General features: G+C 66.4%; 212 protein-coding genes and 3 pseudogenes (2 of these 215 only partly in view). 99 read left to right on the plus strand and 116 right to left on the minus strand.

Going from position 1 to position 230,686, the window contains the following annotated elements; all coding sequences use genetic code 11:
* On the minus strand, nt 1-288 hold the 5' portion of the coding sequence (locus NO366_RS03200; protein ID WP_256532877.1) for a universal stress protein. Its footprint begins 558 nt before the window's first position; the window shows 288 of its 846 coding nt (coding positions 1-288); it begins with the start codon at nt 286-288; the stop codon falls past the left edge of the window.
* Between the two features lie 395 nt (nt 289-683).
* Between NO366_RS03200 and NO366_RS03205 the strand changes: the two genes are divergently transcribed.
* From NO366_RS03205 to NO366_RS03225, 5 genes are all read left to right on the plus strand, one after another.
* A complete protein-coding gene (locus tag NO366_RS03205) occupies nt 684-833 on the plus strand; it encodes a DUF7512 family protein (RefSeq protein ID WP_256532878.1) in 150 nt (49 codons plus the stop codon).
* Nucleotides 834-1,877 carry a sulfite exporter TauE/SafE family protein gene (locus NO366_RS03210; RefSeq protein WP_256532879.1) on the plus strand — a complete coding sequence of 348 codons (1,044 nt, stop codon included), beginning with the start codon at nt 834-836 and terminating at the stop codon, nt 1,875-1,877. It abuts the gene before it with no gap.
* A 327-nt stretch (nt 1,878-2,204) separates the two neighbouring features.
* Nucleotides 2,205-2,606 carry a helix-turn-helix domain-containing protein gene (locus NO366_RS03215; RefSeq protein ID WP_256532880.1) on the plus strand — a complete coding sequence of 134 codons (402 nt, stop codon included), beginning with the start codon at nt 2,205-2,207 and terminating at the stop codon, nt 2,604-2,606.
* A gap of 6 nt (nt 2,607-2,612) precedes the next feature.
* On the plus strand, nt 2,613-2,999 hold the full coding sequence (locus NO366_RS03220; RefSeq protein ID WP_256532881.1) for a DUF7967 family protein: 387 nt from the start codon (nt 2,613-2,615) through the stop codon (nt 2,997-2,999).
* A gap of 62 nt (nt 3,000-3,061) precedes the next feature.
* Nucleotides 3,062-4,729, plus strand: a complete 1,668-nt coding sequence (locus NO366_RS03225) for a dihydrolipoyl dehydrogenase (RefSeq protein ID WP_256532882.1) — start codon at nt 3,062-3,064, stop codon at nt 4,727-4,729.
* Nucleotides 4,730-4,768: 39 nt separating this feature from the next.
* On the opposite strand, the gene NO366_RS03230 is transcribed toward NO366_RS03225, so the two are convergent.
* Nucleotides 4,769-5,035 carry a DUF7521 family protein gene (locus tag NO366_RS03230; RefSeq protein WP_382274523.1) on the minus strand — a complete coding sequence of 89 codons (267 nt, stop codon included), beginning with the start codon at nt 5,033-5,035 and terminating at the stop codon, nt 4,769-4,771.
* Nucleotides 5,036-5,044: 9 nt separating this feature from the next.
* The gene (locus NO366_RS03235) at nt 5,045-5,401 is read right to left on the minus strand and encodes an ArsR/SmtB family transcription factor (RefSeq protein ID WP_256532883.1); all 357 of its coding nucleotides are present in this window, start codon (nt 5,399-5,401) and stop codon (nt 5,045-5,047) included.
* 115 nt (nt 5,402-5,516) lie between these two features.
* Between NO366_RS03235 and NO366_RS03240 the strand changes: the two genes are divergently transcribed.
* Nucleotides 5,517-5,759: a hypothetical protein gene (locus NO366_RS03240; protein WP_256532884.1), complete on the plus strand. Its 243-nt coding sequence runs from the start codon at nt 5,517-5,519 to the stop codon at nt 5,757-5,759.
* 25 nt (nt 5,760-5,784) lie between these two features.
* Here the strand turns inward: NO366_RS03240 and NO366_RS03245 are convergent, their stop codons facing one another.
* Together NO366_RS03245 and NO366_RS03250 are read right to left on the minus strand one after the other, a co-directional pair.
* The gene (locus tag NO366_RS03245) at nt 5,785-6,267 is read right to left on the minus strand and encodes a hypothetical protein (RefSeq protein ID WP_256532885.1); all 483 of its coding nucleotides are present in this window, start codon (nt 6,265-6,267) and stop codon (nt 5,785-5,787) included.
* A complete protein-coding gene (locus NO366_RS03250) occupies nt 6,264-6,824 on the minus strand; it encodes a hypothetical protein (RefSeq protein WP_256532886.1) in 561 nt (186 codons plus the stop codon). Before NO366_RS03250 ends, NO366_RS03245 begins: the two co-directional genes overlap by 4 nt.
* Before the next feature lie 111 nt (nt 6,825-6,935).
* On the opposite strand from NO366_RS03250, the gene NO366_RS03255 reads away from it, so the two are divergent.
* Together NO366_RS03255 and NO366_RS03260 are read left to right on the plus strand one after the other, a co-directional pair.
* Nucleotides 6,936-7,661 carry a DsbA family protein gene (locus NO366_RS03255; protein ID WP_256532887.1) on the plus strand — a complete coding sequence of 242 codons (726 nt, stop codon included), beginning with the start codon at nt 6,936-6,938 and terminating at the stop codon, nt 7,659-7,661.
* A gap of 128 nt (nt 7,662-7,789) precedes the next feature.
* Nucleotides 7,790-8,305 (plus strand): DUF2243 domain-containing protein, encoded by a 516-nt coding sequence (locus tag NO366_RS03260; protein WP_256532888.1) that lies wholly within the window; start codon nt 7,790-7,792, stop codon nt 8,303-8,305.
* 82 nt (nt 8,306-8,387) lie between these two features.
* Here NO366_RS03260 and NO366_RS03265 read toward each other — a convergent pair whose 3' ends face one another.
* Nucleotides 8,388-9,548, minus strand: coding sequence for an MBL fold metallo-hydrolase (locus NO366_RS03265; protein WP_256532889.1), 1,161 nt, complete (start codon nt 9,546-9,548; stop codon nt 8,388-8,390).
* 384 nt (nt 9,549-9,932) lie between these two features.
* On the opposite strand from NO366_RS03265, the gene trxA reads away from it, so the two are divergent.
* From trxA to NO366_RS03285, 4 genes are all read left to right on the plus strand, one after another.
* Nucleotides 9,933-10,292 (plus strand): thioredoxin, encoded by a 360-nt coding sequence (trxA, locus tag NO366_RS03270; protein ID WP_256532890.1) that lies wholly within the window; start codon nt 9,933-9,935, stop codon nt 10,290-10,292.
* A gap of 11 nt (nt 10,293-10,303) precedes the next feature.
* The gene (locus tag NO366_RS03275; RefSeq protein ID WP_256532891.1) at nt 10,304-11,425 is read left to right on the plus strand and encodes an NAD(P)/FAD-dependent oxidoreductase; all 1,122 of its coding nucleotides are present in this window, start codon (nt 10,304-10,306) and stop codon (nt 11,423-11,425) included.
* A 165-nt stretch (nt 11,426-11,590) separates the two neighbouring features.
* Nucleotides 11,591-11,803, plus strand: coding sequence for a hypothetical protein (locus tag NO366_RS03280; RefSeq protein ID WP_256532892.1), 213 nt, complete (start codon nt 11,591-11,593; stop codon nt 11,801-11,803).
* A 67-nt stretch (nt 11,804-11,870) separates the two neighbouring features.
* Nucleotides 11,871-12,284 (plus strand): hypothetical protein, encoded by a 414-nt coding sequence (locus tag NO366_RS03285; protein ID WP_256532893.1) that lies wholly within the window; start codon nt 11,871-11,873, stop codon nt 12,282-12,284.
* Nucleotides 12,285-12,418: 134 nt separating this feature from the next.
* On the opposite strand, the gene NO366_RS03290 is transcribed toward NO366_RS03285, so the two are convergent.
* From NO366_RS03290 to NO366_RS03310, 5 genes are all read right to left on the minus strand, one after another.
* Nucleotides 12,419-12,868 (minus strand): universal stress protein, encoded by a 450-nt coding sequence (locus tag NO366_RS03290; RefSeq protein ID WP_256532894.1) that lies wholly within the window; start codon nt 12,866-12,868, stop codon nt 12,419-12,421.
* 126 nt (nt 12,869-12,994) lie between these two features.
* Nucleotides 12,995-13,513 carry a DUF8154 family protein gene (locus NO366_RS03295; RefSeq protein WP_256532895.1) on the minus strand — a complete coding sequence of 173 codons (519 nt, stop codon included), beginning with the start codon at nt 13,511-13,513 and terminating at the stop codon, nt 12,995-12,997.
* Nucleotides 13,506-14,198 (minus strand): nucleotidyltransferase domain-containing protein, encoded by a 693-nt coding sequence (locus NO366_RS03300; RefSeq protein WP_256532896.1) that lies wholly within the window; start codon nt 14,196-14,198, stop codon nt 13,506-13,508. The genes NO366_RS03295 and NO366_RS03300 overlap by 8 nt, the downstream gene beginning before the upstream one ends.
* Before the next feature lie 156 nt (nt 14,199-14,354).
* Entirely contained in the window at nt 14,355-15,140 is a 786-nt protein-coding gene (locus tag NO366_RS03305) for an ABC transporter permease subunit (RefSeq protein WP_256532897.1), read from the minus strand.
* Nucleotides 15,137-16,267 (minus strand): ABC transporter ATP-binding protein, encoded by a 1,131-nt coding sequence (locus tag NO366_RS03310; protein WP_256532898.1) that lies wholly within the window; start codon nt 16,265-16,267, stop codon nt 15,137-15,139. The genes NO366_RS03305 and NO366_RS03310 overlap by 4 nt, the downstream gene beginning before the upstream one ends.
* A gap of 125 nt (nt 16,268-16,392) precedes the next feature.
* Between NO366_RS03310 and NO366_RS03315 the strand changes: the two genes are divergently transcribed.
* The gene (locus NO366_RS03315; RefSeq protein ID WP_256532899.1) at nt 16,393-16,815 is read left to right on the plus strand and encodes a universal stress protein; all 423 of its coding nucleotides are present in this window, start codon (nt 16,393-16,395) and stop codon (nt 16,813-16,815) included.
* A gap of 26 nt (nt 16,816-16,841) precedes the next feature.
* Here the strand turns inward: NO366_RS03315 and NO366_RS03320 are convergent, their stop codons facing one another.
* The 3 genes from NO366_RS03320 to NO366_RS03330 all read right to left on the minus strand — a co-directional run bounded on the left by NO366_RS03320 (nt 16,842) and on the right by NO366_RS03330 (nt 18,125).
* The gene (locus NO366_RS03320; RefSeq protein WP_256532900.1) at nt 16,842-17,090 is read right to left on the minus strand and encodes a DUF8015 family protein; all 249 of its coding nucleotides are present in this window, start codon (nt 17,088-17,090) and stop codon (nt 16,842-16,844) included.
* 134 nt (nt 17,091-17,224) lie between these two features.
* Nucleotides 17,225-17,605 (minus strand): ArsR/SmtB family transcription factor, encoded by a 381-nt coding sequence (locus NO366_RS03325; RefSeq protein ID WP_256532901.1) that lies wholly within the window; start codon nt 17,603-17,605, stop codon nt 17,225-17,227.
* A gap of 379 nt (nt 17,606-17,984) precedes the next feature.
* Nucleotides 17,985-18,125 (minus strand): DUF7560 family zinc ribbon protein, encoded by a 141-nt coding sequence (locus NO366_RS03330; RefSeq protein WP_256532902.1) that lies wholly within the window; start codon nt 18,123-18,125, stop codon nt 17,985-17,987.
* A gap of 296 nt (nt 18,126-18,421) precedes the next feature.
* Here NO366_RS03330 and NO366_RS03335 point away from each other — a divergent pair, with 296 nt between their 5' ends.
* Nucleotides 18,422-19,129, plus strand: coding sequence for a helix-turn-helix domain-containing protein (locus NO366_RS03335; protein ID WP_256532903.1), 708 nt, complete (start codon nt 18,422-18,424; stop codon nt 19,127-19,129).
* Nucleotides 19,130-19,275: 146 nt separating this feature from the next.
* Complete coding sequence (locus NO366_RS03340) at nt 19,276-19,740, plus strand: pyridoxamine 5'-phosphate oxidase family protein (protein ID WP_256532904.1); 465 nt, start codon at nt 19,276-19,278, stop codon at nt 19,738-19,740.
* Between the two features lie 226 nt (nt 19,741-19,966).
* On the opposite strand, the gene NO366_RS03345 is transcribed toward NO366_RS03340, so the two are convergent.
* From NO366_RS03345 to nirK, 5 genes are all read right to left on the minus strand, one after another.
* On the minus strand, nt 19,967-20,104 hold the full coding sequence (locus tag NO366_RS03345; RefSeq protein WP_256532905.1) for a DUF7560 family zinc ribbon protein: 138 nt from the start codon (nt 20,102-20,104) through the stop codon (nt 19,967-19,969).
* Nucleotides 20,101-20,760, minus strand: a complete 660-nt coding sequence (locus NO366_RS03350; RefSeq protein ID WP_256532906.1) for a TlpA family protein disulfide reductase — start codon at nt 20,758-20,760, stop codon at nt 20,101-20,103. Before NO366_RS03350 ends, NO366_RS03345 begins: the two co-directional genes overlap by 4 nt.
* A 2-nt stretch (nt 20,761-20,762) precedes the next feature.
* Complete coding sequence (locus NO366_RS03355) at nt 20,763-21,611, minus strand: SCO family protein (RefSeq protein WP_256532907.1); 849 nt, start codon at nt 21,609-21,611, stop codon at nt 20,763-20,765.
* 137 nt (nt 21,612-21,748) lie between these two features.
* Nucleotides 21,749-22,330, minus strand: a complete 582-nt coding sequence (locus NO366_RS03360; RefSeq protein ID WP_256532908.1) for a plastocyanin/azurin family copper-binding protein — start codon at nt 22,328-22,330, stop codon at nt 21,749-21,751.
* A gap of 93 nt (nt 22,331-22,423) precedes the next feature.
* A complete protein-coding gene (nirK, locus tag NO366_RS03365) occupies nt 22,424-23,521 on the minus strand; it encodes a copper-containing nitrite reductase (RefSeq protein ID WP_256532909.1) in 1,098 nt (365 codons plus the stop codon).
* A 497-nt stretch (nt 23,522-24,018) separates the two neighbouring features.
* Between nirK and NO366_RS03370 the strand changes: the two genes are divergently transcribed.
* Entirely contained in the window at nt 24,019-24,483 is a 465-nt protein-coding gene (locus tag NO366_RS03370) for a DUF3054 domain-containing protein (protein ID WP_256532910.1), read from the plus strand.
* 61 nt (nt 24,484-24,544) lie between these two features.
* The gene (locus NO366_RS03375; protein ID WP_256532911.1) at nt 24,545-27,193 is read left to right on the plus strand and encodes a heavy metal translocating P-type ATPase; all 2,649 of its coding nucleotides are present in this window, start codon (nt 24,545-24,547) and stop codon (nt 27,191-27,193) included.
* Nucleotides 27,194-27,470: 277 nt separating this feature from the next.
* Here the strand turns inward: NO366_RS03375 and NO366_RS03380 are convergent, their stop codons facing one another.
* Nucleotides 27,471-29,165 carry an outer membrane protein assembly factor BamB family protein gene (locus NO366_RS03380; protein ID WP_256532912.1) on the minus strand — a complete coding sequence of 565 codons (1,695 nt, stop codon included), beginning with the start codon at nt 29,163-29,165 and terminating at the stop codon, nt 27,471-27,473.
* A 212-nt stretch (nt 29,166-29,377) separates the two neighbouring features.
* Between NO366_RS03380 and NO366_RS03385 the strand changes: the two genes are divergently transcribed.
* On the plus strand, nt 29,378-29,692 hold the full coding sequence (locus NO366_RS03385) for a hypothetical protein (protein ID WP_256532913.1): 315 nt from the start codon (nt 29,378-29,380) through the stop codon (nt 29,690-29,692).
* 194 nt (nt 29,693-29,886) lie between these two features.
* Nucleotides 29,887-30,873 (plus strand): arylamine N-acetyltransferase family protein, encoded by a 987-nt coding sequence (locus tag NO366_RS03390; protein WP_256532914.1) that lies wholly within the window; start codon nt 29,887-29,889, stop codon nt 30,871-30,873.
* Nucleotides 30,874-30,997: 124 nt separating this feature from the next.
* Here the strand turns inward: NO366_RS03390 and NO366_RS03395 are convergent, their stop codons facing one another.
* From NO366_RS03395 to NO366_RS03425, 7 genes are all read right to left on the minus strand, one after another.
* On the minus strand, nt 30,998-31,711 hold the full coding sequence (locus NO366_RS03395; protein WP_256532915.1) for a hypothetical protein: 714 nt from the start codon (nt 31,709-31,711) through the stop codon (nt 30,998-31,000).
* Between the two features lie 33 nt (nt 31,712-31,744).
* Nucleotides 31,745-33,490: a cytochrome c oxidase subunit I gene (locus NO366_RS03400; RefSeq protein WP_256532916.1), complete on the minus strand. Its 1,746-nt coding sequence runs from the start codon at nt 33,488-33,490 to the stop codon at nt 31,745-31,747.
* A 1-nt stretch (nt 33,491) separates the two neighbouring features.
* Complete coding sequence (locus NO366_RS03405) at nt 33,492-34,037, minus strand: cupredoxin domain-containing protein (RefSeq protein ID WP_256532917.1); 546 nt, start codon at nt 34,035-34,037, stop codon at nt 33,492-33,494.
* Nucleotides 34,038-34,041: 4 nt separating this feature from the next.
* Nucleotides 34,042-34,197: a hypothetical protein gene (locus NO366_RS03410; protein ID WP_256532918.1), complete on the minus strand. Its 156-nt coding sequence runs from the start codon at nt 34,195-34,197 to the stop codon at nt 34,042-34,044.
* A gap of 472 nt (nt 34,198-34,669) precedes the next feature.
* Nucleotides 34,670-36,244 (minus strand): heme o synthase, encoded by a 1,575-nt coding sequence (locus NO366_RS03415; RefSeq protein ID WP_256532919.1) that lies wholly within the window; start codon nt 36,242-36,244, stop codon nt 34,670-34,672.
* Complete coding sequence (locus NO366_RS03420) at nt 36,237-36,503, minus strand: DUF2249 domain-containing protein (RefSeq protein ID WP_256532920.1); 267 nt, start codon at nt 36,501-36,503, stop codon at nt 36,237-36,239. The genes NO366_RS03415 and NO366_RS03420 overlap by 8 nt, the downstream gene beginning before the upstream one ends.
* 264 nt (nt 36,504-36,767) lie before the next feature.
* Complete coding sequence (locus tag NO366_RS03425; RefSeq protein WP_256532921.1) at nt 36,768-37,001, minus strand: DUF2249 domain-containing protein; 234 nt, start codon at nt 36,999-37,001, stop codon at nt 36,768-36,770.
* A gap of 145 nt (nt 37,002-37,146) precedes the next feature.
* Here NO366_RS03425 and NO366_RS03430 point away from each other — a divergent pair, with 145 nt between their 5' ends.
* Both NO366_RS03430 and NO366_RS03435 read left to right on the plus strand, forming a co-directional pair.
* The gene (locus tag NO366_RS03430; protein WP_256532922.1) at nt 37,147-37,821 is read left to right on the plus strand and encodes a helix-turn-helix domain-containing protein; all 675 of its coding nucleotides are present in this window, start codon (nt 37,147-37,149) and stop codon (nt 37,819-37,821) included.
* Nucleotides 37,822-37,988: 167 nt separating this feature from the next.
* Nucleotides 37,989-38,312, plus strand: a complete 324-nt coding sequence (locus NO366_RS03435; RefSeq protein WP_256532923.1) for a DsrE family protein — start codon at nt 37,989-37,991, stop codon at nt 38,310-38,312.
* Between the two features lie 85 nt (nt 38,313-38,397).
* Here NO366_RS03435 and NO366_RS03440 read toward each other — a convergent pair whose 3' ends face one another.
* The gene (locus tag NO366_RS03440; protein WP_256532924.1) at nt 38,398-39,132 is read right to left on the minus strand and encodes a helix-turn-helix domain-containing protein; all 735 of its coding nucleotides are present in this window, start codon (nt 39,130-39,132) and stop codon (nt 38,398-38,400) included.
* A gap of 247 nt (nt 39,133-39,379) precedes the next feature.
* On the opposite strand from NO366_RS03440, the gene NO366_RS03445 reads away from it, so the two are divergent.
* The 3 genes from NO366_RS03445 (at nt 39,380) to NO366_RS03455 (ending at nt 46,882) form a co-directional block, all read left to right on the plus strand.
* Nucleotides 39,380-40,669 (plus strand): MFS transporter, encoded by a 1,290-nt coding sequence (locus NO366_RS03445; protein ID WP_256532925.1) that lies wholly within the window; start codon nt 39,380-39,382, stop codon nt 40,667-40,669.
* A 148-nt stretch (nt 40,670-40,817) separates the two neighbouring features.
* Entirely contained in the window at nt 40,818-41,474 is a 657-nt protein-coding gene (locus tag NO366_RS03450; RefSeq protein ID WP_256532926.1) for a trimeric intracellular cation channel family protein, read from the plus strand.
* 260 nt (nt 41,475-41,734) lie between these two features.
* A complete protein-coding gene (locus NO366_RS03455) occupies nt 41,735-46,882 on the plus strand; it encodes a hypothetical protein (protein ID WP_256532927.1) in 5,148 nt (1,715 codons plus the stop codon).
* Here NO366_RS03455 and NO366_RS03460 read toward each other — a convergent pair.
* Complete coding sequence (locus tag NO366_RS03460) at nt 46,856-47,716, minus strand: IS5 family transposase (protein WP_256531445.1); 861 nt, start codon at nt 47,714-47,716, stop codon at nt 46,856-46,858. The two genes, NO366_RS03455 and NO366_RS03460, sit on opposite strands and share 27 nt — an antisense overlap.
* A gap of 292 nt (nt 47,717-48,008) precedes the next feature.
* On the opposite strand from NO366_RS03460, the gene NO366_RS03465 reads away from it, so the two are divergent.
* Nucleotides 48,009-48,719, plus strand: coding sequence for a hypothetical protein (locus tag NO366_RS03465; RefSeq protein WP_256532928.1), 711 nt, complete (start codon nt 48,009-48,011; stop codon nt 48,717-48,719).
* A 225-nt stretch (nt 48,720-48,944) separates the two neighbouring features.
* Nucleotides 48,945-50,288, plus strand: coding sequence for a sodium-dependent transporter (locus tag NO366_RS03470; RefSeq protein ID WP_256532929.1), 1,344 nt, complete (start codon nt 48,945-48,947; stop codon nt 50,286-50,288).
* A 61-nt stretch (nt 50,289-50,349) separates the two neighbouring features.
* Here the strand turns inward: NO366_RS03470 and NO366_RS03475 are convergent, their stop codons facing one another.
* Both NO366_RS03475 and NO366_RS03480 read right to left on the minus strand, forming a co-directional pair.
* Nucleotides 50,350-50,703, minus strand: coding sequence for a type II toxin-antitoxin system PemK/MazF family toxin (locus NO366_RS03475; RefSeq protein WP_256532930.1), 354 nt, complete (start codon nt 50,701-50,703; stop codon nt 50,350-50,352).
* A gap of 3 nt (nt 50,704-50,706) precedes the next feature.
* Nucleotides 50,707-50,982: an AbrB/MazE/SpoVT family DNA-binding domain-containing protein gene (locus tag NO366_RS03480; RefSeq protein ID WP_256532931.1), complete on the minus strand. Its 276-nt coding sequence runs from the start codon at nt 50,980-50,982 to the stop codon at nt 50,707-50,709.
* 182 nt (nt 50,983-51,164) lie between these two features.
* Here NO366_RS03480 and NO366_RS03485 point away from each other — a divergent pair, with 182 nt between their 5' ends.
* Nucleotides 51,165-51,833 carry a hypothetical protein gene (locus tag NO366_RS03485; protein ID WP_256532932.1) on the plus strand — a complete coding sequence of 223 codons (669 nt, stop codon included), beginning with the start codon at nt 51,165-51,167 and terminating at the stop codon, nt 51,831-51,833.
* A gap of 220 nt (nt 51,834-52,053) precedes the next feature.
* Here NO366_RS03485 and NO366_RS03490 read toward each other — a convergent pair whose 3' ends face one another.
* Nucleotides 52,054-52,392, minus strand: a complete 339-nt coding sequence (locus tag NO366_RS03490) for a cupin domain-containing protein (protein WP_256532933.1) — start codon at nt 52,390-52,392, stop codon at nt 52,054-52,056.
* A 68-nt stretch (nt 52,393-52,460) separates the two neighbouring features.
* Nucleotides 52,461-53,768 (minus strand): hypothetical protein, encoded by a 1,308-nt coding sequence (locus NO366_RS03495; protein WP_256532934.1) that lies wholly within the window; start codon nt 53,766-53,768, stop codon nt 52,461-52,463.
* Nucleotides 53,769-54,061: 293 nt separating this feature from the next.
* Between NO366_RS03495 and NO366_RS03500 the strand changes: the two genes are divergently transcribed.
* The 4 genes from NO366_RS03500 to NO366_RS03515 all read left to right on the plus strand — a co-directional run bounded on the left by NO366_RS03500 (nt 54,062) and on the right by NO366_RS03515 (nt 61,445).
* Nucleotides 54,062-54,805, plus strand: a complete 744-nt coding sequence (locus NO366_RS03500; RefSeq protein WP_256532935.1) for a DNA polymerase sliding clamp — start codon at nt 54,062-54,064, stop codon at nt 54,803-54,805.
* A gap of 357 nt (nt 54,806-55,162) precedes the next feature.
* Nucleotides 55,163-58,981, plus strand: a complete 3,819-nt coding sequence (locus tag NO366_RS03505; protein ID WP_256532936.1) for a S8 family serine peptidase — start codon at nt 55,163-55,165, stop codon at nt 58,979-58,981.
* A 64-nt stretch (nt 58,982-59,045) separates the two neighbouring features.
* Nucleotides 59,046-60,233 carry a CARDB domain-containing protein gene (locus NO366_RS03510; RefSeq protein ID WP_256532937.1) on the plus strand — a complete coding sequence of 396 codons (1,188 nt, stop codon included), beginning with the start codon at nt 59,046-59,048 and terminating at the stop codon, nt 60,231-60,233.
* 204 nt (nt 60,234-60,437) lie between these two features.
* Nucleotides 60,438-61,445, plus strand: coding sequence for an AAA family ATPase (locus NO366_RS03515; protein ID WP_256532938.1), 1,008 nt, complete (start codon nt 60,438-60,440; stop codon nt 61,443-61,445).
* Between the two features lie 210 nt (nt 61,446-61,655).
* Here NO366_RS03515 and NO366_RS03520 read toward each other — a convergent pair whose 3' ends face one another.
* Genes NO366_RS03520 through NO366_RS03530 form a run of 3 tightly spaced genes read right to left on the minus strand, consistent with a single transcriptional unit; the run spans nt 61,656 to nt 64,731 of the window.
* Nucleotides 61,656-62,648 carry a DUF7982 domain-containing protein gene (locus tag NO366_RS03520; protein ID WP_256532939.1) on the minus strand — a complete coding sequence of 331 codons (993 nt, stop codon included), beginning with the start codon at nt 62,646-62,648 and terminating at the stop codon, nt 61,656-61,658.
* A complete protein-coding gene (locus tag NO366_RS03525; protein ID WP_256532940.1) occupies nt 62,645-63,205 on the minus strand; it encodes a DUF8163 family membrane protein in 561 nt (186 codons plus the stop codon). Before NO366_RS03525 ends, NO366_RS03520 begins: the two co-directional genes overlap by 4 nt.
* Nucleotides 63,202-64,731, minus strand: coding sequence for a DUF58 domain-containing protein (locus NO366_RS03530; RefSeq protein WP_256532941.1), 1,530 nt, complete (start codon nt 64,729-64,731; stop codon nt 63,202-63,204). The genes NO366_RS03525 and NO366_RS03530 overlap by 4 nt, the downstream gene beginning before the upstream one ends.
* 127 nt (nt 64,732-64,858) lie before the next feature.
* Here NO366_RS03530 and NO366_RS03535 point away from each other — a divergent pair, with 127 nt between their 5' ends.
* The 9 genes and pseudogenes from NO366_RS03535 to NO366_RS03575 all read left to right on the plus strand — a co-directional run bounded on the left by NO366_RS03535 (nt 64,859) and on the right by NO366_RS03575 (nt 75,779).
* Nucleotides 64,859-66,994, plus strand: coding sequence for a DUF4129 domain-containing protein (locus NO366_RS03535; RefSeq protein ID WP_256532942.1), 2,136 nt, complete (start codon nt 64,859-64,861; stop codon nt 66,992-66,994).
* A 462-nt stretch (nt 66,995-67,456) separates the two neighbouring features.
* Nucleotides 67,457-68,776, plus strand: coding sequence for a nucleotide sugar dehydrogenase (locus NO366_RS03540; RefSeq protein WP_256532943.1), 1,320 nt, complete (start codon nt 67,457-67,459; stop codon nt 68,774-68,776).
* Nucleotides 68,777-68,835: 59 nt separating this feature from the next.
* Nucleotides 68,836-69,912 (plus strand): glycosyltransferase family 2 protein, encoded by a 1,077-nt coding sequence (locus tag NO366_RS03545; protein ID WP_256532944.1) that lies wholly within the window; start codon nt 68,836-68,838, stop codon nt 69,910-69,912.
* Nucleotides 69,905-70,972, plus strand: a complete 1,068-nt coding sequence (locus NO366_RS03550; RefSeq protein ID WP_256532945.1) for a polysaccharide deacetylase family protein — start codon at nt 69,905-69,907, stop codon at nt 70,970-70,972. Before NO366_RS03545 ends, NO366_RS03550 begins: the two co-directional genes overlap by 8 nt.
* 388 nt (nt 70,973-71,360) lie before the next feature.
* Nucleotides 71,361-71,510 (plus strand): annotated as a pseudogene (locus NO366_RS18605) (DapH/DapD/GlmU-related protein); the annotation flags it as partial.
* A gap of 83 nt (nt 71,511-71,593) precedes the next feature.
* Nucleotides 71,594-72,766 (plus strand): carboxylate--amine ligase, encoded by a 1,173-nt coding sequence (locus NO366_RS03560; RefSeq protein ID WP_256532946.1) that lies wholly within the window; start codon nt 71,594-71,596, stop codon nt 72,764-72,766.
* Between the two features lie 2 nt (nt 72,767-72,768).
* A complete protein-coding gene (locus tag NO366_RS03565; RefSeq protein WP_256532947.1) occupies nt 72,769-73,803 on the plus strand; it encodes a DUF354 domain-containing protein in 1,035 nt (344 codons plus the stop codon).
* On the plus strand, nt 73,800-74,720 hold the full coding sequence (locus tag NO366_RS03570; RefSeq protein ID WP_256532948.1) for a glycosyltransferase family 4 protein: 921 nt from the start codon (nt 73,800-73,802) through the stop codon (nt 74,718-74,720). Before NO366_RS03565 ends, NO366_RS03570 begins: the two co-directional genes overlap by 4 nt.
* A gap of 108 nt (nt 74,721-74,828) precedes the next feature.
* A complete protein-coding gene (locus NO366_RS03575; protein WP_256532949.1) occupies nt 74,829-75,779 on the plus strand; it encodes an alkaline phosphatase family protein in 951 nt (316 codons plus the stop codon).
* A 26-nt stretch (nt 75,780-75,805) separates the two neighbouring features.
* Here the strand turns inward: NO366_RS03575 and NO366_RS03580 are convergent, their stop codons facing one another.
* Complete coding sequence (locus NO366_RS03580) at nt 75,806-77,269, minus strand: flippase (RefSeq protein WP_256532950.1); 1,464 nt, start codon at nt 77,267-77,269, stop codon at nt 75,806-75,808.
* A 332-nt stretch (nt 77,270-77,601) separates the two neighbouring features.
* On the opposite strand from NO366_RS03580, the gene NO366_RS03585 reads away from it, so the two are divergent.
* The gene (locus NO366_RS03585) at nt 77,602-78,618 is read left to right on the plus strand and encodes an NAD-dependent epimerase/dehydratase family protein (protein WP_256532951.1); all 1,017 of its coding nucleotides are present in this window, start codon (nt 77,602-77,604) and stop codon (nt 78,616-78,618) included.
* A gap of 222 nt (nt 78,619-78,840) precedes the next feature.
* Nucleotides 78,841-79,302: a hypothetical protein gene (locus tag NO366_RS03590; protein ID WP_256532952.1), complete on the plus strand. Its 462-nt coding sequence runs from the start codon at nt 78,841-78,843 to the stop codon at nt 79,300-79,302.
* Nucleotides 79,303-79,469: 167 nt separating this feature from the next.
* On the opposite strand, the gene NO366_RS03595 is transcribed toward NO366_RS03590, so the two are convergent.
* Both NO366_RS03595 and tatC read right to left on the minus strand, forming a co-directional pair.
* Nucleotides 79,470-80,018: a DUF6789 family protein gene (locus NO366_RS03595; protein ID WP_256532953.1), complete on the minus strand. Its 549-nt coding sequence runs from the start codon at nt 80,016-80,018 to the stop codon at nt 79,470-79,472.
* A gap of 393 nt (nt 80,019-80,411) precedes the next feature.
* Nucleotides 80,412-81,383 carry a twin-arginine translocase subunit TatC gene (tatC, locus tag NO366_RS03600; protein WP_256533996.1) on the minus strand — a complete coding sequence of 324 codons (972 nt, stop codon included), beginning with the start codon at nt 81,381-81,383 and terminating at the stop codon, nt 80,412-80,414.
* Between the two features lie 453 nt (nt 81,384-81,836).
* Between tatC and NO366_RS03605 the strand changes: the two genes are divergently transcribed.
* Both NO366_RS03605 and NO366_RS03610 read left to right on the plus strand, forming a co-directional pair.
* The gene (locus NO366_RS03605) at nt 81,837-84,188 is read left to right on the plus strand and encodes a twin-arginine translocase subunit TatC (RefSeq protein ID WP_256532954.1); all 2,352 of its coding nucleotides are present in this window, start codon (nt 81,837-81,839) and stop codon (nt 84,186-84,188) included.
* Between the two features lie 78 nt (nt 84,189-84,266).
* Nucleotides 84,267-84,443: a ribbon-helix-helix domain-containing protein gene (locus NO366_RS03610; protein ID WP_256532955.1), complete on the plus strand. Its 177-nt coding sequence runs from the start codon at nt 84,267-84,269 to the stop codon at nt 84,441-84,443.
* Between the two features lie 22 nt (nt 84,444-84,465).
* Here the strand turns inward: NO366_RS03610 and NO366_RS03615 are convergent, their stop codons facing one another.
* The 3 genes from NO366_RS03615 to NO366_RS03625 all read right to left on the minus strand — a co-directional run bounded on the left by NO366_RS03615 (nt 84,466) and on the right by NO366_RS03625 (nt 86,251).
* On the minus strand, nt 84,466-85,275 hold the full coding sequence (locus NO366_RS03615) for a 23S rRNA (uridine(2552)-2'-O)-methyltransferase (protein ID WP_256532956.1): 810 nt from the start codon (nt 85,273-85,275) through the stop codon (nt 84,466-84,468).
* 234 nt (nt 85,276-85,509) lie between these two features.
* A complete protein-coding gene (locus tag NO366_RS03620) occupies nt 85,510-85,857 on the minus strand; it encodes a type II toxin-antitoxin system PemK/MazF family toxin (protein WP_256532957.1) in 348 nt (115 codons plus the stop codon).
* A gap of 4 nt (nt 85,858-85,861) precedes the next feature.
* Nucleotides 85,862-86,251, minus strand: a complete 390-nt coding sequence (locus NO366_RS03625; RefSeq protein WP_256532958.1) for a LexA family transcriptional regulator — start codon at nt 86,249-86,251, stop codon at nt 85,862-85,864.
* A 469-nt stretch (nt 86,252-86,720) separates the two neighbouring features.
* On the opposite strand from NO366_RS03625, the gene NO366_RS03630 reads away from it, so the two are divergent.
* Nucleotides 86,721-87,776: a YeiH family protein gene (locus NO366_RS03630; protein WP_256532959.1), complete on the plus strand. Its 1,056-nt coding sequence runs from the start codon at nt 86,721-86,723 to the stop codon at nt 87,774-87,776.
* A 115-nt stretch (nt 87,777-87,891) separates the two neighbouring features.
* On the opposite strand, the gene NO366_RS03635 is transcribed toward NO366_RS03630, so the two are convergent.
* Nucleotides 87,892-88,398, minus strand: coding sequence for an SRPBCC family protein (locus NO366_RS03635; RefSeq protein WP_256532960.1), 507 nt, complete (start codon nt 88,396-88,398; stop codon nt 87,892-87,894).
* A gap of 348 nt (nt 88,399-88,746) precedes the next feature.
* Here NO366_RS03635 and NO366_RS03640 point away from each other — a divergent pair, with 348 nt between their 5' ends.
* From NO366_RS03640 to NO366_RS03650, 3 genes are all read left to right on the plus strand, one after another.
* A complete protein-coding gene (locus tag NO366_RS03640) occupies nt 88,747-89,805 on the plus strand; it encodes a metallophosphoesterase family protein (protein ID WP_256532961.1) in 1,059 nt (352 codons plus the stop codon).
* A 2-nt stretch (nt 89,806-89,807) separates the two neighbouring features.
* Nucleotides 89,808-92,216, plus strand: a complete 2,409-nt coding sequence (locus NO366_RS03645) for an ATP-binding protein (RefSeq protein WP_256532962.1) — start codon at nt 89,808-89,810, stop codon at nt 92,214-92,216.
* 273 nt (nt 92,217-92,489) lie between these two features.
* Nucleotides 92,490-93,554: a CNNM domain-containing protein gene (locus NO366_RS03650; protein ID WP_256532963.1), complete on the plus strand. Its 1,065-nt coding sequence runs from the start codon at nt 92,490-92,492 to the stop codon at nt 93,552-93,554.
* A gap of 90 nt (nt 93,555-93,644) precedes the next feature.
* Here NO366_RS03650 and NO366_RS03655 read toward each other — a convergent pair whose 3' ends face one another.
* Complete coding sequence (locus NO366_RS03655; protein WP_256532964.1) at nt 93,645-94,247, minus strand: DUF8170 family protein; 603 nt, start codon at nt 94,245-94,247, stop codon at nt 93,645-93,647.
* A 223-nt stretch (nt 94,248-94,470) separates the two neighbouring features.
* Here NO366_RS03655 and NO366_RS03660 point away from each other — a divergent pair, with 223 nt between their 5' ends.
* The gene (locus NO366_RS03660) at nt 94,471-94,908 is read left to right on the plus strand and encodes a helix-turn-helix domain-containing protein (RefSeq protein WP_256532965.1); all 438 of its coding nucleotides are present in this window, start codon (nt 94,471-94,473) and stop codon (nt 94,906-94,908) included.
* 33 nt (nt 94,909-94,941) lie between these two features.
* On the opposite strand, the gene NO366_RS03665 is transcribed toward NO366_RS03660, so the two are convergent.
* The 3 genes from NO366_RS03665 to NO366_RS03675 all read right to left on the minus strand — a co-directional run bounded on the left by NO366_RS03665 (nt 94,942) and on the right by NO366_RS03675 (nt 96,316).
* Complete coding sequence (locus NO366_RS03665) at nt 94,942-95,511, minus strand: class I SAM-dependent methyltransferase (protein WP_256532966.1); 570 nt, start codon at nt 95,509-95,511, stop codon at nt 94,942-94,944.
* Nucleotides 95,512-95,716: 205 nt separating this feature from the next.
* The gene (locus tag NO366_RS03670; protein WP_256532967.1) at nt 95,717-95,974 is read right to left on the minus strand and encodes a hypothetical protein; all 258 of its coding nucleotides are present in this window, start codon (nt 95,972-95,974) and stop codon (nt 95,717-95,719) included.
* A gap of 60 nt (nt 95,975-96,034) precedes the next feature.
* Entirely contained in the window at nt 96,035-96,316 is a 282-nt protein-coding gene (locus NO366_RS03675) for a hypothetical protein (RefSeq protein ID WP_256532968.1), read from the minus strand.
* A 299-nt stretch (nt 96,317-96,615) separates the two neighbouring features.
* Between NO366_RS03675 and NO366_RS03680 the strand changes: the two genes are divergently transcribed.
* From NO366_RS03680 to NO366_RS03705, 6 genes are all read left to right on the plus strand, one after another.
* Entirely contained in the window at nt 96,616-97,629 is a 1,014-nt protein-coding gene (locus tag NO366_RS03680; protein WP_256533997.1) for a thiamine pyrophosphate-dependent dehydrogenase E1 component subunit alpha, read from the plus strand.
* Nucleotides 97,629-98,660: an alpha-ketoacid dehydrogenase subunit beta gene (locus NO366_RS03685; RefSeq protein ID WP_256532969.1), complete on the plus strand. Its 1,032-nt coding sequence runs from the start codon at nt 97,629-97,631 to the stop codon at nt 98,658-98,660. The genes NO366_RS03680 and NO366_RS03685 overlap by 1 nt, the downstream gene beginning before the upstream one ends.
* The gene (locus NO366_RS03690) at nt 98,657-98,920 is read left to right on the plus strand and encodes a lipoyl domain-containing protein (protein ID WP_256532970.1); all 264 of its coding nucleotides are present in this window, start codon (nt 98,657-98,659) and stop codon (nt 98,918-98,920) included. Before NO366_RS03685 ends, NO366_RS03690 begins: the two co-directional genes overlap by 4 nt.
* 93 nt (nt 98,921-99,013) lie before the next feature.
* Nucleotides 99,014-99,817, plus strand: a complete 804-nt coding sequence (locus tag NO366_RS03695; protein WP_256532971.1) for a 2-oxo acid dehydrogenase subunit E2 — start codon at nt 99,014-99,016, stop codon at nt 99,815-99,817.
* A gap of 333 nt (nt 99,818-100,150) precedes the next feature.
* A complete protein-coding gene (locus NO366_RS03700; RefSeq protein ID WP_256532972.1) occupies nt 100,151-100,390 on the plus strand; it encodes a DUF7127 family protein in 240 nt (79 codons plus the stop codon).
* A 188-nt stretch (nt 100,391-100,578) separates the two neighbouring features.
* Nucleotides 100,579-101,472, plus strand: a complete 894-nt coding sequence (locus NO366_RS03705) for a hypothetical protein (RefSeq protein ID WP_256532973.1) — start codon at nt 100,579-100,581, stop codon at nt 101,470-101,472.
* A 61-nt stretch (nt 101,473-101,533) separates the two neighbouring features.
* Here NO366_RS03705 and NO366_RS03710 read toward each other — a convergent pair whose 3' ends face one another.
* The gene (locus NO366_RS03710; RefSeq protein WP_256532974.1) at nt 101,534-102,403 is read right to left on the minus strand and encodes a sulfurtransferase; all 870 of its coding nucleotides are present in this window, start codon (nt 102,401-102,403) and stop codon (nt 101,534-101,536) included.
* A 209-nt stretch (nt 102,404-102,612) separates the two neighbouring features.
* Between NO366_RS03710 and NO366_RS03715 the strand changes: the two genes are divergently transcribed.
* From NO366_RS03715 to NO366_RS03745, 7 genes are all read left to right on the plus strand, one after another.
* Nucleotides 102,613-104,910, plus strand: a complete 2,298-nt coding sequence (locus NO366_RS03715) for a nitric-oxide reductase large subunit (protein WP_256532975.1) — start codon at nt 102,613-102,615, stop codon at nt 104,908-104,910.
* A 196-nt stretch (nt 104,911-105,106) separates the two neighbouring features.
* The gene (locus NO366_RS03720) at nt 105,107-107,245 is read left to right on the plus strand and encodes an NERD domain-containing protein (RefSeq protein ID WP_256532976.1); all 2,139 of its coding nucleotides are present in this window, start codon (nt 105,107-105,109) and stop codon (nt 107,243-107,245) included.
* A gap of 104 nt (nt 107,246-107,349) precedes the next feature.
* Complete coding sequence (locus tag NO366_RS03725; RefSeq protein ID WP_256532977.1) at nt 107,350-107,586, plus strand: DUF7127 family protein; 237 nt, start codon at nt 107,350-107,352, stop codon at nt 107,584-107,586.
* Nucleotides 107,587-107,732: 146 nt separating this feature from the next.
* Nucleotides 107,733-109,739 (plus strand): cation:proton antiporter domain-containing protein, encoded by a 2,007-nt coding sequence (locus NO366_RS03730; RefSeq protein ID WP_256532978.1) that lies wholly within the window; start codon nt 107,733-107,735, stop codon nt 109,737-109,739.
* A 595-nt stretch (nt 109,740-110,334) separates the two neighbouring features.
* Nucleotides 110,335-120,297: a right-handed parallel beta-helix repeat-containing protein gene (locus NO366_RS03735; protein WP_256532979.1), complete on the plus strand. Its 9,963-nt coding sequence runs from the start codon at nt 110,335-110,337 to the stop codon at nt 120,295-120,297.
* Nucleotides 120,298-120,479: 182 nt separating this feature from the next.
* On the plus strand, nt 120,480-120,728 hold the full coding sequence (locus NO366_RS03740; protein ID WP_382274573.1) for a DUF3311 domain-containing protein: 249 nt from the start codon (nt 120,480-120,482) through the stop codon (nt 120,726-120,728).
* Nucleotides 120,725-122,260, plus strand: coding sequence for a sodium:solute symporter family protein (locus NO366_RS03745; RefSeq protein ID WP_256532980.1), 1,536 nt, complete (start codon nt 120,725-120,727; stop codon nt 122,258-122,260). The genes NO366_RS03740 and NO366_RS03745 overlap by 4 nt, the downstream gene beginning before the upstream one ends.
* 11 nt (nt 122,261-122,271) lie before the next feature.
* On the opposite strand, the gene NO366_RS03750 is transcribed toward NO366_RS03745, so the two are convergent.
* From NO366_RS03750 to NO366_RS03775, 6 genes are all read right to left on the minus strand, one after another.
* On the minus strand, nt 122,272-123,558 hold the full coding sequence (locus tag NO366_RS03750; RefSeq protein WP_256532981.1) for an RNA-guided endonuclease InsQ/TnpB family protein: 1,287 nt from the start codon (nt 123,556-123,558) through the stop codon (nt 122,272-122,274).
* 258 nt (nt 123,559-123,816) lie between these two features.
* The gene (locus NO366_RS03755) at nt 123,817-124,293 is read right to left on the minus strand and encodes a DUF8159 domain-containing protein (RefSeq protein WP_256532982.1); all 477 of its coding nucleotides are present in this window, start codon (nt 124,291-124,293) and stop codon (nt 123,817-123,819) included.
* A 43-nt stretch (nt 124,294-124,336) separates the two neighbouring features.
* A complete protein-coding gene (locus NO366_RS03760; protein WP_256532983.1) occupies nt 124,337-125,125 on the minus strand; it encodes a cohesin domain-containing protein in 789 nt (262 codons plus the stop codon).
* A gap of 5 nt (nt 125,126-125,130) precedes the next feature.
* On the minus strand, nt 125,131-126,393 hold the full coding sequence (locus NO366_RS03765) for a dockerin type I repeat-containing protein (protein ID WP_256532984.1): 1,263 nt from the start codon (nt 126,391-126,393) through the stop codon (nt 125,131-125,133).
* Nucleotides 126,393-134,273 (minus strand): S8 family serine peptidase, encoded by a 7,881-nt coding sequence (locus tag NO366_RS03770; RefSeq protein ID WP_256532985.1) that lies wholly within the window; start codon nt 134,271-134,273, stop codon nt 126,393-126,395. The genes NO366_RS03765 and NO366_RS03770 overlap by 1 nt, the downstream gene beginning before the upstream one ends.
* A 413-nt stretch (nt 134,274-134,686) precedes the next feature.
* Nucleotides 134,687-134,845, minus strand: coding sequence for a hypothetical protein (locus tag NO366_RS03775; protein ID WP_256532986.1), 159 nt, complete (start codon nt 134,843-134,845; stop codon nt 134,687-134,689).
* A gap of 761 nt (nt 134,846-135,606) precedes the next feature.
* Between NO366_RS03775 and NO366_RS03780 the strand changes: the two genes are divergently transcribed.
* Nucleotides 135,607-135,867, plus strand: a complete 261-nt coding sequence (locus NO366_RS03780; RefSeq protein WP_256532987.1) for a hypothetical protein — start codon at nt 135,607-135,609, stop codon at nt 135,865-135,867.
* 83 nt (nt 135,868-135,950) lie between these two features.
* On the opposite strand, the gene NO366_RS03785 is transcribed toward NO366_RS03780, so the two are convergent.
* From NO366_RS03785 to NO366_RS03800, 4 genes are all read right to left on the minus strand, one after another.
* A complete protein-coding gene (locus NO366_RS03785; RefSeq protein WP_256532988.1) occupies nt 135,951-136,631 on the minus strand; it encodes a cytochrome c biogenesis protein CcdA in 681 nt (226 codons plus the stop codon).
* Between the two features lie 57 nt (nt 136,632-136,688).
* Nucleotides 136,689-137,384: a TlpA family protein disulfide reductase gene (locus NO366_RS03790; RefSeq protein WP_256532989.1), complete on the minus strand. Its 696-nt coding sequence runs from the start codon at nt 137,382-137,384 to the stop codon at nt 136,689-136,691.
* Nucleotides 137,385-137,387: 3 nt separating this feature from the next.
* Nucleotides 137,388-138,197 carry an SCO family protein gene (locus NO366_RS03795; protein WP_256532990.1) on the minus strand — a complete coding sequence of 270 codons (810 nt, stop codon included), beginning with the start codon at nt 138,195-138,197 and terminating at the stop codon, nt 137,388-137,390.
* A 200-nt stretch (nt 138,198-138,397) separates the two neighbouring features.
* Entirely contained in the window at nt 138,398-138,946 is a 549-nt protein-coding gene (locus NO366_RS03800) for a metallophosphoesterase family protein (RefSeq protein WP_256532991.1), read from the minus strand.
* 263 nt (nt 138,947-139,209) lie between these two features.
* Here NO366_RS03800 and NO366_RS03805 point away from each other — a divergent pair, with 263 nt between their 5' ends.
* Nucleotides 139,210-140,403, plus strand: a complete 1,194-nt coding sequence (locus tag NO366_RS03805; protein WP_256532992.1) for a S1C family serine protease — start codon at nt 139,210-139,212, stop codon at nt 140,401-140,403.
* Between the two features lie 58 nt (nt 140,404-140,461).
* On the opposite strand, the gene NO366_RS03810 is transcribed toward NO366_RS03805, so the two are convergent.
* Entirely contained in the window at nt 140,462-142,018 is a 1,557-nt protein-coding gene (locus tag NO366_RS03810; protein WP_256532993.1) for a molybdopterin-dependent oxidoreductase, read from the minus strand.
* A gap of 284 nt (nt 142,019-142,302) precedes the next feature.
* Between NO366_RS03810 and NO366_RS03815 the strand changes: the two genes are divergently transcribed.
* Together NO366_RS03815 and NO366_RS03820 are read left to right on the plus strand one after the other, a co-directional pair.
* On the plus strand, nt 142,303-142,821 hold the full coding sequence (locus tag NO366_RS03815) for a hypothetical protein (RefSeq protein WP_256532994.1): 519 nt from the start codon (nt 142,303-142,305) through the stop codon (nt 142,819-142,821).
* Nucleotides 142,822-143,065: 244 nt separating this feature from the next.
* Nucleotides 143,066-143,827, plus strand: a complete 762-nt coding sequence (locus NO366_RS03820) for a glucose 1-dehydrogenase (RefSeq protein ID WP_256532995.1) — start codon at nt 143,066-143,068, stop codon at nt 143,825-143,827.
* A gap of 311 nt (nt 143,828-144,138) precedes the next feature.
* Here the strand turns inward: NO366_RS03820 and NO366_RS03825 are convergent, their stop codons facing one another.
* The 10 genes from NO366_RS03825 to NO366_RS03870 form a co-directional block, all read right to left on the minus strand.
* Entirely contained in the window at nt 144,139-144,588 is a 450-nt protein-coding gene (locus tag NO366_RS03825; RefSeq protein WP_256532996.1) for an HVO_A0114 family putative DNA-binding protein, read from the minus strand.
* A 24-nt stretch (nt 144,589-144,612) separates the two neighbouring features.
* On the minus strand, nt 144,613-144,951 hold the full coding sequence (locus NO366_RS03830) for a toxin-antitoxin system TumE family protein (protein ID WP_256532997.1): 339 nt from the start codon (nt 144,949-144,951) through the stop codon (nt 144,613-144,615).
* 237 nt (nt 144,952-145,188) lie between these two features.
* Complete coding sequence (locus NO366_RS03835; RefSeq protein WP_256532998.1) at nt 145,189-145,710, minus strand: hypothetical protein; 522 nt, start codon at nt 145,708-145,710, stop codon at nt 145,189-145,191.
* 324 nt (nt 145,711-146,034) lie between these two features.
* Nucleotides 146,035-146,631, minus strand: coding sequence for a cupredoxin domain-containing protein (locus NO366_RS03840; RefSeq protein ID WP_256532999.1), 597 nt, complete (start codon nt 146,629-146,631; stop codon nt 146,035-146,037).
* Between the two features lie 5 nt (nt 146,632-146,636).
* Entirely contained in the window at nt 146,637-146,987 is a 351-nt protein-coding gene (locus NO366_RS03845) for an SHOCT domain-containing protein (protein WP_256533000.1), read from the minus strand.
* A gap of 5 nt (nt 146,988-146,992) precedes the next feature.
* Nucleotides 146,993-147,418: a DUF302 domain-containing protein gene (locus NO366_RS03850; RefSeq protein WP_256533001.1), complete on the minus strand. Its 426-nt coding sequence runs from the start codon at nt 147,416-147,418 to the stop codon at nt 146,993-146,995.
* 82 nt (nt 147,419-147,500) lie between these two features.
* Complete coding sequence (locus NO366_RS03855; protein WP_256533002.1) at nt 147,501-147,845, minus strand: SHOCT domain-containing protein; 345 nt, start codon at nt 147,843-147,845, stop codon at nt 147,501-147,503.
* Between the two features lie 60 nt (nt 147,846-147,905).
* The gene (locus tag NO366_RS03860; RefSeq protein ID WP_256533003.1) at nt 147,906-148,190 is read right to left on the minus strand and encodes a hypothetical protein; all 285 of its coding nucleotides are present in this window, start codon (nt 148,188-148,190) and stop codon (nt 147,906-147,908) included.
* 167 nt (nt 148,191-148,357) lie between these two features.
* Nucleotides 148,358-148,945, minus strand: a complete 588-nt coding sequence (locus tag NO366_RS03865; protein ID WP_256533004.1) for a helix-turn-helix transcriptional regulator — start codon at nt 148,943-148,945, stop codon at nt 148,358-148,360.
* Between the two features lie 116 nt (nt 148,946-149,061).
* Entirely contained in the window at nt 149,062-150,453 is a 1,392-nt protein-coding gene (locus NO366_RS03870; protein ID WP_256533005.1) for a permease, read from the minus strand.
* A 1,379-nt stretch (nt 150,454-151,832) separates the two neighbouring features.
* Between NO366_RS03870 and NO366_RS03875 the strand changes: the two genes are divergently transcribed.
* Nucleotides 151,833-152,096 (plus strand): hypothetical protein, encoded by a 264-nt coding sequence (locus NO366_RS03875; protein ID WP_256533006.1) that lies wholly within the window; start codon nt 151,833-151,835, stop codon nt 152,094-152,096.
* Between the two features lie 18 nt (nt 152,097-152,114).
* On the opposite strand, the gene NO366_RS03880 is transcribed toward NO366_RS03875, so the two are convergent.
* Both NO366_RS03880 and NO366_RS03885 read right to left on the minus strand, forming a co-directional pair.
* On the minus strand, nt 152,115-153,410 hold the full coding sequence (locus NO366_RS03880) for an HNH endonuclease (RefSeq protein WP_256533007.1): 1,296 nt from the start codon (nt 153,408-153,410) through the stop codon (nt 152,115-152,117).
* Nucleotides 153,411-153,624: 214 nt separating this feature from the next.
* Entirely contained in the window at nt 153,625-154,485 is an 861-nt protein-coding gene (locus tag NO366_RS03885) for a DUF6997 domain-containing protein (RefSeq protein ID WP_256533008.1), read from the minus strand.
* Nucleotides 154,486-154,665: 180 nt separating this feature from the next.
* Between NO366_RS03885 and NO366_RS03890 the strand changes: the two genes are divergently transcribed.
* The gene (locus NO366_RS03890) at nt 154,666-155,826 is read left to right on the plus strand and encodes a Fic family protein (RefSeq protein WP_256533009.1); all 1,161 of its coding nucleotides are present in this window, start codon (nt 154,666-154,668) and stop codon (nt 155,824-155,826) included.
* A 153-nt stretch (nt 155,827-155,979) separates the two neighbouring features.
* Here NO366_RS03890 and NO366_RS03895 read toward each other — a convergent pair whose 3' ends face one another.
* Entirely contained in the window at nt 155,980-156,138 is a 159-nt protein-coding gene (locus NO366_RS03895; RefSeq protein WP_256533010.1) for a hypothetical protein, read from the minus strand.
* Nucleotides 156,139-156,283: 145 nt separating this feature from the next.
* On the opposite strand from NO366_RS03895, the gene NO366_RS03900 reads away from it, so the two are divergent.
* Both NO366_RS03900 and NO366_RS03905 read left to right on the plus strand, forming a co-directional pair.
* Nucleotides 156,284-156,517, plus strand: coding sequence for a hypothetical protein (locus NO366_RS03900; protein ID WP_256533011.1), 234 nt, complete (start codon nt 156,284-156,286; stop codon nt 156,515-156,517).
* 79 nt (nt 156,518-156,596) lie between these two features.
* Nucleotides 156,597-157,460 (plus strand): hypothetical protein, encoded by an 864-nt coding sequence (locus NO366_RS03905; protein ID WP_256533012.1) that lies wholly within the window; start codon nt 156,597-156,599, stop codon nt 157,458-157,460.
* A gap of 440 nt (nt 157,461-157,900) precedes the next feature.
* On the opposite strand, the gene NO366_RS03910 is transcribed toward NO366_RS03905, so the two are convergent.
* From NO366_RS03910 to NO366_RS03930, 6 genes are all read right to left on the minus strand, one after another.
* Nucleotides 157,901-158,086: a hypothetical protein gene (locus NO366_RS03910; protein ID WP_256533013.1), complete on the minus strand. Its 186-nt coding sequence runs from the start codon at nt 158,084-158,086 to the stop codon at nt 157,901-157,903.
* Nucleotides 158,083-158,172 carry a DUF433 domain-containing protein gene (locus NO366_RS03915; RefSeq protein ID WP_256533014.1) on the minus strand — a complete coding sequence of 30 codons (90 nt, stop codon included), beginning with the start codon at nt 158,170-158,172 and terminating at the stop codon, nt 158,083-158,085. Before NO366_RS03915 ends, NO366_RS03910 begins: the two co-directional genes overlap by 4 nt.
* Before the next feature lie 60 nt (nt 158,173-158,232).
* A complete protein-coding gene (locus tag NO366_RS18720; protein ID WP_484496879.1) occupies nt 158,233-158,310 on the minus strand; it encodes a hypothetical protein in 78 nt (25 codons plus the stop codon).
* Complete coding sequence (locus NO366_RS03920) at nt 158,291-158,710, minus strand: DUF7437 domain-containing protein (protein ID WP_256533015.1); 420 nt, start codon at nt 158,708-158,710, stop codon at nt 158,291-158,293. The genes NO366_RS18720 and NO366_RS03920 overlap by 20 nt, the downstream gene beginning before the upstream one ends.
* Nucleotides 158,688-158,885: a hypothetical protein gene (locus tag NO366_RS03925; RefSeq protein ID WP_256533016.1), complete on the minus strand. Its 198-nt coding sequence runs from the start codon at nt 158,883-158,885 to the stop codon at nt 158,688-158,690. Before NO366_RS03925 ends, NO366_RS03920 begins: the two co-directional genes overlap by 23 nt.
* A 346-nt stretch (nt 158,886-159,231) precedes the next feature.
* Nucleotides 159,232-159,588: a DUF8165 family protein gene (locus NO366_RS03930; protein ID WP_256533017.1), complete on the minus strand. Its 357-nt coding sequence runs from the start codon at nt 159,586-159,588 to the stop codon at nt 159,232-159,234.
* A 118-nt stretch (nt 159,589-159,706) separates the two neighbouring features.
* Here NO366_RS03930 and NO366_RS03935 point away from each other — a divergent pair, with 118 nt between their 5' ends.
* Nucleotides 159,707-160,582: a CBS domain-containing protein gene (locus NO366_RS03935; protein WP_256533018.1), complete on the plus strand. Its 876-nt coding sequence runs from the start codon at nt 159,707-159,709 to the stop codon at nt 160,580-160,582.
* A 388-nt stretch (nt 160,583-160,970) separates the two neighbouring features.
* A complete protein-coding gene (locus NO366_RS03940) occupies nt 160,971-162,323 on the plus strand; it encodes an MFS transporter (protein ID WP_256533019.1) in 1,353 nt (450 codons plus the stop codon).
* 71 nt (nt 162,324-162,394) lie between these two features.
* On the opposite strand, the gene arsN2 is transcribed toward NO366_RS03940, so the two are convergent.
* Both arsN2 and NO366_RS03950 read right to left on the minus strand, forming a co-directional pair.
* Nucleotides 162,395-162,838: an arsenic resistance N-acetyltransferase ArsN2 gene (arsN2, locus tag NO366_RS03945; protein WP_256533020.1), complete on the minus strand. Its 444-nt coding sequence runs from the start codon at nt 162,836-162,838 to the stop codon at nt 162,395-162,397.
* Nucleotides 162,839-162,900: 62 nt separating this feature from the next.
* A complete protein-coding gene (locus NO366_RS03950) occupies nt 162,901-164,166 on the minus strand; it encodes a DUF418 domain-containing protein (protein WP_256533021.1) in 1,266 nt (421 codons plus the stop codon).
* Between the two features lie 230 nt (nt 164,167-164,396).
* On the opposite strand from NO366_RS03950, the gene NO366_RS03955 reads away from it, so the two are divergent.
* Both NO366_RS03955 and NO366_RS03960 read left to right on the plus strand, forming a co-directional pair.
* The gene (locus tag NO366_RS03955) at nt 164,397-165,371 is read left to right on the plus strand and encodes a TIGR03557 family F420-dependent LLM class oxidoreductase (RefSeq protein ID WP_256533022.1); all 975 of its coding nucleotides are present in this window, start codon (nt 164,397-164,399) and stop codon (nt 165,369-165,371) included.
* A 155-nt stretch (nt 165,372-165,526) separates the two neighbouring features.
* Nucleotides 165,527-166,699, plus strand: a complete 1,173-nt coding sequence (locus tag NO366_RS03960; RefSeq protein WP_256533023.1) for an enolase C-terminal domain-like protein — start codon at nt 165,527-165,529, stop codon at nt 166,697-166,699.
* Between the two features lie 16 nt (nt 166,700-166,715).
* Here NO366_RS03960 and NO366_RS03965 read toward each other — a convergent pair whose 3' ends face one another.
* A complete protein-coding gene (locus NO366_RS03965) occupies nt 166,716-167,633 on the minus strand; it encodes a fumarylacetoacetate hydrolase family protein (RefSeq protein ID WP_256533024.1) in 918 nt (305 codons plus the stop codon).
* Nucleotides 167,634-167,739: 106 nt separating this feature from the next.
* Between NO366_RS03965 and xacF the strand changes: the two genes are divergently transcribed.
* On the plus strand, nt 167,740-169,191 hold the full coding sequence (xacF, locus tag NO366_RS03970) for a 2,5-dioxovalerate dehydrogenase (protein WP_256533025.1): 1,452 nt from the start codon (nt 167,740-167,742) through the stop codon (nt 169,189-169,191).
* Nucleotides 169,192-169,585: 394 nt separating this feature from the next.
* On the opposite strand, the gene NO366_RS03975 is transcribed toward xacF, so the two are convergent.
* The 4 genes from NO366_RS03975 to NO366_RS03995 all read right to left on the minus strand — a co-directional run bounded on the left by NO366_RS03975 (nt 169,586) and on the right by NO366_RS03995 (nt 174,090).
* Nucleotides 169,586-169,993, minus strand: coding sequence for a type II toxin-antitoxin system VapC family toxin (locus NO366_RS03975; RefSeq protein WP_256533026.1), 408 nt, complete (start codon nt 169,991-169,993; stop codon nt 169,586-169,588).
* Nucleotides 169,983-170,273: an antitoxin VapB family protein gene (locus tag NO366_RS03980; RefSeq protein WP_256533027.1), complete on the minus strand. Its 291-nt coding sequence runs from the start codon at nt 170,271-170,273 to the stop codon at nt 169,983-169,985. Before NO366_RS03980 ends, NO366_RS03975 begins: the two co-directional genes overlap by 11 nt.
* 119 nt (nt 170,274-170,392) lie before the next feature.
* On the minus strand, nt 170,393-173,161 hold the full coding sequence (locus NO366_RS18530; protein WP_305880595.1) for a S8 family serine peptidase: 2,769 nt from the start codon (nt 173,159-173,161) through the stop codon (nt 170,393-170,395).
* Between the two features lie 272 nt (nt 173,162-173,433).
* A complete protein-coding gene (locus NO366_RS03995; protein ID WP_256533028.1) occupies nt 173,434-174,090 on the minus strand; it encodes a helix-turn-helix domain-containing protein in 657 nt (218 codons plus the stop codon).
* A 241-nt stretch (nt 174,091-174,331) separates the two neighbouring features.
* Here NO366_RS03995 and NO366_RS04000 point away from each other — a divergent pair, with 241 nt between their 5' ends.
* Both NO366_RS04000 and NO366_RS04005 read left to right on the plus strand, forming a co-directional pair.
* Nucleotides 174,332-174,538: a hypothetical protein gene (locus tag NO366_RS04000; RefSeq protein ID WP_256533029.1), complete on the plus strand. Its 207-nt coding sequence runs from the start codon at nt 174,332-174,334 to the stop codon at nt 174,536-174,538.
* An 83-nt stretch (nt 174,539-174,621) separates the two neighbouring features.
* Nucleotides 174,622-174,912, plus strand: a complete 291-nt coding sequence (locus NO366_RS04005) for an amphi-Trp domain-containing protein (protein WP_256533030.1) — start codon at nt 174,622-174,624, stop codon at nt 174,910-174,912.
* Between the two features lie 21 nt (nt 174,913-174,933).
* Here the strand turns inward: NO366_RS04005 and NO366_RS18610 are convergent.
* The 4 genes and pseudogenes from NO366_RS18610 to NO366_RS04025 all read right to left on the minus strand — a co-directional run.
* Nucleotides 174,934-176,007, minus strand: a pseudogene (locus NO366_RS18610) (hypothetical protein); the annotation flags it as partial.
* Nucleotides 176,008-176,238: 231 nt separating this feature from the next.
* The gene (locus NO366_RS04015) at nt 176,239-176,688 is read right to left on the minus strand and encodes a hypothetical protein (protein ID WP_256533032.1); all 450 of its coding nucleotides are present in this window, start codon (nt 176,686-176,688) and stop codon (nt 176,239-176,241) included.
* Between the two features lie 2 nt (nt 176,689-176,690).
* Nucleotides 176,691-177,218: a DUF7342 family protein gene (locus tag NO366_RS04020; protein WP_256533033.1), complete on the minus strand. Its 528-nt coding sequence runs from the start codon at nt 177,216-177,218 to the stop codon at nt 176,691-176,693.
* A gap of 500 nt (nt 177,219-177,718) precedes the next feature.
* Nucleotides 177,719-179,581 carry a hypothetical protein gene (locus NO366_RS04025; RefSeq protein WP_256533034.1) on the minus strand — a complete coding sequence of 621 codons (1,863 nt, stop codon included), beginning with the start codon at nt 179,579-179,581 and terminating at the stop codon, nt 177,719-177,721.
* A 504-nt stretch (nt 179,582-180,085) separates the two neighbouring features.
* On the opposite strand from NO366_RS04025, the gene NO366_RS04030 reads away from it, so the two are divergent.
* A complete protein-coding gene (locus tag NO366_RS04030; RefSeq protein WP_256533035.1) occupies nt 180,086-181,363 on the plus strand; it encodes an outer membrane protein assembly factor BamB family protein in 1,278 nt (425 codons plus the stop codon).
* A gap of 58 nt (nt 181,364-181,421) precedes the next feature.
* On the opposite strand, the gene NO366_RS04035 is transcribed toward NO366_RS04030, so the two are convergent.
* Entirely contained in the window at nt 181,422-182,090 is a 669-nt protein-coding gene (locus NO366_RS04035; protein WP_256533036.1) for an O-methyltransferase, read from the minus strand.
* A 194-nt stretch (nt 182,091-182,284) separates the two neighbouring features.
* Here NO366_RS04035 and NO366_RS04040 point away from each other — a divergent pair, with 194 nt between their 5' ends.
* The 5 genes from NO366_RS04040 to NO366_RS04060 all read left to right on the plus strand — a co-directional run bounded on the left by NO366_RS04040 (nt 182,285) and on the right by NO366_RS04060 (nt 186,416).
* A complete protein-coding gene (locus tag NO366_RS04040; RefSeq protein WP_256533037.1) occupies nt 182,285-183,634 on the plus strand; it encodes an MmgE/PrpD family protein in 1,350 nt (449 codons plus the stop codon).
* A gap of 272 nt (nt 183,635-183,906) precedes the next feature.
* Nucleotides 183,907-184,770, plus strand: coding sequence for a phosphosulfolactate synthase (locus NO366_RS04045; protein ID WP_256533038.1), 864 nt, complete (start codon nt 183,907-183,909; stop codon nt 184,768-184,770).
* A 216-nt stretch (nt 184,771-184,986) separates the two neighbouring features.
* Nucleotides 184,987-185,664, plus strand: a complete 678-nt coding sequence (locus tag NO366_RS04050) for a nucleotidyltransferase domain-containing protein (protein WP_256533039.1) — start codon at nt 184,987-184,989, stop codon at nt 185,662-185,664.
* Nucleotides 185,654-186,151 carry a DUF8154 family protein gene (locus tag NO366_RS04055; protein ID WP_256533040.1) on the plus strand — a complete coding sequence of 166 codons (498 nt, stop codon included), beginning with the start codon at nt 185,654-185,656 and terminating at the stop codon, nt 186,149-186,151. Before NO366_RS04050 ends, NO366_RS04055 begins: the two co-directional genes overlap by 11 nt.
* 19 nt (nt 186,152-186,170) lie before the next feature.
* Nucleotides 186,171-186,416 carry a hypothetical protein gene (locus tag NO366_RS04060; RefSeq protein WP_256533041.1) on the plus strand — a complete coding sequence of 82 codons (246 nt, stop codon included), beginning with the start codon at nt 186,171-186,173 and terminating at the stop codon, nt 186,414-186,416.
* Between the two features lie 133 nt (nt 186,417-186,549).
* Here the strand turns inward: NO366_RS04060 and NO366_RS04065 are convergent, their stop codons facing one another.
* On the minus strand, nt 186,550-188,196 hold the full coding sequence (locus tag NO366_RS04065) for an acetolactate synthase large subunit (RefSeq protein ID WP_256533042.1): 1,647 nt from the start codon (nt 188,194-188,196) through the stop codon (nt 186,550-186,552).
* A gap of 394 nt (nt 188,197-188,590) precedes the next feature.
* Between NO366_RS04065 and NO366_RS04070 the strand changes: the two genes are divergently transcribed.
* A complete protein-coding gene (locus tag NO366_RS04070) occupies nt 188,591-188,947 on the plus strand; it encodes a VOC family protein (RefSeq protein WP_256533043.1) in 357 nt (118 codons plus the stop codon).
* Nucleotides 188,948-188,953: 6 nt separating this feature from the next.
* Here the strand turns inward: NO366_RS04070 and NO366_RS04075 are convergent, their stop codons facing one another.
* Together NO366_RS04075 and NO366_RS04080 are read right to left on the minus strand one after the other, a co-directional pair.
* Nucleotides 188,954-190,504, minus strand: coding sequence for a histidine kinase dimerization/phospho-acceptor domain-containing protein (locus NO366_RS04075; RefSeq protein ID WP_256533044.1), 1,551 nt, complete (start codon nt 190,502-190,504; stop codon nt 188,954-188,956).
* Nucleotides 190,505-190,592: 88 nt separating this feature from the next.
* Nucleotides 190,593-192,596 carry a capsule biosynthesis GfcC family protein gene (locus NO366_RS04080; protein ID WP_256533045.1) on the minus strand — a complete coding sequence of 668 codons (2,004 nt, stop codon included), beginning with the start codon at nt 192,594-192,596 and terminating at the stop codon, nt 190,593-190,595.
* Between the two features lie 179 nt (nt 192,597-192,775).
* Between NO366_RS04080 and NO366_RS04085 the strand changes: the two genes are divergently transcribed.
* Complete coding sequence (locus NO366_RS04085) at nt 192,776-193,003, plus strand: DUF7979 domain-containing protein (RefSeq protein WP_256533046.1); 228 nt, start codon at nt 192,776-192,778, stop codon at nt 193,001-193,003.
* A 20-nt stretch (nt 193,004-193,023) separates the two neighbouring features.
* On the opposite strand, the gene NO366_RS04090 is transcribed toward NO366_RS04085, so the two are convergent.
* The gene (locus NO366_RS04090; protein WP_256533047.1) at nt 193,024-195,054 is read right to left on the minus strand and encodes a hypothetical protein; all 2,031 of its coding nucleotides are present in this window, start codon (nt 195,052-195,054) and stop codon (nt 193,024-193,026) included.
* Nucleotides 195,055-195,235: 181 nt separating this feature from the next.
* Between NO366_RS04090 and NO366_RS04095 the strand changes: the two genes are divergently transcribed.
* The gene (locus tag NO366_RS04095; RefSeq protein WP_256533048.1) at nt 195,236-195,463 is read left to right on the plus strand and encodes a hypothetical protein; all 228 of its coding nucleotides are present in this window, start codon (nt 195,236-195,238) and stop codon (nt 195,461-195,463) included.
* A gap of 68 nt (nt 195,464-195,531) precedes the next feature.
* Here the strand turns inward: NO366_RS04095 and NO366_RS04100 are convergent, their stop codons facing one another.
* The 3 genes from NO366_RS04100 to pdhA form a co-directional block, all read right to left on the minus strand.
* Nucleotides 195,532-197,532: a hypothetical protein gene (locus tag NO366_RS04100; protein ID WP_256533049.1), complete on the minus strand. Its 2,001-nt coding sequence runs from the start codon at nt 197,530-197,532 to the stop codon at nt 195,532-195,534.
* 176 nt (nt 197,533-197,708) lie between these two features.
* A complete protein-coding gene (locus NO366_RS04105; protein ID WP_256533050.1) occupies nt 197,709-198,794 on the minus strand; it encodes an alpha-ketoacid dehydrogenase subunit beta in 1,086 nt (361 codons plus the stop codon).
* On the minus strand, nt 198,791-199,939 hold the full coding sequence (gene pdhA, locus NO366_RS04110; protein WP_256533051.1) for a pyruvate dehydrogenase (acetyl-transferring) E1 component subunit alpha: 1,149 nt from the start codon (nt 199,937-199,939) through the stop codon (nt 198,791-198,793). Before pdhA ends, NO366_RS04105 begins: the two co-directional genes overlap by 4 nt.
* A 602-nt stretch (nt 199,940-200,541) precedes the next feature.
* On the opposite strand from pdhA, the gene NO366_RS04115 reads away from it, so the two are divergent.
* From NO366_RS04115 to NO366_RS04135, 5 genes are all read left to right on the plus strand, one after another.
* Nucleotides 200,542-201,003 (plus strand): hypothetical protein, encoded by a 462-nt coding sequence (locus tag NO366_RS04115; RefSeq protein ID WP_256533052.1) that lies wholly within the window; start codon nt 200,542-200,544, stop codon nt 201,001-201,003.
* 442 nt (nt 201,004-201,445) lie between these two features.
* Nucleotides 201,446-201,700: a hypothetical protein gene (locus NO366_RS04120; protein ID WP_256533053.1), complete on the plus strand. Its 255-nt coding sequence runs from the start codon at nt 201,446-201,448 to the stop codon at nt 201,698-201,700.
* A gap of 262 nt (nt 201,701-201,962) precedes the next feature.
* Nucleotides 201,963-202,685 carry a queuosine precursor transporter gene (locus NO366_RS04125; protein ID WP_256533054.1) on the plus strand — a complete coding sequence of 241 codons (723 nt, stop codon included), beginning with the start codon at nt 201,963-201,965 and terminating at the stop codon, nt 202,683-202,685.
* A 95-nt stretch (nt 202,686-202,780) separates the two neighbouring features.
* Nucleotides 202,781-203,875, plus strand: a complete 1,095-nt coding sequence (locus NO366_RS04130) for an aminopeptidase (protein ID WP_256533055.1) — start codon at nt 202,781-202,783, stop codon at nt 203,873-203,875.
* Nucleotides 203,876-203,957: 82 nt separating this feature from the next.
* A complete protein-coding gene (locus tag NO366_RS04135) occupies nt 203,958-204,107 on the plus strand; it encodes a 50S ribosomal protein L40e (protein ID WP_256533056.1) in 150 nt (49 codons plus the stop codon).
* A 119-nt stretch (nt 204,108-204,226) separates the two neighbouring features.
* Here NO366_RS04135 and NO366_RS04140 read toward each other — a convergent pair whose 3' ends face one another.
* From NO366_RS04140 to NO366_RS04155, 4 genes are all read right to left on the minus strand, one after another.
* Entirely contained in the window at nt 204,227-204,697 is a 471-nt protein-coding gene (locus NO366_RS04140; RefSeq protein WP_256533057.1) for a hypothetical protein, read from the minus strand.
* A gap of 103 nt (nt 204,698-204,800) precedes the next feature.
* Nucleotides 204,801-205,475, minus strand: coding sequence for an imidazole glycerol phosphate synthase subunit HisH (hisH, locus tag NO366_RS04145; protein ID WP_256533058.1), 675 nt, complete (start codon nt 205,473-205,475; stop codon nt 204,801-204,803).
* 103 nt (nt 205,476-205,578) lie between these two features.
* Nucleotides 205,579-205,902 (minus strand): DUF7521 family protein, encoded by a 324-nt coding sequence (locus NO366_RS04150; RefSeq protein WP_256533059.1) that lies wholly within the window; start codon nt 205,900-205,902, stop codon nt 205,579-205,581.
* Between the two features lies 1 nt (nt 205,903).
* Nucleotides 205,904-206,248, minus strand: coding sequence for a winged helix-turn-helix domain-containing protein (locus NO366_RS04155; protein WP_256533061.1), 345 nt, complete (start codon nt 206,246-206,248; stop codon nt 205,904-205,906).
* A 104-nt stretch (nt 206,249-206,352) separates the two neighbouring features.
* On the opposite strand from NO366_RS04155, the gene NO366_RS04160 reads away from it, so the two are divergent.
* Complete coding sequence (locus NO366_RS04160; RefSeq protein ID WP_256533062.1) at nt 206,353-206,715, plus strand: hypothetical protein; 363 nt, start codon at nt 206,353-206,355, stop codon at nt 206,713-206,715.
* An 87-nt stretch (nt 206,716-206,802) separates the two neighbouring features.
* Here NO366_RS04160 and NO366_RS04165 read toward each other — a convergent pair whose 3' ends face one another.
* Nucleotides 206,803-207,417, minus strand: coding sequence for a uracil-DNA glycosylase (locus tag NO366_RS04165; protein WP_256533063.1), 615 nt, complete (start codon nt 207,415-207,417; stop codon nt 206,803-206,805).
* Between the two features lie 148 nt (nt 207,418-207,565).
* On the opposite strand from NO366_RS04165, the gene NO366_RS04170 reads away from it, so the two are divergent.
* Entirely contained in the window at nt 207,566-207,904 is a 339-nt protein-coding gene (locus NO366_RS04170; protein ID WP_256533064.1) for a winged helix-turn-helix transcriptional regulator, read from the plus strand.
* A gap of 170 nt (nt 207,905-208,074) precedes the next feature.
* Here NO366_RS04170 and NO366_RS04175 read toward each other — a convergent pair whose 3' ends face one another.
* Together NO366_RS04175 and NO366_RS04180 are read right to left on the minus strand one after the other, a co-directional pair.
* Nucleotides 208,075-208,671, minus strand: coding sequence for an endonuclease dU (locus NO366_RS04175; RefSeq protein WP_256533065.1), 597 nt, complete (start codon nt 208,669-208,671; stop codon nt 208,075-208,077).
* A 9-nt stretch (nt 208,672-208,680) separates the two neighbouring features.
* Entirely contained in the window at nt 208,681-208,854 is a 174-nt protein-coding gene (locus NO366_RS04180) for a DUF5786 family protein (protein ID WP_256533066.1), read from the minus strand.
* 187 nt (nt 208,855-209,041) lie between these two features.
* Here NO366_RS04180 and NO366_RS04185 point away from each other — a divergent pair, with 187 nt between their 5' ends.
* Nucleotides 209,042-209,653 carry an MBL fold metallo-hydrolase gene (locus NO366_RS04185; protein WP_256533067.1) on the plus strand — a complete coding sequence of 204 codons (612 nt, stop codon included), beginning with the start codon at nt 209,042-209,044 and terminating at the stop codon, nt 209,651-209,653.
* Between the two features lie 51 nt (nt 209,654-209,704).
* Here NO366_RS04185 and NO366_RS04190 read toward each other — a convergent pair whose 3' ends face one another.
* The 8 genes and pseudogenes from NO366_RS04190 to NO366_RS04225 all read right to left on the minus strand — a co-directional run bounded on the left by NO366_RS04190 (nt 209,705) and on the right by NO366_RS04225 (nt 219,833).
* Nucleotides 209,705-210,082 carry an ATP-binding protein gene (locus tag NO366_RS04190; protein ID WP_256533068.1) on the minus strand — a complete coding sequence of 126 codons (378 nt, stop codon included), beginning with the start codon at nt 210,080-210,082 and terminating at the stop codon, nt 209,705-209,707.
* Nucleotides 210,079-211,518, minus strand: a complete 1,440-nt coding sequence (locus tag NO366_RS04195) for a histidine kinase N-terminal 7TM domain-containing protein (RefSeq protein WP_256533069.1) — start codon at nt 211,516-211,518, stop codon at nt 210,079-210,081. The genes NO366_RS04190 and NO366_RS04195 overlap by 4 nt, the downstream gene beginning before the upstream one ends.
* A gap of 529 nt (nt 211,519-212,047) precedes the next feature.
* Nucleotides 212,048-212,773, minus strand: a pseudogene (locus NO366_RS04200) (DUF5806 family protein); the annotation flags it as partial.
* A gap of 434 nt (nt 212,774-213,207) precedes the next feature.
* The gene (locus NO366_RS04205; protein ID WP_256533070.1) at nt 213,208-213,825 is read right to left on the minus strand and encodes a hypothetical protein; all 618 of its coding nucleotides are present in this window, start codon (nt 213,823-213,825) and stop codon (nt 213,208-213,210) included.
* Nucleotides 213,818-215,806 (minus strand): signal peptidase I, encoded by a 1,989-nt coding sequence (locus NO366_RS04210; protein ID WP_256533071.1) that lies wholly within the window; start codon nt 215,804-215,806, stop codon nt 213,818-213,820. The genes NO366_RS04205 and NO366_RS04210 overlap by 8 nt, the downstream gene beginning before the upstream one ends.
* Complete coding sequence (locus NO366_RS04215) at nt 215,803-216,828, minus strand: hypothetical protein (RefSeq protein ID WP_256533072.1); 1,026 nt, start codon at nt 216,826-216,828, stop codon at nt 215,803-215,805. Before NO366_RS04215 ends, NO366_RS04210 begins: the two co-directional genes overlap by 4 nt.
* 384 nt (nt 216,829-217,212) lie before the next feature.
* On the minus strand, nt 217,213-218,667 hold the full coding sequence (locus NO366_RS04220) for a vWA domain-containing protein (RefSeq protein ID WP_256533073.1): 1,455 nt from the start codon (nt 218,665-218,667) through the stop codon (nt 217,213-217,215).
* Between the two features lie 182 nt (nt 218,668-218,849).
* Entirely contained in the window at nt 218,850-219,833 is a 984-nt protein-coding gene (locus NO366_RS04225; RefSeq protein ID WP_256533074.1) for a SipW-dependent-type signal peptide-containing protein, read from the minus strand.
* A gap of 412 nt (nt 219,834-220,245) precedes the next feature.
* Here NO366_RS04225 and NO366_RS04230 point away from each other — a divergent pair, with 412 nt between their 5' ends.
* Nucleotides 220,246-220,818, plus strand: coding sequence for a DUF7344 domain-containing protein (locus NO366_RS04230; protein WP_256533075.1), 573 nt, complete (start codon nt 220,246-220,248; stop codon nt 220,816-220,818).
* Nucleotides 220,819-220,824: 6 nt separating this feature from the next.
* Here the strand turns inward: NO366_RS04230 and NO366_RS04235 are convergent, their stop codons facing one another.
* On the minus strand, nt 220,825-222,813 hold the full coding sequence (locus NO366_RS04235) for a beta-propeller domain-containing protein (protein WP_256533077.1): 1,989 nt from the start codon (nt 222,811-222,813) through the stop codon (nt 220,825-220,827).
* Between the two features lie 218 nt (nt 222,814-223,031).
* Nucleotides 223,032-223,433, minus strand: a complete 402-nt coding sequence (locus NO366_RS04240) for a hypothetical protein (protein ID WP_256533078.1) — start codon at nt 223,431-223,433, stop codon at nt 223,032-223,034.
* A gap of 245 nt (nt 223,434-223,678) precedes the next feature.
* On the opposite strand from NO366_RS04240, the gene NO366_RS04245 reads away from it, so the two are divergent.
* A complete protein-coding gene (locus NO366_RS04245) occupies nt 223,679-224,815 on the plus strand; it encodes a thiolase family protein (RefSeq protein ID WP_256533079.1) in 1,137 nt (378 codons plus the stop codon).
* Between the two features lie 276 nt (nt 224,816-225,091).
* Here NO366_RS04245 and NO366_RS04250 read toward each other — a convergent pair whose 3' ends face one another.
* A complete protein-coding gene (locus NO366_RS04250; protein ID WP_256533080.1) occupies nt 225,092-226,636 on the minus strand; it encodes an ATP-binding protein in 1,545 nt (514 codons plus the stop codon).
* A 184-nt stretch (nt 226,637-226,820) separates the two neighbouring features.
* On the opposite strand from NO366_RS04250, the gene NO366_RS04255 reads away from it, so the two are divergent.
* From NO366_RS04255 to NO366_RS04265, 3 genes are all read left to right on the plus strand, one after another.
* Nucleotides 226,821-227,153: a hypothetical protein gene (locus tag NO366_RS04255; RefSeq protein WP_256533081.1), complete on the plus strand. Its 333-nt coding sequence runs from the start codon at nt 226,821-226,823 to the stop codon at nt 227,151-227,153.
* 111 nt (nt 227,154-227,264) lie between these two features.
* A complete protein-coding gene (locus NO366_RS04260) occupies nt 227,265-228,227 on the plus strand; it encodes a hypothetical protein (RefSeq protein ID WP_256533082.1) in 963 nt (320 codons plus the stop codon).
* Nucleotides 228,228-228,314: 87 nt separating this feature from the next.
* Complete coding sequence (locus tag NO366_RS04265) at nt 228,315-229,568, plus strand: Zn-dependent hydrolase (protein ID WP_256533083.1); 1,254 nt, start codon at nt 228,315-228,317, stop codon at nt 229,566-229,568.
* A gap of 153 nt (nt 229,569-229,721) precedes the next feature.
* Here the strand turns inward: NO366_RS04265 and NO366_RS04270 are convergent, their stop codons facing one another.
* On the minus strand, nt 229,722-230,686 hold the 3' portion of the coding sequence (locus NO366_RS04270; RefSeq protein ID WP_256533084.1) for a hypothetical protein. 73 nt of this gene lie beyond the right edge of the window; only the last 965 of its 1,038 coding nucleotides appear in the window; the start codon falls outside the window, past its right edge; its stop codon occupies nt 229,722-229,724.

Consider the following 230,686-nt stretch of genomic DNA (forward strand, 5'->3'; position numbering starts at 1 on the left):
ACCGATCGTCTCGGCGATACCCGTGATGCGGCGGTGTGGTGTCCCGCGGACGACGTGGGTCTCGACGTCGAACCCGGCGTTCTCGATGACAGTGCTGTACCGGTCGAGGGCGCGCCGACGTCGACCCTCGAAGTCCATTCCGGGCATGCCCGCGTGGACGTTGGACGGAACGACGGTCACGAGGTGGATCTCCTCGATACCGATACGCCCGAGACAGCCGAGACAGGTCTCGTTCTCGATCATCGCCTCGCTGGCGGCCGAGAGGTCGGTCGCGATAACGGCCTTCATACCCGAGGCTACGGGCCGAGGGTATAATATTGTTTGGCTTATCCAATACCGGTGGCGAGCCAGCGCGCCCATGCGACGGGTGTGCGCGCGTACTCCGCGCGGGTTCTCCGTCCACCGCAGGTGGATCCACACCGACGACCGCTCCGCCGGCGCCACGAAGAGCGACTATCAGCTCGGTGACCGGATTCAGCGCGCGCCCCGGTGTGGGTGAAGACCGGAGGAAACGAGCCTATATTTGGAGAACCTACAGGAATATTCTCGTCGGTTTCGCGTTACATACTCTGCAGTAATATTGTGCGCCGATCCCAAAAGCGTTATACGTCCTCTCCGGGTACGATGCACCGAGCAGAAATCCATGATTCGCACACAACCGATGATCGACGAGGTCGATACCGATGATTGACTTCGCATCGCTCTCACCGACAGCACAGGCACTCGCACTCGTCGGCGTCATCCTCGTGGAGGCACTCGTCCTGTACGGCGGGTACGGTCTCCTCGAACGCGTCGTCGCACCACCACTCGTTCGCACGATCACGGAGTCATAGATGGAGCTATTTGGAATCGCACTCACGATGTTGCTCGTCTTCGTGGGCTTCGGCTTCATGGTCGGCGTCCTGTTCGGGTTCTTCGGGATGGGTGGATCCTTCCTCGTCACGCCCGCGCTGCTGGTGATGGGGTATCCGACCACCACCGCCGTCGGGAGCGGGATGGCCTTCGTCTTCGGGACGGCGGTCATCGCGACCCTGAAACACAGAGACCTCGGGCAGGTCGACTACAAACTCGGCGCGCTGATGGTGGTCGGGACGACCGCCGGCATCGAGCTGGGGAAGATGATCGTCGAACACCTGGAGGAACTGGGACTGGCAGGCGGCGTCATCGGTGTCACCTACGTCTTCATGCTCGGTGGCATCGGGCTGTTCGTCAGCTACACCGCGCTGAAGTCCGACGGCTCGGACGATAGCGGCGGTGGCGGTCACCACGAAGCGGCGAACGACGAGATCGATCCTGACGACATTCCGGACATAGCCAAGAAGATCCAGTCGTACAACGTGCCGCCGATGATGACGCTCGGTGGCGGCATCCGGGTGTCGCTCTGGATGATCCTCGGCGTCGCCTTCGCCACGGGCCTGCTGTCCGGCTTCCTGGGCGTCGGTGGCGGCTTCATCCGGATGCCCGCGCTGTTCTACCTGATCGGCGTCCCGGTCCCGATCGCGGTCGGGACCGACCTGTTCGAGATCGTCATCTCGGGTGGGTTCGGGGCGTTCACCTACGGATTGAGCGGCGGTGTCAACCTCGGCATCGTCGTGCCGCTGCTGGCCGGGAGCGCGCTCGGGGCCCGGATCGGCTCCGCGGCGACCAGCATCGTCAACGAGGACGACATCAAGATCTACTTCGGTCTGATGCTCCTCGGTGGCGCCGTGGCCGTCGCCTTCCAGCAGTCCGCCGGGGCGTTCGGGATGCCCATCCTGGACACGGTCGGGATCATCCTGATCATGCTCTCGGCGATGCTGGTCAGCGGAGCCGTGATCTACAGTACGATCACCGAACTGCGAGCGAACGCCCGATCTACCGCACCAGCGGCAGACTGAACGCGAACTGGCGGCGAATCGCCTGCGGACCGACCGCAGACATCCTGCCGACCGACCGCAGTCCCTCTACCGACCAGCCGTGGACCGCCCGCCGACCGACTGCAGACTGTGACGGTCGGTCCAATCGACACGCCGGCCACCGACGTTTTTTCGCAGCGCCGTCTCCCACTGCATCGCGACGGTGTTCGGCCAGCCGTTTCGTGTCCACACGTGTCCCGACGACGAGCCGGTACTTTCCACGATCGCGTCCGCCCCGACCGGCTCAGCGAGATTGTACAATATACACACAACCCTTTTATCGCTGTGGCCCCACCCTCCAGCTAGAAAATGGCACAGTCGATGGCGGAACAGCTTCAGCAGGACATGGAGTGTGAGGGCCTGCTGGAGTGCATCCACGGACTCAAGCAACTCGACAAGGACTGTTTCAGGGCGGTCGTCGAGAGCGACGACCCGCTGACGATCGACGAGATCGCCGACGACGTCGACCGCGAGCGCTCGACGGCGTACCGTTCGATCCAGCGGCTCCTCCAGAGTGGCTTCATCCAGAAAGAACAGATCAACTACGAGCAGGGCGGCTACTACCACGTCTACCGGCCCACCGATCCCGACCAGATCGCGAGCGACATGCAGCGCAAGTTGAACGACTGGTACGCGAAGATGGGCCAACTCATTCAGGAGTTCGAGAACAAGTACGACGCCCCCGAAGACATCGCCGTCGCCGACAGCTAGGCCACGATGTCCGATCCCGCTCCCGGGCCCGATCCGGCTCTCGGGTCCGATCCCGCTCCCGGGCCCGATCCGGCTCTCGGGTCCGATCCCGCTTCCGAAACCAGTGCGGCCAGTTCTACCGACGACGAGACAGTTCGGGTCTGGCTCGTCGAGCGAACCTATTCCGACGACGAGCAGAACCTGATCATCCTCGTCTACGCGACCCTCGACGGCGAGCGCTACTTCCGCAAGGAGCGCGCGTTGACGAGCAGTACCGATATCCGCGAGACGACGGCCGCCCTCGACGTGGCGGCCGACGACCTTGGTGCCGTTCGGAACGACGACGAACGCGAGCGCTACGCGCTCGAGGCGAGACGCATGGCCGACGAACACGACCCCGACGACGCGATCTGACGTCGCCGCTCGCTTTGCCGACTGCCTGCTAGTTTCATCCCCGTCGCCGTGGTTCGACACCCATGGCGTCAGGAACCGAAGCGGTCGACTTCCTCGTCGTCGGCTCTGGCTCCGGACTCGACGTGGCGAACGCCGTGGCGAACCGGGACCAGTCGGTCGCCGTCGTCGAGAAGGACCCGCTCGGAGGGACCTGTCTCAACCGGGGCTGTATCCCCTCGAAGCGGCTACTGTATCACGCGACCGTACGCCAGACGATCGACCGCGCCGAAGCGTTCGGGATCCACGCCGACGTCACCGGCGTCGACTTCGCCGAGATCGTCCGCGACGTGAACGACGACGTCTCGGGCAGCGCCGAGTCGATCCGTCGCGGACTGCGCTCGTCGAACCACCACACCCTGTTCGAGGGGATGGGCCAGTTCGTCGACGACCACACGATCGAGATCGTCGACGGGAAAGACGCCGGCGAGCGTATCCGTGCGGAGACCATCCTCCTCGCCGCCGGGTCGCGACCGTCGATCCCCGACATCGAGGGAATCGAGGACGTCCCATACCTGACGAGTCGGGAGGCCCTGCAACTCGAAGCACCGCCCGGACACCTCGTGATAATCGGCGGCGGGTACGTTGGGGCCGAACTCGCGCACTTCTTCGGCACCTTCGGCAGCGACGTGACCATCGTCGGTCGCCGGCCCCGGCTGTTGCCACACGCGGACGAGCCCGTCGGTATCTCGTTCACCGAGCGTTTTAGAGACCGATTCGACGTTCACGTGGGGTACGAAGCCGTTAGCGTGTCGAGTGGTGACGAGCGCTCCTCGAGTGGCGACGACTCGTCCGCGGACGCGGGCGCGATCACCGTCGACGCTCGCCCCTACTCGCCCGCGTGGAACGACGCCTCCGAACTCGACGACGTGACCGTCACCGGCGACACGCTCCTCGTCGCGGCGGGCCGCCGCCCCAATTCGGACACGCTTGCGCTCGACGTCCCGGGCGTCGAGACCGACGAGCAGGGGTTCGTCGAGACGGACGAGTACCTCCGGACCACGGCCGACGACGTCTGGGCGCTCGGGGACATCGTCGGCGAGTACCTCCTGAAACACAACGCCAACCACGAGGCCAGAACCGTCGTCAGGAACGTTCTCCGCGACGAGCTCGACCCGATCGACTACACGGCGATGCCCTACGCCGTGTTCGCCTCGCCGGAGGTCGCCGGCGTCGGTACGACCGAGCAGGCACTGATCGCGGCCGACCGCGAGTACGCCACGACAACATACGACTACGCAGACACGGCCCGTGGGACGGCCATGAACGCCGAGGGCTTCGTTCGAGTCCTGATCGACCCCGACGGCACCATCCTCGGGTGTCACATCGTCGGACCCGACGCCGCCTCGCTGATTCAGGAAGTCGTCGTCGCGATGAAAGCCGGATCGGGGACCGTCCACGACATCCGCGAGTCGGTTCACATCCACCCCGCGCTCCCCGAGGTCGTCGACCGCGCGTTCTCGAGCCAATTCGTCCTGGCGGGTCACGATCACGATCATAGCCACGACCACAATCATAGCCACGGTGACGGACACGAACAAGACCATAGCCACGGTGACGACCACGAACAAGACCATAGCCACGGTGACGGCCACGATCACCACCACGGCCACGGTACCGACCACGATCACGGCCACGATCACGACCACGGCCAGAGAGGCGACGAGCGCGGTCCCGAGGCCGACAGCGGGTAGTCGTCCAGATCGTCTCGTCGGCGCCTCGACCCGGCGGAATCAGGAACGGAGCGAGAGCAACACGAGCACCATGCCGCTCGAGACGATCGCCGCCTGGATGAGGCCGGCCGAGGCGAGCGAGGTGTCGAAGGCGAGGTGGATCAGCCCCTCGCAGATTGCCCCCGCACCGATGAAGACGAAGCCGGCGGCGACGTAGAGCATCGGTTGCTGCCCGCTCCGGCGGTAGCCGTGATAGGCCAGCGCGGCAACGACGAGGCTCAGGACGAGGGTGAGCGATTTCGCGACGAGGACGGGTGTTTCGATCATACGGGCTCCTTACGGCGTTTCGTCACGAATGTCGGTCCAGAGGTCGGTGAACGAATCGGCGAGGTCGTCGGCCGTCTCGACGGTAACTCGAAACTCGCCGTCGGCGAGGTCGACGGCCAGCCCTTCCAGGGCAGTCTCGTACTCCCGTCGGTGCGCGCCGTCCGGTCCGATGGTCGTTCGCTCGTCGATCAGACCGTGTTCGTCGAGCATCGAGAGTCGCCGGTAGATCGTCGACAGGGAAGCGTCGCAGGCGTCGCTGAGTGCCTTCGCCGTCTTCGGTGAGCCGTCCGCGGCGGCGAGCATCCGGCGGGCGTAGTCGTCCGCGAGGACGTCGAAGAGCGCCCCCGGATCGGGCTCTCTGGACATGGTCAGTTCGTGGGGCTCCGACCAAAAGTACCCGCCGATCTCCCCCAGCGGCCCCGCATTCAGCGGATGAAGACGGTCCACAACGCCTATGGGAATCGCTCGCCTGGATCGACATATGGACGACGATACCGCGTCTCGACGGTCGATCGTCGGCCTCGGCGCCCTGGCGAGTTTCTGCTGTCTGGGGCCCGGCGGGGCCGCGGTGGCCGGCGGTACGGCCGCGACGTCGGGGGGTGCGGCCGTCGGACTGGGTGCCGGCGTCGTCGAGGCGCTCTTCGTCGGGCTCGCGATCCTCCTCGTCGGCGCCGCCGTGCGCTGGCGAACCGGCTGTGGGTCCTGCGAGGCATCCGGCGCCTGATCGCTGCGCCGTTCGGTTCGGTCCATCAGTCGGTCGAACAGGCGAGACACGATCGGCGGTTCCGGACGTAGATCAACCCGCCAAGCATCGCTACCGAGACGAGCCCGAGGACGGGTCGTAGCGGGTCGAAGTAGGTCATCAGCGCCGAGGAACTGAACAGTGCGAGCAGGAAGACGTTACAGATCGGGCAGCCGACGGCGAGGAACCCGCCGACGAGCCCGCCGATCGCCCACCGGTCCTCGCCGGTCGCGTCGCCGGTCCCGGTGCGTTCGGTCGCCAGCCGCTGGGCGACGTAGACGCCCGCGAGGAGCGCCGTCACGGTGAGGAGCAGGTAATCGACCGGCGTCCGCGGAACCATCCGGACGTACAGCGGATTCTCGACCAGCCCGGTCACGACGCCGAACAGCGAGAAGACGCCGACGGCGACGAGGGCCCCCCAGCCGATCGCCCGCCGGTTCGTCCGGGCGAGGCGGACGCTCCAGCGGAGACGGGATTCGACCCCACTCATCCCTCAGTTACCCCCGGCGAGACGACACACCGTTCCGGGTGGCCGGCCCGCCCGAGGAAGAATACGAGGAGGACCAGACCACCGATCCGCAGGAGGGCGCCGTCGTAGGGAAGCGCGGCGAGCCCGCCCGCAAAGCCCAGGAAACCGAGGAGGCCAGCACCACAACTGGCACACCCTGACGCGAGGACGCCGGGGAGGACGCCGGTCAGGTCTGTCAGCCCGGCGAGGCCGACGAGCCGGAGCTGAGCGGCCGCGTTGACGGCCGCGACGCCGGTGAGGACGGCGTAGAGGGCCACGATCGCGAGGCCGGTCGAGCCGTCGGTCCGGTAGATGGTGTCCGTGAGGTCGACGAGGACGAGGTCGAACCAGCGGAGGCCGTCGGCGAGCATCTGCAGGGAGTACCCCGGCATCGAGGTAAGCACGAGCAGCGTGTACGTGGCGACCGTCACGGCTACCAGTCCAGCCGTTCCGCGCCACGACTCGAAGGGGTACGTCACCGCCTCGGCCAGATTCCGCCCGAACGCCGAGGTCCAACCGTGTACACGACCGGTCGCCATGTTCGGTCGAACGGACACACTCTCGGTACTAAACCGTCGGCCCCGATTCGCTGAGCCAGCAAATCGCCGAACCCGTTTACCGTGGCTCGTTCGAAGTCGAGAGCGACACAGATGGCGCTCGATCCGAAATCCCGTCGCGCGGTCGTCGCCGGCGGTGCGCTCGCACTCGGTGGTGGCGGACTCTTCTTCGCCCGCTCTCGCGGGGGTTCAGAGACGGCCGTCTCGCCGTCGTTCCACGCGAGTGAGGAGACGACGGCGATCGGCCTCGAACTCACCGGCAAGCCCCTTCTCGGTTCGCCGGATGCGCCGATCGACCTGTACTACTGGACCGACTTCCAGTGTCCGTTCTGCGAGACGTTCGAGCGGGAGACGCTCCCGGACCTTGTCAGAGAACACACCCAGTCGGGCGACGTCCGCGTCGTCTTCGTCCCGATCGCGGTCTTCGGCGAGGACTCGATGACCGCGGCGGTTGCCTCCCGCTGCGTCTGGGACCAGGTGGTCGCGGACGATCCGTCGGTCTACTGGGACTGGCACGGCGCGATCTTCGAGGAACAGGACGGGAAGAACACCGGCTGGGCGGACGCCGGCACCCTCGTCTCGTACACGCGTTCCGTCGACGGCGTCGACGCCGATGCGCTCGAGACGTGTCTGGCGGACGACCGCGATCGGTTCCAGTCGATGGTCGAAGCGGATATCCAGTTCGCTACGGAGCTCGGTGTCACAGGTACACCGACGTTCCTGGCGTTCAACCGCGAGAGCGAGGCCCATCAGACCCTCATCGGCGCCCAGCCGCTCGAGAAGTTCTCCGATGCGATCGCGCGCGTCAGGCGTAACTGACTCCGACCGTCGCGGGGCACCTGACAGTCCGACCGTCGCGGGGCACCTGACAGTCCGGTCGTCGTGTGACAGTCGACTTGCAGTCCCACGTTCGGGCTTGATGGACGCTCGTATCGACCATCGACTCGATGTCGTTCGACCGGACCGGGGAGTCGCGGCTGGGGTTTCGTGAGCGAGCGGTGCCGTCGATCCGCGCTGGTCTCGTCCTCGGCGTCGGTCTCGGTGGCTTCTTCGACGGGATCGTCCTCCATCAGGTGCTGCAGATCCACCACATGGTGTCGTCGCGGGTCGACCCGACCGACGTGGCCGGGTTAGAAGTGAACGTCCTCGCCGACGGGCTCTTCCACGTCGGGACGTACCTGTTCACGATCGCCGGAATCGTCCTGCTCTATCGGGCCCTGCGGCACCCTGGCGTGTCGGTGACGGGGCGAGCGCTCCTCGGTTCCGTGTTGATGGGGTTCGGCCTCTTCAACCTCGTCGAGGGGGTCGTCGATCATCACCTCCTCGGACTGCACCGCGTCTGGCCGGCTGGACCGGGCCCACCCATCCTCTGGGACGCGCTCTTTCTGCTGTCCGGCGCGGTCGTTCTCGTCGGCGGCTACGCGATCGCCCGCTCCGACGCGGCCGGCGTCCCCGAGCAGTAGCCTGAGAGAGCGATGCGGCTAGAGACGGCGACGCGACTGGAGACGGAGACGGTCCCGCGAGAATCGGAGCGATGGACGCCGTTCAGTTCGCCGCGCAGTTGTTCGGCCCGAGTTCGAGCGATTCGGCCTCCTCGGTCAGGGCTTCCTCGCCCCAGTTGATCGCCTTGATCCGGTTGTAGTTCGCCGGTTCGTCGGAGAGGCCCGCGACGATCGTCTCGACGAACGCCTCTCGGTCGTCCTCCCCGAAGAGGTCGTTCTCGGCCTCGAGGGCACCGAGCGTCGTCGCGAGCGGACGGATCGCCTCGTCGCTCATGTGTCCAGGCAGGACGACCGTCTCGTCGGGTAACGCGGCGAGGGTCTCCAGGCTGGCGAAGAGCTCGGTCGCCCCCTCGCGGACGTCGGCCTCCGTCGACCCTTCGAGGTCGGGCCGGCCGACGCTGCGGATGAACAGCGTGTCGCCCGAGAGCAGGCCATCGTCCCAGCGCAGCGAGATGCTACCGGGCGTGTGACCGGGTGTGTGGAGCACGTCGAGCGTGCGGTCGCCGACGGGGATCGAATCGCCGTCCGCGACCGACTCGAAGTCGTCGAGATCGCCGCCGTCGCCCTCGTGGAGGTAGTACGGGATTCCCCACTCCTGGGCCATGACGCGGCCGCCGCTGACGTGGTCTGCGTGGGCGTGCGTGTCGACCGCGGCGACGATCTCCACGCCTCGCTCGTCGGCGAGTTCTCGATACTCGTCGACGTAGAGGCTCGGGTCGACGACCGCGGCCTCGTCGCCATCTTCGACGAGGTAGGAGACACAGCCAGTCCCTGGTCGGACGACCTGCGTGACGCCGTCGACCGACGGCGCGTCGGTCGTGGCCGGCTCTCCGACGCGCGTGCCTGCGCCGTCGACGGGGTAGGCAACGTGGACCTGGCCCCAGCCGGTCATTCCGTCCGCCATCGAGCGGGCGTCGAAGCCGTGCTCGCGGAGGTGCGCGGCCGCGGTGGCCGAGGTGACGCCCGCAGCACAGACGACGGCGACCTCGCTATCCTGTGGGATGTCGTCGATGGAAGCCTCCAGCCCGGAGAGATCGTGCTCCAGGAGTTCGTCGTAGATCGGGAGATTGGTGCTCCCCTCGACGCGCCACTCCGCGAAGTCCGCCTCGCGGCGCACGTCGAGGACGAACAGATCCTCGTCGTCGCGTCGCGCCGCCACCTCGTTCGGATCGATCGTCGGGTCGGATTCAACTGTCTTGCTCATACGATACAATAGTACCCGGTCGGACCCTTAACTCTGCTGGTGCACCGACGAACACAGGAGTGGGGCCCTGGTGGCCCGATCACCCTCGCAACCCCGTCCGACTCGACCGACTCACCTCAGTTTCTACGATCACGTGAGAGATCGGCCAGGGAATCCAAATACGGACGCGTCGCCGCGTTCTGCACAGCGGGGCGACCGTCCGGCCGCCGCTCGCGCCACCCCTGTCTTGGACGTTTGTTCCACGGCCAGTATCCAGTCATGAAGTGTATTTCACCCGTGTTCGTCGCTGCGGGTGAGAGACGGCGATCGAGACAGGACCCGGCGCCACTGTATTGTACAATACACACAAAACCTTTAAACGGGTTCGGCCCCAACGAGGGAGTGATGACAACTGACTCACCCACTTCGACCGAGGGTTCCACCGACGAACCCGTCTACATCGACGGACAGGACCACCTCGATACTGTGGTCGCCGGAAACGACGTTGTCCTCACGGACTTCTACGCCGACTGGTGTGGCCCCTGCAAGATGATCGAACCGATCCTGGAGAATCTGGCCGCCGAGACCGACGCCACCATCGCGAAGGTCGACGTCGACGCCCACCAGCCACTGGCCGCCGAGTACGGCGTCCGCGGCGTCCCGACGCTCGTGCTCTTCGCCGACGGCGAGCAGGCCGAGCAGGTGACCGGTGCGCTGCCAGAAGATCGACTGCGCGACCTGATCGAGAGTCACACCGCGGCATGAACGGTGAGACGATGAGCGAGGTATCCACAGCGACTGATCAGTCCGTCCGCGACGTCGTCATCGTCGGCTCCGGCGTCGCCGGCCTCTCGGCCGCGGTCTACGCCGCCCGCGCCGACCTCGAGCCGCTGGTCCTCGAAGGCCCGGAGCCGGGCGGCCAGCTCACGCTGACGACCGACGTCGAGAACTACCTCGGCTTCCCCGAGGGCGTCGGCGGCATGGAGCTGATCCAGCGAGGCAAAGAGCAGGCGCAGACGTTCGGCGCCGAATTCGCCCACGAGACCGTCGAGGACGCGACGCTGGACGACCGGCCGTTCACGCTCGAACTGGCCTCCGGCGAGCGCCTCCGGACCCGCGCACTGATCGTCGCCACCGGCGCGAGCGCCCGCTGGGTCGGCGCCGAGGGGGAGGACGAACTCATGGGCTACGGCCTCTCGACGTGTGCGACCTGTGACGGCGCGTTTCACCGCGGCGACGACGTCCTCGTGATCGGCGGGGGCGACTCGGCGATGGAGGAGGCGCTCTTCCTCACGAAGTTCGCCGAGAGCGTGACGATCGTCCACCGGCGCGACGAACTGCGCGCCTCCGACATCATGGCCGACCGTGCCCGCGAGCACGACGACATCTCGTTCCGCTGGAACACGGAACTCCTCGAGATCTGCGGCTCGCAGGAAGACGGCGTCACCGGCGCGACGCTGGTCTCGCACCCCGAGGGCTACCCGAAGGACCGCTACGAGGAAAGCGCGCCGCAAGGCGACGCGGACGGACGAGCGGGGGACCCGCGAGACGGCGAGGACGTCACGAAAGAGACCGTCGACGTCGGCGGGATCTTCTACGGCGTCGGCCACGTCCCGAACACGGACTTCCTCCCGGAGACGCCCGTCCCACTCACGGAGTCCGGCCACCTCGACACGCTCACCGGCATGACGACCGAGACGGCCGTCGAGGGCGTCTTCGGCGCCGGCGACGTGATGGACCCCGACTACCGGCAGGCGATCACCTCCGCCGGGACCGGCAGCATGGCCGCCCTCGACGCCGAGGCGTGGCTCGATACGGTCGACGCCGAGGCGGACGGCGAGCGAACCGAGGCGCCCGACGCGAACGGAATTCCGATCACGCCGGAACAGACTACGTAGACGGCGGCTATCGGACCCGTTTCTGTACCGTAGCGCTCGAAATACCATCCTCGTGACGGCCCGTCCTGATCGCCGATGCACCGTCGACCCGTCGAAGAACGTCTCCGAGCAGGGACCCTGTTTATTTAACCCCGGTGAGAAGCGGATATCGTTCGCCGTACTCGTATGACAGACCTCATCGTCGTCGCACTCGCCATCACGCTCGCGGTCGGCCAGTGGCTCGTGGCGGCGGTCGTGTACATCGACGCGCGCCGTCTCGGTCTCGATCGGCCCGGTCACTACCCGCTCGCCATCGTCGTCCCGCTGGCCGGGTTCGTCGTCGTCGCGGTGTACGCCACGGAGCGGACCCGGCTGGCCGAGCGCACAGCGGCCGATTGACGTGGCGCGCGCCGTACTTCGGGAAGCGAACCGCGCGTTTTACGGACACTCCGACGAACCGTCCGGTATGGCGACCGATCGTACGGATACGGTTCTCTGGATACTGCTCGGTATCGGCGTCGTCGGGACGCTCTTCACGCACGGTCGGTACCTGCCGCGATACGGACTCGAGATCACGCTCGAGGCCGTTCCGATCGTCGTCACCGCATGGCTCTCCGTGGCACTGCTGTTCTACGCGCTCGGACGCCTGTTCGCCGATCCACCCGAGTTGCCGAGCATGCGCGGCGGCGACGTCGGCGTCGCGCTGATCGTCCTCTCGCTGCTCCTGGCCGGCGGTCTGAGTAACTACGGCTTCGTTCCGCGGGCGGTGCCCTGGCTCTACGTCGCGCTCGCGATCGCGTTGTACGCCGGTCTCGCGCTCGTCGGCTGGTCGCTCGGCCAGCGAACGAGGGCGGTCAATCGACTCGTCGAAGACCTGTGAGCGAACACGGTCGCCGGGCGCTCGGACGTCCGAGCGGTACACACCGTGTGTTTCGATCGGTAGCGAGTGGATTCGGTTCGATCGGCAGCGGTAGCACCCGTTCCGATCTGTCCTCAACGTGCGTCAGCGACCGTTCACGCGTCGGCGACGTCCTCGCCGGCGTCGACGACGAGGACGCGGAACTCGCCGAACCGGATGACGTGGTCGGCGACGCTCCCGACGGCCATCCGGTGGAGGCCGCCGCGACCGCGGCTCCCCATGACGATGACGTCCGCGTCGATCTCGCGGGCGTACTCGAGAATCTCCGACGAGGGTGGACCGTTCCGGACCGTTCCGGTGGCCTCGACGCCAGCCTCCTCGGCGAGCGCGACTGCGTCGTCGACGAACGTCTGTGCACGTTCGGCCAGCGCCTCGCTCGGGTTCGCCGCCTCGCCGGGCAGGCGCACGTCGCCGAGCGGCCCGCTGTCGGCGACCGATAGTGCGTGCAGGGTGGCCTCCTGATCGGCCGCGAGTTCGATCGCGTCCTCGACGGCGGTCGTCGCGTGCGGGCTGCCGTCGGTCGGCACCAGGATCGTCGTGAACATAGTGATACTTCGTCGAGCTGGCACGTCAACGTTGGGCTTTGGGACTGGTCGACCCGAGTCGACTCGCTCCACGTGGCAGTGTGGTATTCGGTGCCACTGACTGGCAGCTAGCCGTATCTGTGGAGGTCACTGTGTATCGGCATAACAGAGACAAACGCCACCCTCGCGGAGTTGATCGGTGACGAACCCGTGAACCGCTCCCGAGAGAGTCCGCATGGCGGTCGCCTGTCGCTCCGTCGGGCGCCGTCCACCGTAGTAACTGTCCGTCCGATTCGTGTCGTATAGCTGCCGTAGCCGTATCGTCGTCTCCGGAGAGAGGAGTCCGAGCGCTGATGCCCGATCATAGCAGGTCGTATGATCACGGGAATCACCGAGTTCGTCTCCACCCTCAGCGAGTGCGAATGCCTCGACGGAGCGCTCGGTCGCCCCAAAGCAGAGTTCTATGGTCGCCGTAAAATAGTCGTGTCCGTCGAGACGATCAACGGCGGCGAGCAGTCGACACGCTTTCGTGAGTTGTGTTTTCCAGTCCGCCTCCGGGTCGATTGCAGGCTCTCGCGTCGGGACGCCGAACCCCTCTTCGTTGAACGCGTCGGTGGCTGCATCGAGCGCGTCCCTGATTGTACGCGGATCGGACTCCCTAGGCATCGAACCCACCGTGGAACAGTAGCGTCTGTACGGTGTCGAAAGTCTCCGTGTCGTACAGGGTGATGGCGCTTGTAAGTATCTCTCTGATGGAGTCCTCGTAGTTCGGGACCGCCGACAGTCCTTCGACGTCGATTTCGTAGGCGTACCGATCGTCGTCGAAGGTCCGATCTTCGAGGTCCTGTCGAACGCGGTTGGCAACCCGTTGTGATGCCATCCGGTCTTCCTCGACGAGTACCCACAGATCGATGTCGCTCCGACGGTCGGCCTCACCACGCGCGACGCTCCCGTATACGACGATTCCCACGATATCGTCGATTCGATCGAGAAGTTCGTCCACGGCGACTCGGACCGGTTCCTGAAACGCCGCCTGCGGAATCTGCAGGAACGGGTCGTCCGGTCGGCTGAGGCGCTCTCGATTGATTTGCACCGTCCGTTTGTTCCCATCGCGCTGATCGGTGACGAGATAGTTGGCGGCCAGTACGTCGATGGCTTTCGACACGCTCGCCTGCGAGTACTCGACGGCGTCGGTCAGTTCAGTTATCGTGAACTCGTCCGTGTGGTGTCGAGATAAAAAAGATAAGATGTCGTTCACCGCTCGACTTGCAAAGATACGCGGCTCATTAGGCGGAATATCGAGGATGATCGTCGACCTACTTTCGGTATCCATATTCGAGAATCGACTCATTATCTAGTGATGGTTTCCCTTTCCACTTATAGTTTATATTGAATTGCGGATGCCTTTATAAGGGATTCGTGGAGAGAGGTGCAGAACGAATGGCGGTGCTGGCGATGTTTCAGCGTGTGGCGCGTTCTACCGGCACGAACTGCGACGGGAATGCTGTCACACGTCGCGCCGCCGGAACCACAGCTGCGAGACGACGACGAGGACGATCGTGGCCGCGACCAGGATCCCCGCGCCGACGAGGTCGTACTCGGCGTCCAGGAGGATCGCGTTCGGATCGTAGTACCGCGTGGGCGAGATAGCGCCGACGATCTCGTAGTCGGTTCCCTCCAGGAGCGATTCGAGCATGTAGAGTCCGAAGATGGCCCCAAGGGCGACGCGCTGGGCGATCGCCGCCCGACTGGCGACGACGGACGCGAGCAGGCCGATCGCCGCGCAGGCGAAGAGGTACGGGATGGAGAAGACGTGCACGGCGGCGAGATCCGCGACGCCGATCGGGTGGTCGACCAGCCGGGTGCTCACGAAGACGACGACCGGTGTGATCACGTTGACGACGACGATCGGGACGGCCAGCGCCGCGAAGGTCTGCGCGACGACGCTGGCGCGCGAGATCGGCAGCGTGAGGAGGACGTCGGTCCGTTCGCGGTCGACGTCGTCGGCGATCGTCCCCGCGGCCAGGTACGCGAGGTACAGGCCGAGGAGGATCACCCAGCCGAACGTGTACAGTTCGAACGAGAGGAATCCCTCGATCGAACTCATCGTCTCGATATCGAACACCTGGAGGACCTGCGGGGGATAGGCCTCTAACAACTCGTCCTCGCCGAACGTGTCGGCGAAGGAGGGGTAGACCCAGATCACCATCGCGGCGAGCAGCGACATGGCCGCGGCGAGGTAGACGCTCCCCCGAACGCGCTCGCGACCGTAATAGGCGGCGAGTTCCATCATCGCGACGCACCTCCGGCGTCGTCGGCAGGCGTCGACGCGGGCGGATCGGTCTCGTCCGTTTCGGCGCCGTAGAACCGGAGGAAGACGTCCTCGAGCGGCGCCTCTTCTATCGTGCAGTCGTGCAGCGAGTACTCCCCGAGGCGGGCAAGCAGCGTGTTCACCTCGCCCGTGTACGTGAACGTGTACTCGTGGAAGTGATCGTCCGTGTCGGACTCGTGGAAGTGGTCGCCCGTGTCGGACTCGTGGAAGTGGTCGCCCGCGTCGGACTCGTGGGAGTGGTCACCAGCGTCGGGATCGGTGGCGGTCCGCTCACCACCCGCATCCGCGCTGTCCGTCGCGTCCGTCTCGGCACCTGCGGCGGAGCCGGTCGCCGAACCGGCGACGCCGGCACCGAGATCGTGGACCCCGTCGAGGCCATCGAGCGCGGCGTGCGGGATCGGCTCGGCGGCGGCCAGGCGGACGACCTTGCCGCTGCGTTCGAGCAGCGATTCGACCGGTTCCACCGTCACCAGTCGGCCCTGCCGGATGATGGCCACACGGTCACAGAGGCGGCGAACCTCGCCGAGGATGTGCGAAGAAAAGAGGACGGTGAGGCCGGTCTCGCGCTCCCGGCGGAGGAACTCGCCGAAGCGCTGTTTCATGAGCGGGTCGAGGCCACCCGTCGGCTCGTCTAAGATCACCAGTTCGGGATCGTGCATGAACGTGAGCACGAGACCGAGCTTGCGGACGTTGCCGTGGGAGTACTCCCGTATCGGGCGGTCGAGCGGCGGGTCGAACAGCTCGACGAGTTCGTCGCTCCGCCGATCGCCCTTGATGCGCTCGTGGAGGGCGATGAGCTCCCGGCCGGTCGCGGTCTCGTCGTACTGCGGGTTGTCGGGCAAGTATCCGATCCGGCGGCGCGCGTCGATGAGCGCCGATTCGTCGCGCACGTCGGCGCCGAGCACCGTCGCCGAACCGTCCGTCGGCGAGATGAGGCCGAGCAGCATTCGGATCGTCGTCGTCTTGCCGGCGCCGTTCGGCCCGAGGTACCCGAAGATCTCGCCGCGCTCGACGGCGAACGAGACGTCGTCGTTCGCGAGTACCTCGCCGTAGTCCTTCGTGAGTCCGTCCAACGTGACCGCGTCCATAGGCTCCGTTCGAACCCACAGACCGTAACTGTCGGGGGCCGTTCTCGGCCGTCCGGCCGAGTGACCCGTCCAGACCGGTCGGAATCGGCGCCTGGTTTTATACTCGCTCGCTCGAATCTACCCGTATGTATCACGTTCTGCTCCCGATCGACGACGACGAGGACCGCGCGCTCGCACAGGCCCAGTACGTCGCCGACCTCCCGAACGCGAGCGAGTCGGTCCGGGCCATCGCCCTCTTCGTCTTCCACGGCGAGGGCGAGGACCTCCCCGACGAACTGGCCCAGTTCAACTCGGCGACGCGCGTCGGGTCCGTCCGCCGGGCGACCGAGTACCTGGACGACCGAGGGATCGAGACGACGGTCGTCGAGGACAGCGGCGACACGGTGGAGGATATCCTCGGCGTGGCCGAGGACCACGACGTCGACTCGATCGTCCTCGGCGGACGGAAGCGCTCGCCCGTCGGGAAGGCCCTCTTCGGGAGCGTCACCCAGTCGGTCATCCTGGAGACCGACCGACCGGTCGTCGTCACCGGGAACAACCACGGGTAACGGGCTCTGCGAGCGACGACGGTCGGCTACGCGACCGCGGCCAGGATCGTCCAGCCGACCAGTGCCATCCAGGCGATCGCCGCGACGCCGCGAGGGGTCCCGTCGGCCGAGACAGGCGGATTTCGGACGAGCGCATCGTAGACGAACGGTGTGGCGGCGAGCACGCTCACGACCCGGGCTAGCTGCATCGGAACCTGCGTGAACGTCCCGACGAGCCACCCGGACGCGAGCAGGACGGCGATCGCGACGAGGACGCGGTCGTAGTGCTCGACCATCTCTCTCGTTCGTGAGTAGTCGTTCGACCGGTTTGAGTACTGCGCTTGCTCTCGGGTAGAAAGCCGCTGACTGACCGACGACGTGCGGCCCGAATCGAAGAAGCTACCGCCACGGTTCGAGAAGACGCCGCCGCTCAGAGGGCGCTCACGCTGCCGACCGTGTTCCGATCGGCGGTGCGCAACTGGACGCCGTCCTCGGGGGAGACGGTGAGGACGAACTCGTCGAGTCGCGCCGCGTACTCCGCGGTGTGATTGCCGGACCGACGAATGCGCAGTCCCTCCTCGAGGAGCCCGGCATCCGAGAGCTGGTCGAGCTTTCGGTACGTCGTCGAGAGCGCCAGGTCGGCCGACTCCGCGATCTCCTTCGCCGAGCGCGCCTCGTCGCTGGTCGCCTCGAGAACCTGTCGGCACGCCGGATCGTCGAAGGCGCCGACGACGTCGTCGACGTCGTACGTGGGTTCGTTCGTCGAGTGTGGCGCGTGCGAGTTCCGGGCCGCCTGCATGGATTGGCTCATACTACAGAGTGGGAACCGGAGGGGGAGGAGTGCACACCACCTGTATCGGGGGTAGTTTATATACCCCCGCCGCCTCGGCCGGCTCCGAACGGTGTGTGATCCGGTCTGGCAGCCGGTTACGCAGTCGGTGAGGATGTAGACACCCCGTCACACAGTCGGTGACGGTGTCGGCCCCTGTCACACAGTCGGTGACAGGGTGCTGTGACTCGCCGCGGAGTGGGTGAGGGTGTGGACACCCGGTCGCGCGACGCGGGACCGCCGTCTCCGGCACCGCTCGATGGGGCATCCCGTTCGGGTCGGTATCCCCGTCGCGGCCCCGCGCATCGACCGACAAACGCGAGTCGACAGGCTGGCCTCGTTTGCAGACCCGCAGGCTGTCTCACGCGAACGAATCGGGAGGGACCGACGTCCCACACAGCGCACAACCGTGTTCGACGAGCCCGTCTCGCTGCACCGCAGTCACGTCGAAGGACGCGCCGCAGGCCGGACAGACGAACGTCGAGGAGTCGTGGGTTCCCATGACACGTGTAGATCGGACACCCACGGATAAGCAACCGGTGGGCGTTCTCGCGCCCCTGGAATGCGGACGGGACTCGCGTTCGGCTGCATTGCGTTCTGTGGTCGTTCCGAACGAATCCGAGTCGCTGCCGGCTCTACCGGTACGAATCGTCGGCACTACGGACCTCGGATCGTGGCGGTGATCGCACGAGAACGCTCGTCAGACTGGATCACGTCCCCCGTCCGCGGTCATCGGGGCGCTCACCGCCGACCCACCACTGCACTGAAGTCGGGCCGCGTCCAAGGCCGTGCGTACGAATGGCCGATGGGATACGCGCGACGGTGGCTATCATGGCGCCCGAGGGCTGTCCGATCGCCCGGGAATCGGCGCGGACGGAGTCGATCATCGATCAGACGGCGACCAGCGTCTCGCCGGCCGGATCGACCGGCAGCGTCACCGAGTACCTCGCCGCGGCCGACGACCCCGCGACCGATACAGCGAACGCGGCCGACGAGGGTCCGGCGACCAACGCGGGGTCCACGCCGGACGAACCCGCGGCCGACGCCGTGTTCACGTACGGATCCGACGTGGTCTACCGCACGTCACACGAGGAGCCGGAGGGCTGTCCATGCGCGTGTCTCGGCTCGTACGGGTGTCCGGTCCACCGGTACGTCGCGGACGACGGGGAGGTGACCATCGTGTTCCACGCCGAATCGTTCGGGCAACTCCAGGACGTCATGGCCGACCTTCGAGAGCGGTTTCCGTCGGTCGACGTGCGGCGACTGCTCCAGCCGCCGCTCGACGGTACGCCGGACGACGGCGTCTTCGTCAACCGCGGCAAGCTCACCGACCGCCAGCGAGAGGTGCTCGAGACGGCGTACGAGAACGACTACTTCGAACGTCCCAGAGGCGCGAACGCCTCCGAACTCGCCGCCGAACTCGACATTTCACCGTCGACGTTCACCGAACACCTCGTCACCGCCCAGCGAAAGCTCCTCGACGACGTGCTTGATCCCGGTTCCTGAACCGCCGGCCGAGCGCCAGGCTGGCGCGGTGGACCGATTACGGCGAGAGCGAACACGGAGGAGCGACGGACGAACGCGGGGGAGCGACGAACGACCTCGGTGGGAACGACTTAAGACGGCCCGCGCGCACGGGCAACTGTACGACGATGTCACTCGCACGGGAAACGGAAATGGCGCCGGACGAACTCGACGCGTTTGTCGGCCAACAGGAGACCGGCGTGCTCTCTCTCGCGCGCGACGACGAACCGTACGCGATCCCGATCTCCTACGGCTACGACGCGAACGAGCGCGTGTTCTACCTCCGACTCGTCTCGACGCCCGAGAGCGAGAAACGACGCTACCTCTCGTCGTCGCCGCGGGCACGCCTCGTGGTCTACGACGAGAACCGACCCGAGTCGACCTACCGGAGCGTCGTCGCCGTCGGGTCGCTGGCGGAGATCCCGCCGGGCGAGCTCACCGTCGATCGAATCGAACAGTACGGGGAGGCCAAGCGCCCGCTGTTCGAGATCTGGGCGAACTCGAAACAGGACCTCGACATCCAGCTCTACACCCTCGAGCCGGCCGAACTGAGCGGTCGACGAACGGAACTCGCCGCAGAGACCGACGCGTAGATCGGCTCCTGGCGGGCGCGAAAACCCGACTCGTCGGGGCTGTACGCGCCGTGACCGAGCGATCGACGGTCGGTCACCGCCGACCGTCGCACCGACTATCGTTCGGCGCGTGCGTGCAGATGGGTCCCCTCGGAGCGACCGGCGAATGCGAGCGAAGCACACCACCAGGTTCACGTCGTGAAAATCGGGTCCAGAGGGCGTTGCACCGACGGTCGTCGACCGCTGACTACGCGGGGGCGAAGCTCTCGTCGCCGACAGCCTCGGAACAGATCGGACAGCCGTTCGACAAGATAGCCGTCCGCATCGGGCCGTTGATCTCGATGTGCTGGCCACACTCGGGACAGGTGAACTCGTATTCCGTCATTTGTTGCTCCGTGCCGTCGTTGCGGTGGCTTCGCTCCGGGTGGTGATATGGGTTACCCCTCGTGACGCCGCCCCGGGTCGCACGCCTGCGGCCGGGTCACCGCGAGCGCCGCCGTCGTTCCTGGGGTGGTCTTTCGCGGCGGTAACCTGCTCTCGGAGTGCGTCGACGCCGACGTACTCGCTGTGGCGCCAGACGATCCGATTCTCCGCGTCGAGGACGACCGTGTAGGGGACGCCGGCCGCGTCGAGCGTCGCCGTCAGGTCGAGATCGGGGTCGTGTGCGACCGGCCAGCGGCCATCGTGGCGCTCCCACCAGTCCGCCACGTCCTCGCGAGTGATCGTGTCGCCGAGCGGCTCGTTCGTCACGGAGACGATCTGGACGTCCGTGTCGGTCTCGTCGACGAGTCGACCCATGGGCTGCATCTGGCGCGCACAGACGTCACACCAGGTGGCGAATATCTCGACGACGCTGACCCGTCCGCGTTCGGGTACCGTCGTGGTCTCGGCCGGGTCGGCAGTTCCCGGGATCGTCGGCAGCTCGATCGGGTCGATCCGCGCCTCCTCGGAGCCGGGACGCCAGCCAGTCGTCGCCATCGCGCCCGCACCGCCGAGGACCGCGAGGGCGCCGGCACCGGCTATCAGCTCGCGACGACGCATCGTTACCATCCCTCCACGACCGCCCGCGCGTCGTCGCGAACGGTCTGCGGTGCCGGCGGTCCACCGGTGTACGCTCGCTCGACCAGTCCCGCCCGGTTCACCAGGAGGACCAGCGAAGTGTGGACGAAGTGGCGCGCGTGCGCCCCGTGGCCACCGTCGGTTTCGTTCGTCGTCTCCGCGGTGTGGCTGGTTTCGTTCGTCGACTCGGCGGTGTGGTTCCCACCCGTCTCGTCACCGTCGCCCGGTTCGCCACCGTCGGGATCGTCTCCGCTCTGGTCCGTCGAGTCGGCTCCGTCCACGCGTTCGAAGGCGACGCCGAACGTGTCGTCGACGACCGCCCTGGCCCGTGCTGGCGACTCCGGTCGGAGGAAGTACCAGTTGCCCGCGTCGAAGTCGACGCCGAGATCCCGCCCGTACTCGCGCAGGACCGGTCCCGTATCGTACTCGGGGTCGAATGTGATCGCCTGGAACACGATCTCGTCGGCGTCGCCGCGCTCGGCCGCGTCCGCCTGGACGCGCCGGATCGTCGCTGTGAGGCCCGGACAGACGGTCGTGCAGCTGGTGAAGACGAACGTCAGCATGGTGTGGCGCGCGCCGACGAACCCGGTGGTCGTCACCGATCGATCCTGCAGCGGTGCCGGAACCGTCGCGCTCGGGAGCTCGTCCCCGTAAATCGGGTGCGGAACGTCCGTCGTCTTCGCGCGCTCGTGGCCCTCCGGTGGGGCAAGGATCAGGTCGGTCGACGCGCGCTCTCCGCGTCCGAGACACCCCGCGAGCGTGCCGCCGATAGCCGTCGCTCCGGCGCTCCGGAGCACCGTCCGCCTGTCGATCGTCGATTGGGTCGTGTGCATGGGGTGTCGCCTCGGTCGGTGAGTCGCTCGCGGTGTCGGTCAGTCTGCAATCCGTTCGAATCGGGTGATTGTCGTCGCCCGTAGTGCAGGGCTCGCTGTCGGCGCCTGACGGCGTGCAGTGGCTGTCGTCGCTCGTCTCAGGGTCCCGCCTCGAGCGTCGGCGCCGTACGCTCGTTGAACATCGTCAGTGCGTTGACGGCCCGTCTGGGCATCGTCTCCGGCGGATCGGCCATCGCGGGTTCGTCGACGGGGTCGGGCCAGCCGACGACCACGCGGCCGATGTTTCCCGCGACCTCGTGTGAGGTGCAGACCTGTTGCGTGTCGACGTAGTCGTACACGCCCTCGCGGTCGAACGTGTACGCGAAGGTCTGGCCGGGCTGGCTGAGTCGACCGCTGCCCCACGGCTCGACGTTGTCGGGCGTCCGGTGGGGCGGGTGGCCGTCGCGATGGTACGCCGTCACGTCGTGGCGACCGGTTTCGACCACCCACTCGACGGTCCCACCCTCGACGACGTGGACGACCTGCGGGTCGAACTCGGGGAACGGCCGCGACGTCGTCGTGACCGTGGTCCGTTCGGCCGGCGTGCCGAGTTCGCCGGCGTTCTCGGGCGGCGACGGGACGGTCGGCTCGTCACCTCCCAGGCAGCCGGCGAGTAGCGCGACAGCGGCACCGCCGCTGGCGCGGAGCGCGTCGCGGCGATCGATTCGAGTGGTCGTCATGGTGGATGTCTCCGTTCGAATGTGGGTCCTGGGGCGCCCGTCGATGGACGCCCCCGTATGGTTCGACTGACGGGATCTATCCGCCACCGGCGTCTACGCGTCCGGGTTGAAGATCTCCGGCTCCTCCTCGCCCTCGACCTGGATCACGCCGAGCATTCCCTTGCGGACGACCCGACTGAGCGCGTGGTCGACGATCTTGATCGGGCCGGGAACTGGCGTGTCGATCTCCGCCGCACCGACCGACCCGGGGACGACCGGAGTCGTCTCGACGTATCGGGCGGGGTCTGAGACCATGTCGCCATCGCGGTAGAGCGTCTCCCAGACGTTGCCGATGGCGTGCCAGGAGCTGATGAGGTTCGGTCCACCGTTGGCGTGGAAGATACGGACGCGCTCTCCCTTGTCGACGGTAACCGGCCCGTACCCGTTCTCGGTGAAGGCGTACGCTTCGCCGTTCAGGGTGACGTAGGTCGGCTCCTCGCTGGTCATCGCGTCGTAGTCGAACTCGTGGTGGCCCTTTTCGCCGGGCGCGCCGGACGTGTAGAGTTCGTTCTGTCCGAAGTACAGTTCGCGGTCGACCTCGGGGAGGCCGTCCTCCGGCTCGACGAGGATCGCGCCGTACATGCCCGCGCTGATGTGCATGTCCATGTCCGGGACCGCACAGTGGTAGACGTGGACGCCGGGGTACATCGCTTTGAACTCGATCGTCGCCGACTGGCCGGGATCGACCATCGTGTCGTCAGCGCCGCCGCCGGGTCCGTAGACGGCGTGAAGGTCGATGTTGTGGACCATCATCGCGTCCGTGTCGTTCGTCAGCGTGAGCCTGATCGTGTCCCCGCGTCGCACGCGGATCATCGGGCCCGGAACCTGGTCGTCGAACGTCATGTATTTGAACGTGACGCCGGGTTCGATCTCGGCGATACGTTCGGTCGTCGTCACTTCGATCTCGTGGGTCCGCGGGGACGACCAGTCGACCGGGTCCGGCAGGTCCGTCGGGTCTGCTGCGATCCGGTCTACGTCCGTGGCCTTCGCGTCCGCCAGGCCCTCCTCGGTCTCGCTCGCCGTCGGGGGTGGGGTCGCCGCCTGTCCGCCGGGGTCGGTACTACCGTCGTCGAGACAGCCTGCAACCGCTACCGCGCTGGTCGCGCCGAGAGCCGCCAGAAGTCGTCGTCGGTTGGTGGTGAGGGAAGTCATTGTCACATATGGGAGTAGGGGGCTACATATGTTCAATACGGAAGATGATTCCACGACATCGAGAACGCTCCGAAGCCGTTCGGCGTGAATACGTAAACCTATAAAAAGACACACAGTATGACGCGTCGCTCTCGGGTAGTTTCGGTCCGGAGCGCCGTCTCTATCGTGCGGACGGCAGGGTCGAAACAATCCATCGTTGAGTTCGGAGAGGTCGACGGAAACTGTGTAGAATCGGTCGGTCCAGCCGTGTTCAGGACCGATGGGTGCCTGGAACAGTTCGGTGTTTATGACACCGGAACTGTCGACGGGCGCCCGAGACGCGTGTCCGTTCGCACGCGCACGGTACGACGGGAGAGGATCGGCAGAGCGACTCCGGGTCGTCTCCGACGTGGCCGGAACACGTTCGGGGACAACGCCGTGACGGTGACTCCCGTTTCGTCGCGTATCGGCCAGTTAGACACCTCGCGACCGGTCGGCGGGTCGCGGCCCACTCCACCATGAACGACTCACACACGCTCGCTCGCAGATGGGCCGCGCTCGAACCGTTCGTCCCGCTGGTAACGGTCGGGGACGGCGTCGTCGTCACGGCCTTCATCGCGTTCGGACTCTGGACGCACGGCATCGAGCCGTGGACCGTCCCGGGCTACACCCTGCGGACGGCGGCGCCGTTCGTGATCGGCTGGCTCCTCGTCACACCGGTGGTCGGCACCTATCGTGACCGTACCTGGTCGTCGTTCCGGCGATCGGCCGCCGTCGTCGGTGTCACCTGGCTCGGCGCGACGCTCCTCGGGGGCGCGATCAGATCGACGGCGCTCGTTCCGGGTGCCGCGCCGCCGTCGTTCCTCCTCGTCAACGCCGCGCTCGGGCTCGTGTTCGTCGTCCCCTGGCGGGTGTTCGTGACGGCGGCCACGCGACGGCGGCGGCGAAGGGCGCGACAACCGGCGACGACGTCGGCCGACTGAACCCCGTCGCTACCATGTTCGGGACCACGGCTACCCGCCGCGAGGCCGTATCGACGCGGCGATGAGCGCCTGCTCACTCTGTGACCTGCCGACACCCGACTCGCCGGTGACGGAGCGGGGCGTCGAGGGGACCTTCTGCTGTCGCGGCTGCCTCGAGGTGAGCCGCGCGCTCGACGACGTGGACGGAGTGGATCGGGCGGCGGTTCGCGAGCGAGCGAGCGCGTCGGACCCTCGAACGGGCAGCGAGGAGGACGGGGCGACGGGACGGATGGCGGACGAACCAGCTCGAGCGGGTGGGAACGAGGCGACAGCCCAGACGGTAGCCCCGTCCGAGACGACCGGGCGAACCGTCCCCGAGGGCGCCGACGAGGCGTTTCTCGCCGTCGACGGGATGCACTGTGCGACCTGTGAGGGATTCGTCTCGTTGCTCGGCGAGCGCGAGGACGGGATCGTATCGGTCGAGGCCAGTTACGCGACCGACACCGCACGCGTGGTCTACGATCCCGACCGCGTCGACGCTGACGCCCTCCCCGAAACGATCTCGGGGTACGGCTACGAGGCGCGGGATCGGGCCGGAACCGGTCGGAACACTCGCACAGCCGAGAATCTGGTCACGCGCCTGCTCGTCGGCGGCTTCCTCTCGATGCTCGTCATGCCCTGGTACCTGTTCTACCTCTATCCGGGCTACGTCGGAATCGACACCGGAATCCTCTCGACCGGGGGGACGTCGGCGGCCGGAACGTACGTCCCGCTCGCGATGATCGGGCTGTTCTCGGGCGGCGTGCTCTTCTACACCGGGTATCCCATCTTGCGCGGGGCGTACGTCAGCGTCCGCGTCGGTCGGCCGAACATGGACCTGCTGATCGCCGTCGCAGCCGGGTCGGCCTACGCCTACAGCACGCTCACACTGGCTGCAGGGGGCATCCACCTCTACTACGACGTGACCGTGGCCGTCGTCATGGTCGTCTCACTCGGCACGTACTACGAGGGACGGATCAAGCGGCGTGCGACCGACCTGCTCGCGGACGTGACGACCGCGGGCGTTCGCGAGGCTACCCGACGAACGGACGGCGGTGAAACCGAGACGGTAGCCGTCGACGAACTCGCGCCCGGCGACGTGGTCGTCGTCCGGCCGGGCGAGCGCGTCCCCGTCGACGGGGCGGTGATCGACGGGACGGCCGCCGTCGACGAGTCAGTCGTCACTGGCGAGTCGATACCGGTGACCAAGCGCCCCGGAGACGCTGTCGTCGGCGGCGCCGTCGTCACCGACAGCGCACTCGTCTGTGAGGTGGGCGATGACGCCGAGAGCACGCTCGACCGTATCGCGACCCTCATGTGGGAGATCCAGAGCGCGACGCCGGGCGTCCAGCGCCTGGCCGACCGGCTCGCTGCGATCTTCGTCCCGCTCGTGCTGGCCCTCGCTGTCGGCGTCACGAGCTGGCGGGTTCTCGCCGGCGCACCGGTCGAAACCGCCGTTCTGACCGGGTTGACCGTCCTCGTCGTCTCCTGTCCGTGCGCGATGGGGCTCGCGACGCCACTGTCCGTCGCCGCCGGTCTTCGCGACGCGCTCGAACGCGGCATCGTCGTCGCGAACGCGGCGCTGTTCGAGTCCGCACCGGCCGTCGAGACGATCGTCTTCGACAAGACTGGAACGCTGACCGCCGGCGAGATGACCGTTCGCGAGGTCCACGGCGACCCCGACGCCGTCGAGCGCGCCGCGGCCGTGGAACGCTACTCGACCCATCCCGTCGCCGACGCGATCGTGGCCCACGCCGCGGACTCGACACCGGACGGCGCGACCGACGGGAACGGGTCCGGAGACGGGATGGAACGTACCACCGACATCGCGGCCGACGGCGGGGTCGCGACCGAGGAGCCCCACGGGACGCGCGAGGGGGACACCGGTTCCGGCGGCAGTCGCGCACGAGACTTCGAACGGCACCCTGGCGAAGGCGTGAGTGCCGTCGTCCCCAGCCCGTCGTGCGACGATACAGGGGCCGTTGGCGAGACAAGCGACGATACAGTCGGCGAGCGGGTCGTCGTCGGCACGCCAGCCCTCGTCGAGCGGCTCGTCGGTCCGGTTCCCGACGCCCTCGCGGAGGTCATCGACGGCGCGCGGGACCGGGGCCACCTGCCGGTCGTCGTCGGGTACGACGGTCGGGCGCGAGCCGTCGCCGTGGTCGGCGATCGGACCCGCTCGTCCTGGCGGTCGGTGCTAGAGGCCGTCGCGGACCGCGAGGTCATCGTCCTCACCGGCGACGACGAGTCGGCGACTGCGACGGTCCGGGATCACCCGGCGGTCGACCGTGTCTTCGCCGGCGTTCCACCGGACGGGAAGGTCGCGACCGTCCGGCGACTCTCCCAGGAGGGTGTGACAGCGATGGTCGGCGACGGAACCAACGACGCGCCGGCGCTCGCCGCCGCGGACGTCGGCATCGCTCTCGGCACCGGCACGGCGCGGGCGACGGACGCCGCCGACGCGGTCCTCGCGTCGGGCGATCTGACGGCCGTCCCCGACGTCTTCGCGCTCGCGACGGGAACCCGACGGCGAATCCACGAGAACGTCCGCTGGGCGCTCCTGTACAACGCGGTCGCCATCCCGCTCGCTGCCGCAGGCCTCATCAATCCCCTCTTCGCCGCGCTCGCGATGGCCGGCAGTAGCGCTATCGTCGTAGCGAACGCGTCGCGGCCGGTGTTCGACTCCTCCTGATGGCCCCGAGGGTGCCGCCATAGCCATTCCGAGGCGACTGTACGACCGACCGGGTTCGTTTGCACCGTTCATCTTCAGGTCGTTGTTTCCGCGCACTACAGACGCGAACTGAGAACTGACACTGCTCCTATCTACTGTGGATGAAGATGAACGCGAAGTGAAATAGACAGCGTGTAGTCACCCACGGAATCTATCGAAGTAGGTTTTGGCAGGAAGAGTGTCCGCTCGACCACAACAACGTCTGTTGGCCTCCGCCGATCGGACGGAGGGTTGTCCCCTACGTTCGGTCGTCACCGATGCGCCGATTCACCAAGTAGCCCGCACCGCCGAGTCCGCCGAGGGCACCGACCCACCCATAGTCCGATAGATGGCCATACCACCGATCGGTACCCGGTTTCTCGATAGGGATCGTCAGTTCGGCCTCGTCTTCGAAGACCCGGACAGCCAAGAAGAGTTTACCTGGCCATTTGTAGGCCGGAACCGATATATTATTTTCAACTGTTTCGGACACCTCGAAGGTCTGCGATTCGCCACCGTCGAGTTCTATCGGTGTCTCGAAGGAACCGGGTCCGTCGTAGTCTACCTCTCGCCGCCCGGCCTCGTCCCCGACATTCGTGACGGTCAGCTGTACATCGATCTCGTCGCCCTGTGTTACCGGGTTGGGAGCAGCATCGAGCTCGACCTCGAACTCGGCAGGGGCGAGGTCGGCCGACGCTTCCTCGGCCCACACGTGATGGTGGTTTTCCGTTCCGAGGAGGACCCGCGAGTCCTCGCTCGAACCGTGGACACCGGCATCCAGCGCGTAGACTGTGCTGGCCGTGTCCGCGAGGTAGACCGTCCCGTCGACGACGATCGGTGCTGCGTTGATCTTGGCATCTGCCTCGAAGCGCCATCGCTCACTCCCATCGGCGACGTCGAGTGCGTACAGGAACCCGTCGTCGCTCCCGACGAACAGCGTATCACCGACCACCGTCGGTGAGGAGTGTACCACACCGCGAGGTTCGAACCGCCACTGTTCCGTGTCCGCAGCAGTATCAAACGCGGCGACGACGCCGCCCTCCCTCTCGTAACTCTCACCACCCACGTACACCGTTCCATCGGCGACCGTCGGTGACGAGAGGATTCCCCATTTCGGCTCGTAGCGCATGCGCTCCTGCCCGCTCTCGGTGTCGATGGCGTACATGAATCCGGCGGTGCAAACGTAGAGAGTTCCGTCGGACACCGTCGGTGATGTGAGAATAGGTTGTTGACCTTCGACACGCCACCGCTCCTCACCGGTTTCGCCATTGTACGCGTACAGGTTTCGGTACACGCCCCCCGTGTAGACAGTCCCATCGACGACCAAAGGCGATACTCTCCCTCCACCCGTAGGGCCCCCTTCGACCCATCGGAGTTTCCCGACTGCGGCGTTAAACGCAGCCACGAGAGGCCCGTTCCCGAGATAGACGGTCCCCTGGGACACCGCCGGTGACGAACGTGTGGGATATCCGTGGTAGCCGCGCTTCTCGGGGAGCCACAGTCTCTCGCCAGTTTCCTGATCGAGAGCCTGGACACTGTACCCTGAGACGTAGACGATACCGTCGACTACTTCCAGGCCGCCCAATTTTGGATTGACCGACACTCGTTCGTTTGTCGCACTGATCCGTAGGTCTTCGAAGCGCCACTGTTCCTCACCGCTGTCACTGTCGAGTGCATAGGCAATTCCGTTTCCCTCCGATCCCGAACAACTTGCCACGTAGACGGTCCCGTCGACGACCGTCGGCGACGTCGGAAGTGAATACGTGGTCTCAAATCGCCACCGCTCCTCACCGGCAGTCGCTGTCCCACGAGTCCGGCCGACGCCAGCAATCGACGCGAGCCCGGCTCCCGCGGTCGTTAGAAGGACGCGACGACGGCTCAGCCCCTGTCCAGTCGTACCGTCTCCGGGCGCCAAGAGTGAGGTGTTGAGCGGTTCTCTGTGATGTGACGGCATCTATCTTAGAACATAATTTGTTAACAATAAGCCTTCACCATCTCGATCAATATCGGGTGTAGATTTGCGGGGCGACAAGGCTAGAGCGCCGGCGCGGTCACGTCGATCGGCCTCCCGGTTGGTACGGTCCTTCGACGGGCGGATCGGACACGGTCGACTGTCACAGCGGTGCGCTGTCACACGGCGACGGGGACGTCCTCGACGGCGGGGCGATGGCGCGGGTCGAGGCCGACGACGTTCGACTCGAGGTACCGCTGTCCGTCGAGACGGTTCGAGGCCAGGGGATCGACCGGCTCTCCGTCTTCGATGCGAACGGCAAGCTGGCGTTCGAAATCCCGGTTTCCGCGGCGGACGAGGACGTGATGGCGAACAAGGCCGGCGTCGGCGAGGGACAGCTGCTGTACGAACAGCACCTGGGTTGCCGGCCGTACCACGGGGTGTACACGGTCGTGGCGACCGACGAGGACGGCGAGCGCCTCGATTTCGTCACCGTCGAATTCAACTGTTCTCCCGACGTCGACGAGTAGGCTCGGCGCCGCGGTCGCGGAACGTCCTCTCCGGTCGACTCCGCCCCGACGTGACGCCGGTCTCCCGCCGGGCCGTCGCAGCCGCGTCTTCCGGGACACGGCGATCGACCCGCGCCGTTCGTGAAACGCGTCCAACTGCATCTCGCTTCGGGGAGCACTGAAGCGTCGCGGATTCCAGTCATCGCACACGAACTATGGACAACGGAACGACCGACAGGTATCTAGCGCGAATCGGCCTCGATCCCGCCTCTCCACCGGACCCCGACCTGGACGGCCTCTCGGTCGTACAGCGGGCACACGTCACGTCGGTGCCGTTCGAGACGCTCGCCGTCACCGGCGACCCGTTCGACCGGTTCGACGGCGCCGGCGTCTCCGTCGCGCTCGACGACCTGTACGAGAAGATCGTCACCCGGGGCCGGGGCGGGTTCTGCTACGAACTCAACGGCCTGTTCGCCTGGCTCCTGGCGGAACTGGGGTTCGACGTGACGCCCGTCGCGGCGCGGATGGTCGGCGGTTCCGGCACTCCGGCCGCTCACCGGAGCACCGTCGTCTCGCTCCCGTCCGGCCGGTACGTCGTCGACGTCGGGATGGGGTCGCCGACGATGCGCCGGCCGACGCCGCTCCCCGAACGCGACGCGGGTGGGAGGCCCGTTCCCACCGACGACGGCGGAACGTTCGATACCGCCGACGACGGCGGCACGTTCGGTACCACCGACGGCGGCACGTTCGATACCACCGACGACGGCACGCCCGACGCCTCCGCCGACGGGGCGTCGCCCCGGACCGTCGGCGAGGAACGGATCGACGACGCCGGCGTCCGATGGCGCGTCGCGCGCGTCGACCGTCCGGACGGAGACTACCTGACGCAGTACCGGGAGCCGGGCGACCGCGAGTGGCGGGACCGGTACCGTTTCGGGACGACTCCCCGGGAACCGGCGTACTTCGCGGCGACACGCGAGTACCTCGTGACGGCCCCCGACTCGCCGTTCACCGGCGATCCGGTCGCGACGCTCGCCACCGAACGCGGCCACGTGAAACTTCGGCCGGACGCGTTCGTCAGGACGGAGGGGCGAGAGCGATACGAGCGCGCGATCACGAGCGGGGAGTGGGACGCGCTGCTCGAACGCGAGTTCGACATCGACGTCGACGCGCTTGCCGCGGGAGCGGCGGTCGACGAGTAGACGAGACGATCACCGACGGAGTTGCGGAAGACGCACACCTCTAGTGACGGCGGCCCCGGCCGGTGGATGCGGACGTCGGCTGGCTACCGGGGGCCGTTCCGAACCGGTTGCGTGGGCGACGTGGCTAGATCGACGACGTGTACTTCCGATAGCGCCGTATCGTGTCGCCGTCCTCGTCTCTGAGTTCCACGACGAACTCCGTCTGGCCGACGACTTCCTGGAGGTCGTCCTCGTGGATCGTAAATTCGAACGGCGGCTCGTCGACCCGGTCGATCTCGTCGGTGCCGCTCGTCACGACGACGTGATCGATCCCGGTCGACTCGGAGAGGTGACAGTGGATCTCCGCGTCGGTGCTCGTACAGGTGAGCTCGGGATCGACGTCGGGTCCCGAGTCCGCGGACAGCGCGCTCTGGAAGTCGAGCACCATCGGCGAGACGGGCGCCGCCGTCAGGAGCAGGACGATCGTCAGGAAGATCGAGAGGTTGAGCTTCGAGCCGTGGCGGGCGATCACCCGTCGGACGCCGCCGTCGGCGGTTCGGCGCAGCCTGATCACCGACGGGACGATGACGGCGTGGGTCAGCGGCCCCCAGAGGATGAGGACGAACCCGTACGCGCGGAGGACGTAGAGAACGCTCCAGTCGATCCCGTACGAGAGGACGAGGTTGCTCGCCGACCAGCAGAAGAACCCGAAGAAGAGCAGACCCGCGCTCTTCAGCAGCCGCCAGATCGGCGTGTTCGCGTAGTAGATACTCAGCAGATCCCGCCAGGCGCGCGTGGCGACGCGCGACAGGGACGCGATTGGCGATGCCGTCGTGTCGGGGTCGGTGGAGCCGGTCATTGGGATAGCGAGAGGAACCGCTGTTCCGGGCGCTCAGGCGCCGATCGACCAGAGCTGGGTGAGGAGGTACCAGTTCAACAGGTACGTGATCACGAACGCGGCCAGGAAGACCAGACAGAGGACGAACGTGCCCCGCATCTCGTAGGCGTGGACGGGGTCGTCGGGATCCTCGGCCATCGCTAACCCCCCATCAGCGACGAGATCGGACACGCCGTCCCGTCCGTCGATCCGCTTTCCGAACAGGAGCGATCCGACCGCGAGCAGGACGAACAGGACGCCGGCAGCGATAGCCAGCAGCGCGAAGACGCCGAAGATGGCGAACAGCGGGCTCGCCGCGGAGAGGCTGAACTCGGTGCCCGGGATGGTCTCGACGACCTCGACGGTTCGGCGCGGGACGCCGTAGAGGATACCGACGTACATCATCATGAGGACGGCCACGCCCATCGCGCCCGCGTAGAGGAACGGCTGGGCACTCGCCAGTCGGGTCGAGAGCCACTGGCGCCCGAACATGGTCCTGATCAGGAAGAAGATGAGACCCATGAACGCGATCGTGGTGCCCAGGACGACCGTCGCGTGGAAGTGCCCCACCGTCGCGAACGTGTTGTGCCAGGTCATGTTGAGCTGGAGCTGTCCCATCATGACGCCGGTGGTCCCGCCGAGGAAGCCAAAGAGGATGATCGAGAAGATCGTCGACGAGAAGACGGGGTTCCCCCAGGGAGCGGAGGTGAGCCAGCCGAAGAGACCGCCGCCCGTGCCGCGCTTACGACGACCAGCCTCGATACCGGCCGGGATGGCGAACGCGTGGATCAGACTGGCGAACGTCGCCCCGTAGAACGCGTAGGAGGTGTTCCAGATGCGCCACCCGGTCGAGACTGCGGGGTCCGACAGCAGGTGGTGGGCCGCCCCGAGGTTGATGAAGAAGAGATAGAGGATGAAGGCCGTCCGCGAGACCTTCTCGCTGACCACTTCCGCGCCTGCGACGACGTGGGTGAGGAAGTACCAGACCGTGATCATCGCGACGAGGTTGATCTGCTGGGTACCGTGACCGACGATCCAGTACATCTGCCGGTACCAGGCCGCGTCGACCCACTCGATGATCTCGAAGCGCCAGAGCATCGCCGGGACGAACGCGACCAACCCGCCGACGAGCGCCTCGACGGCGATGATCGACGTGACGAACGCTCCGAAGGCCACCAGCGGGAGCGTCTTCCCCGGATTCTCCCGCTTCTCGTGCCACATCGTGACGAAGAACGGCAGCGCGGCGACGACCGTCCCGACGATGAAGAGGCTCGCGGCGGCGTAGAACCACGGCGAGACGGGCATCGGGACGTAGGCAGTCAGGAGCGGGGCCTCGTTAGGCGCCGACGTCGTCCAGATGGTGTAGTTGACTGCGACCGCACCGGCGACCATCGTGACCCAGCCTGCCGTCGCCACCTTCGTCCACGGCAGTCTGCGACCCAGCACCATCGGCCCGCCGACGTAGAGGATGGCCACCTCCGTGAACACCATCCAGAAGATGAGCAGGTTCCAGGCGTGCATGCTCAGGTGCGTGTAGAAGGCGTCAGGGCCGAGGAGGCCGATCGCCTCCCACCGGGTCGTCGCGACGGTGAACGCGAAGATCCCGCCGACGAGCAGGGCGACGACCGCCGTCAGCCCGAACAGCTTCACGTGGTTCTCGACGGTGTGGTGGATCCGGAGCCCGGTCACCGAACACGTCCGGAAGCCCTCGTCGTCGTACTCGTTGTCGAACAGCCCGAGGACGTCGTAGCTGTGGGCCATCTCAGCTCCCCTCCGTCACGACGATCGTGCCGTGCATCGTCCGGTGGCCCTGCCCGCAGAACTCGTTGCAGATGATGTGGTAGGTGCCCGGCTCGTCGAAGGTCATCGGGACGACCCACTCGTAGCCCGGCAGCACCTGCAGGTTGATCTGCTTGCTGAGCGCGTCTTCCGGTCGCAACGAGAAGCCGTGCTGGACGTCCATCGAGTTCAGGTGGATGTCGTACTCGGTGCCGGCCTCCAGGACGACCGGCGCGCCGTCCCAGTAGAACCGCATCGCCTGGATGTAGACGTCCGTCCCCGGTGGGACGAGCCCCTCGTCGGTCTCCGTCGCCGCATCCTTGTAGGCCGACAGCTTCTCGCGAAACGCCTCGGCCTCGATCCGATAGGTCTCGCCGATGGGGTTCTGGTCACCGGCGGTGGTCCAGACGCTCATCCAGCCGAAGAGGATCACCGACCAGATGGCCCCGAGCCCCAGCCAGATCGATTCGCGCCGGTCGACCGGCTGACTCCACCAGTCGCCCTCGGGTGGTTTGAGTGGTGACGTCATCTGATCACCCCGCAGGGACCGAGAAGACGTCCGCCCAACCCCACCCGACGTACGAGATCGCGAAGAACGCGAGGGCGGCTGCGGCAAGTAGCCATATTCTGTCGTAGAGCCGTTGCATCACGGGGACCTCGTCGGTTGGGGTCGAGTCGTCCGGAGTCATGACACGTCCGTCGGTCTGGACGGTATCTGCATACCCGTTGTCCCGCACATATTCCGCCGCCGCTGGCCGCTACCGCCACATTGGGGGCCTTTATGCGTCGCCCGAAGGCGGCTCGGGGGTTCGGTACCAACGGGGTCCTTCGACCTGCCGGCTCTGGGCGACCACGTTCGGTCCACGGCTCTGGACGACCTCGTTCGATCCGCGACCCTGGGCGACATCGTTCGGTCCACGGCTCTGGACGACCTCGTTCGATCCGCGACCCTGGGCGACATCGTTCGGTCCACGGCTCTGGGCGACCTCGTTCGATCCGCGACCCTGGGCGACATCGTTCGGTCCACGACTCTGGGCGACATCGTTCGGTCCACGACTCTGGGCGACATCGGTTGCTCCGCGACTCCGGACGGTGTCGATAGGCCGACCGGCACCGACGCGACTGGTCGACGGGCGAGAAGGGACGTCGCGAACCCGGCCCTCAGGCGAACACGAGCGTCTCGACGACGATGGCGACGAGTATCGCGCCGAGGTAGTAGTTCGAGACGTAGAACGATCGAAGTGTGCGCTCGTCGGTGGGGTGGCGGTACTGCCGGAGCACCGACCGGAGGAAGACTCCGCCGAGTGCGATCGACGTCACCGTGTAGAGCCAGCCGAGCCCGGCCACCCAGCCGAGTGCGCTCGCCGCCAACAGCGTCGCGCCGAGGTAGAGTGTGAGCTGGCGTCGAGCGGCGGCGACCCCTTCCACGACGGGGTACATCGGGAAGCCCCCACGCGCGTAGTCGTCACGGAATGCGATCGCGAGGTTGTAGAAGTGCGCGGGCGTCCACAGGAAGATCACCGCGGCGAGGCCGATGGCCGGCCAGCCGACGTCGCCGGTGACGGCGGCCCAGCCGATGACTGCCGGGAGTGCACCCGCGCCGCCGCCGAGGACGGTGTTCCACGCCGTATTCGGCTTCAGTACCACGGTGTAGAGCACGGCGTAGTAGCCGATGGCCGCGAGCGTCAGCGCCGCCGCGAGGACGTTCGTCCACGTCACGAGGACGGCCATCGAGGCGACGACGAGCGCGACGCCGAACACCAGCGCGTTCCCGACCGGAACCAGGTCGTGAACCAGCGGCCGGTCGTTCGTCCGATTCATCTTCCGGTCGCGATCGCGCTCGTAGACGTGGTTGAACGTCCCGCTTGCGCCGATCGCGAGGACGCCACCCGCGAGCGTGGCGAGGACGGTCGTCGCCGTGAGCGTCGCGCCGGTCAGCGTGGCCAGTCCCATCCCGGCGACGGCGACGAGACAGAGCAACCACATCAGCCGCGGCTTCGTCAGCGTCAGGTACGCACCCGCGAGGCGGCGAAGCCCGGAGCGCCCGTCGTTCGGTGTGTCGACCTCGGCGTCCGGATCGACGCTCGGATGCTCCGATGGGCCCTCCACTGGCTGGTCGGCACTCGAACCGACCGACGGATCCGCCACTGGCTGGTCGACGTACGTCTCGACTGCCGGCTTTTCCCCCGTCCTGTCGTCGCCTGCACTGAGAACCGACTCCGCCCCAGTTGGGTCCACGCTGGACGCCTGATCACGCCTCGCATCCGCCGCCGTGTCGAGCGTCCAGACGAGCGCGACGAGGAGCGTCGCGAAGATTCCCATCGCGAGCACGAGGTGGACAGTGTTCGCCAGCGACGGTCCACCGACGACGATGAGCGCGCCGAGGCCCACCTGTACCGGAAAGGCGACGACTGCCGCGTAGACGGCCACGCGGATACGCCGACCGAGCCTCGCCCGTCGAACAGCCAGTCCCGACGCGGCGACCAGCAGGCCGGTCACCAGCGCCGCCGCCCGGTGGGCCCAGAAGAGGAACTGATCGCCGGAGAGCGGTCCGAACGTCGGATCGGTCCCGCAACTCGGCCAGGTCGAACACGTGGTTCCGCCGCCTGACGAGACGGCCGTCCCGAGCGCGACGAGCGCGTACGCCGCGATCGTCGTGACCGCAAGCAGCGTGGCGACTCGAAAGCGGGCACCGCTGTCGGGATCGAAGCCGTCCGCTTCGAGTGTGCTACGCATCGCGCCAGATCAGCGTCACGACGTCGTCTTCACGCTCGACCGACTCGTACGCGTAGCCCCGCTCCTCGAGTTTCGGGAGGAGAAACTGCGGGACGCGGTCGTTTCGCTGGACGAGAACGACCTCGTCGTCAAGCTCGGGCAGCCGTTCGAGCGTCTTCGCGAGCGGATTCGGCGGCCCCATCGACCGCACGTCCAGGTGGTCACGCGGTCGATCCGCCGGTGCGTCGGTCCGGTCGAACACGCCCTCGATCGAGTACATGCTCGTCCGTCGGGTCGCCAGCCGTGTGTGCATCCCCCCGAACGAGTTCGGGTGTGCGGGCGCTCGTACTCGTATCACCCGCCCCAACGCCGCTCACGAGACTGTCGCTCGCTGCGCCAGACCTACTTCCGCGCCGCTCACGGCTCCCGCCGGTCGCCGTTCGCCGTTCGAGACCTTCGCTCGCTGCGCGGGGATTGTTCCGCGCCGCTCACGGCTCCCGTCGGTCGCCGTTCGCCGTCGGAGGCCTTCGCTCGCTGCGCTCGCTCAGGCCTCCCGCTTCGGAAACGTCGCTCGAAACTCCGCATCGTCGACCTGTTCGACCTCGTAGCCGTCGGCGTCGAACGTCTCGACTTCGGCCTGGAACTCGTAGAACAGCGGTTTGGGCTCGTGGTCGTTGACGATCGTGAGGCTCTCACCGTCGTTCAGGTCCTCGAACGCGTCGTGAATCTTCGGGTGGCGCTCCATCGGTGGCACGTCACGGACGTCCAGTTCTGTCATGCGAGTGGGGATCGGTCCCCGGCCCCTATCGGGGTTCGGCCGAACCCGTTCGGGGCCAGGCGCGAGCGGACGAAGCTACCCACGAGCGCCGCTTCGAATATGTTCGGGCCAACAGCTTTTGCCATCTCCTCCCGAACGTGTTCGTATGGCACACGCGACGCTTTCGGTGACGCTGCCCAGGCGTGTCTGGATCGCACAGATCTCTCGCGACCATCCGGAGGCGACGTTTCGCGTCCTCGCCGGGGTTCCCGGTCAGGAGAACGGGTTCGCGTTGGTGAACATTACTGGCCCCGACGTCGAATCGGTGGCCGAGTCGATGGCTGCCCACGACCAGATCACGGAGTTGTCGCCCGCGCAGGTGAGCGAGGGTGAGCTCACGGTTCACTTCGAGACGACCGCTCCCCTCCTGCTCTTCTCCTCGAAGGAATCGGGGATGCCGCTCGAGCCGCCGATCGTCATCCGCGACGGCGAGGCGGAGGTCGACGTGACGGGTTCGCGTGCCCGCCTCTCGGAGTTGGCCGACCAGCTCGAAGCGTTCGGCTTCACCTACCGCGTCGAGCACGTCCGCGAACGGCTCCACGACAGCCAGCTCCTCTCCGAGCGCCAGCGCGAGGTCCTCGTCGCCGCCGTCGAGGAGGGCTATTACGACACGCCCCGCTGTTGTACCCTCACGGAACTCGCGGAACGACTCGACATCGCGAAATCGACCTGCAGCGAGACGCTCCACCGGGCCGAGGAGACGGTCATCAAGCGCTTCGTCGCCGACCTGCCGACGGAGGACCAAGACGGCGAACTGGCGGCTGCGCTCGCCGAACCGTAGCCGGTAGATGCCCGACGTGGTCACCCGGCGCGTCGTCTCGCAGGGTGAATCGACAGGCTGGCGACTCGTCTTCGACTGGCGTCGACGCGTCGCGACCCGTTCGTCGCGATTCCCATCGAAGGAGAACTGCACGTGCCACGTAAGTGGCCGACTCATCAACTCTCGGTATGGACCTCGGACTCGTCCTGGAGACCAACGACCCCGAACGCGTCTGGAACGCGTTCCGTCTCGCGAACACCGCGCTCGAGGCGAATCACGCGGTCGAAATCTTCCTCCTCGGAGACGGCGTCGAGGCGCCGGATCTCGAACACGAGAAGTTCAACCCCCACGGCGTCATGGTACAGTACGCCAGAAACGGCGGCGAAATCGCCGCCTGTGGCACGTGTCTCGACTCCCGCGACCTCGACGCCGACGAGCTTCGGCCCCGGGGAACGATGTCGGACTACCTGCGAATCGTCGAGGACGCCGAGACGGTGCTCACGATCGGCTGACGTCGCCAGCGAGCCGGCGAGTGACGGCCAGCCACGGGCGACTGCGGGGGAACGACCGGTGGTCCACGAGCGAACTGCCGGACCGCTAGTCGGCGGCTCGTTCGGCCTTTCGGGAGCGGTCGACGCCCAGCGGGTTACCCGTCGACGTCGCCGTGACGAGGCGCAAGAACTTCCCCGCGTTCGTGAGCAGTTTGTTCTCGGCCTTTCGGAGGTGCTCTTCGTACGTCGAGCGAGCGACGGCCGTCCTGTCGGCCAGTTCCCGGAGGGAGGTCCCCCGCGGCTGTTCGTAGTAGCCGCTCTCCAGCGCGAACTGGAGCGCCGCGAGCTGGCGGTCCGTGAGGTCCTCGAACAGGTGACTCGCCGGGGCCAGCATGCTGTGGGGGATCTGTGTCTCCGAAATCGAGGTCTTCGAGAGGAGTTCGATCTCTCTGTCGCTGCGCAAATCGCCAAGCAGCGCCCGAACGTCTTCGCTATCGAAGGCGACCAGCGTGTAGTGTTCCCAGCCCTGGCGGTAGATCGTCGGCGACTGGTACAGGCAGTTGTGCGCCTCGAACCGGTCGACGATGGACTCCTCGAGCGAGCAGAGACACGACTGCGTGACGACGTGATAGCCGTCGTCGTCCGCGGATTCGTGTAGCACGGTTCCGAGCTGGTCGATCTCGTCGAGTAGCGCGTCTGTCGGCGTTCCCTCCGCGGTGAGTTCGAGCACCTGGCAGTCGGAGAGCGGCCACTCGCGGATCGTCAGGTCCGGATGCCGTTCGGAAATCGCCCGATACGGGCACTCGTGTTTGACCCGGATCGAGGCTTCGTACAGGCTCATACGAACCACTTCGGACTGGACAGCCGTAACGGTGCCGGTCATGTCCGGCAGTGCCCATATGCGAATCTCCCTGTTATTCCGGTATATCGATGCACGCGCTTTCGCCAGTCACACGTCGTAATCGAAATCGAACGCGATCGCAGCCGAACCGGAGCGGAGACAGACGGAACCGACGAACACCCTGGTTCGACAGGTACCCCGGAAGCGCCGTCGATGACCGCCACCGACGAGACTGCGCCACCGATCGATGAGTGACACAGCCGACCTTAGACAGGGAATTCGCGAACACCTCGGACAGTTCTCGCTACACGTCCTGCTGGTGTTCGCGACCGGATTGACCATCGGGTCCGAACGAACCGTCGTCCCCGTTCTGGGAGAGGAGGTTCTCGGCGTCGAGTCGTTCCTCGTCATCGGTTCGTTCGTCGTCTCGTTCGGGATCGTGAAGTCGATCCTCAACCTCTACGCTGGCAAATGGGGTGAGGAGTACGGCCGTAAGCCAGTTCTCGTCGCCGGGTGGGCGACGGCGCTCCCGTTGCCGCTCATTCTCGTCTTCGCTCCCAGCTGGGGCTGGATCACGGTCGGGAACATCCTGCTGGGTATCAACCAGGCGTTGACGTGGAGTATGGCGATCAACGCGAAGATCGATCTCGCCGGACCCGAGCAGCGTGGCCTTGCGGTGGGCATCGACGAGTCGTTCGGATACACTGGTGTCGCAGTCGGTGCGTGGCTCACTGGCGTCATCGCTGGGCAGTGGAGTCTCCGTCCCGAGCCGTTCTACTTCCTCGCGGTCGTCGTCGTGCTGGCATTCCTCATTTCGATCTTCCTGATCAAAGAGACCGTCCAGTACGCCCAGGCCGAAGGTGACGACGATCACCACGACGCGAACCTCCCGTTCGACGAGGTGGTGAAGCGAGCGACCTACGGCGACCGAACCCTGTTCGCGGCCGCGCAGGCTGGCCACATCGAGAACTTCGTGGACACGCTGTTCTGGATCGCCGTGCCGCTGTACCTGACGAGCGAGGGGCTCCCGATCGCCGCCGTCGGACTCGTCGTCGGCGTCCACAGCGCGATGTACTTCCTCCAGATCGTGACCGGCGGACTCGCGGACCGCATCGGCCGGCGCCCGCCGGTCATCTGGGGCATGTTCCTCGCGGGCGGGGGCGTCCTCGGGATGGTGCTCGTCGAGGGCTCCCTCCCGTGGGCCGTTCTGGCTGCCGCCTCCGGGCTGGGTATGGCGCTCCTGTATCCCAACCTGATGACCGTCCCCAGCGACGCGGCTCACCCGACGTGGCGGTCCGCGGGTATGGGCGTCTACCGGATGTGGCGCGATTCCGGCTACGCCGTCGGCGCGATCCTGATCGGGCTCTCGATGGAGTTCGTGAACGCCGAAGCCGCATTCTACCTGACTGCGATTCTGATGTTCATCTCTGGCGCAGTCGTGTACATCTGGATGGAAGAGACCCACCCGGACTTCGGCACGCACGAGCCGCCAGCACCCGCGACCGAGCAGGTGACCGGATCGGTCACGCAGGACTGAGGCGACGGATCGTTCACCCACCGGTCCGATCGGCGCAGGACGACGGATCGTTCGTCGCCGTCGACCCGGCCGCCTGCCCCCGTCCGATTATCGGCAACACGCCGTTCGGACGGTGCACTCAAGAGACGACCGTCCGTAGCGAGCGACAGTGAGCCAGGACCTCGTCACCGTCCTGTTCGGCGATCCGTTCGCCGTCATGAACACGATCGGGCTGGTCGCGTTCGCCTTCGTCGGTGCGTCGAAGGCGATCCGCGAGGAGTTCGACCTCTTCGGCATCACGATCGTCGGTCTGACGATGGCGTTCGCCGGCGGTGCGACGCGGGACCTCTTCGTGATGCGCGTGCCCCTCGCGCTCCAGTCGCCGGTCGAGATCGCCCTCGGCATCCTGGGGGTCGGACTGGCGATCGCGCTTCGCGTCGTCCTCGCCTCGCCGGACACCCACCCGATCACGCTCGTCGCCGACGCCATCGGCCTCGCCGCCTTCGCGACCACCGGCGCCATCGTCGCGACCGGGGCGGGCGTCTCGGCGTTCGGCGTCGTCGCGATCGCGACGATCAACGCGGCCGGTGGCGGCGCCGCCGCGGACATCCTCCTCGATCGCGCCCCCTTCATCCTCTTCGAGGACTTCTACGCGAGCTGTGCGGTCCTCGGCGGGACGGCGTACCTGCTCGCCGGGGCCCTCGGCGTTGCAGACGGAACCGCTGCCGGCGCCTGTGCGGCCGTCACCGTCGGAACTCGACTCGTCGCCGTCACGCGCGGCTGGCACCTGCCGTCGGTGCAGGAACTGGGGCTGTTCGAGCGGTGAATACTGGGCGATCGTAGCTGGGGACGACCCCGGGACGACGTTCAGAGCGAGGCCGGTTGCTCCGTCGACGCGCCCCTGTTTCGTTTGCACTCATTGGAATTGAGATCCCAGGCGTCGACAGGGATTGTTCTTGCTGCCTGTGGCTGTCTCGCCGATTTATCTTGGAGAGTTAGAATTTATATAAAAGATGTAGATCCATAAACTCTATATATAGTTACTGTAACTAGAGTTTCATGAAAATAGCCAATCGGCCGAGGCGTGTGGAAATATCTACCAGGACGGCTGTCAGCGTCGTCTTCGCGATCCTGCTCACGACTTCGCTGGTCGCGATGCCGGTGCTGGCCGCGGGGCCGGATCCGTTCGACAGTGACAGTCGCGAGGACGTCCGTTCGCTCTACCGAACGGCCGACCAGTCGGGTTACGAACCGTCCAGTGATTCGATCTACGGACCGACCGGACACCCGTTCGTCTCGCCCGACGCCACACCGGCCGACGGGGCAACACGCGCCACACCAGTCGATGCTGAGGGATCACCGTTCGTCGGCGGCCCGCCGCTCGGGTACGCTCCAAACAGCACGTTCGATCGGGAGGCGATCCTGGAGGAGGCTAACCTCTCTCCGGAGCTCGTCGACCTGATCGACGGCGACGGCATCGTGTTCCCCGACGGTCGCGACTCGACGGCGAGCGTGGCCTCCGTCGAAGCGTGGAACGCGAGACTCGCCGCGGCCACGGACGAGTTCGCCTACAACACGAGCGTCGAGGCGCTTTTGGCGGCGTCCGCGACCCTCGACGAACTCGATCTCGACGAGGAGTGGGCCGACGAACTCGGGAACGTCACGGCGTCGGTGAACGCAACGACCGCTGCGTACCGGTCGGCCAACCGCGTCACATCGGTCGACGCGTACGAGAACGCGACCGACGCCCAGGAACGTCTGCGGACGCTCGCCACGGAGTTCGGCGCGGACGAAGACGATCCGCTGGAGAACGCGAGTGACGACCTCTCGGAGGCGACCCAGCGGACCGCCGAGCTGGCCGTCGACGACGGCTATCGCGTGGTCAAGACGTACAACGAGACGATCTACAGCACGGACGCGTACGACCAGGCCCAGTTCAAACTCATGAGTGCGTCGCTGGCGCTGGCGGGCGCCGAGCAAGTGCGCAACGAGTCCATCCCGGAGAACGCCTCGGCGGCGAACGAGTCGGTCTATCGGATGGGGCGGACCGTACTCGCGACGTACTTCGAGAAGACAGCCTGGACGGCTGCCCAGAAAGCGATCGATGTCGTCGCTGCCGATGTAGAGCCGACGCTTTCGGTCGACCATCGTCGGCCGATCGAAACCAACGGCTCCATCTTGGTTCCGATCGAAGCCCACCTCTCTGGCGTTCGGTCGTACGCGTACGACGCCGAAGTCGCGCTGGAAGGGGACTCCGAACCGGTCGCCGTCTCGTTCGACGGGAGTCAACCACCTGGATCGCTCGCAACGGGCGAAGCGCCCGTGGTCGTCGACCGGGACACCGAAGCGGTGACCGTCACGGTGACCGCGATGCGCGAGGACAGTGACCGGACGACCTCGACGTCCGCCACAATCGAGATAGATCGGGATGAGGTCGTTCCGGACCGTCCGGACCCGGACGAACCGCAGGAGGTCACGATCGACGACGAGGCGTCGGGCGCATCCGTCACGGCTCGCGGGCTCGGTCTCCACGCGAGCGACGTCAGGGTCACGAACGTGACGCCCGACGGGAACACGAGCGCGTACGCCAGCCCGATCGTCGACGTGCAGAACGCGAGTTCGTTCGAGAACGCGACGGTCTCGATTCCGTTCGACGCGTCGCGTCTCGACGCCGAGGCGAACCTCTCGATCGTCCACCTCGGGGTGGGCCAGGGTGACGACGGCTGGCGGGCGCTCGAAACCGAGGTCGACGCGGCGAACGCGACGGCCCGTGCGAACGTCACCTCGTTCTCCCGGTTCGCGGTGGTAGATCCCGACCGGATTCGGGATTCGACGTCTGAGTTCATCGAGGCCGGGTGGCCGGTCCTCGACGATTTCCAGTCCGTGAGCGACTGGGACACCGCGGGATCGGTCTCCCAGCAGGATGGACTGGCAGTCCTCGAGAGCGACCCGCCGGACGATGGTGGCGGTGGCGGTGGTGGTGACGACCCGGAGGGCCCGACCGCCAAGATCACCGGCCCGTCCGTGGTCAACTTTAAAGAGGAACGCACGTGGTCGGGCGCGACCTCGTCCGGCGACGATCTCAGCTATCACTGGACCGGAGCTGCCGAAGGGACGGGCTCGACCATCACGAAAACGTTCTTCCATGGGCCGATGACCGTCGAGTTCACCCTCACCGTCACGGACGACGAGGGGCGGACCGACTCGACGACGAAGGATGTCCAGGTCATCTGTCCCTCCGGTTCCTGTCCGGAACCCTACGAGGCGAACGAGTCGGCGGGCCCCTTCGAGACGCCGTCACCCGCTGATCCGCAACCGATGGACGCACGGACCTCGACGATGGATCGGACTGTCTCGATCGCCGAGGGCGTCGAGTCGGCCGAACTGAACTCGCGTGTGCGCACTGACGTCGAGCCGGAGGGCGTCGCGAGAATCACGGTCACCGGCGAAGACGGCGAGACGCGGGTCCTGTTCGAACGTGGTGAGGAAAGCGGGTCACCGGTCGATCCCAGCGGCCCGACCGCCAGGATCACCGGCCCGGATACGGCAAACTACGGCGACGAGTACACGTGGTCGGGCAAATCCTCGTCCGGTGAGGGGCTCAGCTACCTGTGGAGCGGAGCTATCGACGACGAGACGGGTCCGACCGTCACGAAGGCGTTCTTGGAGGGAAAGACGAGCAAACAGATCACCCTCACAGTCACCGACGACGAGGGTCGCAGCGACGCGACGACGAAGGACGTCCAGGTCATCTGCCCGTCCGGATTCTGTCCGGAACGTTTCGAGGCGAACGAGACGAACGTCACGACGGCCGATTCCGCGACGACGCGGGGCGGGGAGTGGCGGGACGTGTCTGCCGACATCAGCGAGTACGCCGGTGAGGAGGTAACGATCACGTTCGAGGCCGCCGACGGCGCGACGCTGTCGGCGGAGTACGCGAGCGTCCTCGTCGACAGCGCGGGGAGCGGGATTCCGGACGTCGCCGAGGAACTGGACCTGCACATGCCCGCGGCGGGGGAGGGCCAGCACCTGTTCTCGCCGCTTGCCCTCGATCCGACGGTCGCGGACACGGACGGCGACGGCCTTCGGGACGACGATGAGGTCGACATCGCCGTCAGTTACGTCCACTCGAGTTCCGGCGGGAAACTGCGCGGGTACGTCTCCCAGGCCTACTCGCACCCCGCCCGTGTCGATTCGACCGGTGACGGGCTGACTGACCCCGAGCAGACCGAGGGTTGGCTCGCCACGTACGCGACGAACGAAGAGCAGACGGAGACGTTCCTGGAGGAACTCGACGCGGCAGAGGACATCGGCGATCTGGACGAGGATATCCTCGAAGAGACACGTGTCTTTGCCGACCCGCTGGTCGAGGACACCGACGGTGACGGGCTCTCAGACGCCGACGAGTTGCGCTACGGGACGGATCCGGAGGCGACTGACACGACGGGCGACGGCGGCGTGTCGGACGGCGAAGCGCTGACGGGCGCGTACGATCCGAGGCTGTACGACCTTCGGCCGCCGTCGATCGAGGTCTGGGACGCGTCGTACGACGGCGAGCCGATCTTCGAGGGGACGTACCACACGGAGTACTACGTCGAGGATCCGGCGGGGCTGGCGGAGTCGGAGGTGCTGTACAACGAGGAGGTCAGGGAGACCCACTCACTGGACGGCGTGTCGAGCGAGCCGATCGACAGCGCGGTGACGATCGGCGCGGCAGAGATGGTTGGCGATATGTTCTCGGGGTCGACGATCGCGGTCACCGCGGCGGATCGAAACGGGAACGTAGAGCGGGTGGTGGCCTACGAGCGGACCAACCTCATGGGGCAGATCTCCGAGGAGTTGCGCGCCCAGGGCCTGAGCCACGCGACGGTCGAATATTACATGGGCGTGCTCTCGGGGCTGACGTCGGGTGCGGGCGAGATCTACGGCTTCCTGCTGGCGCTGTACAAGAAGCCGGTCGAGACGATCACGGCGATAACGGAGATCGTCGACGTGATCACGAACTTCACGGAGGTGATCGCGTCGCTGCCAGGGGCGATCGACGCCCAGCAGGAGCAGAACAACCCGCACGCGCCGGGCAGCGAGTTCTACCAGGAGTACCGAATCGGGTGGTACGAGGGCTACGTCGCCTGGTTCATTCTGGAGGCGCTGGTGCCGGGCGGCGCGATCGTGAAGGCGGTGAAGAACACGAAGCGCTTCCAGAAAATCGCGAGCAAGCTGGACGCGGGCGAGATCAACCGGGCGGCGAAGCTCGCTGGTCGGGTCAAGCACACGACGGAGACGCAGGCGAAATTCGCGCGGACGCAGTTGTCGCGTGGGCTCGCCAAGAGCGCGGGCGTGAGTCGCGAGGTCAGTTCGCGAGTGCTCCGGTCGGTCCAGACCAGCGGTCAGTTGCTCCGCCGAGCGAAACACGCGAGACACCTCGACGACGAGACGCTGGAGGTGCTGGCGGATGGCTCCGGCGAAGTCGCTGAAGGATACCGACGGGCGACGCTCAAGGCGGCCGACGGCGATGCGATCAGCTCGTACAACCAGATCGATCGCGCGGTCAAGAAGATCGACGAACTCGAAGGCCAACCGAAACTGCGCGCTCAGCGGCTCGTCCGATCGACGCGCGGGCACGGCATCCGTCTCGTCGACGACCTCGACGACGAGGCGTTCGAGGCGTTCGTCCGGATGGATCATCAGCCGGGTTTCAAAGGTAGTCCCGACTTCGATCAGTGGCGAAAGAATCTCGCACTGGGAGAAAGTGGACTCGATTCGTGGGGTGTGTCTGGGTATCTCACAAACGTCCACAAGGCTGCAAATCACCCAAGAATTACGAAACCAGATGGGCTCGTCACGGATATCACCGGTGACGGAGCAGATGCGGCCCAGATCAGGGGTCAGATCGGCGAGGCCAGGAGTGCCGTCCGATACGCGGACGACGGTGCAGAGGTGGCCGTTGAGCCGGGTAATGGTGGTTACGACCTGGGTATCACCCGAAATGGGCAGACCGAATACGTCGACGTGAAAACCGCGGGTGGCGAGACGCCACTCGGAGGTGGCTTTTGGCGCCGCCAAGTTGATAGCATGAACGACAAATTCGAAAACGCCGATGATGTCGCCCGCGAGGATGCTGTCCTCGAAGTCCAAACTAAGAAAGGAGCGTCGGAACTGGACGATGCAGTGTCTGAACTAAATACGGCCTTGTTTAGACGGCTGAAATCAGCCAGTAGCAGCGTCAAGCGCTAGTTCGACGTTTCTGACGGCACATTTCAGGACGAGTTCGCGGAACTGGCCGAACCAGGTTCGAGCTCGCACGATCTCACCGTATTTTCGCCGGAGCGCGAAAAACGTCGCTTCGATATTCGATCGTTGATGGTACGTCGTATCGTCGAGCAAGACATTGTTTGCGATGCCGTGCCAACCGAATTCTCGGTACTTTATCACCGGTGTAACGCCCTCAGATCGCAATTTATGACGAAGTAGTTCCCAGTCGTAACCTTTGTCCGCGGTCAGTATCGTCAGTTTCTCTAGGTTCCGCGTGAGCAGTTGCCACGCGATCTGAGAGTCGTGAGGTTGTTTCATCGAGCAATGAATGTCGAGAATCACCCCAGTTTCGCAGTCGATCAACGCCGTCGTTTTCACCGCTCTAAAGGTGTAATTCGTCCGTTTGGCGTAGTGCTGACTCGCCGCGATGCGATCCATTCCGGTTGCGTCGATCGCCTGAATGTCGCCGGTGTCGTGCAACTGCGCCGACAGGCGGAGAAAGTCGCGCCAGATCGGCATTTTCAGCGGCTGCATGCGCGCACAGACGGTGGTAAAATCGGGCAACTCAGCCGGTTCTAAATCGAGAATTCGACCGATTCGAGGCATTTCTGCAAGGACGTCGAGCAGCCGTCGATACGGCAAATCGAGGTAGGTTTTGAGACCGTGAATTGTCACGATTACCCAGTCGGCATAGCCGCCCTCACCCGGTTGAAACGCCGGTCTTGGCGCTCCAGCGACGGCTTTTTGTGAGAGCGACACAACCTGCTTCGTGAAGCGGGCAATCTTCGTAGGCACAACCGAAGCTACCCGCTTCATTTCCTAGTACATTCGACAAGTAGCAGCGTTTGCTAGGACCCTAGAACTTACTAGTGAAGCGCGCTCCGTGCTGGTGACGAGCATCTAAACAAGGCCCTAAATACATATCTTGGAACCCCCGATACCCCGGCGTACTTCCGGGAAGTTCGCCTTCATTCGACGAACGCGGAAACGAGAATCATCTCGGTTCCAGGAACACAGAAACGGGAACTATCAATGTTCGACGTACGCGGAAGCGATATTAATAACCGTTCTATGAACGCACAGACTAGGGTCCACACGGTGGTCTAACATGAGTCAAGCGAATCGGGATCACGTTGCACTCCGCCCGGACCGGGACGTTATGTTCTGGGAGTTTATCGTCCCTTCGAGGGTGAAAACCTGCGAGGCACAGGCTACCGAGATGGTGAGCCTGTTCGAGAGGCTCTTCGAGACGTTCGGGAGCTTCTTCGTCCCCACGGAAATCACCTATGCCATCGGCCGATTCCCGCCGGGCCAACGCCTTCCGGTCGACGTGAACGTGGACGAGTATCGCGGCCATATCCGGCGAGAATTACGAGACGAATCAGGAATCACCGTCGAAGCGTTCCGCGAGTCGGCTCGAATCGACGGATCAGAGGCGCGGTGGATTCCCCGCATCGAGTTTGACGAAACCGAGGTGACGGTGCGGCTAGAGCAGGGTGACGTCGCAGCCTCGAAACACAAGAATACGGTCTCATACCGTAAGGGCGAGCCAGTTGAGGACGCCCCAGCGCAAGATCCGCTAGATCTTTCGGCACTACATGGGCAGAATACCGGCCGTTACAACACAGACGCGGAGTACGTTACTAGTTTTGTTGTGGCGCCGATGAGTGATATCTGGTTCGAGAACACCGAGATCGGGGCGACAAATCGGCGCTACCTCACTGCGTTCCTCGAACGGATCGAAGCGGCGTTACCCGTCGTGGACGTCGAACGAACGTCCGAGTGGGTGCCCCTTTCGGATCTCGAAGCGGTGTATTAGGGGTAGAGTGAGTCTCCGAATCGGATCGGTAGAGAAACGAATTCTGCGGTTGGGTCGAATCCTCTCCCGTGGACCGAGCAGCGTACAGGCCGTAGTCCGGATGGTGACGTGCTCTCGCAGCGACGAGCGGACACGCGTCGTGCGTATCGGTAGCTCGTGTCGTGATAACAGTCGGTTCCGCTGGCGTGCGGTTTTTACCCCTCGTTCGGGTACTCGTCGCACACCATGGCAGAACGTGAAACGTGGGCCACCAGGCTGGGGTTCATCCTGGCGGCCGTGGGCAGCGCAGTCGGACTGGGGAACCTCTGGCAGTTCCCGTTCAAGACATCGGCAGAGGGCGGCGCGGCGTTCGTCTTCGTCTACCTCGTCGCCGCGTTCCTCATCGGCCTCCCCGCCATCCTCGGTGAGTTCGTGATCGGCCGCCGGGCGAACATCAACGCCGTCGAGGCGTTCGACCGGCTGAAACACCCGGCGTGGACCGTCGTCGGCGTGATCGGGCTGCTGACGGGGCTGTGGATCCTCTCGTACTACAGCGTCGTCGGCGGCTGGGTCATCCGCTTCATCGCAGACAGCGCGACAGGCGCCTACTTCGGGGATCCCGCCGGCCACTTCGGCGACGTCTCGATGGGGTGGGCGGCCATCGCGCTTCACGGTCTCTTCATGGCGGCGACCGCCGTCATCGTGGCGTTCGGCGTCGAGAAGGGTATCGAGAAGGCGACCAGATTGATGGTTCCCTCGATCGTCGTGATGCTCGTCGGGCTCGCCATCTACGCGTTCACGCTCGACGGCTCCGGACCGGCGTACGGCTACTACCTCTCGCCGGACTTCGACTACCTGGCGAACAATCTCGGGAGCATCGTCCCGTTCGCGGTCAGCCAGGCGTTCTTCTCACTGTCGCTGGGGATGGGGGCGATGATCACCTACGCCTCCTACATCGGTGACGACGACAGTCTCCCGGCCGACGGGAGCCTCATCGTCGTGCTGAACACCGCGGTCGGCCTGCTCGCTGGTCTCGTCGTCATCCCGCTCTTGTTCGTCCAGTTCGGGAGCGTCCCCGACGTGGCAGCAGGCGGCGGTCCGGACGCGCTGTTCGTCGGTGTCTCGCAGGTGTTCGCGGATCTCGGCCTCGCCGGTCGGGTGTTCGGCGTCGCGTTCTTCGGCGTCGTGCTCATCGCCGCGCTCTCCTCGGCGATCAGTCTGCTGGAGGTCGCCACCTCGTACGTCGTCGACAACTACGGCTACAGCCGACCGGTCACCGCGTTCGGCTTCGCCAGCGCCATCTTCGCACTCGGGACGCTGTCGGCGTGGAACACCGCCTGGCTCGGCTGGTTCGACTCGCTCGCCTACAGCGTCTTGCTCCCAGTCTCCGTCCTGCTGGTCGTTATCTTCGTCGGCTGGGTGTACGGCCCGGAGGCCGTCGACGAGATCGAGAAGGGCACCGGCGGCGGGGAGACATTCGCGACGGCCTGGCTGTGGTCGATCCGGACGTTCGTGCTCGCCGGCGTCTTCGTGACCCTCTACCTCGGCGTTACGGACATCTACGCGGCGCCGCCCATTCCGTTCCTCTAGTCGTAGCTCCCGTTCCGCTAGCCGTCGAGAACCGTTCTCCTGGGTGATCCGGTCGGGGGCGTCACACCGTCCGGAGGCCCAGACTGTACTCGAGCGCCCGATCGACCGCTTGCAGCCGATCGTCCGGAATCGATCCGATCCGCTCCGTGACGCGGTGGTCGATCGACACCGTTCGAATCTGGCTGCAGTTCGCCACGGAATCCGCTCGCAGGGCGCACTCCGAGGCGGGCAATAACACCTCGAAGGGAAACAATTCGTCGTCGAACGCCGTCGTCAGCGGAACGATAATCGTCGTCGGCGCGTTCTCGTTACCGACGTCGTTCTGCACGACCAGCCCGGGTCGCGTTCCCCGTTGTTCGGACCCTCGTGTCGGATCCAGCTCGACCACGACGAGGTCGCCCCGACGGACGGACATCGATCACTCGTCCTCCCAGGCTGGCACGTCGCCGAGCACGTCGTTCGCTTCGCGACTGGTCCCGGCGAACTCCTCGGCGAGCTCGCGGTGGTGCTCGGCCCGCCGTCGGTACCCTTCGGCGAGTTCCGCCCGTGACGGCGTCGGCTCGACGACGATCTTCCCGTCCGCTTCGCGGACGCGAACGTCGTCACCGCCCGCGATGCCGAATCGTTCTCTGAGTTCTTTCGGAATGGTGATCTGGCCCCGCGAGCCGACCGTGCGTCTCTCGGTGTCGTCCATGCAAATTCATACCATATTCATATCCAAAGCCGTTTCGCCCCGGACGAAGGTGCTATTCAGTGCAGCGATTGAAGGAGCGAGGCGGTGGCGGGTTCGGGTGTATGGCCAAAACCCCGAGCACTACCCGGATGTAGGTGTCTCCCACAGACAGACTTATTACCCACATGCATTAGTAAGGCGGTATGACCGATATTCGGACCGACACTGACGCCGCAGGCGCGCTCGGGCGACTCTCGCGAACGGTTGGCCGGTACGTCAACGCCGACTCCGTTCTCGTCCGGTTCGCCTCGCTGTGGGTCATCGTCGCGTTCGTCTTCACCGGCGCGTGGGTCACGAGCTACTACCTGCTTCCGCAGGGAGTGTTGCGCGGGGGCAATCCGGCTGCCACGGCGGACTACGCGGGAAGCGTTCCGGCGGAGTTTCTGACGCTCTTCGGATGGAACGTCGGCGTCTCGCTGATCGCCGTCGGAGCGAACACGCTCCGGTCTGTGAACACGCCACTGGGGTACGTCCTCCAGGTGATCCAGGCGCCCCGGTACGGAGCGGTGTGGGGGACCGGATCGCTCGTCGTGGGGAGCGGGGCGCGCATCGAACCCTCGCTCGCCGTCCTCGTCGAACGGAGCGGGCCGATGGAGCTCACGGCGATGGTCGCGATCGTGGTCGCGACGCGCGGCGTGATGATCTGGCACCAGTCGTCCGGACCCCGGTGGAGCGAATCCTTCGACCGGGTCCGGTCGCCACGCGAGTGGTCGATCTCGAAATCCGAGTGGGCGCTGTTACTCGGCGGGTACCTCCTCCTCGCGTTCGCGTGCTATCGCGAAGCCATGGCGATCGCGCAGGTCGCAGGCTAGCGACCGGGATCGGGACTTCCGAACGGATCCAGTCGAGGCGTTCGTCGGATAGCTTGTCGTCGCATGACGCCGATCGGAAGCCCCAGGCTGGATCCGGGCGCCCGGTCGACCGCTCGTGGTCGATCGTCCGGTACCATCGTAGGTCGGGGACTCCGCGTCGGACCGAATTCGACCACGACGAGGTCGCCGCGACGCACGCCGGTTCTCACTCCCGTCTCCGTCACGACTCTCGTTTCGCCAGCACGAGCAGCGCGGTACTGTCCTCCAGCGCCTCCGGCGAGACGTCCTGGTTTCCATCGAAGCGGACGACCTCGCCGGCGCGGACCTCGTGTTCGTCGTCACCCAGCGTCACCGAGAGCGCGCCCTCCACGAGGTGCAGGACGATCCGTCTGTCAGGGTGCTGGTGGGCCGGGACCGACTCGCCGGCATCGAGCGAGAGCCGGACCGTCATCGGCTCTTCTTCGAAGCAGTGGGCGTGAGGCTGGCCGTCGAGTTCGTCGAGCGTCACGCGTTCCGTCGGGGCAACGGGTTGCTCGGTCGCGTCGTGGTCTGTCGCCATACGTGCCCCGTCGCGGGCCGGCTACCTGAGGGTTGGGCCGAACGTGATTGCTCGATACGTGACGGTCTTCATCGTCGCTGTTCGAAGAGCGACAGGACGATCCACGCGTAGCCGAGCGATCCGACGACGACGAGTCCGGCGCCCGCGGTCCGAACGAACCCGGGATCGAGCACGTCTACCGGAGACCAGGGATCGATCGTGCCCAGCCCGACGCCGATCGCCTCGATGGCGAACCCGGCCGCGAGGGCCGCGATGACGACCGTCGCGCCGCGGTCCCCGACGCCGGGTGCCTCGCCGATCGCAGGCGGGTAGAACTGGAAGCTGACGCCGACGATCGTCAGGCCGAGAAACCCGCCGAGGGCGAGTCGATAGTGGGCGGCCGCGAGCGTCGGGTCGAGGCCGTGGACGCCCATCCCCCAGCCGAGCGCGACGACGGCGAGCCCGAAGACGGCACCCACAGCGATGGCTGGAAAGCCCACACGGCGGCGATCGCTGGTGACGACGAGTTCGAGGACGACGACGGCGTACGCGGCGATCGCTGCGGCGAGCAGTGTCGCGCCGGCGGTGAAGAGGGTGCCGCCGTAGAAGTCGACGGCGAGGAAGAACGGTGCGACGGCACCTGTCGCCAGTGCAACGACGACCAGCGACGTGCGCGGCGTTCCGACGAGAAATCGCGGGAGGAGTCGGAAGCCGACGCCGAAGAGCATGAGGGTGGCCGCGCCGGCGGCGAGGACGTGCGAGGCCGCAGGTCCAGTCGGCACGAGGGTCACCGCGACGGGGTCAGACGAGAGCGGGCCGAGGTCGAGCACGAGCGGAGCCGGACGGACGTCGAACGCGTCGAGGACCGGCAGGAGGCTCCCCCAGACGAGGTAGAGAGCCACGAGCGGGACGACGGCGTTCGCTGCACGGTCGACCCGGCGTCGGTGCTGGTTCGCCCCTGCCGTTCCCGTCTCCGCGCCGGTGAGGTTGTCCCGAAGGCTCCAGCCGAGGCTGGCGACGAAGACGCAGACGCCGGCGAGCCAGGCGGCGGCGCCGACCGCGAGTAGTTGGTCCGCCGGGACGACAGCCGTCGAGAGCAAGCCAGACAGCGGATCGCCGGGAGTCAGTCGGCCGCCGAAGAGTCCGACGACGCCCACGACCGCGAGCGGGAGGTGGACCAGCGGCGCCCGCGGAAAGCGCAATTGCCTGTCGAAGTACGAGGGGACGAGCGCGTAGGCCTTCCCGAAGATCACGGCGAAGACGAAGCCGTGGAGGCCGAGAACGGTCGCAGCCGAGCGGCTGGTACCGGCCAGGACGGCTGCGTTGAACGCGACGAACCAGCAGACACCGACGGCGACGAACGCCCGCGAGCCGCGGGTCGTCGCACTCGCGCTCACGGTCGCTCACCCCCGTATTCGTTGGCCACAGATGGTGCAACTCGCCGCCGAGGCGTCGGTCGCGTCGTCATTCCGTGTGGGTTCACAGGCCGCCCCGTTGAATCTACCCCCGAATCGGGTCGCTCCGGCTCGGCGGGAGCGCGACCCCCGTCGGTCCGTATCGCCTCGACGGCGACGCCCGTCGGCCCGGAGAGAGTCCGCCGATGGTCGGCGGCCGCCCCGCGGTCGGGGACGTCGACCACCCGCGCGAGAACGCAGGGCTTTTTATGTGGACCCTCCGTATCCCGACGCATATGTTCAAGGCCATCGTGAGTGCGGAAACGCTCTCGAGCGCGCTGGATTCGGTGAGCGTGCTGGTCGAGGAGTGCAAGATACACCTGGAGGAAGACGGCCTCCGGATCCGGGCGGTCGATCCCGCCAACGTGGGGATGGTCGATCTCTCGCTCGAGGCCGACGCGTTCGAGTCCTACGAGGCCGACGGCGGCCTCATCGGCGTCGACCTCTCTCGTCTCGAAGACATCGCCGGCATGGCCGAATCCGGCCAGCTCGTCCAGCTCGAACTCGACGAGGAGACCCGCAAGCTCCACGCCCAGATCGAGGGGCTCGAGTACACCCTCGCGCTGATCGATCCCGACTCCATCCGCCAGGAGCCGGACATCCCGGACCTCGACCTGCCCGCTCGCGTCGTCCTCGAAGGGAAAGACGTCAACCGCGCAGTCACCGCCGCGGACATGGTCTCCGACCACATCGCACTCGGCGTCGACGAGGCCGAGGAGTACTTCTACGTCGACGCCGAGGGCGACACCGACGACGTCCACTTAGAACTCACCGCCGACGAACTCATCGACCTCGAGGTCGGCTCCGCACACTCACTGTTCAGCCTCGACTACCTCAAAGACATGAACAAGGCCATCCCCCGTGACGCCGAAGTCGCCGCCGACCTCGGCGAGGAGTTCCCCATCAAGATGTACTTCGGCTTCGCGGAAGGGCAGGGCCAGGTCACCTACATGCTCGCGCCGCGCATCCAGAGCGACTGACGAGAGCGACCGATTCTGCGACCGTTTCCCGCACGTACCGCGTCTTTTCGAGATGGCCTGACGGCTCTCCGCGCCAGTTCGACCGCGTCGTACCCGAATTTATCAGACAACTAACGTACCGTTCGTCGAACCGTGCCGAGTTGGGTGTGTGGGTCATTCCCCTAACGACTAGAATCGCTCTTCGGTTTAACAAACCGGACTAAACGCACTATCAATTGGGAAGATATAAGATGGATACTCTTTCTTCTATGTGTGGTTGTCTCTATGACAAACAGACGCACGATATCAACCGTGTTCGTCGGTATCGTGGCACTCGCGATGCTTCTATCGCCGGTTGCCATGGCCGCGGGGGGACCGATGGACGCGACGAATCCGTCTGAATCGGGGGAGAACGCGGTCGAACTCGCCGACGAGGACGTCGCAGTACAGACACAGACCGGGACCGACGTCACGGTCGCGTCAGAACTCGAATCGAACGCGGGCGGCGGCGAGACGGTCGAGGTATTCGTCCGTTTCGACGCGGCGACGTCGGAGAACTTCGCGACCGCCACGGATGGCGCGGCGCCGACGGGCGACTCGAAAGTCGCCCTGAAGCGTGAGGCCGAACTCGCGCAAGCCGGGTTCGACAAACTCGCCGCCGATTCCGACGCCGTCTCGGTGATAAACGACTTCTGGATCACGAACGCCAAGCTCGTCGAGGTCGACACCTCACAGGTGTCACTCGACAGCCTCACGACGGTCGACGGCGTGACGGCGCTCCACCCAAACTACGCCGTCGAACAGGTCGACCCGGAGCCGGTTCAGACCGACGCCGTCGAACCGGCCGACCACGGCGTGTCCACCTACGGTCTCCAGCAGGTGAACGCGCCGGCGGCCTGGGAGGCGTTCGACGCGACCGGGCAGGGCGTCGACGTGGCCGTCATCGACACGGGGATCCACGCCGACCACCAGGAGTTCGACGACTACAACGAGTCGAACTGGGCGGCCTTCGACTTCGAAGGCAATCAGCGCGACGTGGGACCGCACGACGACAATGGCCACGGGACGCACGTCGCGGGGACGATTCTCGGCGGGAACGAGAGCGGCGTCCACATCGGCGTCGCACCCGACGCGAACCTGTACGCGATCAACGTCTTCCCCGACCCGAACGGCGGGACGACGCTCGCCGCTATCGTCGCAGGGATGCAACACGCCGTCGAGGAGGACACCGACCTCATCAGTATGAGCCTCGGTGGCGGCGGCTACGCCGGCGTCTACGTCGACGTGGTACAGAACGCACAGGCGGCAGGCACCCACGTCGTCGCCTCGTCCGGCAACGACGGACCGAACGCCGAAGGAACGCCCGGGAACGTCTACAACGTGACGGCCGTCGGGGCGACGGACGCGACCGGCGCCGTCGCCGGCTTCTCGACGGGGACCGAGATCAACACGTCCGAGGAGTGGGGCTTCATCGCGCCGGAGTCCTGGCCGGACGAGTACGTCACGCCCGACGTCGCCGCTCCAGGCGTGGACGTGTACAGCAGCGTTCCGGGTGGCACGGACACCTACTCCGGCGCGTACTCGGGAACCAGCATGGCCGCGCCGCACGTGAGCGGCGTGATGGCGCTCGTGCTGTCGGCCCAGGAGCAGGATCCGACGCCGAACGAGCTGAAGGACACCATCGAGGAGACGGCGACGAAGCCGGCTCCCGACGCACTGAGTCCGGCGGTGCTCGACCAGGCCGGGCAGATCTCACAGGCGCAGATCGTCAATCTACACGACGACACCGTGGCGGACGCCCGGTACGGGTACGGGATCGTCGACGCGTACTCGGCGATCACGGCGCTAAACGCCAGCAGCAACCAGCTGACGGTGGACGTCCAGGACCCGGACGGTAACCCCGTCGTCGATAGCGGTCAATTGGTCAACGACGGCACCGCGGCGAGCGTCACGCTCGACGACGCGAGCCGAACCGAGTACGCGGCCGACGGAACTGCGACGTTCGACGTGGCCAAGGACACCGTCGAGGTGACGGCCGCCGACGCGTTCGGGTACGTCTCGAACAACGCGACCGTTACCCTTTCGGGGGACACGACGGAGACGATCCAGCTCGACCGTCGCGTCGACCTGCAGGCGCTCCAACCGCTCCCGTCGGAGCTGAACGCGACGGATGGCGCGACGCTTTCGGCCGACGTGGCGCACCTGGAGAACTACACGGTCTCGCTCGGGCCGAACGCCGACGTCGCCGAGGAGAACGTCACGCTCACTCTGAGCGCGGGCACGTACGGCCCGACCGAGATTCAGCTCGGCCAGACGATCGACGTCACCGAGCAAACGCCGAACGGACAGACCGGCGAATTCGCGCTGAACGTGACCGTCGACGGCGCCGTCGGCGAGGTCGTCGAACTCGAACACACGTTCGAAGGGCACAACGAATCGGCGACGGTCTCGGTCGGATCGACCGAACTCGTCGAGGACGCCGGAGCCCTCGCCGACCTCCAGATCTCTGAACACGACCCGCTCACGGAGGCCCTGCCGGGCAGCCAGATGCGGACGAACGACATCACGGTTCACAACCCGGCCGACGAGGCCCAGAACGGGACCGTTGTCTGGAACTTGGAGCCGCTCGGCGCCTTCACGGAATCCGTGTCGCTCGGACCCGGTGAGAGCGAGACGTTCAACATCTCGCTGCACCTCGGAACCGTGCCGGCGCCGTGGAGCTACGAGTACGGGGTCGGTGACACGGCCCAGCAAGCGCTTATCCTCGAAGACGAGCGCGGAAACGTAGACGACACCGACGTCTGGGGGACCGAAATCGTCGGCGGGGATCTCTCCGGGCAGGTGACGGACACCGACGGCGAGGCCCTCGGCGGCATCACCGTCACCGCGACGGACGGATTCAACACCGTCGAGACGACGACGAACAGTTCCGGTCACTACCAGCTCGTCGCGCCCGCTCCCGGCGAGTGGACGGTGACGGCACAATCCGGGAGTTACGGACCCGCGACGTCGACGGTGACGATCGATCAGAACATGACGCCGGTCACCCACGACGTCGCGGTCGGCTCGACGCCGACGTTCGACCTCCAGATGGCGGCCGACGAGTCGTTCGCGCTCGGCATCCCGGCTGACGTGAAGGGCGGGACCGTCGGCGACGTCGTCGAGACCGACGCTGCGAAAATCTGGGCGTTCGACACCGAAACCGACGGCTGGTCGCTGGTCAACTCCAGCTACGAGATCGGCGCGCTCGACGCGATCGTCGTGAGCACGAACGCCAGAACTAACGTTTCCATCACCTTTGCCGGCACGCCCGGCGAAGACGGGATGGCGACGCCCGGTTCGAAGCCGATCGACGAGGGCTGGAACTTCGTCGCGCCCGCCGAGTTCGACACGCCGAGCGATGCGTTCACGTCCTCGGCGTCGATCGAGAGCGTAATGGGGATTCAGGAACCCGCGCAGTCGCCGATGCTACCGGACGGCGGTTTCCAGGGCGTCGAGACGATGAACACCGCGGACAACGTCAGTCCGTTCGGCGGCTACTTCGTCTTCGCCGCCGACGACGGCGAACTGGGTGCGAACACGTACGAGGGAATGACGCTCGACTCCGCGTACGCGAACCTCGGTGTGAGCACGTCGGCGATCGAAGGGCAGGTCACCAGCGCGGTGACCGACGATCCCATCGAAGGCGCGACGGTCTCCATCGCCGGGACCACGCTCTCGGCGACGACCGACGAGACGGGGCAGTACACCCTTCCGTCGGTGCCGAACACGCTCGACCAGGACCTCGTCGTCGACGCACCCGACTACGACCGGACGACGGTCGCCGACGCGTCGGGCCCGACCGACGTGACGCTCCAGGACGAGGTCTACTTCAACGTCACCGACTTCACGCTCACGTCCGGTACCGACTACGAGATCGGCAACAGCACCGTCGAACTCAGCTACACGATCCGTAACGACGGCTCGCAGACCGCACAGCAGGTCGTCTCGAGCGAGTTCGGCGTCGACGTCGAGAACGCCCGGATCAACGAAAGCACGTGGCAACTCAACGCGACGATGTTCACGCTCGACCCGGGCGAGTCGATCACCGTCTCCGTGACGGAGCCGGTCGGCGAGTTCGTGACGACCGACGCTTCGCACGTGGGCGTCTTCACCGCCGACGATCACGAGATTCGCGAGGTCACGGTCACGGAGTGACCGTCGCGACGCTCACTACCACGTTACAATCCATGACACGAAACGCAATCGAGGTGTTCGCCGCGTGAGCGGAAGACGGCGCCTGCTGGCGCTCGCCCTGACGGCAGCGATGGTGCTGTCGGTCGTCGGCGTCGCAGCGGCGCCGGCGCTCGCCCAGAGTGATCCTGAGCTACCGGGGGCAACGTACTACGGAACGGTCCAGATCGACGGCGAACCGGCACCGGTCGGAACGCACGTCGCGGCGTACGTCGACGGGGTGAAGCAGGACGCTCTCACGATCGAAGAGGCAGGCATCTACGGCGGGCCAGGGGGTGGTGACGGACAACTTGTGGTCGGCGCCGAAGCCGGAGACGAAGTCCAGTTCTTCGTCAACGGCGAACCGGTCGACACGGATCCGTCACCCGTCGTGTGGGAGTCCGCCGATTCCGAGCAGGTCAATCTAACCGGGACGGACGTCGGCCAGCCGAACGTTACCGTCGAGATCGATCCGGAGGCGTCGGTCACGACGGTCGAACCGAACGGGACGGCGGCCGTCCTCGCGACGGTGGAAAACACTGGCGACGGCGAGGCGCTCGACCGGACGATCTCGTTCGGCGTCGAAGGCGACCGGCAGGACGCGACGACCGTCTCGCTGTCGCCCGGCGAGAGCCGGGACGTCCAGTTCAACGCGACGTTCGCGGAGACGGGCGAGTACGAGGCCACCGTCGACACGATCGACGCGACCGCGTCGGTGACCATCTCCGTCGAGGAGGGCACCGGCGGCGGTCCCGGACTGCCACCACCACCGCCGGACGACGGCGACACCGGCGAGCCGGACGTGACCGTGACTAACGCGACGCTCAGTGAGACCGAGATCGCACCCGGCGACTCGGTGTCGATCGTCGTGACGCTCCAGAACGACGCCGACGACCGCGCGTTCGCCACCCTCCCGATCACCGTCGACGGGACAGAGGTCGCGACGGAGACCGTCACCGTCGAGGGCGGCGCCGAGACGGAGGTGACGTTCACGCGGTCGTTCGACGAGCCGGGCGAGTACGCGATCGCCGTCGACGGCGTCGACGCCGGGACGGTCACCGTCGCCCCGGACGACGATAGCGACACCGGTGGCGGTGACGATTCCGGCGACGACGGATCGGCAGACGACAGTGACGACGGATCGGGCGGCGGAGACGGCGTCCCCGGCTTCGGGCCGGTGGCGGCCGCGCTCGCACTGCTCGCCGCAGTCGGGGTCGCTCGACTCCGAGTCGCGTAATCGACTCGCGCACGACCCGCGGTTTTCACTATTTTCCCCGCCGACAGGCGAGACGACGCCGACCGCTTCGGGTCCCGGTCGCGTTGCCGACCCGTCGGACGCGAGTCACGACCTGACGTCTCGATTCCGATACTCTCTAGCAGTATCAAATCGTCTCGGTGGTAATACCAGCACTTAACATCGGACGAAACGAAGGGCCGCCAGATGAGCGACGTAGTCACCCCCACCGGCGACGGCGTCGACCCGTCGACGCTCTTCGACGCGATCCGGTCCGAGACGAATCGGGTGCTGGTGGGTTCGGACGACCAGCTCGAGTACCTGACGATCGCGCTCCTGATCCGCGGGCACGTCCTGATCGAGGGCGTGCCGGGCGTGGCCAAGACCACGATGGCGACGCTGTTCGCCCGCGCGAGCGGGATGGAGTCGACGCGGATCCAGCTCACGCCCGACCTCCTGCCGGCCGACCTCACGGGGACCCAGATCTACCGCGAGGCGACCGGCGAGTTCGAACTCCGGCGCGGGCCGATCTTCTCGAACCTCGTCGTCGCCGACGAGATCAATCGCGCGACGCCGAAGACCCAGTCCGCGCTGCTGGAGGCGATGGGGGAGCGCCACGTCACGATCGACGGCGAGACGCTGTCGCTGCCGTCCCCGTTCATGGTCGTCGCGACCCAGAACCCGATCGAGATGGAGGGCGTCTTCGCCCTTCCGGAGGCCCAGCGCGACCGGTTTACGTTCAAGCTGACCGTGGACCTTCCGGCGCGCGACGACGAACGAGCGATCCTCGACCGGTTCGAGTCCGACCCCACGCTCGGACCGGAGTCGGTCGATCCGGTCGTGTTCCCGGCGGCGATTCGGGTCGCCCGCAAGTCCGTCGCGTCGGTCCACGTCTCCGACCCGATCCGAGAGTACGTGCTCGACCTGGTTGCGGCGAGTCGCGACCACCCGGACGTCGCCCACGGTGCCTCGCCCCGGGCGACGCTCGCCTTCGTCGAGGGGGCCAAAGCGCGCGCGGCGCTCTACGGTCGCGGCTACGTCATCCCGGACGACGTGAAGGCCCTCGCCCAGCCCATCCTCGTCCACCGGCTCGTCCTCGCGACCGACGCGACGCTCTCGTCTACGAGTCGCGAGGACGTCGTCGAGGACATCGTGACCGACGTCCAGCCGCCAGGCGCCGACCCAGACGAACTCTCGGGACCGGCGCCACACTGATCGCCCGACCGAATCGGCCGTAGTTGCTGGAGTCGTCCCGACGACGGCTACCGGACGAATCCGCCGCACCCGCGATCCGATCTCGATTCGGTCGGCGCTCGATTCCGATACCTCCGTCCGGTTGCTGGTCGATTTCGGTCCGCTCGGTTCCGGCCGATCCCGTATCACCCGGGATACGGTCACGTTCGGTCTGCCCGGTACTCGATCCGGTCAGTGCTCGGCCCTCTCCGACGCTCCGGACGCGGCCGTCTCCGTCGCATCGGACGCGGCCGACTCGGACGGGGCCTCCCACCAGCAGGTGACCAGCCAGTCGGCCCGATCGTCGGCCGGGTAGACCGTGAGTCGGACGGGACGATCGAGATCCATCGCGAGACCGACGGCGAACAGCGAGGGGATGGGGTGATCGAACCGATCGATCGGGCCGAACGCCGGCTCCGACACGGCGGCCGTGATCCGGTTCTCGTCGGCGTCGACGGTCACCCGATCGGCGAGTTCGAACTGCTCGACGACGGCCTCTGCGAGTACGGCGGCGAGTGCTCCGGGGCCGGTGGGGTCGGCCGTGGACCCGTCTCGAAACGTCGCGTAGAGTCCAGCCCCCGTCGGTTCGAGCAGAAGGCCCCGTCGATCGTCGGCGGTGACGATCGGTCCGGTCTCGTCGACAGGGGTGTCGTTGCTGGTGCGCTGCGGGACGAACACGCGCGGGCCGATCCCGGCGACCCCCGGGAGGTAGCGCGGTTCGGCTCGCAGGCCGAGTTCGTCGATCAAGGCCGCGTGATTGGCGGCGAGGGCACCGTACACCCGTTCGCCGACCGACGCCGCGACGAAGCGTTCCGACGTCAGAACGGCGGTGAGGAGGCCGCCGAAGAGGCCGATCGCGCCGAGGATCAGGAGAACGTCGCGCGCGGCCGGTGCGACGACGCCCCCGGCGACCGCCACCAGGCCGACGGTACCCAGCCCGAAGGCGGTCTTTCGATACCGGGACCGTCGCGCGGCGGCGTACTTCTCGCGCAGGCGAGCGTTCTCGTCGGCGAGGACGTCGACCTGTGCGGCGAGCGCCTCGGAATCGAGACGAACACCGTCCGGATCGGCCGATCGTGTCGAGCCGGCGGTGTCGCCAGAGTCGTCGGCGCCGGCGCCGGACGACCGCTCGGTTCCGTGTCGGTTCTGGGATCGCTCGCGCCGGGAGGGATCGTGCTGGCTCATGGGTCGGAGTGAGTCGTCGAGTCGAGGTGGGTCGTCGATTCGGTGTCGGGTGATCGCGGGGGCTCCGGTGCTGTGTGGCGTCCGTATCGGACCACCTGCGTGCGGTGACAGACGTACCCGATCGTCGCCAGGACGAGACCGCCTGCGAGGGCGCCGTGCCAGCGCCCGCCGTGTGAGAGTACTAGCCACGCGGCACCGCCGCTCGCGACCAGCGCGCCCGCGGCCGCAGCGAGCGCTCGGCGGGGCGACGGTCCCCGGAGGAGGGACAGTCCCAGGAGGGCGACGAAACCGCTCTCGACGGTCAGGATCTCGAGGGAGTCGAGCGTCGCCGGGAGGAGCGGGACGAGGACGACGTGCCCTGCAGCGAGAGCGTACGGCGCGCCGCGAAGGAGCCACGCGGTGGCCGATGTCGCCACGGCCGCGAGACCGATCGGGCCGACGACGGTCACGAGCGCCACCGCCTGGATCACGAGGGCGAGAGCGATCGGCACCGAACTCGCCACGCGTCGGACCACGTCGCGACCGGCGCGGCGTAGCGTCGGGCGGGAGGGAGTCACGCGCGATCACCTCCGGCCGCCAGAATCGCATCCAGTCGGTCCGCGGGCCCGACCTCGAGGGCGGTGACGTCGGGCTGGCTCGCCAGCGCCCGACGGAACCGTTCGAAGTCGAGGTACCGGTCGTACGCGCGATCGAGTCGATCGAATCCGGTGGCGTCGTACAGGACGGCCGGCGCTATCGCAACGAGGACCCCGTCACCGCGGGTGCGTGCGTTGGTAACCGTCTCCTGGAGCTCCGCTCTGTGCGTGTCGTCGGTCAGGACGACGGTCCAGAGGTGGCCCGATTCGCGGACCAACGTCTCCTCGACGGCGGCGAACAGCGGCGCGTCGGTCACCCGTTCGACGTACGCCATCCGGTCGGTGTAGAACGGCTGCAGGGTCCGGTCGAAGGTGCTGTCTCCGTCCAGGGAGCCGCTCGCCGATCGTGCGGACGCCGACGCCATCGAGAGCGAGGCACCGACGCTGCCATCGTGATGACTCGCCGCGGCGGAGACGGGTCCCGTCGTGGTGGTCGCCGGGGATCGACCCGTCGTGGACGAACCGTCCGACGCGGCGATGTCGAGCAACGTTCCACGGACGCGGTCGTTCGCCGCGCCCGGCTGAATCCGTGATTCGACGCCACCGTCACCGACGACGACGAGTCCGAGCGGGTCGCCGTGGCGCCGCGCACTGGCGGCGATGGCGAGCGCCACGGACGAGAGGTCGGCCAGCGGTGTCTGCGCCGGCGGTCCGATCGACAGAGACGGACGCGTATCGACGACGAGTACAGTGCGGCGGTCGGTCTCGGCCTCGTACTCCCGGACGTACGGGGTTGCCAGCCTCGCGGTTGCCTTCCAGTCGATCCTGGCCGCCGCGTCGCCGGACACGTACTCGCGCAACTCGGCCGCTTCGAGTCCGTCACCCCGTCGTCCCTCCCGTCTCGTCCCGACCGCCGTGGCGAACCGATCACCGCCTTCGCCGACGTGAATCGACCGAGGACGTCGAGCGTCCACGGTGACCGTCGGTCGATCGCCGATCGCGAGGGTTCCCACGAACCAGCCGTCGTCGACGGTGACCGTCGCCGGCTCGAACGTGTGCCGTCCGGGGACCGGCCACTCGACCGTCGTCGACACCGTCCGCTCGGTGACCGACGGATCGAGGTGGGCGGTGAGGGGGTCGGCGGTGACGGCGGCCGTCGGCACGCCGGCCGCGACCGAGATGGTCACCGGGTGAGCCACTGGAGGGCCGACGTCGGTCGCAGTATCGTCGGCGTCGGGTTGCTGAGCGTCGTCTTCACGCATCGTCGCGGTCAGGAACAACCGATCAGTCTCGCCCGCATGGGCGCTCGTCCGGGTCGGAAACTGCGTGACGGTGAGATCCGAGGCCACGGCATCGAGTCCGTCGACGAAGGCGAACTGGCGTCCGACGAGCCAGCTCCCGACCAGACAGGCGCCGAGTATCGGGAGGGTGACGTCGAGGAGGGCCCCGTAGGCCGCCGTACAGACGGCGAGGGCGACGACCGCCACCGATCGACGCGCGAGTTCCATGTCCGTTCGCTACACGACCGATGTGTTGAAGCTGCTGGTTTGTATTTAGTTCGTCACCATACTACAATTCTAGTGTGACTGGTACGTAACCAAATGTATTTATGTGGACGAAACCGTACGGCGTACCGTGATCCGTCGCGTCCCCCTCCGGCGGGTAGCCGTCGCCACACGTCCGGCAGTGTTCGGCGTGACCGTCTCCCTCGTGCTGGCCGTCGCCCTGTTCTCCGGACCGGCAGGAGTCGTCGGTCTCGTGGATGCGTCGAACCCAGGTGAGCCGACCGGTCCGACCGACACGCCGGACCACGGGTCCGAAAACCGGACGGACCGGCACCAGAACCCGGCGTCCTACGGGGAAGCCGGGGACGCCGAAGCGCTGGCCGAGTGGTACGAACTGCGGCTCGTCGATCGACTCAACGAGAGCGCGGCGTTGCTCCGCGAGGGTGCGTACGCCCGCTCGAACCAGACTCTGGGCGAGCGATTCTGGGAGCAACACGCGGCGTACGAAGACGTCGCGGCGACGGCCGGCCGCGAGGAGACGGCGACGCTGTTCGAGGAAATTCGGAACGAACAGGCTGCGATGACGTCACTTCTCGCGTCGTACGAAGAGTCGATGGACGAGTACGACAGCGCCATCGAGGCTGGAGACGACGAACTCGCACGTGAGCGCGCTCGCGAACTCGAATCGCTCTCGACCGAGATCAACGCCTCGAAGGAGACCATCTCGGACCAGTACGACGAACTCGAAGGGAACACGGACGCGAACTTCTCCGACGTGCGCGAGTCCGTCGACGAGGCAACCGAGGAGTTGCGCGGCTCTCAGGCGGATATCCGCCGCGAGGCGTTCGAATTGACCGCGCTCACGGTGCGGGCGCGATCCACCCAGATCTCGTACAGTGATCCCCTCCGGGCGCGGGGGACCCTCGTGAGCGAATCGGGCGAACCCGTCGCCGACGACGAGATCACCCTCGAGGTCGGAAACCAGACACTGACGACGCGAACTGACGCTCGGGGCCGATTCACCGTCACGTACCGGCCGATCTCCGTCTACGCCTCGACAGAGTCGCTGTCGGTCACGTACCGTCCAAACCGGTCGTCTCCGTACCTCGGGAGCCGGACTTCGGTTCCAGTGTCGATCGATCGAGAGACGCCGACGATAGAGGTGCCGACGAGCGACGCCGCGTCGATCGCGTTCGGGGACGAGTTCGCCGTCTCGACCGACGTGACGCTCGGCGGGGAGCCGGTCGATGGACTCCCGCTCAACGTATCACTCGGTGGAACGGTGCTCGGAACCGCTGAGACGACCGATGGATCGGTCGAACTCTCCCAGACGCTTCCCGCAGATATCGCCGACGGCCACCGCACGCTGGCCGCCTCCGTTCCGTTCGAGGGACGGGCCATCGCGCCAGCGTCCGCGTCGACGACGGTTCGCGTCGAACCGACCACGCCATCGCTCTCGATCGACCACTCACAGCGGGGTGACGAGCTCGCCGTCTCCGGCTCGCTCAGTGGCGACGGACACCCGATCGTGGACCGATCGATCACGATCGCGATCGACGACCGGGCGACGACGGTGACGACCGCCGGGGACGGAACGTTCACGACGACGGTCCCGGCACCGACGACGGTCGGCGAGCACACCGTATCCGCCGCACTGGACGGCAGCGGAACGAATCTCGAGTCCGTCGAGACGGCCGAGACGCTCACCGTGACGGCCCCGTCTGCAGCATCGATCACGCCCCGACTCGTCGTCCTGCTTGCCGCTGTCGGCGCGGTACTCGTCCCGCTCACGACGCGCTGGTGGCGGCGTCGACGAGAGACGAGGCGAACGGCGATCGAATCCCGTCCACAGTCGTCAGTCGTCGTCGCGTCGACCCCGGAGCGATCACGGCCCGATCAACTCTTCGATCGGGCCGTCGGGGCGCTGGACGCGATGCGGGTCGACGAGGCGGTGCAGACCGCGTACGCCGCCGTCAGACGGCAGCTCGAATCGGGCGTCGACGACCGTGACGGCCTCACGCACTGGGAGTTCTACCGCGCCTACGAAGCGTCGTCCGACACCCACGCCGATCGATTGGCCACGCTGACCGCGACCTACGAGCGGGCGACGTTCGAACCGGTTTCCGTCGGCCCCGATGCGGCACGTCGGGCGTTATCGTGCGCTGAAGCCCTCTGTGATAGCCACGAGGATCCAGCGGGCCGATACGCGACGACAGAGCCACCCGACGATCGCGTTCGGAGACGCGATCACGGACGAGAACGGTGAGCGGTTCCGACCGGCGCCGATCCGCGCTGCCGGTTCGCCCGCGTCGGAGTCGACGACTGCGGACTCGGCTGGTCGACATCCCGACACCCCTCGTCGAACCCGAGACGCGCGGCGAACGGAGTCGGTCGGAGTTCCTCTCAGCGTATCGGCCTGTGGCAGTCGACTCCCCGATCCGCCTTACACACCCGACCCGTATTGAACTGTTCGTCAATATACCGAAATTATATCTATATAGAATTGATATAGTGAATCCGCTAAATATATTATCTAGTGGCGAGTAGTCACGGTAACTACCTCGAAAGGTGTAAACCCCACCATGTATCCACGGACCCCTCCAACAAACTTGCCAGAGGACGCGCCGACGCACACGGGCCCGACGACGATCCCCGCGACCGGACCGGTCGGACCGAACCGCCCTACTCGACCGACCCGGAAACGTCACTCGTGGCGAGGTGTGGTCGCGTGAGCGAACGCCTCGAGACGGTCGATTCGGTCGCGGTCGAACCCGCGTCCATCTGCGTGGTCGGTCTCGGATACGTCGGGCTCCCGTTGACGGTGGCGCTCGCGGAAGCGGGTCACGACCTGTCCGGCTACGACGTCGATCCGACGACCATCGAGCGGCTCGAATCGGGCGTCGATCCGACCGGCGACGTCGGCGACGACCGGATCGATCTGGACGCCATCGACGTCTCGACCGACCCGGACGCCATCGCGCGAGCGGAGTACGTGATCGTCGCCGTACCGACGCCTATCGACGACCTCGAGAAACCCGATCTCGGACTGGTCGAGTCGGCGGGCGAAACCGTCGGCGAGCACCTCCAGCCCGGTGCGACGGTAATCCTCGAGTCCACCGTCTACCCCGGAGCCACCCGGGAACGGTTCGTCCCGTCGATCGAACGGACGTCGGGGATGACCGGCGGCGTCGATTTCGGCGTCGGGTACTCACCGGAGCGGATGGTACCGGGCGACGACGAACACGGCCTGTCGAACGTGGTGAAGATCGTGAGCGCCCTCGACGCCGAGACGGTAGACGAGGTCGCCGCACTCTACGAGTCCGTCGTCGACGCGGGCGTCCACCGGGCGCCGACGATCGAAACGGCCGAAGCGGCGAAAGTCGTCGAGAACACCCAGCGCGATCTCAACATCGCGCTGGTCAACGAACTCGCGATCGCCTGTGACCACCTGGGTCTCGAGACGGAGGCCGTCCTCGAGGCCGCGGGAACCAAGTGGAACTTCCACGACTACCGTCCCGGGCTGGTCGGCGGACACTGCATTCCCGTCGACCCGTTCTACCTCATCTACGAGACCGAGCAGAACGGCTTCTCGCCGGAACTGATCAGAAAGGCTCGCGAGGTCAACGAGTACGTCCCGAAACACATCGCAGAACTGACCATCCGTGGCCTGAACGAGGCCGGGAAGGTACTCAGAGACAGTCACGTCCTCGTTTGCGGACTGGCGTACAAACCAAACGTGGGCGACATTCGCACGTCGGCGATCGGCGGCACGATCGAGCGATTGCGGGAGTACGGTGTCGACGTCGTCGGGTTCGACCCGCACGCCGAGGACGGGGCGATGGCGGACGCGTTCGACGTCGCCGTCCAGCCCGAACTCGACGTCGAGGGGTTCGACGCGCTGCTCGTCGGGACGCCACACGGTGAGTTCTACGGACTCCCGTTCGCCGATCTGGCTACGGAGATGACCGACCAGCCGGTCCTCGTCGACGTCGACGGCGCCTTCGCCGAACGAGTGCGTGGGAGCGACTTCGCGTACTACTCCCTGTGAGAACCGCTACATCGCCCGACAATCGCCCCACGACCGGTCCACACTGACACCCGCCACTAATGTATCGAGATCACTCCGTCGGCGTCGTACTGCCCGCGTACAACGAGGAAGGCTTCGTCGGTGACGTCATCCGCGAGATGCCGGCGTTCGTCGACCGGATCTACGCGGTCGACGACTGCTCGACCGACGGTACCTGGGAGGAGATGCGGACCGCCGCGGCGGCGGACGCCGTCGACCGCGACGACCCCGGGCCTGACGAGGACGAACTCGACTACGACGAGCGACTCGTCACCGACGGTGGCGGATCGGCCCTGACCAGGCGCGCGTCCGTCGGCGAGCCGATCGGCCGCGTCCTTCCGATACGCCACCACGAGAACCGTGGTGCGGGTGGTGCGATCAAGACCGGCTACCTGGCGGCGTTGCGCGACGGCCGGGACGCGACCGTCACCGTCGACGCCGACGGCCAGATGGACCTCTCCCGGATGTCCACGCTGCTGGATCCGATCGTCGACGGCGAGGCCGAGTACGCCAAGGGCAACCGCCTGCTCTACAGGGAGTATCGGCAGGACATGCCGCGGTTTCGTTTTCTCGGTAACTCGATCCTCACCTTCCTGACGAAGGTCGCCTCCGGTTACTGGAAGACGATGGATCCCCAGAACGGCTACACCGCGATCTCCGGATACGCACTCGAAAACGTCGGCGTCGAGGACATGTACGAGTACTACGGCTACTGCAACGACCTGCTAGTGAAGTTAAACGCAAAGGGGATGCGCGTCGCCGACGTCGCGATCCCCGCGATCTACGGCGAGGAGACGTCCTCGATCTCGTATCCGACGTACATCCGGCGCGTCTCCTGGATGCTCTTCAAGAACTTCTGTTGGCGGCTCGGGGCGAAGTACCTCGTCCTCGATTTTCACCCGCTCGCGTTCTTCTACGTCTTTGGGACCGCGACGACGGCGATCGCCGTCGTGTGCAGCCTGTGGACGGCGTACGTGACGGTCGCTCACGGCGCCGCATTGTTCGTTCGGGCGTCGCTCTCGCTCTTGCTGTTGCTCGTCGGGAGCCTGTTTCTCATGTTCGCGATGCTGTTCGACATGCAGGTCAACGAATCCAAGGAGGTGCAGATCCGTGAGTGACGGCGGGGGCCACGCCACCCGCGACAGCGCGCGGGCGACCGACCGCACCGAGTCCGACAGGAGCGCCAGCGCGATCGGACGGGACGACTCGTCCCGTACGGGTGACGCGACCGAACCCGGAGAGAGCGTCGAGTTTACCTACGACGAACGATCCCGGCACGCGGCCGACACATCGGCGTACGCCTGCCGCGGCGTCGATCCGGCCGAGCGGGTCGCCTGCCTCACCCTGGATCTCGAGAACGACTGGTACGTCGACGAACCGGGATACGACCACCTGACGTTCGCGTACCTCGACGACTACGTCGACCTGATACGCGACCTGGCGGTGCCGGTGACGTTCTTCGTCGTCGGGCGAACGGTCGAGCGCTACCCCGAGGTGATCGATCGACTGGATCGAGACCTCGACTGTGAGTTTCACCTCCACTCCTACCGACACGACACCACGAAGTCCACCGACTTCAGGGCAGACGTCCGCCGCGGCGTGGACGCGTTCGAATCCCACTTCGGCTACGAGCCGATGGGCTACCGCGCGCCCCAGGGCAACATCGAGCCTGGGGAGTTCACGATCTTAGAGGACGAAGGGTTCGCCTTCGACTCGAGCGTGTTTCCGTCGTACCGTCCCGGCGTGTACAACAACCTGACCGCGCCGCGCACGCCGTATCGCCCCGAAGGGACGTCGACCCTCGTCGAGATGCCGATCGGGACGACGGCAAGTCGGATTCCGATCGCGCACAGTTACCTCAAACTGCTGGGCCGGCCCTTCCAGCGGGCCCTCGCGTCGGCGTCGCTGCCGTCGCCCCTGCTCTACAACACCCACCTCCAGGACCTGTATCGCACTCGGTCCTACGAGACGCTCCCGCGGGGGAAGCGATTCCTGTTCGAGCGGAATATCGAGCGCTCGACAGACCTCCTCCGATCGACGGTCGAGACGCTCCGTCGCCGCGGGTACTCGTTCACTCGCGTGTCCCTGGCCTACGAGACGTACGCACGACACGCACAGCGATCGTCGCCGGAGACGGCCCCCGATCGACCGATTCCAGCACCACGTTCCCGACCATGAACACCGAGAACCAGCCCGTCACTCGTCCGGATCGTCGCTCGTCGAATCGCCACGCGATCGTCGTCTCCGGTCACACCCGCCGGAGGTGGACCGGTCGATGATCGCCGAGAAGTACCGCCGGTACGTCTGGTACCGACTGGCGCGGACGGCACCGACGGCGGGGAGCCGTCGGGCCGCACTGCGGCGACTCTCGTTCGTCGAAATCGACGACGGCGCCTACGTCGGGCCGTCAGTCACGCTCACACCGATCGGCGGCGACACGCCGGAGCGAACGCTACTGACGGTGGGCGAGCGCGCGACGATCAGCCCGAACGTCACACTGCTGTGTTCGATGCACCCGGAGGCGGCGCGGATACCGGGCGAGTACGGCGAACGGGCGCCGATCTCCGTCGGGGCGGACGCGTGGATCGGCGCCGACGTGACGATCCTCGGCGGGGTGACGATCGGCGACGGGGCGATCGTCGGCGCCGGAGCCGTCGTGACACGCGACGTCCCGCCCAGGACGGTCGTCGCGGGCGTCCCGGCCGAGCCGATCGAGACGCACGACGACGGGGACGAGTCAGTCGCCGGAGACGGGGCACACGACAGCGTCGACGAACCGGTCGACGCGGTTGAGCCATCATGACTCGAGCACTCGTCCTCGACGGCCGATCGCTGTCGGCGCTGTCGTTCGTTCGCTCGCTGGGACAGTCCGGCGTCGAGGTCCACGTAGGCGAGAGCTTCGGCCAGAATCTCGCCGCGTATTCGAAGTACGCAACGGCGAGTCACGTGTACCCGTCGGCGGATGACAACCCTGCTGGATTCCGCCGGGTCGTCCGCGACGTCGTGGAGACGACCGGGTTCGATACCGTGGTGCCGACGCGCGACGCCACGACGCGGGAACTCGCCGCAGTGTGCGATGACTTTCCCGACCGGACGTCGACGCTCCTCTCCTCACCGGAGACTATCGACCGCCTCGGCGACAAGGCTCGCTGTGCGAAACTGGCCGAGCGCGTCGGCGTCCCGATCCCGGCGACGTACGATCCGGCGGAGACCGCCGTCGACGAGATCGCGGCGACGGCCGACTTTCCCGTTCTGGTGAAACCGACGAACGGGGCTGGTGCCCGCGGGATCGCTCGCGTCGACGATCCCGCCGAGTTGGCAGCGACGTATCGCTCAGTGACCGACGACCACGGCGACGCGATCGTCCAGGAGTACGTCGATCACGCGGGCGGCCACTACAGCGTCGGGACGGTGTTCGACCGCGCGTCGGAACCGCGAGCCATCCACGTCTACGAGGAGCTGCGCCAGTATCCCGAGAGCGGGGGTCCGGCCGTGGAGGCACACAGCCGGCCGGTCGAGCCCTGGGTCGACGATCTCCTCGATATCCTGCGGGCGGTCGAGTGGGTCGGGCCGGCGCACATGGACGTGCTGTTCGATCCCGACGACGAGACGTACAAGCTCCTGGAGGTCAACCCGCGGATCTGGATGTCGATCGGTCTGACGATCCGCGCCGGCGTCGACGTCCCGTCGCTCACGCTGGCGCTCGCGACCGGCGGCGATCCCGAGCCGGTGACGGCGTACCGAACGGATCTGCGCTACCGGTGGGTGCTCCCGAGCGGGGTGCTCTGGGCCGTGGGCGGTGACCGCCTGACCGGTCGACTCCGCGACGTCCTCGTCCCACCTGCCGAGCCGGTGTGTTACGGGGTACTATCGGGCCGGGATCCAAACGCCGTGGCGGGCGTCGCCGCGCAGAGCCTCTCGTTCCTGCGGGACCCTGAGAAACGACGGCAAGTTCTCGGGAGGGGCTGGTGACGATGCGCGTCCTCGTCCAGCTCACGCACCCGGCGCACGTCCACTTCTTCCGGCCGTACGTCGAACTCGCGGCCGACCGAGGACACGCGGTTCGCGTCCTGGCGCTCGAAAAGGAGATGTCGCTGGAGCTGCTCGACGCGTACGGCATCGAGTACGAGGTCGCCTGCGAGCCGGCCGATCGAGACCTGTTTCGCATTCGAGACCAGGCGCGACTCACCCGGGCGACCTACCGGGCGGCGCGAGACTTCGACCCGGACGTCCTCGCGGCGATCGGCGGCACCTCGGTCGCGCACGTCTCGACACTCGTTCGCGGCCGGTCGCTCGTGTTCTACGACACCGAGCACGCCACCCTTCAGAACGCCATCACGTACCCGTTCGTCGATCGGCTCTGCACGCCGGCGTGTTACCGCGACGACGTCGGCGCGAACCAGGTGCGCTATCGGGGCTTCCAGGAACTGGCGTACCTGCACCCGAATCGGTTTTCGCCGGATCCGTCGATCCGGGAGGCGGCCGGGCTCGATCCGGGCGAGCGATTCGTCGTCCTCCGACTGGTCGGCTGGGATGCCGTTCACGACGTCGGTAGCGGGGGATTCGCCGACGTGAGCGACGTGGTCTCGGCGCTCGAAGCGACCGGCGTTCGTGTGCTGATCACGTCGGAGGCACCGCTCCCGCCCGACGTGCGCGACCGTCGCGTCTCGATACCGCCACACCGGATCCACCACCTCCTCTGGGCCGCCGACGCGTTCGTCGGCGAGAGCCCGACGATGGCCACCGAGAGCGCGGTGCTCGGGACGCCGGCGGTCTACGTCTCAAACCTCCGGCTCGGGTACACCGACGAACTCGAGCGTGAGTACGACCTGGTGGCGACGTTCTCCGGCCCGCATCGACAGGAACGCGCGCTCTCGCACGCGGTCTCGCTTCTCGATGGGTACGACGCGTCGGTGTGGGACGCACGCCGCGAGCGGTTACTCGACGAGACGGTCGATACGACCGCGTTCCTCGTCGATCACATCGAGACGGAGGGCGCCCGCGTATGAGGGTCCTCAACCTGGTCACGACGCCGCGGCCGTTCTTCGACGCGCAGGTCCGGATCCTGGAAGACTGCGGGGTCGAGTGTACGACGCTGCTCGTCCCCGGGCGTGAAAACGGGGACGCCCGCTCCGTCACAGACTACCTGCGGTACTACCCGTCGGTCCTCCGGCGGTCACTCGACGGCTACGACCTCGTCCACGCGAACTTCGGTCTGACCGCGCCGTTCGCGCTCGCCCAGCCCACTCGCCCGGTCGTCTGCTCGCTGTGGGGGACGGATCTCGCCGGGTCGTACGGCGGCGTGAGTGAGCGCTGCGTCCCCTTCTGTGACGAGGTGATCGTGATGTCCGAGCCGATGAACGACCGGCTGTCGGTCGACGCGACCGTGGTCCCACACGGCATCGACCTCACGCAGTTTTCGCCGCGTCCCCAGCGAGCGGCGCAAGCGGCCGTGGGCTGGGATCCGGAGCCGTACCACGTCCTCTTTCCATACGACCCCGAACGGTCGGTCAAGAACTACCCGCGTGCCGAACGCGTGGTCGAACGGGTTCGCGCGACCGTCGAGGAACCGATCGCGTTGCAGGTCGTCTACGGCGTCGACCACGCCGAGATTCCACGGTACATGAACGCCGCCGACGCGTTGCTGGTGACCTCGCGTCGCGAGGGCTCGCCGAACACGGTCAAGGAGGCGATGGCCTGCGATCTCCCGGTCGTCTCGACCGACGTCGGCGACGTCGACGCGCTCCTCGACCCGGTCTCGAACAGTTACGTCTGCGACTCGACAGACCAACTGGCCGCACGGCTCGCAACCGTCCTGACGTCGGACCGGCGCTCCGACGGGAGCCAGTTCGTCGACGAGTACAGCCTCGAGGCGATGGCGACGGACATTCTGTCGGTCTATCGTCGGGCACTCGATCGATCGTGATCGATCGGCGTCGCCTCGCCGTCCGACGCGTCCTCCCAGTTCGATTCCGGACCGATGCGGTCGTGCATGGTAATATGTATAGGTCACTGTGTAATACTAATAGATACAATGGGTGAGTTGAAGCGGCTGCTTCGCACGTACCTCGGTCGACTCGGTCGCACCCGTGACCGGGCTGGCGCTCGGGCCGCGGTGTCGGAGGCCGTCAGAATGCCGTGGCAGAAGACGCTCCAGCTGGCAAATTCGGTCACCGATTCCGGCGAGAACGTCTTCGATCGGGACTGGGATCTCCTCATCGTCGTCGACGCCTGTCGCTACGACCTGCTGTGCGAAGCGCTCGACGATCAATCGATGGACCGGGTGCGGTCCGTCGAGTCGGCGCGCTCGGTCAACTCCGCGACGCCGCGGTGGATGCGCCAGACGTTCGAGGGGGCCGACGCGTCGAGCCTCGCGGAGACCGTCTACGTCTGTGGGAACCCGTACTCGATGTACGAGGTGCCGACGGAGCGATTTCTGACAGTCGACGAGGTCTGGACGTACGCGTGGGACGATTCGCTCGGGACGCTTCCCCCGCGACCGGTGACCGATCGCGCGATAACGGCCGACAGGACGGCCGATCCGGACCGGTTACTCGTCCACTACATGCAACCACACTGTCCGTTCGTCGGGTTCGACGATCTCTCGCGCAAGAAGTCGGCCGACGAGTTCGGAACGACGATCGACGGCCTCGACGTCTGGGGGCGGCTCAAACTGGGCGAGGTGGAGCGAACCGACGTCTGGGACGCCTACCGCGACACTCTCGAGTACGTTCTCGACGACATCGAACTGCTGTGTGAAAACGTCGACCGGGAGCAGGTGGTACTCACGTCGGATCACGGTAACGCGCTCGGCGAACTGGGGATGTACGGGCATCCACCGAACATGCCGCTGTCGTGTCTCAGGACGGTTCCGTGGGTCGAACTCACGGCGACCGACACCGGCGCGTACGAGCCGACGATGGCGAGCGAGACGACGGCGACGCCGAACACCGAGGAACGGCTCGCGGCGCTCGGCTACCGCTGAGTCGGTGAGTGAATCCACATCCACCATCACGAGAGGGTTCGCCGGACGAGGGCGACGTCGAGCGTACCCGCGTAGAGCCCGGCGAGTCCCCAGACGGCGACGCCAGCGGCGACGACGGCGGCGAGCGTGACGATCCCGGTCACGAACGGGGCGATGGCCCACACCACGACGCTCATGAGCGCCGTGATCGCGAGGATCTCGCCGATCCGGCGCCCCAACCAGCGCAGGCGGAGGGCGAGTTCGCGGTGCATCAGGTAGCAGGTCACGCCGGCGTAGCACGAGGAGGTGGCCACGGTCGCGATCGCGGCGCCGACGACGCCCATCTCGGAGACGAGGACGACGGTCAGACAGACGTTGGCGACGGCCGTCGTGAGTTTGATCACGGCCCGGGTTCGAGCGCGACCGAGGTAATCGAGGCCGTCGCTCGAGAGTGTCTGGACCGTTCTGATGACGACGAACGCGGCCATCACCTGCAACACGGGAACGGCGCCGCGATAGTCCGCACCGAAGACGTACTCGACGCCCGGCTCCGCGAGGAGGACGACGCCCGCGGCAGCCGGGACGTACACGAGCAGGCCCTTCGTGAGGGCAGTCTCGTAGAGTCGAGCCGCGCGGTCGGGCCGTCCGGCGGCCTTTTGAGACCCGAACGCCGGCGAGAGGGTGAACCCGAGCGCCGTCATCGGCGCCCCGAGGAACCGCGCGAGCTGAAAGCCGATCGTGTAGTACGAGACGGCGGCCGGGCCGAGCATCGCGCCGACGACGATCGTGTCGATGTAGTTGTCCAGACTGTGTGCGGTCTGGTTTACGGCGATCGGTGCCGAGTAGCGCGCGAGTCGCCGCCGCAATCCGGACTCGATGGGCTCGTCTGGCGCCGTGCGGATCTTGCGGATATAGAGGTACGCCAGCCCGACTGCCGAGACGGCGAGGCTGCTCGCGACGTACCCGACGAGCGCCCCCAGTGCCTCGTACCCGAGGGCGACGAGCCCCAGTGCACCCACGAGTCGACCGACCTTGTTCGCCGCGACGAGCCGCGACGAGACGCCGATGTCCTCGAATCCCTGGATCGTTTGCTTGCAGAACGTGACGAGGGTCTGTCCGACGACGAACGCGATCCCGACGAGCAGCAACGGTTCGAGCGCTGGCTCACCGATCGCGCGTGCCAGGTCGTCGCGAACGACCAGGAGGACGATGGACACGGCGAGGATCGTCGCGGCGTTGAACGTGAACGCCGATCGCAGGATGTGCGGAAGTTGAGCGGGATCCGTCTCCCGGTACTCGGCGATGTACCGCCCGGCCGACTTCGAGACGCCGAACGCACTCAGTAGCTGGGCGACTCCGAGTACGGACAGCGCCAGAAACAGAACGCCGTAGCTATCCGGATCCATGAGCCGGGCGAGACCGACGGTGAGCACAACCGCAGCGCCGACGTTGATCGCCTCGGCGAGGAGGGCCGACCTGAACCGGCGAAGGTACTCGGCGCCGGCGGTCATCTCGGTCGAGCGAGTTGACAGGGAGGGCGGTCCCGACTCGTGTGCGCCGTCGACTCGACATCGCGAGGGGCAGCGGCGGCCTCGACGCTCATTCGTTTCCAAATTTCCCACCCCATATATTAAAAATTTCCAATCCGTATGCTTCGACGTGGCTGGTGAGTCGACGACGCTGGCCGTCGCCGTGCGGAACCGGCGCCCATCGCGACGGCTCGACCAGGTCCACGGCGACCGCTGACGCCGGCGTCCCCGCACCGACGATTCGCAGTTCCTCGTCGCGTCTTCGACCGCCGATGATCGCCACACTCAAACCGGTTCCCGTGGAGGGGCCCGACATGGACGCTCCGGACACGCCGCCCCATCGCGCCGCCAGCGAGCCCCCGTCCGCCGACCAGTCGACCGCCCACGACCTCGTCGAGTACCCGCCGGGGGACCTGAGAGGCGATCGCGTCCTCGTCACCGGCGGCGCGGGGTTCATCGGTTCGCACATCGCCCACGCACTCGCGCCCCACGCCGAGGTGACCGTCTACGACTCGCTCGTCTCGGGCAACCGATCGAACGTCCCGGCGGGTGCCGAGTTCGTCGAGGCCGACGTCAGGGACGGGGATGCCCTGGAACGGGCCGTCGATGCGGCCGACGTCGTCTTCCACGAGGCCGCGATGGTGAGCGTCGGCCAATCGGTCGAGGAACCGACGGAGAGCCACGACGTCACCGCCGAGGCGACGCTGTCCGTCCTGGAGGCGGCGCGTCGCTCCGAGGCGAGGGTCGTCCTGGCGTCGAGCGCGGCGATCTACGGCCAGCCCGAGGCGACGCCGATCCCCGAGTCGGCTGCGAAGACGCCGACGTCGCCGTACGGTCTCGACAAACTGGCCGCCGATCACTACGCCCGACTCTATCACGACCTCTACGGCCTGGAGACCGTCGCGCTGCGCTACTTCAACGTCTACGGTCCCGGCCAGACGCCCGGCGAGTACGCCGGCGTGATCAGCGTCTTCGTCGAGCAGGCGCTCGCAGGCGAACCGATCACCGTCGAGGGCGACGGTGAGCAGACCCGCGACTTCGTCTACGTCGGCGATGTCGTTCGCGCGAACCTGCGCGCCGCGACGACGGACGCCGTCGGCGAAGCGTACAACGTCGCGACGGGCGAGTCGATCTCGATCCGTCGCCTCGCCGAACGCATCCAGGAGCTATCGGACGCCGACTCCCCCATCGTCCACCGCGACGCGCGGCCGGGAGATATCCGACACTCCGTCGCGGAGACCGAGCGGGCACGGGACCGCCTCGGCTTCGAGCCGGCGGTCTCCGTCTCCGACGGTCTCGCGCGAACGGTCGAGTGGTTCCGGGATCGGTAGGGGCACGCTGGTCTCCCACCGGTATTGTCGATCGGCGTGCCCGATCACGCGTCCTGGTCACGCCGGCTCCGACGAGACCCACCGGTCGCGGCTCCCAGGTCCGAAGTGTCGGGGACTGTGGCACAAACACATCCATCATCGCCCACGGAACCGCAGCCGGACACCCGAGACGCGGTCCCGGTGGACGAAACTATTATTCCAGTGAAAATACATAAAGGTGGCATGGTAGTACTGGGTGACATTTCACGTCGGCGCGCGCTCCGACTGGTACCCGGAGCCGCCGCGACGTCGGTGCTCGCGGGCTGTTTCGGGAGTAGCGAGGACGACGAACCGGTGCGAGCCGAGATCGAACCGGGAACCGAGATCGTCTTCCGGGCGACGAGCAACTGGACGGGCAAAGCACCCGAGGCGATCGCCGGCGCGGACAATCCGACGCTGGTACTGACCGAAGGCGAGCAGTACACGATCGGCTGGGACGAGGGGGACGGTCGCGTCCACAACATGGAACTACGGGGAAGCGACGAGACGTACGTCGAGGACTACGCGACGCCGGTGACACCCGACCCCGGGGAGGAGCAGTTCATCGAGTTCGAGGCACTCCCGGAGATCGAAGTCTACCGGTGTAACGGGCACGGTCCGAGTCATCCGCAAGGATCCCAGGAAGGGACGATCGTCGTCGAGTAGCCGATCCGGGCGCCGCTCCGGCCGGACTCGCCCCTCCCCCGCCGGCCCGTTGCGGTCGGGTCGGTCGAGACCGAGGCGAATCCGCTATCCGTCCGAGTACTCGCCCACCACCATCGTCACGACGACTCGCATCCTGTCCTCGTCACAATCGTTCGTCCCCACCATCGTCACGACGACTCGTACCCGTAATCTGCCGGATCCTCGACGCCCTCCGTCCGGGAACCGACCCAGGCGCCGAGCGAGATGCCGTAGACGAGGTGCGCGGCGTGAAACAGCGCGAGTTCGTCGGCATCGAGCTCGATCCCGAGGCGGTCCTTCAGCATGATCTGTGTCCCGAACGCCGAGAGGGCGAGCCCGTAGACGCCGCCCCAGAGGAGTCCGCGCTGCTCCGCCTCGATCGCCGCTTCCGCGTCCTGTGCGGCGAACAGCCCGCCGAAGATCGCGCCCGAGACGGTCCCGTAGGCGAGGTGCAAGACGAGACCAGGGATGGTGTGATCCTCAGCCTCCCCGCCCGCGACGTACGTCGCCCAGAAGTGCGCCGAGGGCGGGAGCGAGCGCACGATCGGGAGCCGGAACGCGGTCATGATGAGTGTCGCGACGAAACCGGCCTGCAGGCCGCGGACGCTCGCCGCGAGGGCGTGTGCCCGCCGCGACGGCGCGTCACTGTCCGGATGCGTTCGAGACGGCGATCGGTCGAGCGCCGCGCTTACGTCCATGTCCGGCATCCAACGAGACCGACCGTAAGTGTACACCCTGGTGGTGCCACCGTCGGCAGTGCGTGACAGCGAGATCGAGAGAGAGAGAGAGAGAGAGAGAGAGAGAGTTGGTGAGTGGGTAAGTGAGAGTGGGTGCGTGGTGAAATTACCGACGTCGACCGGCGATCGTCAGGGTGCAGTACTGACCCTCTGGCCGCGTCGAGGGGTGCCGCACCGCATCGGTAGCTGTCGAGCCGCGTCGACGACCGCCGACCACGCCCGGTGCGGTCGACGTATCCCGGGTCGTCGAGTGTATCCCGAGGCCGTCTGTTCGTAGACACGTTCGGAGTGGTGGGTCGTCCGTCGTGTACGCCCGTGGCAGGGTGTCGGAGCCGATTGCGGAGTCGGTGCCGATCAGTCGACGCCGGTCCACTTGAGGATGAGCAAGGTTCCCTCGTAGAGGACGATCATCGTGATCGCGACGAGGCCGGCGGCCATCCCGCTCGGGTCGATCGTGAAGGTGAAGGCGAGGCCGGCGAACGCGACCCAGAAGTACAGGCGCTTGTCGGCGAGCCACTGGCGGGTCGTCACGCCCATCATCACCGCGAGCATGATGAACAGCGGGATCTGGAAGACGATGGCGAGGAAGGCGGTGAGCGTGATGATCAGGTCGAACGTCGTCCCCAGCGCGTACTTGATCGCGGCGCTCTCTCTGGAGTAGTACGAGAAGTACTCGAAGAGGACCGGCAGGACGAGCAGGTACGAAAACAGCATGCCGATCCCGGCGAGGATGACGCTCGTCGGGACCGCGGCGAGGTAGTACTTGCGCTCGTGCGGATAGAGTCCGGGTCGCATGAAGAGATACGTCTCGTAGACGAACACTGGGAGGGCGATCATGATCCCCAGCAGACTGGCCACCTTGATCCGGGTCAACCACAGTTCGAGCGGTCCGTAGAGGTGCGGCCGCCACGCCTCGGCCTGCGGGATCGCTCGCCCCCAGATGATGTCGATCGCGCCGGTCGCCCAGAGGAGCCCGATCGCCGTTCCCCCCGCCCCGACCAGCACGACGATCGCCAGCCGCGAGATCATCTCCTCGACGTGATCCGCGAGCGGCATCTCCTCGTCGTCCGGGGGCGTGGAGATCCCCCCGATCTCGTCGGAGTCGGTTCCCGTTCCGGGGTCGGTCCCCGTCCCGGTACCGGTCCCGACGGAGGCGCTCGGCACCGGCGCGGACGTCCCGCCGGCGGTCGCCGATCCTCCGTTCGTCCTGGCGTCCGACTCCGACGATTCGGTCGGTTCGTCCGCCGCAGGTTTCGCGGGGTTCTCCCGAGACGCTGGCTCGCGCTCCGGACTCCCCTCGAAGGTGAGGCCGCCCTCCCCGGGCATTCGTTCGTCGTCACTCACGCCCGGCGTCTCGTCCGCCGTCCCACCCTCGGTGCGGTCGCGCTCGTCGTTTGCCCCGTCACTCGCATCGACGTCGGAATCGCCCGCACCGTCGTTCTCGCCGGGTGGGGAATCGCTCTCCCTGTCGGCGGTCGTCCCACCGGAGTCCGAATCGTCCGACCGGGAGCTGTCGCCAGAATCCTCTCCGACGGCGGTGTCTCCGGCGACCCCGTCCGCCACGGCGTCCGGGTCGTCCCGTGGCTCCGCGGGGTCGTCGCTCGTGGTCGACTCCTCCCGGTCGTCCGGCATCTACGTGTGAATGTTCCGGGGTCGGTTATAGGCCTTTTTCTTACGTCGGACGCGACCGGGCGAGAATTCCGCACGATGGCGGCGCCGTCGCCGCGTCAGTTGACTCGAAAGGTTGATAACTGGAAGAAAGGTACTGTCGGTCACTTCATGAGCGGTGTCGTCGACGAAGACACGGCGCGAGCGATCAATACCGGCCGAGAGACCGCCGGCGAGATGCTCTCGTCCGTTCAACGCCACTTACAGAAGGTCTTCATCTTCTTCGTCATCGGCTTCATCGGCTCGTTCTTCGCTCTGCGAATCTGGATCTGGGACTTTCTCGAACGGACGGCCACGGCCAATATGGACGGAGAGGTCGAGATTGCCACGGAGCTCATCACCCGAACGCCGTTCGAGGTCGTCCTCCTGCAGGCCAAGATCGGCGTCGTAACCGGTCTCGTCCTCGCGATCCCCGCATTCCTGTACTTCTCGCGCGACGCGCTCCGCCGACGCGGCCTCTCTAGCGCCGTTCCGATCTCGCCCCGGTGGCTCGTGGCGTTCGCGCTCGTGTCGATCGGCCTCTTCGGGGTGGGCGTCGGCTACGCCTACGGCATCTTCTTCCCGTTTACGTTCATGTTCCTCGGCGAGATCGCCTACAACGCCGGCGTCAAACCGAGCTGGGGGATCACCGAGTTCACCGAGTTCGTCGTCCTGCTAACTATCTCGTTCGGTCTCGCGGCCCAGCTACCCCTCCTGATGGCGACGCTGTCGTACACCGAGATCCTCCCCTACGAGTTCTTCCGGGACAAGTGGCGCCACGCCATCGTCGGGACGGCCGTCTTCGGCGCCGTCTTCTCGCCGCCCGATCCGATCACGCAACTCATGTGGGCGCTCCCGCTGATCGTCCTCTACGGGTTCAGCCTCGGACTCGCGAAGCTCGTCGCGAACACCCGCCGTCGCGGGGCCGCCGAGACCGGAAGCGGCGTCGCACACGTCAAATACCGGCTCCTCCAGGGGATCGGCGTCGTCGTCGCGCTCTTCGCCGCGAGCGCGCTCGCGCTCGCCGCAGGCGTCAGATCCTGGCTCTGGGAGACCGTCGTCCCCACCCTCCCGTCGGCCGTGCGACCCACCGAGCCGACGATCGTCGGTGAACTCGTCATAGAACACGGGACGATCGGAATCGTCGCCGCCGCCGCCCTCGTCGCCCTCGGCGTCGCGGCCGTCGTCCTCGTCGTACTCACCGTCCAGGTGCTTCGCTCGCCCATCTACCCCCGCGAGAGCGCGCTCGCGTCGGCGCAGACGCCGGACGACGTCGACTTCGACGTCCTGGACGTGAGCGACGTCGAGCGGGTTCCCGCACAGGTCTTCGCCGCGATGTCCGAAGACGAGATGATGGACGTCGCCCGAACGGCGATGCACGACGACGACCGCGAGAAGGCACAGGCGATCATCGACCGTTTCGACGCGATCGCGGCGATCGAGGGCGACGAAGGTTCGGTCGAGGACGGCGAAGGTGACGAGGCGGCCGCAGTGGCGACCGGTACTGGTGCGGCCGCCGGGGCCGACCCAGCGGACGACGGTGACTCGGGTTTCTTCGCAAGCACTGCCGCCGGGGTGGTCGACCCCTTCACCGAGGACGAGACGACCGAAGACGATATCGGCGGTTTCGCCTACGACATCGCGTTCATCGTGGACAGTCTCACGTCGAAGATGATCTACCTCGTCGTGCTGTTCATGGCCGTCGTCGGGGCGACGTTCTTCGCGCTGTACGCCGGCGGCATCAGACGCATCCTCCGGCAGTTCGTCGGTCGGGTGCCGCGCGAGCTGATCCTGCAGGTGGCCGAACTGAACGGCACCGAGGTCGATCCGAACGCCGGCGTGACCGCACTCCTCCAGGACACCGGCCTCGTCGTCGCCCTTCACCCCGTCGAGGTGCTGATATTCATCGTCAAGGTGAGTATGCTCCTCGGCGTCGTCTCCCTCCTCCCGTTCGCCCTCTACTGGGCCTGGCCCGCCGCCAGGGAGCGCGGACTGGTGCGGGGCGACCGGCGAACGTTCGCCGTCTGGGGCGTCGGCCTGCTCCTCGGCTTCGCCCTCGGGACGTACGTCGGCTTCTTCTACATCGCGCCGGCGGTCATCTCGTATCTCATCACCGACGCGCTCTCGAACGAGATGGTCGTCTCCTACCGGATGAAGAGCTTCTTCTGGCTCGTCATCTACACCACCGTCGGCGTCGGCTTCCTCGTCAACGTCGTCGTGACGATGGCGCTCTTTCACGTCGGTAACATCGTCTCCTACCGGACCATGCTGAACCGCTGGCGACCGGTCGTCATCGGCATCTTCGTCGTCGCCATGTTCGCGAGTCCGAGCGGCATTTTGAAGATGTTCGCCGTCGCCATCCCGCTCGCGCTGACGTACTTGCTCGGGCTCGCCCTGCTGTACGTCCTGACCGCCGGCGGCCGCCTGTTCGGCGGCGGGGGGGCAGCGTCCGCCCCCGACGAAGCGGTCATCACCGGCGAGTGACGGGGTGGATGCGCCCGCATCGACAGCGCGCCGCCGGCGGGTACCTACACTTACAATCGACCGGTTCGAACGCCCGGTATGCCGAAGATAAGCGTCGAGATCCCGGGCGAACTGCTCGCGGACCTGGACGACCACGTGGGTGACGACGGCAAGTACGTCAATCGGAGCGACGCGATCCGGGCCTCGATCAGGAAGAACCTGGACATCTTAGACGAGATCGACGCGCGTCACGGCCGTCTCGAGGACGAGGAGTAGGTCGCTCGCCCGGCGGGCGCCGTCAGCACTCGATCGGTTCTGCGAACCCGAAGTGCGGTTTGACGTCGTCGACGCGAACGCGCACGGTCTCGCCCGGTTGGGCGCCGGGGACGAACAGTCTGAACCCCTCGACCGTCGCGATACCGTCGCCTTCGGATCCCGTGTCGACGATCTCGACGTCGAGTTCGTCGCCCGGCGCGACGGGTGCGGTCAGCCGACCGATCGCGAGCAGGTAGAGTTCCGAGGACTCGTCCCTGGTAGCGTCGGGGACGGTCGCGCGGACGTACTGGAACTCGTCCTCGAGATCGGTCCTGAAGTCGTCGACGTCCGGTCCCTCGAAGACCTTGGCCGCGAAGGTGCCGCCGGGACCGAGCAGTTCGAGCGCGACCTCCGAGGCAGTTCGCGCCAGGTGCAGCGAGCGGGCCTGGTCGAGCGAATACTCACCGGTGACGTTCGGCGCCATGTCCGAGAGGACGACGTCGACGGGGCCACGTCCCGCGCCCGCTTCGCCGTCGGAATCGCCTGCCGCCCGCCGGATCCGATCGAGTGTCTTCGCCTCGGTGACGTCGCCGCGGATCGTCTCGATCCGGTCGTCGATCTCGTCGTCGAACGGCCGGATGCGCTGGAAGTCGGCGCCGACGACGGTCCCGTTCGGGCCGACGCGCTCGGCGGCGACCTGGAGCCAGCCGCCCGGCGCGGCACCGAGGTCGACGACGGTGTCGCCCCGGTCGATCAGGCCCTCGAGGTCGTCTAACTGCTGGAGCTTGTAGGCCGAGCGAGCACGGTAGCCCTCCTGTTTCGCCTTGTTGTAGTAGTGGTCCTTACCTGTCATGTGAACATCACCAATCGCCGCGGGAAAACCGGTCGCGCGCGGACGACGTCGCGTTCATACGCGATCTGTGGCGGTCAGGCCGGAAAGGCACGTCGGATGCGACGCCGGTCGCTTCGGACACCAGTGACCAGAGAGTCGGTTCGTACTACCGTCCGTCACGTTCGAGAACGAGGCACCCGCGTCGACGACATCGAAGCACTCGTGGGATTGCACGATCCGTACGCTGGTACCCACCTACCCGGTGTCGGACGGGTCGAGATACGAGTTGAGTGTCGTGGTGACGCGGTCCGCGAACTCCTCGACGACCGTTCCCTGGGTTCCCACGACGTGAATATCGTTCTTCAGCGTCGCCACCGACCAGGGAAGAACGTAGCTTTGTGTGTGCGGTTCACCCCGTACCCACGCCTCTCCCGGTACCGCGAAACTTCCGGGATGGTGTGATTGCGTCGTGAACGCGACTGCGATCGACTCTTCGTCGGGATACGGAAGTTGGTCCGTCGATACGACCAGCCACGGACGTGGGTTTCCGCCACCCGATTTGAACGGGTCGGGGGCCCACACGACATCACCTCGCTGGACCATTCGCTTACACCCCGTTCCCGCCGTCGGGTTCGTCGATCGGGTCGACGGCGGTCTCCATCCACTCCTCGACCGCCTCGTCGGAGAATCCGCCGTCGATCTCGTCGGCCGTCACGGCGCCGACCAGTCCGGCAGCGGCGGTCGCGTGTTCGGCGTCGGCAATCTTCCAGTAGCGTCCACGGTGATCGACAAGTCCACGTCGTTCGAGGCGCTTGAGTGTCGGGCCGACGCTCCCTCGTGGGACGTCGACGTGGTCGACGATCTCGCGCTGACGGAACGCCTTATCGGCGTTCTCGAGGAGGAACCGATAGATCGTCCCCTGCGTCGTGTCGGACGCGAGGTCGATGAGCGGGGTGTCCTCGTCGATCGTTCGGAACTCGTCCTCGGAGATTGGCATCGTGTATCAGATTGTATCGCATCATATTAGAAGATATTGGATGACCTAGCAGCCGCCGTGTTGGACGAAACGAGTCGAGTGAATGCAGCGGGGACACGACCCAACGGACTGAGTGGCGCAGTGGTCCATCCGAATTACGAGTGTCTCACCAATCGGCGCGGGAAAACCGGTCGCGCGCGGACGACGTCGCGTTCATACGCGATCTGTGGCGGTCAGGCCGGAATGGCACGTCGGATGCGACGCCGGTCGCATCACGTCTGCTTCCGAGACGAACGCAGACGTCTGGTGCCTCGATCGTGGGCGCTCCCGGTTGCGAAAGCGTTACGGTCGCCTGCCCGGTGCACTCGAACGAATGTCGATCGATCCGTGGGAGGAGGGGGTCGGAATCGCCGGATCTCGCTGGCCGAGTCGAGAGCGCGACGGCGACGTGCGCCCGAGTGCGCTCGATTCGCCCGTCACCGGGTGACGGATGGCCGTCTCTCGAGCGCTGCCCGGACTGGTCCTGCTCGCCCTCTGTGCCCTCCTCGCCCGTGCCGTCGCCCCGATCGTCGGCGTCAATCACCTGCTCCTCGCGATCGCCGTCGGGTTCGCGCTGGCGAACGTGATCGACCTCCCCGACTGGCTCGAACCCGGACTCGCGACCCACGAGCACTGGTTGGCGGCCGGCATCGTCCTCATGGGCGCGTCGGTCTCCCTCGGTGCAGTGCGCGAGGCGGGCATCGTCGTTCTCCTCCTCGTCCTGTGTACGGTCGGAACGACGGTCCTCGTCGTCGAAACACTCTCGCGAGTCGTCTTCTCGCTGAACGATCGCTTCGGGTCGCTGCTCTCGGCCGGGAGTGCGATCTGCGGCGTCTCCGCCGTCGTCGCCGTCGCCGGAGCGATCCGTGCGCGAGAGAGTCACGTCGCGTACGCCGCGGCGACGGTGCTCGCCTTCGACGCGGTGACGATCGTTCTCTACCCGATCGTCGGCGACCTCCTCGGCCTCTCCGGTCAGGTTTTCGGCATCTGGGCAGGCGTGAGCATGTTCTCGACGGGTCCCGTCGTCGCCGTGGGATTCGCCCACTCCGACGTCGCTGGCCAGTGGGCGACGATGACGAAACTCGCTCGCAACGCCCTGATCGGTGTCGCCGTCCTCGCGTACGCCTGGGTCTACGCTCGCGACGCAAATCCAACTCGCGGCGCGAACTCCACTGACGGTGACGGGAACGGGTCGTCGACCGCCGGCGCGTCACCGACCGCCGGCCTGTCGTCGACGGTTCGAACGCTCTGGGCCGAGTTCCCGACGTTCGTCCTCGGCTTTCTCGCCCTCGCCGTCCTGTCGAGTCTCGGCGCGCTATCGCCGTCACACCGGGCCACGTTCGAGACCACCTCCGACTGGGTGTTCCTGCTCGCGTTCGTCGGGCTCGGAACGGAGATCCGGCTCGCGGAGCTGCGACGGACCGGCGTCACGCCCGCGTTCGTCGTGTTGCTTTCGTTCTCCGTCGTCAGCACGCTGTCGCTCGCGGCGCTTCTCCTGGTCGTCTAGCCGCCACCGTCCCGCGATCCGTCACACTCCGTCGACACCGGCGGGCGACCGTCTTTCCCCCGGCGATGTCGCCCAGGTTCGGGTACTACCCACAGTCGGTTACTACCGAACGGACTCACGGTCCGACGTCCTGGGATCGACCTGCTTCGAGGAGTTTCCGGGTTCGCCGGTGTCGATACCACACCAGCGCCGCGAGGGCGGGCGTCGCGAGCGGGAGGTCCCCAGCCGTCGGCAGTCGGTAGGTGATCCGGTCGACCAGGAGTGTCTCGTCGCCGAGGTCGACGAAGCGGTGGACGTGACGCCACGCGGCGAACGGTCCGCCGTCGCCGACCTGCTCGTCGACGAACGAGGCGCGCTCGTCCTCGACCTCGCGATCGACGATCTCGACCACCCACGACGAACCGGGGAGCCCGGAGATGCCGAGGGGAGCCAGTTCGAGGGAGATCGTCGTCCCTGGACGGAACGTGTCGGGGTCCGGTTCGCCGTCGGGGCCGATCACGGTCGGTTCGCGGAGTCCGAGCCAGTCCGGCGTGAGGCGTTCGAGGCCGGCCGCGTCGTCGTAGAAGCCCCAGACGGTCTCGAAGGGTGCGTCGATCACGGACGACGCCTGGTACGTGGGCACGGCGTCCACTACAGCGACGAGGGACTTGGTCCTGTGGCCCGCGACGTCGACTCTGTGTCCCGCGACGTTGACCCTGTGTCCAGCGACTCGACCCCGTATCCCGAGACGTCGACCCTGTGTCCAGTGACTCGGCCCCGTGTCCCGGGACACCGCCCCGTGCCTCCGTCGCGTGGTCGATCGCGGGGAGCGGTCTCCGGACGACCACAATCTATACTTCAACCGGGTCTGATACGTGGAGAACGTGACTAGACAGCGGATCGCCCGCGGACGTCGCGTGGCCCGCCCGGACACGGTCGGTGGCCACCGCGGACCCCTCGATCGACGGATCGACGAACGCGGGGTGGGTCCGTGACGCGACTCGTCCACACGGCGGACGTCCACCTCAGGACCGACGCTCCCGAGCGGCTGGACGCACTCGAAGCCGCCCTCGACGTCGCTGCGGAGGCGGACGCGGACGTCCTCACGATCGGCGGCGACCTGTTCGACCGGCCCGCAGACGTCGACGCGCTCCGGCCCGACATACGAAACCGGCTCTTCGGCGACCGGTCGTTCGAGATCGTGGTGATCCCCGGAAATCACGACGTCGCGGCGTTTCGCGGCGACCTCTTCTTCGGCGAGTCGTGCACCGTGATCGCCGACGCGGACCACTACGGTACCTGGGTCGCCCCGGACGGTGGACTTCGCCTCGTCGCCGTCCCCTACCGCGAGACGATGAGCGACGACCTGCACGCGGCGCTCGCGACGCGACCGGCGTTCGACGGCACCGACGTCCTCCTCGTGCACGGGAGCCTGGACGCGCCGATCGACGCGGAGGCGGGCGACGAATCTGCCTATCGGTACTTCCCCGTGACCGAGTCGCTCCTCGCCGACCTCGACTTCGAGTACACACTCGCTGGCCACTACCACGGGCCACACCACATTCGGTTCGAGGACGGCGGCGAGTTCGCCTACCCGGGAACGCCGGCCTCGACCCGATCGTCCGAGACCGGGCGCCGGCGCGTCGTCTGCCTCGATACGGAGTCGGGCCTCTCGTTCGAACCGCTGGAGTCCTTCCACCACCTGGAAACACGCGTCACCGTGACGCCCGGTACCGAGGACGACGTCCTCGACGAGCTCGCGAAGTGGGTCGAGACGACCGTCACGCCGCACGCTGCCCCGTCGGTCGTGGTCGACGGCGTGCTGGAGATGGCCGAGTCCGACTTCGCCGACCGACTCGCCGACGTCGTGGACCCGCAGTGGGTGACCGACGAGACGATCGGTGCCGCCCACGTCACGGCACACCCCGTCCTCCAGGACTTCGAAGCCAGACTGGCGGAGCGTGACTGGGACGAGGCGACGAAAGAAGCCGTCCGGACGCGAACGCTCCGCGTCGCGAGCAGGACACTCACGGATCGACGGAGGTCCTGACGATGCGACTCGTGAGCGCCGCAGTCGACCGGTACGGGCCCCTGTCCGGCTTCGAGCCGCCGTGTGCGGACGACCTGACGATCGTCGCCGGGCCGAACGAATCGGGCAAGACGCTCTTTCTGGAGGGGCTACTCCGACTACTCGATCCCGACGTGACGGCGCACATGGACCCCGGCCCGCGCGTCGACGGCTCGCCGGTCGGTCGGGTGGTCGTCACCGACGGCGACGACCGGCACGACCTGGGCGACGGGACGACGCTCGGCGACGTCTCCCGGATCGAGCCACACCACCTCTCCACGCTGTTCGTCGTCAGGGACGGCGACCTCGCCCTCCCGGAGACCTCGGCGTACTACACCTCCCTGGTCGAGTATCTCGGTGACGTCCACACGAGCGAAATCGACGACGTCCGCGAGGGGCTGCTGGAGACGGGACGGCTCACGGCGTCCCGACTCGACCTCGCGGATCGCGAGTACGACACGAAGACTGCGAAGGCCGACGCCGACGCGCTCGCGGCGGATATCGAAGCGTACGTCGAGCGGTCGACGACTGATGGAACCGACGACCTGGCTCGGCGTCGACGGGCGCTTCGAGCGGAGCGTCGATCGGTGGCGACCGCCCTCGAGACGCAGGAAACGGCGCGGGAACTCGCGACCCTCGACGAGGCCGCGTCGCACCTGGAGACCTACCGGACCGCCACGGAGACGATCCGTTCCACCGACGTGGACCGGGAGACGCTGGACGAGCTTCGAACGCTCTCGAACGACGCTGAACACGCGAGTGGGCGAATCACGGAGCTCGACGACGATCTCGACCGCAAGCGGACGGCACTCGACCGCCACCGCAACGCGGTAGACCGGACGCGCGACCGGCGAACGGAACTCGCCCAGCGCGAAGCGGCCGTCTCGAACGTCGAAGCGGCCCTCGACGACTACCGGGAGCGGCGCGATCCCTCGGGCGGAGACGAGGCGACCGAGGCGTTCGACTCCCGACTCGCGTTGCGACGCCTGGCCACCGCGGCCGGACTCGTCGGGGCCGGTATCGCCGGCGGAGTGAGTGCGCTCGTGGCAACGGCGGGCGGCGGGCCGGGACCCGTCGCCGCCGTCGTCGCCGGCCTGGCGCTCGCCGTCGCCGTCGTCGCCTGGGCGTCCCATCGCCGACTGGCGGCGCGGGCAGCGGAATCCTCGGCCGACGAGGCGACCCTCCTGCGAGCGGCGCGCGACGCGGGGTTCGACGTCGACGAGGTGACGGAGATCCCGGTCCGGATTCGGGCGTACCGGGACGAACTGGACGGCGTCCGGACGCGCGTTCGGGAACTCGACGAGCGCGTCTCGCAGACGGCCGACCGCGTCGCCGAACTCGAGGCGGACCGCCGTGCGGCGGTCGAGGAGCGCGATCGGCTCAGGGCCGAGCTGGAGGCGACGCTGCGGGACGCCGACGTCGATTCGATCGAGGCGTACGAGCGGCGCGTAGAGCGGGTCGAGACCGCCGACCGACGGCGTTCGAACGCCGCGGTCGCGCTTTCGACCGAACTCGGCGACCCCGACGAGACCGGTTCGACGGGGGCGGCCGATCGAGAGTCGGTGGCCGCGTCGCCGAACCACGGCGCGAAGATCGACCGCTGGGAGGCGGCGCTCGCCGACCGCCGGGCGGCGGTGGACGCCGACGGAATCGAACCCGACGCGTACGACGAGGCCGAGCACGAGCGCCTGGGATCGCGGCTGGACGACATCGACGCCGAGCTGGCCGACGTGGAGGCAGCCCTCGACGATCACCGCGACCGGCTCGACGCGTTCGAGCGCCGGGTCGGCGACCTCTCACTGCCGCCGTTCGTCGACTCGGCACCGTCGCTTCAGGCCCGGACGGTCGACGGACTCCGGGCCGTCGCCGACGAGTTACGCGACGTCTCGGCGGCGATCGAGGACAACGCCGAGCTCTCACGAAAGGCAATCGAGGTTCTGGACGAGATGCGCGACGCCGAAGAACGGAAGGCCGCGGCGCTGTTCGCGCCCGACGGTCCCGCCTCGGAGACGTTCGCACACCTCACCGACGGCCGGTACGCCGGCGTGGCCTACGATCCCGACGCGGAGACGATATCGGTCGAGCGGGCGGACGGCGCCGCGCTCCCGGCCGAGCAGTTGAGTAAGGGGACCCGCGACCAGCTGTACTTCGCCGCCCGCCTCTCGCTCGCCCGGCAGGTGCTCGGCGGTCGACCGGGCTTCCTGCTGCTCGACGATCCGTTCCTGGCCGCGGACCGGACCCGACTCCGAAACGGCTTCGAGACGCTCCGGACGCTCGCCGACGACGGGTGGCAAGTGCTGTACTTCACCGCGAAACCGGAAGTGTCCGAGCGGATGGCGGACGAGTTCGCGTGTACGGTACACGAGATGGAACCGCTTTCGGTCCCGGACTAGTGCCGCCCTGGCCGCGGCCGGCAGCGGTCGGTCCGGGAGCGGGCCGGGTGGGGTACCTGCGAGACGAAGAGACCGCCCACGGCTTCAGCCGTAGGAGACTGTCGAACCGGCGTGCGACAGGGAGAGGACGATCCGGAAACGGATCCCCCCATGCAACTGTTCTCCGCCGGGTGCACCTCGACACGCCGCTCGCGACGGCGCCCGTCAGCGTCCGTCGCTCCGTTTGACCGGGTATCATCACTTCTTTAGTCACGTTGGGCGTACGAATCGCCGATGGAACCGATCGAGATCGTGGCGCGGATCATAGCGGGCGTCGGCCTCATCCTGATCAACGCCTACTTCGTCGCCGTCGAGTTCGCGCTGACGCGGACCCGGCAGTTTCCGAAATCGGAGTTCGATGCCGATCCGAAACTGCGTCGCGCGTGGAAGATGACCGACGACCTGGAGCTGTACCTGACGACCTGCCAGATCTGGATCTCGGGGACCTCCATCGCGCTGGGGATCGTCGCCGAACCGGGACTCGCGGCCGTCTTCGAGCCGATCTTCGCGAACACGACCCTGGCATCGGCCGGCGCCGGCTCGCTACTCGCGTTCTTCCTGATCAACATGGTCCACCTCACCCACGGTGAGCAGACGCCGACGTACCTCGGCGTCGAGCGCTCGAAGCAGGTCGCCCGGTACGCCGGTCCGCTGTACTGGTTCGCGGTCGCGATCAAGCCGTTCATCGTCTTCGGCGACTGGACGGCCAAGGCCACGTTGCGGCTCTTCGGTGTCGAGATGACCGGTGCCTGGACCGAATCCGAAACCGGGACGGACATCATCGAGTCCAGAGCCGACCTCCGGAACCGGCTCGGCGACGTGTTAGACCGTGGCGAACTTCCCGAGGAACGGCGCGAGGAAGTCATGAACGCCCTCGACGTCGGCGAACGACCGATCCGCGAGACCATGGTCCCGCCCGACGAGATCGTCGCCCTCTCGACGACGGTCGACTTCGCCGAGAACGCCCGCCGGATGGAAGACCGACCGCAGACCCGCTATCCGCTCGTCGGCGAGGACTTGACCGACTTCCGCGGGATCGTCTACGTCCCGATCTTCACCCGTCACCGCGAGGCGCTCGCGAGCGGTGACGTCGACTTCGAGGAACTCGCCGCCCCGCCGATGACGCTCTCGCCCGATACCGACGTCAGCGACGCCATCGACCAGTTCCAGACCGAGGGCCAGGAACTCGCGCTCGTCATCGAGGACGGCGCGGTCGTCGGTCTCGTCACGGTCACGGACCTGCTGGAGGCCATCATGGGCGACATCGAGGATCCGATCGATCAGGACCTGATCGAGTAGCGGCCCGCCCGCGACTGGCGTCGCCAGTCACCGACAGCGGCCCGACCCCGGCCACCGCCGACCGCCGGGAACGGCGGCCGACGGGACGTCTCACGGGATCTCGGTGACGGCGTCCCGGAGGTCCGCGACCGTGGTCCACTCCCGGGCACGGGGCCCGGAGAGCAGCGATTCGACGTGCGAGGCGGCCATCCCGTTGTCGAAGCGGTCGCGCTCCGTCTCCGGGTCGGTGTACCGCCGTTTCAGCACCCACGTCTTGTCCCGGTAGCTCGGCGCGAACAGCAGGCCGAGTTCCCAGACGTAGCCGCCGTCGAAGTCCTCGAGGACGGCGACGACGTGGGTCGAGAGCCCACAGAGGATGTCGAAGACGCGGGTCCAGAGGCGGATGTCGTCCGCCGTGAGGTCGAAATCCTCCAGTCGGATCGCGGTCGCCGGCGGGTCGGTCCGCGCGTCGAGTTCGTCGTAGACGGTCGACCGGCGCGTCGCCGCTTCCGCCGGGCCGCCGGCGCCGACGACGAGGTACCGACGGTCGTGCGTCTCGATTCTGTTCAGCAACGGACCGTGGACGAGGTCCTTGACGCGCTGGTGTTCGGCCGGGGTGAGACTGATGGCCGAGAGGTCCTCCAGCAGCGTCGCTCGGTCCGAGATTCCGGAACCGGGCGACGGGTCGAACCCGCCGTCCGCGTCGTCGTCCATCGACAGACACTGGTAATTACTGAGTCAAGAAGTATTCGGTTCACGTGACGCCTCGATGGGATTTTCCAGTCCGTAGGTGTCGGACCGCCCAGTTGTTCCAGATGGAGATTAGTTGTGATAGTAGTCTGGGTAGTAGTTGTGGTAGTAGTTGCGATAGTAGTTGTGGAACCAATCTCATTTCCGGTCAACTGGTTTTATGCTGTCCCGGGACGAACGGGGAGGTATGAAACCCGAGACACCGCCGTCGGACGGCGCCGGAGGCACGTCCGGCGCCTCACCCGGCTCGTTCGATGCCTGGCTCGCACTCCAGAAGGCGACGGACGAGAAGCGAGCCGACATTCTGGCGGACGTCGTCGGGCACCCGTCGGGGATGCCCACCGTCGAAGAGCTCGACTACATGAACCCGCCGCTTTCCGAGGACGCGATTCGCCGGCACCTGCACGCGCTGCTGGACGTCGGCGTCGTCCGCGAACGGGAGATCGAACCCGGCCGCCGGCTCCGCGACTTCCCGTACAAGTTCTACGAACTCACCGAGGACGCCCGCGACCTCTTCGATCGGAACGGCCTCTTCCCCGAAGCCGCCTGGAAACGCCAGTATCGGTCGGTCGAGAAGACCGAACGGATTCGCGAGGTCGAATCCATGCCTCGACCCGACGCCTGACGAGGTGACGGCTGACGCGGCCGGCGGTGCGCCTCACGGCCGATTGCGTGCGAGGATCGAAATCCAGTGATCGATCGTGCGGTGGGAGACCACGTCGAATCCGGCGTCCGCGACAATCGTTCTGAACGACTCGGGATCGTAGTACGTGAAGTTCCGGCCGTCGGGTGCGCCGGATTCGCGACGTTTCACCGAGACGAACGCGACGCCGTCGGACCGGAGCACGCGGCCGAACTCCGCCAGCGTCGCCGCGGCATCGGCCCGCGGGACGTGGAGGAAGGACGCGCTACTCCAGATACCGTCCACAGCGTCGGCGTCGAGCGGAAGCGATCGCATGTCACCCCGGACGAGCGGCCCGTTGCCCCGGCCTTTCGCCGTCCGGAGAAAGGACGCCGTGATATCGAGCCCGACCACCTCGTCGGCCGCGTCGGCCAGCACGGCCAGGTCCGAGCCGGGACCGCAGCCGACGTCCAGCACGCGTCCGCCGTCTAGGTGATCGAGGAAAGCCTGGCCGTAGCGGGACGCGGCCGACTGTGAGAGGTACTTCTCCGCATACGCGTCCGCGGCCGATTCGTACGCGCCGACCGTTCGAGCGACGTCGTCCACAATCGATCGTTCGACCGGTTCGAAAAAGTATTTGGGTTCGAGGCGCCCCTCGGACGGCTCCCGGCACTACGAACCCTCCGCCGATACCGTTCCCCGTTCGCCATTCCGAGGCGGTCACGTCGTTCCCGCCTCGCTCTCGCTTCTCACGGGTCGCTCCGCTCCCCGCTCGCCGTTCCGAGGATTCGCTCCCGGCTGCGCCGGTCGCTCACTCCTCACTACTCAGATCGGCGTCGACGCGAATCTCCGAGTCGGTGATCGTCGCAATATTCTCGCTCGGGACTTCGATATCGTCATCGCCCGCGCCACCGCGGCCGAGACTCTGGATCCACGCGTTCGTGAGGCTGGGTTCGGGATCGACGTAGGCGACCTGTTCGATCGGATCGACCTCGGTGACGATGCCGATCTGTTCGCCGCGAACGTCCATCAGGAATTTCCCTTCGTCTTCGGTCGAGAGTACCGTCATTCCGTCTCAACCGTCCCGCGCAGAAATTATCAATCTGGTGATTATCTTTCCTGCCGGTCGCTAGTCGTCTCCCCAGCCAGAATCGGACGCTCGTCGGTTGGTCGGTTCGTCTTCGTCGTCGAGTTCCGTCGCCGGGTCGACGTGGTGGACGGCGTCGGGCGATAGCAGTCGACCGCTCGGGAGGGAAACCCAGCCGTTTGCGAGCACGCGGACCGGCCCCTCGTGGAGGACGGTCTCGCCGTCCATATCGCCGTAGACGAGGGCGTTTTCGTACGTTCTGACGAGCGCCCGTCCCTCGTCGAGCTCCGACAGCCCGAAGGGTGGTTCCGTGGAGATGACCATGCCGTTACAGTTCGTTCGTCGGATAATAAAACGTACCGACGGCGGGATCGGCCACCGAGACCGGGTCGCCCAGGCGCCTGCCACCGCTCTTCGACGTCGTCGGTCGCCCAGGCGCCTGCCACCGTTCCTCGACGTCGTCGGTCGCCCAGGCGCCTGCCACCGCTCTTCGACGTCGTCGGTCGCCCAGGCGCCTGCCACCGTTCCACGACGTCGTCGATCGCCCAGGGCGTGTTAGCTATTTACCGGCCGGCGGTGGCAGTTCGACGGAACCGATGGTGGCAGCTAACACAGTACTGGAGCTGTACGAGAACATGGTGACCGCGCGTCACTACGAAGAGCGCCTCCAGGAGGAGTACCTGGAGGGAAAGCAACCGGCGTTCGACATCTCGGCCGGTCCGATCCCGGGTGAACTCCACCTCGCGGCCGGCCACGAGGCCTCGGGCGCGGGCGTCTGTCAACACCTTCGAGACGACGATACGGTCACGGCGCCGCACCGTCCGCACCACATCGCCATCGCGAAGGGCGTCGATCTAAAGCGGATGACGGCCGAGATCTTCGGCCGTGAGACCGGACTCGGGACGGGCAAGGGCGGGCACATGCACCTCTTCGATCCCGACGTGAACTTCGCGTGCAGTGGGATCATCGCGGAGGGGTGTCCGCCGGCGGTCGGTGCCGGCCTCGCCGCGAAGAAGCGCAACACGGACAGCGTCGCCGTGGCGTTCCTCGGCGAGGGCGCGATCGATCAGGGTGGGTTCCTCGAATCCCTCAACATGGCGAGCGTCCACGAACTCCCCGTCGTATTCGTGATCGAGGACAACGACTGGGCGATCAGCATGCCGAAAGAGCGGATCACCGACCTCGAAAACGGTGCCCGGCGCGCCGACGGGTTCGGCCTCCGGGGCGAGCGCGTGGACGCCGACGACGCCGTCGCCGTCTACGAGGCCGCCGGGGAGGCGATCGGACGCGCTCGCGACCGGAACGGCCCGACGCTGCTCGAACTGCAGGTCCACCGACGAATGGGCCACTTCATGGGCGATCCGGAGACCTATCGTTCTGAGTCCGACGCGACGGCGGCCCAGGAGCGCGACTCGATCGAGCGGCTGGAAGCCGACCTCCGCGCCGAGGGCGTCGACGACGAGACTATCGAGGAGCTTCGATCACGCGCCCACGATCGCGTCGAGGAGGCGATCGAGTGGGCAAAGGACCAGCCCGAACCGGAACCGGCGGCCGCGCACGAGGACGTGTTCTCGAATCCGCCCTCGGGCGTGACCGATACCGAGCCCGAGATTACGGGACACGGAGGTGAGGACTGATGGCCCAGCAAGAGCCCGAACAGGACGCCCGGACGCTGACGATGAGCCGGGCGATGGTCGAGGCGATCGCCTTCGAGATGCGCGAGGACGACGAGGTCTTCTACATGGGCGAGGACGTCGCCGATTACGAGGGCATCTTCGACAGCACGACCGGCCTCCGCGAGGAGTTCGGCTACGACCGGATCATGGACGTTCCCATCAGCGAGACGGCCTACATCGGCGCGGCCGTCGGCGCCGCTCAGGCGGGGATGCGCCCGATTGCCGAGCTGATGTTCGTCGACTTCTTCGGCGTCGGCATGGACCAGATCTACAACCAGATGGCCAAGAACACGTACATGAGCGGGGCGACCGTCTCCGTCCCGATGGTCCTGACGACCGCCGTCGGCGGGACCTACAACGACGCCGCCCAGCACTCCCAGACCCTCTACGGGACGTTCGCCCACCTCCCGGGGATGAAGGTCGTGGTGCCGTCGACCGCCTACGACGCCAAGGGGCTCATGCACAACGCGATTCGCGACGACGACCCCGTGGTCTACATGTTCCACAAGCGCCTGATGGGGATCGGCTGGATGCCCGCGCCGGACGGCCCGAAGACGGGCGTGCCGGAGGGCGACTACACCATCCCCTTCGGGAGCGCCGACGTCAAACGCGAGGGCGCGGACGTGACCGTCGTCACCCTCGGCCTGCACGTCCACCGCGCGCTCGAGGCCGCCGACTCGCTCGCCGCCGACGGGATCGACGCCGAAGTGATCGACCTCCGGACGCTCGTTCCGCTCGATACCGAGACCGTCACCGATTCCGTCGCGAAGACCGGCCGACTGGTGGTCGTCGACGAGGACTACCGGTCGTTCGGCGTCACCGGCGAGATCGTCGCCCGCGTCGCCGAGGCCGACCTCGACGATCTGGAGGCCGTCGAACGGGTCGCCGTGCCGGACGTACCGATTCCGTACGCTCGCCCGCTCGAAGACGAGGTCATCCCGGACGCCGCGGACGTCGAGCAGGCGATCCGCGCGGTCCACGAGGGCGAATGAGCGCCGACACCGAGCGCGTCGCCGTCGACACGGCGGACTACTGGCCGGCGGACGCGGAGGAAGACGAGGGCGTCGTCGTCGACTGGTTCGTAAACGAGGGCGGGAGCGTCGCCGAGGGTGACACCCTCTGTGCGTTCCAGGTCGAGAAGGTGGACGTCGACGTTCCCGCCCCGACGGCCGGCACGATCGACGAGATTGCCCTCGACGAGGACGACGAACTCGAACGCGGCGACGTCCTCGCCTGGATCCGCCCGGAGTAACGGACGCCGCTTTGCGACCAACGGCGATTCGAGACACGGTCGCCGGCCCGTCTGCCCGCCCAGCACCACCACGATTCCGAGTCCACGATTTCCATGCCACCATCCGACACCGATCCCGGTGACGACGAGGGGGCCGACTCTGACGCACCCAACTCGAACGCACCAGACCCGGACACGCCCGATCCTGACGCGACCGACGAGTCCGGACGCACGATCCGCGAGGAGCGCTCGCTCACGCCGATGCGGCGGACCATCGCGAAGCGTCTCTCCGAGAGCTATCGCAACGCCGTCCACGTCACCGCGAGCCGAGAGATCGACGCCGAGGCACTGCTCGCTGCGGCCGAGTCGGCTGACGACCGGCTCGACGTCGACGTCTCCCTGATCGACCTCGTCCTCGGTGCAGTCTCGGGCGCGCTCGAGGCCCACCCCGCGTTCAACGCCACCTACGAGGACGAGACCCACCGGCTCTACGCGGAGCACAACGTCGGGATCGCCGTCGACGTCGACGCCGGCCTGGTCGCGCCGGTCGTCCGGGACCTGGGTTCGCTGACGCTCGCCGAACAGGTCGCAGAACGCCGGCGATTGACCGAGGCCGTTCGATCGGGCGACTATTCGATGGCCGACCTTCGGGGCGCCACGTTCACGGTCACGAACCTGGGCGTCCTCGGCGTCGACTCGTTCACGCCGGTCATCAACCCGCCCGAGGTCGCCATCCTCGGCGTCGGCCGGCTTCGTGAACACGCCACGCCGGGCGAGGATGGGGTAGAATTCAGGCGGCGGATCACGTTCGACCTGAGCTTCGATCACCGGGTCGTCGACGGGGCGGACGCAGCCAGGTTCCTCGGCACCCTCGCAGAGCACACGCAGAACGCCGCGCAGTTCGTTCCCGGGAAGTGATCAGACTTCGGTGAGGGGGTTGGAGCCACGTTCCCCTGCTGACCCGCTGGATCAGTACGCACACGATACTAGTATCGCGTTCACAACAGATATGCAGTTCAGCATCACCTCCAACGGTCGCTGCGTAGTCGTCCAGTCGGTCGATCTCCGACACCGCTGCGTCGAACACGATCCGCGTTCGGCCGGTGTGCTACCTCTACAGTCTACTGACGTCCGATCAGCGGTTTACCGACGTCCGGCCAGTAGTCCACCGACGACGACCAGCAGACCGTCGCCGGCCGGCCAGTGGCCTGCCGGCGTGGCCCTTACCCGTGGTGGCCCCCAATGTATTGTATGAACGTTCCACAACCACTCAGAGACGCGACGGAGCGCGGTATCGTCATCCGAACGGACGAACTCCCCGAGGGCGGTCGTATCGTCGTCGACTTCGGTCCCGACGCCGGCGACGCCACCGTCGACGTCGTCGACGACACCGTTATCGTGGTCACCGGCGACCAGCAGTTCGAGTTCGACCTGCCGCCCGAGGCGACGTCGGTCACCGAGCGAAACGGCGTCCTGACCATCACGGAGTAGTCGCCCGGCACAGACACGGTGCACGCCACGGTGAGGTCGAACCGCGCTACGGCCGGGTCGAGGCTCCCCACGGCCAGTTCGGATCTCGCCGTCGTCCTGCGACCGACCCCGTCGGAGGTATCGGACCGTCCCGTCGACCGACCCATCGAGTTATACCGGAGCGGACCCACGTCCGATTCGGACCAGCCATGCGGCCGTTCCCGCACACGCCGAGTCACGAGACCGTCGACGACGATCGCTTCGCGTCCGGCCACCTGTGGCTCCTCGAACTGATCGACGGCGTGCCCCTCCGCGTCCAGCTTCGGGAGTCGGGACTGCTCCGCTTCGGCGACGGAACGCGCGCGTTCGACGGTCCGGACGACGTCCCACTCTCACTCCGTCACGCCGTTCGCCACGTCCGCGACCGATTCGACCGCGAGTCGCTCCGCGACGCCGTCGACGACGTGGAGTCGGTGACCGTCTACGGCGTGGCGACGACACGTCGATCGATCGACTACGACTGGGACCGGCTCCCGCCGTTCCTCGGCGTCGACGTCCGGGACGGCGACGCAGTCCTCCCGCCGGACGCCGTCGACGCGATCGTCGACCGCCTCGGCCTTGAGCCCGTCACCGTCGTCGACCGCGAGGTCAGGGCGCGCGACTTCGATCCCGACGTCGATGCATTTCCGCGATCGGCGTGGTACGACGGTCCCGTCGCGGGTCTGCTCGTGAAGAATAAACGCGGCGGGAGAGCCGCGGTGGAACACCCCGACATCGGCGATCCCGATCCGTCGGGCGATCCGGACCTGGCGAGCGACGCCGACCCATCGAACGACCACGCGGCGACCGACGTGGCCGACGCGTTCGCGACCGACCACCGGCTCGAACGACTCGCCCGCTCGCTCGAGTCGCGAAATCGGCCCGTCGACTACGACACACTCCGCGACCGGACGCTTGAGGCGATCGCTCGCGAAGCGGTGCCGACCCACTCCGACGGCGCCAGAGACGGCGTCATCGACGCCGCCGTCGACGTCGACACGCTCCGCACCGCGGTGGGCGAACGGACGCAGGCGTTTCTCGCGAACCGCGAGCACTGGGACTGACGCCGGTAGACGCCGCCCCCCCAGCGATGCGGCGGGCCCGGTGTCGGTTCCGCCGCTTCGATCACTCCGCTTGCTCGCCCGTCGCGATCGGCGCGTTGACGAGGTTCCCCCACTCGGTCCAGGACCCGTCGTAGTTCATGGTGTCCTCGTAGCCGAGCAGTTCGTGGAGGGCGAACCAGGCGACTGAGGCGCGCTCGCCGATGCGGCAGTAGGTGATCGTAGACTCTTCGCCGGTGATGCCGGCCTCGGCGTACAGGCCTTCGAGTTCCTCGCGCGATTTGAACAGGCCCTCGTCGTCCGTGACGTCCGCCCAGGAGATATTCTTCGCGCCCGGAATGTGACCCCCGCGGCGGGCGGTCTCGGTCATGTCCGGCGGGGCGACGACCTCGCCCGTGTACTCTTCGGGCGAGCGGACGTCGACGAACGAACACCCGCGTTCCAGCCCGAGTTCGACGTCTTCACGGTAGGCACGGATCGTCTCGCGGGGACCACCGACGTCGTACTCGACGGCCGTGTACTCGGGGACCTCGTCGGTCGTGGGGTACTCGTGTTCGAGCCAGTACTCCCGCCCGCCGTCTAGCAGGCGGACGTCGTCGTGGCCCTGGTACTGGAGCTGCCAGTAGGCGTAGGCGGCGAACCAGTTGGCGTTGTCGCCGTAGAGGACGACGGTGGTGTCGTTCTCGATGCCGTGTGCACCGAGGAGGGCGGCGAGTTCGTCCGGGTCTCGCAGGTCGCGACGCGTCTGGTCGCGCAACTGGGTCTTCCAGTTGAAGCCGACGGCGCCGGGGAGGTGCGCCTCGTCGTAGGCGGCCGTGTCGACGTCGACCTCGACGAGCCGGTAGTCGGGGTCGTCGCTCTGGAACTCGTCGAGTCGGTCAGCGACCCAGTCGGGCGAGACGAGGACGTCGGTCGAGTGATCTGCCTGGGACATAGTATCCTCTCCGAACGCGTCGCATAAATACTATTTCCATCGTCTCGTTGGGTGAAAATACTCGATGCTCCGCTGTCTCGTTCACCCGCAGACACAGGGAGGCAGTGTCCGTTCCCCAGGATAGGTGGTTGGTGTCAGCGAGACTCGTGAAGAGTTCTCCCGAAGACGTTCTCCCATACATAAAAGTGCCCCTGGTATGATTATCGGCTATGGAAATAACTCGGCGGGCGATCGCGAAGGCACTGGTCGTGGTGTTCGTCGCGAACCTGATCGTGATGGGCGGCGGAGCCGTCTACTCGGCCCAGCAGGTGCCGCCGATCCCACAGGAGGTGACCGGCCCCGACGGCGAGGTGCTCGTCACGGAGTCGCAGGTCGAGGAGGGCAAGATCGTCTTCCAGCGCAACGGCCTGATGAACCACGGGTCGGTGCTCGGCAACGGCGCCTACTACGGGGTCGACTACACCGCCGATACGCTCGACCTGAAGGTCGAGTACATGCGCGAGTACTACGCGGACGAGCGCTACGGGACGGCCTACGCGGAGCTCGAAGCGGCCGACCGTGGGAGCGTCGACTCGCTCGTTCGCGAGGACTTAGACGGGACGATCGACGACGGAGCGGAGACGATCGAGTACTCGGCGGCCGAGACCGACGCACACGAGCAGGTGCGCGAGACCTACGTCGAACGCTACCACGAGGGTGCACTGGACAGGGGCGTCCCCGCGGACTTCGTGGACTCGGCCGACGACGCGCGGCTGTTCGCCGACTTCGCGCTCTGGACGGCGTGGATCTCACACACCGATCGGCCGGGCGGCGACACTAGCTTCACGAACGAGTGGCCGTACGAACCGGCGGCGGGCAACACGCCGACTGGCGCGACGATGATCTGGAGCGTGATCAGCATGGTCCTGCTCGTCGGCGCGGTCGGCGTCGGCGTCTGGCTCTACAAGTCGGTCGAGCTCCCGGAACCGAAGACGCGCGGACTCGAGATCCCGCCGCCGGACGACATCAACCTGACGCCGAGCCAGCGCGCGGCGACGCGGTTCATCCCGCTGGCCGGCGCGCTGTTCGCCCTCCAGGTCCTTCTGGGTGGCCTCCTCGCGCACTACTACGTCGAGCGCGACGGCTTCTTCGGCGTCACCGAGGCCTTCGGGATCGACATCGTCGAGGCGTTCCCCTTCGCGATGGCGAAGACGTTCCACCTCGATCTGGGGATCCTCTGGATCGCCACGCTCTGGCTCGGGGCCGGCCTCTTCCTCCCGCCGCTTCTGACCAACCACGAACCCGATCGACAGCGGACGTACATCCACGCCCTGCTGGGAGCGCTGATCGTCGCCACCGTCGGTGGCCTCACCGGGGTCTGGCTGGGGGCACAGGGCTACATCGACGGCGACCTCTGGTGGATCATCGGCAACGAGGGCCTTGAGTACCTGGAGGTCGGCCGACTCTGGCAGGTCGGCCTGCTCGTCGGGTTCGTCCTCTGGACGGCGCTCGTCTGGCGCGGATTCCGGCCGATGCTCCAGCGCGAGGAGCGCTACGGACTGGCGCACATGATAATCTACGCGGGCGGCTCGATCGGCCTGCTGTTCACGGCGGGCATGTTCTACACGCCCGAGACCAACATCGTGACGACGGAGTTCTGGCGCTGGTGGGTCGTCCACATGTGGGTCGAAGGCGCCTTCGAGTTCTTCATCGTCGCCGTCGTCGGCCTCACCCTGGTCAGTATGGGCCTCCTCCGCAAGGCCTCCGCGGAGAAGGCCGTCGCGTTCCAGGCACTGTTCGTCATGGGGTCGGGCGTCATCGGCGCCTCGCACCACTACTGGTGGGTCGGCCAGCCCGACGTCTGGCTCCCGCTCGGTTCGATCTTCTCGACGCTCGAGCTCATTCCCCTCATCCTCATCCTCTTCGAGGCGATGGGCCAGTACCGCGCGCTGGCGACGAGCGACGGGACGTTCCCCTACACGCTCCCCTTCATGTTCATCATCGCCAGCGGGGTCTGGAACTTCGTCGGTGCCGGCGTGCTCGGGTTCTTCATCAACCTCCCGATCGTCAACTACTACGAACACGGCACCTACCTCACGGTCGGTCACGCCCACGCCGCCATGTTCGGCGCCTTCGGCTTCCTCGCACTCGGGATGGCCACCTACATGCTCCGCATCTCGACGAAACCCGCGGCGTGGACCGAAACACGGCTACGCTGGTCGTTCTGGCTCTGGAACGTCGGCCTCGCGGTCATGGTGTTCGTCTCCGTCCTCCCAGTCGGCTTATTGCAACTGGAGGCTGCCTTCACGGAGAGCTACGCGGCGGCACGGAGCCTCGCCTTCTACGAGGGCGAACTCGTCCAACTCCTCTTCTGGGCGCGCCTCCCCGGCGACACCATGATCATCCTCGGCACGCTCGTCTTCTGTTACGACATGGTCGTCAAGCGCTTCACCCTCCGCGACGTCACGATGCCGGCCGAGGCACCGGCGGTCATCCCCGACCGCGTCGGTGCGGAGGACGACGATTGACGGCGTGGACGGTCTCCGTCCGATCGCTGTACGTCGAGCCGCTGACGACCACGGCCGATCGATCCACTGACGATCGTGACTCCGATCCGATGCCGACCACGGTCGATCTACCCACCGAACTCGTCCGGACACCTCACAGAGCAGTCGGTGGTATCGGTAGGGAAACTGGTATGTTTGTTCGCTATCGGTATAGCGTATGGAGTTCATCCCCACGACGGCCGACGAGTCGCTCCCGGGGATCGACGCCGAACTGGCGGTCTGGGAGCGCCTCAAGGATGCGTTCGACGCGAGCGACGAGGGCGTCGCGTACCACCAGTATCCGATCGTCGACAAGGGGGGTGAAACGTTCGACCACGAGCCCGATATCGTCCTCCTCCACCGCGATCTGGGACTGCTCGTGATCGAGGTCAAGGGGTATCGGATCGATCACGTCGATCGGATCGAGGGGCACACGTGGTACCTGCGAAACATCGCCCAGTCCCGATCGACACCCCACCAACAGGCGCGAAACCAGGCGCTGTTCTTGCGGCGGTTCTTTACGAGCGAGCCGGCCCTCTCCGATCTCGACGGCTGTCGGGTTCCGGTCAACACGTTCGTCGCGCTCCCGAACGTCACCAGAGACGAGTGGGACGGGCGGGGATTCGACGGTCCGGCCGCCCCGCGGACGCTCCTGAGCGACGACCTGACACCGGTCGCGCTTCGCGACGCGCTGGCGGCGGTTCGGACGTTCGACCCGCTCACCGACGACGAACTCGCGGCGGCACGGGACGTCCTCAGTTGCGGCCAACCGATCAGTGGCGATCGGACAAGTGCACCGCCGAACCCGACAACGCGTGGCGAACACTACGAACACGTGACGAAGGGACTCCGTGGACTCGACGAACAGCAACAGGAGATCGGGATGCTGGTTCCCCCGGGGCCACAGCAGATCCGCGGCATCGCCGGGTCGGGAAAGACCGTCCTCCTCGCGATGAAGGTGGCGCGGACGCACGCGAAGCACCCCGAGCTGAAAATCGCGTTCACGTTCAACTCGAAGAGTCTGTACGACCAGCTCACGGCGCTCGTCGAGCGGTTCTACCGCCGGTTCGCGAACGACGACCCGAACTGGGACACTCTCGACGTTATCCACGCGTGGGGCGGCTCGCAGGCCGGTGACGGGATCTACTACAACGCCTGTCGGGCGGTCGGGCGCGACCACCGGACGGTCCCCGGGGCACGTGCGGCGTTTCCCGACCAGGACGACCTCTTCGATGCGTCCTGTGGGGAACTCCTGGAAGCGGAGTCGATACCGACGCTCTACGACGCGATCTTCGTCGACGAGGCCCAGGACTTCGGACCGAACTTCTTCGCTCTCTGTCTCGAAGCCCTCGACGAGCACCAGCGACTCGTGTGGGCGTACGACGAGGCACAGAGTTTGACCAGCCTCTCCGCGCCGAGCCCGACGAACCTCTTCGGCACCGACGAGAACGGGGAGCCGCTCCTCGACCTGCGTGGGAGCTACCCGGGCGGCGCTCAGAAGAGTCACGTCATGCGCCAGGCCTATCGCGCTCCCCGGTCGGTCCTCATGGCGGGCCACGCGATCGGGATGGGCCTCGAAGCCGACGACGGACCCGTCCAGACCATCACGCGCACCGACGGCTGGGAGAGCCTCGGGTACGAGGTGGACGGCGACTTCAGGGAAGTCGGTGAGACGGCGACGATCAGCCGGCCGGACGCCCACTCACCGCACCCGCTTCACCGGTTGCCCTCGGCGAAACCGTTCGTCGAGACGAACGCGTTCCCGACCAAGGTATCTGAGCTCCGGTGGGTCGCAGACCGTATCGCCCGCGACGTCGAAGCGGGCCTTCGACCGGAGCAACTCCTCGTTATCGTCCTGGGAGACCGATACAGAGACACCGGCGGGACGCTCCTGGCGAACGAACTCGAATCGCGCGGACTCGCGGCCAACCGCGTCTGGCGGGGCGATCGGAAGACGTTCGCCGTGGACGGCGCCGTCACCATCTCGGGCGTGCGCCGGGCCAAGGGGAACGAAGCGGCCGCCGTCTACCTCGTCGGGCTCGAGTGGATCCAGGACGACGACTACCGGGAGAGCGCCGTCCACCGACGGAACGAGGCGTTCGTCGGAATCACGCGAACCCGGGCCTGGTGTGCGATCACCGGCGTCACCGGCCCGGACGTGACGATCCTCGACGAGGCCGACCGCGTGCAGGCCGCAGTGACGCGCCCAGATCCGTCGATTTCGTTCGAAATTCCAGATCCGAAGAAGCTCGACAACGAGTTCGAGGAGACCGACGCGATCGAGGAGACGGCGTTGACCGACTTCATCGAGTCGTAGCGGGTGTTGCCGTGCCGATGAGACGTCGGTAGCCAGTGGTGGCGTCGTGTCTACCGCCAGTCGTCTGCCTTCGTGGTCCGTACCAGGCCACGACCGGTAGAGGTGTGAAGGTCCCACAACCACTACAAAACGCCACCGAGCGCGGCATCGTCACCCGCACGCACGAGTACGAAGACGGGAGCGTGATCGTGGTCGACTTCGATGTCACGGCTGGCGACGTCACCGTCGAGGTCGAAGACGACACCGTGATCGTCGCCAACGACCAGCAGTTCGAGTTCGTCCGCCCGCCGGAGGCGACCGACGTGTCGGTGAAAAACGGCGTCCTGACGCTCAGCGACTAGTCGACGGACGAGTTGTCAATTGTCTTTTTGCGACTCAGCGCCAGCAGTGTAATTCGTTCACCCGTGTGACCGGAATCGGGGCGCTCCCGGTCGCCACGTCTCGTGAACCAACTGTCGTCTCGGGGATCAAAAATAGGAGTTTATGAATGTGGAACACCGAACGACTCAAGAATGGCCCTGGTGACGCGTTCCGAGGTCGGTCAGGAGTCTCGTCGCTCGACAGGCCGGGTGAGACGGTGATCCCGCCGCGGCTTCCGGATACGGTGGTGCCGCTCGCGGTCGGGGGCGAGTCGAACCTCCTGTTAGTCATCGCGTTGATCCTCGCCCTTGGCGTGAGTGCGCAAGTCCTCGCCGATCGATATCGCGTCCCGAGTGTCCTCTTTCTCATTTTCGCGGGTGTCGTCGTCGGTCCGGAGGGGCTCGGACTCGTGTCCCAGGAGTCGTTCGGTCCGGCACTGTCGACCATCGTCGGCGTGAGCGTGGCGATCATCGTCTTCGAGGGCGCGTTCCACCTCACGGCCGAGAAGATTCGCGAGGCACCCGCTGCCGCCCTCAGGCTGGTAACGGTTGGTGCGGCGATCGCGTTCGTCGGGACCACGGTGGCGGTCCATTACCTGCTGGGCGCCGAGTGGTCGATCGCCGCGTTGATCGGCTCGCTGCTAGTGGCGACGGGTCCGACGGTCGTCACGCCTATCCTCTCGGTCGTCCCGGTTCACAACCGGGTGGCTGCCGCCCTGGAAATCGAAGGGATCGTCAACGACGTCACCGCGGCTATCCTCGCGATCGTGATCTTCAAACTGCTTGCCTCGCAGGAGGCCAATCCCGCGGATTACGTCACCGAGTTCGCGACGCGGCTTGGCGTCGGCCTGCTCGTCGGCGTCGTGGTGGCGGGCGTCCTCTGGTACCTGCTGACCCAGGTCAACCTCGCGACCGGTGAGACGCCACAGAACGCGCGACTGATGACGCTCGCCGGCGCGATCGTCGCGTTCGGAGTTGCGGACACCATCAGGCCCGAGGCGGGCGTCGCCGCCGTCGCGACCGCGGGCATCCTCCTCGGGAACGCCAACCTCCCGTACAAGGAGACCATCGAGGACTTCAAAGGCGATATCACGCTCGTCGTCCTCTCGTTTATCTTCATCGCGCTCGCCGCGCTCATCGAGTTGGAGACGCTGCTGGCGCTCGGCCCCGCTGGGCTGGCCGTCGTCCTGCTAATCGCACTGGTCGTTCGCCCGGCGCTCGTCTTCGTCTCGACACGGGGGTCGCGATTCACCCGCAACGAGAAAGTGTTCATGAGTCTCGTCGGGCCGCGGGGGATTATTCCCGCAAGCGTGGCGACGCTGTTTGCCATCCAGCTCAAGACCGATGGGGTAGCCCCGACGAACCCGGAGGGTGGGACTCTCCTCGCCGGAACGGTGTTCCTCGTTATCTTGCTGACGGTCGTGTTCGAAGGCGGTTTCGCCAGACAGATCGCGGAACGACTCAACGTGATACCAATGCGAATACTCATCGTCGGCGGCGGCACGGTCGGCCGTGCGCTCGCCGAACGGCTCGAAGAGCGCGAAGAGAACGTCGTCATCCTCGAAGACGACGAAACTGCCATCGAACGAGCTCGGAGTGAGGGCTTCACCGTCAGAGAGGGGGATGGGACCGACATCGAGGTCCTGCGCAGGGCCGGTGCGGACAATGCGAAGATCGTGGTCGCCGCGACCGGCGACGACGATACTAACCTGCTTGTCGCCCAGCTTGCGAAGACGAAATTCGACGTCGAGCGGGTGTTTGCCCGCATCAACAACCCCACTAACGCGGACGCGTTCGAGGAACTCGGTGTCGAAACCCTGTCCTCTGCCATGGCGACCGCGTGGGGGATCGACAACATGATCGAGCGCCCGGCACTGTCGAACTGGATGACGGAATTGGGTCGGAGCGGCGACGTTCAGGAGATCGAGGTGACTGCGGAGTCACTCGTCGGCAAAACGATCGCCGAAATCGACGAAAACATCCCGAACGAAGTGCTGATGGCGCTCGTCGCCCGCGATGGCGAGAGCACGGTCCCGCGGGGTGATTTCGAACTCGAATACGGCGACCACATCACCATCCTCGGGCAGACCGACGCCGTCGACGAAGCCATCGAGCAGGTCCATCCACGCACCTGAGACGGGCGGCCCAGGTAGTGTCCTCGCCTCGTTCGCCGAGGCCTCCGTGGTCGTCGCTGCTGGTGCCTGGGTGCGAGATTCGTTCACGAACGCTATAACGGTTTCTCCGTACCCGCGTCGGACAGTATTCCCGCCTGAGAGGGGGTTTCCGTCGGTAGCCTGCTGAAGCGACTCCGAATCGGCACACTGTGGAGATGGCTCGGGGTGACCACCGAGGTCGTCCGAAACCGATGCGTCTCGAACCGCTCGACCGTGAACTCGAATACACGACATCCTCCCCGCCGTGAGCGACGGGATTCTCGCCTCGAAGAACGAGAGCCGCACGGCCTCGCCTCGTTCGGGTGCAGGGCCGGAATATCTCCAGACTACAGGCCGGCCCTAGACACCTAGGGCTCCGATTTATCCCCCGGCTGTCACATCCGAGCGGTATGGAGCGAACTCGTTGTCTGTGGACGAGCGGGTCCACAGTCGGGGGCGATGGTCGGATCGGGGGCACCGCAACACGAACGCGCTCGTCGTTTCGGAACGGTACACTGCCGGGCGAACGAGGAGCGTCGACGACCGTCCGCGCTGGTAGATCCGGGTGGATGAAACGATGACAGACCGACTCGTCACGTCGCGCGCGGGGCTACTCGCACTCGCGATCGTCCTGGTGACGGTGGCGGTCGGGGCGGCGACCGTCGGGGTCGGTGGCGCCCAGACCGCACAGTCGAGTCACACGATCGACGGCTGCGGGGTGATAAACCAGTCCGGGACGTACGAGCTCACGGGGGACGTCACCGGAATCGATAATACCGACATGATCGGGGGCCAGGACACGCGTGCGGTCTGCCTCGACGTTCGGGCGGACGACGTCGTCATCGACGGGAACGGCCACGTCTTCGACGCGGCCGACGACGACTGGCAGTCCGAGCAATCGGCGATCCACGTCAACGGATCCGTCGACGGTCGCCAGAACGTCACCGTCCGGAACGTCGCGCTCACCGACTGGCCGCGAGGGATACTGGTCGACAACGCGGACGACGTCCTCGTCGACGGGATCGACATCCACGTCCGCGAGACGCGCTCCGCCTCGTTCGAGGCGGGCGTCGACTGGGGGTACGGGACGAGCTCGAACGTCACCGTCCGGGACAGTCGGTTCGAGGACACCTACGACGCCGTTAGCCGTGGCGACGGGGCGAACATCGTCGTCGAGAACAACACCGTCTACGGGGCGATACAGGTCGTCGGCGAGAACGCGACGGTCGTCGATAACGACGTCAGGGCGCACCCGGACGGCTCCGACGGTCGCGTACGCGTCGACGGAACGGACGGCCTCATCGCGCGGAATGCGATCGAGGACGGCACCGTCGAGGTTAGCGGGAGCGGGACAACCGTCCGGTCGAACGTGGTTCGTAACCTCTCCACCCCGGTCTTCGCGATGGACGTCAGCGGGGACGATCACGCAGTTCGGAACAACACGATCGAGAACGCGCCGCGCGGCCTGGCCGTCGGCGGCAGCGGCCACGTCCTCAGAAACAACGCGATGGCCGAAAACGACGAGAACTTCCACCTCGGTCTCGATCAGACGACGACCGATCCGCTCGGCACATCCGACTTCGCCTCGCTGGATATCGACACCTCGAACACCGTCGACGGCGAGCCGATCCACCTCTTCGCGGGCGTCTCGGGTCACACGTTCGACGGGGACGGCTACGTCGCCTACGTCGACAGCGAGGACGTGACGATTCGCGACGTGAGCCTCTCGAACAGCACGGACGGCGCGTTCCTCTACAACGTCACCGGTGCGACGGTGGAGAACGCGACGTTCACCGAGCATGCGAACGGGATCGAGGTCGCGAATTCGAGTGACGTGACGGTCTCTGGGAGTACGTTCGCGGATAACACCGTCCGCGGGATCTTTGGCCAGCCGGACGGCGGTGGTCTCGAGACCATCCGCGTTGCCAACAACACGGTCACGGGGACCGGCCAGGGAGTGGACACCGGTCTGTACGGGATCACGGCGAGGGCGACGAACCTGACGATCCGGGACAACGACGTTTCCGGGGGGGAACACGGTATCTACGGCGCCGGTGGAGGCGTGACTGTTCGGACCAACGACGTGACGGGGACCGGCGGTCACGGGATCTTCGTCGAAGGGGCCAACACCTCGATCCGGTCGAACGCCGTCACGAACGCCGCCGGAACCGGTATCGTCCAGGACTACTGGAACGGCCGGAATCACGAGATCGTCGGGAACACGGTCGAAAACAGCGGGAACGCTGGCATTCGAACCCAGACGGGCGGCGTCGCCGTGACTGACAACGTCCTCCTCGACAACGCGGACGCCGGGGTCCACTTCAAGGGAGAAGGGAATCACGTCGCGCGGAACAACACGGCGAGGCGCAACGAGTTCGGAATCAGACTGTACGATTACCATTCGGGACTCGGTGAGGATCATCCGATCAGCGACTCGCTGGTCGCGAACAACACCGTCACCGACAACACCGACACCGGAATCGCCGTGGGGACGACCTCTGAGAATAACACAATTCGGAACAACGACGCGACCGGCAACGGGGACGGGATCCTCCTCGAAGACGTCGGTCACCACCGCGTCGTCGACAACAACGTCTCCGGAAATACGGACGACGGCATCTACTTCCACGACTACCACTCGCCCTACGAGTTCACGCCGACCGTGTTCCGTAACAACACGGCCACGGACAATGCCGGCGACGGGATCGAACTCTCGAACGCGAAGGCCGATTACACCGATCAACCGAGCGGGCCGTTCGTAGTTCGCGAGAACCTGGTTCGTGACAACACTGGACAGGGGATCGTCGTCGGAAACTCGCTGAATGTCACCGTGGCCGACAACGGCCGCGTGAGCGGGAACGGCGAGACCGGTATCGAGGTGACCAACTCCGCGAACGTCTCCGTGACGAACCACACCGTGACGGACAACGGCGTCGTCGCGTCGTACGGCGTCGCCGGCTTCTTCGCGGGCGGGAGCGACGTGACCGTCTCGAACCTGACCGCCGATTCCAACGCCGATATCGGGATCTGGTTACAGAGTGTGGACGGCGTTAGCCTCGATTCGAGTGTCTCCGCGAGCGACAACGGCGGTGACGGGCTCTTCCTCGAAAACGCGCGGAACGTCACCGTCGACGGCGTGCCGGCCGACCGCAACGGCGGACACGGCGTCGAGATCGTCGACACGCAGTCGACGACGGTCCGCGACCTCTCGGCGAGCGACAACGGTCTCGCGGGACTCTCTGTCAGCGTCGACAACGGTCCGGACGTCGAGAACGTGAGCGCGCGGAACCTGACGCTCGAGCGCAACGCGGTCGGCGTCGATACGCGGACGACCCACAACCTGACGGTCGCGAACAGTACGATCCGGCACTCCAACGCGTCGAAGGCCCGGTTCGTCGCCGAAACCGAACTGATCGACGGCGAGGAGTTCCCCGTCAACGGGACTGGCATCGTCGGCGAGGCGTTGCTGGACGGCGCGCTCAGAAACAACACCATCGCGGGCAACGACGGTCGCGGGATCGTCGTGGCCCGCGCCGCGGACGGCTCCGCCATCGTCGGGAACGCGATCACGGACAACGGCGGTCACGGCGTCGAGTACCGCGCCGTCGACCGATCCTCGACCGTCGTCGACAATCACGTCGCCGACAACGGCGGCACCGACCTCTATCCGCCCGCCGCGGAGAACGGCGATTCGGGGCTCTATTTCGAAGGGGCATCGAACGTCACGGTCCGGGCGAACACGATCGAGACCAACGTCGAACACGGAGTCTGGATCCGCGGCGGCAGTACCGACGCCACGGTCGTCGACAACACCGTCCGGTCGCACACGACCGCGAACGCGAGCGGCCACGGCGTGTTCGTCGATAGTCTGCTCCTCGCCACGCCGGACGGTATCACCATCGAGGACAACGCGGTCACGGACAACGACTACGGCATCACACTGTTCGACCAGAACGGCAGCGTCGTCCGCGGAAACGACGTCGGCGGGAACGACGTCGGGGTCCGGTTCGGTTCCTCGACGATTCCCGTCTCGATCCAGGAGACGACCGAGTGCACCAACGACGGTGTGCTCGAGACGCGAAACGTCTACGGCGGCGCGACAGCCGGCGTGATCGCCGACAACGACGTCGAGAGCGAGCGGACGGGCCTCAAGGTGATCACGCATCCCTCGCAGGTCAACGTCTGTGACGGCTCGGTCGTCCTGGAACGGTACGACGATCCGACGATCGAGGATACCACGATCGCGAACAACCACGTCAACGCGTCGAACCCGTTCAACGTCTCGCGAACCCGCCTCGACTATCCGTCGACGGCCTACCAGTCCGAGTTGAACGGCACCAACGCATGGAACGCGACGAAGACCCGGACCGGCAACGTCCTCGGCGGCCCTTACCGCGCTGGGAACGCCTGGACCACTCCCGACGGCACCGGCGTGAGTCAGACCTGCGACGACGCCGACGGCGACGGCATCTGCGACACGGAGACGATGACCGTCGGGACGAACAACGTCGATCACTTGCCGCTGGCGCAGACCCAGCCCGGCTACGTCACCGCGGCGATCGATTCGACGACGGCACCCGTCGTCTCCGGCGAACCGCTCGGCGTGACCGCGACCTTCACGAACACGGGAGACAACGCGTCGACGCAGTCGGCCTCGCTGTCCATCGACGGCTCGACGATCGACTCGACGTCGATCTCGCTCGCGGCCGGCGCGTCGACCACGGAGACGTTCACCTGGACGCCGACCGCGGCGGACGTGGGAACCCACACCGCGACGATCGACTCCGGCTCGGCCACGGCCGAGACCGAGGTCACCGTCCGACCGAACCTGTCGGTGACGATCGACGGAACGAACGCGCCGATCACCGACACGCAGACGCTCGCGGTCGAGACCACGATCGCGAACAACCGCGACACCGAGGTCACCGAAACCGTCGAACTCCGGGACTTCGACGGGACCGTCGTCGACAGCCGGGAGGTCACCCTCTCCGGTGGCGCGTCGACGTCGGCCCAGTTCGCCTGGGAGACCGCTGCCGGTGACGACGCGACGGGCGACGTGTCCGTCCTGAGCCAGCACGACACGGCGACGGAGACGGTCACGATCCGTTCGGGACTGCTCACGGGGTGCCAGACGATCGACCAACCCGGCCGCTATCGGCTCGGAAGCGACCTCTCGGTCGGGAGTGCGCCCTGTCTGACCGTGGGTGCGTCCGAGGTGACGATCGACGGTCAGGGCCACGCGGTCAACGGCACTGGAAGCGGAACCGGGGTTCTCGTCGACGTGGCGAGCGGGGCGACCGCGAACGTCTCGCTCGCGAACCTGACCGTTCGAGACGTCGATACGGCCGTCTCGGCCACCGTCCCGGACGACGGCTCGCTCTCCGGCATCGCGCTCGACTCGGTGAGTACCGAGACGACGAGCGGCACCGGCCTGGCCGTCGCCGTCGGTGAGAACGGGGTCGTCGAGGACGTGGCGGTCACCGACAGCACCCTTTCGACCGGAGACGGCGGGGTCCGAATCGAGGACGACTACGGGGCGAACGCGACGGTTCGCGACGTCGATATCGCAAACAGCACCGTCGACGTCGGCGGCTACGACCCCGGAATCAGTCTGAGCCTGACAGACGAGACCAGTCGGATCGACGACGTTCGTATCGCAGACAATGCGATCTCCGCGAGCGAAACCGCGGTACTGTTCGACTACAGCGGCGACGGGACGACGGTCGAATCGGTCCAGGTCGTGGACAACGACGTCGAGAGTGCGTCCAATCAGGGGCTGACGATCGATGGCGCCGCCACCGGAACGACCGCGCGAAACGTCCACGTCGCTGGCAACAACGTCTCGTCCGGATCTGAGGGGCTGTCAGTCGCGCTCGAGAGCGGCGACGTCTCCGTCGAGAACCTCACTATCGCCGACAACGTGATCGCGACCGACGGGAGCGACGGCCTCTCGCTCGAAGCCGCCGATTCGGGCGTCACCGTCCAGGACACCGAGCTCCGAAACAACACGATCCGGTCGGCGTCGATCGGGATGTATCTCGACGTCGGTGGGAGCTACCAGGGCGGCGCATCGTACGACCTCGCGGTCGTCGAGAACGACGTCGACGCGTTCACCAGCACGGGTATCGACGTCTACGAGGTCGCGGTCAACGAGTCGACGCGACTGTCGATCACCGACAACACGATCACGACCGCGAGCGGTTCGACGACCGGCGTCGCACTCGAGACGACCAACGGGTCGACACCGGTCGGCGCGACGATCGACGTCAGTCGAAACGACGTCGAGACGGGCGGTGACGCGGTGGCGATCGACAGCGGCTCGGACTGGCTGGGGCCGATCGACGTCACTGAGAACGATCTGGACGTACCCGGGGACGGCGTTCGAAACGACGCGACGGGCGTCGGCGGCCAGGCCTGGGTGAACGCGACCGGAAACTACTGGGGCAGCGCCGACGGGCCGTCGAGCCCGGGCCCCGACGCAGACCCGGTGACGGGCACACTCGCCGACGGGGCCGGGAGCAGCGTCACGAACGGCTCCACGACGGGCGTCGCGAACGTCCACTTCGATCCGTTCGAATCGTCACCGGTCGCGGGTTCGAACGTCTCGATCACGATCGATTCGACGAACTCGCCGGTCACCGCCGGCGAGACGCTCTCGGTCACGGCCACCGTCGAGAACACCGGCTCGACCCAGCTCCTGCGAACCGTCGGGCTCGCGACCGACGGGGGAACCGTGCGGGACTCGACGGACGTGACGCTCGCCGGGGGTGAATCGCGAACGGTCACGCTCGAGTGGGCCACCGCGTCCGCCGACGCGGGCACCTACACCGCGACCGTTCAGACCACGGGCGACGCCGACTCGACCGAGGTAACGCTCGAAGACGGCGGGCCAGGAGACGCCACGCCGATCGGCGGCTGTACGGTCATCGACTCGCCGGGTACCTACGAACTGTCCGGATCGATCGCGAGTACGTCGGCCGAAACCTGCATCGAGATCACCGCCTCGAACGTCACGTTCGACGGCCAGGGCCACGCGATCGAGCGCAGCGGCGGTTCGGGGCAATACGCCATCAGCGCGGGCATGGTCTCGAACGTCACGGTCGAGAACGTCGTTCTCGACGACTGGGGCGAAGCCGGCGTCTCGGTCTTCGACGCGACGGACGTTGCGGTGCGAGACTCGATACTGCGGAACAACCAGACCAGCATCGACGTCTCGCAGACGAGCAGCGACGTCCTGATCCAGAACAACACGGTCAGGAACGTCACGCCGCACGGAATCGGCCCGTCTGGCTCGAACGTCACCGTTCGCGACAACGTGGTGCTCGACGGCGAGGACGGGATCACCGTCCTCGACGCCGGCGCCGGCGGCGTGACGCTCGTCGATAATTCGGTGCAGACCAACTCGAACGCGGGCATCCGAGTGCAGGCAGATGGGGTGACGCTCCGGAACAACACCGCCACGGACAACGTCCGCGGCGTCTGGCTCTACGGCGCGTCGGACATCACTGCGAACGCGACGACGTTCGCGGACAACGTCCACGGGACCGTCGAGTCGACCCCGGGCTCCGGCGGCGCAGCGGCGACGAACAACACGTTCAAAGACGCCGACCTCGGCTACGACGGAGCCACGGTCACGTTCACCGTCGGCAACGCGACGGTCACGTCGGAGACACTTCAGAGCGCTCCCGCGCTCCCGAGTGGAACCACGGACATCGGCGTCTTCCTCAGCGCCGGCATGCTCGAGAACGGATACGTCGACGCGACGGTCGCGTACGACGACGCGGCCGTCTCGCACGTCGACGAGTCGACGCTCTCGGTCTGGCACAATCAGAGCACCTGGACCGACGTCGGCGGCTCGCTCGATACCGGCGCGAACACCATCGCGAAGAACCTGACGACCAGCGGCCACTACGCCGTGCTCGCGGACGACGGCTCGTCCGGGCAGGCGCCGACGGCCGCCTTCGACTACGCGCCGTCGAGTCCGGTGGCGGGTGATACCGTCACGTTCGACGCCTCGGGGTCGGCAGACCCCGACGGGTCGATCACGACCTACGAGTGGGACGTCGACGGCGACGGGAGCTACGAGAAGAGCGGCGCGAGTCCGACGGTCGATCACAGCTACCCATCCGACGGCACCTACGACGTCACGCTTCGCGTGACCGACGACGACGGAAACACGGATACCGTCTCGAAGACCGTCACGGTCGCGGCCCAGGAGCCGCCGACGGCGACGTTCACTATCGCGCCGACGACGCCGAACCCGACGGAGACGGTGACGTTCGACGCGTCGGCCGCGTCCGATCCCAACGGGACGATCACCACCTACGAGTGGGACGTCGACGGCGACGGCAACTACGAACGGGCCGGCGCGAGTCCGACGATCGATCACGCGTACGCGTCCGCGGGGACGTACGACGTCACCCTCCGCGTGACCGACGACGACGGCGCGACGAACGCGACGACGCGGCCGGTCACGGTCGTCGACACGACCGATCCCACCGTCGAGCTGACCGGTATCGGTCGGTCGTCCACGAGTCTCGCCGCACCGACCGGTCAGACGATCCACACGAACGGCTCGCTCGCGTTCGAACTCGACGCGAACGGGACGCCGGGGACGGCCGTCAGCTCGTCCGTGACCCTCCGGGCCTCGTTCGCCAACTTCGACTCCGTCGTCGCCGCGACGCACGACGGGGGCGATACGTGGACCGGCACTACCGACCTCTCGGGGCTGGTTGACGACGGGAACTACTCCGTGAACGCCTCGGCGGTCGACGCCGGGGGCAACCTGAACGAGACGGCGGCCGACGTGACGGTTCGCCTCGATCGCGAGTCGCCCACCCTGGGCGCGAGCGTCTCGCGGGTGAACGACACCGCGGGGCAGGTCATCCTCAGAGCGTCCGAACCGCTCGCCGACGCCCCGTCGATCACGGTCGAGACGCCCAACGGAACGACCGAGACGGCGACGATCGTCGATTCGTACCCGAGACTCTGGAACGCGACGTTCTCGCTGAACGGGACCGGCCAGTACAACGTCACCGCCACAGGAACCGACCGCGCGGGGAACGTCGGAACGGGCACCGCGACGTCGGTGATCGGCACGGTCTCGACGGGGAGTGGTGCCACCTCGGACGGCCACGTCTCGACGGACACCGACTCGGCGGCAACCGGCAACGCCACGACGGACGCCGACGGTACGACGAACAACACCGCCACGGTCGTCCTCCGACCGTCCGGCCTGTTCGTCGACGTCACCACCGACCAGCCGGCGACCGACTCGGTCGTGCTGACCGAGAGCGACACGCCGGTCGAACCACTCGCGTCCGGGACCGCCGGCGTCTCCTTCCTGAACGGCGAGTTCGGCGACGCCATCGCGGGGAACCTCTCGCACGCGGAGATCGGCATCCCCGTGACCTCGGGGGCACTCCCGCCGGGCGTCGACGCGTCGGCCGTCGAGATCCGACACTACGACGAGGCGGCGGCCACCTGGGCGTCGATCCCCACGACCGTCGAGAACCGCTCCGTCGACGGGACGACCCGGGAGTACTGGGTCGCGAACGTCACGCACTTCTCGACGTACGGGGCCGTCGTCGTCGACGATACCGCACCGACCATCGAGTCCGCGACGCCGAGTGGCGACCTCGATCCGGGGACCACGAACGCCACCGTCGAGTTCACCTACGGCGACGCGGTGAGCGCGGTCGACCCGTCGACCGTCTCGCTCTCGTTCGACGGATCGACCGTCACGGGTGCCGAAAACGCCTCGATCACCGGGGAGTGGGCGTCGTACAACGCGACCGGTCTCGCACCCGGCGACCACACCGCGTCCGTGACCGTGACCGACGCCGCAGGCAACAGCCGAACCGGCGAGACGACGTTCACGATCCCGGATGGAGACGGAGGCGGGCCGGGCCTGCCGCCCGCCCCACCGGGCGACGGCGACGACCCCGAGCCCGGCCAGCCGATCGAGGACGCGAACCCCGACGAACCGGGCGTCCAGGTGATCTTCCCCGACGGTCCGCTCGCGGCGATCTCCTTCGACGACCAGAGCGCAGCAGGCGCCGGGAACGTGGTCGTCACCGAACCAGCGACGGCGCCGGGCGCGCTAACCGACCGGTACGGGGCGGAACGAGTGCTGCTGGTCGCCGACGTCACCGTTCCGGAGTCGGTCGCCGACAGCGACGGGAGCGTGGTGTTCCGGCTCTCGCCGTCGGCCCTCGGCGACTACGCGACCGACTCACTCCGTGTCGTCCGCGTCGACGACGGATCCGTCGACGAACTCGAGACGCACGTCGACGACTCAGGCACCGGTACACGGTCGGTCACCGGCGAGACGTCCGGCTTCTCGACCGTCGCAGTCGTCGCCGTCGACGACGACCCGTCCGCCGGCGACGGCACGGACGGAACCGACTCCCCGGCCGGAAACGAGTCCGACGGCTCCGACGGAGACGGATCGGCGGACGGCGTGCCCACCGTCGGCCCCGCTGTCGCGCTCCTGGCCTTCCTCCTCGCCGCGGCCGTCGCCGCTCGCCGGGACGCCTGAACCGGCGGACGGCGGCGGTTCTGTCGTAGCACTCGCGTCCGCCCGCTGTGTTCTACTCACTCTGGTACTCGCGTTCGCATGGTCTCGGTACTCGACCTCGGTCGCCAGCCGCCGCGTCTCGCCCCGAACTCTCGCCGAGGACGTGTAAACGTTTAATTGGGTGTGGCGGCGAGTCCGCGACGATGAAGGCGATTTCCCGCGTCGAGCGGCTCGGGTGGGTGGCGGCGATGGCCGTCGTCGTCGCGCTCACCGTGCCGTGGTTTCTGTGGGGTAGCGACCGACTCGTCGCCGGCCTCCCGCTCTGGCTCTGGTGGTTCGTCGGCTGGATGTGCCTCGCCGCCGTCGTGTTCGGCCTGTTCGCCAGACGAGCCTGGGGGCTCGGGATCACCCACAGCGTCGGTTCCGACCGACCGGCGGGTGAGCGGTCGTGACCGCGGCCCTGCAACTCGGAATCGTCGTCGGCTACCTCTGCCTGGCGCTGGGTGTCGGGATGCTCGCCTATCGGGCCACCGACCGGACCGCGGAAGACTTCTACCTCGCGAGTCGGACCTTCGGCACGGTCGTCCTGCTGTTTACCGTCTTCGCGACGTTGCTGTCTGCCTTTACCTTCTTCGGCGGCCCGGACACCGCCTTCGCGCGCGGGCCGGAGTGGATCCTCGTCATGGGTCTGATGGACGGGGTCCTCTTCGCGCTGCTGTGGTACGTCGTCGGGTACAAGCAGTGGCTGCTCGGCCAGCGCCACGGCTACGTGACGATCGGCGAGTTACTCGGCGACCGGTTCGGCTCGACGAGAGTCCGGGGACTCGTCGCCGGCGTCTCGCTGTTCTGGCTGTTTCCCTACGTCATGCTCCAGCAGATCGGCGCCGGCGGCGCGCTGGCGGCGCTGACGGACGGCGCGATGACGTTCTGGATGGGTGCGACGCTTATCACGGCGTTCATGATCGGCTACGTCGTCCTCGCGGGAATGCGCGGCATCGCCTGGACAGACACGCTCCAGGGCGCGTTCATGCTCGTGATGGTCTGGGCCGCGCTGGCGTGGGTGCTCGCGAGCGTCGACGGCGGCCTCGCGACGATCAACGCCGGCCTGGATTCGAACGCACCCGCCTTCCTCGCGCTCGGCAGCGACTGGTACACGCCCCAGCGGATGCTCACCTTCGCGATCTCGATCGCCTTCGGCGTCGCCATGTTCCCGCAGGTCAACCAGCGCTTCTTCGCCGCGGCTTCCGAACGCGTCCTGAAACGCTCGTTCGCGCTCTGGCCGCTGCTCGTCCTCCTGCTCTTCGTCCCCGCGTTCCTGCTCGGCGCGTGGGCGAAGGGACTCGGCCTCGAAGCGGACGTCGCCGCCGGGGAGTCGATCCTGCCGGTCGTCCTCGACGCATACGCTCCGGGTTGGTTCGCCGCGCTCGTGATCGCCGGCGCCATCGCGGCGATGATGTCCTCCTCGGACTCGATGCTGCTCTCCGGCTCGTCGTACTTCACGCGCGACCTCTACCGACCCCTCGTCGACGAGACGCTCTCCCAGCGTCGCGAGGACGCGCTCGGTCGCCTCGGCGTCGTCGGCTTCGCCGTCGGCGCGCTGGCCGCGAGCGTCTGGGTCGAGGAGGTCGGCGCCTTCGGCGCCGGTAGCGTCGGCTCGCTGCTCGTCGAGATCGGCGACCTCGCCTTCGGCGGCTTCGCCCAGCTCGCCCCGGCCGTGATCCTGGCGCTGTACTGGCGCGGGACGACGCGGACCGGGATGATCGCGGGACTGGCCGTACCACAACTGGCCTATCTCGCGTTCAACTTCCTGCCCGCGACCGACGTCGGCGGCGTCACCGTCTTCGCCCCGACCTACTTCGGCTGGGGCATCTCGCTGTACTGCATGCTCCTCGGGGTGCTCGTCACGTGGGGCGCCTCCGTCGCGACCGCCCACGCCCCGGCGGAGAACGTCGGGCGCACCGTCGACGAACTGGCCGCCGAGTAAACTACCCCACCCTACTCGCTCACGGCTTCGCCGTTCGCTTCGTTGAGGGTGGCGCTTTCGCGTGGACTCCCGTTCTGGCCGCCGTCGGCGGCAGGCTCGTATTCGCCGTTCACGTTCAACGTCCCGCGATTCAAGCGCACGTTTACGGGTGCGCCTCCACCCGACGACTTTTGCGCCGAGCGGAGATGCTTCAGACCGATATTCTTCGCCGCGTTATAGTCCGCGTGCGGTGAGTACCCGCACTTCAGACACTCGAACACGTCCTGTCCGTCCGAGGTCGGGCGGTTGTTCTCGTGAGTGAATCCACACTTGGAACACCGCTGGCTCGTGTACGCAGGACTCACCTGTTTAGCCGAGATACCAACCATCTCGGCCTTATACTCGACGTACTCGAACAGGCGTCGGAACGCCCATGCGTGGAACTTCTTGGCACGAGGCATCCGCTCACGAATCCCCGTCAGGTTCTCAAACGCGATTACGTCACAGTCGTGTTCGACGGCTTCTGCGACGAGTTCCTTCGAGACAGTGTGTAAGAAGTGGTTGTAGCGACCTGTCTCGGTACGCCCGACCGACTGGATGGTTTCGTGAGCGGCCCGCGTTCCACGCTGTTGAAGCGAGCCACGTCGTTTCTCGAACTCGCGGTGCCAATGGTTCAACTCCGACCCGTTCCAGAACGTCCCTGTGGAGGTGACGGCGACGTTTTCGATGCCGAGGTCAACGCCGAGGACTGTTCTGTGCTCGTCGTTGCCTTCGTCGGCAGTCTCGGACTCCACGTCCGCCGTTGTTCGGACGTGAAGGTAGAAATCGCCGTCGCGGTAATGGAGTTCCCCGCCCGTCACTTCGTAGTCGTCGCTGAATAGGTACTCCGAGTGGGGAGTCTCGCGACTCTCGTCGGGAAGAACGTACTCGGCGATGATGCGTCCTTCGACGGTTGAGAGCGTTGCGTGGTCGTCGTTGAAGGTCGCACATCGCTTGTCGTAGAAGAGGGTCGGGGCGGTGAAGTGCGGTTTCCCCGCGTAGTCACCGTGCTTCCACCGAGCGACGACGCTCTGTACGGCGTCGGCGGCCTTGTTGCGGGCGTTCTGGACGAGGTTCGCTTGAAGCCTCGTTTCGTCCCGAACGTCGTCGTAAGTTTCGCGTTGAAGTTCGGCTTTGCTCGTAGTCTTGTACTCGCCTTGCCATGCGTGGTCTACGACGTAGTTGGCGGCCCACAGGAACTCGGAAATGGTTTCGTGGCGGCGGTCGGCGTCGCTGTCGGCCACGTCGAGTTTGACGGGGACGGTGCGACGTACCTCCATCCAGGTTTCAGAGGTATCACCATGCCTTTATATTAATAACGATTTGGTAGCGGAGTCGACCAGCCATCGAGCGTAGTTGGTGTAGTACCGTGTCGGTTTCCTCTCAGACCTACTCGCTCGCTCCCTGAGGTCGGAGGTTCCACCTCGAATTACGCTGAGGTCGGTGACGCTCCGGCGACGAGAGCACGGAAGTCGACCGCGATTCAGACGCCAATTCCGCCGACTCGGTCGACTCGCCGATCTGTCGGTCCCGATCCGTCACGCACCGCTTCGTTCGATCGTTTCGAGGACCTTGAGTGTGAGTTCGTTCGCCGTGAGTTCGTTCGACTCGTAGCGGTCGTACCACTCTCCCCTCGCGTACCAGGTGATGGTCTCGTCGCCCTCCAGCGACGCGTCGGCGTTCAGCCTCGTCGCGGCCCACCCTGCTCCGAGCTGTTTGAAGTAGAAGCCGCTGATGCGTCCGATCTGATCCGCGAGCCGCTGATAGTGGCGCTTCGGAGTCGTATACTCGAGGCGCACGGTCGGGCGGGTCGACGCGAGCGTGTCGACCGTCAGGTCCAGTTGAGAGAGATCCCGCTCGAACGCAGTCAGGTACGACCGCCCATCACTCGCGTTCTTCGGGCCGGTCGAGCGTGCTGACGACGGTGCATCAGCTGCGTCACCGCCGGTGCAACCGGCGAGGCCCGCCGCGACGGCGGGGACGACGCCGGCGACCAGCAACCGTCTTCTGTTCATGGGTTCACAGTCTGGGATCGGTCGACGTCGGTGGCGACCAGGTTCAGGTACGCCCGCCGTGGGCAACCAGCGCGGTCAACGCGATGGCCAGCAGCGCGACGGTCACGCCGAAGCCGGGGATCCCGTCGCCGGAGCTATCGGACCCGTCTGACCCGTCGGATCCATCCGATTCGTCACCGGAACCGCCCGCGCCGTCGGAGCTCCCGTCGCCGCTGGCGTCGTCGGAACCGCCGTCACTCGAGCCATCGCTCCCGCCTGCCTCGTCACCGCCGCTATCGTCACCGCCCCCGGGCGGCGCGGGCGGCAATCCGCCGCCACCGCCGCTCTGGACGGCGATCGAATCGCCGGTCCCGGAGACGGGAATGTCGTTGCCGTCCGCGTCGGTGAACGTCGAGATCTCGACGTCGATCGACGCCGACTCCGTCGCGTTCACTCCCGTCGTCTCGACGTCGAACAGCGGTCCGTCGCCGTCCGGGCCGGTCTCCTGTCCCGTGTAGCCCGTGACTCTGAGTTCGCCCTCACTCGGCGTCGAAGATTGCACGTCGAAGGCGCTGTCCGCATCACGGGTCGCCGCGAGCGTTATCTTCGACGGATCGTACGTGAGGGTGATCGTGAACGAACCGACGCCTTCGGCATCCGTCACGTCTTCGAAGTCGACGTCACCGACGACCGTCTCGTTCGTCCCCACGGAATCGGGCGTGTCGACGACGACCGACGCTCCGGTCTGGGACGCCACGGTCCCGATGCCACCGGCCGAGAGGGCCGCGGCGCCGACCGCGATCACGACGACCAGTACCAGCGCGCGCCTCGTCCGCTGTAGTGTTCCTGCCATGTCACTCACGTTCCGCTGTAGTCCGCGTTTCGGTTGTCGTTCGCGTACTGTGCGATGTACATCGCGTCGACCGCCGTCACCTCGCCGTCACCGTCCACGTCGTAGTACGTCGTGCCCGCACCCTGGCGGGCAACCTCGGACGCGACCGTGTCGGCGTCGTCCGAATCGACGGTGCCGTCCGCGGTCACGTCACCGAGGCGATAGCCGTCGAACGTGACGGTAACCATCGTGTCGTCAGCCGCGTCAATTCTGGCGTTGGTCACGGTACCGGTGTCAGTCAGCTCGATCGTTCCCGAGTCGACCAGGCCCGTCCGGTCGCTCACCGGGCCGACGGCGGACTCCGTCGGGACGGCGACGACCGCCGTTCCGCCGGCGGTCTGCAGGAGAAAGCTCACGTCTACCTGCCGAACCCGCTCGGCCGTCGGCGATTGGGCCTCCACCTGGCTGGTCGATCCCGCGAGCACCCCTGCGGTTCGATCGGTCGCGACCACGGTCGGATCCTGGAGTGCGTCGGGGACGGTGTAACTAACCGACGTGGTGTCTCCAACTCCGATCGTCCGCTCGAACGTCGGGAGCGTGACCGGGGATCCGTCGGGTGCCTCCGCAGACACTTCGTACGTCCCCTCGACGCGGTCGACGGCAGCCGCACCCGACCCGACGGATTCGCCGTCTACCAGCACGTCCGCGTCCGAGATCTCGTTCCCATCCGGATCCGCCACGGTCGCGGTCAGCGTTCCGTACCCGTTCGCTGTCACGTCCTGTTGGGTCCGCGCCGTGACACTCGGGTCGTTCTCGTTGTAGAGCAGCCGCGTCTCGGCCTCGACCGTCGCGGTGCCGGGTTGGTCGATCGAGACGTTCACGTAGTAGGTGTAGGCCTCGCCCTGCGGGACGTTCTCCCCGAAGAGGAACACCGCGTCTCCGTCGCCGATCGAGCTGGACTGGATCTCGGCGTCGTTGACCGGTTCGGTCGTTCCGTCGGGGTACTCGACGTACGCGCGCTCCAGCGCGTCCTGGGATACCGAATAGGCGTCCGGCAGTGCGAGCTCGACGATGGGGCTGAACAGGTCGCTCTCCCCGTTCGTGTTGTCCATCGTCACGCCGATCGTCTGTCCGTCGTCCGCGACCAGTCCGTCACCCGTCTCGATACTGATCTCGTATCCCTGTTCGGTCGATCCATCCTGCGCGACCGCCACGCTCGCCGTGAGAAGACAGAGCGCGAGCGTCGCGGCGACGACCAGCGCAGGGAGCTGCGTTCGCACGGTCGACATCAGGCGTCACCTCCGTTCCTGACGTACTCGGTCTCGTCGATCAGCTGTTCGTTCGAGACGCTGGCGACGACGAGCCCCGTTCCGTCGCTCTCGACCGTCAGTTCGAGCGTCTCGGAACTGTTCCGCAGTTCCTGGAGCGTCTGGTTGTCCGCACCCGAGAAGCTGATGGTCTCGAGCGTGACGTCGCCGCCGATCTCTCGGGACTCGTTTATCAGCTCGGTCTGTCCGTCGCTGATCGTGACGGTTACCGTTTGCGCGTTGGTCTCGCTCGTCGTCGTGGCCTGCAACGCCTCGATGGCGATCGCCGTCGCGCGCGTGTACCCCCACGAGCCGTCCTCCTCGTAGACCGTCCGAAGGTAGCTGTTCGCGGTCTGCACCGTCGCGTTCGTGGCGTCGACACCCGCGGCGTCGAGCGCCAGCACGGCGTGGGCGCTCGTCTCGCTCACCGTTCCCTGCCAGGCGAAGGAGTTCGAGTCGTGGTACGGTGACCACGAACCGTCGGCCTGCTGGGTGTCGGTGAGGTACCCGACCCCGTCCGCCGCTGCTGCGTCGACGGCGGACTGGTCGACGCCGGACAGGTCGTCGGGTGCGGTGGCGAGCCCGCGGATCGCCAGTGCGGTGGCCATCGCGGATTCACCGTCGTCACCGTCCCAGGAGCCGTTCGCGTTCTGCTCGTCGAGCAGGTAGGAGACCGCGTCCGCGCGAACGTCGTCGACCACGGTCGCGTTCGCGCCCGCCTGCTCGGCCTGTTCGAGGCCGATGAGCGCGAGTCCCGTCATCGACCGCCTGTCGTCGTAGTAGTGGTTCGCCTGGAAGCTCCCGTCGCCGTTCTGCGTGCCCTCGATCCACTCGGCGGCGGCCGTCCGGTCGATGTTCGCGAGATCGTCGCCGACGGCCGTCCTGTCACCCTGCACCGGGTCGTTCGCGACTTCGGACGTCCCGTAGAGCGCGTAGACGGTGTAGAACAGGTCACCGGACGGATCGTTGCCGTACATGCTCCAGGCGCCGTTGTCGTGTTGTGCGGCGGCACCGTCTTCCGGTGCGAGCCTGTCGACGCCCCCGGCGATCGAGTCGTTGATCTTCTGTCGATCGTAGTCGACCGTCGTGTTCCGGTAGTACTGGTCGGTGTTGAGCGCGGTCAGCATCGGCGACGTGGTCTGCTCGACGCAGCCGTACGGGTATCTGACCAGGTAGTCGAGGCCCTTGAGGGTCCGACCGCTCGTCCCCGCCTGCAGGTCGATCTGCAGGTCGTGTTCGAAGGTCGTCTCGGTGCGAACCTCGAACGCGATCGAGCTCGTGTTTCCGTCTTCGATCGTCGTGGCGTTGTCGTCGCCGACCCTGACCTTGGGCACGGTGACGTTCGTCGACGCATCATCGGTCGCGCGCTTCTCGAAGGCCTCCGCGATCACGGTCAGCTGCTTCTGGGTGCCCTGACCGCCTTCGGCGGTGACCTCCCACGACACGTCCCTCGTACCGTCGACGTACACCTGCCTGGACCGCTCGTCGACGACCGAGAGGCCCTCGGGCGTAGAGAGCGTCGCGTTCACCGTCTCGCCGACGTTCGCGCCGACGGTCGAACTCACGTAGAACGTCGATCCGTTCTCGACGCTCGCGGGAACGGTGGTGTCCGAGACCGAGACCTGGTACGGCCGCACGCTCAGTTCCGCCGACGACTCGTTACCGGCGGGGAACAGCGTATCGCCGTTCACGGCGAGGTCGACGGTCGCGTTCTCGGCCGTCACCTGGAACGAAGTCGTGTTCGCAGCGCCGGGGGTGAGCGACGGCACCGTCAGCGTCCGTTCGCCGCCGTCTATCATCGGCGTCTGTAGCGACGCCGTCAGTTCGTCACTCGACGCGTCCCCGGCGTTTTCGAACACGACGTACATCGTCGTGTCGGCGCCCTTGATCTCGCGATCGGGGACGGCCAGTCGCGTCCTGATGTCGCTGTAGGTCACGCGCGTGGTCGTCGAGGCGTTGTTGTTCTCCGCACTGACCTCCTCGACGTCGGTGTCAGCCGCGGCGGCGGCCCGAATCGAGAGGTCACCGGTCAGCCGGTTCGACTGGGCGAACGCCGTCAGGTCGATCGTCTCGGTGCGTTCGTCGCCGGCCGCGAGCGAGTCGACGGAGACGGTCCGCGACTCCGTGAGGGTCCCGTTCGTGGCGGTCACGTCGACCTCGAACGGAGTATCGTACGTCGCGGCACCGTCGTTGGCGACCGTGACGTTCGCGGTTACCCCGTCCTGGAGGCGCTGTTCGTCGGCGACGTCGAGCGTCGTGACGAGGTCTGGCCCCTCGACGACGGTCACGGTGATCGTTTCGCTCGCCGCGTTTCCGGCGTTGTCGGTCACGGTGACCGTGATGTTCTTCTCGCCGCTCTCGGCGAACGTGAAGGCTGCTTGCGGGCTGTCCTGCGTTGCTTCGCTCCCATCAGGTGCCGTGAACGTGTAGTTCGCGATCCCGCTGCCCGCGTCGGTGCTCGCGCTCGCGTCGACGGTGATCGTCTCGTCGACGACGGCCTGCGAAGGCGCGTCGACGCGGACGGTCGGCGGCGTGGTGTCCTGGCCCCCGTCGCCGTCCGATCGGAGTGCGATCGTCACCGACTCGTTCTCCGTAACGTCGAGGCGTCGCGTGTAGTCGTCGTGTTCGTCGACGTACTCGCTGTCGCCCTCGGGCGGCGCAGCGCGGATGGTGACGTTGTCGGCGAGTTCGATGCCCGTATCACCTGTCGCGGTAGTGACTCGGCCGTCCGCGTTCGTTTCCGTCACGGCGACGTATCCCGTCGCCCCGTGGGGCTGTGTGCCGTGGCTTTCGGCTTCGAGGTGGGCTCCCGATACGGGATTACCCGACTCGTCGACGACCTGAAGTTCGACGTGGTGGCCGTCCGGGATCGTGTGCGTTCCGACGTCGACGTCGGACCGGAGCGTGTCGACAGACGCGATCCGGTAGAGGTCGACGACTCCGTCGGTCTCCCCAGGCGCTTGCGAGAACGCGACCTGGTAGGGGTTGCCCCGGGGGACGCTGACGGAGAAGTTCCCGTCGGCGTTCGTCTGGCTACTGTTCCCGGTCGCCTCCTGACCCGATCGATGCAGGGCAGAGACGTACTCGCCGGCCGCTGGCGTCCCGTCGGCGAACTGCACGGTTCCGTTGATCGCAGCTTTGGAGACGACGCGCATCGAACTGAAGGCGGCCTCCGAGTCGGCGGTCGACTCGGTCGCGTAGCCGGCGCGCAACAGGACGTAACCGGTGTCGAACTCGTCCGCGAGGTCGGGCGAGATGGTGAACGAGGCGGTCCCGTTCTCGTCGGTCGTGGCGATCGACGCGTTTCCGGCAGCCGTATCCGTCCCGTCCGCTCCCGCCTCGATGTAATAGAGTGGGATCGTCGCGTCCGGAACCGGGTCGCCCGTGCGGTCGGTGAGGGTGACCGTCACGTTCGCCGTCGATCCGGCGGACACCTCGTCCGGCGACGATATGTGGGCGGTGAGCCCGCCGACAGAGAGCGCGTCGTACCCGCCCCAGCTGTCGGTTCCGAGACTGGTTCTGACCGAGTACTCTCGCTCTTCGCTCGCCGGCACGGACTCGTCGAACGCGCGCGAGACCCACGTGTCGTCGGTGCCGTTGCCAACGTACCCGACGAACACGTCGCGCTGCGTGTCGTAGTCGCCGTCGGGCGCGCCGAGTTGGACGAGCGTCGACGTCGCGTTCGTCCGCTCCCAGGTCGACTCGTTACGGTACGTGACGTTCAGTCCGAGCGATCCGGTGTCTTCGTCGTAGGAGAGTTCCGGCCGCGTGATCACGCCCGGCTGGTCGTCCGATCCGTCCTGTACCTCGTCGACGTAGGCGTGGGCGGACGTCCTGTCACGTACCGCGTTCCCGGTCGGGGTCCTGAGGCCCTCGGCGATCGCCAGGATCTCCTGGCTGTGGAACTCGTCCGAGACGTTCCGGTAGTCCAGATCCGGTGCCGGAATCGACGTCTCAACCGTGCCGGAATCGTCGGTCGTCACGGTCGTCGTCTCCCCGCCGGTCGTGTACAGCACGACCTCGGTGTTTGCCACCGGGTCACCGGTCTGACCGTCAGCCAGTTGGACCGTGAGGTCTATCGACTCGTTCGGAAGGGTCCATCCGTTCTTCTGGTACTCTCGCCAGTCCGCGTAGACGTCCAGCTCGTACGTATCGCTCTCCTCGGGATCGGACGGCGTCCGTGTAAACTCGTCGATCCGCTGGTCGACGAACACCATCGCGTTGTTCTCGTAGACCGACGCAGTTTCGGTATCTATCGCCGGGTCGTTCGGCTCCACGGTGACGAAGCCGACGCGTGCGTCCTCTGGCGGTGATACGTCGACGTCACCGATCCCGTTCGAGGTCGGCGAGACGTTCGTCTCGGTCGTGACGGGGACGACTCCCTGCGCCGAAACGTTCTCGATCGCGGCGTCGATCGCCTCGTACTGTTCTCTCGTCAGTGGATCCGCCGTTCCTCCATCCTCCCGCTCCTTGGCGAGTGCCTTCGCCACGGAGTCGGGGAGTTCGCCGTACAGCGCGGCGGTCTGGCGGTCGGTGAGCCACTGCACCCGCGCGGTCGAATTGACGTCGCTCGGGGTTACGTGCTGCTGATCGATCTCGCCGGACCCGGTCCGCCGTTCGACGGTCTGGAACGTCAGCGCGGTCGAGGTCCCCGGCGAGGTCACCTGACTCTCGGGGTACAGGGTACTTTCGTACGCCACGCGTCGGTGGACGCGGACGGACCCGGCCGATTGCGTCTCGTCCGTCGCGGTGAAGTTCGACGCAAAGGCGACGTCGAAACCAATGAAGTCACTCCCTCTGGACGCGTCGACGAGATCCGCGTACTCGTCTGGCGATACCGTCGTCGTGAACACTCCGTTTTCGACGGTGAGGTTGTCGAACGTCGTCTCGTTCTGGTTCCCGGCGAGACGCAGGGACGCCTGACCGTCGTACGGCGATATCGATCCGTCCTCGATCGTGTACACCGGGACGTTTACCTCGAACGAGTCGTTCATGCGTGCCTCGTAGTTACGCGCCACGACGGTTCGATCGGGCGGATCGGTACCGCCGTCGCCGATCGTCGGACCGTCGTCGACGTACGGCGGGTTGACGGTGTACGTCTGCGAGACGAGATTACCGTGACCGTCTTCGATCTCGATCTCGAACTCGCTGTAGGAACTCCGATCGGTGTTGAACGAGGTGTTGGCGATGCCCCGCGCGTCCGTCCGGACCGTCTCGTTCGCGACGAGTTGGCCGCTGTCCTGGTCCCACAGGCTAAACTGGAGCGGCTCATCGGTCGCCGGCCCGCCCGCCGTCGCGTTCCACGCCACGCCAACGCCGGGGACCGTCACGGGATAGGATGTGTCCACCTGGCCGTCGTTCGGCAGCCGATCCGACGCGGTCCGTTCGTCGTCGGCCGCGACGACGTGCCAGTCGAATTCCGACGTGTTGATCCCGTACGAATCGGTTCTGACGTCGAAATCGACGTATTCCGGGTGGTCGTCGAAGGCCCAGTCGTTGACGTGTGCGAAGGAACTCTCGGTTGGTTCGAACGTGACGCCCGATTCGTTGTAGACGTACGTCTCCGCGGATCCGTCGTATAGCTCCCCGTCGAACGTCCTGGTGACGTTCACGCGATACTCGGCACCGTCGTATCCGGGGTGACCGGTCGTGTCGTCCCCGTCGGCATCGAGGTACGCGGTGAACGTCGCGTTCGGGGCCGTTGCGTCCGCCATTCCGATCTCGAAGTTGGCGTAGGTCCCGTCCGCGATCACTGCCCCTGCTTCCAGGTCGGGCGCGACTCCGCCGGCGTCTCCGACGGTATCCGCCACGGGATCCTGGTCTACGTACGCATTGGATTGGTCCGTGTAGCCGATCCCCGCGTACAACTCCCGCACGCCGGATTCGGGCTGATCACCCGGCAACTCCTCGGCCGTGACGCTATCGACGGCTGCGTACGCGTCGAGCGCGCCGGCACCGATCGCGCTCTCAGGTAGCGGCGCCGGTTGGGCGGTCGACTCCAGCGTCGATTCGATCGTCGAACGGTCCAGCGACGAATCGGCCCCGAGCATCAGCGCGATCGTTCCGCTGACGTGCGGCGCGGCCATCGACGTCCCGCTCTTGCGCGTGTACGGTTCCGCACCGGTGTGGACCTGCGTCGAGCCCGCCGATTCGACGTCGACGCCGGGTGCGATCAGGTCGATGCCGGGCCGCGTGTCCGCGCCGAAGCCGACCGGACCGCGACTCGAGAACGGTGCGACGTCGAGCGAGTCGGGCATGCTGGCCCCGACGGTTATCGCGTTCTCCGCGACGCCCGGTGAGCCGATGGTCCGATTACCGAGTTGCCCCGCGTTTCCGGCCGCGATCACCGGGATTGGCCCCGTCGATTCGAGATTGTTTACGGCCGCGGCGACTTCGTCGGTCCCGTCCGGCACGTAGGCCGTCGTGGCGGTCACCGCCGCGGTGACGTTCCCGTCGTTGTCGTTGGCGAGTTCGACCGACCAGTTCCCCGGATCGAGCGTCCGGCTGGTCGACGGCGTGAACTTGTACAGGAGCTGTCCCTCCGGGACGGTCCCGGTTTCGAACGCGAAGCCGCCGTCGTACCGTTCGAGCGTCTCGTTGCCGTCCGGATTCCGCAGCGTGACTGAGAGGTTCTCCGTCACGGCGGCCGGCGTCTCCTCGGGGTTACTCCCCTCGTAGGAAACCCCAGAAACGTCGACGAACACGGACGCGGGCCGGTACGCGTCGGCGACGGTGGCGTTGACCGACGAGCTTTCGTTCGCCGTCGAGTGTACCGCGACGGTCGTATTGGTCGACTGGCCGGGTCCGACCGTCTCGTCCGTGTTCGTCTGGGTCGGTATCGGGTCGAATCCGAGACTGGCCGACGCGACGTCGGCGCTCTGGTTCGCACTCCACTCGAACGCGCTGATCACGTCCGAGACGTGACCGCCGCCGCTACTGTCGAGGACGCGCGCGTCCAACAGGTCCGCACCCGGGGCGACGCCGACCGCCTGCTTCGCGTCTCGCTGGCCAGCGATGGTCCCGGCGACGTGGGTCCCGTGTCCCTGTGGATCCCCGGTCGTGTTGTCGCCGACGAAGTCCATCCGATCGACGACCTGTCCCTGGAGGGCGGGATGGCTGTCGTCGATACCCGTGTCGATGACGCTCACGGTGACGCCCTCACCGGAGATGCCCGACTGGTGGACGCTATCCGCGCCGATCTCTTCGATACTGTCGACGCGTTCGCCTGACGTCTCTCGCTCGAAGTCGTCCGGCGTCGGCGTCAGGTTTCCGAACTGCTCGAGGCGCTCTCGGAACTCGTCGAGGCCGGAGTGGCCGGTCTCGTTCAGGGCCGACACCCGGCCGTCCAGAACGACCTCGTCGACGACCGCGCTGCGTGCCACCTCCCGGATGACGTCTTCGGTGGCTTCCACGGCGATCGCGTTCCGCAGGTACAGCGACGTCACGTCGTCGACACGGCCGCGCTGTTGCTGGCGTTCCAGGTACTGCATCGTCGGGCCCTGCGTGTCGGCGGCCAGCGCCTTCATCCCGCGCTTCGCCTCGGCACTCGAGAGGCGATTCAGTTCGAGTTGGTCCTCCGGTTGCGTCCGCAGGACGAGGATAACTGGTACCGTCTCGCCGGCACCCCCGTCGTCGAGCCTGGCCTGCACCGCCGACGATAGCTTCGCGTCCGCCGTCCCGGTCGCGGGCGAGTTCACGGACCCGGCCTGTCCCAGACCGGCCTCGACCGCCTGCGTCGATCGGTCGGCGGCGGGAGCCCCAACTCCGCCGCCAGCCATCGCCGCGGATGCGACCGGTGACAACGCCATCGTCACCGCGAAGAACACCGCCAGCAACCGCGTAGAATAGCCCAGGTACGTCATGTCCCGTACCACCTTCGGGCAGTCCACTGTGCCCACCTCGTTCGCGTCGTGTGATCGACGTATTGCCTGCTCATCGAACGGATGACAGAAACGGAGGCCCTTAATTCTTATCGCTCCGAAAGACAATCTTCTGAGCTAGAATGTTGGGGAAATTTTCTAGTGTTACGAATCATTTACGCCTACCCGATCGAACGATTCTATCTCAGAACCTCGTACAGCCGTTTAGGTTGTTTTGGTTGTCACAATTTCCTGTAGTTATAGATAATCAATGGTTGTGGAATGAATAGCGGACGGTCGAAACGTACCAGAAGGGAACACAGCAACAGGCATCCACTATCCGATCCGTTCCGTCGGCTCGCAGACAATCACCGCCGAAACGATCGCGTACCGAGATCACACTCAGCGATCGATCGTTACCCTCGCAACGCCCGAACGTCCGCGAGCGACAGCCAGCATCCGCACGGACTCGCCGCGTGGGAGTGTGGACCCGACGACGTGATGCGGACCACGGGCGTCTCACAGCGCGGGCACGGCGGGAACAGACACTCGTCCGGATCTGGGGCGTCGCTCATCGGTTCGCCCCGCCGAGCATGGCCGCGAAGGTGTCCGTGTCGAACGAACAGCCACACGGATCGGCCGTGTGCAGGTGCGGTCCGAGCGTCCGGATCGTGATCACCGGCTCCGTGCACTGTGGGCAGGGTGGATACTGCTCGCGCGGGACGATCCCGATGCGATTCGGATCGATCGGCCTGTCGATCTCGACACGGAACGAATCGTCGGCGGAGCCGGTCGTGGCCGCGTGGGTGTGCGAAAGCAGTGAAAGAGGGAGTGATAACGGGCGTGGATCACGGTGCCTCGGACTCGTCGGGAGGGCCGCACCGCTTTTCGTATCCAGGGGTATGCGGGCTGTGCACGGGGTTTATGGTCGTCTGGTTTGTAGCGTGTCGTGGCTTGCGTAAAACCCTAGGATCGGGTTTCGGAAGCCACGTCTCGGGTGTGCCAGCACCCGGACATTTCTGCCGACTCCGGAAGACCGGAGCCAGTGGCTTCCACGCGAGAAGACGGATACAGCATTGTACATCTACTGGAAATTAGCGATTTTTTGGAATGGGGTCGTGTGGTGGGAGTGGTTAGGGAACCCGACTCTCTATGGTGGATTGTTGGCACTGACTGTGAACCAAAGCCGATCGATTTTGGACCGGTAGATCTCCAGAGGGCCTGCTGGACGCTCTTCCGTCAGCCGGAGAACCATATGAACGAGGCGTTCACTGAAAGCTCTGAACGCAGCAACACGGGTGTAAAGACTCTTCAATTATTCCCCCAACAGTGACGTATGATCGAGCGGCAAGACCGGAACGGACTGCGAGACGGAGCGCTCTTTCTACTCGGCGTCGTGGGTATCGTTCTCGTCGAAGTCGTCGCATCGTCAGGACCGGGCGGAAGTGAGCAGACGGCAATGCACGGCTTCCTGTTCGGGTGCTCGGTCGGAATCATGTGTTCCGGTATTTTCCGTGCTACCGGCAAACAGGCCATCTCCTCGACGGTCGCACTGGGGATCGGCTTCGCTTTCGGTGCTGTTGTCGACGTATTCTGAGTCGTATCGATGGACCAAGCGGGACGTCGTGTCACTCATCAAGGCGGGATGTGAGGGCCGGCCGAGGGGACCACGTCGCCCGCCTACGGGCCGGCGAAGGCGAAGTCGACGGCGTAGTAGACGTAGAGCTGGCCCAGGCCCGCGAGGATCAGGAGGGCGCCCGCGACCTGTTCGAGGCGGCCGCGGTGGGCCAGCACCCACTCGCGCCCCGCGGAGAGGCCCGTGCCGGCGGCGACGGTCACCGAGACCATGAGCGCGGCGACGGTCAGGACGTAGCTTCCGAGGACGACCAGCGCGTACGTCGTGGATCCCGAGAGCGCGAGCGCGGCGACCGCGAGCACCGCCGGGGCGACGCACCCCGCCGAGGCGGCCGCGTACCCGGCTCCGAAGATCCCGAAGCCGAGGATCCCCGTCCGGCGCTTCGGTAACTGGATCGACAGCGAGGGAGCCCGGTCGAAGACGACCAGCACCCCGAGGACGACGAGGGCGACACCGACGGCGGGTTCGACGACCGACAGGACGTCGACGACTCGGTTCCCGACGACGTAGGTCGCCGCCAGGAACACCCCGAGGACGACGAGGACGCCCGCCCCGGCGACGAGGCCGCGCGAAAGCGACCCGGCGAGGGAGGACTCGCCCTCCGACCGCCCCACGTAGAAGCCGACGTACCCCGGCAGGAGGGCGTACGCGCAGGGCGAGAAGAACGTCAGCACGCCGGCGTAGACGGCGAACCCGACCGCGCCCGCCGTCGTGAGGCTAGCCACGGCGGATCACCGCCGGTCGGAGGCGGGCGACTGACGAGCGACGTGGTTCGTCTGGGTTCATGACTTCTCGTCCCGGACGGTTCCGCCGGCGGCGTCGATCTTCGCGAGTAACCGCTCGGTCGAGACGGCCCCCTGGTGCGTCCACTGGATGGTCCCCTCGGCGTCCGCGATCGCGGTCGACGGCGTTCCCGGCACGTTGAGCCGGATCGGGAGCCGCATCGTGGGATCGGAGGCGATGGTCCACTCGCCGCCGCCGTTCTCGTGCCACCAGGCCTCGATCTCGCCCGCCGAGACCTGCTCGCCGACGCGTTCCGACGTGATCGAGACGAACCGGACGTCGTCTCCGACCCGATCGTGGGCAGCCGTGACAGCGGGGAGGTTGTCCGCGCAGATCGGACACCAGGTCGCCCAGAACTCCATGACCGTGACGGTTCCCTCGATCGGGACGGTGAGCGAGCCGCCCTCGGTCCAGGGCAGGTCGACACGCTCGATCTCGACGGGCTCGCGGAGCTGCGGGTACGACGACGCACCGGCGTCGTCACCACCGGCCTCTCCGGACGACGTCGACCCGGTTTCGGTGGATCCGTCGCCCCCGGACCCGGCGGACGACGTGGATCCGTCGCCGTCCGATCCGCCGTCGGTCGACCCCGCGTTTCCGGCCGGTGCCGACGGCAACCCGCCGACGGCGATGGCGCCGCCGGATCCCAGGACGGCGAGACTCGCCGCGCCGGCGATGAGCTCCCGTCGATTCATACGTTATCCCTCGAGGACCGCGAGCATGTCTTCTTCGATCCTGGACGGTTCCGTCGTGGTCGCGTTCGGGTAGGCACGCTCGACGATTCCGTTCTCGTTCACCAGGAGGATGAACGCGAAGTGCGGGAACACGTAGTCGTCGCCGGTGGGTTCGCCGTCCTCCCAGCCGTCGGATTCGTTCCCGCCGTGCCCGCCGTCGCCGAGATTCGGCGTCAGGGGCAGGCCGAATCCGCCGTCTTCTGCGACCAGCGTCTCCTCGACGGCCGACCACGACTCGGGCCGGAGGAAGTACCAGTCCGCGGCCGCGGGATCGACGCCGAAGTCGTCGGCCTGCGCAGCGATCGCCCCTCTGTCGTCGCGACCAGGATCGAAGGTCACGGGGACGAACGCCGCGCCGTCTTCGAGTTCCTCGTCTCGGATCGTGAGATTGACCGTCACCAGCTGCTGTAAGAGGGCCGGACAGACGCCGTCCGGACAGTTGGTGTAGTAGAACGTGTAGAGCTGCGCTCGCTCGCCCTGGAAGTCCGTGTCCGACACTCGCACGTCGGCGAACGGGTCGGTGAAGGTGTACGACGGGACCCGATCACCGTACGTCGGGTGCGACGAGGCACTCAGATCGAGGTCGGGCGGACCGAGCACCGCCCCCTCCGCCTGCTCCAGGCCGGATCCGGGGTCGTCGGAGCCGGAACCGCCGCTCCCGGACCCGCTTCCCGCAGTACCGCCGTCGGTTAGCGATCCGGCGTCGTCGAGACACCCCGCCAGTCCCGAGAGGCCGCCCAGTCCGGCCGCACCCAGATACGAGCGCCGCTTCATACCCGACGCTGAGGAGACGAGCGATAAAGAAGGGACGGTTGTTCCACGAAACTGGGAAACGGGCCGGACGTGATCCGCACTGGCACGTTCGAATCTCGGCGACGAGCTCGCCTCGGAGACAGTGCCAAGGTCGCCTGGAGCGGTACGGACTCAGGTCTCGTCGGCCGTTGGGGACTCAGACATCGTGGACTGTTGGGGATTCAGACTTCGTGGAGCGTCACGTCGACTGCCCCGTCGTCGACGTCGACGGTGAACATGGTCGCCCGCTCCGCCGGATCGGCGCCGGTGACGGAGCCGGGGTTGAGCACCCGGACACCCTCGTAAACGTCGTCTTCGACCTGGTGGGTGTGGCCACCGACGCCGACGATCCCCTCGCCGTCCCAGGCGCGGGTTCGCGCACGGGCGGTATCCGCGATCGCCCGCTTCCAGTCGTCGGCGCTCATGACGAAGCCGTCGTCGCCGTACACCGCCGCCTCCACCGGGTTCAGTGTCCCGTGCGTGACGACGAAGGTGACGCCGTCGATCGTCACGTCGGCGACCGACGGCAGGACCGCGTCGGCCGGGTCGGCGTTGCCGTAGACGGCCGTGAGGTCCGCGGCGAGGTCGCGCACCTCGGCGAGGAACGCGGGCGTCTCGAAGTCACCGGCGTGGATCGTGTGCTCTGCGCTGGCGATGCGCTCGCGGAACGGGTCCGGGAGTTCGGTCTCACGTTCGGGGACGTGCGAATCCGAGATGATCGCGAGTGTCACGGTCGTGGATCGACCTGTCGGAGGAAATGCCTATCGGGACGATCGCGGCCGTCGTACAGCACGGAGGACGACAGGCGGACACCTTCGATCGCGGCCGTCGTCCAGCATCGAGGGGGACCGCCGGGCGGCATCGCTGGCGGTGGATCCTGGAACGGAGAGCACCTGGGTCGAGCGGCGACTCGTCGACGGGCGAAGGACAGTGCAGGCCGCCCTTATTTCCGATTCGTCGGTGGCTACAGTGTGGTATGGGCCGGATACGAACTATGGGCCGGATACGAACGCTGGCGCTCCTCTTCGTGACGGTGGCGATGGTCACCAGCGTCCCGATCGCAGGGGTAGCGGCGGGCGGCGAGGCGAGTACGAGTGGCACCGACAGCACGGCTGGGGAGGCGAGTACGAGTGACACCGACAGCACGGCTGGGGAGGCGGGAGCCTTCCAGACGGGAGCGACCGTCCCGCAGGCCCAGCCCCAGGCAAACCAGTCCCAGGGTGAACAGGCGCGAAACCGTACCGGCTGTAACTACGTCTCGCTCTACGAGGAGACGATCCCCTCCGTCGTCCAAGTACAGGTGGGAAGCGGACTCGGATCCGGCTTCGTCTACGAGGCGACCGGGAACGCGACGTTCGTGGTGACCAACCAGCACGTCGTCGGGGAGAACGAGTCGGTCGGCGTCAGGGCGAGCGACGGCGAGTTGTACGAGGGGGCGGTCGTCGGCGCGACCGCGTTCGCCGACCTCGCCGTGGTGCGCGTAAACGCCACGACGGATTCGATGGCGGCGCTCCCGCTCGCAGACGAGACGCCGCAGCCGGGTCAGCGCGTGGCGGCGCTCGGAAGTCCGTACGGCCTCGAGAGTACCATCACCTCGGGCATCGTCAGCGGGGTGAACCGGTCGATGCCGACCGAGGCGGGCCGCCTGCCCAACACGATCCAGACGGACGCGCCGATCAACCCGGGGAACAGCGGCGGGCCGCTGGTCGACTGCGCGAGCGGCGACGTCCTCGGCGTCAACCGCGCGGGCGGCGGCGAGAACATCGGCTTCGCCGTCTCGGCCAGGCTCGTCGAGCGGATCGTTCCCGAGCTCGTCGAGACCGGCGAGTACGCCTACCCGTTCCTCGGCGTCAGGACGCTCCCGCTCTCTCAGCTCATCGTCGACGCGAACGACCTGGACGTCACCGAAGGTGTCTACGTCGCTGGCGTCCTCGGTGAGACGGGCGCGAGCGAGGCGCTGCAGGGCGCTGACGAGTCGACGCAACTCGACGGCGCGACGGTTCCCGTGGGCGGCGACGTCATCGTCGCGGTCGACGGCCAGACCGTGACGACTCGGGAGGACCTCCTCTCGTACCTGCTGACCGAGACGCAACCGGAGGACACGATCGAGTTGACCGTCCTCCGCGACGGCGAGCGCGAGACTGTCGAGGTGACGCTGGGTGAACGCCCGCCGGTGAACGGGTCGTGAGACGGGTCGGTGAACGAACTGTCGGTCGCGTGCCCGGCTTCCCGACCGAACGGAGCGGTCACACGTCGATGCGACGACGGTGCCAGCCCGTCGAGCCTCGCGGTGTGGCCTCTCGCTCCTGTGCCGTCTGGACCTCCCCGTCGCGGGTGATCGCCCGGACGACGACGTCGACGGGCGACCGGTCCGGTGCATCGAATGCGTAGCGCCAGCGGCGCCACGCGTGTGGGCTGATCGGCTCTTCGAGGGTCGCTTCGTGCCACTGGCTACCGTTGGTGACGCTCACCTCGACGGTTTCGATCTCCTCGACGCCGCTCTGGAGGCCGCCGAAGGCGACGCCGCCCACCACCACGCTGTCGCCCCGGCGTTCCGCCCCGCGGATGTACGAGGCGGTGTTGACGACCGCTCGCTCGCTCCAGCCGCGCTCCTCCCAGTAGGCCTCGTGATCCGCCGCTCTGAGTTCGATGCGGGTGAGCCACTTGGTCATCTTCATCCCGTATCGGCCGGGGACGAGCAGGCGTGCGGGGAACCCGTGGTCCACGGAGAGCGCTCGGTCGCCCATCCCGAAGGCGATCAGGACGTCCTCGCGTTCGACCAGTTCGTACGGGATGGCCTCGCTGTAGCCGTCGACCGCGTGTGTGACCACGTCGACCGCTCCCTCCTGCGGTCCCGCGGTCTCGATCAGGTCCGAGAGTGGGACCCCCGTCCAGTGACTCGTGCCGACGAGGGGACCGCCGACGGGATTCGAGATACAGAGCAGGGTCGTCGTCTGTTCGACGCGGCGCTCGTGGGTGAGCAGATCGTCGTAAGAGAGCGAGTAGGGGTCGTCGACCGCCCCGTCGATGTCGAGCGTCCACGAGTCGGCGTCGATCGCGGGATCGGTGATGTTGATGTCGACGACGTAGTGCTCGTCGGGCGGCGTGACCGCGGCGGGCATCCCCTCGAAGTCGTAGGCGGACTCACCGGCGGGCGTTTCGACGGGGAACGGGAGCGGCTCACCCGCCCGCTCGGCCGCCGCGGGGGCGAACGATCGATCGAACACGGTTCGGAGGCCGACGGCCGAAACGAGTCCCGCTGCCGAGACGCCGCCGACGCGCCGGAGGAACGCACGCCGAGTCGACGACCGAGGGTCCACGGGCAGGAGTCTGCCCACGACCAGCGGCGCGGCGACGACCAGGACGAGCGCCGCGAGAGAGCGGATCGCGATGGGCGCCCCGGCGACGACGAAGAGCGCGACGGTCGCGAGCGTCCACGCGGCGACGGCGAGCGGCGAGCGGTGTGCGACGAGGACGTCGACGGGCCAGCGGTCGGTGTGCGACTCGAGTCGGGACCAGCCGATCGCCGCGACCGTCGTGAGCGCGAGGATCGCCGCGACGACACCCGCGACGAGTGCCGGCTGCGCGCCGAAACCGAGGGTCTCGATGGCTGTCGTCGCCAACCAGCCCGGTGCGCGGTGAACGAGTTCCTGGGCGAGAGCGACGACGGCGAACTCCCCGGTCAGCGGCGCGACGACCGCCAGACCGACGAGCCACGCTACGCCGGAGACGAGACCGATCGTCGCGGATCGGAGCCGTTCGGAGCGGTCAGTCGGACGAGCATCCGTGTCTGGGTGCGCCATGAACGAGGGGATTGGTAGATACTTACTAGCACGACACTGTACTAGTACGTTTGCATTACGTGGCGCGGACGGGTGGGCTCGTCGTTCGTCGGATCTGCGCGGTCAGACGCGGCGTTCATCGTACTACCGGGATCAGACCGGATGGGAACGCTCGAACCGGGACACTGCGGGGACAGGAAGCACGGCGGAGCCGTCGCTCCCGGGCGAACCGCTTCGCGACCACGATGGACGTAGCGGATCGAGCCACAGAGGTATTTTTATCCCCACACGTCGTAGGCCGAAGCATGTCGGCAGTCGTCACCACGATCCACGCCGCGTGTCGCAGATTCGGGCCCGGTCGGCTCCCGGGCGCCGACAAGCCGTCCCTCGGCGGCGGGTACGCGGCCGCGAGCGCGGCCGTCGTCGCCGCCTCGCTGTACGCCGCGGCGGCGTCGAGCACCGGCGTCGGACTGCTCGGTGCGAACGAGGCGGCGGTCGAGTTCGCCGCGTTCGCGCTCCCGTTCGTCGTCCCCGCGGCGTTTCTCGTGGGAGTCGCCGGCTGGCGACTCACCTCGCCGACGTCGCCGGCCGCCGGCCTCCTCGCCGGACTCGTCGGGACGGTCGCGACCTACATCGTGGCGGCCGCCATCTTCGGCGCGGTGGCCGTCGCCCTGTGGGCGCGCTCGTGGGACGGACTCCTGGAGGGCGCCACCTTCGCCTCGCTCCTCGCGTACGTCGGATTCCTCGAAACGTGGTGGGCGACGCTCCCCGTCGGCGGCCTCAGCGGCGTCGTGTACGCCAGCGTCGTCCGGCGGGGGCGGTGACGGTTCGGACGACGGTGTGGACGGACGTGACGTCGCGAGCGGATCCGGGTCGAGGCCCGCGACGATGCGCCCGCAGCGAACGACCGGTGACGCCCGTGTGACCTGCTCGTATCAGTGGTACCGAGCACACATATTTGGACGAGGCCGTCGTACGTTCATCGATGGGTCCGACACGCCACGCGGACGGACGATCGTGCATCGCACTCGATCCTCGACCGACGGCGGCCGTCGAGGTGACCGACCGATGAGAGGACTCGACGGGACGGTCGCACTGATCTCCGGCGCGTCCTCCGGCATCGGCCGCGCGACGGCGACGCGTTTCGCCGAGGAAGGGGCGAGCGTCGTCGTCGCGGATATCGACGCGGAGGGCGGCGAGGAGACGATCTCGAGGATCGCGAACGACGGTGGCGAGGCCACCTTCGTCGAGACGGACGTCACCGACCAGGACGACGTCGCGTCGGCGGTGGAGACCGCCGTGGACGCCTACGGCGGCCTCGACGTCGCGTTCAACAACGCCGGCATCGAGGGTGAGCAGGTCGGATTCGGCGACCAGAGCAACGACAACTGGGAGCGCGTGGTCGGCATCAACCTCTCGGGCGTCTTCTACGCCATGCGCGAGGAGATCCCGGCGATGCTCGAGAGTGGCGGTGGCGGGTCCATCGTCAACACGGCCTCGATCGCCGGCATCCTCGGCTTCCCGAATCTGAGCCCCTACGTCGCGAGCAAGCACGGCGTCGTCGGCCTGACGCGGTCTGCGGCCGTCGAGTTCGCCGCGGACGGGATCCGCGTCAACGCGGTCCTCCCGGGCGTCATCGACACGCCGATGGTCCAGCGCTCGGGCGAGGCCGACCCCGAGTCGACGGAGCAGACGGTCGCGGCGATCCCCGCCGACCGACTCGGCGAACCCGAGGAGATCGCTTCGACGGTCGCCTGGCTCGGCTCCGACGACGCCGCCTACGTCACCGGCCAGCCAATCACCGTCGACGGCGGCTACTCGGTGCAGTAGCGAGGAGGAGGTTCGCCGGGTCGTCCGTTCAGAGCGGGCAACGGCGGGACGTCCGTGCAGAGCGGGCAACGGCGGGCACCGGGCGGGCCACAGCGGTCACAGGGGTGTCCGTGCGGACCGCCGTCGGTGGACGGACCGGTGTGGACCGCCTCCCGTTCGATAGTACGCGTCGAGCGTCCCCGCTGCGCGGTACGCACCAATCGGCACCGACAGTTAGGTATCCCTCGGTGCACGGGATCGGACGGTGTCCGGTATCACGGTTTCTGGGAGTCGGGGAGGGGATTCCGGAGAGCTGGCCTACAGAACGTCGATCACGGTGCGGAAGCTGCCCTGTCGCCAGTCTCTGGATCGAACGGGAGGTTGATAACGAGTTCGTCGAACCAGACGACCGGGCGCTTACGCTGGCCCGCTTCCTCGAAGAAGATGATGCCTAGCTGTGCGAGCTGACTGAGTTCCTCGTGGACGTTCTTCACGTCCCGGTCGACGACCCGTGCGGTTTCGTTGATACTGGCTGGCTCTTCCTGGCGAATGGTTTCGATGAGATCGAGGACGCGTGCCGTCAGCGTCTTCATCAAGTCGTCGTAGCTGGTGAACGAGAGCGTCGGCGTGGACTCCACCGCCTCGGACCGTTCGAGGGCCGCAATCTCGTCAGTGACGTCGTTGTAGAACTCACTAGACGACTTCACGGTCACGACGAGCGTTGATTCGGCCCGAAGCTGTTCGCGCTCCATCGGGTGCAGCGGCGGTGTGGTATCGTTCATGGGTATCACCGTGGTGTGATGGTCTCACGCGACCTCGAACTCGGATTTCGGGACCTCGTTCCAGAACCGTTCCCACAGTTCGACCATCCCGGGGAACGTGATGCTGTCCGGGTGTGGGTCCGGTGCAACGTGCAGTTCGTGCCCTTTGGTGTCCTCGTGAGAGTTGTCGTACCGACGAATCGTCCCATCGTCGAGCGTGCGGGGCGGGTCCGGCTCCGTCGCGCCGTAGTGAAGCTTGTAGGCCCACCCAGACGGGTACGCATCACGGTCTGTCCGCATGCAAAACACGCGGACGACGATCCCGTCGGGGTACGTCCGTCCCTCGCTCACGCCATCCAGGTCGTCGTCGGTCAGTGAGGCCATCCCCGGCTATTGGTATACGGGCCAATAGAATAAGGCTATTGGTATACAGACCAATGGAGACCGCGAACAGGAATCCACGCAAGTGTCCCAAATGTGACCGAGTACGAGATCTACGGCGACGAGCGCGAGTTCGTCGAGGAGGCCTGCCGGTCGCACCTGCGGGAACGCACCGACGACACGGTGATTACCGCGCTTCGGCTGGACCAGCTACTGGCACCGGCAGAGCGAAACGGCGAGTCAGTGCCCGACATCGACGCCAAACTCGACGAACTCGGCGAGAACGTCGATCCGGCGAACCTCGAGCGAGCGGTCTACGCAGCGCGGGACGAGACAGCCGATCGGGTGTACGGATCCGACGCGCGAAGATCCTCGATACGAACCTGTGGGTCTTCGGGACGTTGCGAACCGACGAGCGGACCGCTCGGCTGCTCGCCACAATCGATCGAGGCGAGACGACGTTGGCGACATTCCGAACCGATCGAAGCACGCCGGCCAGGCGCCGACGTCGGACTCGCGGACGGCGACGGACGGCGGATAGTGCTCGGGGTCACGAGCGACCTGATAGCCGCCGCGGGTCCAGACGTAGACCGCGTCGATGGTGGTGAACGCGTACGCCAGCCCGGCGAACTCCGGGAGAACGTAGGCGTCCGGGATCGTCTCCCGATTCTCGTCGATCGTTCGCGCGACGGCCGAGATGGAATTACCCGGGTCGATCGCGAGCATCACCGTGCGTTCCCGCTCGCCACACACCTCGCACATCCTATAGATGCACAATACTGTGCAACCACCAAAATTGGTACTCTTCTTCGGCGGCGCGCTGGGTCTGGTGACGTATCTGAACGCCCGCCACGAGAGGGTATCGCTCAGATACGCGGCTCCGGTAAGAACTTATTCTTCAGACATAATATCGCGTGAAACAGCCGCCCAGTAGGTGGGCGAGTTGACTACCAACGTTTCTGTCATCATCGGTAGGAGTTCATCGTGGCGTGCTGAATACAGGGCGCGTATCGATCGTGGTCGATCGACTCTGACCACGAAGGGTAACGAGAACAACGCCTGGTCGAACGTAGTGCTGGCTTTGCCCTATCGGACAATTAGACCCCCGTCGAGGTACATGTACGGGTGGCCATATCCACAGTAGGTCATGCAACTGAGCGTATAGTCGCCGCGCTGGGACGCAGTCACCGTGTCGACCGTCGGTCTCGTCGTATCAGTAGGAAGCGCGAGTGGATGCATCCGAATCCCGCTCCCCATATGGTTCCCCCCGGAGGGGACGACGGTAACGCTGTGGTCAGGATAACGGTCGTTCGCCGCCTCCAGCGCCTCGTGTAGATCACCGTCGTTCGGGGCGGGGATCCGTTCTTCGTTGCGTTCCTCCAGTTCGTGGTGTTCCGGAACGGCACTCCGGACCGACGCGGGAAGCGACTCGAACGCCTGCTCAGCGCCGGTGTTGAAGGCGACGAGTTCGATCGACGTGCCGCGATCGACGGCTATCTGCTCTCGTTCTGCGCCACCCTCATCTACTAGAATGAAGCCCCAGTGGTAGGCCCCGATGTAAACCGTCCGATCAACGGATCCGTCACCGCCAGGAAGTCGATCGGACAGACAGCCGGCGATCCCTGCGATCCCCGCCGTCGAACCGAGGGTGCTCAGGAATCCACGACGAGTCGCGGGCGCCATAGAGCCTAGTCCTCCCTCTGGAGTCGATCGCGGCGCGATTCGTACTCCTCTTCGGAGAGGTCGCCTCTCGCGTAGGCCATCCGCAACTCTTCCATTTCGGGACGGTGCGATGACTGGGTTCCGGCCACCTGCCGGATGATGAGGTAGCCCCCACCGAGGAGAAGGAGGAGGAAGGCGAGCGGAACGAGCATTCCGACGAGCGGCCACCACCCGCCAGTCCCTCCGTAGGGCCCCATTCCACCATATCCCATCATGCCGCCGAATCCCATCCCCATCGTGAGCAACGGGAGGGCGATAAGTACCCCGAGGATCAGGAGCACGATGGTCGTGGTGTCGAGTTGGCTCGACGATGACATGAGATTCAGTCCCCCGACGTGGATTCCGCGGTTTCGTGTTCCTGCGACAGGGCTTCGAGCACGCGTTCGAACCGGTCTGCAACCTCGGTCCCGATCGATGCGAGTGCGTCGTTGTCGGTGAGTCCGACGAGGCGTCGCGGATCGACCGCGCTGACGACGACGTCACCGTCATCCGCTTCGTAGACGATGACGTTACACGGAAGCAGTGCACCCAGTTCGACGTCCTCTGTCAGCCCCTCGTGGGCCAGTGGTGGATTGCAGGCGCCGAGGATCCGGTACTGCTGGAACTCCTCCCCGAGTTTCTCGTCGAGCGTCGCCTGCATGTCGATGTCACAGAGGACGCCGAATCCGTCGTCGTCGAGCGCTGCGATGGTCGTCTCGACGACGTCGTCGAAATCGCCGGTCACGGATTTCTGTATGGTGTAGGTCATAGTTATCGTACCCCGGATAGCGAAGTTAATTGTTGGCCTGCCCTGGCGGGCAGGTGCGGTTTTCCCGCACTAGTCTGTCCGGTCATCCTGCACGTTCGAGTCGCTCTCGCCGTCGCTCGTACTCTTCCTCGGAGAGGTCGCCGCGGGCGTAGCGATCGCGGAGAACCGACAGCGACCGCTCGTCAGTCCTGCCGGATCCCAGGCTGAGGAGTGACGAGCCGACGTAGAGCACGGCGGCGACGAGGAGGCCCATCCAGAGGAGCCCCATCGTTCCGCCGAAGAGGCCCCACCCGCCACCCATCATGCCGCCGTCGTAGCTCCCGCCGCCGTGGGCGGCGACCGTCCCCGTCGCCGTTCCTGCCAGTGAAACGGCGAGGATCGATGCTCGACGAACCGTGCGTCCGACCGTGGTGGTGAGTTGCGTCATTGGTTTCGTGTGTTCAGTGAGTGGTGATTCGAACCTGACGAGTCGAACCGTCAGGGGCCGTTAGCAGCCGGGCCCCTGGCCGTTCATCCCGCCGGCGGTGTGGTTCCGGGCAGCCGTCTCGTGGGGCATGTCGTCGCCGGCCACGCCCATGTGCGATTGCATTTCTGCGATGGTACCGGAGCCCACGTGGCCATCCATCCAGGCGGCCCAGGTACCGCCGTCGTGGGTGTCCGTCTCGTCCGCCACCGGTTCGTCGCCGTGTGCGCCGACCACCGAGACGGCGATCGCGAGTCCGACGATTGCGAGCACCGCGAGCAGCCAGCGTCCGAGGGTGGTGTCGGTCATTGGTTGGCACCTCAGGTAGTCCTACAGGGGGATACCGGTTATCCCCGTGGGTGTGAACACACGCAGGAGATCGTTCGAGAACGTGTATAGGGCGATCTAACCGTTTCGTTCAGCGAAGACCGTTCATCCATGCCAAATTCGCGGGGTACGGCCCCGGAGGCCGGTCGCTACTGACCTGGCCGGCGCTGCTGCAAGTCGTCGCTCGGGTAGATTCGGTAGGTGCGCCCCTGGCGTTCCCGGTACAGCAGGCCGCGCTCCTCGAGCGCGCTCAGGGTCTGGCTCACCTTGCTCTTCGAGAAATCGGAGCGGTCGCGCAGCTCGATCTGTGTGACGCCGGGTGACTCCAGTACGGGTTCGAGGACGCGCCGCTCGTCGTCCGGCAACAGATCGAGGACGCGCTCCCGGGGGTTCGCCTCGGGGGTGGGTGACGCCGCCGGCTGATCGGTAGTGGCCGTCGGTTCGGCTGGACCCATCCGTTCGGACTCGAGAGTCGCACGCTCCCCGTTCGGCGCCGACAGTTCCTCCCGGATCAGGAGGTAGACGCCGCCGATCGCAGCCGCGACGAGGATCGTCAGGAACGCGACCCACAGCGGGTTCGGGCCGTGCATCGACCCCATCGACGTCTCCATCATCGAGCCCATCGACTGATCGAGGGCGCGGCGCTGGCGATACGCTTGCCAGGTGAGGGCGGCGCCCCCGAGGAGCACCACCCCGAGAATGACGGCGACGGCGGCGTCCGCTCGGTCCCGGTTCATTGTACTCATCCAAGCTGCGTGTGCTGGTCGCTCATACCTTTCGTTCGTGGTCGACCGCAGAATCGCTTGTGGTTCGGTTCGCCGATGCTCGGGGCCGATCCCCCGCAGCGTCGTCGTCAATGTTCGTGGTCGTGATCGTGGTGTTCGACGTCCGGCCCCTGCCCTGCAAATTCCGTGGGATCGGTCTCGAACGTGCGCTTGCAGGTGTTCGAACAGAAGTAGTACGTCTCGCCCTCGTACGTGTGACGCGGCCCGTCGTCGGTCCGCATTCCACACACCGGATCCCGGTACTGCCCGGGAGCCCCCAGACCGCGTCGGTACACGTAGAAGAGAAAGCCCGAGAGTGCGAACGCGATCACGTTGAGGTAGAAGGTGTAGTTCAGTTCGAAGTAGGTCTGCTCGCTCGCGGTCGTGCCGCCGGCGAGATCGGGGACGATTCCCAGGACGTCGAACAGTTGTTCCATAAGAAAGCCCGTGAACGCCATCGTCACGAAGAACACGCCGAGGATGTAGGCCATCACTTTCCAGCCGTAGTACTTGCGGTAGACGTTGAGCACGGGAACCGTGATGAGGTCGGCGTAGACGAACGCGATGACGCCGGCGAAGCTCACGCCGCCACCCCAGAGCGCGACGGCGAAGGGGACGTTCCCCATGCTCCCGACGAAACTGACGACGGCGATGGCCACGCCCATAACCGCGTTCTCGGCGCTGACCAGCACCCCCTCGCCCTGGAGGAAGAGCGTGTTCCAGACCCACTGCGGGACGAACACGATGACGAACCCCGAGATCAGAAAGCCCGCGATCACGTCCGTGTAGAGCATCGACCACTCCTTGCGATACTGGTTGCCGACTTTGTACCAGCCGCCCCACGACAGCAGTTCGTCTCGCCAGCCACCGCCGCTGGCCGCTTGCTGCTGATAGGTTTCCAAACACCCCTCCGAGCAAAACCGCAGCGTCTCGCCGCCGTCCGTCACGATCGAATACTCGTCCGTGCCTTCCATCCCGCAGGTCGGATCCGTTGAAACGTCGTGATCGTGATCGCGCTGATTCAGCTCGGCGCGAACCTCCTCGAAAAGGCTCTCCGGAAGCGTCAGGTGCACAATCCCCGCCATTACCGCGATGAGAATGAGACCGCCGAGTAACTCGGCGACGAGGAACTCCCAGCCGAGCAGGATGAGGATCATCAACCCGAGTTCGACGATGAGGTTCGTCGAGGCGAACATGAACGCGAGAAAGTTGACGACGTGGGCCCCTTTCGTGAAGAGGCCCTTCCCGATGGCGACGGCTCCGAAGCTACAGCCGCTGCTGGCGGCACCGAACAGCGTTGCCTTCGTGACGCCCGCGATGTCGCCCTCACCGAGCACGCCGGCCATCCGCTCCTTCGAGACGTAGACCTGGACGAGACTCGTGATCACCAGCCCCATGATGATCGCCCAGGCGGCGGTCCAGAGAAAGCCGACGCCGATCCGGAGCGACTCCAGGACACCGTCTACGGGGACTGTTTGCATATATAGACTATCGTAGCCATCGGCTTTGTTTGTTGTTCTTAGCAACGTAAAGTTGTAGTCCCTCATAACTATGGATACGAAGGTGGAGTTAGCTCTCGGCTGTAACCTACGGTTCGAGGATGGGCCTCTGGAGCTCGATCACTGACGGTCACTGGGCTTCTTCGAACAGCGACTCGAAGCCGAGGCCTCCACGTCGACGTCGTACTCGCAACTCGCGTGCCGACTTCCCGGGTGTGAACTCGATTCGTATCGATGGCCTGATGGAATTCTCAGCCGGTGATAGATTTCGAGGGTTGTGCTGAGAGTTGACCACGAGCATTCGCGCGAACGAGCGGTCCGACGGACCCGGTAGTGAGCGCGATTCACCGGTCGATCGGAGCGAGACCGGCTTTTTGGCACGAACGGGTTTTCGCCGAGCGGTGCGCGAAGCGCACCCGAGGCGAAAAGAGGTTCGTCTGTATCGACCGAAACCGATGCGAGATCCATCGATTGCTGCTGCTATCGACAGAGCCAGAGACGCGACGGTGGCTGGCACGGGAGACCTGGGGAGGAATACTAGGGACCGGTGCTCGTGTGGCGCGTCGCCGCAGATGCGTTCCGGACGAGACCGCGGTGATGGATCTCGGACGCCAGGTGGACGGACCGTCCGGCACATCCCGCCGGTGTCCGTGACGAAGACCACGTCGTGTCTCGGCCGGCAGTCCACGACGGGACCGGCGCGCGTTTGAGACGCAGGTCGGTGGCGTTCGAACACGCGGCCGACGTTCGAGACGGTCAGTGAGGGGCCGGTCGCATGCCAATGGGAGTGTGTGAGCGTATGTCGAGCGAGACGACGCGCGGTCAGGGGAGAGGGTCGTGCAGAAGGATCCGGTGGAAGCGACGAGCGGGAGACTCCGGCCGGGAGAATCTGGAAGGCCAGGAATGAGGCAGGGTACAGTACACCCCATGGGAGAATTGCATCCGGGGTATCTAACACGGAAGTGGGAACCCGTGGCGATTTTCGAATCCAAATGTGGTATCGACCACAGTTCTCCAAAAATGTCGAGGGGGAGTGTCCCCAATCACCCAAAATACCCCCAATATCCAGTAGATATATTACACATCACTCCGTAGACCAACCCGGAAGCTCGCGTCTCCATCACAGCCGCATGGGGCATGCGCGCCGGAGAAATGCCCCGGGTGCTAGAGACACCCGAGACGCGGCTTCCAAATCGGAGCCCCGATTTGGTCACCATGTTCCACAACACACCGTCGAGACAAAAAGGTCTCGCCCGCTCTCGGTTTCGGGAGTCGAATCGCTACCCGCCGTTCACTTTCGTTTTCGGGGATTGGGGGCCGAGCTCTACCGGGTGGTCAGTGCGATTCCGGGGTGAGCTCGGATGAAGTCCATCGAAGCGACGAGCGGCGCCCGCGAGACGACTCAGCTCCGGGAGTGTTACCGGTGTGATCGTGACGTGGGGCCGGCGGAGCTCTTCAGAATCGACGTGGCACCGCCAGCGATGCTGGAAGCGCGATACGCGGACTCGGTTCGGTACTGCTGTGAACACTGCGCGGCGGCGATGAACCTCTCGGAGTTCTCGGAGTGGGTGAAAACCGGTGCTCGTCAAGAACAGCCGCGATCACATCGGGAACGGCCGCGGTAACGCCGAGGTCAGGCCACATCAGGAATCGCGGTTCGCGACTCGCCGTTTCAATTTGCGGTTGAACGCGTCGCCGTCCCGGCCCTCGTGGACCCGGCGGTGGCAATTCGGACAGAGAGCGATGACGTTGTCCGGATCGTCCGGGCCGCCGTCGCTCCGTCGTGTGAGGTGGTGGACCTCCAGGTACGGATCGCCGCCCGCCGTCAAGAACGGCGCGTCCTCGTCGCAGCCCTGGCAGACGCCGTCGGCCCATCGGAGCGCGTACTCGCGGACGACGGCTGACCCTTGATAGGACCGGCTTTCACTCGTTGATCCGGACGAACTGCCGGTCGTGTGGGTCGGCGAACTCTCCGTTGCCTTCTCGTAGAGGTCGTCGAGCGAGAGCGATTGCGGCGTCCCATCCTCGAGTTCGACTTTGGTTCCGCCGGCCGGTGCCAGAGTGAATCGAATCGCGTCGCGATCGGTTCCGTGTTCGTCCGGAAGCGTGTCGATCACGTGCTTCTCGTACTCGTACTCGCCGAGATACGTGACGATCCACGGCATGTCCGTCGACTCGAAGAGGTGCAGAGAGTCGCCGTTCTCCCGGTGATGGCGGATCGCGGCGTTGCCGCCGTCCATCGTCATATCGCCCTCGACGCCCTCGCCGGTGTAGACGAATCGATCGTCGGGGAGGAACGTGTCCTCGTAGCCGTAGGCCGAGCCCGATTCGCCGGTGAAGAGCAAGACGAGATCCAGGTCGCTCGGCGTCGCGATGCCCTTGTACCGCTCGCCTTTCAACACGTCGTGGATGAACCAGCGGTTGTACGATTCGCCGACGTCGAACGTCCCGTCCTCGATCGGGAACGAATACGTTCCGTCGAATTTGGTCACGAGGCCGAGCGACCGCAACCAGCCGAGATGTCCCCCGACCACGCCCTCCGGGAGTTCGAAGTCGGGAAACGACTCCCGGAGCGCCGTCTGGATGGCCTCGACCGTTCGATTGCCGGCCTGAATCGCCCGGCAGAGGTCCCGAAATCCGTCGACGTTCGTCGCGAGACCTTCGTACAGCACGAGCGGTTCGTCCCGTTTCCAGACCGCCTCGCCCTTGGTGGTGGGTTCGTACCGACCGTCAGTCTCCTCGATCAGATCGATCGTTTCCAGGAACGCGATATTCCGCCGAATCAATTGCTGCGAGCCGGCGGGCGTATTCTGTAGAATCCACTCGGAGAGGTCCGCGTGAGATGGGTGATACTCTGAGACGTACTGCAGGGTCGACTGAAGGTACGAGATCCGGTGGTCGATCCCACCGAAGAATCGCTCGACCGTCATTCTCGGCATATGGTATTCACTGCCACCGAGTGAGTCTTAAATAATTTGGTAAAACCGAGGTCCTATAATGTTTTCCTAGATATATGGCCCACTTTATCTAATGTATGAAGGTGGCCGACCCAGTCTGGACAGGAGGGGACGAGAGCCGGGTAGCAGACTCCGTGATCGCCGTCGTGCGATCGTGTCGGCCAGTCCGACGTCACGAAATCCAGCGTCTCACCACTCATCCATCCAGTTCCAGCTCCACCACCCGCTCGCGCCGACGACACAATTCCTCGACCCCACCGATCCGTTCCCTGGGGTCCGGAAACGAGCACTCCGCAACCGAAAAGCGAACCCGCCCGTCGGCCCGCCGACACCGCAGGTACACCGGCACCAGCTCGATCTCCGGAGGAACCGACTCGGCGATCGCCAGCAGCGGGTACACCAGTTTGTGTTTCGCGAGCGACGACCGCCCGTCAGTCTTCGCCTCGATGACGAACAGCGCCAGGTCGCCGTCTCGGCGTTCGGCGAACAGCGTGTCGATCTCGACCTGCCCCCGTCGGTGCGTCACGGTCTCGGCCAGATCGCCCCGCGGCCGCACCTCGAACGAAAACGTCGACTGGCCGGTCGCCGGTGGGGCGAGCGCCCCGGTTCGATCGAGATCCAGGGCTTCCGAGAGGGCGCCGGACGCCAACCCTACATTCACGAGCGACGTCTCGGAGAAACTCGGCAACAGTTCGAAGCTCAACAGCCGATCGCGCTCGACCGACTCACCGTTCGGTCCCGCGGTCCCCGCCATCGACGTCGCCTCGACGTCACCGAAGAGCGCCTCGTCCTCCAGAAAGTACGCCTCGACCCCGTCGCGGGCCTCGACCAGCACGAAGCCCGTCCCGCGGCCGTCGGGCGCCGACCCCATCCGGAGGACCATCACGTCCGCGGCTCGCAACTCCGAATTCAGATCCTGAAGCGAATCCACGGAGATATGTCGCGGCGTCCGGCCCGCCTCGATCCCGTGGCGGTCGACGTACCCGCGAAACGACGTCGGACCGAAGACGGGCTCGTCGGACTCGCGAAGTTTCGTCAGTGCGGGCTCGAACACCATTCGATAGTCCGGTTTTCGAGAGTGGACGTGAAGCCACTGGCCGGATCAGAGACACTGACAGACGGATTCACCATAACTGTTTCCGCTACGAGTTATCTTAGCGTGCAGGGTACGCAGTTTTAGATAGCTAATCCGCAAATTCGTTATCTATAAACCCACAGAGGCGCGACTAAGATAACGATGCGACCGGAAGACTTTGCTGACGAGCCACCGGGCGACGTCGAGATGATCGACGGTATCTTCGCATTTAGCCCGGATCCACTGCCACCAGAACTCGAACCCACGCACGACCTCGGGACCGAGATTGGCGACGCGATGTACGCCCTGGGGCAACTCTCCGATCTGGATACGTGGCTCGATTCTCCAGAGGTCATCCTGAGCCCGCTGGTTCATCGCGAGGCCGTCGACTCCTCGAACATCGAAACGACGACGCGGTTGACGCTCTCCGACCTGTACCGTCGCGAAGCCGGCGAAGAGCCCGGCCGAACGGAGACGGAGCGCGCCGACATCACGGAGGCTCAAAACTACGTCGAAGCGATCACCGCCGGGATCCGAGCACTTCGTACTGGCGCCGACCTGGATCGAGAGCTGCTTTGCAGACTCCACGAAATCCTGCTGCAAGGCGCCCGCGGCGAAGCGAAGAATCCCGGGGAGTTGCGCGACGATCTCGTAGGCATCGACGAGCCGGGGACCCCACTCAGTGACGCGCGATTCGTTCCGGCGCCACCGGCGAGCGTTCCCTACGCGCTCCGTGGCCTCCTCCAGTACGTTCGATCCGGTCCGACGTACGCTCCGCTTGTCGATCTGGCGCTGATCCACTACCAGTTCGAGACGATCCACCCGTTTCAGGACGGAAACGGTCGACTCGGTCGCCTCCTGGTGATGCTGGTGCTCTACGAGTGGGACCTACTGCCCGGCCCGTACCTCTACCCATCGTCGTATTTCAACGTGAATCGAGATGCCTATCTCGACAGGCTCCTCGCAGTGAGTCGTGACGGTGCGTGGACGGAGTGGGTGGTCTTCTTCCTTCGGGCGATTTCCGAACAGGGACATGAAGCGTACACGGTCGCTCGGAAGCTGCTCGCACTCCGAGACCGATACTGGGATCAGTACCAGGGCCAAGGGACGGTCATCCGGGAAGTCCTCGATTTCGTCATCGAACACCCGTATCTCACCGAGCCCCAAGCGGTCGCGGCCCTCGATCGTTCACAGCCAGCGATCAACCAGGCAATCCATCGTCTGTGGGACGATGGAGTGCTGCGAGAGACGACTGGACAGCAGCGACACCGGCGATACGAAGCGCCTGCAGTCCTCGAAATCGTCGAACCGTACAATCCCTGATTCGGGCATCAGATGTTGGTCGGTCGGGAACCCCGAGTATCGCAACTCGGTCCATTTGTTCCACGAGTCCCGATTCGCTCCTACGCTGCTCGATAGCACCCAGGGCCGCCCCGGCGCTGAGACCATCCGAAGAACCATCACATTCGCCCGACACTACACCGAATCCGTACTCCAAATCGCGTCCACGGAGATGTACCACGGCGTCCGGCCCGCCTCGATCCCGTGCCGGTCGACGTACCCGCGAAACGACGTCGGACCGAAGACGGGCTCGTCGGACTCGCGTAAGTTGCTCAACGCGGGCTCGAACACCATTCGATAGTCCGATTTTCGAGAGTGGACGTGAAGCCACTGGGCGAGGTGGCCGTCTCGACGCAGCCGACGCGAACGTCACGTCGGTGGGTTGGTTCGCGTGCTACTGTCCGAGAAAGTACTACCGAGCGCCTCATACGTTGGGGCGATGACGGACGAGGCTGCCCGGATATACGAGCGTTCGCGGCGGAGCGAACGCAGTGCCGAGGAGGCGTGGGCCAGTCTCGAAGCACTCGCTTCGGACGTCGACTGGGACACGGCGTGGCTCGACGACCCCGGTGAATCGGCTGCCGAACGAACCGAACGGCGGCGCTACCCAGTATACACACCTGGCACGACACGGTGGACGGTTCAGCGGACCGAGAGCGGTAGCGGTGACTGACTGCCACGGTTTCGTCGGCAATTTTCGATCCAGAACGTATCAACAACAGCCATATTTACAGACGGATTTTGGATTAGCTATGGCCCTCCCCGATGGACCGCACTCCTATCGAGATTTCATCGATCCAGCTCGGCCAATGTACCGGTCAGATCACGACATCATCGACCAGCTTTCGGATGAAGGACACCATAGCCCCCGTAAACTTGCGAACCAGCGGTACCGTGAGAACGTCCTCCGCCTTCAGCTGCGCGACCTACGGTGCGCAGGAATCGTGAAAAATACGTCTCACGAAACGTATACCCTGACAGAACTGGGTGCCGACAGTCAGCGTGACAGAGTATCGCTTCCGTCTAGCGACGGTCTCTACGACATCGATGCAATCGCAACCGTCTCTCACCCGGCCCCGGACTGGCAGATAGACGACTGTACCAACCTGGATGGAGAAACGATCAAACAACTCAATTTAGACCTCGTGAAGAACTCAGCTGAGGAATACGGGTGGGTGAGGGAATCTCCGGAGGCAACCAAACGAAAGGTAGGCAACGTGGCTGAAACGGATTTGCACCGATTGATTCGCGAGTTTCCGACCAACGAGCCGCTGCCACAGCAATGCGCTCACTGGCTCAGAGCGATTGCTGGCCTTCACTTCTTCCCGGATGCCAACCACCGAACGGGAATGAGTTCACTAGCAGTGCTGTACGAGACGGCAACTGGAGACCGACTCCCCGTTGGACAACAGATAGAGCGCGTCGTTCTAGAGTCCAAGCTCGCCCGCCACCTTCTGAGTGACACCCGTTTCGACACGCTGTGGAAACGCGATCCCCTCTACGACATCTGGCACCGGTACTTCCAGTTCGTACTGTGTGACGACGGGTCCAGACGACACAGTCCCCCGGAACAGCACCTACGGGAGATCCTCAACTATGCCCGAGAGAGACGGTAGACGCTACTCTGACGTCGCGGGATGGTCCGAGTATTCCGCGCGTCCCATAGCACGATAGAATTCGGTATTCGACTCGCGGTGTTCGCGCGCGATGGCCAATCCTTCTTCCTTCATCACCGTCTCCTAGATTCCCTCGCTATAAATTTGTACTGGTGACTCCCGCCTAGATCCCGTTCTAGCCTCGAACGGTGAAGCCGCGCACTCGAAAGTGTGGCGTAACTCGAACAATGTGACCACAACTAGTGACCCCTCTCACGATACCCCCCTGGTCCGGGAGTGTCGATGATCGGAACAGTGCTCATGGTGACGCCCCCGTGTATGCGGGCCGTTTCCACAAGTTGTCACAATCGTAGAGGATTCGACTGCTACCGGCGATTAGTGTGTGTTCAATTCCGGCTCATCCCACAGGTATCGCTGTGAGATTTTTTGGACGTCGGTCGTCACTGGAGTTCTGTGGGTTTCAGTGAGGCCTCACGAAGGCCCTCGAAGGCGTCAGCGTTCGCACGCTCCACGCGTCGCATCTCGTCGGGATTTGCATACCAGTACGAGAGGGCCTCGTAGACCGCCGCGAGCGACAGGTCGAGCTGATCGGCGACGTACGCCGGCGAGTATCCGCCTTCGATCACGCGTCCGGCACGTGGCGGACGCCAACACGAGTGCCGTCGATTCGAGGGTCACAGCCCAGAACCGCGTCATCTCTCGTGATCGTCATACGAGGAGAGTGAACCTCCGCTCGTATAGACGTGCGGTCGCCGATGACCCGCACGGACGACTAGTCCGCTAGGAGAGGGTCTCGCGTTCGAACGAAGCGTTCGAACGCCCGGTACGTCTCAGTGGATGGCCCGCCCATCGCAACGACCACGTTCGCGTCGGGGAGCGCTACTGTGGCGCGGAATTCGTCTCTCCGGCGTGTCACGCTTCGGCCTCGAGTACGGATCGTACGAGGCGGCGTCCTCGAGGACGTCTCGGAATGCGCCGAACACGGTCAGCCCCTCAACCGAATGGACGCCGAGTTTGTTCGCGGCGGTACGCTCCGTCAGGTCGCTCGCCTCGATCCGCGTCGCGTAGTGGAGCGCGGCTGCAAATTTGGCGACGCCCTGCCTGTCGAGGAAGACGCGAATGTCCTCGTTCTCTCGTTGGCGACCGATCGCGTCGACGACCGCGGTGCCGTCCTCGACGGCGTATCGCTTCACCAGCGCGGAGGTGTCGAAGAACAGCATCGAGCGCCTAGACCCGTTCCGATCGGCCATCGTCGACGATCGACTCGAGGGAGTCGCCGCCGCTCGTTTCCTGTCTGACAGCCTTCAGATCGGCATCGCGGTCGTGATCGTCGATCACGGTTCGCATCCGCTCTCGAAGCGCCTCCGTGCGCGAGGTCCGGATCGCTCGCCGACCCAGATCTGCGACATCGTCTGCATCGCTCATACACCAGTGTTGGTCACCATACGTACGAACCTGTGGGTAACCGGTTGACACCTGAATCCGCTCTCGTCGGGTATCGAAGGGCCGTGTGTCGTGTGACGAACGCCTGTCTGCCGGACCGCCCAGGAGAACGAACGAGCACCGCTCCCGGGGAGGAAGGCGTTCGAACGACCGTAGAACGAGGTAGCGTTGAACAGACGCGAGTAGTGTTTCGAGGTCGATAGTTCCGTGCGCCTCGACGGCTCGCTGACTGTCCGACCGGGCGCCGAGAACGAAGCGGACAGCGACTCGGTCACGAGTGTCGGACGCGTCTGGGTTTCCCCGAACCCGTATCCCCGACAGGCAGAGTTCAGGCGCCCGTGAATTCGGCGAGCGAGTGATTCGCGCTGTCGCGGTTCCACTTACCGATCTGGACGAGTTCGAACCTGTCGGGACGAGCGTCGAGCGCAGCGGCGATCTGCGTCCGGACGCCGGTGGAGAGACTGTCGACGCGGATCGCAGTGAGCGTGTGCTGGGTGAGGAAGTAACTGGTTGCGAGGTTCGTCGGGGCGACGACGATGGCGTTCGATCCATCGACATCGTCGAGCGCGAGTTGGGCATCTCGGTCCTGGAGTACCGTCGCATCCAGTTCCTCGACGGGGAAGAGACAGCCAGCAGCACCGTACTCGATACTCGCCCCCGCCGACTCAAAATGCCCTTTGAACATAATCGAGTGAGAATATATGCTCCTTGGTCATTAACTTTGCGGTGGATAGGTGCCTCGATCCGCGCCTTTTCCCTGCACGGCCCGCAGTTTGACGAGTCTCGCCTCCCCACCAGCCGATATGCCCCGTACCCTCTACGACTGCACCGCGGCGGAACTCGCAACCCACTCTGTCAAACACCTTGATCACGACATGCACCCAAGCGACGTCGCCACGTGGCTCGAGGAGAACGGGTACGACGCCGCCCCCGTCTACGCTGACGATGGCCCAATCGGGTTCGTTCACAAAGACGACATCACGACCGACGACGAGAGTGATACTCTCGACGGCTCCCTCACCCCGTTGACCATCGACTACATGATCAGCGGCGACACCTCGTTCGCGGACGTCCTTTCCGCACTCATCGAGAAACCCATCTACTTCCTCGGCGGCCACAACCACGTCACCGGCATCCTCACCCGCGCCGATCTCAACACCGCCCCAGCGCGCATCTACCTGTTCGACCGCATCACCTACCTCGAAGAACACCTCCGCGAACGCATCCGCGAACGCATCCTCGATACGAAACCAGACTGGAAAACCACGCCCGTCACCGCAGACGAACTCGACGACATCGAAGACCGATACGAAGACGCACAAGCAGCCAACGTCGCCTTAGACGAACTCCACTACGCACAGTTCTCCACGCTCGAAACCATCGCCACCAACGTCGAAGCCTGCTGGCAAGCCTGCGGCTTCACCACGAAAGGCGGTGCAGCCTCCCGACTCCACGAGGTCACCGATCTCCGCAACGACGTGGCTCACGCCACCCTCCTCGTCGAGAACACGGACAGCAACGAGTTCCTCAGCAGTGGCCGCACGACGGAGGATCTCCACAACACCCTCGAAACCGTCCACGACGTCCTCTCGAACCTCCAGGATGCGGGGTACGATCCAGGAGCATCGAAAGCCGGGGACGCAGACGATCGAACAGACGCCGAGTCATCCGTACCGTGACTACCCACCGTGCATTTTGTTGCACACCGGACGTTCTCAACACGTGGCCCACAGGACCGTTCTCGTCTCGAGATCGCCGGTGACGTCCGTAGGGGGAGCTATCTGATTCCCCGAGGGGCGGGAGTGGCGATCCGAACACCATCCACCGATTCCGGCGAGGACTGCGAGGATACCGAGTAGACGGAACACCCACGCCACGGCGCCCTCGAGGCCGAGGTCCGCCAGTAGGTCGACGAGTTCGGGTGCGTCGTCCTCGTCCAGCGCGCGGGCGTAAAGAGCGGCCAAGCAGTGCCAGGGTCGTCCCGCCGATCGCGGAGAAGCGGAAAGGCGGGCCGAAGCAACGGCACTTACAAGCGAGCGTCGCCGAGTCACCGGTACGACTTCTCGTATGGACGTCCGAGGAACGCTGACGACGGAAGCGCGTGCGCTGTGGGCCGACGGGCGCGGCCCGTCGCTGGCGGTGATCGCGAGCACGTGGGGCCTGTTCGTCGGCGCCCGGATGATCCTCCCGGTGATCCTGTCGGACCTCCAGTCGGCCTACAATCTGAGCCTCTCGGTCGCCAGCCTCCTCGTCACGGTTCTCTGGCTGTTCGCCGCCATCGGCCAGCTGCCGGGCGGACTCCTCGCGGACCGGTTCAGCGAACGGGCCGTCATGGCGACGGGCGCGGCGCTCGTCGCCGTCGCGCTGGCGTTCGTCGTCACCGCCAGAACGCCGATCGTCCTCTTCGTCGCGGTCGCGGCCTGGGGACTCGGCCACTCGATGTACCCCATCGCCCGGATCACGCTCCTTTCGAAGCTCTACCCGGACCGACTGGGGAGCGCGCTGGGGGTGACGATGGCGACCGGCGACGTGGGGCAGACGCTCTTTCCACCCATCGCGGCCGCCCTCGCGGCCGCCGTCGCCTGGCAGGCCGGCCTGGGTTTCGTCGCACCCCTGTTACTCGTGGCGAGCGTCGCCCTCTTCGTCGCCGTCCCGGGCGCTGACGAAGCGGGCCACGATGGCGAGACGCGCGACGGCGATTCGACCGAAACGGACGGAACGAAGACCGGGGACGGGACGACTGCGGCGAGCGGCGACTGGACCGGTCCTGATAGCGCGGGAACGGGACCCGCCGGCGGCTCGGCTTCGGACGAGGGCACCGTCCGGGAGGTGCTGGCCGTGTTCGGGGCGCTTCGCGACCCCTCGCTCGGCTTTATGACCGTCATCCTCTTTCTGTACATCTTCATCTGGCAGTCGGTGACGGCACTGTACCCGACCTACCTGGAGACGGTGAAGGGGCTCTCTCCCGCGACGGCGAGCCTGCTGTTCGGCTTCTTCTTCGCGGTGGGCGTCGTCGTCAAACCCGTCGCTGGCGCGGCCTACGATCGGATCGGTATGCGCGGTTCGCTGGTGGCCGTCCTGACACCGCCGGCGATCGGGCTGGCGGTCCTGCCGTTCGTCGAGTCGCTCTGGTTGCTCGTCCCGACGACCGCGATGATCAGCACGATGCTCGGTTCCGGGGCCGTCACGCAGTCGTTCCTCGCGGACGCGTTCACGGAGTCACGCAAGGGGACCGGCCTCGGCGTGATCCGGACGACGACGGCGACCGTCGGCGCCGCCGGCCCGGTCGTCTTCGGCGTCCTCGGTGAGAACAACTTGTTCGACGAGGGGTACCTCCTCCTGGCTGCGACCATGGCCGCCGTCGTCGTCCTCACGCTGTGGATGCCGGAGACACCGGCGAGCAGCGGGGAAGGGGACTGAGACCGACAGCGACAGTCGCGTCACGCAGACAGCGATGTCCGCGTCACGATACGGTGACGGGTTGCATCACGCTACGGCGACCGCCGCATGCAGACAGCCGCCGCGGGACAGAGGTCGGCGAACTCCGGCGTCTCCCGGATCACCTCGGGAACCGAATCGCGGTCGACGGTTTCGTAGCCGCGATCCGCGAAGAACCCCTCGGCGGTCGTCGTGAGTAGATAGAGCGTCTCGACGCCGTCGGCCCGCGCGCGATCTTCCAGCGCGTCACAGATCGCCGCGCCGTACCCACTCCCGCGTCGAGATTCCTCGACGACGAGCGACCGGAGGAGTGCGTCGGCACCGTACGGTTCCAGCCCGCCGACGCCGACCCGTTCGTCGCCGTCGAACGCGAGGACGAAGCGCTCGGGAGTCGAACGCACGTCGGCCGTCGGGAGGTCGGTCTCGGAGAGGAGCGTCTCGACCCGCGAGATCGAAGACGCGTCCGCGCGCCGGAGCGTGACGTCGACGCCGCTCATTGGGAGCGACGTTGCGCCGAAGCGAGGAAAACGTTTCCCGCCGGCCACGCCAGCCGCGTCGCTCACTCGCTCGTCCGGGTCACCCGCAGCGGCTGCACCTCGCGGTAGGTCAGCGTCCGCCAGAGCCACTCCAGCGGCCCGAATCGGAAGTACCGGAGCCAGAGCACCGACAGCGGCACCTGAATCGCCCAGATACAGAGGACGACCCCCAGAAGTTCGACTCGCGACAGCCGGCCGAACAGGCCGAGGCCGTGACCGTAGAAGATCGACGTCGCGAGAACCGTCTGGAGGATGTAGTTGCTGAAGGCCGTCCGTCCGACGGCGGCGAGCGATCGCGTCACGGTGCCCGCCGGTCGCCAGCGGCTCCACAGCATCACGAGACCGATGTACGCCCCCGCGAGGGCGAAGCTGCCCCAGTAGTTGAACTGGCGCCAGAGGATGCCGGCGCGGTAGGTCCAGTCGGCCGATTCGATGAACGCGATACCGGCGAGGATCACGGCGAGACCGGCGATCCCGCCGCCGACGATCAGCCGGCGATACGTCCGGACGGAACGGTCGTTCGTCAGGAAGCCCCACTTGAACAGTGCCATGCCGAGCAGCATCGAACCGCTCACGCGGTAGACGGAGTAGCCCAGAAAGCCGATCGTCTGGCGGCGGATCGCCGTCGGGAGGCGATGGTCCATCTGTTCGAGCCAGCCACCCCGGTAGGCGTCTATCTCGGCCTGGAGTGCCGATTCGACCGGTCGCCACGCTGTGGACGTCGCGCCCGGGTCCATCGTCAGCCCGGCCAGCACCTCCGTGATCGAGGGGATCGCGAGCACGACGAGGCCGACCGTCGCCAGCGTCTTCGCCGGCAGATCCCGCAGCAGGACGACGAAGAAGCCACAGACGGCGTAGGCGACGAGGATGTCGCCGTACCACAGCAGGTAGGCGTGTGCCAGGCCGAAGACGAGGAGCCAACCCGTTCGCCAGTAGTGGAGTTCGAGCGTCGGCCGCCCGCCACGCTCGTCCGGGCGGGTGAACAACACGACGCTCGCGCCGAAGAGGAAAGTAAAGAGCGCGAGGAACTTCTGGCGGAAGAAGACGTCCGAGACGAACCAGGCCCACCAGTTCGCCCCCGAGAAGTCGCCGTAGGCGGTCGGATTCCCCAGCACCGCCTCCGGCATCGCGAACACCCAGATGTTGACCATCAGGATGCCGAGCAGGGCGAACCCGCGCAGCGCGTCGAGGCCGACGATCCGCTCCGAGGGCGGCGTGGGGCCGCTCGCGTCGCCTCCGGCGCTCGTCGCCCCCTCAGTGCTCTCGGCGGTCGACGTATCCGTACTCATCGTACCCCCGCTTTCGGGCTGTCGCCGCCCGGTGGGCGGCTACCGCCACCGATTCTGGCGGCGGCGGTGGGCACTCGTTCACGACGGTCCGTCCATCCGCGAGAGGCCATTATCTAGCGAGTGCGTCGCGGGGCCGGTACAAAAAGGAGGCGAAGCTATCCGTGGGCAGGAATAGTCGAGGCACGCATCCCTCCCGAACGTTTATTGGCCCGATCGCGGACACTGACGCTATGGATATCGGGTATTTCGCCGCCCACGAGCAGTACGATCCAACAACGCTGCTCAGTCACGTCGACCGTGCGGCGTCGGCGGGCTTCGATACGGTCTGGACGAGCGATCACGTCCACCCGTGGTGGCACACGGACGCGCACTGTGGCGCCGCCTGGCCGTGGATGGGGGCAGCGCTCGAACGCACGGACTCGATCCGGATCGGGACGGGCGTCACGCCGCCAATCGCTCGGCTTCACCCGGCGCTGATCGCACAGACCTTCGCGACGATGGGGGCGATGTACCCCGGACGCGTCCACCTGGCGATCGGGACGGGCGAGGCGATGAACGAGGTGCCCCTGGGCTACGACTGGCCGGCCTATCCCGAGCGCCGCGAGCGCCTGATCGACGCCTGCGAGATCGTCTCGCGGCTCTGGGACGGCGGCTTCACCACCTACGACGGTCACTACTGGGACGTCGATACGATGAACCTCTACACGCTCCCCGAGGAACGCGTCCCGCTGTACGTCGCCGGCAACGGCCCGAAGACGACCCGCGTGGCCGGCCGGTACGCCGACGGCTTCCTGACGCTTCGCGACGCCGACGTCTACCAGCGGGAACTCGAACCCGCGCTCGAAGCGGGCGCCGCGGAAGCCGACCGCGATCCGGACGAGATCACCCGCGTCCGCCAGCTGCTCGTCTCCTATCACCCCGACTACGACCGCGCGCTGAAGAGCACCGGCTTCTGGCGCGGCCCGCCCGCGATCGGCTTCGACGAAGACGTCTACGACCCGCGCGAGATCGAGGCGGCCGGCCGCGAAATCGCCCTCTCGGAGATGACCGACGAGTTCTTCGTCACCGACGAGCCCGCCGACATCCGGGAGAAACTCGCCACCCTCGCCGACGCGGGCTTCGACGAGGTCGAACTCCTCTCGTCGAGTCCCGACCAGGAGACCTTCGTCGAGGCGATGGAGGCCGAGGTTCTCGGGCAGGTTTGAGCGGGACGAGACGGTTCAGCCGCGCGTACTCGGTTTCGCCAGCACGCCTTCGGCGCTTCTACGGACCCGACGACTGATCCACCGGACGAAACTGGCCGGCCGCGTTCGGTGAGAACCCGGCCAATCCTTTTGTCGGCTCCCTCAGCAGTGGCGGTATGGCCCCGGAAATCTCCCGGATCGAGCTGATCGAGTTCGGGTACCCCCTCGCCAACGTCGGTACGGACGACAACGGTTTCAACCTGATCTACGAACCGGGTTCGACGCTCGAAAGTGAAACGCTCGCGATCCGGATCGAGACCGATGCGGACGTCACCGGCGAGTACGTCCTCGTCACCTCCACCGCGCCGGACCAGGTCGAGACGTGCGCCTCGTACCTCGTCGGGAAGAACCCGCTCGAACGCGAGCGCCACTGGAGCGAACTCAAACGCGGCCTGCGCAAGTACGATCGGATGGGGATCGGGCCGCTGGATATCGCCCTGTGGGATCTGGCGGGCAAGCGCTACGACGCGCCGATCCACGAGCTGCTCGGCACCTATCGCGAGCGCCTGCCCGCCTACGCGTCGACCTACCACGCCGACGATAATGGCGGCCTCGACTCACCCGCCGCGTACGCCGACTTCGCCGAAGCGTGCCTGGAGCTTGGCTACGGCGGCTTCAAGATCCACGGCTGGGGCGGCAGCGACGCACGACGGGATATCGACCGCGAGGTCGAGACCGTCCACGCCGTCGGCGAGCGCGTGGGCGACGAGATGGACCTCATGCACGATCCGGCCTGCGAGTACGAGACCTACGCCGACGCGCTCCAGGTCGGCCGGGCCTGCGACGAACAGCAGTACTACTGGTACGAAGATCCCTACCGCGACGGCGGCATCTCACAGCACGCCCACAACAAGTTACGCGAGGCGCTCGAAACGCCACTTCTCCTGACCGAACACGTCCGCGGGCTCGAACCGTTCGCCGACTTCCTCGCGAGCGGCGCGACGGACTTCGCCCGCGCGGATCCCGAGTACGACGGCGGGATCACCGGCGCGATGAAGCGCGCCCGGATCGCCGAGGGCTTCGGCCTCGACGTCGAGGTCCACGCGCCCGGGCCCGCCCACCGCCACAGCATCGCCGCCATGCGCAACGCGAACTACTACGAGATCGCGCTGGTCCACCCCGACTGTCCCAACACGCAGCCACCGGTTTACGAGGGGCCCTACTCCGACCAGCTCGACGCCGTCGACGCCGACGGCACCGTCCCGGTCCCCGACGGCCCGGGCCTCGGCGTCGCCTACGACTGGGACTACATCGACGAGCAGGCGATCGACCAGACGGTCTTCGAGTGAGAACGGGCCAGCTCACTCACACCGTACACACGGGGTTCTCGAGCGTCCCGATCCCCTCGATCGAAATCGAGACGACGTCTCCCTCCTGCAAGGTGAACTCGTCGTCGGGAACTAGCGAGGTGCCGGTCAGCAGGACGGTCGTCTCCGGCAGGGTGTTGTGAGTTTGGAGGTGCGAGACGAGTTCCTCGCAGGTCCGGACGAGTTCGCTCGTCGAGGTCGACTCGTCGTAGACGGTCTCGCCACCGCGGCGAATCGTCATCGAGAGGTCGAGGTCGTGTGGGTCCTCGATCCGCTCGGTGGAGGCGACGCACGGGCCAATCGCACAGGAGCGGTCGTACACTTTGGCCTGGGGCAAGTAGAGCGGGTTCTCGCCCTCGATGTCCCGACTACTGACATCGTTGCCGATGGTGTAGCCGACGATCTCGCCGCGGTGAAGCACGACCGCGAGCTCCGGCTCCGGCACGTTCCAGTCGGAATCTCCTCGGATACCGATCGGCTCGCCGGGGCCGACGGTCCGGCGGGCGGTCGACTTGAAGAAGAGTTCGGGCCGCTCGGCGTCGTAGACGTCGAGGTACAGCTGGGGCATGTCGCTCTCTTCTTCCCGGGCCTGTTCGCTGATCGCGTAGGTGACGCCGGCGGCCCACACCTCCGCCGCCTCGACGGGAACCAGCGCGTTCCCGTCCGCCGCGGCGGCTTCGGTCGGCTCCGCGGCTGGCGCCCCGTCATCGATCAGCTCCCGGTCGACGATCGGCGCCTCGTCGCGGAGTCGGCGAGCGATGTCGTCGACCGGCGTCCCCGTCAGGTCACTCGCGCGGGCGAGGTCGGTGAACCCGTCCAGTGAGGGCTTCGCCGCCGTCAGGTCGTACGCCGTGTCGCCGTCGACGGCGAGCAGCTGAGGCCCGCTCGCCCCCCACGCGCTCCGGTAGTATCGCATCTCGTAAAAGGCCGGTTTCAGCCGGGCGACCAAAGCCTTTCGGCGCCCTCACCGCTCGCGCAGACGACCGAAAGGCGTGTAATCGTCGGCGGTGACGTGCCATACGATGCCAACCACCGTCCAGAACTACGTCGACGGCGAGTGGGTCGACTCGGAAACCGGCGAGACGTTCGAGACCACGAATCCCGCGGCGCCGAACGAGGTCGTCGGGCGATTCCAGCGCTCGAGCGCGGCCGACGCGGATCGAGCGGTCGAGGCAGCGGCCGCCGCGACCGACGAGTGGGCGAACACGCCGGGGCCCAAGCGCGGCCGGATCCTCGAACGGACCGCGCGAGGGCTCCGCGAGCGGCGCGAGGAACTGACCGAGATGCTCGTTCGCGAGGAGGGCAAGGCCGAGCCGGAGGCCGGGGGGGAGGTCCAGCGGGCTATCGACATCTTCGGCTACTTCGCCGGGAAGGCCCGCGACGTAGGCGGCACCGTCAGCGGGTCGAGCGCGCCCGATCGCCGGCTCTACACGGTCGAGGAGCCGGTCGGCGTCGCGGCGCTGATCACGCCGTGGAACTACCCGATCGCGATCCCGGCCTGGAAGATCGCGCCGGCGCTGGCCGCGGGCGCGACCGCCGTCTTCAAGCCCGCGACGCTCGCGCCGGCCGTCTCCGCCGCCATCGTCGAGGAACTGGACGAGGCTGGCCTCCCCGACGGTGCGCTCAACTACGTCACGGGCCCCGGGAGCGTCGTGGGCGACGCGTTCGCCACGCACCCGGACGTCGACGCCGTCTCGTTCACCGGGAGCACGATGGTCGGCGAGAGCCTCCGCGAGGCGGCGGCGCCCGACGGCAAGCGGATCCAGCTCGAGATGGGCGGGAAGAACCCGGTCGTCGTGAGCGAGCACGCCGACCTCGAACGGGCCGTCGACGTCGTCGCGGGCGGCGCCTTCGGCGTCACCGGACAGGCCTGTACGGCCACGTCGCGGGCGATCGTCCACGAATCCCTCTACGACGAGTTCGTCGACCGGCTGGTCGAGCGGGCCGAATCGATCGAGGTCGGTCCCGGGCTGGAGGGCTACCGCATGGGCCCACAGGTCAGCGAGTCCGAACGCGACGGGACCCTCGACTACGTCGACGCCGGCCAGCGCGAGGGCGCGACCCTCGAAACCGGCGGCGGGGTGCCAGAGGGCGATCGATTCGCGGACGGCCACTTCGTCGAGCCGACCGTCTTCTCGGACGTCGATCCCGAGATGCGGATCGCCCAGGAGGAGATCTTCGGACCGGTAGTCGCCGCCATCCCGACGACGGGCTTCGACGACGCACTGGAGATCGCCAACGACGTCCGGTACGGTCTCTCTGCCGGGATCGTCACCGACGACCTCACGGAGGCCAATCGCTTCGTCGACGAGATCGAGGCCGGCGTCGTGAAGGTCAACGAGGGGACGACCGGCGTGGAACTCCACGTCCCCTTCGGCGGCATGAAAGCCTCTTCGAGCGAGACGTTCCGCGAACAGGGCGAGGCGGGACTGGACTTCTTCACCATCAGCAAGACCGCCTACGTGAACTACTAGCTCCGCCGTTCGGGACGGCCGAATAGCAACTTCGTCCGGAAATCGGGCGGATCCGCCCGCAGTTATTGGTCAATCCCGTACTTTCGACATTGCTCACTACTAAGAAAGTTGTTCCATATGTTGTATTTTCCTCAGTGCATACAACATGGATGGCGCGAGTTGAACACGAGCATTCGCGCGAACGAGCGGTCCGACGGACCCGGTAGTGAGCGCGATTCACCGGTCGAGCGGAGCGAGACCGGCCTTTTGGCATGAACGGGTTTTCGCCGAGTGGTGCGCGAAGCGCACCCGAGGCGAAAAGAGGTTCGTCTCAATCTTGCACAGGATTTTCGTCACGACGTGGCACTATCCGACCGTAGATGGGCCACTCTCGAGTCGGGATTCGAGACAGCACTCAGTACGATTCGACGGGAACGCCCAGCGTCTCGAAATCGTCGACGTTCTGTGTCACGACGGTCGCATCAAGTTCTGCCGCTGCGCCGGCGACGAGTGCGTCGATCGAAAGTGAGTTGATTCGATCGCGCTGGGTCGTTTCGTCGGCGTAGAGCGGTGCTTCGAGCGCCGCCGTCTCCCACGCGACCGACTCCGTGATCGGGACGGTCTGGATCCACTCGAACTGTCGTCGAATCTCCGCGGCGTCGAACTGATCGACGAGGTGTCGGCCGACGGCGATCTCTTTGAGATTCAAGGTCGTCGTCCAGAACGTCGTCTCTGCGGGCTGGGACTCGAGGTACGTCGCGACGTCGTCGTGACCACCCCAGTGATGGATCAGGAAGGTCGTATCCAGGAGCTTACGTGTCATCCGATCCCTCGGCCGAATCCGCCCCAACGTCTGCGAACGCCTCGATAGCGTCCCGTTGTCGCTCGGCGTATCCACCGCTCGAACGCTCTCGGACCGATTTCACTGCTGCTTCGAGGGCGGCTGCATCCTCGTCCTGAAGGCGGCCGAACGTTTCGCGCCAGTCGGTCCGTGATTCGTCCATCAATCGGTCGAGCAGGTCAGTGAAGCTCTCGTCTTCACGCTTTCGAGCCCGCAAGCGCTCGTAGACGTCCTCCTGCACCCCGATCGTCTTCGTCCCCATATGTTGTGTTTGTGTTTGTGTACACAAGAATTTGTTGCCGAACCAGCCCGGGTTCCGAGTCGGAAACCGTCGCGTCGGCTCCGAAATCCGATCCGAAGGCTACCAGACTAATCGCCCGATCACTCGTCCGCTGGCAGCCCGGGACTCGAACGCCCACTCCCTGGCGCGCGCTGGCCGGGCGGCGAGACGTAGAACGTCGGCGACTCCCAGGTGTCCCAGTGGGCGGGATTCTCGGGGTCGCCGAGGGTGCGGAGCGCCTCGAGGGTCAGGGTGTACCGGCCCTTCGGGACGGGGCGACGACCGTCGCTCTCGCCGGCTTGCGTCCGACCGTCCCAGGCGTACTCGTAGTAGGTCTCGGGGTCGGGACTCCGTGGTGCGTAGGTCTGTTCGAGGACGGTGAACGACTGGCCGGTGCGTTCGTGCTCGGCCGTGATCCGCAGTTCCTGCGGGTAGTGACCGAAGAAGGCCTCGACGACGGCGACGGTCGCGGCGTCGTCGACGGCCTCGCCTTCGTCGACCGACCGCTGCAGGCGCGGTTCCATCGCGACGAAGTCGTCGGCCGCGGCGTAGTAGCCGAAGAGCGGGAGGTCCTGGTAGTTGCCCTCGTAGCCGCTGTAGGGGACCCGGAGCGTGTCGTGGGCCTCGTCGGTCGGGGTGAACGTGACGTAGCCGCCGTACTGGTGGTTCGGGAGCCCGTACGCCGGCGCCGAGATCGTCAGGTCGACCGAGGCCGACTCGCCGGCGGGTACCGTCACGGTCTCCGGCCCCGATACGCTGCTGTCTGGCAGGTAGAACCCGGGCGAGAAGGAGTTGCCGGCGGTGCCGACGGTCCCCGCGTGGCCGAGTTCGTAGGTGACGTCGGTCTCGCCGTCGTTGGTGAGCGTCACCGTCGCGTCGGCACCGGTGCCATCGCCCAGCGAGAGCTGGCCCGGGGTGGCGCGCTGATCCGCCGTGATCGTCTCGTCGATCTGAATCATGCCCGCACCCTGCCGGAAGGAGTGATCGAGGTAGCCGGCGTCGGGGGCGAGCGACCACGGCTGGGGTTCGGCCACGTTCTGCAGGCGATCGCGGACGTCGATGGGGTCGAGGTCGGGTTCGGCCTCGAGCGCCAACGCGACGCTGCCCGCCACGTGTGGCGCAGCCATCGACGTCCCCGAGAGCATGCCGTAGCCGCCGAATTCGAGCGGGTAGGTCGACGTGATCAGCCCGCCCGGCGCGGTGACGCTCGGCCCGAAGGCGAGTTCGACGTCCTGGCCGTACGAGGAGAACGACGAGAGCAGGCCGCCGTTGGGGTTCGGGACGGTGACCGTCTCGTCGGTGAAATCGAGGGTGACCGTCTCGCCCGATTCGAGCAGGTCGACCAGCGCCGCTCCGCCGGTGTCGCTGATTCCGGCGCCCCAGACGCCCTCGACGCCGGCGTCCTGAATCGTCCCGCTGAACAGCCCGGCGACGTTGTTGAAGATGACGACGCCCGTCGCACCCGCAGCGACGGCGTTCTCGTACTTCTGGGCGAACGCGCAGTGCCCGCGCTGGATCAGGGCGACGTGGCCCTCGGGGAAGTCGGCGAAGTCGGCCGGATCACAGCCGAAGTAGCCAGCTTCACCGCCGATCTCGCTCTGGGCCGGCAGCGCCAGTGGCGCCGACTCGCCCTCGGTCGGCGGGAGCTCGGACCCGGAGAGTTCGAGGTACGGGACCGGTTCGTCGAGCCCGGGAACCCCGAAGGCGGTGGCCGTCAGGTGGGTGTTCTCGGCGCTCGCGACGCTGATCACGTCGTGGGCGTTCGCCGGCGCGCTCAGGCTCCAGGCACCCAGATCCGCCTCGTTCCCGGCGGAGTTGACGACCACGACGCCCTGCGAGACGAGTTCGTTGCTCGCCGCCGTCGTCGGGTACGCCTGGCCCCACTGCAGGCTCGCGCCGAGCGACATGTTGATGACGTCCATCCCGTCAGCGTAGGCGTCCTCCATCGCGGCGACGATGATCTCGGCGGTGCTAGAGCCCGTGTCGAAGATCTTGTACGCGCCGAGGGTCGCGTCCGGCGCGACGCCCGTCACGCCGTCCTCGTCGGCCGCGTCGGCGCCCACGATGCCGCTGACGTGCGTGCCGTGACCCTGCGGGTCCATCGGGTCGGGGTCCGGGTTCGGCTCGTCCGCCTCCGGATCGCCCGCGTCGTAGCCCGCGCCGACGTAGTCCCAGCCGTGACTGATCCGTGGGTGAACGTCGCCTGCGGGGCCGGTGAGCGTCCGGTCGGCCTCGCTCTCGGCGGTGTAGGCGGCCGACTGGTCACCGCTCCCGCCCAGGTCGGGGTGGTTGTAGTCGATACCGGTGTCGATCACCGCGACCGAGCGACCGTCGCCCGTGAGGCCGAGTTCTGACTGGGCGGCGTCGGCGCCGGTCATCGACAGGGCGGTCTCTAACATTGGCGAGGTGTCCACGGGTTCCGGGCGGTCGACGATCGCGACCGGGTACACCGCGGCGACGCTGTCGAGCGCGCTCATCGCCACCGCGTCGCCGAACTCGGCGCTGACCGAGAGGCCGTTCCACAGGCGGGTGAAGTCGCGGCGCTCGGTGACGCCGAGGCCCTCGGCTCGCACGTCGGCGCGGAACCGGGCCCGTTCGTCCGCCTGGGCGGCCGATTCCCCGCCCCGTACTCGCGGGTCGGTCTCGAACGCGACGAACCAGCGGTCGCGTGCCCACCGATCGGACGCCCCCTCGCGGCCGTCCCACGGCGGTTCCCGATCCGGGTCGATCGGGTCGGGGGTCCGTGCGTCCCGTCCAGTTCCCGAGACGGTTCCGAACACCGCCCCGAGGCCCGCGACGCTCGCGAGTTTCATGGCAGATCTGCGGTCGAGGCGATACGCGCTGTCGTCTTCGTCTGTGTTCCGTGTCATGGCTCTCAACCTGGGGGATCACGGCGACCGGCACCGTCGGCGGGACAGGGGTCAGTCGTGTCCGAGATCCGTAGTGCCAATCTGGCGTGATAGTCATTTATACCCATACACTATTATAAGAAGCTATGGTAATTTTTCCATGAAATGATAGCTTTCGGGGTGGCTGGAGTGGCCGGATGCGCCGCACGACGACTGACCCGTCGAGCAGATACCGGTCGACGGACTGATCGACGGCGTCCGAGCGTGTGGAGGACCCGGAAAACGGAACCGGGTCACTCGCCGAACAGGCCGTGTACGAGTCTCGATTCCGCCTTCCGGAGGTGCGCGGACGCGGTCGAGGTCGCACAGCCGAGCGCGTCCGCGACGTCGGCGCAGGTCGCCTCACGAGGGCTGTCGTAGTACCCGACTTCGATCGCACGCTGGACGGCCTCGCGTTGGCGGTCGGTGAGTCGCCGGACGACGTCCCCCGCCGCGTACCGATCGCCGCCGACCGCCTCGATTTCGACGCGAGCGCCGGCCGGCACCGCCTCGACGGCTGCCTGGATGTCGGCGTCCCGGCCCACGGCCGTGAACGTGTAGCTGCCGTCGGCGTTCCACTCGGCCGGTGGAATGGTCATCACGCTGCCCCGGGCGAACGGTTCCCACAGCGCTCGCGCGTCGGCCGTCCCGACGCCGGCGACGAAGCAGTACGCTTCGGCATCGCCGATCGGGACGAACGTGCAGTCCGCGACCGCGGCGTCGGCTTCGAGGGCGTCCGCCAGTCGATCGAGGTCCCCGCGAACGCGCAGGAGGAAGGCAGCGTCGGGCGGCCCGACGTTCCAGTTGACGACCTCGACGTCGACGAACGGCTCCCGGTCGCCGGTGACGTCCTCGAACGCGGCGGGCAGGTCGAGGTCACCCGGGTGCACGGTGAGGCGGACGCGTTTCATGCGAGGCGATGCGCAGCGATGCGACAAGATCGTTGGGACCGGCCGTCGAAGCCACGGCGACCACCGCTCTTAAACTCCCCAGAAATGTGCGGGAGTGGCGATTACTGGCTACGCCCCCGACAGCAACCGAGATGCACGGATGGACCCACGCGAGACCGACGGCGGTCGAGACCGCGGACCGTCGGGTACAACCGACGAATCGGAAGCGACGCCACACCGACGAACCCACGGGTGGTCCGCCGTGACGATCGACCTCGTGCTCGTCCTCGGTGGAATCGCAGTCGCGCTCGTCGCGATTCCGCTCGTCGTCGGATCCACGCTCGCCCTCGGAACCGTTCCGCCGACCGACAGCGTCGCATTCTACGGCCTCGTGGGCGCCGTGATGACGCCGGGACCGCTGATGGGTGCGGTGGGATGCTGGCTCGCCGCCCGGAGCGATCCCGCGTGAGCGGACGCTGGGGCCGCGGACCCGACCGGTCGACACCCAGGACCACCGGTCCCTTCATACGTCGCGCGGACCTATTCCCGGGTATGCCCGAAGAAGTGCTCTTCGAATCCGAGGCCGGCCGGTCCCGGGAAGATGTCGCGGCGACCCTCCGATCCGTCGCCGACAAACTGGACGCCGGCGAGGCGATCACGCTGACAGCGGGAAGCGAGTCCGTCACCATGGACCCGCCCGCACAGCCCACGTTCGAGGTGAAAGCCGAACGCGAGGGGCCAGCAGACGGCCCTGGCGAACTCAGCGTCGAGTTCGAACTCGAGTGGCCCGAAGACGCAGACGGTGACGGCGGTACCGGCGACGGCGACCTGCAAATCGAGTGAGCGGGTGCCCCCGGAGCCGTACGACAGGTGGCGCCAGAATGTCGTCGGATCTACATCGTTCAATTCGGCGTTCGTCTCCATCGCGCGAAGCTCCGCGATGCAGCGCTCGGCGACCAGCGGATAGACATCGGTCGGTCGAAACGCAACGTCGAGTTCCATCAGTTCCGGCCAGTGTTCGGCCCAGATGTCCTCGACGACGCGCGGGTAGAGGTCCTCGTTCAGGTGACACCCGAACGCACGTCCCTCCTCGACGAGGAGCGTTCGGACCTGTTTCCGAATGCGTGCCGGCGTACAGTACGTCGCGACCACGTATTCGGCGCCCGTCTCCGCGTCGGCGGGATCCTGTCCGAATCGCTTTCGGTTCAATTCCTCGAACTCGTCGCGGACAATCTTCGCGCGACAACACTGCTCGTCGCTGCGGACGACCACGCCCTCCATTCTCACGTCCGCCGCCAGCGACGACTGCGGAACGTCGTACTCGTCCGGGTCGAATCCGTCGGTGGGTCGGTCGACGATCGTCGCCGGAACGAACGAGACGGCTGTCGGTGCGTCCTCGATACGGATCGCATCGAAACGCTCCCACGCCGTCTCGAGGTCGAGAAATCCGTCGAACGTCTCCTCGTACGGATTGCCGGGCGGCGTCATCGTCTCGACGGCGGAATACGGGACCACGTCGAACCCGATCAGCGCCGGAAACTTCCGATCGGAGAACCCGTAATCGAGCGAGGAGTAGACGAGATTCTCCGCGTAGACGATCAACGGACTGTCGAACACCTCGTGGTACGATCGCAGCGCCGACTCGTCGATACCGTCCCGGAGGCACCTGACCGCCCGCCTGAGGGCGCCGTCGATCTCGTCCATCGCCGTTCGATGACACCCGCGAATCGATCGACGGGTGCCGAAGACGAGACCGCCGTCTCCGGTCGCGGCGTCACGAACCGCCTCCGGATAGCTGTCCGCGTAGCGGTCGTCGTACAGGGTGAATCGAAACGAACTCCCGTCGTACTTCTCGAGCAGCGTCAGGTCGTCGGTCCCGTAGAACGACGCCGGCACGACCGGGTGATCGTAGCGAGGTAGTTTCGGGTACACCCTCATCGAACCACGGCGAACTCCGTGTTTCTCCCGACCGAGAGTAACTGTTGGTGGTCAGACTTGTCTGCAGCAGGCATCGAAGCGCACCCGGTCACGAGTGGCGGTGCGCCCGTGTGTTGACTATCGATCCAGATACCGTCGCGAGGCGATCGAAACGACGGACGAAAGACGGCACGAACTGGGAAGCGTGAGCCTCGTGGAACAGAACGAAAGACTGGAAGACCGAAACCACGATCAATCGACCCGCTCGCGAAGTCGGCCCGGGAGTTCGTGCAATCGCGTCTCCACGACGGCCAGCGGGTGTGCGTCGAGAAACGAGGCCGGTTCCCGTTCCGTCGTTCCGTCCGGGCGATCGTACTGGAAGTGACACGCTCCGAGTTCCTCGTGGGTGGAATCCTGGTGCCAGCCACAGGAGCGATCCCTGACGGGCTCGACCCACTGAATCCAGTAGTGGTTTCGATCGTGACGGAGGGAAACTTCGATCTCGAGACGGGCGCCCGTCGTCGGATATCTAGGACCGACGTACGTGGTCACGGTGACGTCGGCCGTGACGCGTCGTGGGCGAGTTCGCGAGGGGACGTAGCGGACGTCGGTGAACGCGTCTTGCGTACCCAATCGATCGTGAATCCGTCGATACAGCCGTCGATGGGCGTCGGGACCTGTCCCGTACGTTGCGGGCGGCATCGTCAGTCGGCGTGTCCGTGGGCGTCGCCGACTGTCGCGGCGGCCTGCGTAGAGAGGTCGTCGTACAGGCGGAGTGCGTGTTGGATCCGCTCGCGGTACCCGTCGTTCTCCTCCCAGTCGCGGACGACCTGGCGTCGCTCACGCACCTCCTCGGGAGGGAGAGCCGACGCGATCGTTGCCTCCAGCTCGTCGCGTGAGTCGACGTCGTACGTCTCTTTCCACGCTGCGATCTCCTCGGCGATGGCTTCCAGTTCGTCGCGGAGTTCGGCTTTCGAGTGCTCGACGACGAGCGCCTGAACGTGATCGAGGTACGCGCGCATACCGTCGACGGCGTAGCGCGTCTCGCCGTCGACCGTGACGGTCGTGAGCTGGCCCGACTCGACCAGTCGGTCGAGTTCGGATTTCGTCGTCTCCCACGATCCGGCCTCGGCTTGCTCCTTTATCCAGTTCACCGAGCGTGGTTGGGAGATCGTCAGTGCGATACTGTCGATCCGATCGCGGGCGGTCATCGAGTCGGTCCAGTCGTCCATACGTGTCATTCGTCTCTTCCTCTCTTATAAATTGGGACTGTACCCCCATAATCGAGACGGTTCCGGTCTCGTACGAGGGACCGACGTCGTCGCTCCGACCCCTACTCCCCGGAGAAACGGAGAGCCACTGCGTTCACGGATCGTTCCTCCCCGTTCTCGTTCCGGGACTCTCACTCACATCGCTCAGACCCCGCTCTCGCTCACGGCTGCGCCGTTCGCTATTTCGCGGTTCTCGCTCACTGCGTTCGCTCCGAACCGCGCTCACTCCGAACCGCGCTCACTCCGAACCGCGCACGCTCCGAACCGCGCTGCTTGCGGTTTCACCGCTCGCGATTCCGAGATTCTCGCTCACTCCGTTCACGGGTCGTTGCACTCCCCGTTCACACTCGAGGCCTCGCAGATGCTCGGCCTCGCTCTCGCTCCGAATCTCGCTGCTCGCGTGTCGCTTCGCTCCCGCTCGTAACCGAGATTCTCGCTCACTGCGTTCGCTCCGAATCTCGCTACGCCTCCTCGGCGTGAAACGCCACCAGCCGGTGGGTCTGCCAGCCGGAGTCGGCGGCCGAGTTGCCGTTGTGAAGCCGGCGCTGGGTGCGTAACTCGAGCATGTACGTACACGGTTCGTCAACCGCACTCGAGACGTCGAGCGAGCCGTTGTGGTGCGCGCCGTCCATCGCCACGAGGTCGGCCCCGCTCTCCTCGCTGCGGGCGAACGAGAGTTCGGAGGTCCCGGCCGGGTCGTCGATCTCCGTCCAGGCGCTCGCGTCGGTCTCGTCCTCGTCGTTGGCGATCAGTCGGAGCTGGGCACTGCCCGGATGCGGGTGGTAGATGGTGTAGGCGGCCGTGACGCCGTCGGTCGTGATCGGGTCGCAGGAGTCGCCCGCGAGTTCCGCGATCTCGAGGGCGCCGAAGGTCCCACTGTTGTCGACGACGGCGCGGTTGAGCGTCTGACCGCTTGCGGGGACGGGCGTGATCGAGCCGTCGGACTCGACGACCCGCGCCTCGAACCGGAAGGCGAACTGTTCGACGGCGACTTTCTCGTCGGCCGGGAACGGGTCGCCAGGCTCGACCGACGCGTCGGCGGGGTTCGACTGGGTGGTGAGCGCAGTCGTATCGACGCGCATGAGCGAGTCGTCGTCGTAGAACTCGTAGGCGGCGGGGTCGACGTCGTCCGGCGCGGAGTTCGACAGCGCGCTGTCGACGCTCAGCCAGCCGTCCTCGTCGACGTCGGCCTGGCGCGCGTAGACGGGGAAGAAGTCGAAGGGGCCGTACCGGACGGCCACGCCGATCTTCGTCCGCCGGAAGACGTCGGCGTTGTCGAGATCACCGACCGCGTCGGCGAACGCGTCTTCGTCCATCGCGGGATCGTCGTTCCGCGCGGTCGACTCGGCGAAGCGGAAGCGGTACTGGACGTCGTCGTAGGCCGGGTCGGTCACCGACGGCGTGTTGCCGCGCATCGAGAGGGTCCCGAAGAGCGCCCACTTCTTCGCGCCGGCGTACCCCTCGACGTCGAAGTCGTTGAGCGAGTCCGCGTCGGGAACGTCGAACGCGCTCCCGACGCTGAACCAGGCCATCTGAGCCGCGTCCGGCGGGAGGTCGACGCAGAGATCGACGTGGGCGCACCGCCCGGCGTCCTCCCGTCCGGGCTCGCGACCTGCCGATGGACCCTCTTCGAGGAGCGGGTCGCCGCCGGCGGTCTCGACGGAGAAGTAGAGGTCGGGGCCGTGGCGCAGTTCGACCGGCAGGAACGGCGGCGGCACTTCTTCGAAGTCGGACTCGGTGTAGTAGATGGTGTAGCCGCCGTCGTCACCCGTGACGACCGATCCCAGTTCGTCGTGCTGGACGATGTCGGCGTCGTAGGCGCGAACCGTCGCGCCGTCGACCGGGACGTCCTGCTCGCCGGCGCAATCGAGGACGCGTCCACAGACCATCCAGCACTCCAGTTCCGCGAGAACGCCACACCACTGCTTCTCGGTGAGACAGTACTCCCACTGCGCGATGGGACCGTTCTCTCCTTTCTCCCACTCGGGATCCAGCGTCGTGATCGCGAGTTCGACGGGCGAGACGTCGTCGCGACCGGCCGGGTCGTCGACGAGGACGGCGACGATGAACGCCTCGCCGTCGTAGGATTCGTCGTCGATCCGTACCGCGAATTCGCCCGACTCGTCGATCTCGTCGTCGCCGATCACGGCGGCGCCTGCGGCGGCCGGGGAGACGAGGTCCGCCGTCACCTTGGGTCGGGCGGCGATTCGCTCGGGAGGTATCTCGTCCGTCGGTCGATACAAAACGATCGTCGATCCCGCCAGCGGGCGGGTGACGTCGGAACACGGGCGTGTACAGAGTTGTCCGGTGAACGTGTGCGTCATGGGTCTCCGCCAGCCATGCGATGTGGTGGCCGGCACCGTCCGATAGTCGTCGGCTATACTTACAACTATGTATTAATAGATGGAAAATTATGTGTTCGTATCCATTCATATATCTTTCGAGAGAGGAGTATCCGTTGGCCAGCGATCGATGGCACGGTCCGAACGGGATCAGAAACCGGTCTCGACGATGTGCGCTGCAGCATCGAAACGCGTCCGAACACCGAGGAGCGACTGAAACGAGACTCGCGAAACGGCGATCGTAGAACAAGTTGTGCGGCAGGGTAGACAGTCGACGCCCAGGCCTGCCGTAGTGACCGTCGTGAATTCGACGAAGGGGGGCGGATGAGAGACCGAGGGGACGGAACGAGATGCGCTAAGGGACAGGACGAGGGAGAGCAGTGCGTGCAGGCGAGAGAGTCGGCCGGGAACCGCCGCGAGAATCGTCTGTACGCCGACATATGTCGGGCAAAAGACAGATTGTCGTCGACGGAGTGGTGCCGGTAGATGGGACGGAGGGCAACCCGGAGACACGTGCTTCTGGCCGGCGCCAGCGCCGGTCTCTCGGGGATCGTGGCCGGCTGTCTATCGGAGACGGACCGGTTCGACGAACGGGAACGTATCGACGATCGGTCATACCAGACGCGACCCGACGGGGTCGCCCAGTTTCGACGCTCGCTCGAGAACTGGGGGTACGAACCGAACGAGACGGTGCCGGACAGCGTCGAGCAGGAGTGGCGCCTGCCCGAGCACAACACGCACACGCACAACGCGGCGAAGGCGAGCGCGGTCCCGCTCGGCGAGGACGGAGTGGCGTTCCCCGGCGACACGGGGGACGTCTCCGCGATCTCGTCGGACGGCGAGATTCTGTGGCGAGGTGAGACCGGAGCGGGTGGGCCCGGGATCCACGGGACGCCGGTCGTGGCCGACGGTCGGGTGTACATCGGCGCGTACGACGGCGTCTGCTACGCGTTCGACGCGGAGACCGGCGAGGAACGGTGGTCGACGGACCTCGGCGACGCGATCGGGTCGAGTCCGAAGTACGACGGCGACCGCCTCTTCGTCGCCGTCGAGTACGACGATCCCGAGGGCAACCTGTTCGCGCTCGACCCCGAGACGGGCGACGTGGTGTGGGAGGAACCGGCCCACCGGCCGACGGGGCACCCACATTGCACGCCGGCCATCGACCCCGACGCCGGGCGGCTCGTGCTCGGCTCGAACGACGGGACGCTCTACGGCTGGGAGTATCCCTCGCTCGAGTTCGCGTGGTCGTTCGACACCAACCCGGAGAACGACTCGAACGGCGAGATCAAGGGCCCGATCGCGGCCTACGATGGGGGCGCGTTCTTCGGCTCCTGGGACGACCACATCTACCGCGTCGACCTCGAGGACGGGACCCTCGACTGGGCGTTCAGGACCGGCCGGTACGCCATGGCGGGACCCGGGATCGATCCGGTCCGTCACGCCGTGTTCGTCGGGTGCCACGACGGCCGGATGTACGCCCTCGACCCCGATACCGGCGACCCGTTCTGGCGGTTCAGCACGGACGCTCCGCTGACCGGATCCGTCGCCGTCTGCGCCGACCGCATCGTCTTCGGGTCGAAAGATCGGACCCTCTACGCCCTCGACTCCTGGACCGGGGACGAGGTCTGGCACGTCGACCACGACGGTTTCGTGACGAGCGCGCCGCTCGTCCACAACGGCGCGATCTACTACGCCGAACGAGCACCGGATCCCGAAAACGGCGACGCAGACGGCGGCGCGTACAAACTCGTGTCGGCGTGAACGGCCGGTCCGCGAGAAGATCCCTCCAGACGGCACCTCGCCGCCGCCCTGCCCGCGGTCAGGCCCCGTCTCTGACCGTCACGGCGAGACCGCTCCCCACCGGAACGATGGCGGTGTGAAAGCCGTCGGCCTCGCGAACCGTTTCCAGGTAGGAGACGATCCCCCTGACGTTCTCGTCGTCCGGCAGGTCACCCGTCCCCTCGACGTAGTCCAGACTGTCGTGGTAGTCGTGGCCCCCGTAGAGTACGTTGTCCGCGATGACGACCCCGCCGGGCGCGATGTCGTCGCGGATCAGGTCGAACGCGTCGGCGTAGCGCGACTTCTGGTGATCGATCAGGACGACGTCGAACGGCCCCGCGTAATCGTGGGCGATCGCCATCGCGTCGCCGTGTTCGAACGTCGCCCGATCGGCGAGTCCGGCGTGGGAGAGGAACTCCTCACCCTTCGCGAGTTCGGCTTCGTCGATCTCCGTGAGGACGATCCGGCCGTCGTCGGCCATCCCCTGGAGGAACCAGTACGCCGAGTAGCCAAAGCCCGACCCGAACTCGAAGACCTGCTCGGCCTGCGTGGCAGCGGCGTAGGACCGAAGCAGGGCGCCAGCGTCCGGACCGATGATCGGAAAGTCGTGCTCGTCGGCGAAGGCGGCCATCTCCGCGTGGAGGTCGTCGTGTTCGGGACCGACCGCGCGGACGTATCGCTCGGCCGTCTCGTCGATGTAGCTGGGCATGCGCGAGGGGACGGCGGAGAGCGGTATAAGCGGTGGGGCTTCGGAACGCGGAGGGGCGCCGAAACGCCAAAATCTCGTCGAAAGACGATCACCGTCCCGTCGATGGCGACCTCGCACACGGCGGCCCCGCCAGCGCGGTGATCGCCGCCCCGTCCACGCAAAGGCGTTTCACGTCGGTCGTGGGAGTCGGGACCATGACGTCGACGCTCGAACTCGCCCGATTCGTCCAGGAGACCGACTACGACGACCTCTCGGGCGACGTCCGCGACGCGCTGAAGCGACGCGTGCTCGACTCGGTCGGGATCGCGATCGCCGCCGAGGTCGCGGAGCCGACGAAGATCGTCCACCGGACGGTGACGGAGCTCGAAGACGGCGGGCCGTGTACCCTCTGGGGTCGCGACGGCGGGGCCTCGCCCGTCCAGGCGGCGATGCACAACACCGCCCTCGTCCGGTACCTCGACTACATGGACTCGTTTCTCGCACCCGGCGAAACGCCGCACCCGAGCGACACCATCGCAGCCGTCGTCGCCGCCGCGGAGTTCGCCGAGTGCACGGGCGAGCAGCTGCTCGCCGGCATCGCCATCGCGTACGAGATCCAGGCGGAGCTCGCGTGGAACGCGCCAGTCCGGGACGAGGGGTTCGACCACGTCACCCACACGGTGATCGCCGCCGCGGCCGGCGTCGCGAAGGTGCTCGGGCTCGACGAACTGGAGACCCAGAACGCCATCGCCATCGCCGGGACGGCCCACAACGCGCTGCGGGTGACCCGCACCGGCGGGATCAACGAGTGGAAGGGGATCGCCTCGGCGAACGCGGCGCGCAACGCGGTGTATTCCGCGATGCTCGCCCGCAACGGGATGGACGGGCCGCGGAACCTCTTCGAGGGACAGAAGGGGTGGCAGGACGTCATCTCGGGTCCCTTCGATGTCGACCTGACGCCCGGCGAGCGCGTCCACGACGTGATGACCAAGCGCTACGTCGCGGAGACCTACGCCCAGTCCGCGGTCGAGGGCGTCGTCGAACTCGCCGAGCGCGAGGGCCTCGATCCGGCCAACGTCTCCGGTATCACGCTCGAGACGTTCCGCGGCGCGAAGCTCATCATCGGCGGCGGCGAGGGCAACCGGTACGAGGTCGAGAATCGAGCCCAGGCGGATCACTCCTTGCCGTACATGCTGGCGGCGGCGCTGCTCGATCGGGACCTCTCGCTCGCCCAGTACGAGCGCGAGCGCATCCTCGCGGCCGACGTCCAGGACCTCCTCCGGGTCGTGGACGTGACGGCGGACCCCGACCTCACTGAGCGCTTCGAGGCGGGCGAGATGCCCGCAGTCGTCGACGTCACGATGGACGACGGCACTACCTACCGCGTAGAGAAGGACGCCTTCAGAGGACACCCGACCGATCCGATCGGCTGGGACGGCCTGGAGGAGAAGGTCGACACAGTCGCCGGGGAGTCCCTGCCAGACGACGAGCGCGACGAGCTCGTCGAGACGATCCGCACGCTCGAGGAACACGACGTCACGGAGCTGACGGCGTTGCTGGCCTGAGTGTTCGGACACAACGGCAGTTTCGGGACTGTCGGAGCCGGTGCTCGGAGCGTATAGAGAGAGACGGGGTAGGTCAGTCAACTGTAACCGCACGTGGAAACCACGCGGGTCGAAAGGTAGTTGCCAGACCGTGCCGCCTACCGGGAACTCGGGGCCGTCGCTACAAAACCCCTCCGGTACGCGGGGCGGCGGACAATCGGGTCGCTATCGCCGCGCACGGGTTTGCACCCGCGTGACAGCTTCATGGGTCCGCTCGTGGTGCGACCGGGCGTATGTCCGACTCGACTGCGAACGCAGACGATATCGACGACCGCGCGTTCGACTTCCTGCACGTCAACGAGCGCGAGGACAAGCCCAGAGAGACGGGGATCACGGAGATCCGCGGTCCGTACTACGACCCGATGGGACCCAGGGAGCTGCGGGACATCTTAGAGACGATGGGTGCGTACGTCGACATTTACAAGTTCTCCGGCGGCTCGTTCGCGCTGATGCCGGAAGACGCCGTCCGCGAGCTGATCGACATCTGTCATGAGTACGACGTGAAGGTCTCGACAGGTGGCTACGTCGAGAACGTCCTCGTCCGAGACAACGACAAGGTCGAGCGGTACTTCGAGGAGGCGGAGCGCCTCGGGTTCGACATCGTCGAGCTGTCGAGCGGCTTCCTCGCTATCGGAACCGACGACATGGTTCGGATGACGGAGCTCGTCGCCGAAGAGTACGAGCTCGACCCGAAGCCGGAGATCAACGTCCAGTTCGGCGCCGGCGGCGCGACCGATCCCGAGATCCTCGAAGAGCAAGGCCAGCAGGATCCCGAGCAGGCCATCGAGGAGGGCCGTCGTCACCTGGATGCGGGCGCCGACCTCCTGATGGTCGAAGCCGAGGGGATCACCGAGGAGGTCGTCGAGTGGCGAACCGACGTCGCCTACCGGATCGCGAACGCACTCGGGATCGAGAACCTCGTCTTCGAGGCGCCCGGCCCCGAGATGTTCGAGTGGTACGTCAAGAACTTCGGCCCCGAGATCAACCTGTTCGTCGACAACTCACAGATCGTCGAACTGGAGTGCATGCGCTCGGGTCTCTGGGGGAAGGCGACCACCTGGGGCCGGACCGTCACCTGGAAGGGCGATCGCGATTGAGGCGCGTCTCGGCGGGAGTTCGGTCACCGGCAGACTGCTGACCAGCGAACGTACATCTACGGGATGGATCGATGATTCGACTACGCCCCTGGAAATAGACGAAAATCGGGTTTGACATCCTCTCACGGCTGCTGCCGTAGGCAGTCTCCTCGTATCGCTGTAACTTCGTGGCGGCGATTCCACAGGCTATTTACGTACTGGAGAGTATACCTATCCATGGAGAGTGAAAGTATCCACAGGGGCGCGTCAGTCGAGTTGCCGGTCCCCGTCCCCTCCACGGACCTCTTCAGTCACACCTGTACCGACGAGATTCTCGCCGTGCTCGTCGACAATCCCTACACGGCGTTCGGAATTCGGGAATTGAGTCGAGCGACGGACCACCCGCACCGAAGTATCTCGTCGGCCATCGACGACCTCGAGGCGGTGGGCTTCGTCGACACCGAGCACGCCGGCCGGAAACGGCTCGTTCGCATAAATCGCAGTCGGCTCAGCAAACCCGACGATCCGATCGTACAGATTCCACAGGACGAGTTTCACGCCCCGGTCCGGGAACTCGTCGCGAGGCTGACCGACGACGTCGACGGGATCGACGGAATCGTCCTCTTTGGCAGTGTTGCCCGTGGGAACGCCGATCGACGGAGCGATATCGACTGTTTCGTACTCGTCGACGACGCGCAAGCGACGGCCCAGCAAACCGTCGACGAACTGACGGCGGAGTTGAACGAGGAATCGTTCGATGGTGACCGCTACAAGTTCCACGTCCTCGTCGAATCCGTCGAAAGTGCACGCCGATACGGGGACCGCTTACGCGAGATCTTCGCCACCGGCCTGACACTCGACGAAACCGAGACGCTCACGCAACTCAAAGCGGAGGCGCTCACGAATGGACGATAGTTACGTCGACGAGGCCCTCACTGACGCCGAAGCGGCCTTTCAACGAACCCACGGGCAAACTGGCGAATCCGATCTGGACGTCTCTGACTCCGCACTCGTCCAACTGCGGAAGGCCTGTCGACTCCTCGAGGCAGCGCGGACACTCCGCGAGCAGAACGGGTATTACACCGTCGTCATCGAGGCTTCATTCGTGGCCATCGAGCGTAGCATTCAGTTCTATCTCCTGCACCGGGGACACGTATCCGGGGAAGACTTGCGCTACGAACACACGGCGGTGTATCGGCAAGGTGCAGAGGTGAACGTGTTCAGCGAGGCGTTCGCCGATCGGTTGACGCAACTCTGGAAGCGGAACAGGGCCGAGGTGTACTACCGTGAGACGGTCGCCAGCGCCGAGCAAGCGGACGCAATGCTGTCGCTCGCCGAAGCCGCCCACAGATACGTGCTGGATTTTGCGTCACTACGGTACGAGTGCGTCTGTTCGAGTTGATACCTCTACGCCCCGAATCGTGACGGAGACGGACGGTGAATACTGCGCCGTCGAAGCGCCCGGTCCCGAGACGTTCGAGTGGGACGTCACGACCGTCGTCGGCGATCCGGTATCGGTCGAAATCGAGTCGGGGGACTCTCTCGAACGACCCTACGAGATCCGCCATTCGGCGCTCGTGGACGGATTGCCAGAGGGTATCGACGAACAGTTCGACGTGGCGGGAGACGTACGAATCGACACTGATACGGACGGTGAGACTACGTGAAACGTGAGATCCAGACTGTACGATGGGAACGATACGAGGGGGAGAAACGGTCGGTCGAGTGACCGGTATTCGATCGTCCAGCAGGGTGTTTCGACGGGATGACCGTCCAGGGCGAGCGGTGACGAACCGTCTCTCACCTGGAGTCCGGCCGCTCAGAATCCGTTGGGTCTCGTCCATCGGGAGTACCCGCCAGTCGTATCTCGATCAATGCCAGGTCGTCCGAGGGCACGGCCGCCGCGAACGCCGCATCCACCGCGTCCCACGTTTCGGGGCGGTACGCGTCGATCCCGAAACTCTCGGCGAACGTCCCGAAGTCGGGGTTCGACAGACCCGTTCCGGTTGACTCACCGCGGTGGTCGACCTGCTTTTCGGAGATCAGGCCGTAATCGTCGTCGGTGAAGACGACGACCGTGAAGCCGCAGTCGAGTCGCGTCGCCGTCTCGAGCTCCGCGGCGTTCATGAGGAAGCCGCCGTCGCCGGTCGCGGCGACGACGTTCGAATCGAGGGCGCGATCGGCGGCGAGCGCGCCGGGAACGGCGATGCCCATGCTCGCCAGGCCGTTCGAGACGATGCAGGTGTTCGGCTCGTAGGTGGGGAACGACTGCGCGATCGCCATCTTGTGACTGCCGACGTCGGAGACGAGGACGTCCGCGTCGGCCATCGCCTCGCGCAGGAGCGGGAGGGCGTTCCTCACGGTGATCGGGTCGTCGGTGTCGGGTGGTGCCGTCGCCTCCGCCAGGATGCGGTCGTGGCGGTCTGCACACCACAGCGAGCAGGCGCCGACCGGCACCTGCTCGCCGACGGCTTCGAGGGCGGCGCCGACGTCGGCGACGATCTCGACGGCCGGCGTGTAGTGACGGTACACTTCGGCCGGTTCGTGATCGACGTGGACGATCGCGGTGTCGAGGTCGGGGTTCCACGCCTGCGGGTCGTGCTCGGCGATGTCGTACCCCACTGCGATCACGCAATCGGCACGTTCGATCGCCCGCTCGGCCTCGCCCTCGGGGCCCGAGTCGAGCGTCATCAGCGAGGCCGGATCGCGGTCCGAGATCGCACCCTTGCCCATGTACGTCGCGACGACGGGGATGTCGAGTCGATCGACGAACGCCCTGAGTCGATCGGACGCACGGGTCCGGACGGCACCGTTGCCCGCGAGGACGATGGGGCGCTCGGCGGCCTCGATCACCGACGCGGCCCGTTCGACCGAGGCGTCGTCGGGGTCCGGCCGGCGAACTTGCTCCGGTTCGAAGATCGGCGTCGCGTCGACCGAATCCGTCTCGACCGCCTCGGCGGCGACGTCCTCCGGCAGTTCGAGGTGGGTCGCACCCGGCTTCTCGTACTCGGCAAGCTTGAACGCCTTGCGGACGGACTCGGGGACGGTTTCCGGCGCCGCGATCTGCGTGTTCCAGGTGACGACTGGCTCGAAGACGTCGACCACGTCCAGCGCCTGGTGGCTCTCCTTGTGCAACCGCTCGCGCCCACCCTGACCGGTGATCGCGACGAGCGGACTCTTGTCGAGTTCCGCGTCGGCGACGCCCGTGATCAGGTTGGTCGCGCCGGGGCCCAGCGTCGCGAGGCAGACGCCGGCTTCGCCGGTCACCCGGCCGTGGACGTCCGCCATGAACGCCGCTCCCTGCTCGTGTCTGGTGGGGACGAACTCGATCGACGACGCCCGGAGCGAGAACAGCAGATCCTCCACTTCCTCGCCGGGAACCCCGTAGACGGTTTCGACGCCCTCCGCCTCGAGGCAAGCGACGAGGAGATCGGATGCGGTGCTCACGCGTACTCACGCCCGCTCGTCGGAACGGCGTCGGTTTCGGCGTCCGGGGTCCGGATACGGACCGTCTCTCGGTCGTCCAGACCAGTGATTTCCGCCATAGTAAGTTCACGTCCATCACCCGCGACCTTCAAGTCGACGGCGGTCTCGCGACGGACGACAGGGTCGAAGGACCTGGCTGTCGCCTCGATCGCGCGGACGACCACCCGCCATCCGCGTGGGACCGTCTCCGCGGACCGCTCGCGCGTTCGAACGATCACGACGGTCCGTAATCGCCCCTCGTCGGCGAGAGTCGCCGGTGGCGGTGGTAGTACAGCTCCAGGACGGGGCGACAGACCACCTCACGAGAGAACGAACCCCGATCGTGTACCCTGGAAGGAACACGACAGGACGAACGATGGACGAATTCAACCGGATTTCTGACGTAATCCGCTACGCCGAGGACGTCGAGCGCCTGGCGGCGTTTTACTCTGACGTCTTCGACCTCGAGATAGCCGGCGGCGATCCCAGCCACGGTTTCGTCCGCTTCGACACGGGGGAGTGCAGCCTCTGCCTGCACGCCGGCCGGGACGGCGACCTCGGCGAGTACCCCACGACGGTGGTTTTCGCGGTCGACGACATCGACGACGCCCGGGCGGACCTCCTCGATCACGACGTCGAAATGGGCGAAATTCGGTCGCCGGCGCCCGGGAAACGGGTCTGTGACGGCCGCGATCCCGAGGGAAACCCGTTCTCGATCGAGTCGGCAGACTAGTCTGGATCAGGCCGGACCGGACTCGGCGCCGGCGAATTCGAAGCGGGCGCCGCCCTCCCGGCTTTCGGTCACGGAGACGTTCCACCCGTGCGCCCGGGCGATCTCCGAGACGATCCCCAGTCCGAACCCCGTCCCGTCGGCAGCACCCGTAAATCCCATTTCGAGGACCTGATCGCGATCGTCCAGGTCGATGCCCTCGCCGTCGTCGGCGACGAAGAAGCCGGCGTCGACGGCGCCCTCGATCGACCCGACCGTGACCGAAAGCGGCGGCTCGTCGACGGCGTCCGACGACCGATCGTCGCCCTCGTCCGGCCGTTCGAGACTCACGTCCGGCGACCCGTGCTCGATCGCGTTCCGGTAGAGGTTTTCGAACACTTCCTCGAGTCGCGGGCGGTCGGCTTCGATCGTCGTCTCGGTTTCGACGACCAGTTCGGCCGCACCGGTCTCGACGTGGTCCCAGGCCGAGCGAGCGGCCTCGTCAAGCGAAATGGGCTCGGTCTCGCCGACCACCTCGCCTTTCTTCGCCAACGTCAGTAGTTCGTCGATCATCTGATCCATGCGTTCGAGTTCACCGACGACCGTCGAGAGGTGATCGGCCGACGGATCATCGACGGCCAGTTCCGCGTAGCCCATCGCGATGGAAAGCGGGTTGCGCAGGTCGTGGCTCACGACGCTGGTGAACGACTCGAGGCGTTCGTTCTGCCGTTCGAGTTCGCGTTCGCGATCCTTCAGCGTCGAGATATCGGTGTATATCAAGTACCCACGTCGCACGTCATCGGCCCCCGTCGGGACCGTCCGAAGCAGAAAGGTACGCGGCCCCTCACCGGTCTGTCGAACGACTTCGGTGTCGTGACGCTCGCCCGCGTTCATCGCCGCCTGATATTCGATCGGCGCCGAATCCAGTTCGGGAACGAGCAGGGTTTGGACGCTCCGGTCGATCGCCTCGGATGGTTCGTACTCGAAGTGACGGACGAAGGAGGCGTTTACCCGCTCGATGCGGACCGTCTCCTCCTGGACGCGGTACTCGATAACCGCGTCGGAGACGTTCTCGAAGAGCGCGGCGAACCGATCGCGTTCCCGCGTGATAGCCGACTCGTGAGAGATCCGTTCGAGCGACCGTTCGACGTGCGTAGCCAGCCGTTCGACCATCTCGCGATCGCGGTCGTCGAACGCGCCGACGGCATCCGACAGGATCTGAAGGACGCCGTGCTCGCCGATCGAAACCGAAAGCACCGAGCGGTACGCGTCGCTCGTCGGTCGGGCGGTCGTAACGTCTCGCACGTCGTCGATCACCTGCGACTCGCCCGTACGGTACGTCCGACCGGCGATACCCTCCTCGACGCCGAGCGGCGTCACGTTCGCCTGGAGAGTGCGGGCGCGGGCCGCCGCCGGGACGAATCGGTTCTCATCGGGAACCAGGACGCCACAGTCGGCGTACCCCAGTTTCTCGGCCACCCAGTCGACGGCGAGTTCGTAGACGTCGGCACTCGCTTCGGCCGTTTCGAGGTCGGCCACGAGATCGTAGAGTTGCGCACGAGCCTCGTCCGTACTCGCCATCGGGATGGTCGACCAATGGCCCGGTGGGTATTCACCTTTATGGCAATACACGTCCGCCGGGATCGAGAAGCGACAACGGAACCGACGCTCACGCGGCCGGATAGAACGGTTCGAGGTCGTCGGTGAAGTAACACTCCCCCTCGTAGACGACGACGGCTGGCGTCGCGGCCGACACCAGCGTTCGCAGGTCGCTCGCGTCGATGACCTGATCGCCCGGGTTTCCGACGAGATTCGCACCGGACTCGGGGAAGTCGGGTGACCACAACACGCCAAAGTCCGGGTACTGGATGTCGCCCGAAAACAAGAAGTTCCCGTCACCCAGCGACGTGAGGCGGTATACGAGGACGTACATTTCAGACGGGTTTCCGACCTGGCAGAGGCCGTCACCGACCGTGAGGAGTCCATCCGACGCGCCGAGGTACAGACGAGCGAGCTGAACCACGTGGTCGACGGCCATTCCCTCACCCAGCAATTCGAGCAGCGTTCGTCGGGTCTCGGGTTCGAGACGCTCCTGGCCACGCTGGGCCACCACCGCCACCGCCCCCTGGTCGACGAGCGCCGCGGCCGCCAGCAGCGAGGTAGGCGCGTCCAACAAGACCGCCCGGCCGGCACACGCCGTCTCCTCGATCGCCAGCCGCCCGTCCGTACAGACGAACGCCTCGCCGTCGACCTCGCCGACGTAGTGAACGAACTCGCCACCGGCTTCGAGGACCGATCGGAGTTCCGCGACGGTCGCGGCCTCGTAGAATTCGACGTCCGTGGGATAGGCCGGTCGGTGGCGATAGGCCTCGAGGGCGGCCTCGGCGGCGTCCGACCGTCGGTCGTCAGTGACGACGAGTGCAACCCGCTCCGGTATCTGTTCCTTGGCGTATCGGAATCGGTTCTTGTAGGCTGCAGGTCGCGACAGGAACGGACCGGCGGGGGATCCCGGGGCCAGCCAGCCGGTGAACGGACGGGTATAGCCGTCAGCGCCAGCGGTTGGGTCGCCAGGCGTCGGACCGACGCGGTCGGCACCGTCCGCTGCGTCGGACAGGTAGACCCGTGCGAGACGATTGGCGAAAAACGGCAGCGATGGCACGTTGTCGAACGTCGGTTCGACGTACATCGTGTAATGCCACGGCGGCAGGACCGGCTCGAGGCGGTCGTACGCCAGGTCGGGGTCGAGATAGACCGCGATGCGTTCGTCCATGTCCATCCCCTGCAATTCGGTGACGTCGGGGCCGAGTGTCTCGAACGCCTCGAGTTCGGCCAGGTTCGCATCCTGGGTGGCCCACCGGCCGAGATTGTCGAGGAAGACGATCCGTTCAAGCAGATCGGCGGCCTCGTGCTGCAGCGCTGGCAACGGCGACAGTTCTCGTTCGAGGTCGACCGATGGAGCCCGAAGCGTAGCGCCATCTCTGTCCGTTACAGTCACGGTCGCACCGAGGTAGAACGCGAGTGACGCGAGCGGGATCAGTGCGTCGAGGCGGTCCGGGACCCGCAGTTCGATCCCCGTCTGACCGATCGACTCGCGAACCGCCTCCGGAACGTCGGTCTCGTCGCCGAATCGGATCCGTGGCGGGTGGCCGCGACCGAGCGGTGAGGCGAGTTCTGGGTCAGTGGTCCGACGAGCGACGGCGAACGACTCGAGCGCTCGCGCAACGCCGGTAGCGGTCCGCGGGATCGTGACGGTGTGCGTCGGAGCGTCGGTGTACGACCGAAACCCGACCGTAACCGCCGTCGGATGGGGAAACGAGACGTCGACCGAGTGATCGGCTCCCCGCGTGAGCGTCGCGGTGCCGTCGAACTCGATCAGGATCTGAATCGCCGTCTCGAAAATCAGATGATAGAGGCCCGCCTCGAGCTGGATTTCGGTCCGATCGTTGGAGAGTTGCGTTTCGAACGACTTGTGGCCGTCCCGCAGGGTCCAGACCCACGCGTTTACCACCGGAAGCGAGAGTCCGTTCACCCGACCGGAAACCGTCAAGTCGACGGGTTCCGAGAGGCCGTCGCCGTCGGCCTGCCGGTCCCACCCGTTCGTCTCGACGGTGGCGACGTTGCCCACCGCGTCGGTCGCTCGAATGGTCGTATCAACGATGTCGAGGTCGACCATTAGTGGGGATTATAACAGGAAGGGGAAATGCGTGCCGGCCGGCGTTCTGATAGATCGGCGCGAGCCGACGCGATCGGTCGACCGGCCCGATCGAGGACGGAGCTGTCGCGGATCCGAGATCCCGTCAAATCGTTCCGGTGTGGGTCGGGTTCATTCCGGGCGATCACGTCTCTGTAGGCATGCCCGTCACCATCGAACCCGTCGATCCGAGCTACCTCCGGCCGGACGCGACGATTCGCGATTACGACGAACTCGACGAAGCCACCCAGACCGAGTTCGCACGCGCAGTCCGAGACCCGGAGGGCTGTCTCGACGGCGTCGAACCGGTCGAAGAGTACGTCAAATTCGTCGGATACTACCGTGTGACGACGTGTCGACGCGACAATTCGATCGCCGATCGGGAGTGACGGGCCGACGGGTCTGACGCTCAGGCGGCCGGGTAGAACGGCTCGAGGTCGTCGGTGAAGTAACACTCGCCCTCGTAGACGATGACGGCCGGCGACTCGTTCGACACGAGCGTTCGCAGATCGCTCGCGTCGACGACCAGATCGCCCGAGTTACCCGCGATGTTCGCCTTCGCACCCGGAAACCCGGGCGTCCACATCGCACCCACGTCGGGGTACTGGACGTCGCCCGATAGGGAGAACGTTCCGTCTCCGAGCGCTTCGAGGCGGTAGACGAGCGCGTACACATTCGGCGCGTTTCCGACCTGTGAAAGACCGTCGCCGACCGTGACGAGATCGTCCGACGTGCCGAGGTACCGGCGAGCGAACCGAACCGCGTGGTCGACGGCCATCCCGTCACCCAGTAGTTTGAGCACGGTGCGACGGACCTCGGCCCCCAGGCGATCCTCGCCACGTTGGGCAAGCACCGTCACCGACCCCCGGTCGACGAGCGCCGCAGCTGCTGGCAGCGAATTGGGTGCGTCGAGCAGGACCGTCCGGCCGGCACACGCCATCTCCTCGGTCGCCAGTGTCCCGTCGGTGCAGACGAACGCCTCGCCGTCGACCTCGCCGACGTAGTGGACGAATATCCCACCGTCTTCGAGGACCGAGCGAAGTTCCGCGACGGTCGCGGCCTCGTAGACGTCGACGTTCGCGGGGTAGGCCGGTCGACCGCGATAGGCCTCGCGAGCGATTTCGACTGCGTCCGCCCATCGGTCGTCGGTGGCGACGAGTGCGACGCGGTCTGGCGTCTGATCGTTCAGGTATCCGGTCCGATTCTCGTAGGCTGCGGGTCGCGACAGGAACGGGCCGATCGGCGTGCCCTGCGCCAGCCAGCCGGTGAAGGGGCCGCTATCGCCGTTAGCGCCATAGGCCGAGTTGCCGGGCGTCGGCCCGACGCGGCCGGCCTCGTCGACGGCGCTCGGCAGGTAGATCCGAGCGAGGCGGTTGGCAAGAGCCGGCAGCGATGGAACGCGATCGAACGTCGGCTCGACGTACATCGTATAATGCCACTGCGGCAGGACCGTTTCGAGGCGGTCGTACGCGAGATCGGGATCGAGGTACGCCTGCAGCCGCTCGTCCAGGTCAGCTTCGTACAGGTGACCGACATCGAGATCGAGCGTCGCGAATTCGTCGAGTTCGGCCAGATCCGTATCCTGGGTGGAGAATCTGAGGAGATTGTCGAGTGAGACGATCCGTTCCAGCATGGCAGCGACTTCGTGTTGCAGCCCTGGAAACGGCGACAGCGCTCGTTCAAAATCAACCGACTGCGCCCGGAGCGCCACCCCGTCTTCGTCCGTGACAGTCACGGTCGCGCCGAGGTAGAACGCGAGCGACGCGAGCGGTATCAGTGCATCGAGGCGATCCGGAACCCGAAGTTCGATCCCCGTCTCGCCGATCGACTCGCGAACCGCCGCCGGTATGTCGGTCTCGTCGCCGAATCGGATGCGTGGCGGATGGCCGCGCTCGAGCGGTGAAGCGAGGTCCGGCCCGTTCCAGTGGCGAGCAACGGCGAACGACTCGAGCGCTCGCGCGACGCCGGTAGCGGTTCGTGGAACCGTGACAGTGTGTTTGGGTGCGTCGACGAACGACCGAAACGCGATCCTGACGAGCGTCGGTTGGGGGAACGAGACGGTGACGGTCTGGTCGGGCTGGCGCGTGATCCGCGCTCGGCCGTCGAACTCGATCCGGACCTGTATCTCCGAGTCGAACGTGAAGCGATAGGTACCCGGCTCTAGCCGCCGGTCGATCCGATCGTCGGTGAGTTTGGTCTCGAACGTTCGGCGCCCGTCCTCCAGTTTCCAGACCCACGTGTGGACCCAGGGAAACGAGAGAGTATTCACACGGCCGGCCACCGCCGCGCCTCCCGAACCAGAGCCATCGCGGCCGACCGCCGAATCCGGAAGGTCGCCGACGTCGGCCAGCCGGTCCCAGCCACTCGTCTCGATGGCCGCGGTGTTGCCCGCCAGGTCGGTCCCGAGAATTGTCGTATCAACGACCTCGATGTCGACCATTAGTGGCAGTACTAATAGGATCGCAAAATGCGTGCTGGCCGGGGTCTCGATCGATCGACGCTGGCCGACGCGTTCGGTCGACCGAGCCGATCGAGGACGGAACTGTCGCGGAACCGAGATTCCGTCAAATCGTTCCGGTGTCGGCCGGGTTCATCCCGTCCGATCGCGTCGATGTACACATATGCCCGTCACCATCGAAGCCGTCGATCCGAGCCACCTCCGTGCGGACGCGACGATTCGCGATTTCGACGAACTCGACGAAGCCACCCAGATCGAATTCGAACACGCAGTCCGGGACCCGGAGGGCTGTCTCGACGGGGTCGAACCGATCGAGGAGTACGTCAAATTCGTCGAGTACTACCGTATGACGGCGTGTGGGCGAACCGATTCGAACGCCAAGCGGGAGTGACGGACTACCCCCTTCGAACTGGCAGTTTCGAGAGACGGGACGGCCCGGCTGGCCGACGACACCGACGCTCACGCGGCCGGGTAGAACGGCTCGAGATCGTCCGTCCAGTAGCACTCGCCGTCGTAGACGATGACGGCCGGCGACGAGTCCGCAACCAGCGTCCGGAGGTCGCTCGCGTCGACGACGACGTCGCCCGGGTTCCCCACGAGGGTCGCCGTCGCCTCCGGGAAATCCGGCGACCACAGCACGCCCGCGTCCGGGTACTGGGCGTCGCCCGCGAGCGAGAAGGTCCCGTCCCCGCGGGCGGTGAGCCGGTAGGCGAGCACGTACAGGTCAGTGGCGTGCCCGACCCGACACAGTCCGTCGCCGACGACGACGAGTTCGTCCGTCGCACCGAGATACCGGCGAACGAATCGAACCGCGTGATCGATCGCCATACCGCCGCCCAGCAGTTCGAGCAGGAGGCGACGCGCGTCGGCTTCCAGTTCGTCGTCTCCCCGGAGGGCGACCGCTGCCACCGCACCACGGTCGACGAGTTCCGTGGCCGCCGACAGCGAGTCGGGGACGTCGAGCAGGACCGCTCGGCCGCCCCACTTCGAATCCGTCGGCGACACCGTCCCGTCGGCGCAGACGAACGCCGACCCGTCGAGCTCGCCGACGTAGTGGACGAACTCGCGACGGGGTTCGACCGCCGCCCGGAGGTCGTCGACGGTGGCGTTCTCGCAGACGTCGACCTCGGCCGGATACGCCGACCGATCGCGGTAGACGTCGCGGGCGGTCTCGACGACGGCCGATCGCCGGTCGTCGGCCACGACGAGCACGGATCGGTCCGAACCCCGCTCGTCGACGTACGCCGTTCGGTTCTCGTACGCTGCGGGCCGCGACAGGAACGGCCCCGACGGCTCACCCTGGCCCAGCCAGCCGGTAAACTGGCCGCTGCCGCCGTCGGGATCGGGGCGCTCGCCCGGAATCGGTCCGACAGAATCGATCCCGTCAGCGGCGCTCGGCAGGTAGACCCGCGCCAGTCGATGGGCGAACGACGAAAGCGGGGGGACGTGCTCGTAGGTCGGCTCGACGTACATCGTGTAGTGCCACGGCGGCAGGGCCGGCTCCAGACGGTCGTACGCCAGATCCGGGTCGAGATACGTCTCGAGGCGCTCGGCGAGGTCCGACTCGTACAGGCGATCGACGTCGAGGGCGAGCCGCTCGAACGCCTCGAGTTCGGCCAGGTTGGCCTGCTGGGCGGCCAACCGGACGAGGGTATCGAGGGAGACGACGCGCCGGAGCACGTCGGCGGCCTCGTGCTGGAGGGCCGGCGCTGGCCGAAATCGCCGGTCGATATCGACCGACGGGATCCGAAGCGCCACGTCGTCGCGGTCCGCGACGGTCACGGACGCGCCGAGATAGAACGCCAGCGAGGTGAGGGGAACGAGCGCGTCGAGGCGGTCTGGAACCCAGAGCTCGACCCCCGTCTCGCCCATGGATTCTCGAACTGCATCCGGAATCTCGGTCTCGGCCCCGAACCGGATCCGGGGCGGGTGGCCGCGCCCGATCGGCGACGCGATGCCCGGTCCGTCGTCCCGCCGGGCGACCGCGAAAGACGAGAGCGCACGTCCGACGCCGGCGGGGGTTCGCGGGACCGTGACGGTGTGTTCGGGAATGTCGACCAGCGACCGGAAGCCGATCGTGACGACCGTCGGCTGCGGAAACGACACGGTGGCGCGTCGGTCGGCCCGGCGTTCGATCGTCGCGTCGCCGTCGAATTCGATCACCACCTGGATCGCGTCGTCGAACGTCAACTGATAGGCGCCCGGTTCGAGCCGACGCTCGGTTCGCTCGTCGGTGAGTTTGGTGCAGAACGTGCGCCGACCGTCGTCGAGATTCCACACCCAGGTGTGGACCCACGGAAACGACAGTTCGTTCGCTCGGCCCGAGATCCTGGTGTCGACGGGTTCTGAAAGGGCACTCTCGTCGTCGAGTCGATCCCACCCGCTGGTATCGACGGTCGCCTCGTTCCCCGCCGCATCCGTCGCTCGGATAGCGGTGTCGACGACGTCGATGTCGACCATCGCCAGACACTGGAACTGAACGGGTAAAGACGTGACGGCCGTTATCGGCCGGGTTCGAGAGTGTGAGCGTGTGACGAGGGGTTCAGTCGAGGCTGGCGACGGGGAAACGAACCGCTCGTGGACGACTCGGATCGCCGCATCGCGTATCGAATCCGTTCGCGCGTTCGAACGCCCCGCTACGCCTCGACGGTCTCCAGGACGCCCTCGCGGATGCGCAGCGCCTGCGGGAGGTAGAAGTCTTCGAGTGTCGAGAGCGGGACCGGCGTGTCGAAGCCCGTCACGCGGGTGACCGGCGCCTCGAGGTGGTACAGCGCCTCCTCGTTGATCGTGGCGACGATCTCGGCACCCACGCCGGCTGATTTGGGCGCCTCGTGGACGACGACGGCGCGGCCAGTCTTCTGGACCGACTCGGCGATGGTATCGACGTCGAGCGGCGAGAGGCTCCGCAGGTCGACGACCTCGACGTCGAGTCCGTTCTCTGCTGCGAGGTCTTCGGCGACGGCGAGGGCCGGCTGGGTGCTTGCCCCCCAGGTGAACAGCGAGAGGTCGTCACCCGCCCGGCGAATCGACGCCTCGCCGATCGGGACGGTGTAGGACTCCTCGGGGACGTCCTCGCGGAACGCGCGATAGAGGCGTTTCGGTTCGAGGACGATCACGGGGTCCGGATCGCGAATCGCGGCCGCGACGAGCCCCTTCGCGTCGGCCGGCGTGCTCGGCGTGACGACCTTGAGGCCGGGTTCGTGGACCAGTGCGGCCTCCCTGGACTCGGAGTGGTGTTCCGGGGCGGCGATGCCGCCGCCGTAGGGCATACGGACGACCATCGGGAGTGTGTACTGACCGTGGCTGCGACTGCGCATCCGGGCGGCGTGGCTCACGAGCTGGTCGTACGCGGGCGAGGCGAAGCCCATGAACTGCATCTCCGCGACCGGCCGCATGCCCGATATCGCGAGACCGATCGACGAGCCGACGATCGCCGACTCGGCGAGCGGCGTGTCGATCACGCGGTGCGGGCCGAACTCGTCCTGTAAGTGCTCCGTCGCCCGGAAGACGCCACCGTTGGTTCCGACGTCCTCACCGAGTACGAGTACGCTGTCGTCGCGAGCCAGCTCCAGCCCGAGGCCGTCGCGCACCGCTTCGACGAGCGAGAGCGACTCGGTCGGACCGTCGTAGGTATCGAGGTCGATCGCATCGGCCGCCACGTCGGGTTCCACCTCGACCGTATCGTCGTCGGCCGATTCGGACGGGTCGGCCGCGGTGCTCATTCGCCCACCTCCGCGAACGCGTCGTCGCCATGGCGCTCGCGCAAGCCGTCGAGGTCCGCCAGTTGTTCCCGCAGGCGGTCGGTCGGCTCCTCGTAGACGTGCTCGAACATCCGCGTCGGGTCGGTCTCGGTGGCCTCGGCGCGGTCGATCGCCGTCGCGAGGCAGTCCTCGACGCGGTCGGCGATCTCGTCGGCGAGGTCGTCGTCCAGGATCCCCTCGTGGTAGAGGTACCGTTCGAGACGCTCGATTGGGTCCTGATCCTCCCAGTCCTCGCCGTCGTCCTCGCTGCGGTAGGCCGATGGGTCGTCGGCGGTCGAGTGCGCGCCGAGGCGATACTGACACGATTCGATGAGCGTGGGCCGACGCTCGCCCTCCGCGGGGTGTTTCGCCTTCTCGACGGCCGCCCGGGTCACGGCGTAGACCGCGAGCGGGTCGGTCCCGTCGACGCGGACGCCCTCGACGCCGTACGCGTCGGCCTTCTCGACGATCGTCTCCGTCGCCGTCTGCGCTTCGAACGGCGTCGAGATGGCCCACTGGTTGTTGTTACAGACGAAGATCGTCGGGACGTCGTAGACGGACGCGAAGTTGAGCCCCTCGTGGAAATCGCCGGTCGAGGTCGCCCCGTCACCGAAGTGACAGAGGACGGCGCGGTCGTGCGGGTCCTGCATGGTGAACCCCCAGGCCAGCCCCATCGCCTGCGGAACCTGCGTACCGATCGGGATGTACTCCGGCAAGGCGTTCACGTCGTCGGGGACGGCGTACCCCTCGCGATAGCCGGAGAGATGCGTGAGTAACGCCTCGTAGGAGCGTCCGTGGGCGTGTTTCGCGGCGTGGTCGCGGTAGGTAGGGACGAGCCAGTCCTCGTCGTCGAGGGCGAAACTGGTCGCGACCTGCGACCCCTCCTGTCCGCGCATGGGTGCGTACGTGTCGATCCGACCCTGCCGCTGCAGCCCCGTCGCTCGCTCGTCGAACCGTCGGGCGAGGACGAGCTCCTCGTACATCTCTAGCAGCGCCTGGTCCGTGAGGGCCGGTCGCTGGGCGCCCGGTAGCAAGGTGCCGTCCGTGTCGAGTACCTGGACCGCATCGTCCGGCGGGCTGGTCGATTCGGATCGGTGCGTCGGTTCGGGTTCGTCGTATGTGCTCATCGTTTCCGTGGGTGTTCGGTGGCGTGGGTTCGTGTTCTACATCTTACACATCGTCGGCCACCCGCCAGGCTGACGGGCAGCGAGTCGGCCCGGTCCCGCTGACTACGGGAACCCGGGAACGGACGAGAACGCCTCGGACACGGTGTCAACGTGCCGAGACGGGTGTCCGCCGATCAAAATGTCGGTCGAATAAGCCAGGTAAATGTCAGTACACGCCGTGGAGACTGCTTGGCGGGCGAACGTGACTCGGACTGGCTGGCGGACGCCATACACAACAGATGGAGGGGGTTCTACATAATTCTTCGTGAGTGACGTTGTCATACGCCATCCTCGCCAAATCCACGGTGTAGATCGGTCGCTTTCTGGATGAACGTCGAAAAATATCGGCAAATGTCGACATGGTCCGTCGAGAGGCCGGCCAATATACGGGGGAGGGTGTGCATGCGTACAGCGAGATCGTCGCCAATCCAGCACCAACTGCCGTTCGAGATTTGTATCGAAGATGCGTATCGTCGGTTCCGGAAGTGATCGCCCGTGTACGGAGACCGTACCGATCCTATGAGTCCGAGTAACGATGGGGAGGGCCGTGGCAGCGGTATCCAGTGGTTCACCCGACCCTCGACCACACCGGCACCGCTCCGTCAGTCGCGTACGTCCTCGTACTCGCGTCACTGGTCGGACTCGCGGTCGGGCTGACCGCCTGGACCGTCGCCGGCGGTGCGGGACTATCGTTGGACGGGACTGCCGACGCCGATCCACACGGAACCGAGGACGGAATCGATGGGCTCGCGACCGACGCCCCGGTCGAAAACGAGACCGGGGACGACGGCGGAGACGCACCCGACGGATCGGGATCGGAAGACGACGGGCCTGAGGAACGGGACGACGAAGACGACGACTCTGACGAAAGGGGAGACGAGGACGAGCGGGACGACGAAGACGACGACTCTGACGAAAGGGGAGACGAGGACGAGCGGGACGACGAAGACGACGACTCTGACGATCTGCTAGATGCACTCTTGGAGGCGTTCGAGGACGAATCGGTCGAGGACGACGGCGAGTGACGGCCGGCCTCGATCCCGAAACCCGCGACGGGTGAGATCGGACCAGGTCGAACCGGCTCCGTACGGCGGTTCGACGGCCCGGTCGGCCAATCGGCACCCGAGCGGGCGGACGGGCGGCCCACCAGCCCGTGCTCCGGTCGCTCAGCGGTCTCGGTCCGACTGTCGTCGGACCGTACACTCCTAGGGTCCCCAGGAAAATGGATGGTCGCCCTGACCGTCGCAAGCCACGCCGGCCCCGGTGGAAAACGAAAATCGGTCGAGACCCGCGGGTTCGGCCGACCGCAAACGGCCGTCGACCGTCGTGACAACCACTACGATTATGGCAGTCCCGGCCCATTCGCCGGTCGAAATCGGTACCCAGCGGCCGGAGCGGGACCGTCGCACACCGGTTCGTCCCGCCAGAGGAAGGCGTCGCGCTGGCCGCGAGGTGGCAGATACAACGATGATCGATCTCACGATTCCACCGCGTCCGTGGCTCACCAGAACACGCCTCTACCACGTGGTAGGGTGGGGAATCCGCATCTACGTCGCCTGCCTCCTCGTCGTGGGCCTCTACAGCGTGCTCTGGCTCGCCGAGGTCGCCGGCTACCTCGATCAGCGTACCCTCGCCGTCATCTGGCTCGCCGTCGCCGGCATGGGCAGTACGTTCCTCGTCCTCCTCGTCCCCCTGTATTACTCGAGTCGTCTACGGAGTTGATCGACGGCGGATCCGTCCCCGTCTCGGTCCGACCGGCGTGAGCAGTACCGGATGGTCACGGACGACGCGTGCAGGCTCTCACCGCCGTGATCGGCCGACAGCGAGACGTCTGCCAGGTCGACGTCACGTCGCACCACCGAACTGGTTCTCCAGGGAGCGGTCGGCCCTGATGCGGTTCGGACCGGTTCGGGAATTATCGAAAGAGCTCTCAGGTGCTCTCTCGATAGCATCACTTAGGTGCCTCCGGTCGATACGACCGACCATGAGTGAGTCACCCGGCACACCGACGCTCCCACAGGTGGCACTGATCGCCGTCTTCGTCACGGCGCTGGTGACCGCCCAGTTGACCGCCGCGAAGATCCTCGCGTTCTCGATCCCGCTCTCGTTGCCGCTTACGGGCAGCGAACTCGTCATGCCGGGGGCAGCCCTCGCGTACGCACTCACGTACTTCGCGAGTGACTGCTACACTGAGCTGTACGGCAAACGCGCCGGCCAGATCGTCGTCAACGCCGCGTTCGCCATGAACTTCGTCGCGCTCGCGCTGGTCCTCTCGACAGCGGCCGCTCCGGTGTATCAGTTTTCCCCCGTCGGCGCCGGCGAGTTCGAATCGGTACTGTTGCCGGCCGGTTCCATCGTCGCCGGGAGTTCGATCGCCTACCTCGTCAGCCAGAACTGGGACGTCTGGCTATTCCACCGGATCCGCGAGGAGACCGGCCGCGAAAAGCTCTGGCTTCGCAATATCGCCTCGACAGGGACGAGTCAAGCGATCGATACCGTCATCTTCGTCTCCGTCGCGTTCTACATCGCACCATCCGTCATCGGCGGCGATCCCATGGAGTTCACGCCACTCGCCGCTCTCATGATCGGCCAGTACATCCTGAAACTGGCCATCGCGCTCGTCGATACGCCGATCGTCTACGCCGTCGTCCGACTCGTCCGCGAGCGATCCACGACGCCGACGAGCGGCGCCGTCGCCGCCGAGTAAGCACCCGACGATCGGTTTCCGGCGGGCAAACGTCCGCCCAACAGCCGGCGACCTGAACCGACGCGGGTTTGTGTTCTCACGGGAGACCCTGCGGTATGGATCCACGCGTCCGCGAGCACGCCGCGGTGCTCGTCGACTGGAGCGCTCGCGTCGAGGCCGGCGACGACGTCGTCCTGTCGGTCGGCCCCGACGCGCACGAACTGGCCGTCGCCGTCGCCGAAAAACTGGGTGAGCGCGGCGCGAATCTCCTGGCGACGTACGATTCCGGCGACCTCACTCGCGCCTACCAGCGCGCCCACGACGGCGACTTCGAGGAATCGACCCACGAACTGGCACTGTACGAGGCCGCCGACGTCTACCTGTCCATCGGCGGCGCCCGTAACACGAGCGCGACGGCCGACGTCCCCGGCGAGACGCGCCAGGCCTACCGCAGCGCCCACCAGGATGTCCGCGAGACGCGCTACGACACGCGCTGGGTGTCGACCGTCCACCCGACGCGCTCGCTCGCCCAGCAGGCGAACATGGCCTACGAGGCGTACCGCGACTTCGCCTACGACGCCATCCTCCGCGACTGGGAGTCGCTCGCCGACGAGATGGCCAAGCTGAAAGAACGCCTCGACGCCGGCAGCGAGGTCCGCCTCGTCGGCCCGGGCACCGACCTCACGATGGCGATCGAGGGCCGAACCGCGGTCAACAGCGCCGCCTCCGTCGCCTACGACTCGCACAACCTCCCGAGCGGCGAGGTCTTCACCGCCCCGTACGCGGCCGACGGCGAGGTGACCTTCGACGTCCCGATGACGATTCAGGACCAGCCCGTCCGCGACGTCACCCTCCGCTTCGAGGACGGCGAGGTCGTCGACTACGACGCCGAACAGGGCGAATCCGTGATCGCGGACGTGCTCGACACCGACGAGGGCGCACGCCGCCTCGGCGAACTCGGCATCGGGATGAATCGCGGTATCGATCGCTTCACGGATAGCATCCTCTTCGACGAGAAGATGGGCGACACCGTCCACCTGGCGCTGGGTCGCGCCTACGACGCCTGCCTGCCCGACGGCGAGTCGGGCACCGAATCGGCCGTCCACGTCGACATGATCACCGACGTCAGCGAGGGCTCGCGACTGGAGGTAGACGACGACGTGGTGCAGCGAAACGGCACCTTCCAGTGGGAAGACGGCTTCGGCGAGTAGTCGGTCCGGCCCGCCGCGTCAGGAACCGATCCGGAACGGACGGATCACCAGATTCAAATGCGCGAGGCGCCAGAGGGCGGGTATGGCCAGTTTCGACGCCGCCGAGTCGCGGACGCTAGAGAAGCTCATCTGCATGAAGTGTAACGCCCGGAACTCCCCGGGCGCAGACCGCTGTCGCAAGTGCGGCTACGGAAACCTCCGTCCGAAGGCGAAAGAACCGCGCGCCGCCTGACAGGGGCCGCCTTCTCGACTATATCCAGTGCGCCCCCGAGCGACGGCGTCGTGATGTGAATTCGTGGTTCGCCGACCGCCGAGGTGTTAGTACCTGCCACGGTGTACGACGCCCCGGGGTCACCCGAGGAGGATCACGGCGACCGGGAGACCGACGACGAAACACAGGAGCAGTCCGACGATGATGCCGACCTGACGCATCGACGGATCGGCGGAGTCGTGCGGCGTGGCCACCTCCCGGTAGGCGAGCGCGCCGAGGAGCAAGATCCAGCTCACCGGAACCAGGACGCCGGGTTCGACGCGCGCTCGCGGGGCGTACACCAGTGCGACGGCGACGGCCAGCAGGCCGTACCCGACGCCGGCTCGCTGGAACGGGTCGAACGGATAGCCGGCGACGCTGATGTCGACCGAGAGGAAGACGCTGAAGAGCGCGCCGCCGGCGACGAGCGCCAGGACCGGTGCGACGACGACCGGGGCCGAAACGCCCTCTAGGACGAGCGCAGAGAGTGCCAGACCGAAGAAGACGACCCAGAGGAGTGTCCCGCCGATGATCGTTCGCCGCCGAAGCGCGCGAACGGCATTCGACTCCATAGCCTTCGAGTTACCACGATATAATATAAAAGTACGGATGGTGATTCGAGTCGGTCAGACCCGTTCGGACGCGACGGCGCCGCGAGGTGGCCTGCGAGGCGATTCACGCCGTACAGAGCGACACGAAGTTTCGCAGGATCCGCAGGCCGGTCTCGCCGCTCTTCTCGGGATGGAACTGCGTCCCGAACACCGTGCCGGACTCGTCGGCGATCACGGCCGGGAATCGGGTGCCGTACTCGGTCGTGGCGACGACGGCCGACTCGTCGTCCGGGACGGCGTAGTACGAGTGGACGAAGTAGGCGTACTCGCCGTCGACTGAGCCATCGGTGCCGGAGACGAGCGGATGCTCGCGCTCGACGCGGAGGTCGTTCCAGCCCATGTGGGGCACCTTCTGGCCCCCGTCGAACCGGACGTTGGTCCCCGGGATCAGGTCCAGTCCGCGGACGGCCGATTCACCGGCCGCGCCCTCCTCGCTGTCGGTGAGCAGCATCTGCATGCCGAGACAGATCCCGAACAGCGGCGTGTCGGACTCGGCGACGGCGAGGAGGTCCTCACGAAGTGGGTCCGCGTTCTCGACGCCCTCGCGGAAGGCACCGACGCCGGGGAGGACGACGCCGTCGGCGGCGTGGAAGTCATCGGGATCGTCGGTGACGGCGACGGTCGCTCCGGCGCGTTCGAGACCGCGCGTGACGCTGTGGAGGTTGCCGAGGCCGTAATCGACCACGGCGACGGTTGCGTCGACCGTCTCGAGCGACGGTCGGCCTGCCTGCTGGCTCATGGTGGGAACTCGGAGCGGGTCGTGCATGGCCCTTTCGTTCGAGCGAATCTGTTCGGGACGACGTCGTCGTCCGATCGTGCGGTCACGGTTGACGGTCGTGCGGTCACGTCGGCATCCGGATCGCGTAGAGGACCGTGAGCAGACCGAGTACCTGACTCGTTTGCGACGCGATCACCGCCGCGCCGACCGGAACGCCCGGGACGATCGAGTACACAACGAGCACGCAGAACGGCACCGCGAAAGCGAGGACAAAGCCGGCCGCAAGAAACAGCATCGGGCGGCTCTCGTTTCGGCGGTAGCCGCGGTAGGCGTAGTACGCGATGACGAGTCCGACGCAGACGCTGACCAGCTGCGTGACCTGCTGGAAGCCGAGCACCCACTCCGGCGGCAGTTCGGATCCCCACACCGAAAGCGGCGTCGACCCCACGTCACATCCCCTCGATCAGGCGGGTGAATCGATCGGACGGGTCCTCTCGCCGGTCGACCTGGAGCGCTAACGTGCCGTCCCGGAGCGTGACCGTGAGTCGATCGAGATCGGTCGCGTACACGGTCCGGTGGTGCCCGTGCTCGGGGTCGGGTCGCGTCTGCTCTACGAGCAGGTCGCACTCGCGCAGTCGCTCGAGGCGTCGGTACACCGTCGGTTCGGAGACCGCACAGCGGTCGCTCAACGTGCTCGCAGTCATGGGTTCCTGGCTCGTTTCGACGAGGATGTGCCGGGCTGTCGGGTCGGCCAGCACGGCGCCGACGGCTTCGATCCGGTCCTCCTCGCTCACGGTCTCCGCGTTTACAGGGACCCCACATAAACCGAGCGGCACCGCTACAGATCGTGAAGCCGTGGTCCAGGGCCTTTCGTTCGGCCGCTCCTCGGTCGACTCGTATGTCCACCGAACGACCTCCGACCGGTCGTCGCTCCCGGCTCAATCCGGCGACAGTGACCGGTCCGCTCCTCGTTCTCACGAGCATCGTCACGAGTCTGATCGCCGCGCGCGTCCTCGGTCCATCCGTTCGAATTCGCTGGAGCGTCGGGACGCACTATGGACCCGAGTACGCGTCGACCGGTCCCGTAATGCTCGCGTTCACCGTGACCGTCGCGGGGGCGGTCGTGACCTGCTTGTGGATCGCGAAACGGGTAGCCGGTGACGGCCGGCCCGATGCTCGACTCGTCATCGAACTCGTCGGAGCCGCTGTCGGAGCGTTGCTCGTCGCGACGCAGGTACTCGTCGTTGGCCTGAACCTGTAGCCCGAGCGTCGAATCGGCCCGGGCATCGCTCGGCATCGGCGGGCCACCTGATCGCGGTGTCACCACCGCGGCGTGACCACCAGCCGATCAGTACTCCCCGAGGCGAGACTGGCCGCCCGAATCGGTCGGCGAGACGCCGGCGATCGCCGCGGCCTCCGCGATCGTCTCGGCGAAGGCGGACTCCTGGCTCCGGTCGTACAGCGTCGCGGCCGGGTGGAGACAGACGAGGACCGGCCGGGGCGTGCCAGCGATGCGAACCTCCTCGACGGAGCCCGTCTCACTGGTCACCGCCACCGACCGGCCGAGGAGGTGTTCGCCCGGCACCTTCCCCAGGGTGACGATCACGTCCGGATCGACGCGGTCGATCTCGGCCTCCAGGTAGCCGCGGCAGTTCTCGAGTTCGTCCGTCGTTGGATCCCGGTTCTCCGGCGGCCGGCAGCGCACGCAGTTGGTGATACGGACGGTCTCGCGTTCGAGGCCGACGGTCCGGAGCTGGTCGTCGAGGACGCTCCCGCTGCGGCCGACGAACGGTTCGCCCTCGGCGTCTTCCTGCCCGCCGGGCGCCTCGCCGACGAACAGGACGTCGGCGTCGGACGGTCCCGTTCCGTTTACGATCCGGCTCCGCGAGTCGACCAGCGCGGGACAGCGTCGACAGTCCGAGACGCAGAGTCCCTCCATGTTCTGTGGCCGGGTATCGTCCATGTGGTGACGGTCGACCGGCACCCACGTACGGCTTTCGGACGAGGGACCGGTGACGGTCGGCTCGGCGTTCGTCTCTGGCCCAAACTCCGGTTGCGGCCGGAAGTATTACTTGCATCTACTCCCCACTGGTGATAACGAGCGTGATTTCGTGAAACTGAGACAGCCCACCGACTTTCTGATCCTGGAAGCACTCAAGGAGACGGGTCGGAACGTCGCGCCGAACCTCGCCTCCCACACGGGAAAGAGCCGCAAGAACATCAACACTCGATTGCCCGTCCTGGAGGATTACGGCCTCGTCCGGAAGGTCGGCCCGGCCGACCGATCGGGTCTGTACGAGGTGACCCCGCTCGGCAAGACGGCGCTCATCCACCAGGACGAGTACGACGAGGTCGACGACTTCGAAGAACGCATCCAGGAGGCGTCTCCTGCGACTGACGGCGGCACACCGGTGACGGCGATGGCCCGCGGCGAGGAGACCGAAGAGTAGCGGACGGACCGACCACGAGTAGCGGCCCTCGCGACCGATCGATCCGAACGGGGCGCTCGCACCCGCCGATCCGTCTGAGTCGTCTGGTACCCGCCACGGTGAGCCGTCGGTACGGACCCGTCGACAGGTGTCGGTCGACCACTGGGGTGTCGATCGGCCACGGATATCCGCTAGCGGTCCGATCGGTCCGGGCGATCGGCGTCGCGCTCTCGGTCCAGGTACGCAGCGCCCGCACGGGCGAGCTGTCGCGCTACCCTGATAGGTTCAGGTCGGCCGCCTTCGGGCGTGAACGTTCGGACGATGTCGGCCGCCTCGGCTGGCGACGCGCCGAGTGCCCTGACGTACACCGTCTCGTCGTTGACGGTCACCGGTCGACGAGGTGGCAGCCGACGGTACCGTTCGAGGCGCTCGGAACGGTCGTCACCGGAGAACGAGTCCCGAATCGCCGGTTCGAGCCCGTCGCTGGGGTCGAACGTGACCGCGATCGTCGGACCGTCGACGCCCTCGTAGAGTCGGGAGAGGTCGATCACGTTGAACCGCGCCGGGGCGATCGTCCCGATCACGAGGGAGGCAACGTCCTCGCGATCGAGTGCTGTGACGATTCGAAGAACGGCGTCGGTCGCGTCGAGGCCGCCGACCGTCGCCGTCGCGAACCCCGCACCGTCTACGACGCGATCGCCGCGAACGACGGCGCCCGCGAGCGTACACCGGTCGCCGACCGAGGAATCCGCGATGCCGAGCGCACGCCTCCCCCGACGGTCGGACATACCGGTGGCTCACTCCTCGCTCTTGATCTCCGAGAGACGGTCGATCAGTTCGTCGCTCGAGGCCCCGTTGTCGAACTCCATCGTCCCCTGATGGGCGTTCTCTTCCGACTCGACGGCGTCGTCGTCGTCGAAATCGGCGTCGATGTCCTGTTGTTCGGACTCGTCGTAGCTTCCAAAACCCATACGTGAGTAGGTAATGGGATCGACGCCCAAAAATCCACTGCTGGACATATACGGCACAGTCGGTCGTAGAGCGTCGTACCGCGGTGATGGCGGATTCCCCACGGGTCGGACGATGACGGGTTCCGTACGAATCGGCTCCGCCCCGTTCGAGAGATTTAGGGCGGTTCGTCCCGTCGGGTTCGAGAAGATGGACGTCCACACCGTCACGGCAGCCGCCGAGTCGTTCACCTGTAACGCCTACCTCGTCCCGGGTGAGCGAACGACCATGGTCGACGTCGGGACCTACCACGACGTCATAAACGCGATCAGAGACCACGTCGAGACGATCGACGCCGTGGTCCTGACCCACCAGCACGGCGACCACGTCGACCGGTTGTCGGCCGTCTCCGGCACGTTCGGCCCGGAGATATACGCGTTCGCCGACCACCCACTCCGGACGCGGACGATCGTCGACGGGGACGAGGTCCTGATCGGTGACGAGACGTTCGAGGTCGTTCACACCCCCGGACACGCCGACGATCACGTCTCGTTCGTCTCGGACGAGACGCTCTTCTCCGGCGACGTTGTCGTCCACGACGACGGCGCGTTCGACGACGGGAGTTTCGGACGGACGGATCTGCCGGGCCAGTCCAGGGAGACGCTCGTCGAGAGCATCGAGACGCTGCTCGATCGGATGCCCGACTCGGTCGAGCACATGTACGCCGGCCACGGCGGCGAGTTCCACGGCGACGTCCGCGCGATCGTCGAACGGGCGCTCGAACGGGCAGCGCGTCACGAACCGAAGTATCCGGACAAATGACCGGTCTGTGGCGGGAACGGGCGCGACGGGACGGGGCCGGGCCCCGGTCGATCACCGACTGGCCGGCGATCCGGATGCCGTGGCGTCGCGCGGTATCTCCACCGTGACGGTCGTCCCATCGTCGCCCGTCTCGAAGGAGACGGTCACCGTCGCGTGTTCGGCGATCCAGTAGACGATCCAGAGCCCGATGCCGCTCCCGTGTTCGAGCGGCGTCTCTTCGCCGCGTTCGAGCACCTCGAGTTCGTGTTCCGGTATCCCGGGGCCGTTGTCGGAGACGGCGACGGTAACCGTGTCCGCCTCGATCGATCCCGATACCCGGACGAGCGGGGAAGTTCCGGGCGAGTCGTCCGATTGCTGCCGCGCGCCCGGTGTCTCCGTCCGCTCGTCTACCGGTTCCGACCCGCTCCCAGACGATGCATCCAGCGTCACTGATTACTGGACAGCCGACTGTGTTCGGCGGCGTTTTCGACCAGGTTCTCGAACGCGAAGGAGAGTGTGTCCGCCACCACGACGGCACAGTCGTCGGGGCAATCGAGGACGAACTCGACGGTCGGATACCGGCGCCGATACCGCTCGACGATCGACGTGAGGAGGGGCCTCAGTTCGGTTCGCCCTGCTGTCGTGTCGCTGGCGACGAGTCGTTCGATCGTCGCGGCTTTCTCGCTCGTTCGCGTCAGGTCATCGCTCCGATCGACGATGGCCCGAGCGAGCGTCTCGGTGTCAGAATCGGGGTCGTTCGCGATCGTCTCCGCGTAGCCGCGAATCACCGACAGTTCGTTCCGGATGTTGTGTCGGAGGACGCGCGAGAGTACCTGTCGGAGGAGATCGAGTTCCGCCTCTCGTTCGGTGAGGGCCCGCTCCCGACGCTTGAGTGGCGTGATGTCCCGAAGAACGAGGAGTTTCCCAGTGGGCCGCGCGTGTCGTGAGATCGTGTCGACGTCGAGATCGTAGTGTCGGTCACCGATAGTGAGTTCCGTCGATACTTCGGCGGTCGGCTCCGGGCCGTCGAACTGGGATCGAACGGCTGGCACGTCGGCGAAGAATTCACGGACGGACAGTCCAGTAACGTCGTCCACGCCGGCGATCCGGCGAGCGGCCGGATTCGAGTCGACGACTCGATCGTCGAGATCGAGCGTGACGATTCCGTCGTCGATCGCCTCCACGGTGTGATGGCGACCGACGAGGCCGAGCTGGAGGAGATCGATGCGAAACAGCGCCCACGCGTAGAAAAACACGCTGACGAGGACGGTTGCCGGAGCAATGGGAAAGGAAAGGCCGGGGAAGACGAACGCGCCGAGCGCGCCGAGCAACAACGGCGGCAAGCCCGCGCCGAGCAACACGATCCCCTGAAGGCGCCGAACGCCGTCGTCGATCAGTACCTCACGGACGATGAGAGCGAATCCGATGGCAGCGACGATCACGATGACGAGTACGTACCCGAAAAAGACCGGCCCTGGTGAGGCGACGTCGACGTTTCCTGGCATCTCACCGCCCCAGACGAGCCCGTGGTAGCGGTCCGTCAGCGCGAGCAATTGAACGGCGATCACCGGAAGGACGAACGGCCCGATAGTCCGTCGGGAGACGGTGAGAACACCGCTGTACTCCCCGGCGAGGACGAAGTAGCCGACGCCACCGAACGCCATGCCCAGGAAGAAAACGACCATCGACGCCAGTCGGCTCCAGTAAGCGCCAGACAGCGCAAGCGCCGCCACCGAGAACGACCACAGTGAGAGTCCGACGATCGTCATCAGCAACCCCCTCGACCCCGGTTTTTCCGGCCTTGAGGCGATATACGGGACGAACAACAGCGATAGGACACCACAGACGAGCGAGATTGCGACTGTCGTGATCGTCGGATAGTCCATCAGACTACGTTCGTAGCGCCGCTACGAGTGACATAAAGATACTGGCCATACTCCACGTACATTCGTCACCGGGTCGGCGCCGACAGCGTCGGTTCCCGACGGAACGGCGACTGCTCGCCTGGCGTCGTGAGTGGATCGTGTGGTCGGCCGGTGCACGATTCGGAGTTCGGCACGGACGAAGCCTGCGCTACTCGTCTGCGGTATCCGGGCGCGAACGCGTTCCGTCCGTGTCGTCGCCAGTGCCCTCCCGGTCCGTCGATCGCTCGTCGCCAGCAGCGTCGTCGCCAGTCACGCCCGCGTCGGGGTCAGAATCGGCGCCACCAGTCGCTTCGCGTCCGTCGTCGACGCCCTCGTCGCCTCCGTCAGTGTCGTCGTCGGCGTCGCGGTCGGATACGTCCTCGTCACCTGCGTCAATATCGCCGTCGGCATCGCGGTCGGGTACGTCCTCGTCACCTGCGTCAGTGTCGCCGTCGGCATCGCGGTCGGGTACGTCCTCGTCTCCATCGTCGGCACCGTCGTCGGCGTCCTGCTCCAGGTCCTCTCGCTCGCGCAGTTGTTTGCTCGCTTCGCGAACCTCCCGCATGACGCTCGAGATGCGCTCTTCGGCCTCGAGTTCGTCCTCGATGGAGAGGTCGACGCCCTCGACCTCCAGGAGGAACTTCGAGACCTCCGTCACCTCGTACATCACGTCGTCGAGTTCCTCGGCGGTGTAGAAGTCGCACATCGCGCCGTAGAGGAAGGTCGCGCCGGCTTTCCGGACCTTATCGTCGAACGACGAGCGTGCCTGGTTGACCGCCTGGGGCGTGTACGTGTCGGTCATGAAGGGGACGAGCTCCGGCAGGTTCTCGCCGATCTTGGTCATCTCGACGCCCGTCTCGGTGCGAAAGTCCGCACACAGGCGGGCGATCGCCCACTCCCGGGCAGTGATGTAGGTCCGATCGCGCAAGAACTCGTTCACCCGGTCGTACTGCGCGCCGTCCATCTTCGTGAAGCGGGCGTACTTCCGGACGTCCTCCGGGACGGATCGGTCGTCGGCGTCCGCAGTCGCCTCCGGATCCGGCACGCCGGGTGTCGGTCCGTCGGTATCGGTCGCCGCGTCGGGTCGGTCCCCGTCACTGTCGTCGCCGCTCGCTCCACCGTCGTCCGTCACCGTTCCGCTGTCCGTCGACCCCCGGTCTGGATCGTCACGGTCACCGCCGGCAGGGGTGGCGTTGCCGTCGTCGGTTTCGGGAGATGCGCCGTCTCGGCTGTCGATTCCGGACGAGGAATCGTCACGACTCTCGGTCCGGTTCCCTCCTCGCCCAGCGTCGCCGCCCTGATCGGGATCCGTCTCCGTCACCCGTGGCGAGGCGGTCGAGTCGTTCTCTTCGGCCGTCTGGCCTGTCGACGCGCCCTCGTCCTCCCGGTCGGTCGACGATCCGGCGTCGGTCTCGGTGTCGACTGGGGTACCATCGGGTGCGTCCGAAGCGTCCGCAGGCGGTCGGTCGGAATCGTCGCCTGCCTCGGCTCGGTCATCCATGGCGAGTCATTGCCAAACCGCCGAGATAAGACTGTCCCTCCGAGACGGTCACGGGCGCGAATCACGCACCGCACGCACAGATTGCGATCGGCCAGAACGGGCGGCGGCAGCCGACTGCGGCGTATCGATCGGTCGACCGCGCGACTCCGAAAACCGACGGAGCGATCGCCTCACGTCGTCGGACGAGCGACCGCCGAATCGGTCGACGAACCAGCGAGCGAAACGGTCGATTCAGGGCGTGAGGTCGTATATTCGTCGGATCCGGTCGCCGTCGACGATGGGCTTCTGCCCGATTCGATAGCCGACGGGGACGGACCGTCGCCCGATTCGGCGTCCACCGTCGTGTTACCACCCGTCTCGTCACCCGGGTCCGTCGTGTTACCACCCGTCTCGTCACCCGGGTCCGTCGTGTTACCACCCGTCTCGTCACCCGGATCCGTCGTGTTTCCACCCGTCTCGTCACCCGGATCCGTCGTGTTTCCACCCGTCTCGTCACCCGGATCCGTCGTGTTTCCACCCGTCTCGTCACCCGGATCCGTCGTGTTTCCACCCGTCTCGTCACCCGGATCCGTCGTGTTTCCACCCGTCTCGTTGCCTGGATCGTCGGGCGTCGTCGCGTTGTCACCGGGTGGGCCGGTCGGGGCGTCCGACGACGGCGGTACATCGGCCGAGATCTCGACCGGAACCGTCTCCTCGTCGGACAGGAGCGCGACGGTCGCCGAGCCGGACGCCACCGCCACCAGGACCGCGACGAGAACGCAACAGACGACGAGGAACCGGCTACGCATCCCGATCACCCGTGTTCGGCTCCGGCCGGTCCCCGGCCTCGGACCACCCGCCGTCGTGGGTCGGCGGCCCATCACGGGTCGTCGTGTCGGGGTGGTGTTCCTGGTCGCTATCCGGTCGGTCGGTTCCGTCGGACGCAACGTGTTTTCGTACCTGCGCAAACGCCGCCTGTCCATCGTTGAGCGCGCGACCGTCGAGCGCCGCCTCGGCGGCACGCAGGTCGACCGTTCCGGAACCGGAGTGGACCCCGCGCGCGAACGACGTCCGACCGGTACTCGATCCGGTCCCGTCTACCGGTTCGGAGCCGACCGCTTCGGTCCGTCCCGTGGCGGTAGCTGCGTTCCTCGACCGGCCGCGCCCGGAATCGGCTCCCAGCCCCCGATGTGGATCGGAATCCGCCCGCCGGCGATCGGCGTCGTCGGTCACCGGCCAGCGATCGGCGTCGTCGGTCGTCGGACGGGGTTCTCCGGTATCGATGGTCGACACGGGCTCCGTCCCATCGGCGACCGGTTCGGTGATCAGGTCCTCGACGGACCGTTCCCCCGACGACGGTTGGAGTGTCGTGGACGCTACGGACGCGTCTGCAATTCCGCTCCGGAGGCCGACGCCCGATTCGGCACGTCCCGTGTCACGGTGCGTGAGTGACTCGACCGATCGACCGCCGGCAGGTCCGGTGGCCGACACCCGAGGAGCCCGGTCGTCGGGGCGTCGGTGGGACCCCTTCGACGACGAGTCGTCTTGCTGCCGATGGCGTACGTACATCGTCCCCAGCAAGAAGAGCGCAGTCGCCACGCCGGCCGTCACGCCCATCGCCCACGGTTCGATCGTCCCGGCGGTCGCGTACTGATCGTAGACCACCCAGACGCAGTAGACCAAAAACGCGGCGAGGGCGACGAGGGCGAGTCCGAGGTCTGCTGGCCGTATCGTCATCCAGGCCTCCGACGCGACCTGGTCCGACGCTCCGGGGGCAGTCGATTCCGATGGCGCAGCGTCGCCCGATGCGACTGGTGGTTCCGACGGCGATGCGGCACCAGCCGCAGAGACGGCGGCCACGGCGCCCGGCCCGGTGCGAGGTGACGACTCGGTGATATCTGTGCGGCGCGTCGAGTCACCCTCCTGAGCGTCCCCGTCGGAGACGAGGTCGTACGCCTCGGAGAGGACGAGAGCGACGATCGGGACGACGACGAGGGCGACGAAGCCGACACGCGTCCCGACGATCGAGACGACGGTGCCGACGAACGGCAGGGTAAACGGCTGCCCGCCGATGGAGACGACCCGACCACGGACCTGTGAGGCCACCACGAGTTCCTGGTCCGGATCCTCGTTCGCGTCCCCTTTCGTCTCGTAGGCCAGTTCACCGTCCTGCTGGGTGACGTCCAGGACGCGATGTGTCGTCGGCGGGGTCGTCTCGGTCCGGTCGAACGTGATGATGTCGCCGTCGTCGATCGCCGCTGGATCGACCGAGTCGACCACGATGGCGTCGCCAGTCTCGATCGCCGGCTCCATACTCCCCGAGAGGACGACGTAACTCTGATCGGCGCCGACGACCTGTGGAACGGCGTAGATGACGAACGGGAGGACGATCGCGATCAGTACCAGGACGCCGACGGCGTGTCCAACCTGTCGCCACGAGAGATCGGCCACACGGGAGCGGACGGCGTCGACAGCGACCGATCTCGGGTCCCCATCTCGGGTGGCCCCGGATCGGCCCGCGAGCACCGACCCGGTTCGATCGACGAGCCGCCGCCCGACGTCGACCGCACGCTCCGAGATGGGCTCCCCCGATCGTCGCTCCTCGACCGTCGACCGTTGCGGGGGCGCGTCGGCGGAACGTACTCCGTCCCCGTCGGCGGACTGCGATCGGTTCACGGCATCGGGCTGCGATCGGTTCCCGCCGAGGGGTCGCGATCGCACATCGTCCGTCTCTCGCGAAGCGTGTTCCGCCGCGGTATCGGCCGGGGAGTCACCGTCCGACGGCGTCATGGAGCACCACCGCCCGTCGTCGGTGCCAGCAGCGGTCCGTCGGTCGCGCTCCCGTCGAACGCGTCGGGGTCGTCGTACGTGACGATCCCGGGACCACCTTTGACGTCGACGCGACAGAGGTCGGGCGGGGCGTCGCCGCTCGCCGTCCCCAGTTCGAATTCGATGCCGACCGCCTCGCCGCCGGTCTTCTCGACGACGTCGACCACGTGGAGCTGGTAGTCGGTCGGCGTACAGTCGTCGCCGTCGTCGAAGAGCGGGTACGTCCCGCGTTCGATCGCGTTCTCGTCGATCCCGTCGACGCCGCAGTAGCCCGATTCGAGTTCGAGTTTCCCGAGTCGCACCGCCGTCCCGTCGGCCGGATCGCAGGCGTACGGGACCAGGTAACTGATTCCGTGTCGGGTCGGACCGTCCGACGGTGGGTCCGCACACGAGGCTCCGGGAAACGGATTCGTCGGATCGGCTGTCCACCGACACTGTTCGGCGACGACCTGGAGGTCGAACGCGATCGAGTCTCGACCGGTGTAGCCGTCGGCGAGCGCCCACGCCACGGTGAGACACCGCCTGGCACCAGCGTCGAGACAGGCCGACAGTAACACGCCATCGGCGAGCGTCTCCGTGACCGAGCGAAGTGAACCGGACGCGATCACGTCGGCCGATCCGGACGAACAGTCACCGACCGAGACCGTCATCGAGAGGGCTTCGACCAGCGGCGACGCTGGCGGACACGTTCCGCCCAGCCAGAGCGTCGCGGGATTGTTCGTCTCGCCCGGGAGCGAGACCGAGAGCGTCTCGGTTCCGGACCGACGATCGGCGGTCGGTTCGATCACGAGTGAGACGGTCCCGTCTCCGGTCGCGGATCCACCGTCGACCTGTACGTCGAGCGTGCCAGCACCGACGTCGTTCGCGCCTGACTCCCGGTCGGACAGCAGCGCACCGGTACCCGTCCCCACGGCGGCTCCGGTCCCGCCAGCGATGACGAGACTCCGCAGTACTCGCCGTCGATTCACCCCGTCCCCGGTCATCCGCGTTCTCCGTACATATCCATCTCGGACGCCTCGTTCGATCGGTCGTCTCCACTCGGTCCCGCTCTGCTATCCCGTCCGGCGCCCGTCCATCCGACCCTCGTACGGTACTCGACGCGAGCCGTCGGATTCGTTCGCGCGCCGGGCCCGTCCCCCCATTCGACGCAAGATTGTTCGAATTATCACCCGTATACGGGTTATGTATTGAAATATTTTTCGTGTTAATTTTCCATATTTCGGTCCGAATCGTCCCTCCGTTGCTCTCGCTTCGATCGGTGGGTTGTCCCACGAAGTGCGGTTGGCGGCCTCGGCCGCCGACGAACCGGTCGAACAGGCGGCGAACACGCCGTCGAAGCGGTTTCGGGCCGGTACCGTCGGTGGGACTTACACGCCGGCGCCGTCGTTGTGTCGGGCCTGTTCGGCGTAGAACCCGACGTCGAACCCGACGGTATCGGACTGGACCTCGTTTCCGACGTCGATCGGAAGTTCCCAGCTGAGTCCAATGCAGTGGGTCTGGCCGGGCTGGAACGGCTCGCGGCCGTCGTCCACGCCGTCGTCCGCCGATCCGTTTTCGATCTCCGCGTAGTTCGTCTCGCGGTCGCCGTCTAACGGGATGCCGCTGTCCGTCGAGAGGAGCGACATCAGTTCGGCGAGCGAGCCCTCGAAGATGAGGCGTTCTCCGGCGATAACCTGGCCGATCTCTCCGAAGACCTCGATGAGTTCGTCCTCGTCGGCGGCCTCGAAGAAGTGGGCGTCCCAGGGGTCGCTGGCCATGGACTGGAGCGTGTACTCGTTCGCGTCACCGAAGGCGACCGTGAAGACCTCGGTCCCGGCGTCCTTGGCGAGATCGGCGGCGACGATCGGGTCGCCGGCCTGGTTGTGTTCGCCGTCGGACATCACGACCATGATCTTTCGCGCCCCGCTTCGGGCGTTCGCGCCGTTTTCCAGTTCGTCCTGTGCGGTCTCGACGCCGTCGGTGATGTGGGTCTGGCCGTTCGCCGAGAGGCCGTCGACCGCCGATTTGACGTCGGCGTGCGTGCTCGTCAACCCCTGATCGAGCGTCGCCGACGTGGAGTAGCTCACGAGGCCGACGTTGGCGACCGACTCGTCGAGTTCGTCGACCAGTCCCTTCGCCGCGTCGCGCATGCCGCCCATCGATCCCGCCATGGAGCCGGATCGGTCGAGGACGAGACAGACGTCGACCGGTTCGCCGGTGCCCTCCTGGTCCAGTTCGCAGTCGCAGTTCTCGTCGTACCAGACGCGCGTCTGGATGGCGTCCGCCAGTTCGCCCTCGCCCTCGCCACCCGTGTCGTCGACCTCGGACTCGGGATCGGTGAGGCCGTTGTCGTCGTTGACCGTCAACTCGCCGTCGAGCCAGACGTAGCTCGGGTTGTCACAGAGGTGCAGGCTCGTCGTGAGACAGCCCGAATCGCCGGGTTTGACGTCGGAGAGGTGGATCGGCGCGACTTCGTCGCCGTTGATCAGTTGTTCGCGCGCGTCCGGGGCGCAGAAGCCGTTCTCCAGGACGTACTCGTCCCAGTCCTCGATCTCCCCGGTGTCCGGAACCTCCTCCAGGAGGTAGTGACCGTCACCGAGGTCCTCGACGTCGTCGTAGCCCATCGCCTCGATCGCGTCGAGGCGACCCGGGCCGCCGTGGTAGGTGACCTGGTAGTCGAGCAAGAGGTCGAGCTCGCCGGCCGAGACCGTGTTGTCGTCGAACGATTCGCCGTCGCTGAAGTACGCCGTCGTCCCGAGTCCGGCACCGGCGCCGGCGGCACCGACCGCGGCGATACTTCCCAGAATCTTCCGTCTCGTCAGGTTTATTCCGTCGTTTGTCATGGTATCCCCTCCTGGGGACGCCCACCGGCGGAGTCGAACCGCCGGCACGCGGCGATCGTCCCGAACGGACGACCGATTCCGCGAACGCGCCAGCGTGGGTGGTGTTCGTCGAACGATGTATCGGTGCGAGACGGTCGGGCGCCGGCGTGACCGCACCGCGATCGGTCGCCAGCTCGACCGCGTTACCAGTACGGATCCGGAATCGGCAGTTCCGCCGGATCGTCCCACGGAATCTCGTCGACGCGCGGGCGCGTCGCCATCCCCGCGAACGGGTAGTCGTTGTGCCGCGCCTGCTCGGCGAGGAACTCCAGGTCGAAGCCGAGCTGGGCACCCTGCAGTTCGTTGCCGGCTTCCTCGGCGACGGAAATCTCGGCACAGACCGCGACGGCCGGGTAATCGGCGCCGTCGACTGGATTGCCGTCGCCGTCGTCTCCGATCAGGACGTAATCGGCGCGACCCTGGTCCAGATTGCCGTCCGCGCGATGGCCGACGCCGTCGTGCGAGCCGATCGGCACGCCGTCCTGGCGGGAGTTCTCCTCGTCCCAGAGGCTGGAGACGAAGTTGCCGAGGCCGCCGTCCCAGTCGTAGTCGCCGCCCTGGTCGGGTTCGTACGAGACGGTCTCTTTGAGCTTGTCACCGACGAGCTCGTCCTCCTCGACCTCGCAGACGTAGAGGTCCTTCTCCACCGTTACGTGCTCCGAGCCCAGCAGGGTCTCGAACTCGTCGTTCGAGTCGATATCGTGGATGTCGTCTGCGTCGACCACGCCCGCCTCGGCGCCCGTCTGGTTCGTCACCGAGTCCGAGGGGACGAACGCCCGCACGACGCCCGGGTTGTCGTAGACCCGGATACACCAGCAGAATCGGTAGGTGTCGCCCGGTTTCAGGTCGCCGATCTGGATGGGCGCGCCCACGAGCCCGCTGTCGCCGTCGGCTTCCCCGTACCAGTCGTCCTCGTCGGGACCCATCCCGTCCTGGTCGACGGCCCCGTCTAGGTCTAGCAGCTCGACGTCCATCGAGAACGTCCCCGCCTGGACCGAGTTGTCTTCGAACGTTTCGCCGTCGCTGAAGTACGCCGTCGTTCCCGCCCCGGCGGCAGCACCCGCGACGCCGATCGTCCCGAGTCCCGCGAGCACTTTCCGCCTGGAGAGGTCGTATCCGTCTGTCATGGTTTCGGTGTCCGCACCGCCGATGGCGGCCCGAACGTACCCACACCCTGAACGGGACCCCAGTTAGATAATCACCAAATCAGACAGTACTAACGAGATGTGGTGAGAAATATTCCCTCAATTGGCGTGAAAAATGACGCGTTCGACCGAGCGGCGTGAGCGGTACCCGATAGCAAGTGGCGTTTGGCCCCACGGAGTCGAACCGGCCGGTAGAGACTGCCACGCGGACCTCAAGGGTAGCCTGTAACAACAGATTCACTCGTTAGACGGTAAAATATCTCATTCAATCCGGATGCAGGTGGCAGTTTTACCAAAGGTAATAAAATATCAAGCGGTTTTATATTGATCTAAAAACCAGTACTGGACGAGGCGGACGGTCGCCGTCACCTCGCGGGACGAACGAGGGAGGGGAATGTTAGGGACACACCAGCAGACGAGTCGCATCGATCCGCAGGAGATTCACGACATCCTGCGCAACAGCCGTCGGCGTAACGTGATCAAACACCTCGAGAGTCAGCTCACGCCGGTCTCGGTGCGAGAGCTCTCCGAACGGATCGCCGAGATCGAGACCAGCGAGTCGCCGGCCCCGCGGAACGTCCGCGAGAGCGTCTACAACTCGCTCCACCAGACACACCTGCCGAAGCTCGACGCGGTCGGCGTGATCCGGTACGACGAGGACCGAAAGACGGTCGAACTGCGCGAACCGGCGAGACAGGTCGACGTCTACATGGAGGTCGTCACACGCTACGGGTTCACCTGGGCAGGGTACTATCGAACGCTCGGCGTCCTCGCACTGGTCACCATCGTCGCGACGACCGTCGAGGTCTCCCCGCTCTCGCCGGTCCCCACAGTCCTCTGTGCGAGCGCGTTCCTGCTCGTCTTCGCCGCCTCGACCGCGTACCAGCTCTGGACGCACCGGTGGTTCTACCTCCGGTCGCTGGTGGCGAACGTCTCGCCCGCGAGCGACGACCTCGGGAACGAGTGAGGAGTCTTACAGATCGACCCTGTTCTCGACCGTCCAGCTCCCACGGTCGAGGACGACGAGTTCGTCCTCACCGACGACGTAGAGGTAGTCCTCGATGTACATCGAGCGCACGCCCTGCCCGCCGATGTCGATCTCGGCTTCGCGCGTCAGGTCGCCGTCGGCGTAGGAGTAGACGTAGCTCGACTCTCCGGCCGGGACGAAGAACGCCCCGTTGTCGGCGTCGTGGAGGAACGCCCGGTGGTTCTGGACGGCCTCGGAGAAGCGCTCGTCGTCGAGTATCTCCGCGTCGAGTTCGTCGGGGGTCTCGCGATCGCTCACGTCGAACGTGGAGAGTTTGACGTTGCCGTCTTGTTCACCCACGCCGAGGACGAGGTCGCCGTCGTCGGCGAGGGGGTGGAGGTACGTCGAGAACCCGGGGATCTTGAGCTCGCCCTCCATGGCCGGCTCGTGCGGGTCGGAGAGGTCGAGCGTGTAGAACGGATCGATCTGACGGAAGGTGACGACGTAGCCCTCGTCGCCCGTAAAGCGGACGGCGTAGATCCGCTCGGTCTCGCCGAGTCCCTCGACGGAGCCCGTGACCTCGAGGGCGTCGTCGAGAACGTAGACGTCGTTCACCGAGTCGGCGCCGTGGAGACCCGGGATAGTCGTCGCGATCCGGAGGTGGCCCTCGTGTTCGTCGAGCGACCACTGGTTGAGCGGCGTCCCGGGTACCTCGCCGCTGTCGGTCACCGCGAGATCGCCCGACAGCGAGATCCGCGCGATGCCGGTTTTCGTCAGTTCGCGCTGGTTCGACGTGGCGTACTCGGCCATCCCAGTCTCCATGGTCTCGTACGCATCGCGGCGCGCGTCCTCGTCGAGACTCGCGACCCAGGACTCGACGATCTCGCGGAGTTCGACCGCCTTCGCCCGGTCCGAGATGTTCATCGCGTCCAGACGTTCCAGCCGGTCGATCGTCCCGGCGTCGAATCCGAGGTCGGCCGCGCCAGGACCCAGCAGGTAGCCCGAACGTACCTCGTACTCGGAGACAGAACGCGTGTACGTGAGGTAGACCGCGTTCTCCGAGACGTACGTCGCGGAGTCGTACGACGAGCCGACGACGCTGGTCTCCGACTCGAGCGAGCCGGTCGCCGGGTCGACGCGAGCGGCCGTATAGACGGCGTCTGCGTTCGTCCGAACGCCGGGACGGTACACCTCGGTACACGCGATCGCGTCGTCGCCGTAGCCGGCGATCGAACACGGCTCCCCGACGTCGGGCCGGTCGGCGAGTATCAGTAGCAGGTCGCCATCGACGAGTCGGGCGGTCTCCAGGTCGGCCTCGAGCGGTTCGTTCCAGACCTGGTCCGGGTTCGCGGGGTCGCTCACGTCGTAGCCCCAGATGCGATCGCCACCGAAGACGACGAGCGTGTCGTGTTCGGCGACCAGCAACAGTTCGCCTGAGGCGGGGATCGTCGCCACGGGGTCGGGCTTCGCCGGGTCGGCGAGGTCGAAGATGGTCGTCTCGCCCCCGGTCCGCTGGAACCGGTGGCCGGCGTAGTACGCCGACTTGCCGTCGGTCTTCAGCACGTCGGGTTCGTCGATACCGGCCTCCTGGACGTTCGTCCCGGAGACGTCGCGGGCGTCAGCACTACCCGATCGGTCTGCATCGGTCCCAGTGTAGCCCGCATCCCCGTTCCCACCGGCACTGTCCCCGCCGCCGTCGTCCCCGGCGGGGGCGGCCGACTCCTCCATCTCGACGGCGGCGCCGTCGAGCGAGACGGTCTGGGGCATCCAGCCACCGCCCCTCCGGTCGGCCGCTGCGAAGTACGATTCGAACTCGTCCGCGGAGTCGAACTGTTCGAGGGACGGCGTTCCGTCACCGGTCCAGTCGGCCGTCGAACCGCGGGCGGTCGTCGGATCCGGCGACTCGGAGAGGGCCACCGAAACCGCCCCGCCGACGGCCGCCCCGACGACCAGGGCGACGACTGCGACGACGAACGTCGGACGTTGTTGCACCATGCACTGGGCCACGGTCCTCGGCTACATGATAGCGGCGTAAGGTGAAAGACGGTTTTCACCGTTAGGCCGTGCGAAATACACCCGTCGGTGCGGAGAAACGGACCGTTTCGATTCCCAACGTATTCGGCCTGTTCCAGGCCGTCACGACCGATTACGGACGGGTCAGTGATCGAACGGCGTCGGTTCGGGCCGGAGCGAGACCGGCCGTCCCCCGGCACCTACCAGGCCCACCCGTCGTCGGGATCGACGGGCGAATCGGCATCGGGTCCCCACGCCCAGCCGTCAGCCGGAACCGGCTCGCCGTCGGTCGACCGCCACGCCCAGCCGTCCATCGGCCGTTCATCACTGCCCCGTGTCTCCCACGCCCAGCCGTCCATCGGCCGTTCATCACTGCCCCGTGTCTCCCACGCCCAGCCGTCCATCGGCCGTTCATCACTGCCCCGTGTCTCCCACGCCCAGCCATCCATCGGCCGTTCGTCGCCGCCTCGTGTCTCCCACGCCCAGCCGTCTTCTGGGGCGGTACGATCCTCGTGAGTGGGGACGTCGGACTGCGATTCGGTGGCAGTAACCGACGAAAAACCGGTCACTACTGCAAGGGTCGCGGCGGTCGCCCGGAGCACACCTCGTCGAGTCGAACTGGCAGGTTCGTGTCGAACCATGTGCCATGTCCCCACCCCACAAATATAGGTAACCACCATCAACGTCTTCGGCCGGCGTCGGACGATCACCCCAACGTCGAAACGATCACTCCTTCGGCCGGTTCGCGGGGGCGATCACCGCGTCGAGGATACCGGCGAGCGTGAACTCCACCCGCATTCCTGCCCGTTCTCGGCCATTTATATGGCTCTCGCCCGTTCGTCCGGCTATGCCACCGACGCCAGTCATCGCGAAGGCGGTCCGAACGCCGCAAGGGAAAGACGGCGGCGTGTTCGCCGACGTCCGGAGCGAGGATCTCTCGATTCCGTTGATCGACCACATCCTCGAGGAGACCGGGCTCACGGGCGAGGACGTCGACGACCTCATGTGGGGGGTCGCCGGCCAGCGGGACGAACAGGACAACAACCTGGCCCGGGTGCTCTCGCTCCTCTCGGACCTCGGCGAGGGCGTTCCGGGGACGACGATCAACCGCTGGTGTGCCTCCTCGATGCAGGCGGTGATGTCCGCGTCGGACGCGATCCGGGCGGACCAGCGCGACTGTATCATCGCCGGCGGCGTCGAGAACATGTCACGCGTCCCGATGCAGGGCGCCGACCGGGCGCTCCACCCGCGCCTCACCGAGGAGTACGTCATCACCGACCTGATGATGGGGATGACTGCCGAGGAAGTCGCCGAGCGCTACGATGTCTCCCGGGAAGCACAGGACGAGTACGCCGCGACGAGCCAGCAGCGCGCGGTCGAGGCCACCGAGGAGGGGCGCTTCGACGAGCAGATCGTCCCGATCGAGACCGAGGAGGGGACGATCACCGAGGACGAAGGACTACGCCCGGGCACCACGGCCGAGAAGCTGGCCGAACTCCCGCCGGTCTTCACCGGCGACGGCTCCGTCACCGCCGGTAACTCCTCACAGATCTCCGACGGTGCCGCCGCGCTCCTCGTCACGAGCGAGGCGTTCGCCGACGAACACGATCTGGAGGTCTTGGCCGAAGTCGGCGACAACAACGTCGCCGGCGTCGACCCGACGGTGATGGGCATCGGTCCCGTTCCCGCCACCCGCGGCCTCCTCGAACGAACCGGCCGCGACATCGACGACTACGACCTCGTCGAACTAAACGAGGCCTTCGCCAGCCAGACCGTCTACGCGCGCGACGAACTCGGTATCGACCCCGAGATCTACAACGTCAACGGCGGCGCCATCGCCATCGGCCACCCGCTCGGGGCGTCCGGCGCCCGCTTGCCGGTCACGCTGATCCACGAACTCGCCCGGCGCGGGGGCGGCCGCGGCCTCGCGACGCTCTGTGTCGGCTTCGGACAAGGTGCGGCGATCGACTTCGTGGTTCGGTGAGGTAGCCGGCACGGTCATCTGTTGGTCCAGATTTTGCGAGCGGCGAGCCGGTTGGTCGTGACCGACCGACTCGAGTGACGAGCGGGGAGGAACGACCCGCGAGTATCGAAGAGCGGGAGGCCGGCACGTAGTGGCGGTTACGCCGCCGAGCGAGACGAACGATGGTCGCGACAGGGTACAGCGATCGACATCGTGGGGCAGCCGAGGGGCGAGGACACGAGCGACCGGGTACGAGTAGCGGCACCTGCTCACCCGTGGTACGTCCCCCGCGGCCGGTCACACCGACTCGACGAGCGGTAGCGTCAGCGCCACGCGCGAGCCTTTCGCCGTGTTCTCGATCGACAGATCGCCGTCGCTGACGCGCATCAGGAACGACATGAGCCAGAACCCGACGCCGCTACCGTGAGCGAGCGGCTCCTCGGTGTGTTCTCGCACCGGCGTGATCTCGGCCGGCGGGATCCCCGCCCCCGTGTCCTCGACGACGATCGACGCGGTCTCGTCGGCCTCGTCCACCGCGGCAGAGACCGTCACCGACACGGGATCGTCGGTGTGGACGACGGCGTTCTCGACCGCGTTCGAGATCGCGATCGAGAGCTTCGGATGGGCGGTGACGAACCGATCGTCGGGGACCGATTCGACCGCGATCCGGGCGCCGGGGTGATCCGATTCGACGCGCTCGACGGCCTCGGCGACGACCGACGCGAGGCGGTGTCGCGTCGTCTCCCGGCTCTCCATCACGTCGTCGATCACCCGCGTCTTCTCCGCGTGCGCGAGCATCGTCTCGGCCACCTCGATCAGGCCCTCCGTCGCCGACTGCAACTGGTCGTCGTCGTACCGGCGCGCCCGCTCGCGGGCCGCCGTCGCGTGCCCCTTGATCACGGTGAACGAGTTCCGGAGATTGTGCCGGAGCACGCGACTGTACACCGCCTTGAGCGTCTCGAGTTCCGACGAGCGCTCGGCGAGTTCCCGCTCTCGCTCGATGCGACGCAATGCCTCCTCGCTGTGGGCGGCGACGATGGAGACGAGTTCGACGTCCGTCTCGTCGAACGCGTACGTCGACTCGGATGGCGTCTGGATGACGCCGTAGTCGCTGATCGGGACGAAGATGATCGATTTCCAGGGGTAGTCGTCCCGCATGACGGGGTGTTCGTCGCCGTCGTCGAGCCGGATCGCTTCGTCCCGTTCGTAGGCCCGGATGGCCAGAACGTCCTGCTCGTCGATCGTCGGTTCGATGTACCCGTCCGACGGAAATCCCGCCGATGCAGCGCCACGCACCAGTCGTCCATCCTCGATCAGCCCAACCATACATCGCTCCATGTTCAGGACGTCTTCGATCGCCGTGACGATGCGTTCACAGACCTCTCGGGCGTCGGTGCTCGCGTTGATCCGAATCGCCGCGTTGTGCAGCCCCTCTATCTGACGGCTGCGCGTCGCCAGCTCACGTTCCGTCTCGTCGCGTCGGGTGACGTCTCGCAACATCACCAGCACGCAGTCGTCTCCGGGTAGCGGTGCGATCGAACCGGTGGCCGACTTCGTGACGCCGGTCCCGGTGACGAAGTCGTACGATCGTTCGGGAACCGACTCGCCGGTGTCGACGACACGGTCGAAGCGAGATTTCGCTCGCGGTCGTTCTCGCGGCGGAAGGTACTCGAGGACGGACGTCCCGATCACCGACTCGACCCCGCTCGCCTCGACGGCGTCGACCCACCGACGATTGCAGTGACGAACCTCGAACGTCGAATCCACGATCGCGTTGGCGAACGGAGCGCCGTCGACTATTCGTTCGACGGCCTCGAACGACACGTCCCGGGAACCCGTCACTACCTACTGCCGGTGGTAGTCGGGGTAAAGTAGTTTCTGGCCGACGAACCCTGTGCACGCCCGATATTCACAGTGTGCACCTCGACCAGTGTGGACCTCGACCATCGCCACGGGCAGCCTGAGTGGGCGGCCCAGGGTCGTAGCCGGTGAGAAGGGTTTACCGACCACGGGTCGAACGAGGCGCATGGTCGATCCGCTGGTCGTCTTCCTGATCGCAGTCCCCGTCTGGATCCAGCTCCTGCTGGCTGCGTTCGTCCACTACGACGCGGGCGACATCGGGATGAACGCACGCAAGTGGGCGGCGATCGTCGGGGTGATCCCGATCGCCGGCCTCGCGGTCTACCTGCTCGCACGCAGCGAGCACTTCTACGATCCCGCGTCGGACCCGTACCGCGAACGCACGCACGAGATCCACCCGTCTAGGCGGGACGAGCCCCCAGATCCGGCCACCAACGGACGTCGAGCGGAGCCGGCGCGAGGGCCGAACGACGAACGCGACGACGGACCCGATCGGTAACGCCGGCGACGGCCGGCCGGCGCGGTTCTCGGCCACGACGCCAACCGAAACGGCAGATAGCGTCCGCCACGGCCGGGAGTTTCATCCGGTCGCCGGTCCGATCCGGGTACGATGGCCGAGTCCCTCACCTGGTCGTTCGACGCGACGACCAACCGGACGCTCCGGGTGCTCGGCTGGAGCCAGCTCGTCCTGGTCGACGCGTGGGTGCTGCTCGGAACCGGACTGCTCCTCGGTTCCGCCGTCGTCCCCGTCGAGATCGGGCCAGTCGCCGGGTTCGTCACGGTGCTCCTCGCGATCGGTCGGACGGCGGCGTGGCTCGACTCCGACGGCGTCTGGCTCGACGGCGTCGAGCGCGACCTCGCGACGATCGACAGTCAGCTCGACGCTCGGGCCCGATTCGAAGATCGACGACCGGCCGCGGACAGCGCCGTCGACGCACTCGTCGGAACGGTCCACGAGAGACGACGGGTACTGGCACCGATGGCCGCCGTCCTCGCCGGCGTCGGCGCGTACGCGGTCGGCTACGCGCTCGTCGGCACTGCGGTCGTCGCCGTGGCCGCGATCGCCGCCATCGGTGGCGGCCTCCTCGGGGTGCTGCTGGATCACGGACGCGCTCGCGGCGCGGTCGATCCCGACGTCGGACGGGTGACCTACCGCGGCCGGAGCCGGTCGCTGTCGTCGATCACGGGCCAGGTGACGATCCCCCTGGGCGCGATCACGCTGCTTCGTTGCCGGGGACCGGCCGGGCTCGACGAACCGACGTGGCTCGCCGTCCCGACGAACCGGCTCGCGGACGGGAAAACGGCCCTCACAACCGATCCGGACGGAACGGGCGCATTCGATGACGACGGTACACGGAGGGGTCGCTGGCAACACAGGTTCGGGCCGAGGCTGGCGCTTCTCGCGAGCGGCGTCTCGATCGTAGTACTCGTCGTCGCGTTCGGCCGAGCGACCGTTCGACCCACGCTCACCACCGGACTCGCCGCCGTCGCGGTGGTCGTGACCGTCGCCACGATCGTGCTGGCACTCGTGCTGGTGCTCGGCGGTCTTCGCGAACGGGCGCGTCGGCAGTGACGATGCCCGTTCGTCGCGGCCCGCGATCGGCGGCGTCTCGGCTGCCGTCGACCCAACGGTCAATGTGTCGGAGTGCGAAGTCCGCGTATGACCGTCGAACAGGACCGACTTCGGGCGGACATCGAGGCGAACGCGACGTTCGGAGCGGTCGAGACCGAAGCGGGGCACGGCCGGACGGTGTACGCGGGAACGGAGGCCAATCGACGGGCGCGAGACCGACTCGTCGAACGAATGGAAGACGCAGATCTCGACGTCGTCGTCGATCCTGTCGGGACTATTCTCGGCGTCTGGACGCCACCGACGGCGGATCCGGACGCCGCCCCAGTCGTCGCGGGCAGCCACCTCGATTCGGTGCCGCAGGGCGGCATCTTCGACGGCCCGCTCGGCGTCTACGCGGCCCTCGAGGCGGTCAGATCGCTGCAGGCGCGCGAGGTCGCCGTCGAGCGGCCGATCGGCGTCGTCTCGTTCACCGAGGAGGAGGGCGCCCGCTTCGGCGGCGGCATGCTCGGGTCCGCGGTCGCGACCGGACAGCGACGCGTCGAGGACGCGCTCGCGCTCGAAGACGACGAGGGGGTGACGCTCGCCGACGCCCTCGACGGGATCGGCTACCGCGGCGAGACGGCGATCGACGCGAGTGAGTGGGACGCCTTCCTCGAACTGCACGTCGAACAGGACACGCGCCTCGAGGCCGCGGACGTTCCCGCCGGGATCGTGACGACGATCACGGGCATCGCCCAGGCCGACGCACGGTTCGATGGGGAGGCGAACCACGCCGGGGCGACGCCCATGGACGCGCGCCGCGACGCCCTCGCCGCCGCCAGCGAGTTCGTCCTGGCAGTCGAGGAAGCGGGGCGGACCGAGGCCGACGCGGGCGACAACACGGCCGTCGCGACCGTAGGATCGGCCGCAGTGGCGCCCAACGGGACGAACGTCGTCCCCGGCGCGGTCGACCTGGGCGTCGACGTCCGCGACGTGGAGCGGGGGTCGATGGAACGCATCTTCGCACGACTCGACGACGCGCTCGACAGTATCGCCGACGAACGGCTCGTCGACACGTCCTTCGAACGCGTCCTCGACGTGGACCCAGCGCCGATGAGCGACCGCTGTCGAGACGCGCTCGAATCCGGTGCGGAGGCGGCGGGGGTCGAGACGATGGCGATGCACTCGGGTGCCGCACACGACGCGATGCGCGTCTCACGGGTGACCGACGCCGGAATGCTCTTTGCCCCCTCGCGCGACGGGCTCTCGCACAACCCGCGCGAGTGGACCGACTGGGCCGACTGCGCGGCGGCGACGCGGGTGCTAGAACGGGCGATTGGCGTCCTCGGCTCCGCGGAATAACGCACTCGTCACCGACCGACACGGAACGGGAGGCACGACAACTGCCGGTGGGCGATTGGCGCCCAAATCGACGAGCACAGTGCAGTCGCTGCGATGCGACGCCAGCAAAACGTCTGGACGACGGTACGCGGCCGATACGCACCAGTACCTACGTTAACACGTCACGGTCGATATTTCCCACGTGTGACTCTCCTCGTCGTACGGCATCCCCCCGCCGCCGATCCATTCGGCTTCGGCCGACAGCTGGACGATCGTCTGCTTGGACGAGCAATCTGCCCGGTCGGAGACGACGTGACTGCCGGGATGTAACCAGTGGGTACCGCCTCCGAGGCCGCCGATAATACCGCCTTGCGTCCAGGTGATCGTCGGTCCGTCGTTGTCCAGCGACTGGGTGATGCCGTTGTCGACGGTGAAGGACCACGACAACGGATCGAGTACGTCTCCGAGCGAGACGTCGAACGATCCGCTGCCGCTGGAGGTCGGTTCGGCAGTGTGGACGTCTTCGTCCCCTAGCTCGCTTACGTCCCAGTCGTGGGCGACCTCGAACTTCGAGGTCGCCATACTCTGTTCGGGTGCCGTCGCCGACCGGGATCGGAAACTGTTGTGCTCGTCGCCATCTTCTCGAATCCGATACCACTCGTAGTTGTTTATCACCGTCCCAAACGTACTGTCGGCGCTCGCCTGATTGTCCTTGACGAAGTTCCAGTCGCCACCGTAGTCCGTCTCCGATGCCAGTGGAGACACGTCGGCGATGGTTCCCTCGTCCTCGAAGGCGGCCCGTTTCATCTCGCCACGCGTATGCGCCTTCGCCTCCCGGTCCTTCGTCGCACCGCCGTAGAATTCGCTCAGGTGACCGCGGCCGTCGATCCTGGCGACGTACTCCACGATGCGGACGTCGTCTCCAAAAACGGGCCTGGACCGCGTATCGAGTACCGAATCGTCCGCGCGAGCGTGCGAACGAACGGTCCGCCCCAGTTCGTCCTGCGCTTCTTCGAACGTGATCGGACTACCGTACGAGCCTTCGAGTCGAACGACCGTGTGAGTGTCCGGCGTCGCGGTCCCTGGAATCGCTGCGCCGACCGCGAGCAGGGCCGCCGATCCCGATCCCCGAAGAAGGC

The sequence above is a fragment of the Halovivax cerinus genome, assembly GCF_024498195.1.
Lineage (GTDB): Archaea > Halobacteriota > Halobacteria > Halobacteriales > Natrialbaceae > Halovivax > Halovivax cerinus.

Coding starts and splice junctions, on each gene's coding strand:
- NO366_RS03205 (WP_256532878.1), top strand. CDS start 684: ATGATTGACTTCGCATCGCTCTCACCGACAGCACAGGCACTCGCACTC.
- NO366_RS03210 (WP_256532879.1), top strand. CDS start 834: ATGGAGCTATTTGGAATCGCACTCACGATGTTGCTCGTCTTCGTGGGC.
- NO366_RS03215 (WP_256532880.1), top strand. CDS start 2,205: ATGGCACAGTCGATGGCGGAACAGCTTCAGCAGGACATGGAGTGTGAG.
- NO366_RS03220 (WP_256532881.1), top strand. CDS start 2,613: ATGTCCGATCCCGCTCCCGGGCCCGATCCGGCTCTCGGGTCCGATCCC.
- NO366_RS03225 (WP_256532882.1), top strand. CDS start 3,062: ATGGCGTCAGGAACCGAAGCGGTCGACTTCCTCGTCGTCGGCTCTGGC.
- NO366_RS03230 (WP_382274523.1), bottom strand. CDS start 5,035: ATGATCGAAACACCCGTCCTCGTCGCGAAATCGCTCACCCTCGTCCTG.
- NO366_RS03235 (WP_256532883.1), bottom strand. CDS start 5,401: ATGTCCAGAGAGCCCGATCCGGGGGCGCTCTTCGACGTCCTCGCGGAC.
- NO366_RS03240 (WP_256532884.1), top strand. CDS start 5,517: ATGGACGACGATACCGCGTCTCGACGGTCGATCGTCGGCCTCGGCGCC.
- NO366_RS03245 (WP_256532885.1), bottom strand. CDS start 6,267: ATGAGTGGGGTCGAATCCCGTCTCCGCTGGAGCGTCCGCCTCGCCCGG.
- NO366_RS03250 (WP_256532886.1), bottom strand. CDS start 6,824: ATGGCGACCGGTCGTGTACACGGTTGGACCTCGGCGTTCGGGCGGAAT.
- NO366_RS03255 (WP_256532887.1), top strand. CDS start 6,936: ATGGCGCTCGATCCGAAATCCCGTCGCGCGGTCGTCGCCGGCGGTGCG.
- NO366_RS03260 (WP_256532888.1), top strand. CDS start 7,790: ATGTCGTTCGACCGGACCGGGGAGTCGCGGCTGGGGTTTCGTGAGCGA.
- NO366_RS03265 (WP_256532889.1), bottom strand. CDS start 9,548: ATGAGCAAGACAGTTGAATCCGACCCGACGATCGATCCGAACGAGGTG.
- trxA (WP_256532890.1), top strand. CDS start 9,933: ATGACAACTGACTCACCCACTTCGACCGAGGGTTCCACCGACGAACCC.
- NO366_RS03275 (WP_256532891.1), top strand. CDS start 10,304: ATGAGCGAGGTATCCACAGCGACTGATCAGTCCGTCCGCGACGTCGTC.
- NO366_RS03280 (WP_256532892.1), top strand. CDS start 11,591: ATGACAGACCTCATCGTCGTCGCACTCGCCATCACGCTCGCGGTCGGC.
- NO366_RS03285 (WP_256532893.1), top strand. CDS start 11,871: ATGGCGACCGATCGTACGGATACGGTTCTCTGGATACTGCTCGGTATC.
- NO366_RS03290 (WP_256532894.1), bottom strand. CDS start 12,868: ATGTTCACGACGATCCTGGTGCCGACCGACGGCAGCCCGCACGCGACG.
- NO366_RS03295 (WP_256532895.1), bottom strand. CDS start 13,513: ATGCCTAGGGAGTCCGATCCGCGTACAATCAGGGACGCGCTCGATGCA.
- NO366_RS03300 (WP_256532896.1), bottom strand. CDS start 14,198: ATGAGTCGATTCTCGAATATGGATACCGAAAGTAGGTCGACGATCATC.
- NO366_RS03305 (WP_256532897.1), bottom strand. CDS start 15,140: ATGATGGAACTCGCCGCCTATTACGGTCGCGAGCGCGTTCGGGGGAGC.
- NO366_RS03310 (WP_256532898.1), bottom strand. CDS start 16,267: ATGGACGCGGTCACGTTGGACGGACTCACGAAGGACTACGGCGAGGTA.
- NO366_RS03315 (WP_256532899.1), top strand. CDS start 16,393: ATGTATCACGTTCTGCTCCCGATCGACGACGACGAGGACCGCGCGCTC.
- NO366_RS03320 (WP_256532900.1), bottom strand. CDS start 17,090: ATGGTCGAGCACTACGACCGCGTCCTCGTCGCGATCGCCGTCCTGCTC.
- NO366_RS03325 (WP_256532901.1), bottom strand. CDS start 17,605: ATGAGCCAATCCATGCAGGCGGCCCGGAACTCGCACGCGCCACACTCG.
- NO366_RS03330 (WP_256532902.1), bottom strand. CDS start 18,125: ATGGGAACCCACGACTCCTCGACGTTCGTCTGTCCGGCCTGCGGCGCG.
- NO366_RS03335 (WP_256532903.1), top strand. CDS start 18,422: ATGGCCGATGGGATACGCGCGACGGTGGCTATCATGGCGCCCGAGGGC.
- NO366_RS03340 (WP_256532904.1), top strand. CDS start 19,276: ATGTCACTCGCACGGGAAACGGAAATGGCGCCGGACGAACTCGACGCG.
- NO366_RS03345 (WP_256532905.1), bottom strand. CDS start 20,104: ATGACGGAATACGAGTTCACCTGTCCCGAGTGTGGCCAGCACATCGAG.
- NO366_RS03350 (WP_256532906.1), bottom strand. CDS start 20,760: ATGCGTCGTCGCGAGCTGATAGCCGGTGCCGGCGCCCTCGCGGTCCTC.
- NO366_RS03355 (WP_256532907.1), bottom strand. CDS start 21,611: ATGCACACGACCCAATCGACGATCGACAGGCGGACGGTGCTCCGGAGC.
- NO366_RS03360 (WP_256532908.1), bottom strand. CDS start 22,330: ATGACGACCACTCGAATCGATCGCCGCGACGCGCTCCGCGCCAGCGGC.
- nirK (WP_256532909.1), bottom strand. CDS start 23,521: ATGACTTCCCTCACCACCAACCGACGACGACTTCTGGCGGCTCTCGGC.
- NO366_RS03370 (WP_256532910.1), top strand. CDS start 24,019: ATGAACGACTCACACACGCTCGCTCGCAGATGGGCCGCGCTCGAACCG.
- NO366_RS03375 (WP_256532911.1), top strand. CDS start 24,545: ATGAGCGCCTGCTCACTCTGTGACCTGCCGACACCCGACTCGCCGGTG.
- NO366_RS03380 (WP_256532912.1), bottom strand. CDS start 29,165: ATGCCGTCACATCACAGAGAACCGCTCAACACCTCACTCTTGGCGCCC.
- NO366_RS03385 (WP_256532913.1), top strand. CDS start 29,378: ATGGCGCGGGTCGAGGCCGACGACGTTCGACTCGAGGTACCGCTGTCC.
- NO366_RS03390 (WP_256532914.1), top strand. CDS start 29,887: ATGGACAACGGAACGACCGACAGGTATCTAGCGCGAATCGGCCTCGAT.
- NO366_RS03395 (WP_256532915.1), bottom strand. CDS start 31,711: ATGACCGGCTCCACCGACCCCGACACGACGGCATCGCCAATCGCGTCC.
- NO366_RS03400 (WP_256532916.1), bottom strand. CDS start 33,490: ATGGCCCACAGCTACGACGTCCTCGGGCTGTTCGACAACGAGTACGAC.
- NO366_RS03405 (WP_256532917.1), bottom strand. CDS start 34,037: ATGACGTCACCACTCAAACCACCCGAGGGCGACTGGTGGAGTCAGCCG.
- NO366_RS03410 (WP_256532918.1), bottom strand. CDS start 34,197: ATGACTCCGGACGACTCGACCCCAACCGACGAGGTCCCCGTGATGCAA.
- NO366_RS03415 (WP_256532919.1), bottom strand. CDS start 36,244: ATGCGTAGCACACTCGAAGCGGACGGCTTCGATCCCGACAGCGGTGCC.
- NO366_RS03420 (WP_256532920.1), bottom strand. CDS start 36,503: ATGTACTCGATCGAGGGCGTGTTCGACCGGACCGACGCACCGGCGGAT.
- NO366_RS03425 (WP_256532921.1), bottom strand. CDS start 37,001: ATGACAGAACTGGACGTCCGTGACGTGCCACCGATGGAGCGCCACCCG.
- NO366_RS03430 (WP_256532922.1), top strand. CDS start 37,147: ATGGCACACGCGACGCTTTCGGTGACGCTGCCCAGGCGTGTCTGGATC.
- NO366_RS03435 (WP_256532923.1), top strand. CDS start 37,989: ATGGACCTCGGACTCGTCCTGGAGACCAACGACCCCGAACGCGTCTGG.
- NO366_RS03440 (WP_256532924.1), bottom strand. CDS start 39,132: ATGAGCCTGTACGAAGCCTCGATCCGGGTCAAACACGAGTGCCCGTAT.
- NO366_RS03445 (WP_256532925.1), top strand. CDS start 39,380: ATGAGTGACACAGCCGACCTTAGACAGGGAATTCGCGAACACCTCGGA.
- NO366_RS03460 (WP_256531445.1), bottom strand. CDS start 47,716: ATGAAGCGGGTAGCTTCGGTTGTGCCTACGAAGATTGCCCGCTTCACG.
- NO366_RS03465 (WP_256532928.1), top strand. CDS start 48,009: ATGAGTCAAGCGAATCGGGATCACGTTGCACTCCGCCCGGACCGGGAC.
- NO366_RS03470 (WP_256532929.1), top strand. CDS start 48,945: ATGGCAGAACGTGAAACGTGGGCCACCAGGCTGGGGTTCATCCTGGCG.
- NO366_RS03475 (WP_256532930.1), bottom strand. CDS start 50,703: ATGTCCGTCCGTCGGGGCGACCTCGTCGTGGTCGAGCTGGATCCGACA.
- NO366_RS03480 (WP_256532931.1), bottom strand. CDS start 50,982: ATGGACGACACCGAGAGACGCACGGTCGGCTCGCGGGGCCAGATCACC.
- NO366_RS03485 (WP_256532932.1), top strand. CDS start 51,165: ATGACCGATATTCGGACCGACACTGACGCCGCAGGCGCGCTCGGGCGA.
- NO366_RS03490 (WP_256532933.1), bottom strand. CDS start 52,392: ATGGCGACAGACCACGACGCGACCGAGCAACCCGTTGCCCCGACGGAA.
- NO366_RS03500 (WP_256532935.1), top strand. CDS start 54,062: ATGTTCAAGGCCATCGTGAGTGCGGAAACGCTCTCGAGCGCGCTGGAT.
- NO366_RS03505 (WP_256532936.1), top strand. CDS start 55,163: ATGGACGCGACGAATCCGTCTGAATCGGGGGAGAACGCGGTCGAACTC.
- NO366_RS03515 (WP_256532938.1), top strand. CDS start 60,438: ATGAGCGACGTAGTCACCCCCACCGGCGACGGCGTCGACCCGTCGACG.
- NO366_RS03520 (WP_256532939.1), bottom strand. CDS start 62,648: ATGAGCCAGCACGATCCCTCCCGGCGCGAGCGATCCCAGAACCGACAC.
- NO366_RS03530 (WP_256532941.1), bottom strand. CDS start 64,731: ATGGAACTCGCGCGTCGATCGGTGGCGGTCGTCGCCCTCGCCGTCTGT.
- NO366_RS03545 (WP_256532944.1), top strand. CDS start 68,836: ATGTATCGAGATCACTCCGTCGGCGTCGTACTGCCCGCGTACAACGAG.
- NO366_RS03560 (WP_256532946.1), top strand. CDS start 71,594: ATGACTCGAGCACTCGTCCTCGACGGCCGATCGCTGTCGGCGCTGTCG.
- NO366_RS03565 (WP_256532947.1), top strand. CDS start 72,769: ATGCGCGTCCTCGTCCAGCTCACGCACCCGGCGCACGTCCACTTCTTC.
- NO366_RS03570 (WP_256532948.1), top strand. CDS start 73,800: ATGAGGGTCCTCAACCTGGTCACGACGCCGCGGCCGTTCTTCGACGCG.
- NO366_RS03575 (WP_256532949.1), top strand. CDS start 74,829: ATGGGTGAGTTGAAGCGGCTGCTTCGCACGTACCTCGGTCGACTCGGT.
- NO366_RS03580 (WP_256532950.1), bottom strand. CDS start 77,269: ATGACCGCCGGCGCCGAGTACCTTCGCCGGTTCAGGTCGGCCCTCCTC.
- NO366_RS03585 (WP_256532951.1), top strand. CDS start 77,602: ATGGACGCTCCGGACACGCCGCCCCATCGCGCCGCCAGCGAGCCCCCG.
- NO366_RS03590 (WP_256532952.1), top strand. CDS start 78,841: ATGGTAGTACTGGGTGACATTTCACGTCGGCGCGCGCTCCGACTGGTA.
- NO366_RS03595 (WP_256532953.1), bottom strand. CDS start 80,018: ATGGACGTAAGCGCGGCGCTCGACCGATCGCCGTCTCGAACGCATCCG.
- tatC (WP_256533996.1), bottom strand. CDS start 81,383: ATGCCCGGGGAGGGCGGCCTCACCTTCGAGGGGAGTCCGGAGCGCGAG.
- NO366_RS03605 (WP_256532954.1), top strand. CDS start 81,837: ATGAGCGGTGTCGTCGACGAAGACACGGCGCGAGCGATCAATACCGGC.
- NO366_RS03610 (WP_256532955.1), top strand. CDS start 84,267: ATGCCGAAGATAAGCGTCGAGATCCCGGGCGAACTGCTCGCGGACCTG.
- NO366_RS03615 (WP_256532956.1), bottom strand. CDS start 85,275: ATGACAGGTAAGGACCACTACTACAACAAGGCGAAACAGGAGGGCTAC.
- NO366_RS03620 (WP_256532957.1), bottom strand. CDS start 85,857: ATGGTCCAGCGAGGTGATGTCGTGTGGGCCCCCGACCCGTTCAAATCG.
- NO366_RS03625 (WP_256532958.1), bottom strand. CDS start 86,251: ATGCCAATCTCCGAGGACGAGTTCCGAACGATCGACGAGGACACCCCG.
- NO366_RS03630 (WP_256532959.1), top strand. CDS start 86,721: ATGGCCGTCTCTCGAGCGCTGCCCGGACTGGTCCTGCTCGCCCTCTGT.
- NO366_RS03645 (WP_256532962.1), top strand. CDS start 89,808: ATGCGACTCGTGAGCGCCGCAGTCGACCGGTACGGGCCCCTGTCCGGC.
- NO366_RS03650 (WP_256532963.1), top strand. CDS start 92,490: ATGGAACCGATCGAGATCGTGGCGCGGATCATAGCGGGCGTCGGCCTC.
- NO366_RS03655 (WP_256532964.1), bottom strand. CDS start 94,247: ATGGACGACGACGCGGACGGCGGGTTCGACCCGTCGCCCGGTTCCGGA.
- NO366_RS03660 (WP_256532965.1), top strand. CDS start 94,471: ATGAAACCCGAGACACCGCCGTCGGACGGCGCCGGAGGCACGTCCGGC.
- NO366_RS03670 (WP_256532967.1), bottom strand. CDS start 95,974: ATGACGGTACTCTCGACCGAAGACGAAGGGAAATTCCTGATGGACGTT.
- NO366_RS03675 (WP_256532968.1), bottom strand. CDS start 96,316: ATGGTCATCTCCACGGAACCACCCTTCGGGCTGTCGGAGCTCGACGAG.
- NO366_RS03685 (WP_256532969.1), top strand. CDS start 97,629: ATGGCCCAGCAAGAGCCCGAACAGGACGCCCGGACGCTGACGATGAGC.
- NO366_RS03690 (WP_256532970.1), top strand. CDS start 98,657: ATGAGCGCCGACACCGAGCGCGTCGCCGTCGACACGGCGGACTACTGG.
- NO366_RS03695 (WP_256532971.1), top strand. CDS start 99,014: ATGCCACCATCCGACACCGATCCCGGTGACGACGAGGGGGCCGACTCT.
- NO366_RS03700 (WP_256532972.1), top strand. CDS start 100,151: ATGAACGTTCCACAACCACTCAGAGACGCGACGGAGCGCGGTATCGTC.
- NO366_RS03705 (WP_256532973.1), top strand. CDS start 100,579: ATGCGGCCGTTCCCGCACACGCCGAGTCACGAGACCGTCGACGACGAT.
- NO366_RS03710 (WP_256532974.1), bottom strand. CDS start 102,403: ATGTCCCAGGCAGATCACTCGACCGACGTCCTCGTCTCGCCCGACTGG.
- NO366_RS03715 (WP_256532975.1), top strand. CDS start 102,613: ATGGAAATAACTCGGCGGGCGATCGCGAAGGCACTGGTCGTGGTGTTC.
- NO366_RS03720 (WP_256532976.1), top strand. CDS start 105,107: ATGGAGTTCATCCCCACGACGGCCGACGAGTCGCTCCCGGGGATCGAC.
- NO366_RS03730 (WP_256532978.1), top strand. CDS start 107,733: ATGTGGAACACCGAACGACTCAAGAATGGCCCTGGTGACGCGTTCCGA.
- NO366_RS03735 (WP_256532979.1), top strand. CDS start 110,335: ATGACAGACCGACTCGTCACGTCGCGCGCGGGGCTACTCGCACTCGCG.
- NO366_RS03740 (WP_382274573.1), top strand. CDS start 120,480: ATGAAGGCGATTTCCCGCGTCGAGCGGCTCGGGTGGGTGGCGGCGATG.
- NO366_RS03750 (WP_256532981.1), bottom strand. CDS start 123,558: ATGGAGGTACGTCGCACCGTCCCCGTCAAACTCGACGTGGCCGACAGC.
- NO366_RS03755 (WP_256532982.1), bottom strand. CDS start 124,293: ATGAACAGAAGACGGTTGCTGGTCGCCGGCGTCGTCCCCGCCGTCGCG.
- NO366_RS03760 (WP_256532983.1), bottom strand. CDS start 125,125: ATGGCAGGAACACTACAGCGGACGAGGCGCGCGCTGGTACTGGTCGTC.
- NO366_RS03765 (WP_256532984.1), bottom strand. CDS start 126,393: ATGTCGACCGTGCGAACGCAGCTCCCTGCGCTGGTCGTCGCCGCGACG.
- NO366_RS03770 (WP_256532985.1), bottom strand. CDS start 134,273: ATGACGTACCTGGGCTATTCTACGCGGTTGCTGGCGGTGTTCTTCGCG.
- NO366_RS03775 (WP_256532986.1), bottom strand. CDS start 134,845: ATGAGCGACGCCCCAGATCCGGACGAGTGTCTGTTCCCGCCGTGCCCG.
- NO366_RS03780 (WP_256532987.1), top strand. CDS start 135,607: ATGATCGAGCGGCAAGACCGGAACGGACTGCGAGACGGAGCGCTCTTT.
- NO366_RS03790 (WP_256532989.1), bottom strand. CDS start 137,384: ATGAATCGACGGGAGCTCATCGCCGGCGCGGCGAGTCTCGCCGTCCTG.
- NO366_RS03795 (WP_256532990.1), bottom strand. CDS start 138,197: ATGAAGCGGCGCTCGTATCTGGGTGCGGCCGGACTGGGCGGCCTCTCG.
- NO366_RS03805 (WP_256532992.1), top strand. CDS start 139,210: ATGGGCCGGATACGAACGCTGGCGCTCCTCTTCGTGACGGTGGCGATG.
- NO366_RS03810 (WP_256532993.1), bottom strand. CDS start 142,018: ATGGCGCACCCAGACACGGATGCTCGTCCGACTGACCGCTCCGAACGG.
- NO366_RS03815 (WP_256532994.1), top strand. CDS start 142,303: ATGTCGGCAGTCGTCACCACGATCCACGCCGCGTGTCGCAGATTCGGG.
- NO366_RS03820 (WP_256532995.1), top strand. CDS start 143,066: ATGAGAGGACTCGACGGGACGGTCGCACTGATCTCCGGCGCGTCCTCC.
- NO366_RS03825 (WP_256532996.1), bottom strand. CDS start 144,588: ATGAACGATACCACACCGCCGCTGCACCCGATGGAGCGCGAACAGCTT.
- NO366_RS03830 (WP_256532997.1), bottom strand. CDS start 144,951: ATGGCCTCACTGACCGACGACGACCTGGATGGCGTGAGCGAGGGACGG.
- NO366_RS03835 (WP_256532998.1), bottom strand. CDS start 145,710: ATGTGCGAGGTGTGTGGCGAGCGGGAACGCACGGTGATGCTCGCGATC.
- NO366_RS03840 (WP_256532999.1), bottom strand. CDS start 146,631: ATGGCGCCCGCGACTCGTCGTGGATTCCTGAGCACCCTCGGTTCGACG.
- NO366_RS03845 (WP_256533000.1), bottom strand. CDS start 146,987: ATGTCATCGTCGAGCCAACTCGACACCACGACCATCGTGCTCCTGATC.
- NO366_RS03850 (WP_256533001.1), bottom strand. CDS start 147,418: ATGACCTACACCATACAGAAATCCGTGACCGGCGATTTCGACGACGTC.
- NO366_RS03855 (WP_256533002.1), bottom strand. CDS start 147,845: ATGACGCAACTCACCACCACGGTCGGACGCACGGTTCGTCGAGCATCG.
- NO366_RS03860 (WP_256533003.1), bottom strand. CDS start 148,190: ATGACCGACACCACCCTCGGACGCTGGCTGCTCGCGGTGCTCGCAATC.
- NO366_RS03865 (WP_256533004.1), bottom strand. CDS start 148,945: ATGAACCGGGACCGAGCGGACGCCGCCGTCGCCGTCATTCTCGGGGTG.
- NO366_RS03870 (WP_256533005.1), bottom strand. CDS start 150,453: ATGCAAACAGTCCCCGTAGACGGTGTCCTGGAGTCGCTCCGGATCGGC.
- NO366_RS03875 (WP_256533006.1), top strand. CDS start 151,833: ATGAAGTCCATCGAAGCGACGAGCGGCGCCCGCGAGACGACTCAGCTC.
- NO366_RS03880 (WP_256533007.1), bottom strand. CDS start 153,410: ATGCCGAGAATGACGGTCGAGCGATTCTTCGGTGGGATCGACCACCGG.
- NO366_RS03885 (WP_256533008.1), bottom strand. CDS start 154,485: ATGGTGTTCGAGCCCGCACTGACGAAACTTCGCGAGTCCGACGAGCCC.
- NO366_RS03890 (WP_256533009.1), top strand. CDS start 154,666: ATGCGACCGGAAGACTTTGCTGACGAGCCACCGGGCGACGTCGAGATG.
- NO366_RS03895 (WP_256533010.1), bottom strand. CDS start 156,138: ATGGTGTTCGAGCCCGCGTTGAGCAACTTACGCGAGTCCGACGAGCCC.
- NO366_RS03900 (WP_256533011.1), top strand. CDS start 156,284: ATGACGGACGAGGCTGCCCGGATATACGAGCGTTCGCGGCGGAGCGAA.
- NO366_RS03905 (WP_256533012.1), top strand. CDS start 156,597: ATGGCCCTCCCCGATGGACCGCACTCCTATCGAGATTTCATCGATCCA.
- NO366_RS03915 (WP_256533014.1), bottom strand. CDS start 158,172: ATGACGATCACGAGAGATGACGCGGTTCTGGGCTGTGACCCTCGAATC.
- NO366_RS18720 (WP_484496879.1), bottom strand. CDS start 158,310: ATGGGCGGGCCATCCACTGAGACGTACCGGGCGTTCGAACGCTTCGTT.
- NO366_RS03920 (WP_256533015.1), bottom strand. CDS start 158,710: ATGGCCGATCGGAACGGGTCTAGGCGCTCGATGCTGTTCTTCGACACC.
- NO366_RS03925 (WP_256533016.1), bottom strand. CDS start 158,885: ATGAGCGATGCAGACGATGTCGCAGATCTGGGTCGGCGAGCGATCCGG.
- NO366_RS03930 (WP_256533017.1), bottom strand. CDS start 159,588: ATGTTCAAAGGGCATTTTGAGTCGGCGGGGGCGAGTATCGAGTACGGT.
- NO366_RS03935 (WP_256533018.1), top strand. CDS start 159,707: ATGCCCCGTACCCTCTACGACTGCACCGCGGCGGAACTCGCAACCCAC.
- NO366_RS03940 (WP_256533019.1), top strand. CDS start 160,971: ATGGACGTCCGAGGAACGCTGACGACGGAAGCGCGTGCGCTGTGGGCC.
- arsN2 (WP_256533020.1), bottom strand. CDS start 162,838: ATGAGCGGCGTCGACGTCACGCTCCGGCGCGCGGACGCGTCTTCGATC.
- NO366_RS03950 (WP_256533021.1), bottom strand. CDS start 164,166: ATGAGTACGGATACGTCGACCGCCGAGAGCACTGAGGGGGCGACGAGC.
- NO366_RS03955 (WP_256533022.1), top strand. CDS start 164,397: ATGGATATCGGGTATTTCGCCGCCCACGAGCAGTACGATCCAACAACG.
- NO366_RS03960 (WP_256533023.1), top strand. CDS start 165,527: ATGGCCCCGGAAATCTCCCGGATCGAGCTGATCGAGTTCGGGTACCCC.
- NO366_RS03965 (WP_256533024.1), bottom strand. CDS start 167,633: ATGCGATACTACCGGAGCGCGTGGGGGGCGAGCGGGCCTCAGCTGCTC.
- xacF (WP_256533025.1), top strand. CDS start 167,740: ATGCCAACCACCGTCCAGAACTACGTCGACGGCGAGTGGGTCGACTCG.
- NO366_RS03975 (WP_256533026.1), bottom strand. CDS start 169,993: ATGACACGTAAGCTCCTGGATACGACCTTCCTGATCCATCACTGGGGT.
- NO366_RS03980 (WP_256533027.1), bottom strand. CDS start 170,273: ATGGGGACGAAGACGATCGGGGTGCAGGAGGACGTCTACGAGCGCTTG.
- NO366_RS18530 (WP_305880595.1), bottom strand. CDS start 173,161: ATGACACGGAACACAGACGAAGACGACAGCGCGTATCGCCTCGACCGC.
- NO366_RS03995 (WP_256533028.1), bottom strand. CDS start 174,090: ATGAAACGCGTCCGCCTCACCGTGCACCCGGGTGACCTCGACCTGCCC.
- NO366_RS04005 (WP_256533030.1), top strand. CDS start 174,622: ATGCCCGAAGAAGTGCTCTTCGAATCCGAGGCCGGCCGGTCCCGGGAA.
- NO366_RS04015 (WP_256533032.1), bottom strand. CDS start 176,688: ATGCCGCCCGCAACGTACGGGACAGGTCCCGACGCCCATCGACGGCTG.
- NO366_RS04020 (WP_256533033.1), bottom strand. CDS start 177,218: ATGGACGACTGGACCGACTCGATGACCGCCCGCGATCGGATCGACAGT.
- NO366_RS04025 (WP_256533034.1), bottom strand. CDS start 179,581: ATGACGCACACGTTCACCGGACAACTCTGTACACGCCCGTGTTCCGAC.
- NO366_RS04030 (WP_256533035.1), top strand. CDS start 180,086: ATGGGACGGAGGGCAACCCGGAGACACGTGCTTCTGGCCGGCGCCAGC.
- NO366_RS04035 (WP_256533036.1), bottom strand. CDS start 182,090: ATGCCCAGCTACATCGACGAGACGGCCGAGCGATACGTCCGCGCGGTC.
- NO366_RS04040 (WP_256533037.1), top strand. CDS start 182,285: ATGACGTCGACGCTCGAACTCGCCCGATTCGTCCAGGAGACCGACTAC.
- NO366_RS04045 (WP_256533038.1), top strand. CDS start 183,907: ATGTCCGACTCGACTGCGAACGCAGACGATATCGACGACCGCGCGTTC.
- NO366_RS04050 (WP_256533039.1), top strand. CDS start 184,987: ATGGAGAGTGAAAGTATCCACAGGGGCGCGTCAGTCGAGTTGCCGGTC.
- NO366_RS04055 (WP_256533040.1), top strand. CDS start 185,654: ATGGACGATAGTTACGTCGACGAGGCCCTCACTGACGCCGAAGCGGCC.
- NO366_RS04070 (WP_256533043.1), top strand. CDS start 188,591: ATGGACGAATTCAACCGGATTTCTGACGTAATCCGCTACGCCGAGGAC.
- NO366_RS04075 (WP_256533044.1), bottom strand. CDS start 190,504: ATGGCGAGTACGGACGAGGCTCGTGCGCAACTCTACGATCTCGTGGCC.
- NO366_RS04080 (WP_256533045.1), bottom strand. CDS start 192,596: ATGGTCGACCTCGACATCGTTGATACGACCATTCGAGCGACCGACGCG.
- NO366_RS04085 (WP_256533046.1), top strand. CDS start 192,776: ATGCCCGTCACCATCGAACCCGTCGATCCGAGCTACCTCCGGCCGGAC.
- NO366_RS04090 (WP_256533047.1), bottom strand. CDS start 195,054: ATGGTCGACATCGAGGTCGTTGATACGACAATTCTCGGGACCGACCTG.
- NO366_RS04095 (WP_256533048.1), top strand. CDS start 195,236: ATGCCCGTCACCATCGAAGCCGTCGATCCGAGCCACCTCCGTGCGGAC.
- NO366_RS04100 (WP_256533049.1), bottom strand. CDS start 197,532: ATGGTCGACATCGACGTCGTCGACACCGCTATCCGAGCGACGGATGCG.
- NO366_RS04105 (WP_256533050.1), bottom strand. CDS start 198,794: ATGAGCACCGCGGCCGACCCGTCCGAATCGGCCGACGACGATACGGTC.
- pdhA (WP_256533051.1), bottom strand. CDS start 199,939: ATGAGCACATACGACGAACCCGAACCGACGCACCGATCCGAATCGACC.
- NO366_RS04120 (WP_256533053.1), top strand. CDS start 201,446: ATGATCGATCTCACGATTCCACCGCGTCCGTGGCTCACCAGAACACGC.
- NO366_RS04125 (WP_256533054.1), top strand. CDS start 201,963: ATGAGTGAGTCACCCGGCACACCGACGCTCCCACAGGTGGCACTGATC.
- NO366_RS04130 (WP_256533055.1), top strand. CDS start 202,781: ATGGATCCACGCGTCCGCGAGCACGCCGCGGTGCTCGTCGACTGGAGC.
- NO366_RS04135 (WP_256533056.1), top strand. CDS start 203,958: ATGGCCAGTTTCGACGCCGCCGAGTCGCGGACGCTAGAGAAGCTCATC.
- NO366_RS04140 (WP_256533057.1), bottom strand. CDS start 204,697: ATGGAGTCGAATGCCGTTCGCGCGCTTCGGCGGCGAACGATCATCGGC.
- hisH (WP_256533058.1), bottom strand. CDS start 205,475: ATGAGCCAGCAGGCAGGCCGACCGTCGCTCGAGACGGTCGACGCAACC.
- NO366_RS04160 (WP_256533062.1), top strand. CDS start 206,353: ATGTCCACCGAACGACCTCCGACCGGTCGTCGCTCCCGGCTCAATCCG.
- NO366_RS04165 (WP_256533063.1), bottom strand. CDS start 207,417: ATGGACGATACCCGGCCACAGAACATGGAGGGACTCTGCGTCTCGGAC.
- NO366_RS04175 (WP_256533065.1), bottom strand. CDS start 208,671: ATGTCCGACCGTCGGGGGAGGCGTGCGCTCGGCATCGCGGATTCCTCG.
- NO366_RS04180 (WP_256533066.1), bottom strand. CDS start 208,854: ATGGGTTTTGGAAGCTACGACGAGTCCGAACAACAGGACATCGACGCC.
- NO366_RS04185 (WP_256533067.1), top strand. CDS start 209,042: ATGGACGTCCACACCGTCACGGCAGCCGCCGAGTCGTTCACCTGTAAC.
- NO366_RS04195 (WP_256533069.1), bottom strand. CDS start 211,518: ATGGACTATCCGACGATCACGACAGTCGCAATCTCGCTCGTCTGTGGT.
- NO366_RS04205 (WP_256533070.1), bottom strand. CDS start 213,825: ATGCGTAGCCGGTTCCTCGTCGTCTGTTGCGTTCTCGTCGCGGTCCTG.
- NO366_RS04210 (WP_256533071.1), bottom strand. CDS start 215,806: ATGACGCCGTCGGACGGTGACTCCCCGGCCGATACCGCGGCGGAACAC.
- NO366_RS04215 (WP_256533072.1), bottom strand. CDS start 216,828: ATGACCGGGGACGGGGTGAATCGACGGCGAGTACTGCGGAGTCTCGTC.
- NO366_RS04220 (WP_256533073.1), bottom strand. CDS start 218,667: ATGACAAACGACGGAATAAACCTGACGAGACGGAAGATTCTGGGAAGT.
- NO366_RS04225 (WP_256533074.1), bottom strand. CDS start 219,833: ATGACAGACGGATACGACCTCTCCAGGCGGAAAGTGCTCGCGGGACTC.
- NO366_RS04230 (WP_256533075.1), top strand. CDS start 220,246: ATGTTAGGGACACACCAGCAGACGAGTCGCATCGATCCGCAGGAGATT.
- NO366_RS04235 (WP_256533077.1), bottom strand. CDS start 222,813: ATGGTGCAACAACGTCCGACGTTCGTCGTCGCAGTCGTCGCCCTGGTC.
- NO366_RS04245 (WP_256533079.1), top strand. CDS start 223,679: ATGCCACCGACGCCAGTCATCGCGAAGGCGGTCCGAACGCCGCAAGGG.
- NO366_RS04255 (WP_256533081.1), top strand. CDS start 226,821: ATGGTCGATCCGCTGGTCGTCTTCCTGATCGCAGTCCCCGTCTGGATC.
- NO366_RS04260 (WP_256533082.1), top strand. CDS start 227,265: ATGGCCGAGTCCCTCACCTGGTCGTTCGACGCGACGACCAACCGGACG.
- NO366_RS04265 (WP_256533083.1), top strand. CDS start 228,315: ATGACCGTCGAACAGGACCGACTTCGGGCGGACATCGAGGCGAACGCG.